The 226,595-nt window shown below is 63.6% G+C and carries 204 protein-coding genes (2 of these 204 running past the window's edge); 95 read left to right on the forward strand and 109 right to left on the reverse strand.

The window, feature by feature from the left end; genetic code table 11:
- The 3 genes from G0P99_RS13100 to rarD form a co-directional block, all read left to right on the forward strand.
- Positions 1-304, forward strand: partial view of a GlxA family transcriptional regulator gene (locus G0P99_RS13100; protein ID WP_164130492.1) — the 3' portion only. The gene continues 680 nt to the left of window position 1, outside the view; only the last 304 of its 984 coding nucleotides appear in the window; the start codon falls outside the window, past its left edge; the stop codon is at positions 302-304.
- Positions 305-391: 87 nt separating this feature from the next.
- Positions 392-2,842, forward strand: a complete 2,451-nt coding sequence (locus G0P99_RS13105; RefSeq protein WP_164130494.1) for an FAD-dependent oxidoreductase — start codon at positions 392-394, stop codon at positions 2,840-2,842.
- Positions 2,843-3,121: 279 nt separating this feature from the next.
- Positions 3,122-4,012, forward strand: coding sequence for an EamA family transporter RarD (gene rarD, locus G0P99_RS13110; RefSeq protein WP_164130496.1), 891 nt, complete (start codon positions 3,122-3,124; stop codon positions 4,010-4,012).
- Here the strand turns inward: rarD and G0P99_RS13115 are convergent.
- Together G0P99_RS13115 and G0P99_RS13120 are read right to left on the reverse strand one after the other, a co-directional pair.
- Positions 3,994-4,641: an SGNH/GDSL hydrolase family protein gene (locus G0P99_RS13115; RefSeq protein ID WP_370462783.1), complete on the reverse strand. Its 648-nt coding sequence runs from the start codon at positions 4,639-4,641 to the stop codon at positions 3,994-3,996. The two genes, rarD and G0P99_RS13115, sit on opposite strands and share 19 nt — an antisense overlap.
- Before the next feature lie 62 nt (positions 4,642-4,703).
- Positions 4,704-5,114 carry a nuclear transport factor 2 family protein gene (locus G0P99_RS13120; RefSeq protein ID WP_164130498.1) on the reverse strand — a complete coding sequence of 137 codons (411 nt, stop codon included), beginning with the start codon at positions 5,112-5,114 and terminating at the stop codon, positions 4,704-4,706.
- A 103-nt stretch (positions 5,115-5,217) separates the two neighbouring features.
- On the opposite strand from G0P99_RS13120, the gene G0P99_RS13125 reads away from it, so the two are divergent.
- Positions 5,218-5,865: an RluA family pseudouridine synthase gene (locus G0P99_RS13125; protein ID WP_164130500.1), complete on the forward strand. Its 648-nt coding sequence runs from the start codon at positions 5,218-5,220 to the stop codon at positions 5,863-5,865.
- Between the two features lie 95 nt (positions 5,866-5,960).
- Here the strand turns inward: G0P99_RS13125 and G0P99_RS13130 are convergent, their stop codons facing one another.
- Complete coding sequence (locus tag G0P99_RS13130; RefSeq protein ID WP_164130503.1) at positions 5,961-6,806, reverse strand: alpha-1,2-fucosyltransferase; 846 nt, start codon at positions 6,804-6,806, stop codon at positions 5,961-5,963.
- A gap of 236 nt (positions 6,807-7,042) precedes the next feature.
- On the opposite strand from G0P99_RS13130, the gene G0P99_RS13135 reads away from it, so the two are divergent.
- The 3 genes from G0P99_RS13135 (at position 7,043) to G0P99_RS13145 (ending at position 10,644) form a co-directional block, all read left to right on the forward strand.
- Positions 7,043-7,477: a glyoxalase superfamily protein gene (locus G0P99_RS13135; RefSeq protein ID WP_164130505.1), complete on the forward strand. Its 435-nt coding sequence runs from the start codon at positions 7,043-7,045 to the stop codon at positions 7,475-7,477.
- Positions 7,478-7,690: 213 nt separating this feature from the next.
- Positions 7,691-9,835, forward strand: coding sequence for a polyribonucleotide nucleotidyltransferase (gene pnp / locus G0P99_RS13140; RefSeq protein ID WP_164130508.1), 2,145 nt, complete (start codon positions 7,691-7,693; stop codon positions 9,833-9,835).
- A gap of 98 nt (positions 9,836-9,933) precedes the next feature.
- Positions 9,934-10,644 (forward strand): glycosyltransferase family 25 protein, encoded by a 711-nt coding sequence (locus G0P99_RS13145; RefSeq protein ID WP_164130510.1) that lies wholly within the window; start codon positions 9,934-9,936, stop codon positions 10,642-10,644.
- A 6-nt stretch (positions 10,645-10,650) separates the two neighbouring features.
- On the opposite strand, the gene G0P99_RS13150 is transcribed toward G0P99_RS13145, so the two are convergent.
- Both G0P99_RS13150 and G0P99_RS13155 read right to left on the reverse strand, forming a co-directional pair.
- Positions 10,651-11,307 carry an FkbM family methyltransferase gene (locus G0P99_RS13150; protein WP_164130511.1) on the reverse strand — a complete coding sequence of 219 codons (657 nt, stop codon included), beginning with the start codon at positions 11,305-11,307 and terminating at the stop codon, positions 10,651-10,653.
- A gap of 54 nt (positions 11,308-11,361) precedes the next feature.
- Positions 11,362-12,015 carry a peroxiredoxin gene (locus G0P99_RS13155; RefSeq protein ID WP_164130513.1) on the reverse strand — a complete coding sequence of 218 codons (654 nt, stop codon included), beginning with the start codon at positions 12,013-12,015 and terminating at the stop codon, positions 11,362-11,364.
- A 230-nt stretch (positions 12,016-12,245) separates the two neighbouring features.
- Between G0P99_RS13155 and G0P99_RS13160 the strand changes: the two genes are divergently transcribed.
- Positions 12,246-13,685, forward strand: a complete 1,440-nt coding sequence (locus G0P99_RS13160) for an aldehyde dehydrogenase family protein (protein ID WP_164130515.1) — start codon at positions 12,246-12,248, stop codon at positions 13,683-13,685.
- 61 nt (positions 13,686-13,746) lie between these two features.
- Here G0P99_RS13160 and G0P99_RS13165 read toward each other — a convergent pair whose 3' ends face one another.
- Genes G0P99_RS13165 through G0P99_RS13175 form a run of 3 tightly spaced genes read right to left on the reverse strand, consistent with a single transcriptional unit; the run spans position 13,747 to position 16,135 of the window.
- Positions 13,747-14,415 carry an ureidoglycolate lyase gene (locus tag G0P99_RS13165; RefSeq protein WP_164130517.1) on the reverse strand — a complete coding sequence of 223 codons (669 nt, stop codon included), beginning with the start codon at positions 14,413-14,415 and terminating at the stop codon, positions 13,747-13,749.
- Complete coding sequence (locus G0P99_RS13170; protein WP_164130519.1) at positions 14,412-15,002, reverse strand: HD domain-containing protein; 591 nt, start codon at positions 15,000-15,002, stop codon at positions 14,412-14,414. Before G0P99_RS13170 ends, G0P99_RS13165 begins: the two co-directional genes overlap by 4 nt.
- Entirely contained in the window at positions 14,999-16,135 is a 1,137-nt protein-coding gene (locus G0P99_RS13175) for a gamma-butyrobetaine dioxygenase (protein ID WP_164130521.1), read from the reverse strand. Before G0P99_RS13175 ends, G0P99_RS13170 begins: the two co-directional genes overlap by 4 nt.
- Before the next feature lie 99 nt (positions 16,136-16,234).
- On the opposite strand from G0P99_RS13175, the gene G0P99_RS13180 reads away from it, so the two are divergent.
- Positions 16,235-17,089, forward strand: a complete 855-nt coding sequence (locus G0P99_RS13180) for a LysR family transcriptional regulator (RefSeq protein WP_164130523.1) — start codon at positions 16,235-16,237, stop codon at positions 17,087-17,089.
- 54 nt (positions 17,090-17,143) lie between these two features.
- Positions 17,144-17,497 carry a dihydrodipicolinate reductase gene (locus G0P99_RS13185; protein ID WP_164130525.1) on the forward strand — a complete coding sequence of 118 codons (354 nt, stop codon included), beginning with the start codon at positions 17,144-17,146 and terminating at the stop codon, positions 17,495-17,497.
- Positions 17,498-17,509: 12 nt separating this feature from the next.
- On the opposite strand, the gene G0P99_RS13190 is transcribed toward G0P99_RS13185, so the two are convergent.
- A complete protein-coding gene (locus G0P99_RS13190) occupies positions 17,510-18,679 on the reverse strand; it encodes a benzoate/H(+) symporter BenE family transporter (RefSeq protein WP_164130528.1) in 1,170 nt (389 codons plus the stop codon).
- Positions 18,680-18,767: 88 nt separating this feature from the next.
- On the reverse strand, positions 18,768-18,956 hold the full coding sequence (locus G0P99_RS13195) for a DUF1674 domain-containing protein (RefSeq protein WP_164130530.1): 189 nt from the start codon (positions 18,954-18,956) through the stop codon (positions 18,768-18,770).
- A 94-nt stretch (positions 18,957-19,050) separates the two neighbouring features.
- Between G0P99_RS13195 and G0P99_RS13200 the strand changes: the two genes are divergently transcribed.
- From G0P99_RS13200 to G0P99_RS13230, 7 genes are all read left to right on the forward strand, one after another.
- Positions 19,051-20,322 (forward strand): RsmB/NOP family class I SAM-dependent RNA methyltransferase, encoded by a 1,272-nt coding sequence (locus tag G0P99_RS13200; RefSeq protein ID WP_164130532.1) that lies wholly within the window; start codon positions 19,051-19,053, stop codon positions 20,320-20,322.
- A 69-nt stretch (positions 20,323-20,391) separates the two neighbouring features.
- A complete protein-coding gene (locus G0P99_RS13205; protein ID WP_164130534.1) occupies positions 20,392-22,131 on the forward strand; it encodes a heparinase II/III family protein in 1,740 nt (579 codons plus the stop codon).
- A gap of 22 nt (positions 22,132-22,153) precedes the next feature.
- Complete coding sequence (purH, locus tag G0P99_RS13210; protein WP_164130536.1) at positions 22,154-23,743, forward strand: bifunctional phosphoribosylaminoimidazolecarboxamide formyltransferase/IMP cyclohydrolase; 1,590 nt, start codon at positions 22,154-22,156, stop codon at positions 23,741-23,743.
- On the forward strand, positions 23,743-24,216 hold the full coding sequence (lspA, locus tag G0P99_RS13215; RefSeq protein WP_164130538.1) for a signal peptidase II: 474 nt from the start codon (positions 23,743-23,745) through the stop codon (positions 24,214-24,216). The genes purH and lspA overlap by 1 nt, the downstream gene beginning before the upstream one ends.
- A 50-nt stretch (positions 24,217-24,266) precedes the next feature.
- Positions 24,267-24,785: a DUF3035 domain-containing protein gene (locus G0P99_RS13220; protein WP_164130540.1), complete on the forward strand. Its 519-nt coding sequence runs from the start codon at positions 24,267-24,269 to the stop codon at positions 24,783-24,785.
- Between the two features lie 78 nt (positions 24,786-24,863).
- Positions 24,864-26,204 (forward strand): pitrilysin family protein, encoded by a 1,341-nt coding sequence (locus tag G0P99_RS13225; protein ID WP_164130542.1) that lies wholly within the window; start codon positions 24,864-24,866, stop codon positions 26,202-26,204.
- Positions 26,201-27,511, forward strand: coding sequence for a pitrilysin family protein (locus G0P99_RS13230; protein WP_164130544.1), 1,311 nt, complete (start codon positions 26,201-26,203; stop codon positions 27,509-27,511). Before G0P99_RS13225 ends, G0P99_RS13230 begins: the two co-directional genes overlap by 4 nt.
- A gap of 32 nt (positions 27,512-27,543) precedes the next feature.
- Here the strand turns inward: G0P99_RS13230 and G0P99_RS13235 are convergent, their stop codons facing one another.
- The 3 genes from G0P99_RS13235 to deoC form a co-directional block, all read right to left on the reverse strand.
- Positions 27,544-28,356, reverse strand: coding sequence for an SDR family oxidoreductase (locus G0P99_RS13235; protein ID WP_164130546.1), 813 nt, complete (start codon positions 28,354-28,356; stop codon positions 27,544-27,546).
- A 27-nt stretch (positions 28,357-28,383) separates the two neighbouring features.
- Positions 28,384-30,717: an aldehyde dehydrogenase family protein gene (locus G0P99_RS13240; protein WP_164130548.1), complete on the reverse strand. Its 2,334-nt coding sequence runs from the start codon at positions 30,715-30,717 to the stop codon at positions 28,384-28,386.
- A 266-nt stretch (positions 30,718-30,983) separates the two neighbouring features.
- Positions 30,984-31,973, reverse strand: a complete 990-nt coding sequence (deoC, locus tag G0P99_RS13245) for a deoxyribose-phosphate aldolase (protein ID WP_164130550.1) — start codon at positions 31,971-31,973, stop codon at positions 30,984-30,986.
- 200 nt (positions 31,974-32,173) lie between these two features.
- On the opposite strand from deoC, the gene G0P99_RS13250 reads away from it, so the two are divergent.
- From G0P99_RS13250 to G0P99_RS13290, 9 genes are all read left to right on the forward strand, one after another.
- The gene (locus G0P99_RS13250) at positions 32,174-33,127 is read left to right on the forward strand and encodes a metal ABC transporter solute-binding protein, Zn/Mn family (RefSeq protein WP_164130552.1); all 954 of its coding nucleotides are present in this window, start codon (positions 32,174-32,176) and stop codon (positions 33,125-33,127) included.
- Between the two features lie 3 nt (positions 33,128-33,130).
- The gene (locus G0P99_RS13255; RefSeq protein WP_164130554.1) at positions 33,131-33,934 is read left to right on the forward strand and encodes a metal ABC transporter ATP-binding protein; all 804 of its coding nucleotides are present in this window, start codon (positions 33,131-33,133) and stop codon (positions 33,932-33,934) included.
- Between the two features lie 4 nt (positions 33,935-33,938).
- On the forward strand, positions 33,939-35,144 hold the full coding sequence (locus tag G0P99_RS13260; RefSeq protein ID WP_164130556.1) for a metal ABC transporter permease: 1,206 nt from the start codon (positions 33,939-33,941) through the stop codon (positions 35,142-35,144).
- Positions 35,141-36,070 (forward strand): metal ABC transporter permease, encoded by a 930-nt coding sequence (locus G0P99_RS13265; protein ID WP_164130558.1) that lies wholly within the window; start codon positions 35,141-35,143, stop codon positions 36,068-36,070. The genes G0P99_RS13260 and G0P99_RS13265 overlap by 4 nt, the downstream gene beginning before the upstream one ends.
- Before the next feature lie 268 nt (positions 36,071-36,338).
- Positions 36,339-38,204 (forward strand): DNA mismatch repair endonuclease MutL, encoded by a 1,866-nt coding sequence (gene mutL, locus G0P99_RS13270; RefSeq protein ID WP_164130560.1) that lies wholly within the window; start codon positions 36,339-36,341, stop codon positions 38,202-38,204.
- A 57-nt stretch (positions 38,205-38,261) separates the two neighbouring features.
- Positions 38,262-39,500, forward strand: a complete 1,239-nt coding sequence (locus tag G0P99_RS13275; RefSeq protein ID WP_164130562.1) for a DNA recombination protein RmuC — start codon at positions 38,262-38,264, stop codon at positions 39,498-39,500.
- A gap of 95 nt (positions 39,501-39,595) precedes the next feature.
- Positions 39,596-40,780 (forward strand): glycine C-acetyltransferase, encoded by a 1,185-nt coding sequence (locus G0P99_RS13280; RefSeq protein WP_164130564.1) that lies wholly within the window; start codon positions 39,596-39,598, stop codon positions 40,778-40,780.
- Positions 40,781-40,794: 14 nt separating this feature from the next.
- Positions 40,795-41,823 carry an L-threonine 3-dehydrogenase gene (tdh, locus tag G0P99_RS13285; RefSeq protein WP_164131157.1) on the forward strand — a complete coding sequence of 343 codons (1,029 nt, stop codon included), beginning with the start codon at positions 40,795-40,797 and terminating at the stop codon, positions 41,821-41,823.
- A 57-nt stretch (positions 41,824-41,880) separates the two neighbouring features.
- Positions 41,881-42,837 carry a PLP-dependent cysteine synthase family protein gene (locus G0P99_RS13290; protein WP_164130566.1) on the forward strand — a complete coding sequence of 319 codons (957 nt, stop codon included), beginning with the start codon at positions 41,881-41,883 and terminating at the stop codon, positions 42,835-42,837.
- On the opposite strand, the gene G0P99_RS13295 is transcribed toward G0P99_RS13290, so the two are convergent.
- From G0P99_RS13295 to G0P99_RS13310, 4 genes are all read right to left on the reverse strand, one after another.
- Positions 42,818-43,546 carry a metallophosphoesterase gene (locus G0P99_RS13295; RefSeq protein ID WP_164130568.1) on the reverse strand — a complete coding sequence of 243 codons (729 nt, stop codon included), beginning with the start codon at positions 43,544-43,546 and terminating at the stop codon, positions 42,818-42,820. The genes G0P99_RS13290 and G0P99_RS13295 overlap by 20 nt on opposite strands.
- Positions 43,547-43,619: 73 nt before the next feature.
- Positions 43,620-44,225, reverse strand: a complete 606-nt coding sequence (locus G0P99_RS13300) for a dimethylsulfonioproprionate lyase family protein (protein WP_164130570.1) — start codon at positions 44,223-44,225, stop codon at positions 43,620-43,622.
- Positions 44,226-44,381: 156 nt separating this feature from the next.
- On the reverse strand, positions 44,382-45,977 hold the full coding sequence (gene serA, locus G0P99_RS13305; protein WP_164130572.1) for a phosphoglycerate dehydrogenase: 1,596 nt from the start codon (positions 45,975-45,977) through the stop codon (positions 44,382-44,384).
- 96 nt (positions 45,978-46,073) lie between these two features.
- Entirely contained in the window at positions 46,074-47,228 is a 1,155-nt protein-coding gene (locus G0P99_RS13310; protein ID WP_164130574.1) for a phosphoserine transaminase, read from the reverse strand.
- Positions 47,229-47,575: 347 nt separating this feature from the next.
- Between G0P99_RS13310 and serB the strand changes: the two genes are divergently transcribed.
- The 4 genes from serB to G0P99_RS13330 are packed head-to-tail and all read left to right on the forward strand — an operon-like array spanning position 47,576 to position 49,600.
- Complete coding sequence (gene serB, locus G0P99_RS13315; RefSeq protein ID WP_164130576.1) at positions 47,576-48,454, forward strand: phosphoserine phosphatase SerB; 879 nt, start codon at positions 47,576-47,578, stop codon at positions 48,452-48,454.
- A 43-nt stretch (positions 48,455-48,497) separates the two neighbouring features.
- Complete coding sequence (locus G0P99_RS13320; protein WP_164130578.1) at positions 48,498-48,827, forward strand: helix-turn-helix transcriptional regulator; 330 nt, start codon at positions 48,498-48,500, stop codon at positions 48,825-48,827.
- On the forward strand, positions 48,815-49,249 hold the full coding sequence (locus tag G0P99_RS13325; RefSeq protein WP_164130580.1) for an SRPBCC domain-containing protein: 435 nt from the start codon (positions 48,815-48,817) through the stop codon (positions 49,247-49,249). The genes G0P99_RS13320 and G0P99_RS13325 overlap by 13 nt, the downstream gene beginning before the upstream one ends.
- 36 nt (positions 49,250-49,285) lie before the next feature.
- Positions 49,286-49,600, forward strand: coding sequence for a YciI family protein (locus G0P99_RS13330; RefSeq protein ID WP_164131158.1), 315 nt, complete (start codon positions 49,286-49,288; stop codon positions 49,598-49,600).
- Between the two features lie 6 nt (positions 49,601-49,606).
- On the opposite strand, the gene G0P99_RS13335 is transcribed toward G0P99_RS13330, so the two are convergent.
- On the reverse strand, positions 49,607-50,605 hold the full coding sequence (locus G0P99_RS13335) for an asparaginase (protein ID WP_164130582.1): 999 nt from the start codon (positions 50,603-50,605) through the stop codon (positions 49,607-49,609).
- 177 nt (positions 50,606-50,782) lie between these two features.
- On the opposite strand from G0P99_RS13335, the gene G0P99_RS13340 reads away from it, so the two are divergent.
- Together G0P99_RS13340 and G0P99_RS13345 are read left to right on the forward strand one after the other, a co-directional pair.
- Positions 50,783-51,319, forward strand: coding sequence for an invasion associated locus B family protein (locus tag G0P99_RS13340; protein WP_164130584.1), 537 nt, complete (start codon positions 50,783-50,785; stop codon positions 51,317-51,319).
- A gap of 100 nt (positions 51,320-51,419) precedes the next feature.
- A complete protein-coding gene (locus G0P99_RS13345; protein ID WP_164130587.1) occupies positions 51,420-52,055 on the forward strand; it encodes a CoA pyrophosphatase in 636 nt (211 codons plus the stop codon).
- 30 nt (positions 52,056-52,085) lie between these two features.
- On the opposite strand, the gene gyrB is transcribed toward G0P99_RS13345, so the two are convergent.
- On the reverse strand, positions 52,086-54,503 hold the full coding sequence (gene gyrB / locus G0P99_RS13350; protein ID WP_164130589.1) for a DNA topoisomerase (ATP-hydrolyzing) subunit B: 2,418 nt from the start codon (positions 54,501-54,503) through the stop codon (positions 52,086-52,088).
- An 85-nt stretch (positions 54,504-54,588) separates the two neighbouring features.
- The gene (locus G0P99_RS13355) at positions 54,589-55,182 is read right to left on the reverse strand and encodes an NAD(P)H-dependent oxidoreductase (RefSeq protein WP_164130592.1); all 594 of its coding nucleotides are present in this window, start codon (positions 55,180-55,182) and stop codon (positions 54,589-54,591) included.
- A gap of 107 nt (positions 55,183-55,289) precedes the next feature.
- Here G0P99_RS13355 and G0P99_RS13360 point away from each other — a divergent pair, with 107 nt between their 5' ends.
- Positions 55,290-55,877 (forward strand): TetR/AcrR family transcriptional regulator, encoded by a 588-nt coding sequence (locus G0P99_RS13360; RefSeq protein WP_164130594.1) that lies wholly within the window; start codon positions 55,290-55,292, stop codon positions 55,875-55,877.
- Here G0P99_RS13360 and G0P99_RS13365 read toward each other — a convergent pair.
- The 3 genes from G0P99_RS13365 to dnaN all read right to left on the reverse strand — a co-directional run bounded on the left by G0P99_RS13365 (position 55,870) and on the right by dnaN (position 58,847).
- Positions 55,870-56,490: a LysE family translocator gene (locus G0P99_RS13365; RefSeq protein ID WP_164130596.1), complete on the reverse strand. Its 621-nt coding sequence runs from the start codon at positions 56,488-56,490 to the stop codon at positions 55,870-55,872. The genes G0P99_RS13360 and G0P99_RS13365 overlap by 8 nt on opposite strands.
- A 69-nt stretch (positions 56,491-56,559) precedes the next feature.
- A complete protein-coding gene (gene recF, locus G0P99_RS13370; RefSeq protein WP_164130598.1) occupies positions 56,560-57,684 on the reverse strand; it encodes a DNA replication/repair protein RecF in 1,125 nt (374 codons plus the stop codon).
- Positions 57,685-57,728: 44 nt separating this feature from the next.
- Complete coding sequence (dnaN, locus tag G0P99_RS13375) at positions 57,729-58,847, reverse strand: DNA polymerase III subunit beta (RefSeq protein ID WP_164130600.1); 1,119 nt, start codon at positions 58,845-58,847, stop codon at positions 57,729-57,731.
- A gap of 130 nt (positions 58,848-58,977) precedes the next feature.
- Here dnaN and G0P99_RS13380 point away from each other — a divergent pair, with 130 nt between their 5' ends.
- A complete protein-coding gene (locus G0P99_RS13380) occupies positions 58,978-59,925 on the forward strand; it encodes a phytanoyl-CoA dioxygenase family protein (RefSeq protein WP_164130603.1) in 948 nt (315 codons plus the stop codon).
- A gap of 52 nt (positions 59,926-59,977) precedes the next feature.
- Here G0P99_RS13380 and dnaA read toward each other — a convergent pair whose 3' ends face one another.
- The 5 genes from dnaA to G0P99_RS13405 form a co-directional block, all read right to left on the reverse strand.
- Positions 59,978-61,357, reverse strand: a complete 1,380-nt coding sequence (gene dnaA, locus G0P99_RS13385) for a chromosomal replication initiator protein DnaA (RefSeq protein WP_164130606.1) — start codon at positions 61,355-61,357, stop codon at positions 59,978-59,980.
- A gap of 547 nt (positions 61,358-61,904) precedes the next feature.
- Positions 61,905-62,168: a 30S ribosomal protein S20 gene (gene rpsT, locus G0P99_RS13390; protein ID WP_164131160.1), complete on the reverse strand. Its 264-nt coding sequence runs from the start codon at positions 62,166-62,168 to the stop codon at positions 61,905-61,907.
- Positions 62,169-62,390: 222 nt separating this feature from the next.
- Complete coding sequence (locus tag G0P99_RS13395; protein WP_164130607.1) at positions 62,391-63,167, reverse strand: enoyl-CoA hydratase; 777 nt, start codon at positions 63,165-63,167, stop codon at positions 62,391-62,393.
- A gap of 66 nt (positions 63,168-63,233) precedes the next feature.
- Positions 63,234-64,085, reverse strand: coding sequence for a bifunctional DNA-formamidopyrimidine glycosylase/DNA-(apurinic or apyrimidinic site) lyase (gene mutM / locus G0P99_RS13400; protein WP_164130609.1), 852 nt, complete (start codon positions 64,083-64,085; stop codon positions 63,234-63,236).
- On the reverse strand, positions 64,063-65,166 hold the full coding sequence (locus tag G0P99_RS13405) for a hypothetical protein (protein ID WP_164130611.1): 1,104 nt from the start codon (positions 65,164-65,166) through the stop codon (positions 64,063-64,065). Before G0P99_RS13405 ends, mutM begins: the two co-directional genes overlap by 23 nt.
- Before the next feature lie 85 nt (positions 65,167-65,251).
- Here G0P99_RS13405 and ubiE point away from each other — a divergent pair, with 85 nt between their 5' ends.
- From ubiE to G0P99_RS13420, 3 genes are read left to right on the forward strand one after another with little or no spacing between them, the layout of a single operon-like run.
- Complete coding sequence (gene ubiE, locus G0P99_RS13410; protein ID WP_164130613.1) at positions 65,252-66,004, forward strand: bifunctional demethylmenaquinone methyltransferase/2-methoxy-6-polyprenyl-1,4-benzoquinol methylase UbiE; 753 nt, start codon at positions 65,252-65,254, stop codon at positions 66,002-66,004.
- Between the two features lie 3 nt (positions 66,005-66,007).
- Positions 66,008-67,537 (forward strand): 2-polyprenylphenol 6-hydroxylase, encoded by a 1,530-nt coding sequence (gene ubiB, locus G0P99_RS13415; protein ID WP_164130615.1) that lies wholly within the window; start codon positions 66,008-66,010, stop codon positions 67,535-67,537.
- A 38-nt stretch (positions 67,538-67,575) separates the two neighbouring features.
- On the forward strand, positions 67,576-68,562 hold the full coding sequence (locus G0P99_RS13420) for a 4Fe-4S dicluster domain-containing protein (RefSeq protein WP_164130616.1): 987 nt from the start codon (positions 67,576-67,578) through the stop codon (positions 68,560-68,562).
- A gap of 69 nt (positions 68,563-68,631) precedes the next feature.
- Here the strand turns inward: G0P99_RS13420 and G0P99_RS13425 are convergent, their stop codons facing one another.
- Entirely contained in the window at positions 68,632-69,807 is a 1,176-nt protein-coding gene (locus tag G0P99_RS13425) for an acetyl-CoA C-acyltransferase family protein (protein ID WP_164130618.1), read from the reverse strand.
- 123 nt (positions 69,808-69,930) lie between these two features.
- On the opposite strand from G0P99_RS13425, the gene G0P99_RS13430 reads away from it, so the two are divergent.
- Positions 69,931-70,497 (forward strand): helix-turn-helix domain-containing protein, encoded by a 567-nt coding sequence (locus tag G0P99_RS13430; protein ID WP_164130620.1) that lies wholly within the window; start codon positions 69,931-69,933, stop codon positions 70,495-70,497.
- Between the two features lie 6 nt (positions 70,498-70,503).
- On the opposite strand, the gene G0P99_RS13435 is transcribed toward G0P99_RS13430, so the two are convergent.
- Positions 70,504-72,198, reverse strand: coding sequence for an alkaline phosphatase family protein (locus G0P99_RS13435; protein ID WP_164130622.1), 1,695 nt, complete (start codon positions 72,196-72,198; stop codon positions 70,504-70,506).
- Positions 72,199-72,274: 76 nt separating this feature from the next.
- Positions 72,275-72,847 (reverse strand): DUF1285 domain-containing protein, encoded by a 573-nt coding sequence (locus G0P99_RS13440; protein WP_164130624.1) that lies wholly within the window; start codon positions 72,845-72,847, stop codon positions 72,275-72,277.
- Positions 72,848-72,912: 65 nt separating this feature from the next.
- On the opposite strand from G0P99_RS13440, the gene G0P99_RS13445 reads away from it, so the two are divergent.
- From G0P99_RS13445 to G0P99_RS13460, 4 genes are read left to right on the forward strand one after another with little or no spacing between them, the layout of a single operon-like run.
- On the forward strand, positions 72,913-73,920 hold the full coding sequence (locus G0P99_RS13445) for a MoxR family ATPase (RefSeq protein ID WP_164130626.1): 1,008 nt from the start codon (positions 72,913-72,915) through the stop codon (positions 73,918-73,920).
- Complete coding sequence (locus G0P99_RS13450; protein WP_164130628.1) at positions 73,917-74,792, forward strand: DUF58 domain-containing protein; 876 nt, start codon at positions 73,917-73,919, stop codon at positions 74,790-74,792. The genes G0P99_RS13445 and G0P99_RS13450 overlap by 4 nt, the downstream gene beginning before the upstream one ends.
- Positions 74,789-77,557: a DUF4159 domain-containing protein gene (locus G0P99_RS13455; RefSeq protein WP_164130630.1), complete on the forward strand. Its 2,769-nt coding sequence runs from the start codon at positions 74,789-74,791 to the stop codon at positions 77,555-77,557. The genes G0P99_RS13450 and G0P99_RS13455 overlap by 4 nt, the downstream gene beginning before the upstream one ends.
- Complete coding sequence (locus G0P99_RS13460) at positions 77,554-79,599, forward strand: hypothetical protein (protein ID WP_164130632.1); 2,046 nt, start codon at positions 77,554-77,556, stop codon at positions 79,597-79,599. The genes G0P99_RS13455 and G0P99_RS13460 overlap by 4 nt, the downstream gene beginning before the upstream one ends.
- Before the next feature lie 21 nt (positions 79,600-79,620).
- Here the strand turns inward: G0P99_RS13460 and pbpC are convergent, their stop codons facing one another.
- From pbpC to G0P99_RS13475, 3 genes are read right to left on the reverse strand one after another with little or no spacing between them, the layout of a single operon-like run.
- Positions 79,621-81,600 carry a penicillin-binding protein 1C gene (gene pbpC / locus G0P99_RS13465; RefSeq protein WP_239059810.1) on the reverse strand — a complete coding sequence of 660 codons (1,980 nt, stop codon included), beginning with the start codon at positions 81,598-81,600 and terminating at the stop codon, positions 79,621-79,623.
- A 49-nt stretch (positions 81,601-81,649) separates the two neighbouring features.
- A complete protein-coding gene (locus G0P99_RS13470; RefSeq protein ID WP_164130634.1) occupies positions 81,650-82,216 on the reverse strand; it encodes a putative glycolipid-binding domain-containing protein in 567 nt (188 codons plus the stop codon).
- Positions 82,213-87,639, reverse strand: a complete 5,427-nt coding sequence (locus tag G0P99_RS13475) for an alpha-2-macroglobulin family protein (protein WP_164130636.1) — start codon at positions 87,637-87,639, stop codon at positions 82,213-82,215. The genes G0P99_RS13470 and G0P99_RS13475 overlap by 4 nt, the downstream gene beginning before the upstream one ends.
- Before the next feature lie 134 nt (positions 87,640-87,773).
- Between G0P99_RS13475 and G0P99_RS13480 the strand changes: the two genes are divergently transcribed.
- The gene (locus G0P99_RS13480) at positions 87,774-89,996 is read left to right on the forward strand and encodes a response regulator (protein ID WP_164130638.1); all 2,223 of its coding nucleotides are present in this window, start codon (positions 87,774-87,776) and stop codon (positions 89,994-89,996) included.
- Between the two features lie 2 nt (positions 89,997-89,998).
- On the opposite strand, the gene G0P99_RS13485 is transcribed toward G0P99_RS13480, so the two are convergent.
- The 9 genes from G0P99_RS13485 to G0P99_RS13525 all read right to left on the reverse strand — a co-directional run bounded on the left by G0P99_RS13485 (position 89,999) and on the right by G0P99_RS13525 (position 97,658).
- On the reverse strand, positions 89,999-90,541 hold the full coding sequence (locus G0P99_RS13485) for an isopentenyl-diphosphate delta-isomerase (RefSeq protein WP_164130640.1): 543 nt from the start codon (positions 90,539-90,541) through the stop codon (positions 89,999-90,001).
- A gap of 223 nt (positions 90,542-90,764) precedes the next feature.
- The gene (locus tag G0P99_RS13490) at positions 90,765-91,178 is read right to left on the reverse strand and encodes a cytochrome c family protein (protein ID WP_164130642.1); all 414 of its coding nucleotides are present in this window, start codon (positions 91,176-91,178) and stop codon (positions 90,765-90,767) included.
- Positions 91,179-91,289: 111 nt separating this feature from the next.
- Complete coding sequence (locus G0P99_RS13495; protein WP_164130644.1) at positions 91,290-92,306, reverse strand: P1 family peptidase; 1,017 nt, start codon at positions 92,304-92,306, stop codon at positions 91,290-91,292.
- 24 nt (positions 92,307-92,330) lie between these two features.
- A complete protein-coding gene (locus G0P99_RS13500) occupies positions 92,331-93,077 on the reverse strand; it encodes an SDR family oxidoreductase (protein WP_164130646.1) in 747 nt (248 codons plus the stop codon).
- A gap of 56 nt (positions 93,078-93,133) precedes the next feature.
- The gene (gene arfB / locus G0P99_RS13505; protein ID WP_164130648.1) at positions 93,134-93,553 is read right to left on the reverse strand and encodes an alternative ribosome rescue aminoacyl-tRNA hydrolase ArfB; all 420 of its coding nucleotides are present in this window, start codon (positions 93,551-93,553) and stop codon (positions 93,134-93,136) included.
- Positions 93,554-93,810: 257 nt separating this feature from the next.
- Positions 93,811-94,461 carry a queuosine precursor transporter gene (locus tag G0P99_RS13510; RefSeq protein ID WP_164130650.1) on the reverse strand — a complete coding sequence of 217 codons (651 nt, stop codon included), beginning with the start codon at positions 94,459-94,461 and terminating at the stop codon, positions 93,811-93,813.
- Positions 94,462-94,552: 91 nt separating this feature from the next.
- Positions 94,553-95,440 (reverse strand): esterase-like activity of phytase family protein, encoded by an 888-nt coding sequence (locus G0P99_RS13515; protein ID WP_164130652.1) that lies wholly within the window; start codon positions 95,438-95,440, stop codon positions 94,553-94,555.
- Positions 95,413-96,264 carry a penicillin-insensitive murein endopeptidase gene (mepA, locus tag G0P99_RS13520; RefSeq protein WP_203583112.1) on the reverse strand — a complete coding sequence of 284 codons (852 nt, stop codon included), beginning with the start codon at positions 96,262-96,264 and terminating at the stop codon, positions 95,413-95,415. The genes G0P99_RS13515 and mepA overlap by 28 nt, the downstream gene beginning before the upstream one ends.
- Before the next feature lie 29 nt (positions 96,265-96,293).
- Entirely contained in the window at positions 96,294-97,658 is a 1,365-nt protein-coding gene (locus G0P99_RS13525) for an MFS transporter (protein WP_164130654.1), read from the reverse strand.
- A gap of 128 nt (positions 97,659-97,786) precedes the next feature.
- Between G0P99_RS13525 and G0P99_RS13530 the strand changes: the two genes are divergently transcribed.
- The 4 genes from G0P99_RS13530 (at position 97,787) to G0P99_RS13545 (ending at position 102,386) form a co-directional block, all read left to right on the forward strand.
- A complete protein-coding gene (locus G0P99_RS13530) occupies positions 97,787-98,074 on the forward strand; it encodes a YggT family protein (protein ID WP_011045893.1) in 288 nt (95 codons plus the stop codon).
- Positions 98,075-98,221: 147 nt separating this feature from the next.
- A complete protein-coding gene (gene recQ / locus G0P99_RS13535) occupies positions 98,222-100,261 on the forward strand; it encodes a DNA helicase RecQ (protein WP_164130656.1) in 2,040 nt (679 codons plus the stop codon).
- A 33-nt stretch (positions 100,262-100,294) separates the two neighbouring features.
- Positions 100,295-101,065: a peroxide stress protein YaaA gene (yaaA, locus tag G0P99_RS13540; RefSeq protein ID WP_164130658.1), complete on the forward strand. Its 771-nt coding sequence runs from the start codon at positions 100,295-100,297 to the stop codon at positions 101,063-101,065.
- Between the two features lie 61 nt (positions 101,066-101,126).
- Positions 101,127-102,386, forward strand: coding sequence for a flavin-dependent oxidoreductase (locus G0P99_RS13545; protein WP_164130660.1), 1,260 nt, complete (start codon positions 101,127-101,129; stop codon positions 102,384-102,386).
- On the opposite strand, the gene glpK is transcribed toward G0P99_RS13545, so the two are convergent.
- The 3 genes from glpK to panB form a co-directional block, all read right to left on the reverse strand.
- The gene (gene glpK / locus G0P99_RS13550) at positions 102,383-103,861 is read right to left on the reverse strand and encodes a glycerol kinase GlpK (protein ID WP_164130662.1); all 1,479 of its coding nucleotides are present in this window, start codon (positions 103,859-103,861) and stop codon (positions 102,383-102,385) included. The two genes, G0P99_RS13545 and glpK, sit on opposite strands and share 4 nt — an antisense overlap.
- 70 nt (positions 103,862-103,931) lie before the next feature.
- Positions 103,932-104,789 (reverse strand): pantoate--beta-alanine ligase, encoded by an 858-nt coding sequence (panC, locus tag G0P99_RS13555; RefSeq protein ID WP_164130664.1) that lies wholly within the window; start codon positions 104,787-104,789, stop codon positions 103,932-103,934.
- Positions 104,786-105,625, reverse strand: coding sequence for a 3-methyl-2-oxobutanoate hydroxymethyltransferase (panB, locus tag G0P99_RS13560; protein ID WP_164130666.1), 840 nt, complete (start codon positions 105,623-105,625; stop codon positions 104,786-104,788). Before panB ends, panC begins: the two co-directional genes overlap by 4 nt.
- A gap of 169 nt (positions 105,626-105,794) precedes the next feature.
- Here panB and G0P99_RS13565 point away from each other — a divergent pair, with 169 nt between their 5' ends.
- From G0P99_RS13565 to G0P99_RS13590, 6 genes are all read left to right on the forward strand, one after another.
- Positions 105,795-107,282: an ABC transporter substrate-binding protein gene (locus G0P99_RS13565; protein WP_164130668.1), complete on the forward strand. Its 1,488-nt coding sequence runs from the start codon at positions 105,795-105,797 to the stop codon at positions 107,280-107,282.
- Between the two features lie 108 nt (positions 107,283-107,390).
- Positions 107,391-108,338, forward strand: a complete 948-nt coding sequence (locus G0P99_RS13570; protein ID WP_164130670.1) for an ABC transporter permease — start codon at positions 107,391-107,393, stop codon at positions 108,336-108,338.
- The gene (locus G0P99_RS13575) at positions 108,335-109,150 is read left to right on the forward strand and encodes an ABC transporter permease (RefSeq protein WP_164130672.1); all 816 of its coding nucleotides are present in this window, start codon (positions 108,335-108,337) and stop codon (positions 109,148-109,150) included. The genes G0P99_RS13570 and G0P99_RS13575 overlap by 4 nt, the downstream gene beginning before the upstream one ends.
- Complete coding sequence (locus G0P99_RS13580; protein ID WP_164130674.1) at positions 109,147-110,748, forward strand: ABC transporter ATP-binding protein; 1,602 nt, start codon at positions 109,147-109,149, stop codon at positions 110,746-110,748. The genes G0P99_RS13575 and G0P99_RS13580 overlap by 4 nt, the downstream gene beginning before the upstream one ends.
- Positions 110,749-111,209: 461 nt before the next feature.
- Positions 111,210-112,661 (forward strand): aldehyde dehydrogenase family protein, encoded by a 1,452-nt coding sequence (locus G0P99_RS13585; protein WP_164131166.1) that lies wholly within the window; start codon positions 111,210-111,212, stop codon positions 112,659-112,661.
- Between the two features lie 2 nt (positions 112,662-112,663).
- Complete coding sequence (locus G0P99_RS13590; protein WP_164130676.1) at positions 112,664-113,563, forward strand: DMT family transporter; 900 nt, start codon at positions 112,664-112,666, stop codon at positions 113,561-113,563.
- A gap of 5 nt (positions 113,564-113,568) precedes the next feature.
- Here the strand turns inward: G0P99_RS13590 and pncB are convergent, their stop codons facing one another.
- The 3 genes from pncB to pncA form a co-directional block, all read right to left on the reverse strand.
- Positions 113,569-114,858 carry a nicotinate phosphoribosyltransferase gene (gene pncB, locus G0P99_RS13595; RefSeq protein ID WP_164131168.1) on the reverse strand — a complete coding sequence of 430 codons (1,290 nt, stop codon included), beginning with the start codon at positions 114,856-114,858 and terminating at the stop codon, positions 113,569-113,571.
- Between the two features lie 90 nt (positions 114,859-114,948).
- Complete coding sequence (locus tag G0P99_RS13600) at positions 114,949-117,183, reverse strand: ATP-binding protein (RefSeq protein ID WP_164130678.1); 2,235 nt, start codon at positions 117,181-117,183, stop codon at positions 114,949-114,951.
- Positions 117,184-117,251: 68 nt separating this feature from the next.
- Entirely contained in the window at positions 117,252-117,845 is a 594-nt protein-coding gene (gene pncA, locus G0P99_RS13605; protein ID WP_164130680.1) for a bifunctional nicotinamidase/pyrazinamidase, read from the reverse strand.
- Between the two features lie 142 nt (positions 117,846-117,987).
- Between pncA and G0P99_RS13610 the strand changes: the two genes are divergently transcribed.
- The 3 genes from G0P99_RS13610 to G0P99_RS13620 all read left to right on the forward strand — a co-directional run bounded on the left by G0P99_RS13610 (position 117,988) and on the right by G0P99_RS13620 (position 120,767).
- Positions 117,988-119,211 (forward strand): Hsp70 family protein, encoded by a 1,224-nt coding sequence (locus G0P99_RS13610; RefSeq protein WP_164130682.1) that lies wholly within the window; start codon positions 117,988-117,990, stop codon positions 119,209-119,211.
- Positions 119,212-119,287: 76 nt separating this feature from the next.
- The gene (locus G0P99_RS13615) at positions 119,288-120,193 is read left to right on the forward strand and encodes a rhodanese-related sulfurtransferase (RefSeq protein ID WP_164130684.1); all 906 of its coding nucleotides are present in this window, start codon (positions 119,288-119,290) and stop codon (positions 120,191-120,193) included.
- A gap of 67 nt (positions 120,194-120,260) precedes the next feature.
- A complete protein-coding gene (locus tag G0P99_RS13620; protein WP_164130686.1) occupies positions 120,261-120,767 on the forward strand; it encodes a potassium channel family protein in 507 nt (168 codons plus the stop codon).
- A gap of 7 nt (positions 120,768-120,774) precedes the next feature.
- Here G0P99_RS13620 and G0P99_RS13625 read toward each other — a convergent pair whose 3' ends face one another.
- The 10 genes from G0P99_RS13625 to G0P99_RS13665 form a co-directional block, all read right to left on the reverse strand.
- On the reverse strand, positions 120,775-121,851 hold the full coding sequence (locus tag G0P99_RS13625) for a DUF1513 domain-containing protein (protein WP_164130688.1): 1,077 nt from the start codon (positions 121,849-121,851) through the stop codon (positions 120,775-120,777).
- A gap of 3 nt (positions 121,852-121,854) precedes the next feature.
- Complete coding sequence (locus tag G0P99_RS13630; RefSeq protein WP_164130690.1) at positions 121,855-122,853, reverse strand: imelysin family protein; 999 nt, start codon at positions 122,851-122,853, stop codon at positions 121,855-121,857.
- Position 122,854: 1 nt separating this feature from the next.
- Complete coding sequence (locus G0P99_RS13635) at positions 122,855-124,294, reverse strand: di-heme oxidoredictase family protein (protein WP_164130692.1); 1,440 nt, start codon at positions 124,292-124,294, stop codon at positions 122,855-122,857.
- A gap of 1 nt (position 124,295) precedes the next feature.
- Positions 124,296-125,297, reverse strand: a complete 1,002-nt coding sequence (locus tag G0P99_RS13640) for a porin (RefSeq protein WP_164130694.1) — start codon at positions 125,295-125,297, stop codon at positions 124,296-124,298.
- A gap of 62 nt (positions 125,298-125,359) precedes the next feature.
- A complete protein-coding gene (locus G0P99_RS13645; RefSeq protein WP_164130696.1) occupies positions 125,360-126,622 on the reverse strand; it encodes an imelysin family protein in 1,263 nt (420 codons plus the stop codon).
- Between the two features lie 110 nt (positions 126,623-126,732).
- Positions 126,733-127,062, reverse strand: a complete 330-nt coding sequence (locus G0P99_RS13650) for a hypothetical protein (RefSeq protein WP_164130698.1) — start codon at positions 127,060-127,062, stop codon at positions 126,733-126,735.
- Between the two features lie 503 nt (positions 127,063-127,565).
- The gene (locus G0P99_RS24495) at positions 127,566-128,264 is read right to left on the reverse strand and encodes an alkaline phosphatase family protein (RefSeq protein ID WP_203583113.1); all 699 of its coding nucleotides are present in this window, start codon (positions 128,262-128,264) and stop codon (positions 127,566-127,568) included.
- A gap of 198 nt (positions 128,265-128,462) precedes the next feature.
- Positions 128,463-129,284, reverse strand: coding sequence for an alkaline phosphatase family protein (locus G0P99_RS24500; RefSeq protein ID WP_203583095.1), 822 nt, complete (start codon positions 129,282-129,284; stop codon positions 128,463-128,465).
- Between the two features lie 55 nt (positions 129,285-129,339).
- On the reverse strand, positions 129,340-130,341 hold the full coding sequence (locus G0P99_RS13660) for a DUF1214 domain-containing protein (RefSeq protein WP_164130700.1): 1,002 nt from the start codon (positions 130,339-130,341) through the stop codon (positions 129,340-129,342).
- A gap of 17 nt (positions 130,342-130,358) precedes the next feature.
- Entirely contained in the window at positions 130,359-131,426 is a 1,068-nt protein-coding gene (locus tag G0P99_RS13665; RefSeq protein ID WP_203583096.1) for a DUF1254 domain-containing protein, read from the reverse strand.
- Positions 131,427-131,501: 75 nt separating this feature from the next.
- Here G0P99_RS13665 and G0P99_RS13670 point away from each other — a divergent pair, with 75 nt between their 5' ends.
- The 3 genes from G0P99_RS13670 (at position 131,502) to G0P99_RS13680 (ending at position 136,659) form a co-directional block, all read left to right on the forward strand.
- On the forward strand, positions 131,502-132,521 hold the full coding sequence (locus tag G0P99_RS13670) for an AraC family transcriptional regulator (RefSeq protein ID WP_164130702.1): 1,020 nt from the start codon (positions 131,502-131,504) through the stop codon (positions 132,519-132,521).
- A gap of 370 nt (positions 132,522-132,891) precedes the next feature.
- Positions 132,892-134,142 carry an aminotransferase class V-fold PLP-dependent enzyme gene (locus tag G0P99_RS13675; protein WP_164130704.1) on the forward strand — a complete coding sequence of 417 codons (1,251 nt, stop codon included), beginning with the start codon at positions 132,892-132,894 and terminating at the stop codon, positions 134,140-134,142.
- 99 nt (positions 134,143-134,241) lie between these two features.
- Positions 134,242-136,659, forward strand: coding sequence for an FAD-dependent oxidoreductase (locus G0P99_RS13680; protein WP_164130706.1), 2,418 nt, complete (start codon positions 134,242-134,244; stop codon positions 136,657-136,659).
- Positions 136,660-136,752: 93 nt separating this feature from the next.
- Here G0P99_RS13680 and G0P99_RS13685 read toward each other — a convergent pair whose 3' ends face one another.
- On the reverse strand, positions 136,753-137,640 hold the full coding sequence (locus G0P99_RS13685) for a LysR substrate-binding domain-containing protein (RefSeq protein ID WP_164130708.1): 888 nt from the start codon (positions 137,638-137,640) through the stop codon (positions 136,753-136,755).
- A gap of 182 nt (positions 137,641-137,822) precedes the next feature.
- Between G0P99_RS13685 and G0P99_RS13690 the strand changes: the two genes are divergently transcribed.
- Positions 137,823-139,196 (forward strand): MmgE/PrpD family protein, encoded by a 1,374-nt coding sequence (locus tag G0P99_RS13690; protein WP_239059812.1) that lies wholly within the window; start codon positions 137,823-137,825, stop codon positions 139,194-139,196.
- A gap of 4 nt (positions 139,197-139,200) precedes the next feature.
- Complete coding sequence (locus tag G0P99_RS13695) at positions 139,201-140,736, forward strand: trimethylamine methyltransferase family protein (RefSeq protein WP_164130710.1); 1,536 nt, start codon at positions 139,201-139,203, stop codon at positions 140,734-140,736.
- A gap of 3 nt (positions 140,737-140,739) precedes the next feature.
- Here the strand turns inward: G0P99_RS13695 and thpR are convergent, their stop codons facing one another.
- The 6 genes from thpR to fliL all read right to left on the reverse strand — a co-directional run bounded on the left by thpR (position 140,740) and on the right by fliL (position 146,053).
- Entirely contained in the window at positions 140,740-141,255 is a 516-nt protein-coding gene (gene thpR, locus G0P99_RS13700; protein WP_164130712.1) for an RNA 2',3'-cyclic phosphodiesterase, read from the reverse strand.
- Between the two features lie 108 nt (positions 141,256-141,363).
- Positions 141,364-143,568, reverse strand: coding sequence for a hypothetical protein (locus tag G0P99_RS13705; protein WP_164130714.1), 2,205 nt, complete (start codon positions 143,566-143,568; stop codon positions 141,364-141,366).
- The gene (gene motA / locus G0P99_RS13710) at positions 143,568-144,437 is read right to left on the reverse strand and encodes a flagellar motor stator protein MotA (RefSeq protein WP_164130716.1); all 870 of its coding nucleotides are present in this window, start codon (positions 144,435-144,437) and stop codon (positions 143,568-143,570) included. The genes G0P99_RS13705 and motA overlap by 1 nt, the downstream gene beginning before the upstream one ends.
- Positions 144,438-144,500: 63 nt before the next feature.
- On the reverse strand, positions 144,501-145,100 hold the full coding sequence (locus G0P99_RS13715) for a MotE family protein (RefSeq protein ID WP_239059813.1): 600 nt from the start codon (positions 145,098-145,100) through the stop codon (positions 144,501-144,503).
- Positions 145,097-145,537, reverse strand: coding sequence for a DUF6468 domain-containing protein (locus G0P99_RS13720; protein WP_164130718.1), 441 nt, complete (start codon positions 145,535-145,537; stop codon positions 145,097-145,099). Before G0P99_RS13720 ends, G0P99_RS13715 begins: the two co-directional genes overlap by 4 nt.
- Before the next feature lie 9 nt (positions 145,538-145,546).
- Complete coding sequence (gene fliL / locus G0P99_RS13725) at positions 145,547-146,053, reverse strand: flagellar basal body-associated protein FliL (protein WP_164130720.1); 507 nt, start codon at positions 146,051-146,053, stop codon at positions 145,547-145,549.
- A 118-nt stretch (positions 146,054-146,171) separates the two neighbouring features.
- On the opposite strand from fliL, the gene fliF reads away from it, so the two are divergent.
- Genes fliF through fliP form a run of 4 tightly spaced genes read left to right on the forward strand, consistent with a single transcriptional unit; the run spans position 146,172 to position 149,398 of the window.
- Positions 146,172-147,776, forward strand: coding sequence for a flagellar basal-body MS-ring/collar protein FliF (gene fliF, locus G0P99_RS13730; RefSeq protein WP_164130722.1), 1,605 nt, complete (start codon positions 146,172-146,174; stop codon positions 147,774-147,776).
- Entirely contained in the window at positions 147,776-148,366 is a 591-nt protein-coding gene (locus G0P99_RS13735; protein WP_164130723.1) for an ABC transporter ATP-binding protein, read from the forward strand. The genes fliF and G0P99_RS13735 overlap by 1 nt, the downstream gene beginning before the upstream one ends.
- 1 nt (position 148,367) lies before the next feature.
- The gene (locus G0P99_RS13740) at positions 148,368-148,652 is read left to right on the forward strand and encodes a FliM/FliN family flagellar motor C-terminal domain-containing protein (protein WP_164130725.1); all 285 of its coding nucleotides are present in this window, start codon (positions 148,368-148,370) and stop codon (positions 148,650-148,652) included.
- A complete protein-coding gene (gene fliP, locus G0P99_RS13745; RefSeq protein WP_164130727.1) occupies positions 148,649-149,398 on the forward strand; it encodes a flagellar type III secretion system pore protein FliP in 750 nt (249 codons plus the stop codon). Before G0P99_RS13740 ends, fliP begins: the two co-directional genes overlap by 4 nt.
- A 254-nt stretch (positions 149,399-149,652) precedes the next feature.
- On the opposite strand, the gene G0P99_RS13750 is transcribed toward fliP, so the two are convergent.
- The 8 genes from G0P99_RS13750 to G0P99_RS13785 all read right to left on the reverse strand — a co-directional run bounded on the left by G0P99_RS13750 (position 149,653) and on the right by G0P99_RS13785 (position 158,606).
- On the reverse strand, positions 149,653-150,753 hold the full coding sequence (locus G0P99_RS13750) for a flagellar basal body P-ring protein FlgI (protein ID WP_164130729.1): 1,101 nt from the start codon (positions 150,751-150,753) through the stop codon (positions 149,653-149,655).
- A complete protein-coding gene (locus G0P99_RS13755) occupies positions 150,750-151,757 on the reverse strand; it encodes a flagellin (RefSeq protein ID WP_164130732.1) in 1,008 nt (335 codons plus the stop codon). Before G0P99_RS13755 ends, G0P99_RS13750 begins: the two co-directional genes overlap by 4 nt.
- A 3-nt stretch (positions 151,758-151,760) precedes the next feature.
- The gene (gene flgK, locus G0P99_RS13760) at positions 151,761-153,212 is read right to left on the reverse strand and encodes a flagellar hook-associated protein FlgK (RefSeq protein WP_164130734.1); all 1,452 of its coding nucleotides are present in this window, start codon (positions 153,210-153,212) and stop codon (positions 151,761-151,763) included.
- A gap of 26 nt (positions 153,213-153,238) precedes the next feature.
- On the reverse strand, positions 153,239-154,534 hold the full coding sequence (locus G0P99_RS13765) for a flagellar hook protein FlgE (protein ID WP_239059814.1): 1,296 nt from the start codon (positions 154,532-154,534) through the stop codon (positions 153,239-153,241).
- Between the two features lie 96 nt (positions 154,535-154,630).
- A complete protein-coding gene (locus G0P99_RS13770) occupies positions 154,631-155,476 on the reverse strand; it encodes a flagellar motor protein MotB (RefSeq protein WP_164130738.1) in 846 nt (281 codons plus the stop codon).
- A 90-nt stretch (positions 155,477-155,566) separates the two neighbouring features.
- Positions 155,567-156,592 carry an ABC transporter substrate-binding protein gene (locus tag G0P99_RS13775; protein ID WP_164130740.1) on the reverse strand — a complete coding sequence of 342 codons (1,026 nt, stop codon included), beginning with the start codon at positions 156,590-156,592 and terminating at the stop codon, positions 155,567-155,569.
- Entirely contained in the window at positions 156,562-157,944 is a 1,383-nt protein-coding gene (locus G0P99_RS13780; RefSeq protein ID WP_164130742.1) for a sensor histidine kinase, read from the reverse strand. The genes G0P99_RS13775 and G0P99_RS13780 overlap by 31 nt, the downstream gene beginning before the upstream one ends.
- Positions 157,941-158,606 (reverse strand): response regulator transcription factor, encoded by a 666-nt coding sequence (locus G0P99_RS13785; RefSeq protein WP_164130744.1) that lies wholly within the window; start codon positions 158,604-158,606, stop codon positions 157,941-157,943. Before G0P99_RS13785 ends, G0P99_RS13780 begins: the two co-directional genes overlap by 4 nt.
- Before the next feature lie 107 nt (positions 158,607-158,713).
- Here G0P99_RS13785 and G0P99_RS13790 point away from each other — a divergent pair, with 107 nt between their 5' ends.
- From G0P99_RS13790 to G0P99_RS13800, 3 genes are all read left to right on the forward strand, one after another.
- The gene (locus tag G0P99_RS13790) at positions 158,714-159,694 is read left to right on the forward strand and encodes a tripartite tricarboxylate transporter substrate binding protein (RefSeq protein ID WP_164130746.1); all 981 of its coding nucleotides are present in this window, start codon (positions 158,714-158,716) and stop codon (positions 159,692-159,694) included.
- Between the two features lie 299 nt (positions 159,695-159,993).
- Entirely contained in the window at positions 159,994-160,488 is a 495-nt protein-coding gene (locus G0P99_RS13795; protein WP_164130748.1) for a tripartite tricarboxylate transporter TctB family protein, read from the forward strand.
- A gap of 1 nt (position 160,489) precedes the next feature.
- On the forward strand, positions 160,490-162,007 hold the full coding sequence (locus G0P99_RS13800; RefSeq protein ID WP_164130750.1) for a tripartite tricarboxylate transporter permease: 1,518 nt from the start codon (positions 160,490-160,492) through the stop codon (positions 162,005-162,007).
- A 33-nt stretch (positions 162,008-162,040) separates the two neighbouring features.
- On the opposite strand, the gene G0P99_RS13805 is transcribed toward G0P99_RS13800, so the two are convergent.
- On the reverse strand, positions 162,041-163,378 hold the full coding sequence (locus tag G0P99_RS13805; protein ID WP_164130752.1) for a FliI/YscN family ATPase: 1,338 nt from the start codon (positions 163,376-163,378) through the stop codon (positions 162,041-162,043).
- Positions 163,379-163,464: 86 nt separating this feature from the next.
- Between G0P99_RS13805 and G0P99_RS13810 the strand changes: the two genes are divergently transcribed.
- From G0P99_RS13810 to G0P99_RS13850, 9 genes are read left to right on the forward strand one after another with little or no spacing between them, the layout of a single operon-like run.
- Positions 163,465-163,854: a FlgB family protein gene (locus tag G0P99_RS13810; RefSeq protein ID WP_164130754.1), complete on the forward strand. Its 390-nt coding sequence runs from the start codon at positions 163,465-163,467 to the stop codon at positions 163,852-163,854.
- A gap of 12 nt (positions 163,855-163,866) precedes the next feature.
- Positions 163,867-164,259, forward strand: coding sequence for a flagellar basal body rod protein FlgC (gene flgC / locus G0P99_RS13815; RefSeq protein WP_164130756.1), 393 nt, complete (start codon positions 163,867-163,869; stop codon positions 164,257-164,259).
- 26 nt (positions 164,260-164,285) lie between these two features.
- The gene (fliE, locus tag G0P99_RS13820; protein ID WP_164130758.1) at positions 164,286-164,576 is read left to right on the forward strand and encodes a flagellar hook-basal body complex protein FliE; all 291 of its coding nucleotides are present in this window, start codon (positions 164,286-164,288) and stop codon (positions 164,574-164,576) included.
- Between the two features lie 3 nt (positions 164,577-164,579).
- Entirely contained in the window at positions 164,580-164,852 is a 273-nt protein-coding gene (locus tag G0P99_RS13825; RefSeq protein WP_164130760.1) for a flagellar biosynthetic protein FliQ, read from the forward strand.
- The gene (locus tag G0P99_RS13830; protein ID WP_164130762.1) at positions 164,852-165,565 is read left to right on the forward strand and encodes a flagellar hook-basal body complex protein; all 714 of its coding nucleotides are present in this window, start codon (positions 164,852-164,854) and stop codon (positions 165,563-165,565) included. The genes G0P99_RS13825 and G0P99_RS13830 overlap by 1 nt, the downstream gene beginning before the upstream one ends.
- Positions 165,566-165,586: 21 nt before the next feature.
- Positions 165,587-166,372 (forward strand): flagellar basal-body rod protein FlgG, encoded by a 786-nt coding sequence (gene flgG, locus G0P99_RS13835; protein ID WP_164130764.1) that lies wholly within the window; start codon positions 165,587-165,589, stop codon positions 166,370-166,372.
- Positions 166,372-166,794: a flagellar basal body P-ring formation chaperone FlgA gene (gene flgA / locus G0P99_RS13840; protein WP_164130766.1), complete on the forward strand. Its 423-nt coding sequence runs from the start codon at positions 166,372-166,374 to the stop codon at positions 166,792-166,794. The genes flgG and flgA overlap by 1 nt, the downstream gene beginning before the upstream one ends.
- Complete coding sequence (flgH, locus tag G0P99_RS13845) at positions 166,794-167,531, forward strand: flagellar basal body L-ring protein FlgH (RefSeq protein ID WP_203583097.1); 738 nt, start codon at positions 166,794-166,796, stop codon at positions 167,529-167,531. Before flgA ends, flgH begins: the two co-directional genes overlap by 1 nt.
- A 9-nt stretch (positions 167,532-167,540) precedes the next feature.
- On the forward strand, positions 167,541-168,062 hold the full coding sequence (locus tag G0P99_RS13850) for a flagellar basal body-associated FliL family protein (RefSeq protein WP_164130770.1): 522 nt from the start codon (positions 167,541-167,543) through the stop codon (positions 168,060-168,062).
- 30 nt (positions 168,063-168,092) lie between these two features.
- Here G0P99_RS13850 and G0P99_RS13855 read toward each other — a convergent pair whose 3' ends face one another.
- The 6 genes from G0P99_RS13855 to G0P99_RS13880 form a co-directional block, all read right to left on the reverse strand.
- Positions 168,093-168,515 (reverse strand): hypothetical protein, encoded by a 423-nt coding sequence (locus G0P99_RS13855; RefSeq protein ID WP_164130772.1) that lies wholly within the window; start codon positions 168,513-168,515, stop codon positions 168,093-168,095.
- Positions 168,512-169,600, reverse strand: a complete 1,089-nt coding sequence (flhB, locus tag G0P99_RS13860; protein ID WP_164130774.1) for a flagellar type III secretion system protein FlhB — start codon at positions 169,598-169,600, stop codon at positions 168,512-168,514. Before flhB ends, G0P99_RS13855 begins: the two co-directional genes overlap by 4 nt.
- Entirely contained in the window at positions 169,597-170,370 is a 774-nt protein-coding gene (locus G0P99_RS13865; RefSeq protein ID WP_164130776.1) for a flagellar biosynthetic protein FliR, read from the reverse strand. The genes flhB and G0P99_RS13865 overlap by 4 nt, the downstream gene beginning before the upstream one ends.
- The gene (gene flhA / locus G0P99_RS13870; RefSeq protein WP_370462786.1) at positions 170,367-172,439 is read right to left on the reverse strand and encodes a flagellar biosynthesis protein FlhA; all 2,073 of its coding nucleotides are present in this window, start codon (positions 172,437-172,439) and stop codon (positions 170,367-170,369) included. Before flhA ends, G0P99_RS13865 begins: the two co-directional genes overlap by 4 nt.
- A gap of 25 nt (positions 172,440-172,464) precedes the next feature.
- Entirely contained in the window at positions 172,465-173,181 is a 717-nt protein-coding gene (locus tag G0P99_RS13875; protein WP_164130780.1) for a transglycosylase SLT domain-containing protein, read from the reverse strand.
- An 84-nt stretch (positions 173,182-173,265) separates the two neighbouring features.
- Complete coding sequence (locus tag G0P99_RS13880) at positions 173,266-173,877, reverse strand: TetR/AcrR family transcriptional regulator (protein WP_164130781.1); 612 nt, start codon at positions 173,875-173,877, stop codon at positions 173,266-173,268.
- A 104-nt stretch (positions 173,878-173,981) separates the two neighbouring features.
- On the opposite strand from G0P99_RS13880, the gene G0P99_RS13885 reads away from it, so the two are divergent.
- From G0P99_RS13885 to G0P99_RS13900, 4 genes are read left to right on the forward strand one after another with little or no spacing between them, the layout of a single operon-like run.
- On the forward strand, positions 173,982-175,550 hold the full coding sequence (locus G0P99_RS13885) for a trimethylamine methyltransferase family protein (protein ID WP_164130783.1): 1,569 nt from the start codon (positions 173,982-173,984) through the stop codon (positions 175,548-175,550).
- 9 nt (positions 175,551-175,559) lie between these two features.
- Entirely contained in the window at positions 175,560-177,605 is a 2,046-nt protein-coding gene (locus G0P99_RS13890) for an NADH:flavin oxidoreductase (protein ID WP_164130785.1), read from the forward strand.
- A 1-nt stretch (position 177,606) separates the two neighbouring features.
- The gene (locus G0P99_RS13895; RefSeq protein WP_164130787.1) at positions 177,607-178,338 is read left to right on the forward strand and encodes an NAD(P)-binding domain-containing protein; all 732 of its coding nucleotides are present in this window, start codon (positions 177,607-177,609) and stop codon (positions 178,336-178,338) included.
- Complete coding sequence (locus G0P99_RS13900) at positions 178,335-180,314, forward strand: FAD-dependent oxidoreductase (protein ID WP_164130789.1); 1,980 nt, start codon at positions 178,335-178,337, stop codon at positions 180,312-180,314. The genes G0P99_RS13895 and G0P99_RS13900 overlap by 4 nt, the downstream gene beginning before the upstream one ends.
- Before the next feature lie 9 nt (positions 180,315-180,323).
- Here the strand turns inward: G0P99_RS13900 and G0P99_RS13905 are convergent, their stop codons facing one another.
- The 7 genes from G0P99_RS13905 to G0P99_RS13935 all read right to left on the reverse strand — a co-directional run bounded on the left by G0P99_RS13905 (position 180,324) and on the right by G0P99_RS13935 (position 188,170).
- Positions 180,324-181,448 (reverse strand): LptF/LptG family permease, encoded by a 1,125-nt coding sequence (locus G0P99_RS13905; RefSeq protein WP_164130791.1) that lies wholly within the window; start codon positions 181,446-181,448, stop codon positions 180,324-180,326.
- Positions 181,449-181,534: 86 nt separating this feature from the next.
- Positions 181,535-182,959: an amidase gene (locus tag G0P99_RS13910; RefSeq protein WP_164130793.1), complete on the reverse strand. Its 1,425-nt coding sequence runs from the start codon at positions 182,957-182,959 to the stop codon at positions 181,535-181,537.
- An 11-nt stretch (positions 182,960-182,970) separates the two neighbouring features.
- The gene (locus G0P99_RS13915; protein WP_164130795.1) at positions 182,971-184,182 is read right to left on the reverse strand and encodes a serine hydrolase; all 1,212 of its coding nucleotides are present in this window, start codon (positions 184,180-184,182) and stop codon (positions 182,971-182,973) included.
- An 84-nt stretch (positions 184,183-184,266) separates the two neighbouring features.
- Entirely contained in the window at positions 184,267-185,289 is a 1,023-nt protein-coding gene (locus G0P99_RS13920; RefSeq protein WP_164130797.1) for an extracellular solute-binding protein, read from the reverse strand.
- Between the two features lie 65 nt (positions 185,290-185,354).
- Positions 185,355-186,179 (reverse strand): ABC transporter permease, encoded by an 825-nt coding sequence (locus G0P99_RS13925; protein WP_164130799.1) that lies wholly within the window; start codon positions 186,177-186,179, stop codon positions 185,355-185,357.
- A complete protein-coding gene (locus G0P99_RS13930; RefSeq protein ID WP_093036005.1) occupies positions 186,172-187,104 on the reverse strand; it encodes an ABC transporter permease in 933 nt (310 codons plus the stop codon). The genes G0P99_RS13925 and G0P99_RS13930 overlap by 8 nt, the downstream gene beginning before the upstream one ends.
- 4 nt (positions 187,105-187,108) lie before the next feature.
- Positions 187,109-188,170, reverse strand: a complete 1,062-nt coding sequence (locus G0P99_RS13935; RefSeq protein ID WP_164130801.1) for an ABC transporter ATP-binding protein — start codon at positions 188,168-188,170, stop codon at positions 187,109-187,111.
- A gap of 118 nt (positions 188,171-188,288) precedes the next feature.
- On the opposite strand from G0P99_RS13935, the gene G0P99_RS13940 reads away from it, so the two are divergent.
- Together G0P99_RS13940 and G0P99_RS13945 are read left to right on the forward strand one after the other, a co-directional pair.
- Positions 188,289-189,002, forward strand: coding sequence for a TetR/AcrR family transcriptional regulator (locus G0P99_RS13940; protein ID WP_164130803.1), 714 nt, complete (start codon positions 188,289-188,291; stop codon positions 189,000-189,002).
- Positions 188,999-190,663, forward strand: coding sequence for an amidohydrolase (locus G0P99_RS13945; RefSeq protein ID WP_164130805.1), 1,665 nt, complete (start codon positions 188,999-189,001; stop codon positions 190,661-190,663). Before G0P99_RS13940 ends, G0P99_RS13945 begins: the two co-directional genes overlap by 4 nt.
- A 2-nt stretch (positions 190,664-190,665) precedes the next feature.
- Here G0P99_RS13945 and G0P99_RS13950 read toward each other — a convergent pair whose 3' ends face one another.
- Entirely contained in the window at positions 190,666-191,382 is a 717-nt protein-coding gene (locus tag G0P99_RS13950; RefSeq protein ID WP_164130807.1) for a type 1 glutamine amidotransferase, read from the reverse strand.
- A gap of 119 nt (positions 191,383-191,501) precedes the next feature.
- On the opposite strand from G0P99_RS13950, the gene smpB reads away from it, so the two are divergent.
- Complete coding sequence (gene smpB / locus G0P99_RS13955; protein ID WP_164130809.1) at positions 191,502-191,978, forward strand: SsrA-binding protein SmpB; 477 nt, start codon at positions 191,502-191,504, stop codon at positions 191,976-191,978.
- Between the two features lie 183 nt (positions 191,979-192,161).
- On the opposite strand, the gene G0P99_RS13960 is transcribed toward smpB, so the two are convergent.
- The 5 genes from G0P99_RS13960 to G0P99_RS13975 all read right to left on the reverse strand — a co-directional run bounded on the left by G0P99_RS13960 (position 192,162) and on the right by G0P99_RS13975 (position 197,368).
- On the reverse strand, positions 192,162-194,030 hold the full coding sequence (locus tag G0P99_RS13960; protein ID WP_164130811.1) for an adenylate/guanylate cyclase domain-containing protein: 1,869 nt from the start codon (positions 194,028-194,030) through the stop codon (positions 192,162-192,164).
- A gap of 71 nt (positions 194,031-194,101) precedes the next feature.
- Positions 194,102-194,452, reverse strand: a complete 351-nt coding sequence (locus G0P99_RS13965; RefSeq protein WP_164130813.1) for a DUF2794 domain-containing protein — start codon at positions 194,450-194,452, stop codon at positions 194,102-194,104.
- 30 nt (positions 194,453-194,482) lie between these two features.
- Positions 194,483-194,971, reverse strand: coding sequence for a hypothetical protein (locus tag G0P99_RS24505; protein WP_203583098.1), 489 nt, complete (start codon positions 194,969-194,971; stop codon positions 194,483-194,485).
- Positions 194,956-195,651 carry a helix-turn-helix transcriptional regulator gene (locus G0P99_RS24510; protein WP_203583099.1) on the reverse strand — a complete coding sequence of 232 codons (696 nt, stop codon included), beginning with the start codon at positions 195,649-195,651 and terminating at the stop codon, positions 194,956-194,958. Before G0P99_RS24510 ends, G0P99_RS24505 begins: the two co-directional genes overlap by 16 nt.
- A gap of 64 nt (positions 195,652-195,715) precedes the next feature.
- The gene (locus G0P99_RS13975) at positions 195,716-197,368 is read right to left on the reverse strand and encodes a DUF6504 family protein (RefSeq protein WP_164130815.1); all 1,653 of its coding nucleotides are present in this window, start codon (positions 197,366-197,368) and stop codon (positions 195,716-195,718) included.
- A 60-nt stretch (positions 197,369-197,428) separates the two neighbouring features.
- On the opposite strand from G0P99_RS13975, the gene G0P99_RS13980 reads away from it, so the two are divergent.
- From G0P99_RS13980 to G0P99_RS13990, 3 genes are all read left to right on the forward strand, one after another.
- Complete coding sequence (locus G0P99_RS13980; RefSeq protein WP_164130817.1) at positions 197,429-197,881, forward strand: cytochrome c; 453 nt, start codon at positions 197,429-197,431, stop codon at positions 197,879-197,881.
- Positions 197,882-197,963: 82 nt separating this feature from the next.
- Positions 197,964-200,858 carry an error-prone DNA polymerase gene (locus G0P99_RS13985; protein WP_164130819.1) on the forward strand — a complete coding sequence of 965 codons (2,895 nt, stop codon included), beginning with the start codon at positions 197,964-197,966 and terminating at the stop codon, positions 200,856-200,858.
- Between the two features lie 120 nt (positions 200,859-200,978).
- A complete protein-coding gene (locus G0P99_RS13990) occupies positions 200,979-201,524 on the forward strand; it encodes a hypothetical protein (protein WP_164130821.1) in 546 nt (181 codons plus the stop codon).
- A 152-nt stretch (positions 201,525-201,676) separates the two neighbouring features.
- Here the strand turns inward: G0P99_RS13990 and G0P99_RS13995 are convergent, their stop codons facing one another.
- Together G0P99_RS13995 and G0P99_RS14000 are read right to left on the reverse strand one after the other, a co-directional pair.
- Positions 201,677-202,540 (reverse strand): EamA family transporter, encoded by an 864-nt coding sequence (locus G0P99_RS13995; protein WP_164130823.1) that lies wholly within the window; start codon positions 202,538-202,540, stop codon positions 201,677-201,679.
- 3 nt (positions 202,541-202,543) lie between these two features.
- Positions 202,544-203,329 (reverse strand): phosphodiesterase, encoded by a 786-nt coding sequence (locus tag G0P99_RS14000; protein ID WP_164130825.1) that lies wholly within the window; start codon positions 203,327-203,329, stop codon positions 202,544-202,546.
- A gap of 314 nt (positions 203,330-203,643) precedes the next feature.
- On the opposite strand from G0P99_RS14000, the gene gpmI reads away from it, so the two are divergent.
- From gpmI to G0P99_RS14015, 3 genes are read left to right on the forward strand one after another with little or no spacing between them, the layout of a single operon-like run.
- Positions 203,644-205,161, forward strand: a complete 1,518-nt coding sequence (gpmI, locus tag G0P99_RS14005) for a 2,3-bisphosphoglycerate-independent phosphoglycerate mutase (protein WP_164130827.1) — start codon at positions 203,644-203,646, stop codon at positions 205,159-205,161.
- Positions 205,158-206,294: a murein hydrolase activator EnvC gene (locus tag G0P99_RS14010; RefSeq protein WP_164130829.1), complete on the forward strand. Its 1,137-nt coding sequence runs from the start codon at positions 205,158-205,160 to the stop codon at positions 206,292-206,294. The genes gpmI and G0P99_RS14010 overlap by 4 nt, the downstream gene beginning before the upstream one ends.
- Before the next feature lie 6 nt (positions 206,295-206,300).
- The gene (locus tag G0P99_RS14015; RefSeq protein WP_164130831.1) at positions 206,301-207,632 is read left to right on the forward strand and encodes a S41 family peptidase; all 1,332 of its coding nucleotides are present in this window, start codon (positions 206,301-206,303) and stop codon (positions 207,630-207,632) included.
- Between the two features lie 75 nt (positions 207,633-207,707).
- On the opposite strand, the gene G0P99_RS14020 is transcribed toward G0P99_RS14015, so the two are convergent.
- Both G0P99_RS14020 and G0P99_RS14025 read right to left on the reverse strand, forming a co-directional pair.
- Positions 207,708-208,085, reverse strand: a complete 378-nt coding sequence (locus G0P99_RS14020; RefSeq protein ID WP_164130834.1) for a hypothetical protein — start codon at positions 208,083-208,085, stop codon at positions 207,708-207,710.
- Between the two features lie 13 nt (positions 208,086-208,098).
- On the reverse strand, positions 208,099-208,860 hold the full coding sequence (locus G0P99_RS14025; RefSeq protein ID WP_164130835.1) for a DUF6478 family protein: 762 nt from the start codon (positions 208,858-208,860) through the stop codon (positions 208,099-208,101).
- Between the two features lie 271 nt (positions 208,861-209,131).
- On the opposite strand from G0P99_RS14025, the gene G0P99_RS14030 reads away from it, so the two are divergent.
- The 4 genes from G0P99_RS14030 to G0P99_RS14045 are packed head-to-tail and all read left to right on the forward strand — an operon-like array spanning position 209,132 to position 215,420.
- A complete protein-coding gene (locus tag G0P99_RS14030) occupies positions 209,132-212,248 on the forward strand; it encodes an ABC transporter transmembrane domain-containing protein (protein WP_164130837.1) in 3,117 nt (1,038 codons plus the stop codon).
- Positions 212,241-213,131, forward strand: a complete 891-nt coding sequence (locus G0P99_RS14035) for a CPBP family intramembrane glutamic endopeptidase (RefSeq protein WP_164130839.1) — start codon at positions 212,241-212,243, stop codon at positions 213,129-213,131. The genes G0P99_RS14030 and G0P99_RS14035 overlap by 8 nt, the downstream gene beginning before the upstream one ends.
- 58 nt (positions 213,132-213,189) lie before the next feature.
- Positions 213,190-214,149 (forward strand): acetyl-CoA carboxylase, carboxyltransferase subunit beta, encoded by a 960-nt coding sequence (accD, locus tag G0P99_RS14040; RefSeq protein WP_164130841.1) that lies wholly within the window; start codon positions 213,190-213,192, stop codon positions 214,147-214,149.
- Complete coding sequence (locus G0P99_RS14045; RefSeq protein WP_164130843.1) at positions 214,146-215,420, forward strand: folylpolyglutamate synthase/dihydrofolate synthase family protein; 1,275 nt, start codon at positions 214,146-214,148, stop codon at positions 215,418-215,420. Before accD ends, G0P99_RS14045 begins: the two co-directional genes overlap by 4 nt.
- Before the next feature lie 104 nt (positions 215,421-215,524).
- Here the strand turns inward: G0P99_RS14045 and G0P99_RS14050 are convergent, their stop codons facing one another.
- The 4 genes from G0P99_RS14050 to G0P99_RS14065 form a co-directional block, all read right to left on the reverse strand.
- Positions 215,525-215,716 (reverse strand): hypothetical protein, encoded by a 192-nt coding sequence (locus G0P99_RS14050; protein ID WP_164130845.1) that lies wholly within the window; start codon positions 215,714-215,716, stop codon positions 215,525-215,527.
- Between the two features lie 45 nt (positions 215,717-215,761).
- Entirely contained in the window at positions 215,762-215,941 is a 180-nt protein-coding gene (locus G0P99_RS14055; RefSeq protein WP_164130847.1) for a hypothetical protein, read from the reverse strand.
- Positions 215,942-216,432: 491 nt separating this feature from the next.
- Entirely contained in the window at positions 216,433-217,455 is a 1,023-nt protein-coding gene (locus tag G0P99_RS14060) for an aspartate-semialdehyde dehydrogenase (RefSeq protein ID WP_164130849.1), read from the reverse strand.
- A gap of 83 nt (positions 217,456-217,538) precedes the next feature.
- Positions 217,539-218,711 (reverse strand): MFS transporter, encoded by a 1,173-nt coding sequence (locus G0P99_RS14065; protein WP_164130851.1) that lies wholly within the window; start codon positions 218,709-218,711, stop codon positions 217,539-217,541.
- A gap of 136 nt (positions 218,712-218,847) precedes the next feature.
- On the opposite strand from G0P99_RS14065, the gene G0P99_RS14070 reads away from it, so the two are divergent.
- Positions 218,848-219,993, forward strand: a complete 1,146-nt coding sequence (locus tag G0P99_RS14070; protein WP_164130853.1) for a DUF3095 domain-containing protein — start codon at positions 218,848-218,850, stop codon at positions 219,991-219,993.
- Here the strand turns inward: G0P99_RS14070 and G0P99_RS14075 are convergent.
- The 7 genes from G0P99_RS14075 to G0P99_RS14105 all read right to left on the reverse strand — a co-directional run.
- Positions 219,990-221,042 carry a branched-chain amino acid ABC transporter permease gene (locus G0P99_RS14075; protein ID WP_164130855.1) on the reverse strand — a complete coding sequence of 351 codons (1,053 nt, stop codon included), beginning with the start codon at positions 221,040-221,042 and terminating at the stop codon, positions 219,990-219,992. The genes G0P99_RS14070 and G0P99_RS14075 overlap by 4 nt on opposite strands.
- Positions 221,039-222,070 (reverse strand): branched-chain amino acid ABC transporter permease, encoded by a 1,032-nt coding sequence (locus G0P99_RS14080; protein WP_164130857.1) that lies wholly within the window; start codon positions 222,068-222,070, stop codon positions 221,039-221,041. The genes G0P99_RS14075 and G0P99_RS14080 overlap by 4 nt, the downstream gene beginning before the upstream one ends.
- 60 nt (positions 222,071-222,130) lie before the next feature.
- Positions 222,131-222,853 (reverse strand): ABC transporter ATP-binding protein, encoded by a 723-nt coding sequence (locus tag G0P99_RS14085; RefSeq protein WP_164130859.1) that lies wholly within the window; start codon positions 222,851-222,853, stop codon positions 222,131-222,133.
- Positions 222,846-223,610 (reverse strand): ABC transporter ATP-binding protein, encoded by a 765-nt coding sequence (locus G0P99_RS14090; protein WP_164130861.1) that lies wholly within the window; start codon positions 223,608-223,610, stop codon positions 222,846-222,848. Before G0P99_RS14090 ends, G0P99_RS14085 begins: the two co-directional genes overlap by 8 nt.
- 72 nt (positions 223,611-223,682) lie before the next feature.
- Complete coding sequence (locus tag G0P99_RS14095; RefSeq protein ID WP_164130863.1) at positions 223,683-224,858, reverse strand: substrate-binding domain-containing protein; 1,176 nt, start codon at positions 224,856-224,858, stop codon at positions 223,683-223,685.
- Positions 224,859-225,006: 148 nt separating this feature from the next.
- Entirely contained in the window at positions 225,007-225,777 is a 771-nt protein-coding gene (locus G0P99_RS14100; protein ID WP_164130865.1) for an HpcH/HpaI aldolase/citrate lyase family protein, read from the reverse strand.
- A gap of 57 nt (positions 225,778-225,834) precedes the next feature.
- Positions 225,835-226,595: the 3' portion of a pyridoxal-dependent decarboxylase gene (locus G0P99_RS14105; protein WP_164130867.1), read on the reverse strand. The gene runs 649 nt beyond the window's last position; 761 of the gene's 1,410 nt are visible here — the last part of the coding sequence; its start codon lies off the right edge, out of view; it ends in the stop codon at positions 225,835-225,837.

Genomic DNA, 226,595 nt, shown 5'->3' on the forward strand with positions numbered 1-226,595 from the left:
CAAGACCATGCAGGCCAATATCGAAGACCCCCTGCCGATCAACGAGATCGTCGCCGCCCTTGGCCTCTCGAACCGCTCGCTGGAGCGCAAGTTCAAGACCTATCTCGGCACCACGCCCAACAACTTCTACCGCGAGATGCGGCTGGCCAAGGCCAATACCCTGCTCTTGAACACCACGCTCAGCGTCCGCGAGATCGGCCTCGCCTGCGGTTTCCCCAACGGCTTCTCGGCGGTCTACAAAAGCTTTTACGGCATCACCCCCTTTGCCCTCAGACGACAGAAACGGACCGCCGCGCAGCGGTGATTTTTGCAAGTCGCGTGACGTTTTTGATGGATTTCCTGTCGCCCGTCCATGCCATTCTCGGGCAAATCCCAAGATCCGGAGACATACATGGCTGATCTTCCCACCCAGGCCCGCGTGGTCATCATCGGCGGCGGCGTCGTCGGCTGCTCGGTCGCCTATCACCTGACCAAGCTCGGCTGGAAAGACGTCGTTCTGCTCGAACGCAAGCAACTGACCTCGGGTACCACCTGGCATGCCGCGGGTCTCATCGGCCAGCTGCGCGCCAGTTCCAACATGACCAAGCTCGCCCGCTATTCGGCCGAGCTCTATATGGGGCTCGAGGCCGAGACCGGCGTTGCCACCGGCATGCGTCAGGTCGGGTCGGTCTCGGTCGCGCTCACGGGCGAACGGCTGGAAGAGCTCTATCGCAACGCCGCCATGGCCCGCGCCTTTGGCGTTCCGGTCGAGGAACTGTCGCCTGCCGAGGTCAAGGAACGCTATCAGCATATCAACCTCGATGGTGTCACCGGCGGTGTCTGGCTGCCGACCGATGGTCAGGCCGATCCGGCCAATATCGCGCTGGCGCTGGCCAAGGGCGCCCGCCAGCGCGGCGCCGTGGTCAAGGAACGGATCAAGGTCACCAACATCGCCAAACAGGGCCGCCGGGTCACCGGCGTCGACTGGATCAGCGACGACGGGTCCGAGCAGGGCCATATCGCCTGCGAGATGATCGTGAACTGCGCCGGTATGTGGGGCCACCAGGTGGGCCGCATGGCGGGCATCAACGTGCCTCTGCAAGCCTGCGAACATTTCTACATCGTCTCGGAACCCATCCAGGGTCTGACCCAGATGCCGGTTCTGCGCGTCCCCGACGAATGCGCCTATTACAAGGAAGACGCCGGCAAGATGATGCTGGGCGCGTTCGAGCCGAAATCGAAACCCTGGGGCATGGACGGCATCCCCGACACATTCGAATTTGACCAGCTGCCCGAGGATTTCGACCATTTCGAACCCATCCTCGAGGCCGCCGTGAACCGCATGCCGATGCTGGGCAGCGCGGGTATTCACACCTTCTTCAACGGACCCGAAAGCTTTACCCCCGACGACGCCTATCACCTTGGCCTCGCGCCCGAGATGGACAATGTCTGGGTCGCCGCCGGGTTCAACTCGATCGGCATCCAGTCGGCGGGCGGCGCGGGCCATGCGCTCAGCCAGTGGATGGACAGCGGCGAGAAGCCCTTTGACCTGGGCGATGTCGATATCGCCCGCATGCAGCCCTTCCAGGGCAACAAGCGCTATCTGGTCGAACGCTCGACCGAGACGCTGGGCCTGCTTTACGCCGATCACTTCCCCTATCGGCAGAAAGCCACTTCGCGCGGGGTGCGCCGCACCCCCTTCCACGAACATCTCAAGGCACAAGGTGCCGTGTTCGGCGAACTGGCGGGCTGGGAACGCGCCAACTGGTACGCGCGCCCGGATCAGGAACGCGAATACCGCTACAGCTGGCGGCGGCAGAACTTCTTCGACAACGTGGCCGAGGAACACAAGGCGATCCGCACCGGGCTGGGCATGTATGACATGTCCTCCTTCGGCAAGATCCGCGTCGAAGGGCCGGACGCCACCGCCTATCTCAACCACATCGCGGGCGGCCAGTTCGACGTGCCCGTGGGCCGCATCGTCTATACCCAGTTCCTGAACGCGCGCGGCGGGATCGAGGCCGACGTCACTGTCACCCGCCTGAGCGAGACCGCCTATCTGGTCGTCACCCCTGCCGCCACCCGCTATGCCGACCAGACCCGGATGATGCGCCTCGTGGGCGATTTCCGCGTGGTGATCACCGACGTGACCGCGGGCGAGGGCGTGCTGGCGGTGATGGGGCCAAAGGCGCGCGAACTGATGGCGCGGGTCAGCCCCAACGACTTCTCCAACGCCACAAACCCCTTTGGCACCGCGCAGGAGATCGAACTGGGCATGGGCCTCGCCCGCGTCCACCGCGTGACTTATGTGGGTGAACTCGGGTGGGAGATCTACGTCTCCTCCGACATGGCGGGCCATGCGTTTGAAACCCTGTTCGAGGCGGGCCAGGATCTGGGCCTGAAACTCTGCGGCATGCATGTGATGGATTGCTGCCGGATCGAAAAGGCGTTCCGCCATTTCGGCCATGACATCACGCCCGAGGATCACGTTCTCGAGGCGGGCCTTGGCTTTGCCGTCAAGACCGACAAACCCGATTTCATCGGCCGAGACGCGGTGCTGCGCAAGAAAGACGAGGGGCTCAAGACCCGCATGGTCCAGTTCCGCCTGACCGACCCCGAACCGCTGCTCTATCATAACGAGCCGCTGCTCAGGGACGGGCAGATCGTCGGCTACCTCAGCTCTGGCGCCTATGGCCACCACCTGGGCGGCGCCATCGGCATGGGCTATGTCCCCTGCACAGGTGAAAGCGCGGCGGATATTCTGGCCTCGACCTACGAGATCGACGTGATGGGCACCCGCGTCCGCGCCGAAGCGTCGCTTGCCCCGATGTACGACCCCAAGTCCGAACGGGTAAAGGTCTGACCCGTCCTCCCAAGGCTCAGGAACGCGCGGCGTCGCCGCGCGATCCTCTGGTTTCGAGGTCCCGGGGCGCTTTGCGCCCCCGTGTACAAAACGGTCAATCCGGGGTCTGAGCGGCGTACAAAACGGTCAATTTCCTGTACAAATCCGGCCCGGGGTTGCCGCCGCAGACCGCCCCGATCCGCGACCCATCACGGGTCTTGATGACCCCCACTCAGTTTTGTCGCTTTCCTTTTCCCGCCTCCGCCTGCAATACACCTGCACAAGTGAAGGAGATCGCGGATGACCCAGACCCAGAACGTGGATACCCCGCGCGGCTTGGCACTGGCCATCACGGCCTATCTCCTCTGGGGGTTTTTACCTTTGTATATGAAGGTGTTATCCCACATCTCCCCGGTCGAGGTGGTGGCCCATCGCATCGTCTGGTCGGTGCCTGTGGCCGGTATCCTGCTGATCGCCCTGGGCCGGACACGCGACTTGCGCGCCGCGCTGCGCAACCCGCGCATGCTGGGCATGGCCTGTGTGACGGCGGCGCTGATCTCGGTCAACTGGGCCATCTACGTCTGGGCCATCACCACCGGTCATGCACTAGATGCAGCGCTAGGCTACTACATCAACCCGTTGTTCAGCATCGCCCTCGCAGCCCTTATCTTGGGGGAGAGGCTGAGCCGTATACAAGTTATTGCGATTGCACTGGCGGCCGCAGGGGTTGCCGTGCTGGTCTTAGAGGCTGGGAAACTACCCTGGGCCGCCCTCAGCCTGACTGTCAGTTGGGGGTTTTACGCGTTGTTCAAACGGTCTCTCCCCATCGGTCCGAACCAGGGTTTCCTGCTCGAAGTGCTGATCCTGACGCCATTCGCGCTGGCCTTTCTCTTGTGGCAATCGGCGCAGGGGTTGGGGTCGTTTGGCGTTACGACACAAGATACGGTGCTGCTGGCCGGGGCAGGGGTGGTGACGGCGGTGCCGCTGCTGTTCTATGCCAATGGCGCGAAACTGGTGCGTCTGTCGACCATGGGTATCCTGCAATACATCGCGCCCACGATGATCTTCATCACCGCCATCACCCTGTTCGGAGAAGAGATCGACCGAGGCCGCCTGATCGCCTTCCCGATGATCTGGGCCGCGCTGGTGATCTATTCCGTGCCGATGCTGCGTCAGATGCGTCGCGCCTGACCCTCGATCACCCGCGCCAGCCCCTCGGCCCAATGCGCATAGGCCAGCGCGCTGGGATGGTATCCATCCCGCGCCGCCATCGCCGGATCCAGAGGGATCTGCGGTCGATGATGAACCGCTTGCGGAAAACGGTCGAGCATTGTGGCAAGAGACCGATCAAGCCTTTGAGATTGCTGACCTAATACCCAGGACAGCGGTTGCGGCAGGGCCGGGAACAGGGCCATGTCCGGCACCGATGTGACCAACACCAGCCGTGCCGCCAGCGGTCCGGTCAACAGCTCCATCAGTGCCGCCTGCCGGGCCGCGAATTGCCGGGCCGAGGTCGCGCGGGTGGTGTCATTCACCCCCAGAGAGGTCACCACCACGTCGAACGGACCGGGCAGGGCGCCCAGCCGCGCCAGCGTATCGCGGGTGGTGTGGCCGGTGGTCGCCTCCAGCCGCCAGTCGACGGTAAAGGCTTGCGCCAGCCGCGACACCAGCTGCCCGCTCAGCGCCAGATCCTGACAGTCCACCCCGACCCCGGCGGCGGCGCTGTCGCCCGCGATCAGCAGGCGCAGCGCCGGACCGGACCCGACGCGCCCCGCGCGCGGCCCCGCCGGTTCGTCCAAGAGCTGCGCCTTGCGCCGCACCGCCAGCCCCTGCGCCGCAAGGACCGGCAGCAGGGGAATACGCAGGATCTGGTCTATGCCAATCAGCTAAGTGCCTCGCGAAACTTGAGGAATCGCGCATCGGTCATCACCCGCGCGTTCATCGCATCGCGAAGCGCACCTACAGTCTTGTAAGGACGCATGACGACCTCGAACTCCTGGATCAGCCCAGCATCGTTGAGGGTGATCAGGTCGACGCCCACCGCGTCCAGATCGCCAACCTTGCATTGGAACTCCAGCGCCCAATCCTTGCCCTCGCCCATCACCCGGCGATAGCGAAAGTCGGAAAACACCTGGCCCACGTGACCCAGAACCGCCGCCACCGCGTTGCGCCCGGTCCAGGTTTTGTAATAGGTCGGTGGCAGGAAACGGACATCCTCGGCGAGCAACGCATGGATCAGGCTTTCGTCGCCCTTGGCCACCACCTCCTGCATTCGTGCGATCGTGGGGTGCATCTGGTCTCTCCTCTCGATGGTCTGGCCGCAGCCTTGCGCTGCCACATCGCCAGCGCAAGCGCGACGTTGCGAGAACCCGCCGTCTGCGCTAGGGCATGCGGCCATGAACGAAGACTATTCGCCCCCCCAAGACCCGCTGGACGTGATCCACGAGGACGCCGAACTGATCGTGGTCAACAAGCCGGCCGGCCTGCTGTCCGTGCCTGGGCGCGGCGAACACCTGGCCGACTGCCTGCTAAGCCGCGTTCAGGCGGCGTTTCCCGGGGCACTGTTGGTACATCGGCTAGACCGGGACACATCGGGTGTCATGGTTTTTGCTCAGACCCCGCATGCGCAGCGCAGTCTTGGCCGCCAGTTCGAAGAACGCAAGACGAAAAAGACCTATGTTGCAAGACTTTGGGGCAAGCTTGAGCCCAAGGCCGGCACCGTCGATCTGCCGCTGATCGTCGATTGGCCCAACCGGCCGCGCCAGATGGTCTGCCACGAAACCGGGCGCCCGGCGGTGACGGACTGGCGCGTCCTGCGCTATGAGGGCGACACCACCCGGGTTCGCCTGACACCGCAAACCGGCCGGTCGCATCAGCTGCGGGTGCATTGCCTGGCGCTGGGGCATCCGATCCTGGGCGATCCATTCTACGCCACGGGTCCTGCGCGCGATTTCCCGCGCCTGATGCTGCATTCCGAGGAACTGCGTTTGAAACACCCCGAAAGCGGCCAGTCGATGAAATTCCGCGCACCAGCGCCGTTCTGATCCCGCCAAGCCCATTCACTTTGCCGAAAATACTCCGGGGGAGTCGCGCAAAGCGCGGCGGGGGCAGCGCCCCCTCAGTTTGGCAAGACAAACGATCAGACGGCAATCCTCATCCAGTTCGGCGGCAGGATATCCGGGTTGCTCAGCTTGGGGTCGCCGAACCAGCGGGTGGGGCCTGCGACGCGTTTTTCCGGGTTGCTGTTGAGCCAGGCCGCCCACCACGAGAAAGAGGAATTGCCGATGATGTTGTGTCGGCACAGGCTCATCAGGCGCATGTCCTCGAAATCGGTCTCTGGTCCGTTGAAATCGACAACCACCTTTTCCACCGGCAAGGGCAGGTTCGCCTTGGCCCAGTCCGGGTCATCGGAAAACACATAGACCACCGGCTCGTCCCTGACATCGCGCATGATTGCGGCCAGCGCTGCTTCGTAATAGTGCTGATCGCACAGTGCATGCGCGGCAAGGGCCACGTAATCACCGCGCCGGACATGCAGCGAGATCGCCTCGGACCCACCGATGCGTTCGGCCATGTCCGCATTGCGGCTGTCACTGAACGGGGGAAAGGTGAAATCCGACCGGATGCGGTGGCTGACATGCTCGAAGTACTGCTCGGACTGCCAGTACCCGTGCAGATAGGCGCCATCGCCCCAGGTTTCGATTTGAGGATTGTAGCCAAGCCCGCGCTCGCGCCGGAATCTCGGGCGCGTGCCAAACGCGCGCCACAGGCCGTAATGCAACGCCCCGTCCCGTTTCAGCGGCGGCAGGTGTTCGGGTTCGGCCAGGTCCAGATCGAACACCCGGGTCAGTACACCTTCGCCGCGTGCCTCTGCCTCGCGGCTGTCGATGCCCACGCGCGTACAGAGCCGCGCCGCCAGCCCGGCGGCGGCGGCGTATTGGAACATCTGATTGCCGAGACGGCCGTGCAGGCGTGCTGTGATCATGTGTTTCCCGGATTTGCCTGCACTGTGTAGGGTCAAATGCCGCGCCGTACCAGCCTTCTTGACAGGAGCGCGAGAGCTGCCTACCTACGGCCCAGGTTCGGGTTCCCTGCCGCTCGCGGCCCTTGGGGCTATGGTGAAACCCGGTTTTCAGACGATCCTTGCCCCTTTCCCGGCGCATGGATGGCAATGCGAGCCCCGTCCGATCTGATGCGCCCGTTTGGGAAAACGAGGCAAAGATGAAAAACGATCAAGAGATTGCTCCGATCGAGGAGCTGAAGGCGCAGGCCAAGCGGCTGCGCGGAAAACTTCGCGATACCGGCACCGAGCTGAGCCATGCGCAGGCGTTGGAACTGGTGGCACATCAGCATGGCGCCCGCGATTGGAATACGCTTGTGGCACGTGCGGGCAACCGCTTGCACTTGCGGGTTGGCGACCGCGTCAGCGGCGATTACCTGGGCCAGCCTTTTACGGGCGAGATTCGGGGTCTGACAGTTATCGGCGATGGTGCGCACAGGCGGATCACGCTGCATTTCGATCAGCCGGTCGATGTGGTGACCTTCGACAGTTTCTCGGCCTTCCGGCAGCGCGTCAGCGGTGAGATTGGCTGGGACGGAAGGTCAACCCGCTGCACATCGGACGGGCGGCCACAGCTTGTGGTTCGCCCGGTCTGACCGGTTCCCGCACCGGCGCGCACTGGTTCCCGCCAGCGGCGCCGGTTTCTCTTTCAATCCGCAGAAAAACACTGTATGCGCGCACAATCTGAGACGTGGTGCCCCGACCCCGGCACCGTGAAGGAAATGATAACGGGGTCGGCGGCAATGGGGCCGCCATTGAAACGGGAGACCCGGGATACGCCTGGGAGTGCTCCCATCTAGGATACGCACATGTTTGATGTAACGACGAAATCGATGCAGTGGGGCGAGGAAACGCTTACACTGGAAACGGGTAAGATTGCCCGTCAGGCCGACGGTTCGGTGGTCGCCACCCTGGGCGAAACCAGCGTCATGGCCAACGTGACCTTTGCCCGCGAGCAGAAGCCGGGCCAGGACTTCTTTCCCCTGACGGTTCACTATCAGGAAAAATACTATGCCGCGGGCAAGGTGCCGGGCGGTTTCTTCAAGCGCGAGGCGCGCCCGACCGAAAAGGAAACGCTGACCGCGCGCCTGATCGACCGGCCGATCCGCCCGCTGTTCGTGCCGGGCTTCAAGAACGAAGTGCTGGTGATGTGCACCGTGCTTTCACACGACCTCGTTAACGATCCCGATATCGTTGCGATGATCGCCGCTTCGGCTGCGCTGACCATCTCGGGTGTGCCCTTCATGGGTCCGATCGCGGGCTGCCGCGTGGGCTTTGTCGATGGCGAGTACGTACTGAACCCGACCGTCGACGACATGCAGGACCTGCGCCTGAACCCTGAACAGCGTCTGGATCTGGTTGTTGCCGGGACGAAGGACGCCGTTATGATGGTGGAATCCGAGGCCTATGAACTGACCGAGGCCGAGATGCTGGGCGCCGTGACCTTTGCGCACGAGCAGATCCAGCCGGTGGTCGACCTGATCATCGCCTTTGCCGAACAGTGCGCCAAGGAACCGTTCGACTTTACTCCGCCGGATTACTCTGACCTCTACGCCGCCGTCAAAGCCGCTGGCGAAGAGCAGATGCGCGCCGCGTTCGCCATCACCGACAAGCAGGAGCGCACCGCAGCCGTTGCCGCCGCGCGCGAGGCCATCAAGGCCGCCCTGACCGAAGAGCAGGTCGCAGACGGCAACCTCGGCTCGGCCCTGAAGAAACTCGAAGCCGGCATCCTGCGCGGCGACGTGGTCAAGGGCGGCAAGCGGATCGACGGTCGCGACACCACCACCGTGCGTCCGATCGTGGCCGAAACCGGCCTGCTGCCGCGGACCCACGGTTCGGCCCTGTTCACCCGGGGCGAGACCCAAGGTCTGGTCGTGACCACGCTGGGCACCGGCGATGACGAGCAGTTCATCGACGCGCTGCACGGCAATTTCAAATCGAACTTCCTGCTGCATTACAACTTCCCTCCCTATTCGGTGGGCGAGGTTGGCCGTGTGGGTTCGCCCGGCCGTCGTGAGATCGGCCATGGCAAACTGGCCTGGCGCGCGCTTCAGGCGGTGCTGCCGGCGCCGACCGACTTCCCCTATACCATCCGCGTTGTGTCCGAGATCACCGAGTCGAACGGTTCGTCCTCGATGGCGTCGGTCTGCGGCGGTTCGCTGTCGATGATGGATGCGGGCGTGCCGCTGAAATCCGCCGTTGCCGGTGTGGCCATGGGCCTGATCCTGGAAGACGACGGATCTTATGCGGTTCTGACCGACATCCTGGGTGACGAAGACCACCTGGGCGACATGGACTTCAAGGTGGCAGGGACTGAAAACGGCATCACCTCATTGCAGATGGACATCAAGGTCGCAGGCATCACGCCCGAGATCATGGAGAAAGCCCTGTCGCAGGCCAAGGATGGCCGGATGCACATCCTGAGCGAGATGAACAAGGCGCTGTCTGGCGCTGCTGACTTCTCGGTTCACGCACCGCGCATCGAGACCATGCAGATCCCCACCGACAAGATCCGCGAAGTGATCGGTTCAGGCGGCAAGGTGATCCGCGAGATCGTCGAAGTGTCGGGCGCCAAGGTCGATATCAACGACGATGGCATCATCAAGATCGCCTCGCCCAACGGCGATTCGATCAAGAAGGCCTATGACATGATCTGGTCCATCGTGGCCGAACCCGAAGAAGGTCAAGTCTATACCGGCAAGGTCGTGAAGATCGTCGATTTCGGCGCCTTCGTGAACTTCTTTGGCAAGCGCGACGGTCTGGTCCATGTGTCCCAGATCGAGAACCGCCGCCTGAACCATCCCTCGGACGTTCTGAAGGAAGGTCAGGAAGTGAAGGTCAAGCTGCTGGGCTTTGACGATCGCGGCAAGGTGCGCCTGTCGATGAAGGTTGTCGATCAGGAAACCGGCGAAGAGATCGTGCCGGAAAAGAAAGAGGCCTCTGAGGCGGAATAAGCCTCTGGCCTTGCAGAGACGGAAAGGCCCGGACATCCTGTCTGGGCCTTTTTCATTCGGGCCGCGCAGACCCACGCGTGGCAGCAGGGAGGTCCGGAATGGATCTGATCGGCTTTGTCATTCATCTGGAACGGGCCAAGGACCGGCGCGCGCAGGCCGATGCGCTGGTGGCGGAGCTACCTTACGCCACGCTGCTGCCTGCGGTCGATGGTGCGGCGTTGGCGCCGGAGGCGCGGGACCGGGCCTATCGGCCCGGGTTCCTGGAACCCGCCTACCCCTTTGACCTGCGCCCAGGCGAGATCGGCTGTTTCCTCAGCCATCGCGCCGCCTGGACCAGGCTGGTGGAGAGCGAAGCCGAGGCCGCGCTGATCATCGAGGATGACATGGCGCTGGAGACGGGTTTCGCCGATGCGCTGGCCTTGGCGCAGCGCCATGTGGGACAGATGGGCTATATCCAATTTCAAACCCGTCCGGTGACCGCGTCCGCGATAGATCAGCAGGGGCAGGCGGTGTTGACGCAACCTGAACTGACACCGCTGCGCACCTCGGGCCAGTTGGTGGCGCGTTGGGCGGCCGAGCGGTTGCTGTCCCTGACCGAGCCCTTTGACCGGCCGGTGGACACCTTCCTGCAAATGCACTGGCATACCGGGTTGCGGTTGGGGGTGATCAGCCCCTCGGGTCTGACCGACCGGACCGGAGCCATTGGCGGCAGCACCATCGGTGCAAAGAAGAGCCTGTGCGAGCGGTTGACCCGTGAATGGCATCGCGCGCGGTATCGCGCGGCGGTGCGGCGGCTATCACGCGGCTGAAGCGCCTCAGCGCAGGCGCCATTCCTCCCAGATGAACGGATAGCACCAGGCGCAGTTATGGGTTTCCCCCAGCCGCGCGCAGATCGCCGCGCGGGTCTCGATCAAGGCCGGTTCGAAAAGGTGAAACTGAACCTGAAGCCGCGCGATGCGGGGCATCAGCCCGCTGTCCAGCAGGGCGGGCAGCAGGTCGTATTCGCCGCCCTCGATATTGACCTTCATCAGATCGACCCGGTCCAGCCCCTGCTCGGCAAAGACCGCGCCGACGGGGCGCACCGGCGCCGAGACCGCGCCGTCCTGACCACCAAAGGCCGAGGAGGCATCGCCATCGTCGCTGAGCGTTAGGGTACCCTCGGCCCCGCCCATGGCGAAATCATGCACCATGACATTGGGTCGATCAGCGAATTTTGTCCGCAGCGCGCTGGCAAAGCGTGGGTGAGGCTCGAACACATGCACCTGCGCCTTGGGCTGAACGGAAATGACCCGGTCGGCCCAGCCACCTTCGAATCCGCCGACGTCCAGCACCACGGCGTCCGGAGGTAGATCGTCATAGGTGTAAAAGCGTGTCTGGAGCGCGTTTTCCGCGCGCCACGCCTTGAGCCCGGCATAATGCTCGGCCTTCCAGGGGTTGCGGCGCAGGTCGAGCCAGCGTTTCAAAGAGGCCATGGCATGCGTCTTTCTTGGTTGACGGGCGCGGGTCACCCCGCGCCCGCAATGGGCTTAGCCAGGGTTTTTCGCAAACCGCAGATAAGGCAGTTTGATGTCCAGCGCACCGTATTTTTCCTCGGCGGCGGCATTGTCCAGTGCCAGCGCAACGATCACGTCCTGGCCGGTTTGCCAGTTGGCGGGGGTGGCCAGCGGTTGCTGATAGGTGCGCTGCAACCCGTCGAGCGCGCGCAACACCTCGGCAAAGTTGCGCCCGACCGACATCGGATAGGTCATCGACAGTTGCAGCTTCTTGTCGGGGCTGATGATGAAGACCGACCGCACCGTGGCGCTGTCGGCAGGGGTGCGGCCGTCGGGCAAGTAGGCGTCGGCAGGCAGCATGTCAAAGGCCTTGGACACAGCCAGCCCCTCGTCGGCGATGATCGGGAACCCGGCGCTGGTGCCGGCAAAGCTCTCGATATCGCCTTTCCATTTCTTGTGATCCTCGACCCCGTCGACCGAGACACCGATCACCTTGGTGTTGCGCTTGGCCCATTCATCGGCCAGTTGCGCGACGGCGCCGAATTCGGTGGTGCAGACCGGGGTAAAGTCCTTGGGGTGCGAGAACAGGATGGCCCAGCTATCGCCGATCCAGTCGTGAAAGCTGATCGTGCCCTTGTCCGTCTCGGCGGTAAAGTTGGGAACGATGTCGTTGATGCGCAAGCCCATGGCTGTCTCCTTTGATACAAAAGCGAGTCGTATGACGCCAATCTAGTCAGTGCCATCCCTGGGTTACATACCCGTGACAAGGTGCCGCCGCCAGTTTTGGGCACCGGCCAGTCAATCTGTAATTTGATCAAATTATTCAGTCCCCCCTCTTGTCGTCGCCTGGGCAGAGTGACAAAGTACCCAAGATTCCCGACCGCCCGGTCGAAACAGCCTGATCAGGAGAGGCAGACATGCTTGAGAAACGCGAGTTCTACATCAACGGCAAATGGGTCGCGCCTGCCGTCGCCAATGATTTCCACGTCATCAACCCATCGACCGAAGAGCCGTGCGCCGTTATCTCGCTGGGCTCCGAGGCTGATACCAACGCTGCTGTCGCAGCTGCCAAGGCTGCCTTTCCTGCCTGGATGGCGACCCCGGTTGCCGAACGTATCGCCCTGGTCGAGAAGCTTGTGGAAGTCTACAGCCGCCGGGGCGAGGACCTGGCACAGGCCATGTCGCTGGAAATGGGGGCGCCCATCGACATGTCGCGCACCCAGCAGGTCGGTGCCGGCATTTGGCACCTCAAGAACTTCCTGACGGCGGCCAAGAACTTTGAATTCGAACGCCCCTTGGGCGATCATGCGCCGAACGACCGGATCATCTATGAGGCGGTGGGCGTTGCGGCGCTGATCACGCCCTGGAACTGGCCGATGAACCAGGTCACGCTCAAGGTGGGCGCGGCCGCGATCGCCGGATGCACGATGATCCTGAAACCGTCCGAGCAAAGCCCGCTCAACGCCATGGTCTTTGCCGAGTTGATGGACGAGGCAGGATTCCCGGCCGGTGTCTTCAACCTCGTGAACGGTGACGGCGTTGGTGTCGGTTCGCAACTCTCCGGCCACCCGGATGTCGACATGGTCAGCTTCACCGGGTCGACCCGCGCCGGTATCGCCATTTCCAAGAACGCCGCCGAGACGCTGAAAAAGGTTCATCTGGAACTGGGTGGCAAAGGCGCGAACGTGATCTTTGCCGATGCCGATGACAAGGCGGTCAAGCGCGGCGTGCTGCACATGATGAACAACACCGGCCAGAGCTGTAACGCGCCCAGCCGGATGCTGGTGCAGCGACCGATCTACGATCAGGCGGTCGAAACGGCGGCCGAAGTTGCCAAGAGCGTGACCGTCGGCAATGCGCTTGACGAAGGCCGCCATATCGGCCCGGTCGTAAACGAGCTTCAGTGGAACAAGATCCAGGGCCTGATCCAGAAGGGCATCGACGAAGGCGCGCGGCTGGTCGCCGGTGGGCTTGGCCGCCCCGAAGGGTTCAACAAGGGCTATTTCGTGCGCCCGACCGTTTTTGCGGATGCCAACAACCAGATGACCATCGCGCGCGAGGAAATCTTTGGCCCGGTCTTGACGATGATTCCGTTCGACACCGAAGAGGAAGCCATCGAGATTGCCAATGACACGCCCTATGGCCTGACCAACTATGTCCAGACCCAGGATGGTGCTCGGGCAAACCGCATGGCCCGTGTCCTGCGCTCGGGTATGGTCGAGATGAACGGCAAGTCGCGTTCGGCCGGATCCCCCTTTGGCGGGATGAAACAGTCCGGCAAGGGTCGCGAGGGCGGTGTTTGGGGGCTGGAAGACTTCCTGGAAGTCAAAGCAGTTGGTGGTTGGGCCGCCGAATAGGCCACGCTGCAACAGTCGGGAACAAGCGGGTCGGGCATCTGTTAGGTGCCCGGCCCGTCTCTTAGAGGTCTCTGACCTTGTCGGTCCGCAGGGGACAGGCCAGATAGACGCCGAATTCCTGACCGATGTCGGCGCTGACGCGGGCGTGCACGCGGCCTTGGCGGTCGAGAAAGCGCTGCTCGTTCTCTACGGGGAAAATCCCCTCGTGCCAGATGCCGGGATGAATATAGAGCCCGCGCGAACCGTCACACCAGAAAGCAACTACCTTATCCGGGGTCAGATTGTCGCCCGGCAGAGCCGCCGGGATGATGAACGGCTTGTTGTCGATGGGCCAGAACATCTGCCCGCCATCCGGGTGATAATTCATATGCCACAGCAATACCTGATCGCGTGGCGCGGTCTGCCGTTCGGTCTGGGCCTGTTGCGGATCGGTGGACCAGCCCAAAACATAATGTCCTTTAACAGCCTCGTTGGTGCCGTAGAGCACGTCGCCTTTCCACTCGCCACGGAACGTGCCTTCGACCCAGCCGCCTTCGTCGCCGGTGCCTTCGTCGATCGGGCGCCAGCCTTGTCGGGGCCAGCGCACGATTTCGATCTCGAACGCGTCGGGATCGTCCACCAGACAGCCATAGCCCTTGACGCTTTCATCCGTGGCCCGGATCAAAGGCACCTCATGCCAGGGCAGCGACGGCTTGCTGCTGGCCTCGAAGATGTATTCCGGCGCGGTCATGACGCCTCCATATGTCTGTCGACCATGCGCTGCACCATTGGCGCGAAATGGGCAAAGTCGGGGGTTTCCATATCGGCGCGCTTGCCTGCCTCGTCCAGATAGCGGACCTGAACGATCTCCTTCAGGTTCGGATTGGCCTCGAACTCTGCCACTTCCTCTGCGCTCATCGGTCCGCCCTGCAATTCCAGCGTATGGACCGAAGCGGGCGAGAGGCGCGCGAAATACTCGGGCTTGGTGGCGCAGAGATACCGTTTTGCGGCCACGTGGTACTTTACGCAATCGGTGATCACCGGCGGAAAGAACGGTGCCAATACCGCCTCGCCCGCATCCTCGTGATGGCGGTCTTCGGTGTCGTCAGGATGATAGGTCCCGAATTCCGAGGTGAAGTGCCCGATATCATGCAAGAGCGCGCCGACAATGATTTCCTCAGGCAGGCCGTTCCGTTCGGCGATTGTGGCGCCTTGCAGCATGTGTTGGGCCATGGTCACCGGCTCTCCCAGATATTCCTCGCCGCCCCGCCGGGCGAAGATGTCACCAAGGAACGCGACGATGTTGTCGCGGTTGAGCTCTGAGAAATCAGGGCTCATTCCGCCGCCTCCAGACCGGTGGCGTCCATCGCCGCAAGGGTCGAGAGGAGCCCGTCCTTGTCGGCGTAACACCCTTGCAGCCAGCGTGAGCCTGCACCGGAATACCCGGTGCGCGCGTGCAGGACGCGGGTATTGTCGACGATAAAGCTTTCGCCCGGTTCCAGTTTGAATGCGACCCCCATCGCCGGGTCGTCGATGAACGCGGCCAATTGACGATAGGCGGCGTAGTAGGCCTCCATCTTGTCAAAGGGAATATCCACGAACGGAGCCGAGGAACGGTTGTTGAACCGGATCGCCACCAGTTGCCCGTCAGGCGACAGTTCGATCATCGGGCGCCGCGCGCGCAGGCAGACCCCGTCCGCGCCCCGGTACTCGAACCGGGCCGGGTAACCGCACAGCAGGGCGAACCCTTCGGGATTGGCATCGCGCAACCGCTCTGCCGCGCGAAAGCCATCGACCACGATACTGTCGCCGCCCTCTGCGCTGTTTTCCAGGCAATAGAGGATTTGCAGCGTCGGCACCGGATCGCGATAGGGGTTGTCGGTATGGGCCTGAAGACCCAGCCCGGTATAGGCGAGGTTGGTTGGGTTTACTTCGGTCCGCACCTCGAAATAGCGGCCATAATTGGTCTCGCGCACATAGCCGAAAAGGTGGGCCACCTTGAGCAAGGCGCCGGGTTCGGTGGGTCCACCAGTCAGCCGGGCAAAGCCGTATTCGGCGACAGCCGCCAGCCAGCCGCGCTTGACCGCCGGATTGGTATGCACGCCGACCCAGTCGGCGCCGGGCGCGGCGATCCCGCTTTCCCAGGTGGTGATGCCCGGATCTGTCCAGCCCATCGGATGGTCGTGATCCCGGTCATAGGTATGCTCGGCTAGCCAGTCGGCCGGATAGGTGACGGTCTTGTTCTCGGGCTGAAAAGTCACCGACATTGCGCCGCCGACCAACGAAGCCGCACCGATGCTGACATCCGCGGGAATGTCACCGATAGTGATCAGTCGCTGGCCGTTTCCAGGCGCGCGGGTGTCCGGGTCCAGCGCATTGTCGCGCAGCCAGACGGCGTGAAACCGGGCGGTAGTGCCGTCGGTAAATTCCAGGGAAACGATCTGGTCGGTATGGGTGACCTGGCGCAGCATGGGGGCTCTCCTTTGTCGCGCATTTGCTGACTTGAGAGATACCGCAGCAAATGGCATCAAGACAGTTATGCCTTCTTGTGGCTTAGGGTTGGAAAATCTATGGCAAAGGCGCGTATTGGATTGCCGCCACTTGACTGGTTGCGGGTGTTCGAGGCCGCTGGCAGGCTGGGCGGCTTCGCGGCGGCGGCGCGCGAGTTTGGCCTGACACAGGCGGCAGTCAGCCAGCGTATCGGCAATCTGGAAACCTGGCTGGGACGGGCACTGTTCGTGCGGGGGCCGCGTGGCGTCACGTTGACCATCGAAGGGGAGAGCTTCCTTCCGCTGGTACAAGAAAGTCTGACAGCGCTGGAGCGCAATACCGAGGACCTGTTTGGCACCGCGCCGCGCGAATTGCGGGTCGCGGGCCTGCCTTCGCATGTACAAATGCTAGTCGTTGCTCGCGCCGGGCCGTTCTTGACGCGCAACCCGGATGTCCGGCTGGTGACGGATTCCGTGGCGCAGAGGGCCAGTTTCGATGACGAACGGACCTGGCTTCAGGTCCGCTATGGCAAGGGCAACTGGCCGGGACGAGAGGCGCGCTTGATCGCGGGCGAAGTCCTGGCGCCAATGGCCGCCCCTGGTGTCGACTGGTCCGCAGGCATGATCGAGTTGCGCGGCGAAAGACCCGGGTGGAGCGAGTGGACCCGACTTGGCGAAGACATCAAGGGTGCGCTGACTAGGTTGAGCGTTGATTCGATGGAACATGCGCTGGGGGCGGCCGAGGCGGGTCTGGGCGTGGTTCTGGGCTCCATTCCGCTGGCAAGGGCTGCTCTGACCAGTGGACGGCTCTACAGGCTGGACCTGCCGGAAATGCCGACCCGTGACGGCTATTGGTTGACCTGGCCAGCGGATCGTCTTGGTGGGCGACGCATGCGAACCCTTGTCGAAAGCTTTCACGCGGCAATCTGCGAGTGATCCGGTCGTGTGGTCGGGGCGTAGAAAGATTGCACACCAAACGAAGGATTCGCGATGCTGCCTCGGATTTTTCTTTGCTCGATCCTGTTCGCCGCACCTGCGGCTGCCGAATATGCCCGGGTCGAGGACGCCCAGAGTTTTCGGGCCCTTGTGGCGGGCAAGACCCTGACCCGGCCGCTTGTCCGGCTCGAGGTCACCACGGATGGAGAGATCAGGGGCACCGGCGCCGCCTGGCCGGTCGAGGGCAATTGGGTTTGGAAAGACGGCTATTTTTGCCGCGATCTGGTCTGGGGCGGCAGCGATCTTGGCTACAACTGCCAGGAGGTTCGCGTGAGCGACGGCAAGATCCGGTTTACGTCAGATCGCGGTGCGGGTGAGTTCGCCGATTTCCGTCTGCGCGTGGACTGAAGGGTCCGGGTTTCAGGCGCGCCGCTGCAGGCCAAGGGTGATCGCCTGCATCAGCCCGCCGATCACCAGCCCCCAGACCGCGGCGCTGAGCCCCAGGATGGTGATGCCCGACGCGGTGATCAGAAAAGTGACGGCAGCGGCTTGGCGGCAGTCGGGCTGTTCCAGCGCGGCCAGCGCCGATCCGGCAAAGACACCCAGCAGCGCCACACCTGCCACCGTTCCCAGAACCAGCGCGGGCGCCAGAGCGGCAAATCCGGCGATGACCCCGGCAAAGAGGCCCAACACGCAATAGAACAGCCCGCCCATCACCGCCGACCAATAGCGCTGGGTCGGGTCCGGGTGGCTCTCTTCGTTGGCGCACATGGCGGCGGTGATCGCGGCCAGACAAGTGGCCGGAGAGCCAAACGGCGCCGACAGCATGCTGGCTGCGCCGACCCCGGCCACCAGCGGCGCCGGGCGCGGCTGATAGCCATAGGCGCGCAGCACCGCCAGGCCGGGTACATTCTGGGTTGCCATGGTGACGATGAAAAGTGGCAGCGCGATATTGGTCAGCGCCTCCAGCGAAAAGACCGGGGTGACCCAGACCGGCGTGGCGACCAGCGTTGCGGGTGCTGGAATGTCAAAACCCGCATTGACGGTGACGACCAGCGCCCCGGCGATTACCGCAGCGGGCACGGCAAAGGGGCGGCTGATCTGGCCGACGATGAACCAGGTCAGCAGGATCGGCAGGGCGAGATAGGGGATTTCAGCCAAAGCCTGAAATGGCCGCAGGCAGAGCGAAAACAAAACCCCGGCCAGCATGGCCTGGGCGATCGGGCCTGGGATTGAGGCGGTCAACCGGCTGAGCGGGCGCCACCAGGCCGCGATCACCGTCAAAGCGCCCGCCATGATGAACCCGGCCACCGCCCCGCCAAACCCGTCCTCTGGCAACGCAGACACCGCCAGCAGCGCGGCGCCCGGCGTGGACCAGGCGACAGAAGCTGGTGCCTTGGTCCAGAGGCTCAGAGTGATTCCGGTAAGGCCCATGGAGAGCGCAGCGAACATCAGTCCCGAGGCTGCTTGCGCCGGATCGGCGCCTACACCCGCCAGACCCTGCAACACGATGGGAAAAGAGCTGAAGAACCCCACGATGGCCACGACAAGGCCGGTCGAGACGGTTTGCAGCGGAGGTCTGAAGGCCATGAAAACTCTCTGTCGCCCCTTGGGCCAATCTTGCTTTGCGGCAGAGAGTGCGGTCTGGGTCGCCGGGTTGCAACCCGGAACGCGACGGTCAGAAGTCGATGGCGATGCCCTTTTTTTCCCAGTCGCCATAACGGGCCGGGTCCGGCCCGTCGCGCCCGCCCAGTTCCTTGGGCAGCGGCTTGGCCTCGGCTTCGGCTTCGGCCTTGCGGCGGCGTTCCTCGGCCTCGGCCAGGGCGCGTTGGGCGGCGGGGGGCAGGTCTGTGCGCGGCTCGCTCATGGCTTTGCTGTTCCTTTCGGTCTGGTATCCTGATACACGCCCGCGTCCGCCCTTGGCAATGCGGGCGGATGGTCACAACCCCACGAGGCACCCCATGGCGGACAGCGCGACCCAGGCGCGGCAGAGCGCGATCTATCTGCTCGACCAGATATTGGGCGAGGGACGGCTGTTGTCCGAATGCCTTGGCGCCGGTGCACTGGACCGGTTGCCGCCCGAGGAACGCGCCCGTGCCCAGCGGCTGACGCTTGACACCCTGCGCGGGCTGGAACGTGCCGACCGGTTGCTGAAACCACATCTGCAAAAGGCGCCGCCGCTGACCGTGCGCAATGCGCTGCGGTTGGGGACGGTCGAACTGGCCCATGGCGAAGCCGCCCATGGTGTTGTGCATTCCATGGTCGAAATCATCGGTCGCTCTCGCCGGCACGGGCGGCTCAAGGGGCTGGTCAACGCGGTGCTGCGCAAAGTGGCCGCTGACGCGCCCTCCGCGTGGGGTCGGCTGCGGGTGCCGCGCCTGCCGCGCTGGCTGCGCGATCCGCTGGTTCAGGCCTGGGGCGCGCCTGCCGTTGCCGCGATGGAGACGGCGCATTTCGCGGGCGCGCCACTTGATCTGACGCTGAAACCCGGAGCGTCCGCGCCGGGTGGAGAGGTGCTGCCGACCGGTTCGGTGCGCCTGCATGATGCGGGACAGGTCTCGGCCCTGCCGGGCTTTGCCGCCGGCGACTGGTGGGTGCAGGATGCCGCCGCCGCGCTGCCAGTGCGGTTGCTCGATCCGCAACCGGGCGAGGCGGTGCTGGACTTGTGCGCCGCGCCGGGGGGAAAGACCATGCAACTGGCCGCTGCCGGGGCGCGGGTCACCGCGCTCGATATCTCCGAAGGTCGGATGGCCCGTGTGGGCGAGAACCTTGTCCGCACCGGGCTGAGTGCCGAAATGGTGGTGGGCGATGCGCTGGAACACGGGGGCCAGTACGACGCGGTGCTGCTGGATGCGCCCTGTTCGGCCACAGGCACCATCCGGCGCCACCCGGACTTGCCGCTGGCCAAGGACGGCTCCGAATTCGGCGCGCTGATCGAATTGCAAGCGCAGATGATCGCCCATGCCTGGACCCTGGTGAAACCCGGTGGGCGCATGGTGTTCTGCACCTGCTCGTTGTTGCCGGACGAGGGCGAGGTGCAGGTCGAGGAGGCGCTGACGCTCTATCCCGATATGGCCGTTGACCGCGCCGCGCTGGACCTGCCCGGTATCAACCCGGCCTGGATCACAGAGGAAGGCGGCCTGCGCCTGCGCCCGGATTACTGGCTCGATCACGGCGGGATGGATGGGTTCTATATGGCGCTCCTGCGCAAGGCGGCCGATCGGCCGGAATAACCGGTGACTCGCGGCGACTGTGCCGCTATCCTCTGCCGCAAACGCCAAAGAGCGTGAGAGGCAGAGCGTATGTCCGGGTCGCATAAAATCGCAAACGGATGGACACGGTTCCAGAACCGTCTTTACGCGCGCCTGAGCCAAAGACAGAAATCGGTGCGCGGCTTTGTTTCACAACCCGAGCCTCGCACAGTTGGGTCCTTTGCCCGTGGTCGGCAGCTTGTGGCGGGCAATCTCCTGTTTGCAGGCTATCTTGTCGAATCGCCGACCATCAGCCTGTGGGAGGTCGCGGCCCCAAACGCTGCTTTTGAGGACGAAAGGCAAGGGTTTGCCTGGCTCGACGATCTGGCGGCTGTCGGTGATGCCCGCGCTCGCGAGAAGGCGCAGAACTGGCTCTGGGGCTGGATAGAAATGCACGGCAAGGGGCGTGGCCCCGGATGGAGTCCGGAACTCGCCGGGCGGCGTGTCATCCGCTGGATCAATCACGCGTTGTTCTTGCTGCGCGGCGCCGAACCGGAACAAAGTCGCGCATTTTTTCGATCCCTGGCGCAGCAGACATGGTTCCTGTCAAAACGCTGGTCTGTCGCGCAGCCGGGACTGTGCCGGTTCGAAGCGCTCACCGGACTGATTTACGCTGGTCTGGCTCTGGAAGGGCTGGAAGAATGGGCCGATCCGGCGGTGCGGGCGCTGGCCCGCGATTGCGAAAACCAGATCGACAAAGAAGGCGGCCTGCCGACCCGCAATCCCGAAGAGCTCCTTGAGGTTTTCACCTTGCTCAACTGGGCGGCTGCTGCGTTGCACGAGGCCGGACGGGGTGCGCCGCACGCCCATACCGCCGCAATCGAGCGGATTGCGCCGACCCTGCGGGCGTTGCGCCATGCCGATGGACAGTTGGCGCGGTTTCATGGGGGTGGCCGCGGTCTGGAAGGGCGGCTTGATCACGCCCTGGCCGCCAGCGGTGTCAAACCCGCCCATGCCGAGGGCCTGTCGATGGGCTATGCCAGGTTGTCGGCGGGACGGACCAGTGTGATCATCGACGCCAGCCCTCCGCCGCGTGGAGAGGTGTCTTACAATGCGCATGCCTCCACCTTGGCATTCGAGCTTACGTCGGGGCGCAGACCGCTGATCGTGAATTGTGGGTCCGGTTCCAGTTTCGGTCTGGAATGGCGTCGTGCGGGGCGTGCGACGCCGTCGCATTCGACACTGTGCCTGGACGGATATTCAAGCGCCAGATTGGGCGATCCCGAGAAAGAGTCGGAACGCGAAGCGCTGATCGACGGGCCGTCCCAGGTGCCGGTGGAAACCTCGGAAACGCTGGAGTCCTCGCGGTTTCAGGGGGGGCATGACGGGTTTGTCCGTATCTACGGCCTGACCCATGCGCGTACCCTGGACCTGAGCCACGACGGGCGCGGTCTTACCGGCGAAGACATGCTCTTGGCGATGGACGACGCCGCCAAGCGGCGTTTTGACAATGCGATGGATGCCTCGGTTCTGTCTGGTGTGGGATTCGATATTCGCCTGCATCTGCATCCCGAGGTCGATGCAGCGGTGGATTTGGGTGGCACGGCGGTTTCGATGGCCTTGAAAAGCGGCGAGATCTGGGTTTTCCGCCATGATGGCAAATATAAATTGTCATTGGAGCCAAGCGTTTATCTTGAAAAGACCCGCCTGAAGCCGCGCGCGACAAAACAGATCGTTCTATCCGGGCGCGCAATGGAGTATGCGACCCGCATCCGGTGGACGCTGAGCAAGGCGCAGGACACCGCGATTGCCATTCGCGACCTGAACCGGGACGAACCCGAATTCGACTGATCCGCATAAGGACCCCGAGCAAATGACCGACCTTTCCCCCGTGCGCCGCGCGCTTCTTTCCGTTTCCGAAAAGACCGGACTGATCGAGCTGGGCCAGGCCCTCGCCGCGCGCGGGGTCGAGCTGTTGTCGACGGGCGGCACCGCCAAGGCGCTGCGCGATGCGGGCCTGACGGTGCGCGACGTGGCCGAGGTGACCGGTTTCCCCGAGATGATGGATGGCCGGGTCAAGACCTTGCACCCGATGGTGCATGGCGGCCTGCTGGCGCTGCGCGACAATGCCGAGCACGTGGCGGCGATGGAGCAGCACGGTATCGCGGGCATCGACCTGCTGGTCGTCAACCTCTATCCGTTCGAGGCGACCGTGGCCAAGGGTGCCGCCTATGACGACTGTATCGAGAATATCGACATCGGCGGCCCGGCGATGATCCGTGCGGCGTCCAAGAACCACGCCTTTGTCAACGTAGTGGTGGATGTCGAGGATTATGACGCTCTGCTGGCCGAGATGGCCGCCAATGACGGCCAGACCTCCTATGCCTTTCGCCAGCGGTTGGCTCAAACGGCCTATGCCCGCACCGCCGCCTATGACGCTGCTGTCAGCAACTGGATGGCGGGTCAATTGGCCCTGGAGGCACCCCGCCGCCGCGCCTTTGCCGGTGAGCTGAAACAGACCTTGCGCTATGGCGAGAATAGCCACCAGCAGGCGGCGTTTTATACTGACGGCTCGAACCGTCCGGGTGTGGCTACCGCGCGCCAGCTTCAGGGCAAGGAGTTGAGCTACAACAACATCAACGACACCGATGCGGCGTTCGAACTGGTGGCCGAGTTTGCGCCCGAGAACGGCCCGGCCTGTGCGATCATCAAGCACGCCAACCCCTGCGGCGTGGCGCTGGGGGCCACCCTGTCCGAGGCCTATCAGAAAGCGTTTGACTGCGACCGCACCAGCGCCTTTGGCGGGATCGTGGCGCTGAATCAGCCGCTGGACGCGGAAACCGCTGGCAAGATCGTCGAGATATTCACCGAAGTGGTAATCGCCCCCGGCGCATCCGACGAGGCTATCGCGGTCTTTGCTGCCAAGAAGAATCTGCGCCTGTTGTTGACCGACGGCCTGCCCGATCCGCGCCAGCCCATTGTGGCGATGAAACAGGTTGCTGGCGGTATGCTGGTGCAGGACAAGGATGTGGGCCATGTAGATCTGGTCGACCTCAAGGTGGTGACCAAGAAAGCCCCGACCGTGGACCAGATGGCCGACCTGCTCTTTGCCTGGAAGGTTGGCAAGCACGTCAAGTCGAACGCGATCGTCTACGTCAAGGATCGTGCCACCGTGGGCGTCGGCGCGGGTCAGATGAGCCGACTCGACAGCGCCAATGTGGCCGCTGCCAAGGCGCAGCGCATGGCAACTGAGCTGGGCCTGACTGACAGCCCGGCAAAGGGCTGCGCGGTGGCCTCGGACGCGTTTTTTCCGTTCCCCGATGGTCTGTTGGAAGCGGCGGCGGCCGGTGGCGCCTGTGTGATCCAGCCCGGCGGTTCGATGCGCGATGACGAGGTGATCAAGGCGGCCGACGAGGCCGGACTGGCCATGGTGTTCACCGGCATGCGGCATTTCCGGCACTGATGCGGATGCGTTCGCTTTTCTGGGCCGGGTTCTGGGCCTTTCTGCTGGATCAGGCCAGCAAGTACCTTGTCATCTACGTCATGGACGTGGCACATCGCGGCAATATCGACGTGCTGCCGCCCCTGCTGCGGTTCCGTTATGGCGAGAACCGGGGCATCAATTTCGGCCTGTTTCAGGGCGAAAGCGATGCATCCCGATGGGTGCTGATTGTCCTATCCCTGGTGATCTGCGCCGTGGTGTTGATTTGGCTGTCGCGCGGAAAGCCGTCGCGTCTGATGATGATCAGTGGCGGTCTGCTGATTGGCGGCGCGCTCGGAAACGTGGTTGACCGGCTGCTTTATGGATATGTGCTCGATTTTCTCAACATGTCCTGTTGCGGGATCGACAATCCGTTCGTCTTTAACGTGGCCGATATCTTTATCTTTGCGGGAGCGGCGGGCCTGATCCTGCTGGATGGTAAAAAGCCCTCGTGACGGGCGCGGGGATATGCGATAAAACCCCACGAAACAGGCAGGAGTTGACCATGCGCGCGCCGCTGGCTTTGATCATGATCGCTACCGCAGTTGCGGTTTCGGGCTGCTCGAGCAAGGGCCTGCGCGATATCCGTCCGCAGGGTTCGGGCCCTGACGAATTTGGTGTCATGCCGGTCAAGCCCTTGACGCAGCCCAAGGATTACGCGGTCTTGCCCGCCCCCACACCGGGCGGTGCCAACCTGACCGATCCGAATCCGCTGGGGGATGCGGTGGCGGCACTGGGCGGCAAGGAATCGGCATTGGTGCCGGGGCAGGGCGTTCCGTCCTCCGATCAGGCGCTGATTGCCGCATCCGGCCGCTATGGCGTTCCGGCCAATACCCGCGTGGCGCTGGCCGAAGAAGATGCGGCCTTCCGCAAGCGGCAGGGGCGTTGGACGCGTCTGCGCCTGTTCCCGGTCGACCGGTATGAACAGGCCTATCGCAAAAACGCGATCAACCCGTTTGACCAGACCGAGGCGTTCCGCCGCGCAGGCGCAGCGACGCCATCGGCGCCGCCCGAGGATGAATAATCCTTAATTTTACGTCAGCGCGTCTTGAACACTGCCGGACCTGCCGTACGTTGACGGACAACGACATGGAGGATGCGCATGGCCCGGGCTCTTGCTCTTGCCGCCGCCCTGTTTGCCGCGCCTCATCTTGGTGCGGCCGAAGGGCAGGAGACAGTCACGACCTTTACTTTGGAAAACGGCATGGATGTCGTGGTGATCGAGGATCACCGCGCCCCCGTGGTGCAGCATATGGTCTGGTATCGGGCAGGATCGGCGGACGAACCGGTGGGATCATCCGGTGTGGCGCATTTCCTCGAACACCTGTTGTTCAAGGCCACGGATACGCTTGAGGCCGGCGAATTGTCGGCCACCGTCGCCGCCAACGGTGGACAAGACAACGCATTCACCTCGTACGACTACACCGCATATTTTCAGCGCGTCGCTGCCGACCGGCTGGAGTTGATGATGCGGATGGAGGCGGACCGGATGCGCAACATCCGCCTGACCGAGCGCGATATCGTGACCGAGCGCGACGTGATCCTGGAAGAGCGCAACCAGCGCACCGAGAACAACCCGCGGTCCTTGTTCGGTGAGCAGATGGATGCGGCGCAATTCCTCAACCATCGCTATGGCGTTCCGGTGATCGGCTGGAGACACGAGATGGAAACGCTCGACATGGACGATGCGCTGTCCTTCTACCGCACCTATTACACACCGAACAACGCCATCCTTGTGGTGACCGGCGATGTGGAGCCGGAGGCGGTGCGCGAACTGGCCGAGACCTATTACGGCGTGATCCCGGCCAACCCTGACTTGCCGGAACGGTTCAGAACTCAGGAGCCGCCGCAGACGGCGGCGCGCAGGCTGACCTTCAAGGATGCCCGCGTGGCCCAGCCTTATGTGCATCGGTCCTATCTTGCGCCCGAGCGTGACAGTGGAAAGCAGGAAACCGCAGCCGCCCTGTTTTTGCTGGCAAAGCTGCTGGGTGGCGGTAACACGTCCTATCTGAACGAAAAGCTCCAGTTCGACAGCCAGACAGCGATCTATACCGGTGCTTTCTATGGCGCCATGTCGCTTGACGATACAACCTTTGACTTGATCGTGGTTCCGGCGCAGGGCGTATCCCTGCAAGAGGCCGAAGACGCGATGGACAAGACGCTTGCCGATTTCATCGCCGAAGGTGTCGATCAGGCCGATCTGGACCGGATCAAGATGCAGTTGCGGGCCGCGCTCATCTATGAGCGCGACAATGTCGACGGGATCGGGAACCGGTATGGGGCGGCGCTTGCCAGCGGTCTGACGGTCGAGGATGTGCAGGCTTGGCCCGAAATTCTGCAAGCCGTGACCGGTGAAGAGATCGTCGCAGCAGCGCGGCAAGTGCTGAAACCCGAGGCATCGGTGACCGGCTGGCTGATGAATGACGCGGAGGTGACGCAATGAAACGCCTGTTTGCCTGTGTTATTGCCCTGATCATCGCTTTGCCCGCCTGGGCCGAGGTCAAGATCAAGGAGGTCACGTCGCCCGGTGGCCAGAATGCGTGGCTGGTCGAGGATCACTCGATCCCCTTTACCGCGCTGGAGATCTGGTTTCAGGGTGGAACCTCTCTGGATGCGCCGGGAAAGCGAGGCGCGACCTATCTGATGACGGGCTTAATCGAAGAGGGCGCCGGAGATCTTGACGCGCGCGCCTATGCCCGTCGGCTGGAGGAATTGGCGGCCTCCTTCGACTTTGACGTGACCGATGACACGCTGTCCATCTCCACCCGCTTCCTGACCGAAAACAGGGATCAGGTAATCGAGTTGCTGCGCACGACCCTGCATGCGCCGCGGTTCGATCAGGACGCAATAGATCGGGTGCGGGCGCAGGTGATCTCGGGCCTCAAATCGGACGAGACGGACCCCAACAGCATTGCCGGCGCCTCGCTGTCGGCCGCTGTTTATGGCGAGCACCCCTATGCAACCGAGGGTAAGGGTACCATCGAAAGCGTTTCGGCACTGACACGCGACGATATCGTCGCGGCCTTTGATGGAACTGTGGCGCGCGACCGTGTTTTTGTCGGGGCTGTGGGTGATATCACGCCTGAGGAATTGGGCGCCGTGCTCGACACGCTTTTGGCCGATCTGCCGGAAACCGGGGCGCCTATCCCGGACAAGGCCAAGATCAGCATTCCGGGCGGCGTTGAAGTTGTCGATTTCGACACGCCGCAATCCGTGGCGCTGTTTGTTCAGCAAGGGATTGACCGGGACGACCCGAACTTCTTTGCGGCCTATATTCTGAACCACATCATCGGCGGCGGCGGGTTTGAAAGCCGCCTGATGCAGGAGGTGCGCGAGAAACGGGGGCTGACCTACGGGGTCTATTCCTATCTTCTCCCCAAGGACCTGGCGTCGATCTATATGGGGTCTGTCGCCTCGGCTAATGACAAGATCGCCGAGGCAGTTTCCGTTGTCCGCGAGGTTTGGGCCGATGTCGCCGCGAATGGCGTGACCGCCAGGGAACTTGAGGATGCCAAGACCTATCTCACCGGAGCCTATCCGTTGCGGTTCGATGGCAATGGCCGTATTGCCAACATCCTGGTCGGGATGCAGGTTCAGGGCTTGCCGATCGAATACATCGCCACCCGCAACGATCAGGTGAATGCGGTCACGCTGGAAGAAATCAACGCCTTTGCCGCCGATTTCCTCGATCCCGAGGGGCTGAGCTTTACCGTGGTCGGCAAACCGGTGGGATTGGACAGCACCAATTGACGGGCGGGCCACCGGCCCGGTGGCCCCGCTTGTCATCCACGTTTCGGTATCGCGCGCAGCATCTGGCCGATCATCTGTCCGGCCCGACCCGAGCCGCGCTGATAAAGCGCCCCATCGACCGAAAGGACCGTGCCGCTGATGTAGGATGCCATGTCCGAGCCGAGGAACAGGCAGGCATTGGCCACGTCCTGTGGCTGACCCCAGCGGCCCAGCGGCACATCGCCCTTGAAAATCTTCTCCGCCTCGGGGCTAGGGGCCAGACGCTTGGCGCCTTCGGTTCCTTCGATGAAGCCTGGCACGACCGAGTTCACCCGGATCCCCTCGGGCCCCCATTCCAGGCTCAGCGTGCGGGTGATCTGGTCGACCCCTGCCTTGGCGGCACAGACATGCGCCTGCCCCTCGTAGGGCAGCCAGGATTGCGGCGCCGAGATGTTGATGATGCTGGCGCCGGGGCGTTTGAAATGCGGATAGGCTCCCTTCATCACATGCACGGTGCCCATCAGGTCGATGTCGATTACCGTTTTGAAAGCGTTGATTGACATGTCCGCAGTCAGCGCCGGGAAGTTGCCCGCAGCGCCCGAGACCAGCACATCGAACTCGCCCAACTGGTCACGGAACCCTTGCAGGCCCGCTGCCACCGCCTCGGCATCGCGTACGTCGAAGGATGCTCCGATGGCCTCCTGCGCCCCTGCGGCGCGCAACTCGGCCACCGTGTCGTCGACCTTGTCCTGACTGCGGCTGGCCACAGCCAGCCGGGCACCGGCCTTGGCAAAAGCCAGTGCGATACCGCGATTGATGCCGCTGGTGCCGCCGATCACCACCACGGTCTTGCCGGTAAAATCCATATAGAGCCTCCCTTGGGCAGGGATGCCCTATTCTCCGTAGGGCACCCAGATGTTCTTGATTTCGGTCGCAGCCTGAAGGAACCGCTTGCTGTGGTCCACGCCCCAATCAAGGGACGTTGCGTTATTGACCCAGGTCCGTTTCAGGTTGCCCGCCGCCGCCCTTTCGATCTCGGCCGACAGGTCGGTCGAGGAGAAGGACCAGACCGCATCGACGTTCAGATGTGACGCCAGCGGTTTGGCCAGTTCCCCATGGCTGCCCGTCAGGATGTTGACCACGCCCGCCGGCACGTCCGAAGTGTCGAGGATCTGATAAAAGTCGGTAGCCGCCAGTGGATAGGGCTCACTTGCCGCCAGCACCACGCGGTTGCCCATGGCGATCGCGGGCGCCATGACCGAGACAAGGCCCAGGAGCGGCGCCTCGTCTGCGCAAAGTGCGCCGATCACGCCCACGGGTTCCTTCATCGCCAGCGCCACGCCCCGGATCGGCACGCCATGCACCTGCCCGTCATACTTGTCGGCCCAGGCGGCGGCGGTGAAGAGACGCTGGATGCTGGCCTCGACCTCTTGTGCGCCGCCGCGCTTGCCGGTCATCGCGTCGATGCGATGGGCGAACTCCTCGGCCCGGGCCGACAGGTTCTCGCCGATGTAATAGAGGATCTGCGCGCGCAGGTGGCCGGTGGTCTTTGCCCATCCGGCGGCACCTGCGGCGGCCTCGACCGCGTTGCGCACATCCTTGCGGTTGGCAAGGCCCACATGACCCAACAGGCCGGATTTGCCCCAGACGGGACGCGAGTAACCACCATCGGGCCGGGCCTGCTTGCCCCCAACATATAGCTTCGCCGTGCGGTCGATCGGGTCAACCGGTGCGCCTTGGCCGGTGGCGGGCTCGATCCGGGCCAGCGCCTTACACTTGCCTTTGGGCCGGGTGTAAGCGGCCAGCCCCTCCCACCCGCCTTCGCGGCCAAAGCCGCTTTCGCGGACACCGCCAAAACCGGCGGCGGCATCAAACAGGTTGGTGGCATTCACCCAGACCACGCCCGCCACAAGCTTCGGCGCGATATCGAACGCCAGATTCACGTTCTCGGTCCAGACCGTGGCGGCCAGCCCATACCGGGTGTTGTTGGCCAGTTCCACCGCCTCGGCCGGGGTGCGGAAGGTGGTCGAGACGAGAACGGGGCCAAAGATCTCTTCCTGCATCAACGGGTCGCTGGTCGACAGCCCGGTGATCAGGGTCGGCGGGTAATAGCAACCGTTTTCGGGCAGGGCACAGGAGGCTTGGTGCACCGTACCGGCTGTGTTGCTGGCGACCATCCGCTCTATGGTCTGCAATTGCACCGGATCGACAACCGCGCCGACGTCGATGCACTTGTCCAGCGGATTGCCCAGCCGCAGCCCGTCCATGCGGGCGCGAAGCTTGGAATGAAAGCGATCCGCGATCCCCTCTTGCACCAAGAGGCGCGACCCGGCGCAGCAGACCTGCCCCTGATTGAACCAGATCGCATCGACCAGCCCTTCGATGGCGGAATCGATATCGGCATCGTCGAACACGATATAGGCGGACTTGCCGCCCAGTTCGAGCGTCAGTTCCAGCCCCCGCCCGGCGGTGGCCTCGCGGATGCGGCGGCCCACGGCGGTGGAGCCGGTAAAGGCGATCTTGTCCACATCCGACGCCACGATCATCTCGCCCACGGCGCCGTCGCCGGTGACGATGTTGACCACCCCCTTGGGCACACCGGCCTGCTGGCAGATATCGGCAAAAAGCAGCGCGGTGAGCGAAGTATATTCGGCGGGTTTCAGCACCACGGTGTTGCCCATGGCGAGCGCAGGCGCGACCTTCCACGCCAGCATCAGCAGGGGGAAGTTCCAGGGGATGATCTGGCCGCAGACACCCAACGGTTCGGCATCGGGCAGTTCGCTCTCCATCAACTGGGCCATGCCCGCGTGGTAGTAGAAGTGCCGCTGCGCCAGAGGGATGTCGATGTCGCGGCTTTCCCGGATCGGTTTGCCGTTGTCGAGGGTTTCCAGCACGGCAAACAGGCGGCTGTGTTTCTGCAATAGGCGAGCAATTGCATAGAGATAGCGCGCCCGGCCCGCGCCGCCCAGCGCGGCCCATTTCGGCTGCGCCTTGCGGGCAGCGGCGACGGCGGCATCCACCTCGGCCTGGGTTGCCTGGGTTAGCGTTGCCAGCACCTCGCCGGTGGCGGGGTTGCGGCTGTCGAACCCGTCGCCCGGCGCGGTAAAGGCGCCGTCGATGAAATGGCCGAAACGGTCACCCTGATCGACCAGCCAGGCCAGCGCCTCGGCGGCGCTTTCGGGGGCGGGGCCGTATTCCATGGTTTCGAAGAGTTCCTTGATGCTCATAGTGATTTCATCCCCATACCCTTTGTTGAAAGGGACCAAGGCTCAGAGGCTGTATTCTTGTTCATGATGCCTTGCTTTCGCAATTGAGTTGCGGCCCATCGCATTTCGTATTGCCAAGTGAGTAGCATCTTTTTGTCGGACGTGATCGTGCTCGAATGGTTGTCCCAGATGTATTCGGCGACCTGTACAAGCTGGGCGGTGCCTCCGAGCGTTTTTAGAGCATCAAATACCCAGGGAAGTGTCACTTCTCTACCACTTGTCATCAATCAACCCACCGCATGCCGGTATCCGGCGGAATAAGCGCCGGTCACGTGATGTTCTAGCTGCCGCTCGATATCGCCCAACAGCGACGAGGCGCCGAACCGGAAGAGATCCGGTTGCAGCCAGCGGTCGCCCAGCTCGTCCTTCATGAGCGACAGATAGACCAGCGCGTCTTTGGCCTTGGAAATCCCGCCCGCGGGCTTGTAGCCAACCCGGTATCCGGTGCGGTCGTAATAGTCGCGGATCGCGCGGATCATAACCAGCGACACGGGTAGGGTGGCGTTGACGCTTTCCTTGCCGGTCGAGGTCTTGATGAAATCCGCCCCTGCCATCATGCAGACCAGCGAGGCGCGCGCCACGTTGCGCAACGACCCCAGCTCTCCAGTCGCCAGGATTGCCTTGACATGGGCATGGCCGCAGGCGGCGCGGAACGCCTTCATCTCGTCATAAAGCGCCTGCCAATCGCCGGTCAGCACATGCCGGCGCGAGATCACGATGTCGATCTCTTCGGCGCCTGCTGCCACGCTTTCGCCGATCTCGGCCACTCGCAGGTGAAAGGGCGACAGACCCGCCGGAAACCCGGTGCTGACGGCGGCCACCGGAATGCCGGTGCCCTCAAGCGCCTCGACCGCGGTCTCGATCATGTCGTGATAGACGCATACCGCGCCGGTGGTAATCGGCCCCATACCCAGCGCGTCCAGCAGCGCGGGCGCCACCGGTTGCCGCGCCTTGGCGCAGAGGCGCCGCACCCGGCCCACGGTGTCGTCGCCTGACAACGTGGTCAGGTCGATCAACGTGATCGCCTTCAACAGCCAGGCGGCCTGATAGTCCCTTTTCACCGAGCGCCTGCCGGGCAGGGTCGCCGCCCGCCGTTCTATCGCCGAGGTATTGGCCTGCACCGCGCGAACCCAGTCTAGATCCAGCTCCATGCCCGGGTTTCGCGGCTCGGTCACTTGCGGCAGATGCGCGGTGCGCTCAAGGCTCTGCGTTTCCATCGTCACATCCTTTGGGAGGTTTACCGCCAAGGTCGCATGACCTGCGACAGATTGGCAAGCGGGGGCGGGCTGTTCGCGGCGTCAAAATTTTACCATTCGGACAAAAAGGTTCTTTCTTGCGAATAATTCTCAATTGCGTTGACTTAGTTGCGAATGGTTCTCATATTCATCCGCATGATATCGAGATTTCGAGGTACGTGATGATTCGCCGTGGATTCCTTGCCGCACTTGCCCTGACTTGCAGCTTGCCGATGATGGCCTGGGCCGAGGCGCCGCTGCGTGTGGTGGCGACCACGGGCATGATCGCCGATGCCGCCCGGCAGGTCGGCGGCGATCTGGTCGAGGTCACCGGCCTGATGGGGCCGGGCATCGACCCGCATGCCTATCGCCAGACCCGCAGCGATATCGTGGCCATGACCCGCGCCGATCTGGTGCTGTGGCACGGTCTCTACCTCGAAGCACAGATGGAAAGCTTTTTCCACGATCTGGGGCGCAAGCGTCAGGTGGTCGCCGTGGCCGAGGGGATCGACCCCTCCCGCCTGCGCGCCCATGACGACTATGCCGACAAGTTCGACCCGCATGTCTGGATGACCCCGGAGCTGTGGCGCGATGTGGTCGCCGAGGTCGCCCGCGCCTTGAGCGAAACCCGCCCCGAGGCCGCTGAAACCTTTGCCGCCAACGCCGCCCGCCATATCGCCGATCTGGACCGGTTGTCGGACTATGCCGAGACGGTTCTGGCCACGGTGCCTGAGGGCAAACGGGTGCTGGTCACCGCGCATGACGCGTTCGGTTATTTCGGGCAGACCTATGGGTTTGAGGTTCTGGGCGTGCAAGGAATCTCGACCCAGTCGGAGGCGGGGCTGAACCGGATCGCGGAACTGGTCGACACACTGGTGTCGCGCAAGATCACGGCGGTCTTTGTCGAAAGCTCGGTTTCGGACCGCTCGGTCCGAGCGCTGATCGAAGGCGCGGCGGCACAAGGGCATCAGGTTCATGTGGGCGGCGAGCTCTATTCCGATGCGATGGGGCCCGACGGCTCTTATGAGGGGACCTATCTGGGCATGCTTGATCACAACATCACCACCATCGCCGCCGCATTGGGCGGGCAAGTGCCGATACGCGGCATGGATGGCAAACTGTCGGCGGGGTTCTGAGCAATGATCGAATTGGCCGTACGCGAAGGCATCCGTCTGTCGGATGAAAGCATCACCGACAGCCCGCTGGCGGTACGCGGATTGACCGTGTCTTATGGGCAGAAACCGGCAGTGTTCTCGGTGGACATGACGGTGCAGCCGGGCGCGATGACCGCGATCATCGGGCCGAACGGGGCGGGGAAATCGACCCTTCTCAAGGCGGCGCTGGGCATCGTCAAGCCGCTGTCGGGGCAGGTCACCGTGTTTGGCCGCCCGCTCGAGGAACAGCGCGCCCGGATCGCCTATGTGCCGCAGCGCGCCAGCGTCGATTGGGATTTCCCGACACGGGTGATCGACGTCGTGCTGATGGGGCTATATCGCGAGCTTGGGCTCTTGGGCCGTCTCAGTGCCCGGCACAAGGCGCGGGCGCTCGACAGCCTTGCCCGTGTCGGCATGCACGACTTCGCCAACCGCCAGATCGGGCAACTTTCGGGGGGTCAGCAGCAGCGGGTGTTCCTGGCTCGCGCGCTGGCGCAAGAGGCTGACCTCTATCTGCTCGACGAACCGTTTGCCGGGGTGGACGCGGCAACGGAAAAGGCGATCATCTCGGTTCTGAAGTCGCTGAAAAAGGCTGGACGGACGGTGGTCGTGGTGCATCACGATCTGGCCACGGTGACCGATTATTTCGACCATGTCTTCCTGATCAACACCCGCCGCGTGGCCGAAGGGCCGGTGGCCGAGGCGTTTACCGCCGACCATCTGCAAGCCGCCTATGGCGGACGGCTGGCAACGGCGCAGGTGGACCAACTGGCGCGCGTGTTGGGCTGATCCGATGCTGCGCGACGCGCTCTTGCTGCAACTCGGCTATAACGCCACGCTGGTCGCGGTCGGCGCGACCTTGTTGGGCATTTCGGCCGGGGTGACCGGCACCTTCCTGTTCCTGCGCAAGCGCGCACTGGTCAGCGACGCGATCAGCCATGCGACGCTGCCCGGCATCTGTCTGGCCTTTCTGCTGATGGTGGCGCTGGGCGGCGACGGGCGCAGCCTGCCCGGCCTCTTGGCCGGATCGGCGCTGTCGGCTTGGATCGGGCTCTTGTGTCTCAACTGGCTGACGCGCAACACGCGCCTGGCCGAGGATGCGGCGATCGGCGCGGTGCTGTCGGTGTTCTTCGGCTTCGGCATCGTGCTGCTGACGGTGATTCAGACCCTTGGCGCCGGGCGTCAGGCTGGGCTCGAAGGGTTCCTTCTGGGCTCGACCGCCGGCATGCTCTGGGCCGATGCGCTCGTCATCGCGCTGGGTGGCGCGGCTACGCTGGCGCTGATCCTGCTGATCCGCCGCCCGATGACGCTGGTGGCGTTTGACCCCGAATATGCCGCCGCGCGCGGGGTGCCGGTGCATCGGGTCGATCTGGCGATGATGGGGCTCGTGATGGCAGTCACCGTTGTCGGGTTGAAGATCGTGGGTCTGATCCTGATCGTGGCGCTCTTGATCATTCCGCCGGTCACCGCCCGGTTCTGGACCGAGCGCTCGGATCGTGTGGTGCTGCTGAGCGGGTTGACCGGCGGTCTGGCGGGCTATCTTGGCGCGGCGATTTCGGCCTCGGCCCCCAACCTGCCTACAGGACCCATTATCGTGCTGGTGGCCTTTGCCTTTTTCGCACTGTCATTGCTGGTGGCACCGGGGCGCGGGGTGCTGGCCGCGCTGTTGCGCCACTTTCGGTTCCAGCGTCGGGTACATCTGCGGCAGGGGCTGTTGGCCCTGGCGCAGGGACAACCGATCTTCGAGCAGCTGACGTTGAGACTGTTGCGCCGCGCCGACCTGGTGCGTGCAGACGGGGTGGCCACCGATGCGGGCCGCGCGCGCGCCGCCAAGGCGTTGCGCGACGAGACACGGTGGCAGATCGTGCGTGCCGACCAGACGCACGAGGCCGCCGCCGCGCTTTACGATGGGTTGCGTGACATCGAGACCGTGCTGACCCGTGACCAGATCGCCGAGATCGACAGCCGCATCGGCGGCCCGCAGGAGGTTCCGGCATGAGCGGCTCCGAATTTGTCCCCCTGTCGCTGACGCCGATGTTGATCGGCATCCTGGCGGCCGTTGCCTGTGCGCTGCCCGGCAATTTCCTGGTGCTGCGTCGGCAGGCGTTGATCGGTGACGCGATCAGCCATGTTGTGCTGCCGGGCATCGTGGTCGCCTTTCTGTTGACCGGAGTCATCGCCGCATGGCCGATGATGCTGGGCGCTGCTGGGGCCGCCGTGGTCGCCGTAATTCTGATTGAGGCGATCCGCCGTTTGGGCCGGATCGAACCGGGTGCGGCGATGGGCGTTGTCTTTACCACCATGTTCGCCGCCGGGGTGCTGCTGTTGGAGCAGACCGACACCTCGACCGTGCATCTGGACGTGGAACACGCGCTCTACGGCAATCTGGAAAGCTTGATCTGGCTGGATGCCACTGGCTGGGCCTCGCTGCTGGACCCGGTGGCCTTGGCCGGGTTGCCGGTGGAACTGTCGCGCATCCTGGTCACGCTGGTTGCGGTGGTCGGGTTCATCTGGCTGTTCTGGCGACCCCTGAAACTGTCAACCTTTGACGAGGGGTTTGCCCGTACTCTGGGCATCCGTACCAACCTCTTGGGTCTTGCGCTTGTCATCGTGGCCGCAGTCGCAGCGGTTGCGGCCTTTGACGCGGTTGGCTCGATCATCGTCATTGCAATGTTCATCTGCCCGCCCGCCGCGGCGCGGATGATGACCAACACGCTCGAAGGGCAGGTGGGCTGGAGCGTCATTTTCGCCATCCTCTCGGCGGTACTGGGCTATGTGCTGGCGGGATATGGCCCGATGTGGCTGGGCGCGCGCGACGCGGTCAGCGCGGCAGGCATGATCGCGACGATCTCAGGTCTGATTCTGGCGCTTGCCGCCCGCTTCGGTCCCTGCCGGACACGAAGCGGTGCACCGGTTCAGGTCTGAAACAGCGCGTACGCGCCAGAACTTTCATCATTTCGGCCAATCCCTGCCGGAGTGCCCTGCGGCCTCTGGAAAGCCTTGATACAACGGCCCAGCTATGGACGGCTGGAAGGGTCAGTTGGGGCTGGCCAGCGCCACCGCTCACGCGCTGCCCGGAATTTGCGGCCGATTGACCATGCTGAAACCGGCATGGTGATCCGTCCGAATTCCGGGCAGCGTTCGCCATCAAACCGGTGGCAGAATCGCGCGCCGACATGCTAGGTGTAGGGGTATGGCAAACTTGAACCCCAATATCAGCGATTCTCGACCGGTCATTCGGCAACTCGATGAAACCGCGATCAATCGGATCGCGGCAGGCGAAGTGGTGGAGCGTCCGGCCTCGGCGGTCAAGGAACTGGTCGAAAATGCCATCGACGCCGGGGCGACGCGCATCGCAATCGACCTTGCGGATGGTGGCAAGACACTGATCCGGGTCACCGATGACGGCTGCGGTATGACGCCCGATCAATTGCCGCTGGCGCTCGCGCGCCATGCGACGTCCAAGATCGACGGGTCGGACCTGCTCAACATCCACACATTCGGCTTTCGGGGCGAGGCGCTGCCTTCGCTGGGGTCGGTCGGTCGTTTGACCATCACCAGCCGTGCCCAGGGTGCCGAGGCCGCCAGTATCCGTGTCGCTGGCGGCAGGGAAGAACCGGTGAAACCCGCCGCCCTGCGCGCGGGCACCGTGGTGGAACTGCGCGATCTCTTCTTTGCCACGCCAGCGCGGCTGAAGTTCATGCGCACCGACCGGGCCGAGGCGCAGGCGGTGGCCGATACGGTCAAGCGGCTGGCCATGGCCGAACCCTCGGTCTCCTTCACCCTGCGCGATGTGTCCGAGGGCGGCGAGGGGCGGCTGGTATTCCGCGCGGATTCGGAAACCGGCGATCTGTTCGATGCGCTGCGCGACCGGCTGGGCCGGGTGATGGGGCGCGAGTTCACCGATAACGCCCTGCGCATCGACACTATGCGCGAGGGGCTGCGGCTCTATGGCTATGCGGCTTTGCCCACCTATTCACGCGGTGCGGCGGTGGCACAGTATCTTTTCGTCAACGGGCGACCGGTGCGGGACAAGATGCTGACAGGGGCGCTGAGGGCGGCCTATTTCGACTTTCTCAGCCGCGACCGGCACCCGGCGGCGGCGCTGTTCATCGACTGCGATCCGACGCTGGTCGATGTAAACGTGCATCCGGCGAAATCCGAGGTTCGGTTCCGCGATCCCGGCGTGGCGCGTGGGCTGATCGTCTCGGCCCTGCGGCATGCGCTGGCAGAGGCGGGGCATCGCGCTTCGACCACTGTGGCCGGTGCGACGCTGGGGGCAATGCGGCCGGAACAGACCGGTGCGCGCATCTACCAGATGGACCGGCCATCACCCGCTGCGCGCGCAGCCGCCTATCAGGCGCAGGCGCCTGGATTTGCCGAACTCTCCGGCAGTTTCAGCGGCCGAATGGTCGAGCCCGCCCCCGGCGAGGACGCCCGCAGGGCCGAGGAGCCGCCCGCCGAAACCCCACCCGAATCCCTGCCACTGGGTGCGGCGCGCGGGCAGGTGCATGAAAACTACATCATCGCCCAGACCGCCGATGGCATGGTCATCGTCGACCAGCACGCCGCCCATGAACGGCTGGTCTATGAGAAACTCAAGCGTCAGATGGCCGAAACCGGCGTTGCGGCGCAGGCGCTGCTGATCCCCGAGATCGTGGAGCTCTCCAACGCCGATTGTGCGCGACTGCTTGATCTCTCCGACGATCTGGCGCGCCTTGGCCTGACGATCGAGCCCTTTGGCGGCGGTGCCGTCGCAGTACGCGAGACCCCGGCGATGTTGGGTCCGGTGGATGCGGGTGCGATGCTCCGCGATATCCTCGACGAGCTGGCCGATCAGGGCGAAAGTGCCACGCTTCAGGCCCGGATCGAGGCGATCCTGAGCCGGGTCGCCTGTCACGGCTCGATCCGCTCTGGCCGCCGCATGCGGGGCGAAGAGATGAACGCGCTCTTGCGCGAGATGGAGGCAACGCCCCATTCCGGCCAGTGCAACCACGGGCGCCCGACCTATGTGGAACTGAAACTCAGCGATATCGAGCGGCTGTTCGGGCGCAGTTGATCCGGCGGACAATCCCGGATAGGAGTTGAAAACAAAACAAGAACAGGCAGGCGGACCATGATTCAGATCGGCGATCACAGCTATTCCTTGCAGGACCCAATGGTGATGGCGGTTCTGGCCGGTGCTGGTGTCTTGCTGCTGATCCTGCTCATGCTCTTTCTGTCCCTGCGCGCCGCCAATCGCTCGGCCCGGACGACCGAACCGATGGCGCAGCAACTCGCCTGGCTGGGTCAGAACGTACAGCAACTGAGCCTGGGGCAGGAACAGCTGCGCGGTGGGCTGGCGCATGTCTCGGACGCGCAGGCCAACGCTCAGGTGCAGATGATCCAGACGGTCGAGGCGCGGTTGTCCGCTGTGCAGCAGCATATGAACGACCGGCTGGCCGATAACGCCATGCGCGCGCAGCGGGCAATGGCCGAGATGCAGGAAAAGATGAGCACCACGCTGCATGGCAGCTCGAAACAGACCGCGACCTCGCTGACGCAATTGCAGGAACGCCTCGCCGCCATCGACAAGGCGCAGGACAATATCACAAAGCTTTCGGGCGATGTGCTGTCGCTTCAGGATATCCTGTCTAACAAGCAGACGCGCGGGGCGTTTGGCGAAATCCAGCTCAACGATATCGTGTCCAAGGCACTGCCGACCGACAGCTATTCTCTGCAACATACCCTGTCGAACGGGCGGCGGGCCGATTGCCTGATCCATCTGCCCAATCCGCCGGGGCCGATCGTGATTGACAGCAAGTTCCCGCTGGAAGCCTACGAGGCACTGCGCCGGGCCGAGACCCCACCGCAACTGGCCGATGCCGCGCGCCAGATGAAAGCCGCCGTGCGGGCGCATATCAAGGCAATCTCGGAACGTTACATCATAGAGGGCGAAACCGCCGATGGCGCCCTGCTGTTCCTGCCGTCCGAGGCGGTCTATGCCGAGTTGCACGCCAATTTTGCTGATATCGTGCGCGAAGGCTTCGCCGCGCGGGTCTGGATCGTGTCGCCCACCACCTGCATGGCGACGCTGAACACCATGCGCGCCATTCTCAAGGACGCGCGCATGCGCGAACAGGCGGGCGCCATCCGCAAGGAGCTGAGCCTGTTGCACAAGGATGTGGAACGGCTGGGAGACAGGGTGCAGAACCTGGACCGCCATTTCGGGCAGGCGGCCAAGGATCTCTCGGACATCAAGATCAGCGCTGACAAGGCCGGGCGCCGGGCGCAACGGCTGGACAACTTCGATTTCGAGGAACTCGCCCCCGACCCGGTGCCTAATGTGGTACCCTTGGGCAAGCACGAGCGCTGATATCCAGTTTCACGGATTTTTGTCCAACATAGTGAAATCCCCTATTTCGGAATCGTATCCGTTATGCTAGATATTGCGCCAAATCGGAGGTCGCAATGTCCCAATCCTTTCTGTCCCATCTCACCGATACGCTTGCCCAGATCGAGGCCGAGGGCCTTTATAAACGCGAGCGGCTGATCACCTCACCTCAGGGCGGTGAAATCACCGTCGGCGACCGGCAGGTGATCAACCTGTGCGCCAACAACTACCTGGGTCTGGCCGATCACCCGGCCCTGATCGCCGCCGCGCGTGACGCGCTGGAGCCCAAGGGGTTCGGCATGGCCTCGGTCCGCTTCATCTGCGGCACGCAGGATATTCACCGCGAATTGGAACAGCGACTGGCGCGGTTCCTGAACAAGGACGACGCGATCCTGTTCGCCGCCTGTTTCGATGCCAATGGCGGGTTGTTCGAGCCGCTCTTGGGGCCTGAGGACGCGATTGTCTCGGACGCGCTCAACCATGCCTCGATCATCGACGGGATCCGGCTCTGCAAGGCTAAACGCTATCGCTACGCCAACAGCGACATGGGTGATCTTGAGGCGCAGCTGAAACAGGCCCGCGCCGATGGAGCGCGCCATGTGATGATTGCCACCGATGGTGTGTTTTCGATGGATGGTTATCTGGCCAACCTGCCCGAAATCACCCGGCTGGCCCACCAATATAACGCGGTGGTGATGGTCGATGATTGTCACGCCACCGGCTTCATGGGGCCGCACGGGGCGGGCACGCCCGATCATTTCGGGCTCGACGTGGATATCCTGACCGGTACGCTGGGCAAGGCGCTGGGCGGGGCCATCGGCGGCTATATCGCCGGGCCGCAGCCGGTGATCGACCTGCTGCGTCAGCGGGCGCGGCCCTATCTTTTCTCGAACTCGCTGCCGCCCGCCATCGTGGCCGCCGGGATCGAGGCAATCCGGCTGGTCGAGGAGGGCGCCGATCTGCGCGCGCGCCTGTTCGAGAATGCCCGTTACTGGCGGGCGGGGCTGACCGATCTCGGCTTTGACCTGTTGCCCGGTGAACACCCGATCATTCCGGTGATGCTGGGTGAGGCCAAGCTGGCCCAGGACATGGCGGCGCGGCTGTTTGACGAGGGCGTCTATGTCTCGGGCTTCTTCTTTCCGGTGGTGCCGCGCGGGCAGGCGCGGATCCGCACCCAGATGAACGCCGCCCTGACACGCGCTGAACTGGACCGCGCGCTGGCCGCATTTGCCACCGCAGGCAAGGCACTGGGAGTGATCTGATGCGACCCAATACAATGAAAGCACTGGAGAAATCCAAACCGGAAGAGGGGCTGTGGATGGTGCAGGCCCCGGTGCCCGAAATCGGCCCCGACGATGTGCTGATCAGGATCAACAAGACCGGTATCTGCGGCACCGATATCCATATCTGGAACTGGGATGAATGGGCCGCGCACACGGTGCCGGTGCCGATGATCACCGGTCACGAATTCGCGGGCGAGATCGTCGAGTTGGGCCGCGATGTCACCGGCCTGAGCATCGGTCAGCGGGTTTCGGGCGAGGGGCATCTGATCGGCACCGACAGCCGTCAGAGCCGGGCGGGCAAGTTCCACCTGGACCCCGGCACGCGCGGGATCGGTGTCAATGTGCAGGGGGCCTTCGCACAATATCTGCGCCTGCCCGCCTTCAACGTGGTGCCGCTGCCCGACGATATCCCCGACGAGATCGGCGCCATCCTCGACCCGCTGGGCAACGCGGTGCACACGGCGCTGAGCTTTGACCTGTTGGGAGAGGATGTTCTGATCACCGGCGCCGGTCCGATCGGCATCATGGCCGCCGCAGTGGCCAAGCACGCGGGCGCCCGCCACGTGGTGATCACCGATATCAACGCCGACCGGCTGAAACTGGCGCAGCACGTGGTGCCCAAGGCACGCACCGTGGATGTCACGCGCGAGGATCTGACCGACGTGGTGCATGAGCTGGGCCTGAAACAAGGATTTGACGTCGGGCTGGAAATGTCCGGTTCGCAAGCGGCGCTCGACCAGATGGTCGAGGCGCTGGTGATGGGCGGTAAGATCGCGCTCTTGGGCATTCCGCCGGGCAAGTCGCCGGTGGACTGGTCGCGCATCGTGTTCAAGGCGATCACCATCAAGGGCGTCTATGGCCGCGAGATGTTCGAGACCTGGTACAAGATGATTGCGATGTTGCAGAACGGGTTGGACGTGTCCCGGGTGATCACCCATCGGTTCAAGGTCGATGAGTTCCGCGAGGGGTTCTCGGCGATGAAATCAGGATTGAGCGGCAAGGTGGTTCTGGACTGGACCTGAACGCCGGGGGCTGGTCCTCTGGACCCAAGGGTAGTTCAATATGATGAAGAGGTTCTGATGGCGCTGAATTCGATTGTCGAGGCGATTGGCGGCACACCCGCCATCTGGCTGGACCGGATGGTGGCGGCGCGTGGGCTGCGGGGGCGCATTCTGGCCAAGCTCGATTACCTGAATCCCGGATTCTCGAAGAAGGACCGTGCGGCGCTCGGGATCATCTCGGCGGCCGAAGCCGACGGTTCGCTGCGGCCCGGCCAGACCGTGGTGGAACTGACATCCGGCAATATGGGGACGGGGCTGGCTATTGTTTGTGCCATTCGTGGATACCCGTTTGTTGCGGTGATGAGCCGGGGTAACTCGGCAGAGCGGGCGCGCATGATGGCGGCGCTCGGGGCCGAAGTGGTTCTGGTCGATCAGGCGTCTGGCTCGTTGCCCGGGCAAGTGTCCGGAGCCGATCTGGCGCTGGTGGAAGATGAAGCGCGACGGATCACGATGGAACGCGGAGCGTTTCGGGCCGACCAGTTCCATCATTCCGGCAATGCCCTGTCGCATGCACAGACCACCGCGCCTGAACTGTGGGCGGATTCGGACGGCGAGCTGACCGCATTTGTCGATTTTGTTGGATCCGGCGGAACTTTCGGCGGAGTCATGGAGGGGCTGCGCCGGTTCCAACCGGATATGCGCGGATATGTTGTCGAACCCGAAGGCGCCGCGGTGCTGGCCGGGTCGGATGCCACATGTCCTTCCCATCCTATCCAGGGGGGTGGCTATGCGATGGCCGATCTCGATTTCCTGATGGGAGTGCCCGTGGATGGTTTTATTCAGGTCAGCGGCGCGGAGGCGCGCGAGACCGCAAGGGCGTTGGCGCGGGAAGAGGGAATATTCGGCGGCTTTTCAGCCGGGGCCAATGTGGCTGCCGCATTGCGCCTGTTGGCCGGGCCGGAAGCCGGGGGGAGAGTCGCAGTCATGATTTGCGATAGCGGATTGAAGTACCTGTCTACCGACCTTTGGGAATAAGCGGAACACGGCCACGCTCGGTCAATAGCCAGCAGTCCTGGCCTTCGAACACTGCCGTGGCCAGCGGCCTCCCATAGCCTGCTCCCGCATCCAGGTTGATGCGGTTACCGAAATGTTCTGCCATACGCCCGGGCGTATGCCCGTGCACCACCAGCCACGGATGCGGTCGCGGATCGTCAAGAAACTCGTGCCTGATCCAGATCAGATCGTGTTCGGACTGGTGTTCCAGCGGCACACCGGGTCGGATGCCCGCGTGGACGAAGAGAAGCCCGTTTTCCAAGTGGTAGGACGGCAGCCCGGCGAGAAACGCCAGGTGATCGCACGGCACCGCTTCGCGCGCCGCACTGTGCACTTGATAGATACGCGCACCATCGGGAACATCGACACCATAAGAGGCGAGTGTTTCGATCCCGCCGATCCGCTCGTGCAGCCAGTGATAGCCGACAAGCAGCCGATCGTCATTGGCGGGGTGGTCGCGCAGGAACATCTCGAACATGCGGTCGTGGTTGCCCTTGAGCGCAATCCAGTCGCGACCTTCGTTCAGCCCGTTGCGCAGCAACTCGACGACCCCGGCAGAGTCTGGCCCCCGGTCGGCATAATCGCCCAGGAAAACCACGCGCCCGCCGCCGTCCCGGTCGATCCACGCGAGCGCGTCCTCCAGCATTGTCTTTTGACCGTGGATGTCACCTACGGCATAGATCGGTTGCATGGGCGAGGCCTGTGTGTGGGATTATGCTTTGACAACCAACACATAGCGCGACGGCGTCCGAGAGAAAAGCCGTTCAGGCCATTAGCACCGCTTCGGGGTCATCGAGCATGGTGTAGGAGTGCAGATTGACATCGCCGCTCCAACGCCAGAACGTCAACAGCCCCTCTGGCCCTGCCCGGAATGCATGCGGCATAAGCGAGGGGTGATGTATCTGCGCGCCGGTCTCACGCAATTGCGTGTTCTCGCCTGCGGTCCAAATCGCTGAACCGGCAAGGATGGTATAGGTTTCGTCGGCGTCATGATTGTGCAGCCCGTAATACGTATTGGGGCGCTGATAATAGAGGCCCATGCGCAGATCGGCGCAGGGCACGGGGCCTTCTGGCCCCATGAGGGTTGCAACGATATACATGGAGCCGCGGTCACCAACCTGCGCAGCAACAGGGTTTACACCCCAGGGGATCAGGTCGAATGCCGCCAGCAATCCCGACGCGGCTGGATGAGACGATTGGGCAAGGAGGCTCCGCATCGCAAGGTGGTCCGCTGACTGTGGTTGCGGAATGCACAGTTGCTGCGGCCCCATTTCTTGCAGCACCAGAGCTGTACGGGCCGCCTCGACCCGCGTCTCGGCCAGAAGCGGCAGGCAAAGCGCGTCAATCAACGTCTGAACGGCCTCGGTCATGGCATTCTCCGGACATGTTGTATTGGCTCCTTACGACCAAACGGCTTGTCCGTGCCGATCCGGAAACGACGAAACGGCGTCGCAAATCTCCGCTGCTGACAAAAAAGGGCGCCACACAAGTCGTGTAGCGCCCGTCTTTCTGCTGGAATAGCAGGCTTAGACCACGTCGAACTCCAGCGGTTTGATCTGATTGAACAGACCGGTTTCCGCCAGTTTGGCGCGCGCTTCGGCCGGCACTGGCTCGTCAACGTACAAGAGTGCAATGGCTTCGCCGCCCGGACCAGCGCGGCCCAAGGTAAAGTTGGCGATGTTCACGCCATGATCGCCCATGGTGCGACCCAGCGTTCCGATGATGCCCGGCACGTCCTCGTTGGTGGTATAGAGCATATGGGCCCCGATCTCTGCATCGACATTGATGCCCTTGATCTGAATGAAGCGCGGTTTGCCGTCGCTGAACACCGTGCCAGCAACCGAGCGCTCGCGCTTGTCGGTGACGACGGTCACTTTCACATAGCCGTCAAAGGCGCCCGACTTGTCCTGATTGGTGGTCGAGATCTGGATGCCCCGTTCTTTGGCAATAACAGGGGCGGACACCATGTTCACATCCGGGTTGGACTTTTTCATGATCCCGGCCACGGTCGCACAGTTCAGCGCGGCCAAGTTCATTTCTGCCGCCACACCGTCATAGAGGATATTGATGGCCTTGATCGGCTCGTCGGTCATCTGACCGACGAAGCTGCCCAGGTGACCGGCAAGCGCAATCCAGGGACCCATGACTTTCGCCTCTTCGGCGGTAACCGACGGCATGTTGAGCGCGTTTTCGACCGCACCGGTCAGCAGATAGTTCGACATCTGCTCGGCCACTTGCAGGGCGACGTTCTCCTGAGCCTCGGTGGTGGCGGCGCCCAGATGCGGGGTGCAGACCACGTTGGGCAGGCCAAACAGCGGGTTCTCCTTGGCCGGTTCGACGCTGAACACGTCAAAGGCCGCGCCTGCCACATGGCCCGATTTCAGCAGGTCGGCCAGCGCTTCTTCGTCTACCAGGCCGCCACGGGCGCAGTTGATGACGCGGACGCCCTTCTTGGTCTTGGCCAGGTTCTCGCGGCTGAGGATGTTGCGGGTTTGATCGGTAAGCGGCACGTGCAGGGTGATGAAATCGGCGCGTTTCAGCAGGTCGTCCAGCTCAACCTTTTCAACGCCCATCTTGTTGGCCTTTTCCTCGCCCAGATAGGGATCGTAGGCGATGACCTTCATTTTGAGGCCACGGGCGCGGTCGCAAACGATGCCACCGATATTGCCCGCGCCGATCACGCCCAGGGTCTTGTTCGTCAGTTCGACGCCCATGAACTTGGACTTTTCCCACTTGCCCGCATGGGTCGAGGCGCTTGCCTCGGGGATCTGGCGGGCAACGGCGAACATCATGGCGATGGCGTGTTCGGCGGTGGTGATCATGTTGCCAAAGGGCGTGTTCATGACGATCACGCCCTTTTTCGAGGCGGCGTCTTTGTCGACATTGTCGACCCCGATCCCGGCGCGGCCGATGACCTTGAGGTTGGTTGCGGACTCGAGGATCTTTTCCGTCACCTTGGTCGCCGAACGGATGGCAAGGCCGTCATACTGGCCGATGACCTCGGCGAGTTTGTCCTTGTCCTTGCCCAGGTCGGGCTGGAAATCAACGTCGATCCCGCGGTCCTTGAAGATCTGGACGGCGGCGTCCGACAGCTTGTCGGAGATGAGTACTTTGGGGGCCATATGGGCGGTCCTTTGAATTGGGAGCTTGGAGGGTGGGCAGACTGCCCACCCTACTCAATCGAGCATCTGTAGGGTGGGCAAATTGCCCACCGTTCCTCAGGCGGCCTGCGCCTGCGCGGCGATCTCGGCCTCAAAGGCCCAGGTGAGCCAGGGCAACAGCGCCGAGATATCAGCGGTCTCGACCGTGCCGCCGCACCAGATGCGCAGCCCGGCCGGCGCGTCGCGATAGGCGCCGATATCCAGCGCCACGCCTTCGGCCTCCAGCCGCTTGGCGACTGCCTTGGCAAACGCTGCACCATCCTGAATGCGCGCATCGGTGAACTTCAGGCAAACGCTGGTGTTCGACCGTGTTGCTGCATTCTCGGCCAGGTTGGCGATCCAGTCATGCGTGTCGCAGAAATCGAAGATTGCCTGTGCATTGGCGTCGGCCCGTGCGATCAGACCCTTCAGGCCACCGACCGAACGCGCCCAGTCGAGCGCCAGCAGATAATCCTCGACCGCCAGCATCGACGGCGTGTTGATCGTTTCGCCCTTGAAGATACCCTCGATCAGCTTGCCGCCCTTGGTCATGCGGAAGATCTTGGGCAGCGGCCAGGCAGGGGTGTAGCTTTCCAGCCGTTCCACCGCGCGGGGGCTCAGCACGATCATGCCATGTGCGGCCTCGCCGCCCAGAACCTTTTGCCAGCTGAACGTGGTCACATCCAGCTTGTCCCAGGGCAGGTCCATGGCAAATGCGGCGCTGGTAGCGTCGCAGATGGTCAGACCCTGCCGGTTGGCGGTGATCCAGTCGCCATTCGGGACACGCACGCCCGAAGTGGTGCCGTTCCAGGTGAATACGACGTCATTGTCACAATCGACCGAATCCAGATCGACGATCTGGCCGTAGTCGGCGGTCTTGACCTCGGCATCCAGTTTCAGCTGTTTCACCACATCGGTGACCCAGCCGGCGCCAAAGCTTTCCCAGGCCAGCATCTCGACCTTGCGGGCGCCCAGAAGCGACCACAGCGCCATTTCGACTGCGCCCGTATCCGAGGCGGGAACGATGCCGATGCGATAATCGGCCGGGATGCCCAGAATCTCGCGGGTGCCTTCGATGGCAGCTTTCAGCTTGTCCTTGCCGATGGCGGCACGATGCGAGCGACCCAGCGCGGCATCGGCGAATTTGGAAACATCAAAAACGGGGGGTTTGGCACAGGGGCCAGAAGAGAACCGCGGATTGGCCGGCCGCGTTGCCGGTTGTGCAATAGCCATGAATGCTATCCTTCCAGATAAGCGCCCCTCGTTGGGGAGGGGTGTCCCGCCGCAACAGCTAGTCCGCCGCAGTGCGGCACGCAAGTGAAATGAAGGTCGAAAATCGCCGCTTTGGCTTTTGATTGCGACTTTTGTGACTACGATCGGAAACTTGCGTCTCGCAGTAAGGAATTCACCGAACGTAGCGCTAGGCTCCGGTGGCTTGAAAATAACTTATTTATTACAGATAGTTAGGTATCTATGTGTAACATCGGGGTTTCAAGTGTAGAAGTGCGGGCGGTTCCGGCCGGGACTGGCACAGCGCCCCGGCCTGCGCTATGGGCATCCCGACCCCAAGGAGATGCCTGATGTATGTCGCCACGCTTTTGACAAACCCCTCCCATGCCCGTCTTGACCCGGCGTTGGTCGATTCGCTGCGCAATGCCTGGGGCGGCGGCGATGCGGTCTGGCTCAGCCCCGATGAAGCGGCGGAATTCACCCTTGCGACCCTGCCCGGCAATCGTTGGCAGGTTTGGGATGACCTACAGGCGTTGGGTGTCGATCTGGTGGTGCAGCCTGCTGAGGGCCGGAAGAAGCGGATGCTGCTGGCGGATATGGACAGCACCATGATCCAGCAGGAGTGTATCGACGAACTGGCAGACGAGGCAGGCGTCGGCGACCGGGTCAAGGATATCACTGCCCGCGCCATGAATGGTGAGCTGGATTTCGAGGGCGCGCTGCTGGAGCGTGTGGGGCTGTTGAGCGGGCTGGACGAGGCGGTGATCGGCCATGTTCTCAATACCCGTATCACCCTGATGCCGGGCGGGCGTGCGCTGGTGGCGACGATGCGCGCGAATGGTGGGTATGCGGCGCTTGTCTCGGGCGGGTTCACCGCCTTTACCGCGCAGGTGGCGGCGCAGCTGGGCTTTGACGAGAACCGCGCCAATACACTGCTGGCGGCTGATGGCAAGCTGACCGGCGATGTGGGTCGCCCGATCCTTGGCCGTCAGGCCAAGGTCGACGCGCTGGAACAGATCACCGCCCGGCTGGGCCTGTCTGAACAGGATGTGATCGCGGTCGGCGACGGCGCCAATGATCTGGGCATGCTGGGTCGCGCCGGAACCGGCGTTGCCCTGCATGCCAAACCTTCGGTCGCGGCACAATGCGAGGTACGCATCAACCACGGTGACCTGACCGCGCTGCTGTTTGTTCAGGGTTATGCAAAGGCGGATTTCGTCACGATTTGATCTGCCGCTTGCATTTTTAACGTAAATGTTAAACAATGCGGTCATGACCCAGCTTCTGGCCGCCTTCTCGGCTTTGTCCGACCCGACCCGTTTCGCCATCGTCGAGCAACTGATGGCCGAGGGCGAATTGCCCGCCGGTGACCTGGTCGAGGGCAAGGGCATGTCGGGGGCCGCCGTGTCGCGGCATCTGAAGTTGCTGCGCCAGGCCGGGCTGGTCCACCAGCGCATCAATGGCACCCAGCGGCTCTATTCCGTGGCGCCCGAGGGGCTGCGCGCGATTGCCGACTGGACAATCTCGAAACGCACCTTCTGGGAGGGCAGCCTGGACCGGCTGGCCGCCGCAATCGAAAGTGACAAGACATGGCCGACCTGAGACTGGAACGCGAATTCGCCGTCACCCCCGAGGCCCTGTTCGCCTGGGTCAGCGATGGTGCGAAACTGCTGCAATGGTGGGGGCCCGAGGGGCTGCATGTACCCGCCGACCAACACGACCTCGATTTCACCCGTTTGGGGCCGTGGTTCTCGGTCATGGTGAATGGCGCAGGCGACCGCTACAAGGTCTCGGGCCAGGTCACCCATGTGAAACCGCCACATTCGGTTGGCTTCACCTGGGGTTGGCATGACGATGACGACCGGCGCGGGGCGGAAAGCCATGTGATGTTCATCGTCGAAGCCTGCGCCAAGGGTGCGCGGCTGATCCTGGATCACCGCGAATTGGGCGATGACGAGATGAGCCTGCGCCATGAAGAGGGCTGGACCTCGTCGCTGTGCAAGCTTGCGGCGGAACTCGCCTGACCCCGATGTTTCATGACCAAAGGAAAGGAACGCGACATGCCTGATTTCATCTTTGCCTATCACGGCGGCAAGACGCCGGAAACGCCCGAGGAAGGGGCCGAGGTCATGGCCGCATGGCAGGCCTGGTTCGGCGCCATGGGCGATGCGGTCGTGATCCCCGGCAACCCGGTTGGCCAGTCCAAGACGGTCAGCGCCGCAGGCGTGGCCGACGATGGCGGTGCAAACCCGCTCTCGGGCTACACCGTGGTGCGCGCCGCCGATATCGGTGCAGCCACCGACATGGCCAAGGGTTGCCCGATGGTGGTGTCGGGCAACGGCACCGTCGAGGTGGCCGAGATCATCGAGATGTGATCGGCGTCAGAACCGCAGCTCGGCTGTGGCGCGGATGCTGCCGCAGTCGATGCCGCGCCGGTTCAGAATGGGTGCGTCCAGACGCTTGCGCGTGGCTGGATTACCCGGATCAAGGACGCCAAGACTGACCAAAATCGCAGCAATCGCGCATTCGCTGGCCCGCGTGCTGCCGTCGGCGATCTTTACGGCAATCCCCAGTTGCGTCTCTGGCAGGATTGCAACGAACACCGCTTCGGCCCCTGTCTTGATCGCCGCCCGCCCGTTCATGGCGCGCATCAGCTCGGTGCAGGCCCGGCCTTCACCCGCGACCAGTTCGGGGTGTTTCATCATCGCAGCGGTAAGGTCGGCGGCCGCCTGGCTCTGCCTGTCCGAGCGGGTCGAGGCGGAAGCAAACCATGCCATGGCGCGCGCCAGTCCTTTGAGCGAGGTTGCAAAGTTTGGCGCGGAACACCCGTCGATGCCGTATCCGGGGCTGTCTTCGCCGGTCACGTCCTCGAACGCGGCCAGGCAGGATTGCTGAACCGGGTGATCGATGTCGATGTATTCCGGCCCGGCCCCCAGATGCTGGTTGAGCGTCAGAAAGCCCGAGTGCTTGCCCGAACAGTTGTTGTGCATCTGACAGGGTTTTTCGTGGGCGCGGATCAACCGTTCATGCTCGGGCCGGTCATCGGGGTCTTGCGGCCCACATCGCAGATCGGCATCACCCAGGCCCAGTTGGCCCAGCCAACGGTCAACCCGTTCGGTGTGGATCGCGGCGCCGTTATGAGAGGCACAGGCTAGGGCGAGCTGTTCACTGCCCAGCCCGTATTTGGCGGCCGCACCCGAGGACAAGAGCGGCAGGGCCTGAATCATCTTGCTGGACGAGCGCGGGTACATCACCAGATCAGGATCGCCCCAACTGCGCACCACCTTTCCGGCGCTGTCGCAAATCACCGCGTGGCCCAGGTGCAGGCTTTCCAGAATGGACCCCCGCCAAACTTCGACCATTGGAACTGGTTGAATCATGATGTTCTCCGCCAAATTGTGCGCGAAATCTCGCCAATCGCCCTTTCGTCCGTGGCGAATTCTGCGTTAATGTGTCTATGTCGGCAATCAAGGGAATGCGCAAGGCAGACGGATCGGCAAAGCTCCGCAAAGCGTTCTTTTGGAATTGAGGTAAAGGTCAGCTGGAGGGCTGAACAGATGGGATCGAAACTTGTCCGCGGAATTGCGGGCCTGTGTCTGGCCGGGACGGCTGCAACCACCGCAATCGCACAGCAAGGCGAAAGCTCTAACAGAGTTGCGTCCAAGACGGACTGGAGCGTCTTTGTCGAAGACAACCCGACCGAATGCTGGAGCGTTTCGGCGCCCAAGGAAACCGTCAATACCCGTGGTGGAAGCGTCGTATCCGTGCGGCGCAGCGACATCCTTCTGATGGTCTTTTATCGACCCAAGGCCGGAGTGAACGGGCAGGTCACGTTTACTGGCGGTTATCCATTTGCACCCGGCTCGACCGTCAACCTGAACGTCAGTGGCACGGAATTCGAACTGATCACCGAAGGCGAATGGGCTTGGCCGGCAACAGCTGCTGACGACGCCAAGATCGTTGCAGTGATGAAGCGTGGGTCCGAGGCGACCTTGACAGCGCGTTCGGCACGCGGAACCCAGACCAAGGACACTTTCTCTTTGTTGGGGTTCACGGCTGCGGTTGAGGATGCGGAAAAACGCTGCGGCGGCTGACGATACTTGGTTGGCTGCATTCCTCTCGTTTGCCTTGAACACTTTTAGATGGGGGGAGTAGGGTTCCGTTGACCCGTGAACCCAAGGAGTGGAACGCCTCTTGCAGCCCTATTTGTTCGGCCCCGACCTGCTGTCTCGGCTTCAGGCCAATCTTGGATGTTTCGCTGACCAGATGATCCAGCGATCTGGATTGCGCGATGCCGCCGTTGCAATCGTGGTAACCGAGCACAAAGACACAGGCGAAGCCTGTGTTCTCATGACATTGCGGCCCCCACGATTGAATCGCCATGGCGGCCAGTATGCCTTGCCCGGTGGCCGTCTGGATGACGGCGAATCCGAAACAGAGGCCGCGTTGAGAGAGTTGCGTGAGGAACTGGGGCTCGACCTGGGGCAGGATGACGTCCTGGGTCGACTGGACCAGTTTCCGACCCGATCCGGGTTTCGGATGTCACCGGTCGTGATGTGGGCCTCTGGCGATGTGGAGTTGCGCCCAGACCCTTCGGAGGTGGCACAGGTGTTCCACCTACCTCTGCGTGAACTCGACAGCCCGGACATCCCAAGGCTTCAGAAAAGCGAAAACAGTGAACACCCTGTACTATCAGCCTTTTTTCCGACTTTGGGCCACTACATGTATGCCCCCACAGCCGCTATTCTCTACCAGTTTCGCGAGATAGCGCTGCGGGGGAAGACAACCCGGGTTTCGCATTTCGACCAACCGGCCTTTGCCTGGAAATAGGTGCAAGCCAGAAGTGCGAAACCCATATTGTCAGAAATCCAGGTTCTCCACGTTGAGCGCATTCGTCTGGATGAATTCGCGCCGCGGTTCGACTGAATCCCCCATCAGCTTCGTGAAGATGTCGTCTGCCTCGACCATGTCGTCGACCCGCACCTGAAGCAATGTCCGCGCGTCAGGATCAAGAGTCGTTTCCCACAACTGATCCGGGTTCATCTCGCCCAGGCCCTTGTAGCGTTGCAGGGAAAGCCCCTTTTCCCCTTCTTCCAGGATCGCTTTGAGCAAAGTCAGCGGGCCATGGATCGCCTGGGTCCGGTCGCGCCGCACCAGTGTTGCGGGCTGGGTATAGATCTCTTGCAGGCTCTTGGTGAAACTGCCGGTCTTGCGCGCCTCGCCCGAGCGCAGCATCGGGCCATCCAGCGTTCGCACCTCTTCGACGCCGCGCAAGATGCGGGCCAGCCGGATGCCGTGATCCTGCGTAATCCGGCCCAGCCAGCCACGCTCATACTCCAGCGCGATCAGATCAAGCCGCGCGGCGACCTTGTCGGCCACCCCTTGCAGGTCGGCATCCACGGCTCCGGCGACAAAGGCACCGGCGACGGCGGCCTGTTCCAGGATGTGGCGGGGATAATGGGTCGGAAAGGCATCGAGCACGCGCTTGAGTTGCCGCGCCTCATCCACCACGCGGGCCAGATCCTGGCCCACGAGTTCTTCGCCATGCTCCAGCTTCAGCACCGCTCCCTCGACACCCTGCTGGATCAGATAGTCATCCAGCGCCGCCTGATCCTTGAGATAGACCTCGGACTTGCCGCGCGCGACCTTATACAGCGGCGGCTGTGCGATGTAGAGGTAACCGCCCTCGATCAGCTCGGGCATCTGCCGGTAGAAGAAGGTGAGCAGCAAGGTGCGGATATGGGCGCCGTCGACGTCGGCGTCGGTCATGATGACGATCTTGTGGTAACGCAACTTGTCTATGTTGAACTCGTCCCGCCCGATGCCGGTACCCAGAGCCATCACCAGGTTGCCGATTTCCTGACTGCTGAGCATCCGGTCGAACCGCGCCCGCTCCACGTTCAGGATCTTGCCCCGCAGGGGCAACACTGCCTGGGTGCGCCGGTCACGTCCGGTCTGGGCCGAGCCACCGGCGCTGTCACCCTCGACCAGGAACACTTCGGTTTTCGACGGATCTTTTTCCGAACAATCCTTGAGCTTGCCGGCCAGGTAATTGACATCCATCGCCGTCTTGCGTCGGGTCAGCTCCCGCGCCTTGCGCGCGGCTTCGCGGGCCAGCGCCGCCTCGATGATCTTCCCGACGATCTGCTTGGCCACGTTTGGGTTCTCTTCGAACCACTCAGCCAGTTTCTCGTTCACCAGGTTCTCGACCGCCGGGCGCACCTCGGAGGAGACCAGCTTGTCCTTGGTCTGGGACGAGAATTTGGGATCGGGCACCTTGACCGACAGGACGCAGGTCAACCCCTCGCGCGCGTCGTCACCGGTGAAGTTGATCTTTTCCCGCTTCGCGATGCCGCTGGACTGGGCATAGTTGTTGATGGTCCGGGTCAGTGCGCCGCGAAAGCCCGCCACATGGGTACCACCATCGCGCTGCGGGATGTTGTTGGTAAAGGGCAGCACCGTCTCGTGATAGCTGTCGTTCCACCACATCGCGATTTCCACGCCAATATCGTCGCGCTCGCCCTTGATGTAGATCGGAGCGGGCATCACGGGTGATTTCGACCGGTCCAGGTATTTGACGAACTCACGCACGCCACCTTCGTAAAACAATTCGGTCTCCAGCCGTTCCGCTGGGCGCTCGTCGATCAGGATGATGCGCACGCCCGAGTTGAGGAAGGCCAGCTCCCGAAGGCGCTTTTCCAGGATCTCGAACACATAATCGAGATTGGAAAATGTGGTGGTCGAGGCCAGAAAGCGGACTTCGGTTCCGGTGCGATCCCCACAATCGCCCACCACCCGCAGGTGTTCGACTGTATCGCCACGCTCGAATCGGGCAAAATGCTCTTTGCCCTTCCGCCAGATCCTCAGTTCCAGCCAGTCGGACAGCGCATTGACGACGGAAACGCCCACGCCGTGCAGGCCGCCCGACACCTTGTACGAGTTGCTGTCGAATTTGCCGCCAGCGTGCAGCTGGGTCATGATGACCTCGGCCGCTGAAACGCCTTCTTCGGCGTGGATATCAACGGGAATGCCCCGCCCGTTATCTGTCACCGAAACGCTGCTGTCGGCATGGATTTTGACGGTAACGTGGTCGGCATGGCCAGCCAGGGCCTCGTCGATGCCGTTGTCGACAACCTCATACACCATGTGATGCAGGCCCGAGCCATCGTCAGTGTCACCGATATACATCCCGGGGCGCTTGCGAACTGCTTCCAACCCCTTGAGAACCTTGATGGAATCAGCGCCATATTCTTGTGTGTTCTGCTCGGTTTCGGACATTCGCGCCTTCCTTCGGATTTTTGTGATTTTATACGAAACGCGGGGGGGAATGTCACGGGTCGCCCCCTGTTTTTCGTCATTTGTTTCAGGCTGACCTAGCCCCCAATCGCGCGGCCTGTTCCAGCCATTTTTCGACCAGAGAGCCATCTGCATGGGTGGCGGGCGCAAAGGTGGTGTATCGCGCGGGCTTTATCCCGACGAAACCCAGGATCTGGCGGCTGAGGATCTTCTTGATTGCGTTGGAGTAGAACAATCGCAGAAGCGTGGCAGGGGTGTCCGATGTCATCAAGATACGCGCGGTCCGTCCCTTGAGCAGCGGCGCGGGGACGCCCATGAAATTGGTGTTGCGGGTGTCAAAGGCTCGCCCCGGTAGCAGCGCGCGGTCGAACAGACCTTTCAGTTTTGCAGGGATTGCACCCCACCAAAGTGGTGTTGCAAGAACCACATGCTCGGCCCATTCCAGATCGGCCAGAAAAGCCTCCAACTCGGGCTCCAGCGGCTTGGTGTTCTTATAGCCACCCTCGCCGTAGTCCATGTCGAACCGCATCTGAGACAGATCGTGATAGCGCACCTGGTGGCCACCCTGGCGTGCCGCGCCCGCATAGGCTTCGCTTAGCGATTTCGACAGCGACGACTGGCCCGGATGGCCGTTGAGTACAATGATTTTTCGTGTGGACATTTACGTGTTTCCTCTGCAAAAATGACCATGGTCAATTTACATATACAGAAATTGACCATGGTCAATATGTATTTTTGACCTTGGTCAATTTATTTGAAAGGACAGCCATGACCCGCCCACCGCAGAAACGCCGCGTGGAAACCCGCGCCCGCCTTTTGGCCGAGGCATCTCGGCTGATCGAGGCCCAGGGATATGCCGGGCTGCGGGTCGAAGATGTGGTCGAGGCGGCAGGCGTCGCCAAGGGCACGCTGTTTGCCCATTTCCGCGACAAGGACGGATTGCTGGCCGTCCTGATCGGCGTCGAGGTGATGCATCTGATCGACGGGATGGAGACCGCCACTCCACCCCAAGATCTGCCGCAACTGATGGAACGTCTGGAGCCCCTGCTGGACTTTGTGGCCAGCGACCGGGTGATCTTTGACCTGCTGTTGCGTTATTCCGGCTCGACCGGGGCCGAGCGGGACGAGGTCGTGGCCGAGGGGTTCTATCGCCAGATCGACCTCTGGGCGGGTTGGATCGCGGGTATGCAGGCGGCAGGCACCGTGCGGGGGGATCATCCGCCTGCCCTGCTGGCCGAGGGCATTCAGGCATTCCTCAACCAGGTCATCGCGATCCGTTTTTGTCAGGGCGAACAGGCCACCGGCACACCCGCCGAGGCCCTATACCCCTTTCTGGCGGCCTGGCTGGTCACGTAAAAGGCAGGATCAGCCCAACGACGATCAACATGCCGCCTGCCGTCAGATTCATCCGTCTGAGCGCCCGGGGCGAGCTTAGCACCCGTCGCACCCGATCGACAAAGGCCGCCAGCATCAGATTGCCTACCAGCGGCACAACCTGAGACACCGCCACGATGGCAACGATATCGGCGGTGGTGACGTTGGCCAGATCAAAGAAACCGGGCAATATTCCCATGTAGAACAGTACCGCCTTCGGGTTGCCGAGGATCACCACCAGCCCCGCCAGAAACCCGGCCCAGATGCCGGGCCGGGTCAAGCGACTGTCGCTGGCGATGGTTCGGTCTGCATTGCGGATGGTGATGACGCCGATAGACACAAACACGATGACCGCGACGAACTTCAAGACCAGCGCAATCTGCGTCGATGCAGCGGTAATCCAGCCGATACCGAGAATGGCCAGTACGGGCCAAAGGCTGTCGCCAACAACCACACCCAGCGTAAGTGGCCAGGCAGCATGAAATCCACCAGACAGCGTGCGCGCGGTTAGGGCTAGCCAGACCGGGCCGGGGGTCAGAAAGAGAATAAAAACCGCCCCCGCGTATAGCATCAGATCAAGTGCGGATAGTGTCATGCAGTGCGATCCTGGTCTATGTTTCGGTTTTTTTTCTGGGTGGCGCAAAGCGCGTTCTTTGACGAGCGGTCAGATGGAGGGCACGACCTCCACATTGGACGCTCCAGCGACCTCTGTGATGTTCAGGTACTGCGCTCGACTGCCAAGTTCCGCAAACAGTTCCGGCCCGGTGCCGGTCATCCAGGCCTGTGCGCCAAGCGCGCAGATTTCCTCGTAAAGAGACGCCCTGCGACCGGCATCGAGATGAGCGGCGACCTCGTCCAGCAACAGGATCAAAGGAGCCCCAGAGGTTTGCGCCAATGCGCGGGCATTGGACAGGATCAGCGAAACCAAGAGCGCCTTCTGCTCACCGGTTGAACAGTCGCTGGCGGGCACGCCCTTTGCCGCGTAGACACCGAACAGATCGCTGCGATGCGGCCCGACCAGAGTGCGGCCGGCCGCCAGATCGCGAAACCTGCTTTCCGCCAGTGCCTCCCGCAAATCTGCCTCATGCTCCGGCATGGCTCCTTCGGTCTGGACCAGTTCCAGCTCTGCCGCGGGAAAGGCGGTCTCGGCATCAGCTTGCGCGGCCTGCAACGACGCCAATGCGGCCTGACGTGCCGAATGGATGCGATGCCCTGCCGACGCCATTTGCGCCTCGAGCGCGCCATACCAATGGGTGTCGCGCATCTGTTCCCTCAAGAGCCGGTTCCGCTCGCGCATGGCCTTTTCGTAAACCAGTACGGTCTCGGCATGGCTTGGGTCAAAGCTCATGGTCATCCGGTCGAGAAATCGCCGCCGACCGTCCGGCCCTTCGGTCCATAGCCTGTCCATTGCGGGGACAAGCCAGACCATGCGTACGAGACGACCCAGGGCAACCTGGCTTGCCGGCTTGCCGTCGATACGAACCAGTCTGGAGGCACCTTCCTCCGACCAGGTTTCAATTTCGTGCGACTGTTCCTGAGATCGCAACTCTGCCGACAGCTTCCACCCCGGCGCACCGGGGCGACGGGTCATGTCCGCAGCACTTGCCCGTCTGATTCCCCGGCCCGGCGAAAACATCGAGACCGCTTCCAGAATGTTGGTCTTGCCTGCGCCATTGGGCCCAAAGATCGCCACGGGGCGGCCATCGAAGTTCAGGCGCGCCAGTTGGTGCGAGCGGAAATGCGAAATCGTCAAGCGAGTCAGGGCCAGCACCAGGACCCCTCCCTTCATCTATTCAAAGATACGCCCAACGGTCGTTCAAAACGCAGGCGGCGTCAGACACGCATCGGCATGACGACATAGACCGCGCTTTGATCATTGCCTTCGCGCATCAGGGTCGGGTCGCCGGACGAGTTGAACAGGAACACCGCATTCTCGCGATCCACCTGGCTGGCGATTTCCAGCAGGTATTTGGCGTTAAAGCCGATTTCCAGCCGTTCATCGTTATAGGCAACGGCCAGCTCTTCTTCGGCGGCACCGCTGTCCGGGGCGTTCACCGACAGCACCAGCTTGTCGTTTTCCAGTTGCAGCTTGACCGCGCGGGACCGTTCCGAACTGACGGTTGCGACCCGGTCGACAGCCTTGGCGAATTCCGCTGCATCCACCTCAAGCCGCCGTGAATTGGCTTGCGGGATCACCCGCGTATAGTCGGGGAAGGTTCCGTCGATCACCTTGGATGTCAGCGTGATATCCGGCGTCGCGAAACGTACCTTGGTCTCGCTCACCGATACGGCGATATCCATCTCGTCGTCGTCGAGCAGCTTGCGCAGTTCACCGACCGTTTTGCGGGGAACGATTACGCCGGGCATGTCTACCGCACCGGCAGGCAGGTCGGCATCGACCCGCGCCAGACGGTGGCCATCGGTTGCAACACAGCGAAGTACCTTGCCGTCCGGGCCATCTGACACATGCATGTAGACGCCGTTGAGATAATAGCGCGTCTCCTCGGTCGAAATCGCGAATTTCGACTTGTCGAACAGCCGGCGCAGCACGGCGGCATTGGCGGCAAAGTTCGACTGATACTCGGACGAGGCCATGACGGGGAAGTCTTCGCGCGGCAGGGTGGCCAGCGAGAAATTCGAGCGCCCGGCGTCAACTGTCAGACGGCCTGCGGCCACGTCCGCCGTCAGGGTCACCAGCGCGCCGTCCGGCAGTTTCCGAACGATTTCGTGCAGGGTCGTGGCTGCAACAGTGGTTGCGCCCGCCCGCTCGACCATAGCTGGGGCCTTGTCGACCACTTCGATATCCAGATCCGTGGCGCGGAACTGAACACTATCGCCTTCGGCCTCGATCAGAACATTGGCCAGGATCGGGATTGTGTTCCGCCTTTCGACGACAGACTGGGCCTGTGCCACGGCTTTCAGCAGAGCGCCGCGTTCGATGCTGATCTTCATATCCCTTCATCCTCCGAGTAGGCCGGGAAGGGCAAACTAACGGTTTCCCCCTTCGACACAAGGCTTTTTATGGATTTCTCGGGTGTATCGGGAAGGGCGTCAAGGGGGCGAGGACATCTGGGGCACCGATATGGCGCGGATGCAATTGTTTGACGCCAGGAACAGTGCCATTGTGCACGTGTTTAGGGAGGGCACGACCGTGATTTCTCAAACCCAGGCCCGGGCAGCCGCAGAACAGTACCGCGAAGAAGGATACGCTTTGGTCCGTCAGTTCATCGACGGCGAGGAAGTGGTCCGTCTGCGTGAAGAGACCCGGCGGATCTATGAAGAGGGCATGAATCATCCCTCCACATGGCGCCACGGGAACTTGTGCTTTGAAATCCTGCCAGAGGCCGATTTCGGGGCCAGATACGTGATCCAGGCCTATTGGATGAGCTGGATATCGGAATATTTCGAGAGGTTTCGCCGGTCGGACGCCTATTTGACGCTTCTCGGGCCCGTTCTTGGCGAGAGCATCAAGCAGGTGGCGCAACAGATTCACTGGAAGCCACCGGGGTCACGGTTGAATGGCTATCGCTTTCACCAGGATCTGCGGTTCCGGGAAGCCCGGGATGCTTACCGCGATATTGCTGGATCGACAGTCAACACCGGTCTGGCAATTGATCCAGCAACTCGAGAGAACGGTTGCCTTCAGGTGATCCCCGGTTCCCAAAAATTGGGATATCTGGGGCTGTCGGACGACAGCGAAGGCGGGCAGATCATGAAAGGTTTGACCGCCGAAGATGAGTTGCGCGCCAAGGGGCTAGATCCCGACACCATCGTCTGGCTTGAGCAGGAACCCGGCGACATCGCGCTGTGGGGCCTGCTGACGGTGCATGGATCCTTGCCGAACATGTCGGACCAGGATCGGGCCTTTGCGATTTCCAGCTATGTGCGTGCCGAGAATTCCGACCGTGGCGAATGGGCGTTTCGCGACGGTGTTTCCGTCCCGCTCGGGACAGAGCCGCAGCTATGCAAATACGAGGCGCTGCATGACCGGCCCGAACCGCATTACGTAGAAACCAAATGGTACACTTGATGAGTTCCCCGGGTCGGGGTTTCGGGACGGCAATTGCCGTCCCGTAAGGGTGTCACGCCTCCAGCGCCCGGCGCAGCATTTCCACGTCTTCGGCGATTTGGCCATCGACCATCTTCAGCTCTTCGATACGCTTCACGCCATGCATCACGGTGGTGTGGTCACGGCCCCCGAAACGGCGACCGATCTCGGGCAGCGACCGGCTGGTCAGCTGTTTGCACAGATACATGGCGACCTGCCGTGGCCGTGCATAAGAGCGCAGACGCTTGGGCCCGATGATGTCGCTGAGGCGGATGTTGTAGTAGTCGGACACCTTCCGCTGGATTTCTTCGACGGTGATCTTGCGCTCCGAGGCGCGAAGAACGTCGGCCAGACAATCCTGGGTCAGTTCCATATCGATTTCGCGACCAACCAGCGACGCAAAGGCAAAGAGCCGCGTTAGCGCGCCTTCGAGTACGCGGACATTGGTCGAAATCCGGTGGGCCAGAAACTCCAGAACCCCATCGGCGATCACCAGCTCGGGGTAGTTGGCGCGATACATCTGAACCTTGGTTTGCAGGATGCCAAGGCGCAGTTCATAGTCGGTCGGGTGCAGGTCAACCACCAGACCGCATTGCAGACGGGATTTCACCCGATCTTCGAGATCCTTGATCTCGCCCGGCGCCCGGTCAGCGGAAATGATAATCTGCTTGTTCTGGTCCACCAACGCATTGAACGTGTGAAAGAATTCTTCCTGCGTGCTGTCCTTGCCGGCGATGAATTGAACGTCATCCACCATGAGAACGTCCACTGACCGGAAGAGGTGCTTGAAGTCCATCATGCGGCGTTCCCGCAGGGCTTGTACAAAGCGGTACATGAACTGTTCGGCGGACAGATAGAGCACGTTGAGATCCGGGCGCCTTGTCTTCAGCTCCCAGGCAATCGCGTGCATAAGGTGCGTCTTGCCCAAACCGACACCACCGTACAGAACCAGGGGATTGAATGTGACCGGGCCACCTTCGGAGACACGGCGTGCCGCGGCATGGGCCAACTCGTTCGGCTTGCCCACGACAAAACTGTCAAACGTAAAGCGCGGATCGAGTGGGGCCGCTTGCAGGGCATCCATCGGGTCGGCGGCTTCCGCCACGCGGGCGCTTGGCATGTCGTTGTTTGCAGGGCGTGCCGTTGCACTTCGCATGGGGCGAACGGGTGAATTGGCCGCGACGCGGAATGCGAGGCGCTGAACCGCTTCGCCAGAGTGGTTCAGTTCGTACAAAATCAGGTCAGAGAAATTCTGGCTGACATAGTTCCCCATGAAATTGGTCGGAACGGAGAAAACGGCAACGCCATCCTCAAGAGCCTGGAACTCGAGCGGTTCGATCCAGGTCGTATAGTTGTTCTGCCCCACTGTCTTAAGCAATTTCTGACAGAGTTGTCCCCATTTTTCTTGTGTCATTAATGCCTCACGCGTCCCGTTCAATGGCCTTTTCAGCCTTATTGCCCATCCATAGTTGGGCCGGAGATTCCCGGCCCGGATTCACTTTTGGCATGGGAACAGCATGCCGCGCCGTGAGACACGGTGCGCGTTGCCCATCCGGGCAACTACAATGAACACGTGTATAGCCCCCATAGACCCAACCAAGGTCCCACAGGCACTAAATACACCGTTCAATACACACTTCAGACAGGGCGGATCGCCGGGCAGCCCGGTTACCGCGAGGATCGAGAGGCCAATCAGAACGCTCTCAACTTTTCTTACGCCTGCTTCGTTAATCGGTCGAAGCCATCGTAAGATGCCTGTCCCCCCAAGCGAGTGAATCGCTGGGACAGTGGTAGCAATTTGGCCTGCGGAGCGGCAACGAAACTATGATGTTGACTCGGGATTCCGCGCCAAAGAATCTCTTTCCCCGCGCCAGAGAGGATTCAATGCAACACGACGAAAAAAGGCGTTGCCCAAGCAACGCCTTCTTCTGAAAACAGATTTTCTGGATTCGAAATTCGGATCAGGCCATCGCTTTGACGCGGGCCGACAGGCGCGACATCTTGCGAGACGCGGTGTTCTTGTGGAACACGCCTTTGGTGACGCCGCGCATCAGTTCCGGCTGAGCGACGCGCAGAGCGGTTGCCGCTGCATCCTTGTCGCCCGAAGCGATCGCTTCTTCGACTTTGCGCAGGTAGGTGCGGATCCGCGAACGGCGGGCTTTGTTGATTGCGAAACGTTTTTCGTTTTGGCGGGCGCGTTTAGCAGCCTGGGGCGAATTAGCCATTTTGTACGTACCTCGGATCGGGTTGTGTTCGTTTTGTACACGCATGGCACGCCCGAACCGGATTTGGTACCGGTCTGATTCTAGCCTAAGCGGGCCCCACGCGCATGTATGACGGCGGCATCTATCGGATGCGGCAGAAAAAGCCAAGCCCAATCTGCCCGGAATCGAAATCAGGCGGGAATGACCCCGCCTGACCCATGCAAGTGATTCCCTTACGCAACGTCATTTGTCGCGGAATTGAGCCGCGCGTTTTTCCAGGAAGGCGGCCATGCCTTCCTTTTGATCCTCGGTTGCGAACATCGAATGGAACACCCGGCGTTCGAACAGCAGCCCCTCGCTCAGCGTGGTCTCGTAGGAACGGTTGACCGCCTCCTTGACCGCAAAGGCGGTGATCATCGACTTCTCGGCGATCTTCTGGGCCGCGCTCAGCGCCTCCTCGATCAGCTTCTTGGCCGGGACGACACGGCTGACCAGTCCGGCGCGCTCGGCCTCTTCGGCATCCATGAACCGTCCGGTCAGGTTCAGGTCCATCGACTTGGACTTGCCGACAAACCGGGTCAGACGCTGAGTGCCGCCGATACCGGCAATCACGCCCAGATTGATCTCGGGCTGGCCGAACTTGGCGGTGTCCGCTGCGATGATGAAATCGCACAGCATCGCCAGTTCACAACCACCGCCCAGAGCATAGCCCGCCACGGCCGCGATGATCGGCTTGCGGATCGCCGAGATCCGGTCGTTGGCATCCGCAAACAGGTTCTCGTCGAACACTTCGACAAAGGTCTTTTGCGACATCTCGCGAATGTCGGCACCGGCGGCAAAGGCCTTTTCGCTACCGGTGATGACAATGCAGCGGACCTTGTCGTTGGAATCGGCTTCTTCCAAAGCGGCGCACAACTCTCCCACCAGTTGGGAATTGAGTGCATTCAGCGCATCCGGACGGTTCAGCCGGATGAGGGCTACGTGGGTGTCCACTTCGACGATGATCGTCTCAAAGGCCATGGGGCTTTCGCTCTCGCTTGTTCCGTTTCGGGACGATTCCTTATCACGGGGGCACGATGGTTCAAGTTATCTTTGGCATTGCACACAATAGAAAGACGATCTTCCCGATTGGGTGATTCTCTTGATCGACCCCGAGCATGAGGGGCGCCGACAGGGTTCGCCCTCGCGTCCGTACACATCGAAGCTGTGCTGAAAATATCCAAGTTCTCCATCAGCTTGCCGGAAATCCCGCAGCGAGGAACCGCCCGCCTCGATGGCCTCGGACAGGACCTGTCGGATGATCGGAACCAGGGCGCCGACACGGGGGGGCGCGATCTGTCCGGCCTTGCGGCGCGGCGACACACCGGCCCGAAACAATGTTTCACAGACATAGATATTGCCCAGCCCCGCGACGATTCCCTGATCGAGCAGGGCGGATTTGACCGGGGTGTTCTTGCCCTTGAATGCGGCGATCAGGTGGTTTTCGTGGAAATCGTTGCCCAGCGGTTCGGGCCCCAGCACCATCAACAGCTTGTGATCTTCGGCGGTCGCGGTCGGCATCAGGTCCATCGCACCGAACCGGCGCGGGTCGTTGAAGGTGATGCGCGCGCCATTGTCCATGTGAAACACCACATGGTCATGTTTCTGCGCCGCCGGGTGGGTGTGCACGAATTGCCCAAGCGGATCGCCCGACACGGTCATCCGGCCCGACATGCCCAGATGGATGAGCAGCGTCTCGCCTCCCGACAGATCGGCCAGGATGTATTTCGACCGCCGCCGCAGGCGTTCCACCCGCTGGCCTGTCAGCCGCTCGGTCATGCGATCGGGGAAAGGCCAGCGCAGGTCGGGCCGGTTGACCTCGGCCCGGGCGATCACCGCGCCCTCCATCGCGGGGGCAAGACCCCGGCGAACGGTTTCAACTTCGGGGAGTTCGGGCATCGTTCAACCTGCTTTCTGCAAAGGCAATCAAATCATCGGCCCCTTTCAGGCGGTGGTGGATCTTGAGTTTCAGGTTTCCCGAGAAGCCCAGAACGCGAGATGCTGTATCCTCGTGGTCCAGCTCCAAGGATTGCAAATCTGCCCACGGCGTCAAAATGCTTCGCTTCCAACGATCAAAATGGACAAGGTACTGCTCATCCCACAAATAATGCGGCCCTTTCATCAGCCAAGCGAAGTACAGCAGGTAAAGCCCGGCGCCTGTAGTGAGCACGAGCCAAACCGCATTTGCCGCCGTCATACGCCCCGAAACTGCGAAACTGTTATTCCAGAACACATAGCCCGTCACCCCGATCATGGACATCACCAGCAACAACAGGAGAATCCGCGTCGGCGTCCGCGTTGTCACTTTGCCCTTGGTTCGGGCAGTGCCGCTCGTTTTCGGCAGTTGAACCCGGGCTATCTTTTCTTGCGCAAATTCAACCAGTTCGCCCGCCGCCTCGTGGTAGGTTCCAAACACCGATAACTTTTTCCTGTCAGCGAAGTGGAATGTTACCCGACCGTCCTGAAATCCATGTTCGATACGTCTGAGGTCACTCCAAGGCGACTTGTTCCAACCAAACACGCCCCGATACTTGATTTCCTCGGCGTTCCATATCTGCCGTGAACGCCACGCCCATGCCGCGCAAAACGAGAACAAAGCGGTTACACTGAATGCGGTTAAACTGAGTAATGTAAACGCCGAACCGCCCGACGTTGACCGGACTTGGTCGAACGCACCGGCAAACAACAACGTTACGAGCAGCATTAGGCCTGCCCAGGCTCCCAAGATTATGGGCAGGCCAATCCGGTAGCCTGCCATGCGATCATTGTTTGGCAGCAAACGGCTTCCCTCGCGTCCCGTCTGCGCGATGCGAAACAAAAGCCAAAGTAAGGACAGTGATACGAACAGCGGGATAATGCTGTCGATCGGTTCGAGCCATTTCCCCAGTGCATCACTTATGCCCGAGCGAAAGACTACGATCACGGCAAACACAACAAGCGAGCATAGGAAGAACACGCCCGGTACAAGTAGCTTCTTCATCCGATCTCCGTGCTTCAAAATGGTCCAATTGTCTTCCCGGCCCGGGTGCCTATAAGAGGGGGCGGTATTCGCAGAGGCAAGACCCATGTCCGACAGATCCGACAAGACCACCCATTTCGGCTTTGAAACCGTGCCCGAGCATGAAAAGGCGGGCCGGGTGCGGGGCGTGTTTGGGTCGGTCGCCTCGAAATACGATGTCATGAATGATGTGATGTCGATGGGCATCCACCGGGTCTGGAAAGACGCGATGATGGACTGGCTGGCGCCGCGCCCGGGCCAGCGGCTCTTGGATGTGGCGGGGGGAACCGGAGACATTTCATTCCGGTTTCTGAAACGCGCGGGCCATGGCCATGCCACCGTTCTGGACCTGACCGAGCCAATGCTGATCGAGGGCCGCAAACGGGCCGAGGCAGACCGCATGGCCGACAGTCTCGACTGGGTGGTGGGCGACGCCATGGCGCTGCCGTTCGAGGATAACACGTTCGACGTCTACACCATCTCTTTCGGCATCCGGAATGTGACCCGCCCGCAAGAGGCGCTGAACGAGGCTTACCGCGTGCTGCGCCCCGGTGGACGCCTGATGGTGCTTGAGTTCAGCCAGTTGCCCAATGACGGGCTGCAAAAACTCTACGATCTTTACAGTTTCAACGTCATTCCGCGCATGGGTCAGCTGATCGCAAACGACCGTGACAGCTATCAGTACCTGGTGGAATCGATCCGCAAGTTCCCCGATCAGGAAACGTTCCTGGACATGGTCAGGGCGGCGGGTTTCGGCAATGCCAAGTACCGCAACCTGAGCATGGGCATCGCCGCGCTGCATTCCGGCTGGAAGATCTGATCCATGCGCGGCCCCCACAATATCATCCGCCTGATCCGCACGGGCGCCACGCTTGAGCGAAACGGCGCCATGGGCGCGGTGCTGGATGCGTTCGACGCGCCGCGCCCGCTGCGCATTCTGGCCCGCGCGCTGGGCAAGCCGTTCCAATGGCTGGGCTTCAAGGGCGACCCCAGCCTGCCGCCCGCTACCCGCGCGCTGATGGCGATGGGTCCGGCCTATATCAAGTTCGGTCAGGTGCTTTCGACCCGGCCCGACGTGGTGGGCCAGGATCTGGCCGACCAGTTGCGCGTGTTGCAGGACCAGCTGCCACCCTTTCCCCGCGCCACCGCCATGCGCGAGGTGGAGCGGGAACTGGGCCGCCCGCTGCCCGAAATGTTCAGCGAGTTCAGCGAGCCGATAGCGGCGGCATCCATCGCCCAGGTGCACCGGGCGCGTCTGGCCGACAGCGGCGAGGATGTGGCGGTCAAGGTGCTGCGCCCCGGCATCGAGCGTGCCTTTCGCAAGGATGTGGACGCGTTCTATTTCGCCGCCCGCATCGTCGACCTGTTTGCCCCCGGTGCCCGCCGCCTGCGCCCGATGGAGGTGATCGAGCATTTCGACGGCGTGGTGCGCGGAGAGTTGGATCTGCGGCTGGAAAGCGCCGCCGCCTCGGAATTTGCCGACAATACCAAGGGGGATGCCGGGTTCCGCCTGCCGCCGGTACGCTGGTCGCTGTCGGCGCGGCGGGTGATGACGCTGGGCTGGGCCGATGGCGTGCCGCTGGGTGACAATGCCGCGCTGGACGCCGCCGGGCATAACCGCCGCGATCTGGGCGAACGGGTGCTGCGCCTGTTCCTGCTGCACGCGCTGCGCGATGGCTATTTCCACGCCGACATGCATCAGGGCAACCTGAAAGTCGCCGCCGATGGCGAAATCATCGCCTATGACTTCGGCATCATGGGCCATATCGACGAATACACCCGCCGGGTCTATGCCGAGATCCTGTTCGGCTTTATCCGCCGCGATTACAAACGCGTGGCCGAGGTGCATTTCGAGGCCGGTTACGTGCCCGCAACCCAGGATGTCGACGAATTCGCCCGCGCCTTGCGCGCCGTCGGTGAGCCGATCTTTGGCATGGATGCGACCCATATCTCAATGGGCCGGCTGCTGAGCTATCTGTTCGAGGTCACCGAACGTTTCGGTATGGAAACCCGGACCGAGCTGATCCTGCTGCAACGTACCATGGTCGTGGTCGAGGGCGTGGCGCGTTCGCTCGACCCGCATATCAACATCTGGGAGGTGGCCCGCCCGGTGGTCGAGGATTACATCAAGCAATCCATCGGCCCGCGCGCGGTGCTGGCCGATCTGGGCAAGACGGCGCTGGTGGTGGCCCGCTTTGGCCCGCGCCTGCCCGATCTGGTCGAACGGGCGCTGGTGGCACAATCGCAACCGGGGCTGGACGAGAAGCCGGGTCGCAGCGCCGCGTTCTGGCCCGCCCTGGGTGGCGCGCTGATCGGTGGCGGAGTGGTGCTGCTGGCCAACCTGTTCATGTGAACGGGTGACAGGCGCGGCCTTCGTGCTAGGCTGCGCCCATGGCTCGCACCAATCCACATCGCCCCTTTACCCCCGATCCCGAACAGGCCGCCCTTGCGCCCGGGATCAGCGGCAACGACATCAATGGGCTGGGCGAAACAGCGTTTCGCCGCCCGCGCATGGTCTATTGGGCACCCGATCCGGGCGACATCCCGCACGGGCCGCTGCAACACTATTTCTACCGGCAATCGGCAAAAGAACCTGACTTTGCCACTAGACGCGCTGCGCGACAGGCGGTGCTGGACGCGCCGCTGCCTTCCCTCGCCGAAACCGCCGTCATTCGCGCGCCCGCGGATTGGACTGCCGCGCTGACGCAGTTCGTGGACAGCGGCGCCTGTGACCTGACCGGTGTCGCCGAGATGACCTCTGACTGGGTCTTCGAAGGGCACGAGATCCCTCAATCCCGTGTCATCATGATCGGCGTGGGTCATGATTTTGACGCCATAGCCACCGCGCCCCGGCCAAGCGCAGGGCTAGAGGTGATGACGCAATACAGTCGCGCCGCTCAGGCCGCCAAGATCATCGCCGGATGGCTGCGGGTGCAGGGGTGGGAGGCCGAGCCCCTGACCGGTCCGATGACCGGCGCTCTGGCGATGATCCCACCGGCGCTGGCCTGCGGCTTTGGCGAGTTGGGCAAGCACGGGTCGATCATTAACCCCGACCTCGGTGCCTCGTTCCGCCTGTCGGCGGTGCTGACGGATGCGCCCTTTGCCCCGACCCCGGCGCAGGATCACGGCATCGACGCTTTTTGCGCAAACTGCCGCATCTGTCAGGACGCCTGCCCGCCCGAGGCGCTGTTTGCCGACAAGCAGACCGTGCGCGGCGCCCGCAAATGGTATGTCGATTTCGACAAATGCCTGCCCTTCTTCAACCAGACCCATGGCTGCGCCATCTGCATCGCCGAATGCCCCTGGTCGCGCCCGGGCGTTGGCCCGAATCTGGCTGCGAAACTGGCCCGCAAACGGAACAGGGACGCGACCGGCTGATCGCGCCCCTGCTTCTTTCTGGTCTGAAATACTCCGGGGGTCTGGGGGCAGCGCCCCCAGCCTTTCCGCTCAGAGCAGCTCGATGGCGATGGCGATGCCCTGGCCACCACCGATGCACATGGTGATCAGACCCTTGGACCCGCCGATGCGCTCCAGTTCATAAAGTGTTTTCAGCGTGATGATGGCGCCGGTCGCGCCGACCGGGTGGCCCAGCGCAATCGCGCCGCCATTGGGGTTCACCTTGGCCGCATCCAGGCCCAGTTCCTTGTTCACCGCCAATGCCTGCGCGGCAAAGGCCTCGTTCGATTCGATCACGTCGAAATCGCCGATGCTCAACCCGGTGCGCGCCAGCAGGTTCTGCACCGCAGGCACCGGGCCGATGCCCATCACCTCGGGGCGGACACCGGCATGGGCATAGCCCAGAATGCGCGCCTTGGGTTTCAGCCCGGCCTTTTCGGCCGCATCCGCCGTGGCCAGCACCATCGCCGCCGCACCGTCGTTGATGCCGCTGGCGTTGCCTGCGGTGACCCGGCCATCCTTCTTGAACACCGGCTTCAATCCGGCCAGCGCCTCGACCGAGGTTGCCTTGGGATGCTCGTCGACCTTGAAATCGACCATGTCACGCTTGACCTTGACCTGGACCGGCGTGATCTGGCCGTCGAAATAGCCCGCCGCGACCGCCGCCGCCGCGCGCTCCTGCGAGGTCATGGCGAACTGGTCCATTTGTTCGCGGCTGATCTGGTGCTCGTCGGCGACATTTTCAGCAGTCACGCCCATATGGCCGGTGCCAAAGGGGCAGCTCAGTGCGCCCACCATCATGTCGAGCGATTTGACATCGCCCATTTTGGCGCCCCAGCGGGCCTGGGTCATGATGAACGGGCTGCGCGACATGCTTTCGGCACCACCGGCGACGGCGAATTCCGCATCGCCCAGCATCAGCGACTGCACCGCCGAGACGATGGCCTGCGCGCCGGACCCGCACAGGCGGTTCACGTTCATGGCAGGCGTTCCGTTCGGGATGCCCGCCTGCATGGCGGCAACCCGGCTCAGGTACATGTCGCGCGGCTCGGTGTTGATCACGTGGCCGAACACCACATGGCCGATCTGGCCGCCTTCGACGCCCGAACGTTCCAGCGCTGCCTCGGTCACCACTGTGGCCAGGTCGATGGGCGCGGTCGAGGCGAGTGCCCCGCCAAAAGTACCGATGGCGGTGCGGGCACCATCGAGAATCACGATGTCAGTCATGTTGTCCTCCTCAGGGTTTGGCGCATTATGCAGGTGCAGCATGATTCGTCTCCTGAGACGTGCCGTCGCGCCCCAAGCGGCCCGGAATTGACAAATCCCGGCTGTGAGCGCAGAGAATCCGTCATGACGGACGAAGCCGACGATATCCTGAACCTTCTGCCCGCGCGCCTGAAAGAGGCGCGGCGCGCGCAGGGCCTGTCGCTGGAAGCGGTTGCGAACCTGAGTGGTGTCTCCCGCTCGATGGTCAGCCAGATCGAGCGGGGCGAGAGCAGCCCGACCATTGCGACCCTGTGGAACCTGACCCGCGCGTTGCAGGTCGATTTCGCGGGTCTGCTGGAAACCTCGGAGAGCGCCGACCAGATCGACACGCTGCGCGCGGCGCAGGTGCCCAGCATCGACAACATGGGGCAGGGCTGCCGGATCCGCATCCTGTCGCCGCCCGAGGATGCCGGTGGGCACGAGGTCTATGATATCGCCTTTCGCCCGGGTGGGGCATTGGTCAGCCAGCCGCATGGCCGCGGCACCCGCGAACAGCTGACCGTGCTCGAAGGTGCGGTCAGGGTGACGTCGGGCACCGCCGTTCAGGATCTTGGGCCCGGCGACACCGCGCGCTATGCCGCCGATATCGTCCATTCGATCACCGCGACGTCAGACGGGGCGCGGGTGTTCCTGATCGTCAAGTCGGCCTGAGCCGACCTATTGCCCCAACACTTCGAGCAGGACCTCGCCCGCCGCCGCCGACGGCGGGGTGGTGCCCGCGATCATCGCCAGGGTCAGAGCCACATCCACCGTGTGGACGCGGCGCGAGACCCGGCGCGGTTCCAGCCCGAATCCGGCAAAGAAGACCGGCACATAGGTGTCATAGCGCCAGGGCGAGCCATGGGTCACTGTAACGGAAAGCCCATCCATATCGTTGATGAACCAGCCGGGATCGAAGACCACGTAGATATCGCCAGACCGATCCGGGTGATAATTGTTCAGAACCGCCCGGGTCATGGCGTTTTCGGGCAGTGCCCCAAGGCGCAGGCGCGCGCTTGGCACCGCATAGGCCACCCCGTCAAAGGCCATGAGTTCCTGCGCGATGACGGTTTCCAGCGTGCTCTGGACGATGGCAGGATTCCGGCGCACCGCTTCGTCGAGGTAGAGATAGGGGTGATCGTAGCCGGTGATCAGCGGGCCGCTGATGCCGAACCGGGCCTTGATCCGCGCTATCGCGGCGTCGGTGTCCCATGTATCGGGCGAGACATATCCGCCGAGACTGCCCAGTTGCTCCAGATAGCCCGGCGCCTCGGGCGCGCCGTGATCGGCCGACAGCACCACCAGCGTGTTTTCCAGCCCGACCCGGTCGTCCACATGGGCCAGCAGATCGGCCAGCGTGCGGTCGAGATGCATCAGGTTGTCTTCGCTCTCCAGGCTCGACGGGCCGTAGAAATGGCCGACGTAATCGGTTGAAGAGAAGCTGACGCCAAGGAAGTCTGTCACCTCGTCCGCGCCCAGGTTTTCGTTGTCGATCAGGGCCTTGGCAAAGGCTGCCGTCAGTTCATCGCCTGCGGGGCTGACTGTCAGCAGAGTGGTGAAGTACTTGTCGTCCGCTGCCGGAAACGGGTGCGGAAAGGTACGACCGAAGCCTGCGAAATCAGGCTCCCACAGTTGATCATCGCGAGTGCCGAACAGGTAGGATTCGGGCGGGTTCAGCAGGGACCAGGAGGTGCCGGCATAGATTTCCGGCAGGCGTTGATCGTTCCATTCGGTCACCCAGTCTGGATATCGGTCGTAGTAATAGTTGCTGGTGACGAACTGGCCCGCGGATTTCGAGAACCAGAACGCTTTGCCCACATGTCCGGCCATGGTGACGGCGCCGCGATCCTTGACGGAAACGCCGAATACCTTGGCCTGCCCGGCCGTATGCCCGGACAGCTCATCCCCGAACGTTGTGGTCAGAATCGCCTTGGGCGAACGCCCATCTGTCTTGGCGGCACGTTGCGTCGGGTCGATTTCGGTTTCTGCGTCGACCCCGGCACCACCTGTCAGGATGGCATAATCGGGATCCTCGATATTATAGACGGTGCGCCCCTGGCCGCGATCGTACCAGAGGTTCCCGACCATTCCATGCCCCGCCGGATGCGCGCCGGTGGCGAGCGTGGCATGACCTACCACGGTTTCGGTGTTCGCATGGGCATGGTGGGCGTTGTCGAAATGAATGCCCTGTTCCATCAGGTACCGAAAGCCGCCTTCGCCGAATTGATCCGAATAGCGCATGGGCAGGTCGCCACGCAGCTGGTCGACGGTGATTTGCAGGATCAGCCGGGGTTTTTCCCGGGCATCAGCGACGCTGGACATCGCGGCGAGGCAAACGGAAACAACGAAAGAAACGCGAAGAGAATAGCCCATGTGAACACCCGAAAGCTGAAACACATTCAGGCTAGCATATGTTCAGCGTGCGAACCAAGCGCGACGCTTCAGTTCGTCAAAGCTGGTCTGCCGGGGCAAGTGGGAAAAACTGGCCGGATGACCAGACGCCGAACCATCCCTGATGCTCGGTTCCCTGGTCCACCAGACGATAAAACGTCTTGCGGTCGATCAATGCCTCCAGCCCGGCGCGTACATGGACATAGGGCGACGGCTCACTCGTTTCCGGATCGCGCTCCAGTCTGATTCTGTTTTCTGGTCCGGCAATGGTCGTATCACCGACGTTGGTGGTAAAGGTCAGCACCTGATCCCGCCCGTCGCCGGTCACATCGCAGTCGACTGCGACAAAGGGCGCATCGTCGACGGTGATGACCACTTTTTCGACCGGTGTCACCAGAAAGAACTGCCCGTCCTCCAGTTTGAGAATGGAGGAGAACAGGCGCACCATGTTGGGCCGGTTTATCGGTGTGCCTTCGTGATACCAGGTACCGTCGCGGGCGATCCGCATGTCCATTTCGCCGGTCAGCGGTGGATTCCACAGGTGAACGGGCGGCAAACCCCTTGGTTTCACTGTCCGCACCGCTGCCGCCAGACTGTCGGCAGATGGTTTCACAGGCTTTTGTCCGCTCATTGTTTTTGCCATTTCCTGTCAGCGCGATACACTCATACCCATATAGTTGTCGCGGAGGGAAAACCATGTCCGAACCAGCCGATCTCCTTGGGGAAATCGACGCGCTTGGAGAGAAGCTGAGGCAGGCGCGCGCCTCGATCACCCGGCGGTTCATCGGGCAGGAACGCGTGGTGGACCTTACCCTGACCGCGCTCTTGTGCGGTGGTCATGCGTTGCTGATCGGCCTGCCGGGGCTGGGCAAGACGCGGCTGGTCGAGACGCTGAGCACCGTGATGGGGCTGCATGGCAATCGCATCCAGTTCACGCCCGACCTGATGCCCGCCGATATTCTGGGGTCCGAGGTGCTGGATACCGCCGAGGACGGCAGCCGCCATTTCCGGTTCATTCCCGGCCCGATCTTTTGCCAGCTTTTGATGGCGGACGAGATCAACCGGGCCAGCCCGCGTACCCAGTCGGCGCTGTTGCAGGCGATGCAGGAAAGGACCGTGACGGTCGCGGGCGAGAACCGCTCGCTGGGCACCCCGTTCCATGTGCTGGCGACACAGAACCCGATCGAGCAGGAAGGGACCTATCCGTTGCCAGAGGCGCAGCTGGACCGGTTCCTGGTGCAGGTCGACGTGCATTACCCGGACCGCGCGACGGAACGCGAGATCCTGCTGGCCACCACTGGTGCCGAAGAGGCCGAGGCGCATCAGGTGATGACACGGGACGAGTTGCTGGCAGCGCAGGTCCTGCTCAGGCGGATGCCGGTAGGCGAGTCGGTGGTCGAGATGATCCTGGATCTGGTGCGCGCGTTCCGGCCTGACGAACCCGGCGCCAGTGAGCGGGTGCGGGACACGGTTGCATGGGGTCCAGGACCACGCGCGGCGCAGGCGCTGATGCTGACGGTGCGGGCACGGGCCTTGTTGCAGGGGCGGTTGGCGCCAAATGCCGAAGACGTGATCGACATGGCCCGCCCGGTGTTGAGCCACCGCATGGCACTCAACTTTGCCGCCCGTGCGCGCGGCGACAGCCTGGCGCAACTGATCGACGCAACCGCTGCCGGATTGGCCCGCACCGAGGCCGCCGCGTGAGCGCCCCGCGCGCCCTGAGGCAACGGGCCGAGGCACAGGCCGAGACCCTGCCGCCTCTTTTGGCGCGCGCGGAACATTTGGCTGGTACCGTCCTGCTGGGGGATCATGGGCGCAGGCGGGCCGGGCTAGGGGATGATTTCTGGCAATATCGCCCGGCTCAACCGGGTGACAGTCGGCGGATGATCGACCACCGCCGTTCGGCGCGCGGGGACGTGCAATATGTGCGCGAACGCGAGTGGGAGATTGCGCAATCGGTCATGCTCTGGGTCGATCAGGGCGCGTCCATGCGGTTTGCGTCGGACAAGACGCTTGAGACCAAGGCCGATCGGGCCCGGTTGCTGGGTCTTGCAGTGGCGATCCTGCTGGTGCGGGCGGGCGAACGGGTCGGGCTGACCGGTACCGCATTGCCGCCACGGCGGGGCAACGGCCAGATCCACAGGCTTGCCGAAGCCTGGTCACGGGATGTGGCGGCAGACTATGCGCCGCCCGAGCATCGGGCGATGATCCCACATGCGCGCGCGCTGTTCGTATCCGATTTTCTGGGGGACCTGGCCGAGGTGGAGCTCGCCCTGACCAAGGCCGCCGACCGGGGGGTCAGGGGCGTTGTCTTTCAGGTTCTCGACCCAAGCGAGGAAAGCTTTCCCTATCAGGGGCGGACCATTTTCGAAAGCGTCGGCGGAACGATCCGTCATGAAACCCTGAAGGCGGGTGAATTGCGGGGCCGTTACCTGGAGCGGCTCGCCGAGCGGCGTGATGCCCTGACCCACCTTTGCCGTGCGACCGGTTGGCAACTGGGCCTGCACCATACGGGTGACAGTGCGCAGACCGCCTTGCTCTGGCTGTGGCGCGCGCTGGATGGAGGCACGCGATGACGGTGCTGGGCGGTATTGGTTTCGCGTCGCCCTGGTTGTTGACCGGGCTTCTGGCGCTGCCGATCTTGTGGCTGATCCTGCGTGCGGTGCCGCCGGCGCCGATCCGGCGTTTGTTCCCGGCGGTGACGCTGCTGCTTGGCCTGCGCGACGACGAAAGCGTGTCGGATCGCACGCCATGGTGGCTGTTGCTGATTCGAATGCTCGCGGTCGCGGCGGTGATCGTCGGGCTGGCCGGTCCGGTCTTGAATCCTCAGCGCGAGGCAGAGGGCACAGGTCCGCTCTTGCTGTTGCTCGACGCCAGTTGGGCCGGGTCGGCAGGGTGGGGTCAGCGGATGGAGCTGCTCGATACTCAGCTGACCGAGGCAGGTCGGGCCGACAGGCCGGTGGCGGTGATGAGACTGTCCGCGCCAGAGGCGCCCGTGTTCCAGTCGGCGGTCAGCTGGAAAACCCGTCTTGCGGGGCTGAAGCCGGAACCATGGCAGCCGGGGGCTGCGCAAATTGCTGCGGCTGTGGAAGACATCCGGTCGGTCTCTGGCGGGTTTGACACGCATTGGCTGAGCGATGGTTTGGATTTCGACGGGCGGGAACAGGTTTTGTCGGCGCTTGCCGACCGCGGCGATGTGACGGTTTTTCAATCGCCCGACCCGGTGATTGCACTGCGCCCGGCGCAATACGCTGACGGTGCAATTCAGCTTTCGCTTGTGCGGTCCGCTGGTGGCAGCGAGCGGGTGCAGGGGGTCGTCGCGCTTGGCCCCGATCCTTCGGGCACCGTGCGGGTACTGGAACGGGCCGAGGTTGGTTTTGACGTCGAGGCGACCGAGGCAACGATTGCCTTGTCGCTCCCCTCGGAACTGCGGGCGCGGATCACCCAGTTTGAACTGGAAGGCCAACGCGCCGCCGGGGCTGTGGCCCTGACCGATGACGGTTTGCGGCGGCGCGAGGTAGCCTTGTTCGCGGGGCGTCAGGACCGCGAAGGTTTGGAGCTTCTCTCGCCGCTGCACTATTTGACCCAGGTTCTGGTCCCGACCGCTGATTTTGTCGACGGCGCGCTGCTTGACGTGCTTCCGGCCAATCCGGACGTGATCGTTCTGGCCGATGTCGCGACGTTGGCGCCGCCCGAAACAAGCGCCCTGATCGAATGGGTCGAAAATGGCGGCCTGTTGCTTCGGTTCTCGGGGCCACGGATGGCGGCCAGCGACATCGGCCGGGATGAGAGCGATCCGCTCTTGCCGGTGCGCTTGCGCAGCGGCGGGCGCACCGTGGGCGGCGCCATGAGTTGGGGCGAAGCCAAGACACTTGCGCCTTTTGCGGAGAATTCTCCATTTTTCGGGCTGAAAGTGCCGCCCGACGTGACCGTTTCGACCCAGGTTGTTGCGCAACCCGATCCCGATCTGGCGGACAAGGTTATCGCGGCGTTGAGCGATGGAACGCCCCTGGTGACGCGCAAGCCCCTGGGGCTGGGTCAGGTGGTTCTGTTTCATGTGACGGCGGACGCCGAGTGGTCTTCGTTGCCGTTGTCGGGGTTGTTTGTCGAAATGCTGGACCGGTTGGCGGTGTCGTCCAGCGCCAAACAGGTCGATGCCGAGGCGCTGGAAGGCACGGTTTGGAGCCCGGTTCGAGTCATGGACGGGTTTGGCCAATTGGAAGAAGCGGGTAACCTGCCCGGGGTCGATGGGGTCGCGCTGGTGTCCGATCCGCTTGGCCCTGAAATCAGACCGGGCATCTACAGCAACGAGAAACGGCGGCTGGCCCGCAATGTGCTGCGACCGGACACGACGCTGTTGGTTGCTGAGTGGCCGCCGTCTGTTCCGGTTGTCGGTCTTTTGGTCAAGGCCGAACAGCCGATTGGCGGCTGGCTCTTGTCCTTGGCGCTGATGCTGTTGGCGGTTGATATCGTGGCGTCCCTGGCCTTGTCGGGTCGCCTGGGAGCCTTGCGTCGGGTCGCCCCCCTGATCGCGGCGGTGTTCGTTTTCGCCCCCGAAGCGCAGGCGCAGACCGCCGAAGCGGCGGAACGCTTTGCCCTGGAGGCGACGCATGAAATGGTGCTGGCCCATGTCGTGACGGGCAACAAGAGCGTGGATGACGTCGCCTGGGCGGGCCTGTTGGGACTGTCGCGCACGCTCTATTACCGCACCTCGGTGGAACCGGCCGACCCGATTGGCGTGGATCTGGAACGGGATGAGCTGGCGTTCTTTCCCATGCTCTATTGGCCGGTGACGCCGGATCAGCCAGCTCCGTCCGAAGCCGCCTATGCCCGGCTGAATACCTATCTGCGTCTGGGAGGGATGATCCTGTTCGACACGCGGGACGCGGATGTCGCGCGGTTTGGGTCTGGCAGCCCCAATGGCCGCAAGCTTCAGCAACTGGCCGCTCCGCTGGACATACCGCCGCTGGAGCCGGTGCCGGGCGATCATGTGCTGACCCGCGCCTTTTACCTGCTTCAGGATTTTCCGGGGCGCCATTCCGGCACCGATGTCTGGGTCGAATCCGCGCCGATGGGCGCGGAACGGATCGAAGGCATGCCGTTCCGAAACCTCAATGACGGCGTCACCCCCGTGGTGATCGGCGGCAATGACTGGGCTGCGGCCTGGGCGGTGGATCGCGATGGCCGCGCCCTGTTACCGGTGGGCCGGGGCTTGGCCGGGGAACGCCAGCGCGAGCTTGCCTATCGTTTTGGTGTCAATCTGGTGATGCATGTGCTGACCGGAAACTACAAATCGGACCAGGTGCATGTGCCTGCTCTGCTGGACAGGTTGGGCCAATGACCGGAAGTCTTCTCTTTGATCCTTTGGTCCCGTATCCGCTGTTGGTCATTCTGGCGGTGTTGACTGTCCTCGGTGTGGTGCTTGCACTTTGGCGCGGCTTGTCTGGCTGGGCGATGAGGGGGCTGTCGGCCCTGGTTTTGCTGGCGGCGCTGGCAGGCCCGGCCTGGCAGATCGAAGATCGCGAGCCGCTGACCGACATCGTTCTGATGCTGGAGGACGAGAGCGCGAGCCAGACCGTATCGGACCGCCCGGAACAGACCCGTTCGGCGGCAGACCGCATGGCCGCCGAGATCGAGAAACGGCCCAACACGGAGTTGCGCCGGATTCGCGTCGGGGATGGCGACGGCGACAGCGGTACGCGTTTGATGTCGGCCTTGTCCGACGCGCTGAACGAAGAACCGCGCGCCCGGATCGCCGGCATCATCGCGCTGTCCGACGGGCAGATCCACGATACCGACCGGGCCCCTGAACTGCCCGCGCCGCTCCACCTTTTGCTGTCCGGTCGCGAGAATGATTGGGACCGCCGTCTGGTGGTCAAAAATGCCCCGGCATTCGCCATCATTGGAGAACCGGTCATGCTGAGCCTCAGGATCGAGGACAATGGCGCGGTCCCTGACGGTGTTGGGCCGATGGCGGAACTTCAGATATCGGTCGATGGCGGCGATCCGGACAGGTTGAGCATTCCGGTGGGGCAGGACTTCGACCTGCCGATCACCTTACCGCATGGCGGGCGCAATGTGATCCAGTTTCTGGTGCCGGTGGCCGATGGTGAGTTGACCGACCGCAACAACTCGGCGCTGGTCCAGATCAACGGGGTTCGTGACAGGCTGCGGGTGCTGCTGGTGTCGGGGCAGCCGCACCCGGGCGGGCGCACCTGGCGCAATCTTCTCAAGTCCGACAGTTCCGTCGATCTGGTCCATTTCACCATCCTGCGCCCGCCGGAAAAACAGGATGGCGTCCCGGTCGACGAACTGAGCCTGATCGCCTTTCCGACCCGGGAGTTGTTCCTGGAGAAGATCGACGATTTCGACCTGATCATCTTTGACCGGTACAAGCGGCGGGGGATACTGCCCGCCATCTATCTGGACAATGTCGCGAACTATGTGAATGGCGGCGGGGCGGTTCTGGTGGCGGCCGGGCCTGATTTTGCCACCGCCGACAGCATCTATCGAACACCATTGGCCCCGATCCTGCCAGCAGAGCCAACGGCACGGGTCATTGAAGAGCATTTCCGCCCCGAGGTGTCCGAGGACGGCGCGCGTCACCCCGTGACCTCTGGTCTGGATGGCGCGGGCGAATGGGGCGGCTGGTTGCGTCAGATCGACGTTCTGCCCCGATCCGGTCATGTATTGATGAACGGTATCGAGGGGCGACCGCTCCTGGTGCTCGACCGGGTGGGCGAGGGGCGGGTGGCGCTTTTGGCCTCGGATCACGCCTGGCTCTGGGGACGCGGATACGAGGGCGGCGGCCCGCAGATGGAGCTGTTGCGTCGGCTGGCGCATTGGATGATGAAAGAGCCAGAGTTGGAGGAAGATGCGCTGTGGGCCGAGGTTCAGAACCAGACCATGCGCATCATCCGCCGGACGTTGGAGGCCGAAGTGGGGGCTGTCACGGTCACCAGGCCGGATGGTACCACCGATGAAATCCCGCTGGCCGAGGTGTCGCCGGGCCGGTTTGAAGCCTTGTATGCGGGGCCCGAAATCGGTCTCTACAAACTCAGCGAAGGTGGCAAGACGGCAGTTGTTGGTCTGGGTCCAGCCGCACCGCGCGAGTTCGAGGCAACAATCGCGACGCAAGAGGTTCTTGCGCCATTGATCGTGCCTCTGCGAGGCGGGGTGTTTCGAATGGAGGATGGGTTGCCAGCCGTGCGCAATGTGCGTGAGGGCCGGCCTGCTTCGGGTCGGGGGTGGTTGGGTCTGACGCCTCGGGAAACCTATGAAACCCGCAACATTCGGCAAACGCCTCTGGCTCCGGCCTGGTTGGTTCTGCTGCTGTCTACCGGATTCCTGATTGCCGGGTGGCTGAGGGAAGGCCGGCGGTGAAACCTCTCCTGACCGGGCCTGTCAGCGCAGCGTGATGGTGGCCCGGTCCGCCTGCCCCTTGGCGTCGAGGACCAGCAAGGTGGTGAAACCGCGACCGGTGATCGGCATGGCGATTTCCCTGAGCGGCGATTTCGTGACAACGGGCTCGCCGTTGACCAGAACCGAGAACGGCGCCGACCCTCCGCGCAGCTTCAGCGTGATTTCACCGTCTTCGGCATAAAGGGCCGCGCCGTCGGGTGGAAACAGCAGTTGCGGCGCGTTTGGGATCTCGTCGAACGCGGCGTTGCGCGGCCGAAACCGTTGCAACGGCTGTGGCAGTTCCGCCGATCCCAGCAGCAAGGTTGCGTGCGGGGGTGGGGGCAGCGGAGAGAAATCCGGTTTCAGCCGTCCAAACGCCTCGAACAAAACCGGGGCGGCGACGTCGCCGCCAAAGGCGCCGGGCACCGGCGTTCCATCGGGGCGGCCCAGCCAGACACCGATGACATGGTTCCCGTCATAGCCGATGGCCCAGGTATCCCTGTGCCCGTAGGACGTGCCGGTCTTGTATGCCAGGATGCCCTTTCGCGCGCCCGGCGGCGGGGTCAGCCCGGCCAGGATGTTGCCCACCTGCCAGGCAGCCACATCCGACATGATGCGTCCGCTCGTTGTGCGCGGCTGCGTCCGGTCATACCACAGCAGCGGCCCCCGACCACCCTGCGCCAGACCGGCGTAGAGCTGTACGAGATCGTTCAGGGATATCCCGACCCCCCCCAAGGCGACAGCAAGGCCGGGGCTGCCGGATGGCAGCTGCGCAGAAGCACCGCCGCGCGTCAGTGCGGCCATCAGGCGGACAGGGCCCAATGCCTCCGTCAGTCGCACCACCGGGATGTTCAGAGACAATTGCAGCGCCTCGCGCACCCGGACCTCGCCGCGAAACTGGCCGTCGAAGTTGCGGGGGGCATAGCGGCCGAACATGACCGGGCTGTCCTGGATCAGGGATTCGGGATGTGCCAGCCCCTGATCAAAGGCCAGCCCATAGACAAAGGGTTTCAGTGTCGAGCCCGGTGAGCGCAGCGCCCGGGTCATGTCGACAAAGCCCTGTCTTGCGGGTTCATAGGCCGCGGAGCCGACCGAGGCCAGGATTTCGCCGGTCTGGTGATCGGCCGCGACCAGCGCCGCCGACACCCGCCCGCCCGCCTTGCGGGCGGCCTCGGCCACCAGAGCTTCCATCTTGCGCTGAATGTCCGCGTCGAGCGTGGTGTCGAACTGCCGCGCTGTGGGATCCTCCGCGCGCATCCGGTCGGCCAGGTGCGGGGCCAGTTGCGGGAACCCGTGCAGCGCCGTTGGTAACGGTTCGGACAGAGCTGCACGGACATCTGCGGTGGAAAGGGTGCCCTGTTCGGCCAACCGGTGCAGCACACGGTCACGGGCCGATTTCGACGCATCCATGTTGCGGTCGGGGCGGCGGGCCTCTGGCGCCTGTGGCAGTGCCACCAGAACTGCTGACTGCGCTGCGGTCAGCCGCCGCGGCTCCTTTCCGAACCAGGCCAGCGAGGCTGCGCGCACCCCTTCGATGTTACCGCCATAAGGGGCATGCCGCAGGTAGAGCGACAATATCCGCTCTTTCGGCAATCGCCGTTCCAGGGTCAGGGCGACGCGGATCTGCCGCAGCTTTCCGGCCCAGCGGCCGGTCGGCCCGTCTTCGATCAGGCGCGCCACCTGCATGGTGAGCGTCGAGCCGCCCGAGACTGTCTTTCCGTGCCGCAGGGCCTGTCCGGCCGCGCGCAGCATTGCCAGGGGATCGACGCCGGAATGGCTGTAGAAGCGCTTGTCCTCGTACCGAACCAGCATGGCGACAAACCCGGGATCGACCGGGCCGGGATCCAGCCGCCAGATGCCGTTGCCGACCTGATAGACCCGGAGCAGCTTGCCGTTCCGGTCGCGCATCTCGACGCCTGTTTCCGCCAGTACCGGTGGCAAAACGGTCGTGTCGACCCAGGCATCAAGGCGGTCGCGCGCCATCGCGCCCCCCCACAGGAGGACAGCGCAGGCCGCGAGCCATATGTGTGGCCTAGGCACCATCGACCCAGCCATGCCAAAGCCCCGGATAGCCGGTGACAAAGCCGCTGCCATGAACCTCCAGCTCGGCGCTGAAGCCGGGGGAGGTGTAGCGCACCCGGCGGTCATCCAACCGGGTATAGACCTGATCGAGCCGGGCAATGCTGCCGAGATCGGGTTTGAGCCAGGCAGCGGGGATCTGCATTTCGCCGTTGCAGTCAGAGCCCAGACGCCGCAGCGGCAGCAGATTGGTGGCGGGTGTAAAGCTCAGGTCCAGATCGGTGCAGTCTGAGGTGCCCGGTTGCATCACATCGTTCAGCAACCATCCATGTGCCGAGCGGAGAAGGCGCAGCTCTATCCGGCGCCCCGCCTTTTCGCCCGCCACGTCCGCCGAAAGGCTATGCCCGTCGGATCCGCAGCGGATATCGTAGCTGAGCACCGTATCCTCGTCCTCGATGCGCCAATGCGCATGGCCCAGCAGCATCCAGCCCTGTGCCGCCTGCCACAGGGTGCAGCGGTCGGAGCCTTCGCAATCGAGCCGCCGCCAATGGGCAACGGCAATTTCGCGTTTGTCGGTCATTGCGTCACTTGTATGCGGTCGGTTTCGGTCCTGGCCCTGAACTGCGGGCGGTACATATCCTCGACCGAGGCGGCGGGGCGGTGGAACGTGCCGGGGCTGACGGCGCGCGCGACATAAGCCAGCGTCACCGGGCGAGCGCCGAAACTGTCGACTGCGGCGAGAAAGCGGTCGCTGCGGAATTCGGCATGCGCGGCCTCGTCCATCGACAACCAGTCGAGCGCGCGCACATCGCCTGAGCGCAACAGCGACGGATTGTCGATCTCGAACCCGGCCGGGAGGGGATCGTTGACCATCAGGCGCCCACCGGTTGCCTCGTGCGGCGACACGGTCAGAACCGTGACAAAGCGTTCGCCTACTTTGAACGTGTCAAGGTTTATCGGCGCGCCATCCATCGTGTAGAGGGCGCGGGTAATGGTATAGCCCATGCCGCCCGCCGGTGGTGCAACCTCGGGTACCCCGATGGTGGTCAGGGTGATGTCGGTTGCCTTTGCGTCAGATGCAGTGATGTTCAGGACATCAGTGCTGCCGCCATCGAGAACCTGAACAAACGGCCCATCAACCGGTGCGCCATTGACCCGCAAACCCGATTGTTCCGGGACCTTGACCAGCGCTTGTGCGGCCAGCAGCGCCCATGCCGCCTCTTGCGTGGACATCTGGCCCGCTGACCTGTCAATCCGGGCCAGCAGCGCGTCACGGTTCACCACCGCGCTGCCCGCCTCGGCGGCGAGGGCAAGCAAGCCCGCGGCATCGCGCAGGTTGGTGCCATAGTCCGCCCGCCAGACCGCATCCTCAACCCGTTGGCCCGCCACCATCGCTGCTGCACGGGCGAACATCGCATCGGCGCGGGTCTGGTCGCCATAGTACGCAAGCGCCGCGCCAAGCTGCGCTGCTGCAAGCGGGGTGGTGAAGGCACCCGCCTTTACATCCGCATAGTAGCGCAGGTCGCCCATGGCCGCCGCCCCTTCACGGGCCAGCACCATCAGCGCATAGGCGATATCCTCGCCGCCCTCGTCGAAATCTGGGGCATAGCTGATGCGGTTGCGCAGGTTGTCCATCGCCATGGCAAAGGCGCGGTCGGGGACCGTGTGGCCCGTTGCCCGGGCACGGCTGAGGAAGTCCGAGGCATAGGCATCAAGCCAGAAATCCCCGCTTTCCGCCCGCCAGAGACCGAAGGCGCCGTTTGACGCTTGTCGTGTCAGGATACGCCGGATCGCGGCATCTATACGGCCTGTGACCTGCGGGCCATGGCCGAGGCCCGCGGCCTCGGCCACCGCGCTCAGATACAAGAGCGGCATCGCCTGCGAGGTCACCTGTTCGGTGCAGCCATAGGGGTAGCGGTCGAGAAGGTTCAACAGGCCCGGCGCATCGAACTTGGCCAGAGGCCCGGCGGAAAGGATTGCCCGGGCAGACCCGGGCCGCAGCCCGGAAAAGACATCGTCCGAAAACAGGAAACTGTCGCCAGCCCCCAACGCAAAGCGGCGGGTTTGCGCCACCACAGGGTCGTTGGATCGCACCGCCAGAGTCAATGTCTGGCTCAGTTCACGCCCATCCGGGGTGACCAGGCTGACGTCGATTGTCGGATCACCGATTGCATTGGCCGATACCGGGATTTCGAAAACCTGCTTGGCGCCGTCCGCCAGGGTGAAACGCCCCGGCTGCACGCCGATGTCCAGCCCGCCCGTTGTGGTCAGAGCCAGTTCCATCTCTCCGGCCGGGCCGTCCGCATGTGTCACGTCGAGGAGAATCCGGCTGCTGTCGCCGGGGGCGAGGAAACGCGGCACGGTTGCCGTGACGACCACCGGGTCGCGCACGATCATGTCACGCTCGGCCTGACCGATGGCGCCTTGGGACCAGGCCACCGCCATCAACCGCACGGTGCCGTTGAAGGCGGGCAGGCGGATATCGACCTGGGCACTGCCGTCGGCGCCGACCTCGACGGGTCCGCTGAAGGCGGCCATCAGCTCTTGCGTGGGCGGCGGCGATTGCATTCTGAGACCGTTGTCTGCGTCGCCCCCCGAACGTACTGTTCCAAGCGCGCCGTTCATGCCGTCGATCAGGCGGCCATAGACGTCGCGCAATTCGACACCCAGACGGCGCTGGCCGAAGTAGTGGCCTTGGGGATCGGGGCTTTGAAATCCGGTCAGGTTCAGGATACCCAGATCGACGGCGGCAAGGGTCAGCCATGTCTCTTCGCCCGGTTGAGCGCCCTCGACCGTGACGCGCACCGGCTGGGTGCGGCGGGGTTCGGCGATTTCGGGGGCGTCGATGGCAACGGCCAGTTTCTTGCCGACCGGTTCGACCCTGGCATGGGCCAGACCCAGGGCGCGGGCCGGATTCTGCCCGGCGGCCACGTCCATCGGGCGGATAACAGTCGCGGTCACATAGGCACCCGCGCCCCAATCGGCGGTCACCGTCAGTGGGATGACGGTTTCGCCAGCCTCTACCGTTATGGCCTGTCGCGAAATGACCCTGTCGGACATGACCGAAACCAATGCCGTTCCAGCGGCGCGCGGAACAAGGCGCAGACGGGCGGTGTCGCCCGGGCGATAGCTGTCACGATCCAGCGACATTTCCAGCCGGTCGGGCGTGGCCGAGGCATCGGCCGCCTGATACCAACCGGCGTAGAAATCGACCGAGGCCGCGACATAGCTGCCGTCAAGCCGTTCCACCACCAGTTCGTACTCGCCCCAGTCCACCGGCTGGGACAGCGACAGGGGGGCATCGCCCAATGTCGCCTCGCCGGTGGCGATGCGGGTACGGCGGGTGATCGGCTCCCAGTTCCAGTTGCCGTAAAGCTGGTACCATTGATAGCGGGTCTCGACCCGGTTCAGGGTCCATTTCACCTGCATCGGTTCCAGTGTCAGGCCGGGGGTCAGCCCGATGACCTGAAACGCGGCTTCGGTGCCTTCGGTGACCACGTCTTCGAACAGGGGTTTGATGCCGATCACCGGAGTTTCGGGGGATACCGGCACCGTCAACCGCCGTTCGACCGGGCGGGCAGAGCCATCGGCCAGTCTTGCGATCACGGTGGCTGTCAGGGGCTTCCCCTCGGCATCCAGTGATGGGATGTCGATCGCAAGCCGGGCCTGGCCGCTGGCATCGGTGCGCTCGCCTCCGAAGTAGCTGCTTTGGGTCGAGACATAGGCGTCATGCCGGCCAAAGCGGTAGCCGGGCCAGGCCTCGATGCCCTCGGAGGCGCTCAGCAGCACCTGCCCGTCTATTGTCAGGTCCGAACCGGGGGCGCCGAAGAGATAGCGCGCCTCGATTGAAAGCGGCGGGCTGTCGCCGGGAAATACCGGCGCATCGGGCAGCGACATGGTGAAGTCGATGCGTTCGGGCAGGAAATCTTCAACCAACAGGCTCTGGCTTGCCAATGCGGGACCCTTGGGGTCGCTTTTGATCTCCAGTCTCCAGGTTCCGCGCGGCGCGCTTGTGCCGACTGTCAGGGCAAAGACATGGCCGCCGGCAACGCCGCCGTCTGACACCTGGCGCGAGTACTCCACGCCATCGGGGCGGCTCAGGATCGCGGTCAGCGGCAGGCCCTCGATTGCGCGTGTGGTGCTGTCGCGGCTGAGCACGGTTGCGTTGATCATCTCACCGGCGCGATAGGCGCCCCGGTCGGTGGTCAGGAACACATCCACCGGGCCCGACGGGTTGCGCCCCTCGACACCGCGGTCGGACAGGTCAAAGGCCGGATCGGTCAACGACAAAAAGCCGATATCGTTATCGCCCAGCGCTGCAAGGATCAGGGCAGGCGCGGCGGACCCCGTTCCACGGGTCAGGCCCTGATCGAAACGGGCATAGCCCTCGTCATCCGTTGTGGCGGTTCCCAGCACCGCATTGGCGCGTGAGATCAGGGTCAGGTCAACACCACCCCGGGCGGCTGCATCCGACAGGCCGCGCACGGTGACGTGCAGGCCGTCGTTGCCCGAGACGGTGGATAGGCCCAGATCGGACAGGACAAACCATTGCGTTGCCCCCGGATCGTCATAGGGATCGGCCCCGGGCACCCGGGCGGTCAGCGCATAGATACCCGCCGGTTGCCCTGCAATGGCCTCGGACAGGGGCAGGCGGGTGGTCATGTCGCGGTTCAGATCGTTTTCGACGACAGCGGTGCCGGTCCAGACCTCTTGCGCGATATCGGCGGCAAAGTTCTGATCCTCCCAATAAGACAGCGGGCGGCCGAAATACCCGTCTTGCACGGCGCGCAGCAGGTTGCGGTCGCTGACGCGCCGCAGGGTGAGGTCGAGCGCGGTGGTGTTAACCGTTTCCACCGGAATGGCCGCATCCGCCGCCTTGGGCAGGATGTAGGACCGGCCCGGAAAGCGCACGGCGGGGCTGCGGTCGCGGACATAATGGGTGAGGGTCACGTCCTTCCACAGGGTCTCGCCCGACGCGGCCGGAAGACCCTTGCGCAGCGTTACCCGGTAGCGTTGCCCGTGCGCGACCCCGTCCAGACACAACTGGTTGCCGTCGACCTGGACAACCAGCGCGGTATCGGGCGATTGCACAAAGGGTTCGTAATCCAACCCGGCCTTGACCAGCGGTTCGGAGAACTGCGCGCAGATGCGCGGCAGGGCGCTGTCGCTCTCGACCGTGCTTTCAACGATCCGAAAGCCGTACTTGGCGATTGCCGTTTCGAGAGCCGCCAGGATGTCCGGGCGCGGCTGAATCTCCGTCGCGAGCCGCAATGCCGCCACCATGTTCCGACCCCGGTCGGAACGTTCGAGGGCCTGCGCCATGATGTCGAGTGCATTGACCTCGGTGCCGGGTTGATCCGCCCGCAAATAGGCGTTGGCCGAAGCGAGCAGCGCCCGACGCCGGTAGTCGCGCTGGGTGTCGCCGTCATTGGTGCGGATCGCCAGCAAGAGGCGCGCGTATTCGGCCCAGAGGTCGGCCCGGTCAGACAGGGAGACGGCCGCCCCGGCCCAGCCCATCGCCTCTGCCGGAGTGGAGGCCGCGCGCATCGCATCCAATACCTGTTCAAGCTCCAGGCCGCCTGCCGGGTGGCGCAGCCCAAGCATGCGCGCAAGGTCAGACGCCGCGGTCAGGTCCGAGGTTCCCAGAAACTCCAACCCCGCCACACGCGCCTGTGCCCTGTCCACCACGGCCTGCGGTAGGGGCCACTTCTGGGCCGAGATCGCGCCCTGGTAGGGGGTTTGCTGGCTGACGCCTTTTTTCGGAAAGCAGGCGTTAGAGCGGGCATTGAACGTGAACGCCCCGCAGGCGCGGTTGACGTCGCATGCCCGCACGCAAGATGGCAGGTCGGTGTCAAACAACGCATCCAGATCCTCGCCGAAAAAGTCCATGTCGCGGGTCACGACATAGCGGAAATCCGGGATCGCCTGTTGTGCGCCAGCTGGCGCCGATTCAGAGAAAAACGCTGAAAAAGAAAGAATTAGCAAAAATCCAAAACGTCGCATTCCGACCTCCTGTTTGGCGCAAGGGTCGCATGCGCGCGCGGGACTTGGCAAGGATTCCCGGCCAACAGGCTTTAAGCCCTTTTTCACGGATCTGTTCGATGTTGGCACCCGGGTTGTGTTGAGGATTGTCACGAATGAGCCTGGTCAACAAGCTTGCCGAGGAGCGTCGCGCGCGCCTGGCGGCCGAAAGATTGTTGGAATTGAAACAGGCCGAATTGTCGGCCGCCAATCGCAAATTGGGTAGGCACGCCTTGGCCCTGACAAGACAGATCGGTGAAAAGCAGGCCGAAGTGGCCACCGTCCGCGACGAAAACGAAAAGGTCAAATCGGATTTGACCGTGGCCAATGCCAAGATCGAGGTGGCCGAGCGGCGATTGTGGCATTCGATTCAAACCATCGAGGATGGCTTTGCCTTTTTCGATGCGGAAAGCCGGCTGATCGGTGCGAACACGGCCTATCTGAGCGTGTTCGACGGGTTGGATGAGGTGGCACCGGGCATCACGTACAAGCGCATTCTGCAACTGATGGCCGAGGAAGGGATCATCGATCCCGGCGCGTTGTCGTGCCGGGATTGGCAAGGCATGATGCATGATCGGTGGAGTTCACCGTCTCCGGAACCGATCGTTTTGCGGCTATGGAACGACCAGTATGTCAAGATGGTGGACCAGCGCGGGCTGGGCGGCGATGTGGTCAGCCTGGCGCTGAACATTACATCGACGGTCCGGTACGAGGCCGAGTTGCGCGCCGCTCGGGAAAAGGCCGAAGCGGCAAACCGGGCCAAATCCGCCTTTCTGGCCAATATGAGCCACGAGATTCGGACCCCGATGAACGGAGTTGTCGGTATGGCCGAGCTCTTGTGCGACACGGTTCTGGACGAAGAGCAGAAACTTTATGCCAACACGATCAAAAGCTCGGGTGAAGCACTGTTGGTGATCATCAATGACGTTCTCGATTACTCCAAGATCGAAGCGGACAAGATGACGCTCCATCCCGAGCCCTTTGATCTGGAGCGCTGCATTCACGAAGTGACGATGCTGATGCAGCCCACCATCAGAAACAAGGCGCTGTCCTTGGTCATCGACTACGATCTTTTCCTGCCCACCCGCTTTGTCGGCGACCCGGGGCGGGTCCGCCAGGTTCTGACAAATCTGATCGGCAACGCGATCAAGTTCACGTCCGAAGGGCATGTGGTTATCCGCGTCACCGGAGTGCCGGATCCGGTCGTGGGAAGATGCGCCATCCATGTTGCGATCGAAGACACCGGGATTGGCATTCCGAAATCGAAACTTGGCCACATATTTGGCGAATTCAATCAGGTCGAGAATGACCGCAACAGGCAGTTCGATGGCACCGGGCTGGGGCTGGCCATATCTCGCAGGTTGATTCAGATAATGGGGGGAACGGTCTGGGTCGAAAGTGAAGAGGGGCGCGGATCGTGTTTTGGATTCCGGGTCACCTTGCCGATGAGTGACGAGCAGCAACCCGTGCTGCCGAGTTTTCCCAAGCAGTTGCGTCACGTTCTTGTCGTCGATCATCTGGCCGTAAACAGAGAGATACTGAGCCGGCAGCTTTCGCAGTTGTCCCTGAGTGTCATTTGCTGCGCATCGGCGGCAGAGGCGTTGCAGAAGATGGACGACCAGGTCGATCTGGTGCTCAGCGATTTTGACATGCCAGCAATGGATGGTCTGCAACTGGCGCAGGAGCTCAGGAACCGTGGATGGACGGAGATACCGGTGCTCTTGCTCTCCTCGAACCCGGCGTCGGTCCAGAACCATCCAGGCTGGGGCCACGTTCAGGGAATATTGCAAAAACCGCTTCCAAGGGCGGAACTGTTCGCGCGCCTGTCGAACCTTGTAGGTGGTCAGTCGACACAGGCGACATCGTCGCTGCTGGAACAGGAAAGCAGGGAAAGCGATTTACCTGACCACGGTCCTGTGCCCGGTGTTCAACGAAAGATGAGGATCCTGGCGGCAGAAGACAACCGGACAAACCAGTTGGTTTTCTCCAAGATGCTGAAATCGCTAGACATTGATCTTCGCTTTGCCAGCAACGGGTTGGAGGCGCTGGAGGTCTGGCGAGAGTTCCGCCCGGATCTGATCTTCATGGATATCTCGATGCCCAAGATGGACGGCAAGCAGGCCACCATCGAAATCCGCCGGGAGGAAACCGGAACCGGCCGGCACGTTCCAATCGTCGCGCTGACCGCGCATGCCATGTCTGGCGATTCAGATGGCATTCTGGCGGCGGGTCTGGATCACTATTTGACGAAACCCTTGCGCAAGGATCTGATTCACGCCCGCATCCTGGAATCGCAGCCAAGCGACACTTTGCCAATCCGTCCTGGAAATGCGACCTGACCCTAGGCCTTGGCCGAGATAATCAGGTCCGGGCCGAAAATTGTATCCGCGTGATGATGCAGGTAGATCTTCAGCCACGGCGTGAACTTTTCGGGGTACCGTTTCACCTCGGCCAGCAGATCGTGATACCCGATCCAGCGGATTTCCATCACTTCGTCCGGGTTCGGGTTGAGATCCAGCGGTCCCCTGACATGTGCCAGAAAGACATCGACGACCTCGTTCTCGACCATGTTGTGGCCGACATCCGCGTGATACTCCAGCCGATGGCGATACTCGGGGTACAACCCCGTTATCCCCAGCTCTTCCCGCAGGCGCCGCACTGCACAGGCGGATGCGCTTTCATCCCAATCGGGGTGCGTGCAACAGGTGTTCGCCCAAAGCCCGGGTGTATGGTACTTGCCCAGGGCGCGGCGCTGAATCAGGATATCCATGCCGCGCACGGCAAAAACGGATACTGCCTTGTGCTTCAAACCCTTTTCATGCGCTTCCAGCTTGTCCACCGGGACAAGCGCGCCATCGACCCAGGCCGGAATCAGGATACCCATACCATCCCCATGTCGACAACTCCTGCATGCATGATACCCGTCTGTTTCAGCGCGGGGGCCGATCCGGCCGAGAAAGGGTGTGTTTCGCGGCAACTGAAGCGATGTGGGCATCCCTTCGATTTACCGCCCTGCCAGAGTGAAAGTGTTCTGGCCCATATTCAATCGTATAAAAGGCCGCAGTCGGATACTGCGGCCTTGATCGTATAAAAGCGTGAGATGCGCTTTACTCGGCTGCCACGCTCTGAAGATAGGCAAACACGTCTTCGTTGTCCTTCTTCAGCTTGAACGTCATCTTCGATTTTGCAGCGGTGTCGTCCAGATAGGTCTTCAGGAAACCGGCGGGATCCATAGTGAAGGCGACGAAGGTTTCTTCGTCCCAGACCAGGCCCTTCTCACCGGCGGCCTTGAGGCTGTCACCATAGTTGAAACCTTCGGAACTACCTGCGGCGCGGCCGATGACGCCATACAGGTTCGGCCCGGTCTTGCCGCCTTTGACGATGGTCTCGCCGTCCGGCTTCTCGATCATGTGGCAGGACTTGCATTTGTTGAACCCTTTTTCGCCTTTCTCTGCGTCGCCGGATGCCAGGGCAGGCACGGCAAGGACACAGGCGACAACGGTGGCAACGATGCGGTTCATGATGTGATCTCCATGGGATTTCGGTTGCGCCAAAAGAGACGTTAGTCTTGCCGCGAGTCAACTGTCCGAATGTCTTATTCAGGCACTGTGTCGCACCTGATCACGGGCCTTTTACCTGGTTCGCCCCGAATGCCAGCACGGTAACAGATCTCCGGCTGCGGGACGTGCCAGATAGACGGCGCGAGCAATCGCCCGCGACAGGCACACCGCCGCCGCGTGCCCTATAAGGGTAAGATCGCGCTCGGGGGCATTCATCTGGCGGTCGCCGGTCGAAAGCGAGAAGACCAGATCGCCGTCACCGGGGGAATGGGCGGGGACGGTGGCCCGTGCGATGCCGTCATGCGCCGCGATAGCCATGCGCTGGCACTGCGCCTTGCTCAGGTCGGCGTCGGTTGCGACGATGGCAATCGTGGTGTTGGCGCGCTCTTCGGTGCGGCTGCGCATGGCCTTAACCTTGCGGCTTTCCAATTGGCGGCCGAGGCCGCCGTTTGTGTCGGGGCCAAGCCCGCCATATTCACCGTCTATCTCGAACGGGGCTGCCCAGAAATGCCGATCGCCGGGCGTCGTGACGCTGCCCATCGGGTTGGCCGCGACCAGCGCCCCCACCGTTGTGCCATCCGGCAAGACCAGAGAGGCGGAGCCGAGGCCCCCCTTCAGCATCGCGGTCAGCGCCCCGGTTCCGGCCCCAGCGGTGCCCAGCGAGAAATCTTCGCCAGCGGCGTGGTATGCGGCCCGCCCAAGGGCACGATAAGGGTTTTCTGCCCAGTCTTTCCGCCCGCCATTCAGCAAGTCAAAGATGATGGCCCCCGGCACGATCGGGATGACCGCATCACTGACGCGGAAACCGCGCCCTTCGGCCCGCAAGGCATCCGAGACGCCCGAACAGGCATCCAGACCATAGGCGGAACCGCCCGACAGAACCAATGCATCCACGCGCGCCACCGATTTGTCCGGAGCGAGCAGATCGGTCTCGCGCGTCCCCGGTGCGCCGCCCATCACATGGACCGAGGCCATGAAAGGCCGGTCCGCCGTCAGGACAGTCGCGCCGGATTTCAGGGCTTCGTCCTCGGCGTTGCCGACCTTGAGGCCGGGCACGTCGGTGATCAGGTTGCGAGCGCCTGGAATCATGGTTTGCAAATCCTTTCCAAAGACTCAGATGCAGCGGCCGCCGTCGACTTCCATGGCGACGCCGGTGATCATGCTGGCCTCGTCCGAGCAAAGGAAACAGGCAGCGTTGCCCATGTCCTGCGGCGTTGAAAACCGCCCGAGCGGGATGGTCGAGAGAAACTTGGCGCGCATTTCCGGAGTGTCCTCGCCCATGAAGGATTTGAGCAGGGGCGTTTCGCCAGCAACCGGATTCAGCGCGTTGACGCGCACGCCTGACGGAGCAAGCTCGACCGCCATCGTTCTCGTCGCGGTGATCATCCAGCCCTTTGAGGCATTGTACCAGTTCAGCCTGGGGCGCGGTGAAACACCGGCGGTGGAGGCAACGTTCAGGATCGCGCCCTTGCCGCGCTCCTTCATATGCGGAACAAGCGCGCGGGCTGTCAGAAATACCGACTTCATGTTGACCCGGAAAACCTGATCGAAATCCGCCTCGCTGACATCTTCCATAGGCGACGGCAGGTGTGTGACGCCTGCGTTGTTGACCAGAATGTCCACATGGCCGAAGCGCCGGAAAGCCGCCGCCGCCATCGCATCGACCGAGTTGCCATCGGACACGTCGACCTGGTGGGCAAAGGCGTCGCCATCCATTTCGGCCGCCGTTTTTTGCGCTTGATCCATGTTGATGTCGGCCACCATCACCTGGGCGCCTTCAGATACGAATTTTGCCACGATTCCGGCACCAAAGCCCTGCGCGCCGCCGGTGACGATAGCGGTCTTTCCGTTCAGTCTCATATGCTTGCTCCCTCTCCGCTGGCGCTACCCTAGCACCGGATCAAGGCGATGCCAGCCTATTCGTCAGCCACCTTGCCGCGAAGAGACTTGACCTCGCCCCGGGCCTTCTTGGCGTCGAGACGCCGTCGGACCGAGCCTTTGGTGGGTTTCGTGGCCACGCGGCGTTTTGGGGCCACCAGGGCGCGCGCGATCAGTTCGACAAGCCGGGCGCGGATGATTTCGCGGTTGCGGGCCTGGCTGCGGGTTTCGTCGCATTGCAGAACAATCGCGCCTTCGGTTGTCCAGCGGCGTCCTGCGATCCGTTTCAGGCGCGCCTTGACCGGATCCGACAGCGCGGGCGACCGGGCGGCCTCGAACCGAAGCTCGACGGCTGATGAAACCTTATTGACATTCTGTCCGCCCGGCCCCGAGGCGCGCATGAAGCTCTCACTCAGTTCCCAGTCATTGATGGCGATTTCGTCGGTAACATACAACATGGCACGACAATACCCGGGCGGCGGCGCATGAAAAAGGCCGCCCGTGGGGCGACCTTTCGAAAGTTCAGGAAGCTGTGCCAGTGGGCCAACAAGCTCGACCGGGGCGGATCACCGCCAAGGACTGCCTTGACCGGCGCCTGCCCTAGGTTCCGACACCTCTCTCCAATCCCTTTCTCGACACTGGACCACCTCCTTTGCTTTGCTGTTGAACTTATCTTCAGCGTGCCACAGGAAGCGATTTGCGCCAAACGTTTTTTTCAGGCAGCGCCACGGGTTGGCAAAAGATGCTGAACGATCAGGCGGAATGGCAACAGTGCGATCATCGCCAGCGACAGCTTGACCAGCCAGTCGGCAAAGGCGAGCGTCACCCATAACGGCGCGGGGGCGCCGCGATTCATGAAGGGGACCGCTTCCCAGGCCCAATTGATCGCGGCATCGGCATCCGGGCCGAAAACCGCGATGCTGGCCGAAAACGCGATTGTAAAGAACAGCGCTGTATCCAGCGCGGAGCCGACCAGGGTCGAGACCAGCGGTGCGCGCCACCAGCCGCCGCCGCGCAGCCGATTGAACACTGCGACATCGGTCAGCTGCGCGATCAGGAACGCGGTGCCCGAGGCCACGGCGATGCGCAGCGGCACGGCGGCATAGGTGTATCCGTCGCCCTGCAACACGATCTGGCTACCGACCAGCGAACAGACAACGCCGGTGACGAACCCCGCGAACACCACGCGTCGTGCCGCCTCGGCCCCATAGACCCGGTTCATCACATCGGTGACCAGAAACGCAAAGGGATAGGTAAACGCGCCCCAGGTCAGCAGGCCATCAAGGATCAGGAACTGGACGAGGATGTTCGAGGCCACAACGATAGTGGCCATGGCAAGAATGCCGGGAAGGTGTTTGCGGGTCATGTGTCAGGATCCGTTTTGGCAAGGGTGCGGCGACTTGGCCCGCTGAGTAGGGCGAGCAAGCGCGGCCTTTAGCCTGCGTGGGCGGTTCGAGTCAATCCGGCAGCCGATATTCGACGATCTCTGTGCGTTGCAGGAACAGGAAGTTGTCGTCCGAGATCATGGTGGCGCGCAGCTTTCCCTGCGCGTCGCGCCAGACCGACAGACCTTCGAGATTGTCATGGCGGCCCGTGCCGCTCTGAAACAGGGTTTCCTCGTTGCTGGCGCCCTGTTCCGTCACCGTCCAGCGCCGCAGGCGCGAGCGAAAGCCAAGCGTTCCGGCTTTCCGCTCCAGAACGTAAAGGAGGCCGTCCGGGCCAAAGTCGGCGGCGACGGGCAGGAAACCTCCGATCTGATCGAGGTGGAATACCGTGTCCCAGACCCGACCGTCCCAACGATAGACCGGGATCGTGCCATCGGCGGCCCGGCTGCTTTCGGGCATGGTGTAAAGGCGCCCTTTGGGGTCCATGGCCAGTGCCTCGAACGCGCCGTTCCTGGCCATGTGATCAAAGGCTTTGGGGCGAGACAGCACCTCGGCCGGCCCGCCAATTCGGCGGTACCGGGCGACGCGTGCGATACCCTCGAAGGATATATAGAGGGAGCCATCGGGCGCGACGACCAGCCCCTCGCTGTCCCCGGCCCGACCGTTGAGCACCTTGTTCCGGCTCGATCTGACTTTGTGAACCTGGCCCGGCGTTACGCCCGAAATCCGCTCTCCATCCCGACTGATCCGGGCTGTCAGGATCTTGGCGCGGTCCGACAAGACCGTCATCGACAGACCATCGTCACCGACTTCGATTGCCGAGAAACCACCAAACCAGGGATCGGTTCTGTTCCAGGTAAAACTGTCCAGATGCTCGGCCTTGCCCCGGTTGATCGCCCGGGCAGGCAGCAGGGACAGCAATAGGGCGGCGCCTATTGCGACCGCAAGACCGAGGCGCATTGCTTGGGCAGATCGGACAGAACGTATTCGCGGCGTTTCTTGGGCGGCGGGGCGTTTGGATCCCTTGGTTTGGGTGGTGGCGGGTTCAGAATGTTGTTCACCCATTCCTGTGCTTCAGCACAGCCGTCACCTTTGGGGGGCGCGTCCTGATCGGCACAGCCGGACGACCCTTTGGGACAATTCAGCCGGACATGGAAATGATAGTGATGCCCCCACCAGGGCCGGATCTTGCGCAGATAGGCGCGGTTTCCTTTTTCGTTGTTGCACATCCAGACCTTGGCGCCCGGAAAGACAAAGATCCGCGCCACCCGCTTGTCGCGGGCGGCTTCGCGGATGATGGCGTGATGCTGCGCGGTCCAGTTCGAATTTACATAGGCGCCCTCGGCCCGGCGCAGCGAGACCGAAGAGATCTTTTCGCGATGCGAGCCGGAAAGGCGTAGATTGTTGGCCGGCAGCATCCAGATGTCGATATCCAGCCCCAGTTGGTGGCTGCGATGCCCGGTCAGCATCGGGCCACCGCGCGGCTGGCTGATATCCCCGATATAGAGCCCGCTCCAGCCTCGCTGACCAGCGGCAAAGCCACTGAGGTCCTTGATGAAGTCAATCGTTTCGGGGTGACCCCAGTTGCGATTGCGGCTGAGCCGCATCGCCTGCCAGGTTGGTCCGGTCTCTGGCAACTGCTCCAAGCCGGCGGCGCAACCCTTGGCATAGCTGCCATAGACGGCGGGTTTTTGCCGAGAGGCGGTCTTTTGCGCCCCGAACAACTCCTTGGCCAAGGGTTCGGCCTGAGCCTGTGAAACACCTAGAATCGGGCTCAACGCCAGAAGAAAAACGGCAATGATTTGAAAAAACACTATTTCTGGTCCCCTTTAGGATTCACCCAAATCAACAGTATCAACCCCAGAATAAACAAGCCCACGACCGGTGAAACCCCCAAGCGGGCAGATCCGGTCGCCGCCGTGGCCGCCCCAATCAATGCGGGCGCCAAGAAGGCGGTGGCCCGACCCGACAGGCCGTAAAGACCGAAGCTTTCGGTCGGGGTTTCGGGATTGGTATGGCGCACCATCAGCGACCGACTGGCCGCCTGCACGATGCCGCCGAACCCGCCGATCAGGACACCGCAGAAGAAGAAGACGTAATCAGGCAGGCTCGACCCTTGGGCGAGAGGGATGCCAAAGATCTGGGTCCGATCCATCCCGACGATGGTGGCGCAAACCAGGATCAGCACCAGGATCGAGCCGACGATGACCGGTTTCGGCCCCAGCCTGCGATCCGCCAGCCCACCCAGCCAGCTGAACACCGCGGCCGAGATGGCCGCGATGATGCCAAAGACACCGATCATAGTGATCTCCCAGCCCAGCACCAACCGGGCATAGACCCCGCCGAAACCGTAGAGACCGTTGAGCGCGTCGCGATAGAACATGGAAGAGGCGAGATAGCTGGCCAGGCTGCCCCGGTGGCGCAGGTTCCTGACCGATTGCACGACCAGTGCGACCGCCTGACCGAAACTGCCGCGCCGGCCGCTGCCGGCGGGTTCGCGCACCCACAGGAAATAGGGGATCATGAAGATGACGAACCAGAGCGCGGTGAACGGACCAACGGCGCGTGTCCCCTCGCGGGTCGCCGGGTCGAGCCCCAGTATAGGATCGAGGCCGATCAGCGTCTTGCCATTGCCCTGCTCGACAAAGAGCAGCAGCATGATGAACAGGGCCACCACGCCGCCGAGATAGCCAAAGGCAAAGCCCGAGCCCGATATCTGGCCCACCTCCTCTTTGGTGCCGAGAGAGGGGAGCTGCGCATTGATGAAAATCAGCGCATATTCGGCGCCGATGAAACCGATGCCGAAACTGGCCATCATCCACCACAGGTTGCCACCGGTTGGATCCATGTACCAAAGGCCCCAGGCACCCACGACATACATTCCGCAGAACATGGTGATCCAGGTCATGCGGCGGCCCGAGATATCGGCCATCGCCCCCAGGAAAGGCGCGCCGAAACCGATGATCAGCCCCGTGATGGTCAGGCATTGCGACCATACCACCTGCGCCTGCGCCTTGGCGGCTTCGGTCTCCATGCCTTGGCCCATGAAGAAATCGGCCGCAACCGCAGCGAAGAACGGGCTGAAAACGAATGTGACCAGCAGCGTATGGTAAGGCTGGCTGGCCCAGTCAAAGAAGTACCAGCCCCAGATCCGCTTGCGCGCCGAAATCGTTGCCATTTCCATCCCCCTGCCTCTTTTCTTGGTTATGGCTGGCGCTCTGGCGGTTAGGCAAGTGTTTCCTTGGGACTTGCGTCTTTGGCTTGCTGCTCTTAGGTCTCATGTCGGTCGGCAAACAAGGGGGCCCCATGCAGTCGCTGTTTCAAATCCTGATGCTGATCCTGGACGTGATCTGGTTCTTTATCCTGGCGCATGTGATCATGAGCTGGTTGATCAATTTCCAGGTGCTGAACATGCGCCAGCAACTGGTCGCGCAAATCTGGTACGGGCTGAACCGGGTTCTGGAGCCGATCTATGGACCGATCCGGCGTATCCTGCCGCCGATGGGTGGGCTGGACCTGACGCCGCTGGTCGTGCTGTTGGCGATCATGGCGCTGCGGATCGTGCTGATCAACAACGCAGCCCTGTTTTACTGACTGGCAATAGGGGGCGCTGCCCCCACCCCCTGCGGCCGTTCCGCCGGAGTATTGTGGCCAGAAAGAAGCAGGGTTGTTTCCGGCTTTTGGCCCCGTGTATGCTGTCGGAAACGAGCTGACAGACAAGATAGAACGGGCCCCTTCCACATGTTCGACGCCGCGCCCCTGCTGCGAGATGTCTTTGGATTCGACGCGTTCCGTCCAGGGCAGGAAGAGATCGCCCGTGCCGTGGCCGAGGGCGAGAACGTGCTGGCGATCATGCCGACGGGGGGCGGCAAATCGCTTTGCTTCCAACTGCCGGCACTGATGCGTGAGGGGGTGACGGTGGTGATCTCGCCGCTGATCGCCCTGATGCGTGATCAGGTGCGCGGCCTGCAAGAGGCGGGTGTCGAGGCGGGCGCTTTGACCTCGGGCAATACGTCTGAGGAGACCGAGGCGGTCTGGCAGGCGCTGGAGGCGGGGCGGCTGAAGCTGCTTTACATGGCCCCCGAACGGCTCGCCTCGGGCGCGGCGATGGGGATGCTGCGGCGGATCGGGGTCAGCCTGATCGCGGTGGACGAGGCCCATTGCGTCAGCCAGTGGGGCCATGATTTCCGTCCCGACTACCTTCGCATCGGCGAGTTGCGCCGGGCGCTGGGCGTGCCGCTGGCCGCCTTTACCGCCACGGCGGATGCCGAGACCCAGGCCGAGATCGTTGCGAAACTGTTCGATGGCGAGGAACCGCGCAGTTTCCTGCGCGGGTTCGACCGGCCCAATATCCACCTGGCCTTTGCCGCCAAGGACAGCCCGCGCCGTCAGATCCTGGATTTCGCGGGCGCCCGGCGCGGCCAGTCGGGCATTGTCTATTGCGGCACCCGCGCCAAGACCGAGTCACTGGCGCAGGCCCTGCGCGCGGACGGCCACAGCGCCTGTCATTATCACGGCGGCATGGAGGCCGAGGATCGCCGCATCGTCGAGACCCGCTTTGCCCGCGAGGACGGGCTGATCGTTGTGGCGACAGTCGCCTTTGGTATGGGCATCGACAAGCCCGATATCCGCTGGGTCGCCCATGCCGATCTGCCGAAATCCATCGAGGCCTATTATCAGGAAATCGGCCGTGCGGGCCGAGATGGCGGGCCAGCCGAAACACTGACCCTGTTCGGCCCCGACGACATCCGCCTGCGCCGCAGCCAGATCGACGAGGGTCTGGCTCCGCCCGAGCGCCGCGCCGCCGATCATGCCCGGCTGAACGCGCTTCTGGGTCTGGCCGAGGCGCTGATCTGCCGCCGCCAGACCCTGCTGGCTTACTTTGGCGAGACCGAGGTCACTTGCGGTAAATGCGATCTGTGTGACAGCCCGGCTGAGCGCTTTGACGGTACCACCGCGGTGCGCATGGCCCTGTCGGCGATGCTGCGAACCGAGGAATGGTTCGGCGCCACCCATCTGATCGACATCCTGCTGGGCAACCAGACCGACAAGATCCGCGAACGCCGCCATGACCAGTTGCCCACCTATGGCGTTGGCACCGAATGGAACCGCGCCCAGTGGCAGGCGATCTTTCGCCAGATGATGGGCCGCGACCTGGTGCGTCCCGATCCCGAACGCCATGGCGCGTTGCGGATGACCGAGGCGGCGCTACCGATCCTGCGCGGCGAGACCGGGATCGAGCTGCGCAAGGATACGGTGCGCAAGGCGGCGCGGCGTCCGGCGGTCAAGGCCATGGTCAATGACGAGGACGCGCCGCTGCTGTCGGCCCTCAAGGCCAAGCGCCGCGCGCTGGCCGAGGCGGCACGGGTCCCGGCCTATGTGATCTTTCCCGACCGCACCCTGATCGAGATGGCCGAGAAGCGCCCCGCATCGCTGGACCAGATGGCTCGTATTGGCGGCATCGGCGCAAAAAAGTTGGAGCGCTATGGCGCCATGTTTCTGGAGGTGGTGAGCGGCGCGGCCGAGGCGCTACATCCTGCCCGCCGTAAACTGGCCGGGCGTGGGACCGGCAACATCTATGACCGGCTTCTGGCGGTACAGGCCGATCTGGCGCGCGGCCCTGACGGGATCGACAAGCCGCTCAGCTGTTCGGCGGCGCAACTGGCCAAGGTGGCACAGATGCGGCCCGACGACCGGCGCGGGCTGGAAACGCTGTTGGGTGATCGACGCTGGGAACGATTTGGTGAGGCCTTTCTGGACGTGCTCGGCCAGGCGTCCTAGATACGGTCGGAACCAAGGACGAGGGGGCAGGACATGCTGGTGGTGATCTCTCCGGCCAAGCGGCTGGATTGGGCGGAACGTGACATTGCGGCGACTGAACCCGCCTTTCAGGACGATGCGGTGCGGCTGGCCAAGACCGCGCGCAACCTGACGCTCGGCGATCTCAAGAAACTGATGGGGCTGAGCGACGATCTGGCCCGGCTCAACCGCGACCGGTTCCGCGAATTCGCCGATACGCCAAGCGCTGATGTGACCCGCCCTGCCGCGCTGGCCTTTGCCGGGGACACCTATCAGGGGCTCGAGGCGGCCTCGCTCGATCCCGAAGAGATGGAATGGGCGCAGCAGCATCTGCGCATCCTGTCGGGGCTTTACGGCCTGTTGCGCCCGCTGGATGCGATCCAGGCCTATCGGCTGGAAATGGGCAGCCGGTTGAAGACGCGGCGGGGCACATCACTCTATGACTATTGGGGTGACCAGCTGTCCAGAACGCTGAACGCGCAGGCCGATGAGATCGGCACCGACGTGTTGGTCAACTGCGCCAGCCAGGAATATTTCGGCGCCGTGGATCCCAAGGCGCTGAAACTGCGGGTGATCACGCCGGTGTTCATGGAGGACAAGGGCGGCGCGCCCAAGATCGTGAGTTTCTACGCCAAGAAGGCGCGTGGGGCGATGGCCCGCTATATCGTGCAACGCCGCCTGACCGATCCACAGGCGCTGAGCGAATTCGACAGCGGCGGATACCAGTATAGCGCGGAGCTGTCCGAACCCGACAAGCCGGTTTTCCTGCGCCCCTATCAGGGCTGATTTTCTCTCGACCTCTTGCGCGGCGCCGGGCAGTCTGTCGCCACGAGAGAGGGAGAAGTCCATGACCGTATTGATCGCCGGCGCCGGTATTGCGGGGCTCAGCCTGGGGCTGACACTACATCAGATCGGGGTGCCCTTCCGCATCTACGAGGCGACGGCGGTGCTGCGCCCGATGGGGGTGGGGATCAACCTGCAACCCAATGCGGTGCGCGAGCTGCTCGACATGGGGCTGGAAGCGGAGCTGGACCGGATCGGGGTGCGGACGCGCCAACTGGGGTTCTATTCGAAACTGGGCAAGACCATCTGGGAAGAACCGCGTGGCACCTGGGCGGGTTATGCCTGGCCGCAATATTCGGTGCATCGCGGCGCTTTGCAGATGATGTTGTATGACGCGCTGGTTGCACGCGCCGGGGCGGATTGCGTAGTGACGGGCGCCCGCGCGGCGGGGTTCGAAACCGGGTCCGAGGGTGCGGCTCTGATCCTGAGTGACGGACGCAGGGCTGAAGGGCGGTTGTTGATCGCCGCCGATGGTATCCATTCGGCGCTGAGGGCGCAGATGTACCCGGACGAGGGCGAGCCGATTTGGAACGGGCGCGTCTTGTGGCGTGCCACCACCCGGGCGCCCGCCTATTTAGGCGGCGGCGCCATGGCGATGATCGGGCATGACGATCTGCGTCTTGTATCCTATCCGATTTCGGACCCGGACAGCGACGGCATGGTCGAAATGAACTGGATCGCCGAGAAACGCTTTCCCCTCGATGCCACGTGGAAGAAAGAAGATTGGAACCGTGCCGCCGATATCGCAGACTTCCTGCCGGATTTCGCCGATTGGCAGTTCGACTGGATCGACGTTCCCGCGCTGATCCAAGGGGCCGAGGTGGTCTATGAATACCCGATGGTCGACCGCGACCCGCTGCCCCTTTGGACGGACGGGTCGGTGACCCTGATGGGTGATGCGGCGCATCCCACCTATCCGGTGGGGTCGAACGGGGCCAGCCAGGCGATTCTGGATGCGCGCATCATCGGTGCCCGTCTGCTGGAGCATGGGATTACGCCCAAGGCTCTGGCGGCATACGAGGCCGAGGTCCGCCCGGTGACCACCGCCGTTGGCCAGGCCAATCGTGCGGGAGGCGGCCCGGACGGGGTGCTGCAACGGGTCGAGGATCTGTGCGGTGGGGATTTCGACGATATCGATACGGTGATCCCCAGCGCCGAACTGGCCGCGCATGCGGCCAGGTACAAATCCATCGCCGGGTTCTCGATAGAAGAGCTGAATGCGCGCCCCCGGACCATCGCCGAAGGCGCACGGGTTTCAACCTAGACCATCATCGCCGCCGCCACCGCCGCTTTCCAGCGGCGATAGGCGGCCTCGCGGTTGCCCTCGGGCATCTTCGGCGTGAACCGCGCATCCAGCGCCCAGGTCTCGGCAAAGCCTGCCTGATCTGGATAGATTCCCGCCCGCATCCCCGCCAGCCAGGCCGCGCCCAGTGCCGTGGTTTCCTGCATCACCGGGCGGTCGACCGGAGCGCCCAGACGGTCGGCAAGGCCCTGCATCGCCCAGTCGGACGCACTCATGCCTCCATCGACTCGCAGAATCACATTCGCATCCGCGCCCCAGTCGCCCTGCATCGCCTCCCACAGGTCGCGGGTCTGATAGGCGACGCTTTCCAGCGCAGCCTTGCAGAACTCGGCCCGGCCGGAATTGCGCGTCAGCCCGAACATGGCACCCCGGCAATCGGGCTTCCAATAGGGCGCGCCAAGACCGGTGAAGGCGGGCACAAGAATGACGTTCTGCGCCGGGTCGGCTTGGGCGGCCAACTCGCCGCTCTGCGCCGCATTCTCGATGATCCCCAGGCCGTCGCGCAGCCATTGCACCGCCGCCCCGGCGATGAAAATCGACCCTTCCAGCGCATAGGTCCGCTGGCCGTCCAGCTGATAGGCGATGGTCGTCAGCAGCCGGTTTTGCGAGGCGACCGGCTGTGTCCCGGTATTGAGCAGCGCGAAACAGCCGGTGCCATAGGTGGATTTCATCATGCCGGGCTGGAAACAGGCCTGTCCGATGGTGGCTGCCTGTTGGTCGCCCGCAACGCCCAGGATCGGCACCTGCCCGCCAAACAGATCCGTCGTGCCGAAATCGGCGGCGCAGTCGCGCACCTCGGGCAGCATCGCCATCGGCACGTCGAGCAATTCGCAGATCTCCTTGCTCCATTCCCCCTGATGGATATCGAACATCAGCGTCCGCGCGGCGTTGGTGGCATCGGTCGCGTGCACCCGCCCACCGGTCAGCCGCCAAATCAGGAAAGAGTCGATGGTGCCGAACAACAGCTCTCCGGCCGCAGCCCGGTCCCGGGCGCCGGGGACAGTGTCGAGGATCCATTTCACCTTGGTGCCCGAGAAATAGGGGTCCAGCAGCAGACCGGTCTGGGCGGTAAAGTCATCCTCGCACCCCGCATGACGCAGCCGCTCGCAGATGGCGGCGGTGCGCCGGTCCTGCCAGACGATGGCGCGATGCACGGGCGCGCCGCTGGCCTTGTCCCAGACCACGGTGGTTTCGCGCTGGTTGGTGATGCCAATTCCGGCGATCTGTTCCGGCCCGATCCCTTTGCCTGTTATCACCTCTCGGCAGACCGCGACCGTGGTCTGCCAAATCTCCTCGGCATCGTGTTCGACCCAGCCCGCCTCGGGGAAATGCTGGGTGAATTCACGCTGCGCGGTCGCCACCCTCCGCATGTCGCCATCGAACAGGATCGCCCGGCTCGAGGTGGTGCCCTGGTCGATCGCCAGAATAAAGGTCATTGTCTGCCCCCTGTCATCTTCTCTTGACCCGGGACTGTAGCCGCATTTCCGGCGTGTCAGGAAGCCCCTACTAATCGCTTAGTTGGGGAACCGCGATATTGTCGATCAGCCGGACCCCGTCGAGCCAGGCCGCCACCAGCAGGCGCGCGGGTTCGGTGGGCCGGTCGAGCGCGCGCAGACTGTCCGCCGCGCGCAGTTCGAAATACTCGATATCGACAAAGCCCGCCTCGCCCAGCGTCTCGCGCGCGCCGGACGACAGATCACCAAAGGACGCACCCGCTGCCAGTCGCTCGGCCACCCGCCGCATCACCGGGAAAAGCCGCCCGGCCCGATCCAGCCCCTCCGCCGACAGCCGCGCGTTGCGCGACGACATCGCCAGTCCCGAAGGCTCGCGCACCGTGGGGCAGCCAATCACGGTGATCGGGATATCCAGATCCTGTGCCATGCGGGTCACCAGCATCATCTGCTGATAGTCCTTTTCGCCGAAAAAAGCCCGGTCGGCCCCGGTTTGCAGGAACAGCTTGGCCACCACGGTCGCCACCCCGTCGAAATGACCGGGGCGGAACGCCCCCTCCATCACATCGGTCAGGTCCGAGACCGAAACGGTGGTCGCAAACCCCTCGGGATAGATCTGGTCGGGATCGGGCACATAGGTCACATCGACCCCATAGGGCGCCAGCTTGGCCGCGTCGGCCTCTTCGGTGCGGGGGTATTTGGTCAGATCCTCGGGGCTGTTGAACTGTTTCGGGTTGACGAAAATGGTCACCACCACCCGGTCGCAAGCCGCCTTGGCCGCAGCGACCAGCGACAGGTGGCCATCGTGCAACGCGCCCATCGTGGGAACCACGCCGATGCTCTCACCCGCACGCTTCCATCCGGCGGTGGTGGCGCGCAGATCGGCCAGCTTGCGCAGAATCGGCGCGCTCATGCCTTGGCTCCTTTGACAGGGGCCTGATCGGCAAACACATGTTCCGCCGCCGGAAAGTCGCGTGCGCGCACCTCGGCGGCGTATTCGGCAATCGCCGCCCCGGCCATTGGCCCCAGATCGGCATATCGCTTGACGAATTTCGGTTTGAACGCGGCGAAGAAACCCAGCATGTCATCGACCACCAGGATTTGCCCGTCACACCCGGCCGAAGCGCCGATACCAATGGTGGGGATCGCCACTTCGGCAGTGATCCGGTCGGCCAGCGTCGCAGGTACCTTCTCCAGCACGACCGAGAACGCGCCCGCATCAGCTACCGCATGCGCATCGGCCAGCACCGCCTGGGCCTGATCGTCGCGGCCCTGCACCTTGTACCCGCCCAGCGTGTTGATCGACTGCGGCGTCAGCCCGACATGGGCCATCACCGGAATGCCGCGTTTCACCAGAAACCGGATGGTTTCAGCCATCTCGACCCCGCCTTCCAGCTTGACCGCACCGGCGCCGGTTTCGGCCATCAGCCGGGCGGCATTGCGGAACGCCTGCGCCGGGCTTTCCTCGTAGCTGCCGAATGGCATGTCGATCACCAGCATCGCGCGGTCCAGCCCACGCGCCACCGCCTGACCGTGCAGGATCATCATCTCCATCGTCACGCCCAGTGTGGAACTGAGCCCGTGCAGCACCATGCCGACGCTGTCGCCCACCAGCACGAAATCGCAATGCCCGTCCATCAGCCGCGCCATCGGCGTCGTATAGGCGGTGAGGCTGACCAGCGGCACGCCCCCTTTTCGCGCCCGGATATCCTGGGCATTAGGGGCGGTCTTGTGGGCAGTTGCACTCATTTTCAGTCCTCCGCAGAAAATGTTGCATCGCAGCATAAGTATTTCGCGATCGCAGCGAAAGACCGGTTGCGCCAACAATTCCTTGATTGCCCCGAGGTTTAGGGAAACAGTGAGCCGTGACGCGGCCGCGATGTGGCCGAACCGTTGAAACCGATAGGGGAGAGTTGGAATGAAACGGATTGTAAACCGCGGACTGGTGTCCGGTCTTGCGCTGAGCGCCGCACTTTTTGCCGGCGCCGCCTGGGCAAAGGATGACATCACCATCGCCATGCAGCTGGAACCGCCGCATCTGGACCCGACCAGCGCCGCGGCGCAAGCCATCGACTCGGTGGTCTATGTCAACATCTTCGAGGGGCTGACCCGCTTCATGGGTGATGGATCCATCGTACCCGCCCTGGCCGAAAGCTGGGAGATCTCGGATGACGGCACCGTCTATACCTTCAAGCTGCATGAGGGCGTGACCTTCCACGACGGCTCGGCGATGGATGCCGAGGACGTCAAGTTCAGCCTGGACCGCGCCCGGGCCGAGGACAGCGCCAATGCACAAAAGGCGCTGTTCGCCGGGATCGACAGCGTCGATGTAGTCGATCCGCTGACCGTCAAGGTGACGCTGAAGGAACCGAACGGCAACTTCCTGTTCAATATGGCTTGGGGCGATGCGGTGATCGTGGCGCCCGAGAGCATCGAGAACATCAAGACCGCGCCCGTCGGCACCGGCCCTTACACGCTGGGCGAATGGGTGCAGGGCGACAAGATCGTGCTGAACCGCAATCCGGGGTATTGGGGCGCCGAGCCTGCGCTGGAGCAGGCGACGTTCAAATTCATCTCGGACCCAACCGCTGCCTTCGCCGCGATGATGGCCGAGGATGTGGATGTGTTCACCGGCTTCCCCGCGCCCGAAAACCTGCCGCAATTCGAAGCCGATCCGCGGTTCCAGGTGCTGGTCGGCTCGACCGAGGGCGAAACCATCCTGTCGACCAACAACAAGCAGCCGCCGTTCGACAACATCAAGGTGCGCCAGGCGATGGCCCATGCCATCGACCGTCAGGCGATCATCGATGGGGCGATGTTTGGATATGGCACGCCGATCGGTACCCATTTCGCGCCGCACAACCCGGCTTATGTCGATCTGACCGGCAACTCTGCCTATGACCCCGACAAGGCCAAGGCATTGTTGGCCGAGGCCGGTTTCCCGGACGGGTTTGAAACCACGCTGCATCTGCCACCGCCATCCTATGCCCGCCGCGGCGGCGAGATCATTGCGGCGCAACTGGCGGCGGTCGGCATCAAGGCCGAAATCACCAACGTCGAGTGGGCGCAATGGCTGGAAACTGTGTTCAAGGGCAAGAATTTTGGCCTGACCATCGTCAGTCATACCGAGCCGATGGATATCGGCATCTATGCCCGGCCTGATTACTACTTCCAGTACGACAATCCAGCGTTTCAGGAGCTGATGACGACGCTGAACTCGACCACCGATCCGGACAAGCGGACCGAGTTGATGCAACAGGCGCAACGCATGATTTCCGACGATTACGTGAACGGCTACCTGTTCCAGCTTGCCGCCCTGAGCGTGGCAAAGGCTGGCGTGCAGGGATTGTGGGCCAACGCGCCCACCGCCGCGACCGATCTGTCGGCGATCAGCTGGTCCGAGTAAGGCGCGGGACCATTTTCTGACCCAGAAAATGGCTCAGAAAATCTGCGATTTTCTGGCTCGCCGCTCCGGCGGCGGGTCTTTTATCCGAATGGGTGGCATTGACCCGGCATGCTCCGCTACAGCCTGAAACGCGCGCTCTCGCTTTTGATCAGCCTGGCCGTCGCCAGCCTGGTCATCTTTGCGGTGATCGAGATCGCTCCGGGGGACCCGGCCTCGTTCATGCTGGGGGTCAACGCGCAGCCAGACACGCTGGCGGCGCTGCGCACAGAGTTGGGTCTCGATCAATCAAAGGCCGAACGTTATGTCAGCTGGATCACTGGTATGCTGCGCGGTGATTTCGGCACCTCCTACACCTATCGCACGCCTGTCTCGCAGATGATCGCAGACAGGATGTGGGTGTCGTTGCCTCTGGCGCTTTACGCGCTGGCGTTGTCGACGGCCATCGCCTTTCCTGCTGGCATCTATGCTGCGTCACGTCGCGGCAAGGTGGGTGATCTGACCGTGATGAGTGCAACCCAACTGGGTGTCGCCATTCCGAATTTCTGGTTCGCCATGATGCTGGTGCTGGTCTTTGCCATCAATCTGCGCTGGTTCAACGCGGGCGGCTTTTCCGGCTGGGACAAGGGGCTGGTAGCGGGCCTGCATTCGCTGACCCTGCCCGCCATCGCGCTGGCCCTGCCGCAAGCCGCGATCCTGGCGCGGGTGATGCGCTCGGCGCTTCTCGATATCCTGGGCGAGGATTTCATGCGTACCGCCCGCGCCAAGGGTCTCAGCCGTCGGCAGGCACTGTGGCGGCACGGATTGCGCAATGCTCTGATCCCGGTGTTGACCATCATCGGCCTGCAATTCTCTTTCCTGCTGGCGGGATCGATCATCATCGAGCAGGTGTTCTATCTGCCCGGCCTTGGTCGGCTCGTGTTCCAGTCTATTTCCTCCCGTGACCTGATCGTTGTGGAATCGGTCGTCATGCTGCTGGTCTTTGCGGTGATCACCGTCAATTTTCTGGTCGATCTGGCCTATGCAGCCGTCGATCCGCGCCTGAGGTCCCGGACATGAGCCGCAACCTGATCCTGGGTGCGGGCTTGTCTTCGCTGGTGGTGCTGGCCGCGCTCCTCTCGTTCGTCTGGACGCCCTATGACTACGCCGCACTGAACATTCCGGCCAAGCTGCAAACCCCGAATGCGCAGCACTGGTTCGGCACCGACCATTTCGGGCGCGACATGTTCTCCATGATCATGGTCGGCGCGCGAACCTCGATCGCGGTGGCCCTGCTTGCAGTGGGCATCGGCATGAGCCTGGGCGTGCCCCTGGGCCTGGCGGCCGCGGCGCGCAAGGGGTCGTGGCTGGACGAGCTGATCATGCGCGGCAACGATCTGGTCTTTGCCTTCCCCTCGCTGGTGATCGCCATCTTGATCACCGCCGTATTCGGCGCCGGTGCCGTCAACGCCATCATCGCTATCGGCATCTTCAACATCCCGGTCTTCGCCCGTATCACCCGTGGCGCGGCGCTGAGCCTGTGGGAGCGCGAGTTCATCATGGCCGCGCGCGTCGCGGGCAAGGGCGCGGCGCGTATCTCGGCCGAGCACATCCTGCCCAACGTGGCCAACCTGCTGATCGTGCAGGGCACCATTCAGTTCTCGCTGGGCATCCTGGCCGAAGCCGGGCTGAGCTATGTCGGCCTTGGCGCGCAGCCGCCGACTCCCAGTTGGGGCCGGATGCTGGCCGATGCTCAGACCATGGTCAGCTTTGCCCCGCATCTGGCTTTGATTCCGGGGTTTGCCATCATCCTGACCGTGCTGGGGCTGAACCTGATGGGCGACGGTCTGCGCGACTGGCTCGATCCGCGCATTCGGGTGGCCCGGTCATGAGCTTGTTGCAGATCAGGGACCTGTCATTGTCGATCCACGGGATCGAGATTCTGCGACGTGTCAACCTGACCATCGCTCCGGGTGAAATCGTGGCCGTCACCGGCGAAAGCGGGTCGGGCAAGTCGATGACGGCCCTGGCGGTGATGCAACTGATGCCCGCTGGCAGCACGGCAACCGGGTCCATCCTGCTGGACGGCGAAGAGGTGCTCGACCTGCCCGAGGATCGGATGTGCCAGTTGCGCGGGGCCTCGGTTGGAATGGTGTTTCAGGAACCGATGACGGCGCTGAACCCGGTCAAGACCATTGGCGATCAGGTCATGGAAACGATCCTGATCCACCGGGCCATGCCCCGCGACAAGGCCGAGGAACGCGCGCGCGAGGTACTGGCGCGCGTGGGTCTGCCCCCCGAACGCTATCCGCTCGGCCGGTATCCGCATGAACTGTCGGGCGGTCAGCGGCAAAGGGTGGTGATCGCCATGGCGATTGCCCTGCGCCCGAAACTCCTGATCGCGGATGAGCCGACGACGGCGCTGGACGTGACCACGCAGGCACAGATCCTCGACCTGATCAAAGGTCTGGTCCGCGAGTACGGCATGGGCATGCTGATGATCACCCATGACCTCGCGGTTGTCGCCGATATGGCCGATCACATCGCCGTCATGCGACATGGTGAAGTGGTCGAAGCCGCTCCAACCCGCCAGTTGCTGACCGGGATGACGCATCCCTATACCAAGATGTTGTTTGCGGCGTCAGAACATCAGGTCACCCTACCTGAACCAGGCGGTCAGGTGCCCCTGCTGGCCGTGGCCAATGTCGTTCGCGATTATCCGTTGCCCCGCACAAGCCTTTTTGCACGACCGGGTCAACATCGTGCCGTGGACCATGTCAGCTTTACCCTGCACCAAGGAGAGCGTCTGGGTTTGGTCGGAGAATCCGGTTGCGGCAAGTCTACCCTGACCCGTGCGATCCTGGGATTGGAGCCGGTGCAAGCCGGCCATATCCTGCTGGATGGTCAACCGGTCTATACCGGTAACAAGGCCAATCTGGCGGTCCGCCGCAAGATGCAGGTGGTGTTTCAGGACCCATACGGGAGCTTCAATCCGCGCCACCGGGTCGACCGGTTGGTGACCGAACCCTTTCACCTTTTGGAACACCCGCCAGTGGGCTCGGAAAGGCGCGACCGTATCGCCGAGATGCTGACAGCGGTCGGCCTCTCGCCCGACGACTCGGGCAAGTATATTCACGAGTTTTCCGGTGGCCAGCGCCAGCGGATCGCCATTGCGCGGGCGCTGATCATCCGCCCCCAACTCATCCTGTTCGACGAAGCGGTTTCAGCGCTTGACGTTTCGGTGCGTGCGCAGATCCTCGACCTGCTGGCCGATCTGTGTACCACTTATGATCTGACCTATCTGTTCATCAGCCATGACCTGAGTGTGGTGAGGACGATCACCGACCGGGTGATGGTCATGCAGGCGGGCCGTATCGTCGAGCAGGGTGATACGGATCAGGTCTTTTCAGACCCGCAGCATCCCTACACCGAGGCACTGATTGCTGCCGCCCCACGATTGCCGCGCCGTCACCCCTTGATCTCGCAATGATCGCTTTGGCCCGCATCCGCCGAGAGGAAAGCATCGAACTCATCGCGGCCATGACACCCTATCTGGCAGAGGTGGCGCCGAGCGTGCCCTTGGCGGTCGAAGAAATGGCGATGCGCTATTTGCGCGACGCAGGCAGGATCGCCTATTGGATTGTCTTCAAAGGGCGCAAAGCAGGGTTCGCTCTGGTTCATATCCACCCCTGCGGCCAGCGGGAGCTGGCGGAATACACCGTATTTCCATCGTTCCGACGACAGGGTTTGGGCAGAGGGGCGGCGCGATCCGTCTTTACTCAGCATCCCGGGCGATGGCGTTTTGGGGTCGCTTCGGGCTCGGCCATGGCGGACGGGTTCTGGCAAACCTGCCTTTCCGGGATGCGGGGGGTTGCCAATTTGCGCCGATGCTCTCCAATTACGCCGCATCAAGGTTACAGTTACGCTTTCGACTTCGAAAAGGAGACCGACATGTCGCTACCTCTCTGGTTCGACGCCTCTCTTTGTCTTGTGGGTGGGGTTTGGCAACCGGCCAAAAGTGGCGCGACCCTGCCCTTGGTCAATCCGTCTGACGGATCGGAAATCTGCCGGATCGCGCGCGGTGGCGCCGATGATGTCGATGCCGCAGTTGCTGCTGCCGAGGCGGCACTGAATGGCGACTGGGGCCGGATGACCGCAACCGAACGCGGTCGCATCCTGACGCGCCTTGGCCAACTGGTGCTGGAACGGGTCGAAGATCTGGCCGTGATCGAAGCGGCCGACGTGGGCAAGCCGCTGACGCAAGCCCGCGCCGATGCCGTGGCGCTGGCACGTTATTGTGAGTTCTACGGCGGTGCCGCTGACAAGGTCATGGGCGAGACGATCCCCTATCTTGACGGTTATACCGTCTATACCCTGCGCGAGCCGCATGGCGTCACCGGCCATATCGTGCCCTGGAACTATCCGATGCAGATCATCGGCCGCTCGGTTGGTGCGGCACTTGCGATGGGCAATGCCTGCGTGTTGAAACCGGCGGAAGAGGCGTGCCTGACCGCGCTGGCCTTTGCCGATCTGGCGATACAGGCAGGGCTGCCAGCAGGTGCGCTGAACGTGGTGCCAGGACTCGGCGCCGAGGCGGGCGCGGCGCTGTCCGGCCACCCGGGCGTGCATCATATCTCGTTCACCGGATCGGTCGCTACTGGCGCGCTGGTGCAACAGGCGGCCGGGCGCAACGTGGTGCCGGTGACGCTGGAACTGGGCGGCAAGTCGCCGCAACTGGTATTCGACGATGCCGATCTGGATGCCGCGCTGCCATTCCTGGTGAATGCCGGGTGCCAGAATGCCGGACAGACCTGCTCTGCCTCTTCCCGCATCCTGGCGCAGCGCGGTGTCTACGAAGAGGTCAAGGCGCGCATGTCTGCGGCCTATGCCGATCTGACCGTTGGCCCCGCGATGGAGGATTTGCGGGTGGGTCCGCTGATCTCGGCCCGGCAAAAGGAGATCGTGACCGGTTTCCTGGCAAAGGGCGCCGATCTGACCATTGCGGCACAGGGGCGGATCGTCGACCATGCACCCGAAACCGGGGCCTATGTCCGACCGACGCTGTTCGCCGATGTGCCGCCCGATCATGCGCTGGCCCGGGACGAGATTTTCGGCCCGGTGCAGGTTCTTATCCCCTTTGACACCGAGGACGAAGCGGTCGAGATCGCAAACAGCACCGATTATGGCCTTGTCGCCAGTATCTGGTGCCGTGACGGCGCGCGCCAGATGCGGTTGGCCAAACGGCTTCGGGCGGGCCAGGTCTTTATCAACAATTACGGTGCTGGTGGCGGGGTTGAACTGCCTTTTGGCGGGGTTGGCAAGTCCGGCCATGGCCGGGAAAAGGGGTTCGAAGCGCTTTACGGTTTCTCTCAACTCAAGACCGTCGCCGCGCGGCACGGCTGACGATGAATGGGCGCAGCGGCGATAACGTGATCCTTGCCATCGCTCTGTCGCTGCTGGCGCTTGTCCTGTTCGATCTGATGGGGCTGATCATCAAGCTTTTGTCGCCGCGATACTCAGCCGCCGAGCTTTCAGCCTATCGCAACTTTTTCGGCATTTTTCCCAGCCTCATTGCGCTGTGGTCCTCGCGTGCTTGGCGCGCGGCCGGCCGGCCCTGGCGGCTGCGTCAGTGGAAACTGGGGTTTCTGCGCGGGGTCTACGTCACTTTTGCGCAGTTCCTGTTCTACTATTCCCTCGGCGTGATGGCTTTTGCCACCGCGTCGACCATCACCTATGCCAATGCCATCTTCATGACTGCGCTGGCCGTCCCGCTGTTGGGCGAGCGGGTGGGCGGGATGCGCTGGCTGGCGGTGTTGCTCGGTTTTGCCGGTGTGCTGATGGTGATGAAACCGGGTAGCGAGACATTCACGCTGGATGCGCTCGCACCTTTGGGGGCGGCGTTTCTCTACGCGCTGGCCGGGGTTTCGGCCCGTCTGATGGACCCAGAGGTGCCCAGTCCGCTGATCAATCTCTATTCGGTGATCTCGGCACTCGTCGGTGCGCTGGCGCTGGCGTTCTACGCGGGCGGTTTTACCCCTATCGCCGATATCCGCGATCTGGCTTGGGTTGCGGCAATGGGAGCTTTTGGCGGCACTGCGGTTTTGTGCCTGGTGGTCTCGTACCGCATGACCGAACAAAGCAACCTTGCCCCGTTCAGCTATTTCGGCATCCCCATCGCCTTTGTCGCCGGCTGGCTGGCCTTTGACGAGGCACCCTGGGGCGACCTGTTCCCGGGGGCACTGTTCATCGTCGCCGGTGGTCTGCTGGTCATCTGGCGCGAACGACGGTTGGCGCGGCGTCCGTGACGGGTTCAGACAACAACCTGGATGCGGTCCTGTTCCCCAACCCCGAACACGCGCTTGTAGCGGGCGACCTCATCCGCCGGTCCCATCGCCTTTTCCGGGTTGTCGCTGAGCTTGACGGTCGGATGTCCATTTGCCGAAACGGCCTTGCAAACCAGCGAAAATGGCGCCAGCCCATTGTCCGGGACAAGGCCGCGAAAATCGTTGGTCAACAGCGTGCCCCAGCCGAACGAGACCTTGGCCCGGCCCGAAAACTGCCGGTGCAACTCGACGATCTTGTCCACGTCCAGACCGTCGGAGAAGATGATGCGTTTCTGTGTGGGGTCCTCGCCGCGTGACTTCCACCAGGCAATTGCGGTTTCAGCCCCTTTCGCCGGGTCGCCACTGTCGATGCGGATCCCTGTCCATCCCGCCAGCCAGTCCGGCGCCCGGTCAAGAAAACCGGCTGTGCCATAGGTATCGGGCAGGATGATGCGCAGATTGCCATCGTGCTCTTCGTGCCAGTCGCTGAGCACATCATAGGGGGCCCGCGCCAGGGCTGCGTCGTCTTTTGCCAGGGCAGAGTAGACCATGGGCAGTTCGTGTGCATTCGTGCCGATAGCCTCGACTTCTCGCCGCATGGCGATAAGGCAGTTCGAGGTGCCGGTAAATTTTGTCCCCAGACCTTCGATCATCGCCTGCACGCACCAGTCCTGCCACAGAAACGAATGCCGCCGCCGCGTACCGAAATCGGCAATGGTCAGCCCGTCGATCTGGCGCAGGCGTTCGATCTTTTCCCAGACGCGGGTCATGGCGCGGGCGTAGAGGATCTGCAACTCGAACCGGCGCATGTCATTGAGTACCGCGCGCGACCGCAATTCCATCAAGACGGCAAGTGCGGGGATTTCCCACAACATCACCTCGTGCCACTTACCTTCAAACGTCAGCTCGTATTGGTCGTTTCTGCGTTCCAGATGATAGGGCGGCAATTGCAGGCCTTCGAACCATTCCATGAAATCCGGCCGGAACATCTGGCGTTTGCCGTAGAACGTGTTGCCGCGCAGCCAGGTGCTTTCGCCCCGGCTCAGTCGCAAGGAACGGATGTGGTCCAGTTGTTCGCGCAACTCGCCCTCGTCGATCAGCCGGGCCAACGGGATTCGCGTGGTCCGGTTGATCAGGGAAAACGTTACATCCGTGTCGGGCTTGTTGCGGAACACCGACTGGCACATCAACAGCTTGTAAAAATCAGTGTCGATCAGCGACCTGACGATCGGATCTATTTTCCATTTGTGGTTATAGACTCGGGTTGCAATATCCACTGGGCCTGCCTCGTCATCTGGGTCAGCCATGGATACGCCAGCAGAACCGGTATGGCAATTCAGGGCAATACGGTTCGCTGTCCCGCCTGATCAGGCGGTTCGGTGCACCGTGGCCGGATCGGTACGATGCACAAGATGCTCGAGCAGACAGGAGATCAGTTCGGATCTGCCCACCGGTTTGCTCAGAAAGTCGTTCATTCCGGCATCCAGGCACGCCTTGCGGTCACTGTCATAGGCATTTGCCGTAAGCGCCACGATCGGGAGCCGCGTACTCCCTGACTCGCGGATGAGCCGGGTGGCCTCGATCCCGCTCAGGTGCGGCATCGACATATCCATGAACACGATGTCAGGATCCAGGGACTTGGCTTTCTCCACGACCTGCCGACCATCACATGCGAATTCGAGCTGCACCGGCAGATCTGCCAGGAATTTCGCGATCAATAGCCTGTTGATCTTGTTGTCATCCGCGACAAGAACAATGCGCCCGTCCAGCTGCGCAAGAACGTCGTCCGCGATCTTCATCTGCCGGCCAGGGCCGTTGCTCTGAGCCGGGGGCCCTAGGGGCAACCGCAGAGAGAAACACGATCCCTCTCCCAGGGTCGATTCCACCGTGAGCTTGCCTCCCATCAACCCGACCAGTTCGCGAGAGATGGCCAGACCCAACCCGGTACCGCCATAAGTCCGGGTGGTGTTGGCCTCGGCCTGCGAGAAACGTTCGAAAATATGCTCGATCTTTTCGGCCGGGATACCGATGCCGGTGTCTTCGACTTCGATAACCGCAGTATGGCCTATGGCTGCCTCCTCTACCGACAGACGTAGACAAACGTTGCCGTGCTCGGTGAACTTCACCGCGTTTCCCAGCAGGTTGATCAGGATCTGTCGCAGACGCCCGTCATCGGCATGCACGATTTCCGGTACTTCGGTCAGCGTCTCAAGCGAAAGCCTTAGCCCTTTGCTGTTGGCCTGAGGTCGGATCAGGCGCACCGTGTCCGACAGGCAGGCCAGCAGATCAAAGTCGACCGGATGGATTTCCATCTTGTGGGCATCCAGCCGGGACAGATCCAGAACGTCGTTGATGATCGCCAGCAGGGCGGCCGCCGAACTCTTTATCGTTTCGACATATTCATTCTGCTCCTCGGTTAGGGCGGTTCCAGAAAGCAGCTCGGCCATTCCGACCACGCCATTCATCGGGGTTCTGATTTCGTGGCTCATCGTTGCCAGGAAGTCGGCTTTCGCCCTGGCCCCATCCTCGGCGGCTTCGCGCGCTGCGGCCAGTTCCTGTTCGTGGGACTTCCCCAAGGTAATGTCGCGCTCCACCGCCACCGTCATTTCGACATTGCCGTCCTCGTCGACGATGGGCACCATGTTTACATCCATCCAGATCGGCTGACCGTGCTTGGTCACGTTCAGGATTTCGCCGCGAAAATTCTTCCCTGCCGTGATCGCGGCCGCGATCGAATCCGAGATCGTCAGATCGGTTTCCGGCCCGTTCAACAACTCGCCTGGCAGCTTGCCTCTGGCTTCTTCGGCCAAAAAACCGGTGATCCGGGTAAAAGCTTCGTTCGTCCAGACAATTCGCCCTGTCGCATCCGATACGATGACGCTGTCGTTGGCGTTACGCGCGACAAGTGACAATTGGTGTGCTTCTTTCTGGTGACGGACCAGATCGCGGCCCTGTTCCATCAGGCGCAGGGTCGTGCGCCGATGCGCGTTAAAACCGGAGTTCACGAACATCAGGAAGAGCGCCACCATGAAGGCGAGCATCGCGGTGCCGCTGGCGTCCATCAGGAAAACGGAGTCCACGCGTTTCGCGGCCAGGACATCAAATGCAAAAATGGACAGCGTGACCAGGGCATAGACAGTCAACCGGACTGCTCCGGCCGCCGGATGAAACGGCAGCACCAGACCGGCATTGATCGCCGCTCCGGCCACAAAGGCAATTGTAAACAGGGGCGAATACCCGCTGAATTCGCCGAACCAGGCCAGCAAGACGCATACCGCTATTGTCAGCGATTGCACCAGGGCCGTGATCGAGCTGAGAAACAGCATCTTGCGGAGATTGTGACCCGTTTCGAGGAACTGCGGCAGGCGCGACAAGAACAGGCAATCCACCAATTCGCCGAACAAGGCGACAAGAACAACAATGGCCCCCGTTTCAGGGCCTTCGGACAAGGTCAGTGCCAGACCGCCGCTGAATGTCATGATCTGGCGGTTGCCGAAATTCCTGACTCGACCCTTTGCATAGCGGATCAAGAGGCCGCGGCGGCTATACCGCCGCTCGAATTCCGCCAGTTGGTCGGCTTCGTGCGACCCGGTATCTTGCATCGGCGAACCCCGGGATAACGTGGACATGTGTCCAAGGTTCTAGCCCGGGAGACCTTAACAAATGGCAACTATGAGATCAGTTTCACACCGGCCGACGTCATCGCGTCGATCCCGGCCTGCAAGGAGCCGTCAAGGTCGATCGCACGGCAGGCGTTCATCTGCACCGTGACGTCGAAACCCAGGCGCGCCGCATCTACGGCCGAATAGTGAACGCAAAAATCGGTCGCAAGACCGACTAGGGTCAGCCGGTCTATGCCGCGGTTGCGCAGATAACCCTCCAGTCCGGTCGGAGTTGTCTTGTCGTTTTCGAAGAACCCCGAGTAGCTGTCGATCCCGGCGCGAAACCCCTTGCGAATGATCAGATCCGCATCGGTGACAAGGTCGGGATGGAATTCTGCCCCGCGTGTATTCTGAACGCAGTGATCCGGCCACAGAACCTGGGGGCCATAGGGCATCTGGATCAGTTCAAACGGCGTGGCGCCTGAATGGGCGGACGCAAAGGATGAATGCAGCGCCGGGTGCCAGTCCTGCGTCAGGATCACGGCGTCGAAATCGCGCATCATCGCGTTGATCAATGGCACAACCGCATCGCCATCGGGCACCGCCAGCGCGCCACCGGGGCAAAAATCGTTCTGAACATCAATCACGATCAGGCCATGCATGGCTATCTCCCTTTTTGGATCGACACTAGCGTGCGGGCGAGGCATGCAAAAGCACCCTTTGAACCTCACGCCGCGCAAAGACCGTTGCGACGGGCTGCTCCCGGATGTATCCGGGCCCTTTCGCGCGGACCCGGAGAGGATCATGACACGTCTTGGCGTGGATTTCGGAACGTCGAACACTGCCGCCGGGCTGGTGCAGGCCGGGCATCCCCGGATTCTGCCTCTGGAGCCTGGTGCGCAGACCCTGCCGACGGCGGTGTTCGTCGATTTTGACAGCCGTCGCTATGTCTATGGCAGCGACGCAGCCCGCGCCATGATGGACGGGCAAGAGGGCCGCTTTCTCCGCGCGCTGAAGAGCGTTCTCGGCACCCCTCTGGCCCGCGAACCCCGCATGTTTCTGAACGAGCGTTTGACCCTGGTCGAAGTGATCGCCCGCTTTCTCGCCGAGATCCGGGAGCGCGCCGAAAAGCTCAGCGGGCAAAGGTTTGACCGCGTCCTGTCGGGCCGACCCGTCCATTTCCATTCCGCAGCACCTGATCGTGACGCCCAAGCCCGTATTGACCTGCGCGACGCTTATCTGCTGGCCGGGTTCCGCGATGTAGACTTTCTGCCCGAGCCCGAGGCGGCGGCCCTGGCGGTGGCGGAACAGGGCCGGATGCTGATCGTCGATATCGGCGGCGGCACCTCGGATTTTACCCTGTGTCACCGGCGAGGCGTGACAACCCAAGTTTTGGCGAGCCGCGGCTTGCGCATCGGCGGTACCGATTTTGACCGGATATTGAGCCTGGAACATGCGATGCCGTTGCTGGGATACGAGACCAGGATCGGCGCCGAACTGGGCGATGCCAGCCACAGCGCGCCCCGGGCGCTGTTCCACGATCTGGCGAGTTGGGAAAAAATCGCCTTTGTCTATGACCCCGCCATCTTGCGCGAGGTGAGACGCTGGGCACGCCTGGCTGAACAGCCGCGCCTGTTCGAACGCCTGGCCGAGGTGCTGGAATCGCATCTGGGCCACGATGTGGCCTATGCGGTCGAAACGGGCAAGATCGCTGCCAACGGGGCCGAGGCGGGTCGCATTACGCTCGATATTATCGAACGCGGTCTAGGGGCTGATCTGTGTAATGCCGCGATGCAAGCGGCGCTGGCCGGTTTCGCCGACGAAATCGCAGGCTGCGCGATGCAGACTGTGCGCGATGCGGGGGTCTCGCCGGACAGTGTCGATCAGGTCGTTTTTGTGGGCGGTTCCAGCCTGATGGGGGTGATCCGGTCGGCGATGGGTCGCGTCTTGCCCGGAGCCCGGCAACAGGATTCCGAGGTGTTCACCGCCGTGGTGCATGGCCTTATCCTGGCCAGTGAGACTCAATAAAACAACATCGAAAACGCATGTTTCGCCATATATCGCGCCTCTTGAAATCGCGGGCAGCGGGGCGTATGGCGCGGGCATGTACACGATCGCCGCTCTCTATCATTTCACCCGTTTCCCCGATCCTGCCGCGCTGAAACCGGCGTTGTTGACCCTGTGCCAGGCGCAGGATGTCAAGGGCACGCTGTTGCTGGCAAAGGAAGGCATCAACGGCACCATCGCCGGCCCCCGCGCCGGGATTGATGCGGTGCTGGCCCATATTCGCGCCCTGCCGGGTTGTGCCGATCTGGAGTGGAAAGAAGCCCAGAGCGACCATCCGCCCTTTGGCAAGATGAAGGTGCGGCTGAAGAAAGAGATCGTGACCATGGGCCAGCCGGATGTCGATCCGCTGGCCAAAGTCGGACATTACGTGGAGCCGCAGGATTGGAACGACCTGATCCGGTCGGAGGATGTCGTGGTGATCGACACCCGCAACGACTATGAGGTGGCAATCGGAACGTTCGAAGGCGCCATCGACCCCAGGACAGACAGTTTCCGCGAATTCCCCGCCTGGTGGGAGGCCAACAAGGAACGGTTTCACAACAAACGGGTGGCGATGTTCTGCACCGGTGGTATTCGGTGCGAGAAATCCACCAACTATCTGCTGGGGCAGGGGGTCGAGCAGGTCTATCACCTCAAGGGTGGCATCCTGCGCTATCTCGAAGAGATGCCCGCCGATAACAGCACCTGGCAGGGCGAGTGTTTTGTGTTCGACAACCGGGTCTCGGTCGGCCACGGATTGGTCGAGGGGCCGCACGAACTGTGCCATGGCTGCCGCCGCCCGATCCTGCCCGAGGACCGCAAACGCCCGGAATACGAGCATGGGGTCAGCTGTCATCTCTGCATCAATGAAACGACTGACGCGGACAAAACGCGCTTTCGCGAACGGCAGAAACAGATCGCGTTGGCCCGCGCGCGCGGAGAAGAACACCTCGGCAGCCACTGAACCGCTGCGCGCTTGCTAGATCTCGACGGACAAGAGATGATCGAAGCCGGAGATCGAGGAGCACGACATGGCCAAACCGCATTCCCTGACGCGCGAGTGGCGCGGAACTATGATAGCCGCAGGCGGCATGGTCATCGTCAGCAGCCTGGCATTCCGTATTTTGTCAAATGTTGACGAAGGCCTTGCTGGCGGCACCCTGGGTACGATTTCTACACTCGTCCTGGCGGCGTGGCTGCTGATGCAGCTCTGGACCTATGTCGTTCGGATCGGTCAGCCCAAGCATCAGGTCGTGCTGATGGGCATCTCTTTTATCCAGTCGGTGCCCTTCCTTTACGCGGCGGTCTATGCCTCGTTCGGGTACACGGACGGTTGTGTTCTGGGGGCGGATCGTGCCTCGGAACTGCTGTATTTCTCTTATGTCACCTTCACCACGGTCGGCTATGGCGATCTGCAACCCGTCGGCATGTGCCGTGGCCTGGCCGTGGCCGAGGCGGTGACCGGCTACATCCTGCTTGGCCTGTTCGTGTCGGCGGCGGTGGCCGTCGCCTCGCATCAGCGCCAGTCCAAGGAGTAGCATTGGCTTACCCCGCGTTGATGGGAATCAGGTGATTGTCCCATGCAATTCTGGCCCGGCTCAGCGACGCGCCATCAATCCATTGCAGTTGTCCCGTCCCTGACGAGGTGAGCAAACGGCCACCCAGCAGACCCAGCCCGCACACGTCCTCGATCTCGACACTCTGCGCAATTCTGCCTGTGGTCACGTTGCTCAGCTGAACACGGCCACCGCGCGGCGATGACACGGCGACCTGTGCGCCCCCGTCGAAGAACGCGACACTGCCGCCATAGCCGTTCATGGCGCGCATCTCGATCTCACTACCGGGAACGGCTCGGGGCGCCGCGCCCCTCTTGTGCAATCCCAGAACAGGGCGCAGTTCGGTCTCCTCGCCTTGCCACTGCATGGCAAAGGCCACCAACCCGTCGCCGCTGACATCAAGATGCCGGATCGAGTTCTGCCGGTGTTCGGGCGGCATCTGTACCACCTCCAGAACCGCACCATCCAGCGACAGATAGGCGAGGTTGGGTTGCATCACGGGCAGGTTCAGCTTGGCCCGGCCGCTGTCCGGGTGGGTCTCGACCCCGCCATTGGCGACGACCAGCGTCCGGTCATCGGGCATCAGCCGCATTTCATGCGGCCCGACTCCGGCCGAGGACACCTCTCCCATCCGGCGGTATCCAGCGGTTGCATCCCAAAGACCGATGCGGCCTTCGCCCGCTTCAAAATCGTTTTCCGTGGTGAACAGTGTCGCTCCATCGGGAGAAAACATACCATGGCCGTAGAAATGCCGCCCCTCGGGGGCGGAAAGCCGCGCGATCTCGGCCCCGGTCACGCAGTTCAGCACCACGGCGAACCGTCCCGGGCGCCGGGCAAAGGCGACCGCTACGGGCCGGTCGGGATGGGCGGCGGCGGCATGGCCCCGGTCGGGGATGGGAATGCGAAAGGTTGGGGCGCCCTGATGGCTGACCCCGTAGAGGAAGTAAGCGCCATCAGGCGCCCGACCAGCGCTCAATAACGCGGGGGCGCCCGCATCCGCCCAACTGAGCCTCGGTGTCAGGCTCGCCGCTAACAGTCCTGCCAGGAAACCGCGTCTGTTGCGCATCTCTCAATCTCCGTCCAATGAGTTGAACCCGGCCGAAACGCCCAGCTTGGGGCCAAGGTCCTTTGCCACCGCTTCGCGGATCTCGTTCACCCGCTGTTGCAAGGCTTCGATACGAATCCGGCGGCTTGGGCTGGTGACCCCAGCCAGCGTGGGGTCGTCAATCCGGCTTGCAGCCTCCAGCGCCAGATCGAATTTCGCGGCCAGTTCGGTTTGCAACTGCTCATCACCTTGAGCCAGCAGCAGCGCCAGTTCCCGCTGCGATGTCAGGGCGGTGCGAACCAGGTCCAGAGACAGGCCAGAGCGCCACATCTCGGCCCGTGTCGAGCGCGGCTTGTCATAGGTGCCCAGCGGCCGTCCCAACCGTAACTCAGCCGTCATTTGCAGACCGGTTCCCAGCGCCTTGAAGAACTCCTGAAGCACCTCCGCCTCGGACTGATATGTACCTCCCGGCGCCGGGCTGCGCATCAGGGCGGCATAGCGGTCGTGCCAGTCGGCGGCCATGTCACGTGCCAGCCGGGCACCGTCGGCGGCGATAGCGCGGATCAAGGAGCAGCGGTATTCGGCGGTGCCAGTGGTCGTAATCCTTTCGTCAAACAGCAGGTATTCCAGCGCGTAGAGACCCCGCGCCGCCACCGAAACCTCTGCAAAGGCGGCGCTGTCGGAAACGGCCTGATCCTCGGTCACGATCAGGCCAGTCAACGCCTTGGGGGTCATACCCCGAGTGTCCGGCCAAAAGGCAAGCGCAAAGTCGCGGTTTTCCGCCTCGGTCGGGCCGAACCGCATATGGCTGACAGCGGTCCAGGCTTTGACTGCGTCGGTAAACGCCCCTCGCAGTGGGGCCGAGGCCATGCTGCAATCTGCGTCCGCCATGGCGGACAAAGTCTGCGTCCTGGCCTCCAGCCGGTCGAACCCGGGCAGGACATGGGTATCCAGAATGTCATTTCCTGTATCGGCCCATGCCATACCTGCCAGGAACAAGGGGAAGAGCAAGATACGGATCATTTCAGAGACTCTCCAAAAAGCGGATCAGGACGGCCCGATCCGCGGGCGTCATTGCGATCACTGCCGCCTGCTGAGGCTCTGCCTCGCCGCCGTGCCACAGGACCGCCTCCAGAAGAGACCGCGCACGCCCGTCATGCAGAAAACGGCTGTGCCCGCTGACTTCGGCGGTCAATCCAATGCCCCACAAGGGCGGCGTACGCCATTCGCGGCCATTCGCGCGGCCTTCGGGCAGATCATCCGCCAGACCGTCGCCCATGTCGTGCAGCAACAGATCGGTATAGGGCCAGATCAACTGAAAGTTCTGTTCCGGCTGATCCGGCAGGCGGGCTGTGACATGCTTGGGCACATGGCATCCGCTGCACCCGGTTTCATAGAAAACCTGCTTGCCGCGCAGGACCTCGGGGTCATCGGGCAAACGCCGCTCGGGCACCGCCAGATTGCGGCTGTAGAAACTCACCAGTTCCAGCCCCGCGCCGTCAATCTCGGTTTCGCGGATGTCGCCATCGCCATGCGGCGCAGCGCGGCAGGTCGCTTGCGCCGCGCTGCAATCGCCCCATCCGTCCGGAAACAACGGCGAGGAGATGCCAATGTCATTGGCAAAGGCGGCGGCCGACTGATCGCGGATCGTGGCCTCTCCGGCCTTCCAGCCAAACCGCCCCAGCATCGGCTTACCGCCATCCCGCGACCAAACCATATTGGCGCGCCCCGAGATGCCGTCGCCGTCCCGATCGTCCTCGTCGGCCAACGCAAGGATATTTTCTTCAGGAACCGCCTCCAGCAATCCAAGCCCAATCATGGGTGGCGCAATCCGCGCGCTGAACACGGTTTCGCTGGCCAGCGGGCCATAGGCCAGCGCCTCGAATTCGTAGTCGGGCTGTTGCAGGAAAACCGTTTCACCACCGGCCAGATGGACCGGGATCTCGCGATAACTGACACTGATTTGCGTCTCGGCGGCATGACCGGGCAGGGCGAGGTCCTGCAATTGGCGTCCATAGGTGGGGTCAGGTTCGCCACCGGGTTGGGCCAGACGGACAACCATCGACACCGATCCAGCCTGATCAGGGGGCTGCCCGCGCCCGTCGCGGATATGGCAGGCCTGGCAGGATCGCGCGTCATAGAGCGGACCCAACCCGTCCGAGGCCAGCGTGGACGAGGGCGCGGACACCCAGATCTTTTCGAACAGGGCCTTGCCCAGCAGGAAATCCAGTTCCCGCTCAAAACTCATGTTTGCCGACGGGTGCGAAAACGCATCGCGATCCGCCGCGTTTCTGAGCGTTGCGGCCCCGCCGGGCAGGGCCTCATAGGGTTCCGACTGTTCAAACGCCTCGGCCGGGCGAATGACCTCGGCAATGCGTGCGGCATCACCTTCGGCCGCAAGCGTCTGAGTGCCAAAGGCAGTCAGGCAGACCGAGGTCAGGATTAGAACCGGCCGTTCATGCATCTCAGCTCCCCAATGCGATTTCGAAGTTCACGCCAAACACATGGTCGGTGACACCGGCATCCTCGATCCGTGCCAGCGCGGCGCCGATCAGATAGCGGTCTCCGAACTCGTACTCGGCGCCAATGGACAGCAGTTCGGTCTTGCCCAGGCTATCGACATCCCGGGTTGCCACAGTGCCCGAAAGCGTCACTTCGCCAATCGCATAAGCAGCATTCAGCGTGACAAAACGGGCATTGTCCGCAGTGCCGCCATACCCGTCAAACACCGCAGCCTCGGCGAAAACATCGAGCGCTCCGCCGAATGTATGCCCGATGGCCAGAAATCCACCGGTCTCGTCCGAGACATCGCCAGCGCCCGCACTGAGATGCCGGGCCCCTGCCCAGATCCGGGTATCGCCGAATGTGCCGTGCCATTGCAGGCTCGCATTGTCGAGCCGCCTCGTATTGCCCGCACCGCCCAGGGCCGTGTTGTTGCGCCCTCGGTTGAACCCGGCCGACTGGCTCAGCGCCGTGTCGTCGGCGTAGAACAGCCCGACGGACAGGACTCCTGCCACCCCCAGGTCCAGATCGGCCAGCGCACCGATCTGCTCGGTCAATTCATAATCCTCGGCCAGCGTGCTGCCGAAATATCCGGCGGCCTCGTCCCAGGTGGTGCCAAAGGCCGGATGCACCTTGCCCAGTTGCACTGTGGCTGGACCGACCCCGAACTCCACGCCCAACTGATCCAGGTACAGACCATAGCCGGCGTTTGCAGCGGCATCTTCGACCTCTTCAAAGGTCAACCCGGCAAAGATCGCAACGCCGTTGCCAAAGCTGTAAGTGCCAAGGAACTCGCCCTTGGCATAGGCCGTGTCGGTCTCGTTGGCCGGGGCGTCTGAGGAATAGACGGATTCAAAGCCCAGTTCCACCGACCCTTCCCAGACAAACCCGGGTCTGTCTTCGGCCTGAGCGGCGGAGGCACAGGCAATGGTGCCGGCCAGAGCCGCAAGTTTTTGGATGTTCATTTTGCTACTTTCTTGGAGGAGCAGCTTGGCGCACCACGAAGGCTGGCTGGCTGTTTGTCAATCTATTGGAAAACCGCGCCTGGATTGTCGAGCGATTCCGAGCCTTCGAAGTTGATTTCATCCAGGCCCAGCGCCGGAACAAGACGCTGGATCGAACGGGTCTGGTCGATCAGTCCCTCGACCCCGGCCATGATCAGGGCTTCGCCTTCGGCATTACCGCGTGCCAGCATCTGGTCATAGGCCATCCCGTTTCGGGCGGCCGTCCGTATTGCCTCCAATGCCACCATGGTGGTGTCGAGCTTGGCACGGAGTTTCGCGTCCAGACCCGGGTCGGCTTCGGCCACCAAATCGGACAGCGACGGACCGGTGATCGTTTCGCCGTCCAACCGCTGGTACCGGCCGAGATAGACGTTCTGAATGCCCAAACCGTCGTAATAGTGGCTGTTGTGCGTATTGTCCGAGAAACAGTCATGTTCCTCTTCGGGATCGTTCAGGAGCAGGCCCAGCCGCATCCGCTCGCCTGCCTGCTCGCCATAGCTGAGGCTGCCCATGCCGGTCACGATGGCGATCAAACCGGCGGCTTCATCCGCCAATACCGACGCGCGTGCCGCGCCCCCCTGAGCCCATTGCGCGGCCATCCACTCCAGGTCATAGACCAGCAGGTCGGTGGCGGCTTGCAGGTATGCTGCGCGGCGGTCGCAATTGCCGTTTGTACAATCTGTACCCTGTGCATAGTCGGTCCAGGGCCGGTTCCCGGCGCCCGGGCCGGTGCCGTTCAGATCCTGCCCCCAAAGCAGGAATTCGATGGCATGATATCCGGCCGCGACATTGGCATCGACCCCATCCGCCCCGTGCAGGGTTTCGGAAAGCAGTGCCGGTGTGATGGTGTTCGCGTCCACCTGAACACCGGAAAGTTCGAACTGCGGCGTCGCGATAACATTCAACGCAGCATAGAGATTTTCATCGGACGGTCCGGCGTATGAGGCGTCGACATAGTCGATCAACCCTTCGTCCAGCGGCCAGGCGTTTACCCGTCCTTCCCAGTCATCGACGATCGGGTTTCCAAAACGAAAGACCTCGGTCTGCTGATAGGGGACGCGGGCGGCGATCCACGCGTCGCGGGCGGCGGCGAGTGAGGCCGGGGAAGGCTTTGATACCAAAGCATTTATCGCCACTTTTAGGGCACGGGCAGCGGTCAGGCTGTCCTGGTATTTTGCTTCGGCGATGTTTGTATAAGTAACGAGTACGGCGGTTCTGTCTGCGGCCAAAACGGGTGTGGCACAGAGTAAGGCCAGCGCGGAGGCTGCGAGCGTTTGCGGTGTCATAAGTGTCCCTCGGATGTGAGTCAGGCTTGGCTTGACCCGCGGGGGATCTGGCAAGGCCAATTCCTGACTAAAAAAGTCAGGAGAGTCAATCCGAAGTTAACAGCCCCCGTTTACCTGTTCCGGTCGATCCAGGCTGACATGGCGGACTTGTCGTGAAAACACTCGGGCGGCACCGTCCGGCGCTTGGCCCGAGCGATACGCTCGGCAAAAGCCACTTGTTTACCAGAGGGATAGCGATCGAACCGCGACTCGGACGCAGGCCGGTGGGCCGAAATCCAGGCGGACAGAACACGGCGGTCGCGCTGCGCCTCGACCGGGATTTCAAGGGCCGAGTGTTGCGCGATCGCGCGGGCGTAACGCAACTGTTTTTCGGTGACGGGCAGCAGATGATAGTCATTGCTGGGGCCGTCGGACGGGTGAATTCGCTGGGCAGTCAACATCGGTGAAAACCTCCGCTCCAATCTGGAACAAATATAGAACATTTTTCGGATCATTTCAATCCCCCTACAGGTTTCCCTGTTATTTCAGGAGGTTGTGAGATCCTTCATCTGTCCCCGACTTGCGTCGTCCGGAGGTGGCGCGTTGTGCCTGCGCCTTGCAGGGAATCAAGGAATCACGGGGGGAAATTTCAAGCCGAAAGCCGGGCAAACACTGTGTTCCAAGGTCAAAAACACGCCGAATTGACCGTTTTGTACCGGTCAAACGACCCCGATTGACCGTTTTGTACAGGGGTCAGAGGGGGGAAATGGGGCTGCGGCGCGCGTGTGTCACGGTGCAAGAATTGGATAGGGTTATGCCAAGACCGGGTTGCGCGTAGTGGAGTTGACGACAAGGGCGGGAAGCGGTCCTTTTCTGCTACCGCGAACCCGTCAGGCTGAGAAGCTGGAAGCCGACATTCAATCCGACCCAATCACTGTCTCCGCTTTGCATCGCCGCGGGGCGCCTAGTGTCCGATGACTTCCCCCAGCACCTCTCCTGCGGCGCCGTCGGGTGGGCGCGTGTCTGCGACCACGGAGAGCGTCAGGGCCACGTCGACCGTGTGCACCCGGCGCGAGACTCGTTGCGGCGCGAGGCCGAAACCGGCAAAGGCGATGGGCACATGGGTGTCATAGCGCCAGGGCGAGCCGTGGGTGACCGTGACCGAAAGACCGTCGAAATCGTTAATGAACCAGCCGGGACTGGTCACCAGATAGATGTCGCCCGACCGGTCGGGATTGTAGTTGTTGGCCACCGCCCGCATCAGCGCATTGTCCGGCAGGGCACCGATGCGAATGCGGGACGACGGCACGGCGAAGGCGATACCTTCGAAGGTTGACAGTTCTTCGGCGATGGCGGTTTCCAGCGCGACAAGGTCGATGTCGTCGCGGCGGTGCACCTCGTCCGAGAGGGTGAGGTAGGGGTGGTCATAGCCCGCAATCAGCGGACCGCTAAGGCCAAAGCGCGCGCGGATACGATCGGCGGCGGGCTGGGTCGCCCAGTGCTCGGGGTTGACGTAGCCGCCCATCTCTCCCAACTCGGCCAGGTATCCCGGTGCCTCGGGTGTGCCGTGATCGGCGGAGAGTGCGATCAGGGTGTTCTCAAGCCCGATTTCGGCGTCGATGAACGCAAAGAGATCGGCCAGGGTACGGTCGAGCCGCAGCAGGTTTTCCTAGGCCTCCAGGCTGGAGGGGCCGAAACCGTGGCCGACATAATCGGTCGCCGAGAAGCTGACCGATAGGTAATCGGTGACATCATCCTGACCCAGGCCCTCGGCGATGATCAGCGTCTTGGCAAAATCGGCGGTGATATCATCCCCGGCGGGGCTGAAGGTGAGGAGCGTGGGGAAATAGGGATCGTTCTTTCAGGACAGCGGATCGACGGTGGAATAGGGGTGCGGGAAGGTGCGCCCGAAACCGGCAAGGTCGGTTTCCCATTCCTGATCGTCGCGGTCTCCGAAGAGGTAGCTGTCGATGGGATGGATCAGCTCCCACGAGGTGCCGAGATAGTTTTGCAGAAAATCCTTGGCGTTCCAATCGGTCACCCAGTCAGGGTAGCTGTCGTAGTAATAGCTGGAGGTGACGAATTCCCCGGCGGATTTGGAAAACCAGAACGCCTTGCCGGTGTGACCCGCCATCGAGACGGCGCCACGATCCTTGACCGAGACGCCAAAGACCTTGGCGCGGCCCTGGGTGGCGATGGTCAGTTCATTGGAAAAGGCGGTGGTCAGGATGGCGCGGGGTGAGCGGCCATCTGAGCTGGCGGCAAGCTGGGTGGGGTCGACCTCGGTCTCGGGGTTCACGTCAGCGCCCCGGGTGAGGAGTGGATAGTCGGCGTCCTCGACATTGTAGATGGTGCGCCCGGTCGCGCGGTCGAACCAGAGGTTGCCGACCATGCCATGGGCCGCCGGATGCGCGCCGGTGGCCAGCGTGGTGTGGCCGACGACGGTTTCGGTATTGGCGTGGGCGTGGTGGGCGTTGCCATAGTAGACGCCCTGATCCATCAGATAGCGGAATCCGCCCGGCCCGAATTGGTCGTAGTGGCGGAACGGCAGGTCGCCGCGCAGTTGGTCGACGGTGATCTGGAGGATGAGGCGCGGCTTGTCCTCGGCTATTGCGGAGTTCGCCAAGGAAAACGCCAGGAAGACGGCGCAACTGGCCGTTTGGACAGGTGGCTTTGTCACCATCGAAGGCTCTTTCCTCTTGCCGGTCGGCCCGCGCGGTGCGCGGGCCGTGGCGTCATCAGTTTACGGGCAGGACATCCGGGAAGGTCCAGCTGCCGTCGAGGATTTCGGCACGCGGCTGGTAGAGCCGGACCGTGTAGTTCCAGCCCGGTGTGAGGGGGATGCAGTTGATCCGGCCGTCATCGCAGCCGCCGAAATGGATGGTGTAGGAGCCGTCCTCATTCGGGGTGGCCGAGGTGTTGTTGTAGCTGTTCCGTCCCAGATCGTTCGGCGCGAGGAAGCCGTCGGCGTCGTAGACGGTGATCGACCAAAACGCGTCCACCGGCACGTCTTGCAGCGTTACGGCGTGGGGGGTCTCGCCGTCATTCTTGTCGACGGCGTCGACGAAAGCACTGGCCGTCGTGGCCGGCTGCCCCGCCCAGCCCGCCATCCCGATCAGATGGCCAAGCGGGTCCACCTCGTCGCGACGGCCGAAGGCGATGCTGGCATCGAGGCCGACGGCAGCGGCGAGGTCGCTGATCGCCTTACGCGCTGCTGCAAGGTTTTCAAGGTCCCAGTCCGGCGCCTCGAAGGGGCCAGTTCCGCCGCCTTCGAGGCGTATTCCGTCCTGTACCGCATGAGCGCGCGCGGCATCGTCGGGATCGCCGGCGTCAACAAAGGTGCGGAACAGGAGCATCGCGAAACGGGTTCCGACCTCGTCCTCGGTCAGTTCATAGGCACCGGGTTCGGCATAGGCGAAGTTGTAATGGTCCTGGCTGATCACCAGCACCGACTGGAATCGCCCGTCACCCTCGGGCAGCGTCACCGTCACCGGCTCGGACAGGTCGATGATGGCGGCCGAATACAAGGTGTCCTGGTTGGGTCGGATGATCGGCTGCGGTTTGTCAGCGGAGGTTACTTCGCGCTCATGGGCGATCTCGCCGACGCCAGTTCCGTTGTTCTTCATGGAGAGCCGGAACATCGTGTCGCTCTCGGCGCGCATGAGGTTCTGGATCGTGATGTCCTCGGCAAAGACGGGCGCGGATGCCAAGAGCGCAACGGCAAGAAGGAGATTTCGCATGTTCTCTGTCCTTTCTGTCAATTTGCGGGTTCGACGCCGGGGAAGACCCAGCTTCCATCCAGCACCTCCGGCGCTGCTCGATAGAGCCGCACGGTGTATTGCCACCCCTCGACGAGCGGCAGGCAATTCACGCGCCCGTCCTCGCAGCCGCCCAGGTGCACGGTCATGGAAGCGTCCGAATTGCGCGTTCCGCTGACGGAATTGACGACATAGGCGCCCATCGCGTTCGGCGCGAAATAGCGGTTCGCATCATAGAGGCTGACCGACCAGAAATCCTTGACCGGAACCTCGGCAGGCACTTCGATCTTGTATTTCCCGACCGGTAGGTTCGGCGAGATCCCGAGATAAAGTGCCTCATCCTCGGGCAATCCGCCCCAGCCCCCGGCCGTCCCGATGAAATGCCGCACCGGATCGACATCCTCCTTCTTGCCGAACATGTGGAAACTGTTCGGCAGGTAGGCGCCGACACCGACGGCGGCCTTAACAAGCCCCATGTAGCTCTCCTGGTCATAGGGCGGGACGATGAAGGGCTCGGACGAAGCGGCCTCGATCGACATCTGGTCCTGGATCGCATGGACGGCGGCCAGGTCCGCGGGGTCGGTCGCATCCAGCAGCACGCGCAGGTAGACGGCGACATAGGGCGTGTGGAACGTGTCCATGTCGAGCGTATAGGTGCCGCCGCCGTGGAAGACCTTGTTAAGGTAGTGATCCTGGTTGATGACCATCGCCGACATGTAGCGGTCGCCGACATCGGGAAGAGTGAAGGTGGCGCCCTCGCTGATATCGATGATCGCTGTGCTGTAGAGCGTATCCCGGTTTGCGCTGATGGTCGTCTGATTGTCGACGGGCATCATATCGCGGAAGTGGTAGAACTTGTTCACCCCTCTGGCGAGGGCAACATATTTGCCGAACTCGATGTCTGTCGCGGCACGGATAAAGTTGTCGACGACAACCGGGATTTCCCTGCTGTCGGCAAGTTGGTCCATTGTGGCGTCGAAGTTCTGGGCGTGAGCGGGACCAGAGATTATCGCGGCCAGGAATGTCAGAAACACAAATGTGCGGTTTGCCAATTGTTTACCTTTCATGAGTCGCCTCTCAAGCCTTCGTTTCCCTGGCGTTTTATCATAGTGCCACCGGTCATTTTGTGACAAAGAGACGCCATGAGACAGAAGTTGGTCAACATCATCGAACTGGCGCACGTCGTGGACATTCTCGACAGCTTCGTCCCGAAACACGTCGTCGAGAGTGCGCTTCGGACGGCCGGTCTCGACCGTAAGATGCTGTCAGAAGGAACCGGGTTTGTTTCCTACGCCGCTGAGGCCGTCATTCTGGAGTCCGTCGCCCGCGCGATAGGCGACCGCCATCTGGGTGCCAGGGTTGGCCAGGCCTTCGACTACTTGGCCTACGGAGCCTATGCGAACTATGTGCTGGGCGCACCCGATCTGGGATCTGCGCTCGATCGCGGCCGCCGCGCGTTGTCGCTTACGCATCCTGGCTCTGAAATCGTCTTCCGACAGACTGACACGCACGTTGTTGTCGGACGAGACTCGAAGGGCATGTCGGTTGTCGGCCACCGGCATCTTGACGAAGGGGCGCTGTTCGTTATCTCCAAAGTGGTCAGGTATTTCCTCGGGGCGGACTGGCGGCCCGATTGGTTCGAGCTTCCCGATGGGAGTAGCGACGACACCTTGATGCTGGCGGATATACTCGGCGCACCTGTGAGGACTGGCGTCCAATCTCCGTCTGTCGCGATTCGGCTCAGCGACCTTGCCACGCGAAACCCGCAAACCATGCAAATGCAAAAGACTATTCCATTGGAGGAACTCGGAGCGCTCATGGGCGTTGAGCCGGTTCAGTCCATGAAAGGCATGGTTCTGCAAATCATGCGCGCTCATTTTCCGACAAATGTGCCGTCCGAGCGCAGCGTTGCGGCCCATATTGGGATCGGATCCAGGTCACTTCAGAGGGCTCTTCGCGCGGAAGGGACGGCATACAGGAAAATCCGAAGCAAGTTTATCGAGGAACAGGCGCGCGAAATGCTTCAGAAATCGGACATTCCGGTCGAACGGATCGCCGAAATGCTGGGATACAAAGAGCCGAAAAGCTTTCGCCGTGCGTTCAGGGAGTGGACCGGTTCGTCGCCAAAGAGCTTCCGAGGAAACCTAAGCGCAAACACTTGAGCCGTTGCCGCTGATCACATTCGCAGAAACACGACGGATTTTCTGGAAACCCAAGGTGTCCCGAAGTCTGCCAAAAAAAAGAAAATTCCGAATTTCTCAGACCTGCGCGTCGTCCGCTCTGCCGGCCTTTGCCGTTCTTGAGATTGTGCGGCTGCGGCGAATGGCAGGTCCGGTGACGCGGCATTGCGGAGACTGCAAACGGGGAAAAGGTCCGCAGAGGGCCGAAAGCATCAACTTGCCAACGACTTAGTGCCGGCATCGCTGGTACCTCTTTTAAACCCGCCCTTCCTCCCCAAAAGTTTTGCGTGTCATTGCCCGCGTCCGCGCGTAGCGTGCGCGCGAATCCGTGGACGAGCCTTTTGGAGCCTGCATGACCCAGATCACCCCCGCGTTGCTGACCGAAATCCGCAGCCGTTTCGCGCAAATCGACCAGTGCCCGGTGCAGGGCCCGCGCGTGTTCTTTGAAAATGCCGGTGGCGCGCTGACGCTGAATTCGGTGGTCGAGACATCGGCCCGCTATGCGGCGATCCCCGACAACCAAGGACGCGACAACCCGGGCAGCCACGAGCTGGTGCGGGTGATCAACAAGGCCAAGGACGACATGCGCGTGTTCATGAACGCGCCGGGGGGGCAGTTCTTTGTCGGCGAAAGCGGCACCGAGCTGACGTTCCGTCTGATCATGAACGCCTGTCTGGGCACCGAGCCGGGGGTGGTGCTGGGCAGCACGCTGGAGCATCCGGCCTCGCGCAGTGCCTGTGACCGCTGGGCGCGGGTGGCGGGGCAGCGGCATGTGCTGGTGGCCCATGACGATGCGACAGGCACGGTGACGGCCGAGGCCTATGCCGCGGCGGTGACGCCCGACACGGTGGTGGCGACCATCGTCCATACCTCGCCCGTGACGGGAATGGGGGTGGACCTGGAGGGGATCGCGGCGGCGATCCGGGCGGTGGCGCCCGAGGCCTATATCATCGTGGACGGCATCCAGCATGCGGCGCATGGGCGGATCGACCTGGCGGCTTACGGTGTCGATGGCTATGTGATCTCGCCCTACAAGATGTTCTCGCGCCACGGCTATGGGCTGGCCTGGATCTCGGACCGGCTGACGAAATTGCCGCATAACGGGCTGCTCAACGGGCCGGCAGACAATTGGGAGATGGGGACGCGGGATACCGGCAGCTATGCGACGCTGACCGATGTTGCGGATTACCTGGACTGGCTGGGCGCGCAGGTGAGCGATGCGACAGACCGGCGGGCGCGGTTCGTGGCGGCGGGCGAGGCGATCCATGCGCAGGAAAAGGCGCTGACCGACGCGATGATCCATGGCACCGGCAACCTGCCCGGGCTGAAGGACATGGAGAAGGTGCATATCATCGGCGGCATCGACAACCCGGCGCGCGAGGGGCTGGTGTCGCTCTGGGTCGAGGGCGTGGCCTCGGCCGAGGTGGTGGCGCAGCTGAATGCGCAGGGCATCCGCACCCATGTGCGCAAGGCCGATCACTACTCGGGCAATATCCTTGATCCGCTGGGTCTGGACAGCTGCGTGCGGGTGTCGATGTGCCATTACAACAGCGTTCACGAGGTGGCGCAGTTCCTGGCGGCGATGAAGACAATCGCAGCCTGACGCAAAACAAAAACCGGCCCCCCACCCCAGAATTTTTGGCGGGTGCGGGGCCGGGTCTGCGGCTAGGGTCGTTCGGGACATAGAACGGAGACCCGCCCCATGAAAACCCATGCCCAGGCCGTCGTGATCGGCGGTGGTCTTGTCGGTTGCTCGATCCTCTATCACCTGGCCAAACTGGGCTGGCGCGATGTCGTGTTGCTGGAGCGGGACGAGCTGACCAGCGGATCGACCTGGCATGCGGCGGCGAACATCCACGGGCTGCACGACAATAACAACGTCACCCGTATCCAGCATTACACGATGAACCTGTACAAGGAGCTGGAGAAGGAGACCGGGCAGGGCTGTGGCGTGTTCCAGGCGGGCTCGCTCTATCTGGCGCAGACCGAAGCGCGCGAACACCAGCTGCGGCTGCAAGAGGCCAAAGCGCGGTATTACGGGCTGAATTTCTACGAGATCGACAAGGATCGCGCGAAGGAACTGCACCCGCTGGCGCAGTTCGACGATATCCGCTGCATCATGTACGAACCCGATGGCGGCAACGTGGACCCGTCGGGCGTGACCTATGCCTATGCCGCCGGAGCCCGCGCCATGGGCGCCACTATCGAGCGGTTCTGTCCGGTGATCGGAACCGAGCCCCAGCCGGATGGCAGCTGGATCGTGCGTACCGAAAAGGGCGATATTCACACGCAATGGGTTGTCAATGCGGCGGGCCTGTGGGGGCGCGAGGTGGCGGCGCTGGCGGGGATCACCCTGCCGCTGCAACCGACCGAGCATCAGTATTTCGTGACCGAGGCCATCCCAGAGGTGGCGGCGTTGGGCCGCCGCCTGCCCTCGATCGCGGACCGGGATGGCGAATATTACTTCCGGCAGGAAGGCAACGGGCTGCTGATCGGCGCCTATGAAAAAGACATGAAGTTCTGGGCCGAAAACGGCACGCCGCTGGATTTTGCCCATGACCTGTTCCCAGACGATCTGGACCGGATCATGGAAAACGTGATCCGCGCGACCGAGCGGGTGCCGGTGGCGGCGACGGCGGGCGTCAAGCGGGTGATCAACGGGCCGATGATCTGGTCGCCGGATTCGAGTGCCCTGTGGGGGCCGGTGCCGGAATTGCGAAACTATTTCGTTTGCGGCGGCATCATTCCCGGCTTTTCGCAATCGGGGGGTCTGGGCCTGTTGGCGGCGCAATGGATGATCGAGGGCGAGCCGCAATACGACATGTTCGCCTGGGACCTGGCGCGGTTCGGCGATTGGGCCGACAAGAAATTCACAAAGGCGCGGGTGCAGGACCAGTATACCCATCGCTTTGCCATCCATTTCCCCAACGAGGAGCGCAGCGCCGGGCGGCCGGCGCGGGTGCGTCCGGCATACGAGATGCAAAGGGAGATGGGCGCGGTGTTTGGCATGAACTGTGGCTGGGAGCATCCGCTGTGGTTCGCGGAGCAGCCCGGAGTGAGTGAGACCGTGGGCTTTACCCGGCAGAACTGGTGGGAACCGGTGGGCCGCGAGGTGCGCACGCTGCGCGAGCAGGTGGGCGTGATCGACATCTCGAACTTTGCCAATTACGAGATCAAGGGGCCGGGTGCGCGGGACTGGCTGGACCGGCTGGTGGCGAACCGGGTGCCCACTGTCGTGGGCAGATCCTGTCTGACGCCGCTGATCGGTGTGCGGGGCGGGATCGCGGGCGATTTCACCATCACCATGACGGGCGAGGATGCCTATATGATGGTGGGGTCCGGCATGGCCGAACGCTATCACCAGCGGTTCTTCAACATGGTGGATTTGCCCGGCGGCACCACGCTGGAGGTCGCGACCAACCGCATCGCGGGCTATAACGTGGCCGGACCCAAGGCGCGCGACATGTTGCAGCGGCAGACCAATGCCGATCTGTCGAACGAGGCTTTCCCCTTCATGCGCTCGGCTATGATCGAGGTGGCGGGCGTGACCTGTCTGGCGATCCGGGTCAGCTTCACCGGCGATCTGGGATGGGAGCTGCATTGCGCCGAGGCGGACCAGGTGAGGCTTTACACTGCGCTGATTGCGGCCGCGCGCGAGATCGGCGGCGGGCCGGTGGGAAGCCGGGCGCTGGGCAGTCTGCGGATCGAGAAGGGCTATGGCTCCTGGGGTCGGGAATACAGCCCGGAATACTGGCCGCAGGAAGTGGGACTGGAGCGGCTGATCAAGGCGGACAAGGCGTTCCTGAACAAGGCGGCCTGGTTGAAGATCAAGGACAACCCGGTGCGCGAGGTGCTGTCGGTGTTCGAGATCGAGGCCGCGCATGGGGCTGACGCCAGTGGCGGCGAGCCGATCTTTACGCCCGACGGGAAGCCGGTGGGGCGGGTGACCTCGGGCGCCTATGGTTACTCGGTGGGCAAATCACTGGCCATCGGCTATGCCAATCCGGCGGTGGCGAAACCGGGCGACGTGCTGGAAGTGTTCCTGCTGGGCAAACCGCACAAGGCGGTGTTGCTGGCCGAGCCGCCGTTCGATCCGGCGGGCGCGCGGTTGCGCGGGTGAGCCTTGTTTCGACCCGGTGCGCAAGTGGTCGGGTCGGATTTGAGTATTTGGGACCAGAAAGAAGCAGGATTGGTTTCTTGGGGTGGGTGGCGGTCAGCCTTCCATCCGGGCGGCGGCGTCGAGCAGCCAGGACTTGAAAAGCCGGACCGAGGGGGTTGGTGTGCGGCTTTTGAACCGGGCGCAATAGACCCACGGATTGCGGATGTCGGTCTGGAACGGTTCGATCAACTCGCCCTGGTCCAGATAGGGGCGGGCAAGCACACGGGGCAGGGCGGCGCAGCCGAGGCCCTGGGCCGCCAGGCGTGCGGCGAGGGTGGAGACATCGGTCTTGTGTCCGCCGGTGGCCTCGAAGGACTTGATGCCGAAATGGCGCGCCATCAGTTCCCAGTAGATCGGGCGGCCGAGCACCTGGATCCGGCGGGCGCGCACCAGTTGCGCCGGGTCGGTGAGCGGGGCGCCGTCGACCCGGAAATCCGGGGCACAGACCAGGACCAGCCGTTCATCCCAAAGCTGAACCGCGCCATCGGGGAGGTCATCGGTGTGATCCATGGTGATCGAGATATCGGATACGTCCTGTTCCACATCGGACCAGACGGTGCCGTGTACCGTGACCAGGATATCGGGATGGGTGAGGTGAAAGTCGCGCAGCACGCCTGCCAGCCAGACCGAGGCCAGGCTGGTGGGGCAGGAGACAACCACCTCGCGCCGTCGCTTCTGGGACAGAAGCGCCTCGGTGGCGACGTCGATCTCTTGCAGGGCGTGGCGCACCGAAGGGAGATAGGCCTCGCCCACCTCGGTCAGGGCCAGCGCGCGGGGCAGGCGGACGAAGAGCGGGCGGCCGATATATTCCTCGAGCGAGCGGACATGGTTGCTGACTGCCGATTGGGTGCAGTTCAGTTCCTCGGAGGCAGCGGTGAAGCTCAGGTGGCGGGCGGCGGCCTCGAACGAGCGCAGGAAGGTGAGATGCGGCAGGTGTTTCATGGCACCAGTCTATTGCCGGTTGCCTGGCTCGCGGCAAGCCCTGTCCGGCCCGGCTTTGGTCAACGCAGAAACATGCGGGGCAAAAATAATCGGGCCATAGGCCCCGGCATTTTTGCGTGTGGTGGGGCGGGCAGGCGTCTAGCCTTGGAGCCGGAGACGCCCGGCTGGGCGAAGGAGGCCAGATGACCGCACCGATGAGCAAACCCGTTCCCACATTTGACCGGATCGCCGATTTTGCGCTGGACCGAGCGCCGGGTGACATACCTGCCAGCACGCTGGAGGCGGCGGCCCTGATGGCACTGGATACGCTGGGGATCGTTGCCGCCGCAGGCCCGATGGAGGCGGGCGTGATCGCGCGCCAGACGGCGAGCCTGCTCTATGGCAGCTCCGATCCGGGCCACAGCGCGCGGATGATGTTCGACGGGCGGAGCGTGAGCCTGGCGGGGGCGGCTTTTGCCGCTGCCACACAGACCGACAACCTGGATGGCCATGACGGGTACAACCCGACCAAGGGGCATATCGGTGTCGTCGTGATTCCGACGCTGGCGGTGCTGGCGCAGCATCTGCCAGAGTTGACCGGGCCCGAGGCGCTGGCCGCGATCACCGTGGGATACGAGGTTGCCGGGCGCGCGGGGCTCACGCTGCATGCCACGGTCAGCGACTATCACACCTCGGGCGCGTGGAACTGCCTGGGCGTGGTGGCAATGGCCGCGCGGCTGCGCGGGCAGGGGCGCGAGACGATGCGGCAGGCGCTGGGCATTGCCGAGTATCATGGCCCCCGCAGCCAGATGATGCGCGAGATCGCAACGCCCACGATGCTGCATGACGGGTCGGGCTGGGGTGCGTTGGTCGGGATGTCGTCGATGATCCTTGCCGAGCACGGGTTCACCGGCGCACCCGCGATCACCATGGAGGCGCCCGAGGCGGCGCCGTTCTGGGAGGATCTGGGCCGGTTCTGGCAGATGGAGCATCAATATGTGAAACCCTATCCGATCTGCCGCTGGGCGCATGCGGCGGTGGACGGGGTGCGCGCGATCATGCTGAAGCATGGTCTGACCCATACGGATATCGCGCGGGTGCATGTGAACAGCTTTCATCAGGCGGCGTGCCTATACCAGGGGCTGCCGCCCACCACCGGTATCGCGCAATATGCGCTGCCGTTTCCAGTTGCGGCCTATATCGCCTATGGCCGGATCGGGGTCGAGCATATCTCGGGTCCCGGCCTGTCGGATCCGCTGGTCGCGGATATCATGACCCGCATCACGGTGGCCGAGACCGAGCGCCATTCCACGCGGTTCCCGGTGGGGCGCTGGGCCGATGTGGAGATTACCACGACCGATGGGCAGGTGCTGGTGTCGGGCGACATCCATGCGCGGGGTGGACCCGAGGCGCCGATGTCCCGTGACGAGGTAGTGGGCAAGTACATGGATTTTGCCGCGCCGGTACTGGGAGAGGAACGCGCGGCGTCGCTGCGCGACGCGATCCTGGGGCTGACAGATCCGGACAGCCGGTTCGCCGATGCGGCGGCGCATCTGTTCGAGCCGGTTCAGGGTTGAGAGCATGAGCGATCGCAGGACCGGCGGCCGGCGTGGCAAGAGCGCGCGCAGCGGCGGAGGCATCGAGCAACTGCCTTGGCAACAGGTGCGCAACCCTTATCCCGGGTTTGAACTGGCCTCGCCCGAAGAGATGGAGCGGCTGCACGCGACCTCGATGCGGGTTTTGTCCGAACTGGGCATCCGGGTGATCGGTGACAACGTGCTGGACCTGTTCGCAGAGGCGGGCGCGCTGGTCGACCGCGATACAGGTATCGTGCGGATCGACGAGGAGTTGGTAAATGCGGCGCTGGCCACCGTGCCGCGCACCTTTACTCTGACCAGCCGCAATCCGGCGAAACGGATCGAGATGGGCGGCAATGCGTTGAACTTCGGTCTGGTGGCGGGGCCGCCCAACGTGCATGACCGTGTGAACGGGCGGCGGTCGGGCAACTATACCGACTATTGCAACTTCATCCGGCTGGCGCATCATTTCAACGCGATCCATATCATCGGAAACCAGGTGATGGCGCCGGTCGAGATGCCCGCGAATACACGGCATCTGGACACGTATCTGGCCAATCTCACCCTGTCGGACCTGTCGTTTCACTGTACCGCCATCGGGCGGTGCCGGGCGCTGGACGGGATCGAGATGATGGCGATTGCGCGCGGTCAGACGCTGGAACAGATGGCCGCCGATCCCGGGGTGATCACCATCATCTCGGTCAATTCGCCGCGCCTCTTCGATGATGCGATGGGGGACGGGCTGATCGCGATGGCCGAGCATGGCCAGCCGGTGACGATCACGCCCTTTACCCTGATGGGGGCAATGACGCCGGTGACACTGGCCGCCGCGCTGGGGCAGCAGAATGCCGAGGCGCTGTTTGGCGTGGTGCTGACCCAGCTGGTGCGGCCCGGGACGCCGGTGATGTACGGCTCGTTCACTTCGAATGTCGACATGCGTTCGGGTGCGCCGGCGTTTGGCACGCCGGAAAACACCAAGGCGAACATCATCGGCGGGCAGTTGGCGCGGCGCTATGGGCTGCCTTATCGCACGTCGAATTCCAATGCCTCGAACGCGGTCGATTTGCAGGCCACTTACGAGACGATGATGGCGACCTGGGGCGCGGTGCTGGGCGGGGCCAATATCATCTATCACGCCGCCGGATGGCTGGAGGGCGGGCTGACCGCGTCGTATGAGAAATTCGTCCTCGATATCGAGATCATGCAGAACATGATGGAGTTCCTGCGGCCGGTGGATTTCTCGGATGACGCGCTGGGCTTCGATGCGATGGCGGGTGTGCCGCCGGGCGGGCATTTCTTTGGCGCGACGCATACGATGGAGCGCTACGAGACCGCGTTTTACCGCCCGATCCTGTCGGATTGGCAGAATTACGAGAGCTGGGAGGCCGCCGGGGCGGTGGATGCCGTCGAACGCGCGACGCGGATCTGGCAGCAGGCGCTGCGCGAGTACGAGGAACCGGCGCTGGAGCCGGACGTACGCGAGGCGCTGGAGTCCTATGTGGCGCGGCGCAAGGAAGAAATCGGCAGCGGCGAACCCTGATGCCTAGGCCGAAAGTGGATAATCGGCCAGGATTTCGTGCCGCGCGCCCTTTGGGTGCAGCGTCGAGCCATAGAGCGCGATGCCCGTGACGGGCAGGTCCGGAAGGTCGGTTTCGGCCAGGCCGGGCGGCAAGGGCGGCGGCGCTGCGCCGGGGCGCAGGCGGGCGAGGGTGACATGCGGCCGGAACCGGCGTTTTTGCAACCCGATCCCGGCGCGACGGCAGGCCCTGGCGATGGTATCGTGCAAAAGGGTCAGGCGCGCGTCATCGGCCACGTGAACGAAGAGCGCGGTGCCGAAGGCGCCGATGCCGCCCATCGCCACGGCAAAGGGTTCGGCGCGCAGGGCCAGTAACTCGTGATGGAGCCCCTCCAGCACCTCTTCGGGCTGGTCGTCGAGAAAGGCGAGCGTCAGGTGCAGGTTGTCGCGTGGCACCGGGCGGCCCGCGCCCAGCCGACGCTGGAGCCTTTCAAGGTGGTCGGCGGTGTCGTCTGGGACCGGGATGGCAATGAAACTGCGCATGTGCTCCTTGTTGCCGACCGGGGCGGTTCGGTAAAGACCCTTTGCCCGTCGCCTGCCGGTTTCCGGCGGCCGTTGCGGGGGGAAACCGGCGCGATTTGCGCCGAACGGTCAGTCCAGCCGCCCCAGCATCTCTGCGATCCGGTCACGCATCGAACTGCTGTTTTCCACGATGCTGCGGGCCTGGGCCAGCGGGGTTTCGGGATTTTCGGTCTCGGGCTCCAGCAGGTCCTTGCCGATGGCATGAATTTCCGCAAATCCCGTCCCCTCGGTGCCGGGCATCGGATCGGACGCGCCGGAGATCCAGATATAGCGGCTGGCCCGTTCCAGGTCCCCCGACTGCGCCAGCAGATCGGCGGCCCCGGAATAGTCGCCGGTCCGGTACAAGGCCTCGGCCCGGATCCGGTTCGCCTCGTCGCTTTCGATGCCTGCCAGTTCAAGCAGGGCGCGATGCGGTCGCCCGGTGCCCAGAGTCGCACGCGCGATCAGCACAGCGCGGTCGTGTCGCCCCTTGCGGTCCTGCGGGCGATCGGCGTAGCGCAGCGCAAGTTCATGAAACCCAAGCGTTATTAGTCGCTGCGCGATCTGTTCCGCGTTTTCGAGCCTTGCCGCAAGGAACTGGTCATTCGGCAACATCGAGACATGACGCAGGAAGGTCACGTCGTCGGACCGAGCGGTCAGGCGCGAGAGGACCCGGTTCAGCGTCTCGACCCAGGCTTGCTGATCCCGATCCGCCCCGGCCACGCCAACCGCCAACATGGCCTGATCGAAGCGGCCAGCCAGGGCCAGCGCGATGATATGCGCGGCCTGGAGCCTTGGGCCGATCTCGGATTTGCGGTATTCCTGCGCAAAGGCGGCCGCCAGCTCCAGGTCGCGTTCGGAGATATCGCCGCCCTCGGCCCAGCGTTTTTCGATCAGATCCGCCAGCGCCAATGGGGCGTGGATGGATGCCTTGTCGTCCGTCACGATCCGCGAGAGTTTCTCCTCCTGCACATCGGGCTTGTTTTCGAGCTCTGCCAGCTTGGCCTCGACCACCTCGATCGATACAGGATCGGCGGTTCTGGTTCTTTCGGTGCCGCGCAGGATCTGGCGCGCGGCGTCGACGAAACCTGCCTCGGTCAGACGATCACCCAGGGTGGGCCCCAGATGGGCGCGCAGATGCTGCGGCAGGGCGGCAAAGCTGCGCAGCATAGCCTTGGTATCGGCATTCTCGGCGACCCGGCCCTCGGTCAGGGCCGACCACAAGGCGGCCGGTCCATCGCAGGCCTGTCGCCCGGCCAGCGGGTTCCCGGGGCGTGGCGATTCGCCATCGACCGCGTCGGCAAGGGCGGAGAGCAGAGAGTGGTCCTGTGCGTTGGCCCCGGCCAGGGACAGGATATCCCGGGCTTCGGCGCCGAACCCGAAAAAAAGGTATAGCCGCACCATTTGCAGCGCCACATCCGAGTCGACAGCGTCGAATTCCCGGTAGAGACCGGCGCGAAGCCCGGCGAGTTGGGTCTGAAACGGGGCATCGCTGCCCCAGGTGTGGACCGCAAGCCGCGATGCGTCGGTACAGGGCAGTTGGCTGTCCGGTGATGCGATCCTATCCCGTGTGCCGCCCAGGTCGCGGTCGACAACGGTGCTCACCCTGAGGTTTGACAGTCCAAGACCCTGTTCCAGTGTTTCGGCAAGCGCGATCTGCGCCGCCAGCGTGTCCGGCGTGGCGCGGCCCGCGTTCTCGGGGTCGAGAGTCAGCACTTCCTGATCGACGCCACGCAGGATGCGCGAGTAAAGCCGGGTTTCGACGGCGCGACCGGCTTGCCGCACCGGAAGCGCGGAATACACCGGCGGACGCGTCCCGCCGATCTGCCCGGCCGAGGGGCTGTCCGGGGGGGACGGTCGGGCAAGCCGGTCCGGGACCAGCGGCAGGGTTATCGGTGGCGCGAGCGGCGGCAGGGTGGGCGGCACGGGCGCGCCTTTCGGGCGCGGGCGAATGTCGACCACAAGCAGCGAGCCGGATTGGACAAACCCACGCGCGTCGCAGGGGCAGGCCAGTTCCATTTCCAGCGGCGCACCCGGCGCGGTCTGGGTCAGCGCAGCCAGGCGAGAGCGCGGGATCCGGTCGAACACGGTATCGAAGCGGTAAACCAGGTCGGGGAGGTCGACGGTCAGGCGCGCAGCATTCGCGCCGCTTTCCAGGTTCCACTCGGTGCCTGGGGAGATTCGGAACACCAGTCGGGTAAACCCATCGTGCTCACCCGAGCGGATGTCGATCTCGGCGGCCTGCACCACAGACGCGATCAGGCCCATGAAGACAATGGCCCAGACCCTGGCCATCAAGCGGCATCCTGTTTGAGGCCCTTTAGAGCCTGTTCCAATTCGGTGAAATCGGGCCGGTTGTGCGCCGGCGTGTTCTGGCGGCCGACCTCGATGCACATGGACGCGTTGTGGTTGTGCAGATTGGCGACCAGTACCTCCTTGATCAGCAGGTAGAAGTGATTGTCTTCCTCGACCACCGCCTTGACCTTGGCCGCGAAGGGGCCGACCAGCCCATAGGCCAGAAAGACGCCAAGAAAGGTGCCGACCAGCGCGCCGCCGATCAGTTTGCCCAGCACCTCGGGCGGCTGGTCGATCGAACCCATGGTCTTGATCACGCCCAGAACTGCCGCGACGATCCCAAGCGCGGGCAGGCCGTCGGCCACCGTCTGCAAGGCGTGGCTGGAATGCATGGCGTGATGCAGATTGGCCTCCATCCGCTTTTCCAGCACCTCTTCGACCTGGTGCGGGTCGTCATAGTTCATCGAAGCCGAGCGCATCGTGTCGCAGATCAGGGCGACCGCCTCGCGATCGGCCTGAATCCGGGGGTATTTCGAAAACAGCGCGGAACTGCCGGGATCCTCGATATGCTGCTCGACCTCGACCGGATTCTGCCGGGCGATACGGATCAGCGAGAACAGGAGGCACAGAAGGTCATGATAATCCGTGGGCTTCCACTTGGGTCCCTTGAACACCTTGCCGATGTCCTTGAGCGTGTGCTTGATCGCGCCCATGTCGTTGGAAATCAGGAAGGCCCCGGTTGCCGCCCCGCCAATCATCATGATTTCAAAAGGCAGCGATTTCAAGATGATGGTCATCTTTCCGCCGGCCGCAAGGTAACCACCGAACACCATCGCAAAGATCACCACGATACCGATTATGCCGATCATTTTCCGTCTCCGCTCTACCCGAACCCTTTATGACCTAAACAGCAGAGTCCTAATTTCCGGTTTTCACTCTTTGGGAACCGACGCATTTCGGCCCGCCAGAACCACGCTGATCGTATAGGCAGCCTTGGGACTGAGGCCAGCCATCACGGCGGCGGCCGATTCGGGCTGCATCCGGGCCAGGAACCCGGCGGCAAAGGTCGGATCCATTTCCTCGAACAGCGCCGCCGCATCCTTGGGCTTCATCTTTTCATAGACATCGGTCAGGCGGCTCAGGTCGCCTTCGGCCGCGACGCTGGCCTTGGCCAGGGTATCGCTCAGCGTCTGCTCGGCCGCGTTCAGTTCCGCCAGTTTCCGGTCGATCGCGGTCTCGGCGATCTCCAGCGCCCGCATGCGTTCCATGACACGGGATTCGCGCGCATCCAGATCCTGTTCCCGCTGGCGCAGCGTGATCAGCAACTGATTCAGATCGGCGTCCGAGGCTTTTTCGCGCCCTTCTTCGGGTTTCGCATCGGCTGCGTGTTCGGGCTCGCTGCCCCGGGCAAAGGCTGGCCCGGCCTCGAGCGCGATCCGGATCACGGCAGAACCGATCATCAGCGCGGAAATCAGCAGCAGGGCACCGCCGCGCACGCGGGCGGCGGTTGCCGGTTTCGCAGGCGTGGTCATGAGTCGGCTCCGCCGGAACTGCGCTCGTGCCGCATGAACATCACGCCGGCTGGCGGGGGCGTCGGTTGTTTGGGCGGTTGGACCATCGCTGTCTTGGGCTCCTCCCGGATCACCTCGTGCATCTCCTGCGGCGGGTTCGCCGGGGCTGCCTGTGGTGCCAAGTCATGCATCGAGGCCATCATCAGCTCCAGCCTCTGCGCGACCGATTCCGCGCGCGTGGTCAGATCCTGCAGGGCCGATCCCGAATTGTCCGAGGTCTGTCGCGCCACGGTCAGGGTCTTGTTCAGCTCGTCCACCTGCGCCGACAGGACGGCAACCGCGCCGCCGACTCCCTTTTCCAGGTCGTTGAATTTCTTCAGGCGCCGGGCCAGCACGAAACAGTAAAGCCCGGCCCCGAGCGCGCCCGCCACCAGAAGAATATCCGCAATCAGTTCCACATTTTTCTCCTAGTTCAGCACGAATTCCATGATCAGCACGTCGCTGATCCGCCCTTCGCCGGCAACGATGTTGATGCGGCGTTGCATATGCCCCCTGAGTCGGGCCAGCGACATCGGGCCATCCAGGTCCGAGACCTCGACCGCCCGCAGATAGCTGTTGAGAACGTCGATGATTCGCGGGCGGATCTTTTCGACATCGGCGATGTAGGCCTTGTTCACCTCGAGCTGCGCGTGAAACCGCAGATGCCGCTGTTCCCCGTCGCCCGCCAGCGACACCATGATGGGCTGGAGATCGACATAGCCGACATCGGGCAGCTCCGCTGGTGTCGCGGGACCGTCATGGGCCGAGGCATCGGCGACTGTGTCCCCGGCAAACCCGCCCAGCGGAATCAGTCCGGATACCGTTGCGAAATAGCCGCCACCGGCCCCGGCGAGCGCCAGGACAAGGCCCACGATCAGCCCTTTCTTGCCGGATTTCTTCTCCGGTTCGAGCGCGTCGGCGGTTGCGTCGGCCATGTCGTTCTCCAGCTTGGTTCGCCTACTGCAATACCCCGTCAGGAACTAACCGATTGTTAAGGCCAATCAGGGAAACAGAAGAGGCGCCGCGCAGAATGTCGGCAGGACGGAGGGCTACGTGCAGCAGATTAGAACGATCTGGGCAAATCTTGACAGAAAGCGCCAGTTTGTGGTCGCGGGGGCCGTGCTGGCGGTTTTCCTCGGCGTGCTCGGCCTGTCGAGATTCGCCGCGACCCCAAACATGCAGCTTTTGTATGCGGGTCTGGAAAACGGCTCGGCGGGCGAGGTCGTGCGGTCGCTGGAACAGCAGGGTATCCCGTATGAGGTGCGGGGCGGGTCGATCTATGTTCCGGCCGCCCGTCGTGACGAATTGCGTCTGACATTGGCGTCCGAGGGGCTGCCCGCGAATGGCGGACGGGGCTATGAGCTGCTCGACTCGCTGAGTGGCTTTGGCACCACCTCGCAGATGTTCGATGCCGCCTATTGGCGCGCCAAGGAGGGCGAGCTGGCCCGCACCATCGTGGCGAGCCCCCATATCGCGCAGGCGCGCGTTCATATCGCCAACGGGTCGGCCAACCCATTTCAGCGCATGATCGAGCCGACGGCCTCGGTCTCGATCGTGCCGTCGGGCGGGCAGATCACTGCGGCGCAGGCCAACGCCGTGCGGTATCTGGTTGCCTCGGCGGTGTCGGGAATGACTGCCGAAAGCGTGACGGTGATCGATTCGAATGGCAGCGTGATCGGCACCCAGGAAGCCGCTGGCGTCAGCACCACCGAGGATCGCGCGCAACAGATGCGCGAGCGGGTTCTGCGCCTGGTCGAGGCGCGGGTCGGCCGGGGCAATGCGATTGTCGAGATTAGCATCGACACGGTGACCGAGACCGAATCGATCCGCGAACGCCGGTTCGACCCGAACGGGCGGGTGGCGATCAGCACCGATGTCGAAGAGCGGTCCGATGCCTCCAAGAACCTGTCGTCAGAGGTCACGGTGGCATCGAACCTGCCGGATGGGGATGGCGCCACCGGCGACGAATCGAATTCCTCGGCCAGTTCGACGCGCGAACGCGTGAACTATGAAGTGTCTGAAATGGAAACGGAAATCCACCGTGTTCCGGGCGCGATCAAACGGCTGACGGTCGCGGTTCTGGTCAACGGGCTGCGCACAACCGGCGCCGATGGCACGGTGGTGTTTGAACCCCGGCCGGAAGAGGAACTGACCGCGCTGCGCGAGTTGGTGCAATCCGCGGTCGGTTTTGAAAGTGGGCGTGGTGACGTGATCACGCTCAAGTCGATGGACCTGCCCAATCTCGAACCGCAGGGCACGCTGGCCAGTAGTTCCCTGTTGCAGGGCCTGTCCCTGAACGTGATGTCGCTGATCCAGATGGCGACCCTGGCCGTGGTCACCCTGGTTCTGGCCCTGTTTGTGGTGCGGCCGATCCTGACGCGCCCGGCTGCTGCGCCGAACCTGCTGTCCGGTCCGGCGCCGCTGGGACGCGCCGCGCCGGTGCCGGCGCTGACCGGAGAGATCCAGGGAAGTGGCGCAGGCGAGGACGCGGCCACCGGTCTTGTCGTCGGACAGGCCGGCGCGGCGCTGCCCGCACTGTCGGGGGGCCAGGGAACGGCCGCCGTGGACCGCCTGCGCGCGATGATTGGCGACAAACAGGAAGAAACGGTTGAGATCCTGCGCAGCTGGCTGGATGAAAACAACGGGGAGAAGGTCTGATGTCCATCGCTCACCTGCTTGAGGATTTCGAGATCAATCAGATGGATCCCGGCCTGGTCCGGCTGATTGACGAGGACGGGCTGGAGGAAATCCGGCTGACTGCCTTCGAAAAGGGCTATTCGGCCGGTTGGGACGACGCCGTGCAGGCCCGGACCGAGGATAATGGCCGCGTCACGGCAGCCCTGGCGCGCAATCTCGAGGACCTGTCCTTTACCTATAACGAGGCGCTGACCCAGATGTCGCTGTCGTTGGAGCCAATGTTCGAAAGCCTGATGACCACGGTTCTGCCGGGCACCATGGACAAGAGCTTCACGCATCACATCGTCGAGCAGCTCAAATCCATGGCGCGGGAACAGGTGGCACAACCAGCGCTGCTGATCGTGCCCTCGGGCGTTGGCGCGGTGCTGAAACCGGTTCTGGATCAAGAGTTTTCCTTTCCGGTCCAACTGGTCGAAGAGGCATCCCTTCCGGATGGGCAGGCCTGTTTGCGGATCGGGACGCAGGAACGCGATGTCGATTGTTCATCGATCCTGACCTCCATTTCCGAGGCGATGGAATCCTTCCTTTATCAGGCAAAAGAGGTGTCCTGACATGCGTGAGCCGGCACAATCTGGTGAACCCAAGAACCCGTTCAACTCTGTCCCGATCGAGATCACCGTGTCCGTCGGGCGTGCCCGCCCACTGATCCGCGACCTGATCGGGCTGGGCGAAAACGCGGTGCTGACCCTGGATAAACGGGTCGAGGACCCGGTGGAACTCTATGTTGGCGACCGCCTTGTCGCCCGCGGCCAGCTGGAAGAGCTGAGCGGCGATCAGGCCGGGCAATTGGCGGTCCGGTTGACAGAAATTTCGGATCTGTCGAACGGTCTGGGATGAGACGCGCCCCCTGCCTGGCGGTCGTGGCCGGGTTAACCTTCGGCCTGGTTCTGGCTGCGACCGGGCCCGCCGTGGCGCAAGAGATCTCTGTCTCCTTCGGAGAAGGCGGCTCGATCTCGGCGCGGACCATCCAGCTGATCGTGCTGATCACGGTGCTGAGCCTGGCCCCGGGGCTGGCGATCATGATCACCTGTTTTCCGCTGCTGGTCACCGTTCTGGGGATCCTTCGGCAAGGCATTGGTCTGCAACAGTCGCCGCCGAACATGCTGATCGTCAGCCTGGCGCTGTTTCTGACGTATTTCGTGATGGAACCCGTTTTTGTCGAGGCCTGGGCCAACGGGATCGCCCCGATGCTGCGCGAGGAGCTTACGGTTGAGCCGGCGATGGAACAGGCCTTGCAGCCCTTTCGTGTTTTCATGGCCGGCCGGCTGGACGCCGATACGTTTCTGGCCATGGCGGCGCTGCGCCCAGGAGGCGAAGGGCTGATACCCGCGCCGGATGCGCCGCTTTCGGTCCTGATCCCTTCGTTCATGTTGTCCGAGGTTGCGCGTGCCTTTCAGATCGGGTTCCTGGTGTTCCTGCCCTTCCTGATCATCGATCTGGTGGTTGCGGCGGTGCTGATGTCGATGGGCATGATGATGGTTCCACCGGCAACCGTGGCCCTGCCGTTTAAACTGGCGTTCTTTGTTCTGGCGGATGGCTGGTCGCTTATCGCCAGCGCCCTTGTGCGCGGTTACATGGGTTGATCGAACTGCCAACCGCGCCCGGTCCGAACTGACTGCGCAATTCTCGTACTGATATCCAATCGGTTTTGTCGTCCTGCGGGCACCCCGGTGCCCGCCACGCTGAAAGGCGTTTTCGGGGCGGGCCCGGCCGATGGCAAGGCGGTTGGGTCCGGGATTGCCGATGCGGAGTGTGTGGCGCGCCGTGATCGAGGTGTCGGTCGATATCCGCGCCGCGTGTATCCGCCAATGCGGTGTGGGTCGGTTGACAGGCCGTCTCAGCGCACCACGAACTCGGCGTGCAGTGCCCCGGCGGCCTTGATCGTCTTGAGGATGTCGATCATGTCATGAGGTGACACCCCCAATGCATTCAACCCGGCAACTACATCCGACAGCGAGGCACTTTCGGAGAGTTCCGCGAGCTTGATGCCGGGATCCTGTTCAATCTCGGCCGTGGTGCGCGGCACCACGACCGTGTCGCCATCGGCAAAGGGGTTGGGCTGCACCGCGATCGGGGTTTCTTCGACCCGCAATGTCAGGCTGCCCTGCGACACCGCCACCCGTGAGATCCGCACATCGGCACCCATCACGATGGTGCCCGAGCGCTGGTCGACGACCACGCGCGCCTTTCGTTCCGGCTCGACCAGGATGTTCTCGATCCGGCCGATCGCATGCGCGGTCGAGCGGGTACGGGTGGCCGCGATATCGAGCTCCACCGTGCCGGAATCGCGCATGATCGCGACCCGCGCGTTGAAGGTGGCGTTGACCGCCGCCTCGATCCGGCCCGCGGTGGTGAAATCTGGCTCTCTCAAGGCAAGGCGCAATTGTGTGAGCGAGGCCAGATCGAACTCGATCTCGCGTTCGACCCGCGCGCCTGAGGGGATCACCCCGGCGGTCGGAACGCCGCGCACGACAGAGGCCGCCTGACCCTCGGCCGAGGCGCCGCCCGCCAGAACCGTCCCTTGCGCCACGGCATAGATCTGGCCGTCGGCGGCGTTCAGCGGTGTCATGATCAGGGTTCCGCCCAGCAGGCTTTTCGAATCGCCGATGGCCGAAACCGTAACGTCGATCTGGCTGCCGGCGCGGGCAAAGGGCGGCAGGCTGGCGGTGACAAACACCGCCGCCACGTTTTTGGGGCGGAACTCCTCTCCTGTGACGTTGACGCCCAGCCGTTCGAGGATGGTCGACATGATCTCTTCGGTAAAGGGCGCGTTGCGCAGACCATCCCCGGTGCCATTGAGCCCGACAACCAGTCCGTAACCGACCAGATCATTGCCGCGCACCCCGTCGAATTCGACCAGGTCTTTCAGGCGGACGGCCCCAGCCTGGGCCAGGGTGGGGAGCAGGAGGAGACAGGCGAGGAGACGAAACAGGGTCATCGCAGGAAATTCACCAGGGTCAGGCGCGAATTGCGCACGGTTGTCGTGTAGAGGCTTTCGAGCTGGAACTGCACCGCTTCGAGCCGGATCGCGGTTTCATAGGGGTCCGCGCCGATCAGTTCGCCGCGTGCCAGCTCCAGGCTGGTTCGGGCCATGGAATTGCCTGTCTGTGCCTTTTCGATCCGGGCCTGGGCATCGCCGACCTCGGCCTGAAGTTCGACCATGCGGTCACGAGTCCCGAGCAGACCGGTTCCCGCCGCCTCGAAGATCGCGCTTCGGGTTGTGGTGTCGAGCGACAGGGCCGGATCGTTCGCCAGGGCGGCCACCGCAGCCAGCATCAACCCTTCGCGGAACACCGGGTCGTCGGCGCGGCGGGCAAGGGCCACCTGGTCGTTCCCGGACACTTGAACCGGGCTCCGGGACTGGTCCGACCCCGTATAGACAACCGATTGGAACCCCGCCGCGTCATCGAACCAGTCGCGCGCGGCCTGGAGGATGTCGGATGGGGAGGACTGGCCCGCCACCGCATCACGAAGCCCGCTCAGCAGTGTATCGGCCGACCGCAACGGCGCCTGGTCTTCGGCAACGCCTGCGAACACTGACCGCCCGGCGAGCGACGTGTTGAGCGCCGAGACCATCGTATCGAGTGCGGAGCGGGCCTCGACCGATGCCTGGGCATGGCTGACGGCCTGGTTCGAAAGCGAAACGGAGAGCAGCGAGTCGGACAGATCCGTGGCCGCCTGGTTGACGGTTTCCAGGCTGGCCTGGGCCGCGTCGGCCAGCAGCCGGGTTTCCGCCGCGGCGGTCGACAGCGCGTTCAGACGTTTCAATGACCGATCCATGTCGGACAGATGCGAAAAGTCGCCCCGCAACCGGCCGGCGACATCGGCGACCTGACCCGAACTCAGCTCTTGCGTGAGCGTGTCGATCTGCATCCGGATCCGGGTGCCCTGGCTGCGCAGCATCAGGGTTTGCGCCAGATCTCCGATCGAATTCAAGGACATGGTTTACAACCTCAGCAAGGTGTCCATCAGTTCGGACACGGTTTCGATGACCCGGGCATTGGCGGCATAGGCCTGTTCGACCTGCATCAGGGTCTGAAGTTCGACATCGGTATCGACCCCTTGTTGCAGTTCGATCCGCTTCATTTCGGTCTGGCTGACGGTGGCAAAGGTCAGCCGTTCGGTCGCCCGGCTGGCGTTTTGCGATACCGAGGACAGCAAGGCGGATCCAAGATCGGCCGCGCTCATATCCGATGTTCCGAATGGCGCGCCAGCGACAGGCCGCGTGGTTGTCAGGGCAAGATGGAAGGCCTGGATCTGGGCCGCATTGCCGGGCGCTCCGGGCTGGGTTGCACCCAACCCGTCGCGCAAGCGCCAGGACTGGCCACCCCGGGCCGGATCGACGGCGGCGTTCACCTCCAGCCGTCCGGCCAGCCCGACCTCGCCCGCGGCCAAGAACCGCGCCCCGTTGTCGGTGAGAAGACCGGGGTCGCCGGGTCCGGCGGTCGGGTCCAGCCCGGGCGCCTCGAACCGTTCGATCAGGTCGCGCGCGACGGAATCCAGACCTTTCTGGGCATCGACGGCCAGTGTGTCGCGCACCTCGAAGGCCGCGGCCAGGGTGCCACCACCGATGGGAGAGCCGGTTCCGGCCGTGCGGATCGGCGACCCGTTGAACTGCAACCCGGACAGCAGACCGTTTTCCACCGTCATGTGCGGCATCGCTTGCGGAGTCTGCGCAAACGAGAATTGCCCGGCCTTGCCATCAAGCAGGATCGCCCCACCGTCGGTGAACAGCGCAATGCTGCCGTGGTCGCGGCTGACGACGTTGACCGGCACCATGGTGTTCACCTCGTCGATCAACTGCTGGCGCTGGTCCAGAAGCGCAGAGGTATCGCCGCCGGACAGTTTGGTGGTCTGAACCCGGCCGTTGATCTCTTCGATATCCTTGAGGACCAGGTTCAGCCGGTCGATCTGTTGGCCGATGCTGCGATCGGCGCCGATCCGCGCGGTGCGCAGCCCGTCCGAAGCCCGGTTCAGCGCCTGAGTCAGATCGACGGCAGCGCCAACAGCCGAGTCCAACCGTACCTGGGCGCCCGGATTGCTGGCCGCCGCGATCAGGCTGCTTTCGAACTCGGCCATCAGGTTCGGGATCGAGTTGGGATCATCCACCCCGCCAACCAGCCTAGCCATTTCCCCGTGGAACCGGGAGACGGTATCGGCATGGCCCTGGGATGCGTCGGCGCCGCGCCGGTTGGCCACCAGAACCGGATCAGTGTTCCGGGTGATACCGGCGACGCGAACGCCGGTACCGCTCAAGACATTGCCCGTCAGTTCCAGCGTGCGGCGGGCGTATCCGGGGGTCAGTGCATTGGCGATGTTGTCGGCAACAAGGCCCGAGGCGCGGCTGGCGGCGGTCAGGCCGCTGAGCGCGGAATTGAGCGCGGTGGAGATGGTCATGGGTGGCCTCCGGTCTCAGGGCGCGATCAGCGCTTGATATTGGTGGTTTCCTGCAACATCTCGTCGACGGTCTGGATCACCTTTGCGCTTGAGGAATAGGCGCGCTGGGTCTGGATCATGGCCGTCAGTTCGGTTGCGACATCGGTGGTCGATTCCTCGCGCGCGAAAGACACCAGATCGCCGGTTGGCCCGTCGCCGGCATCCCACAGGAAGAAGGTGCCGCTGTCGCGCGAGGGGGCGTAGGCCTGGCTGTCGAGCGCAACCAGGCTGTTGGGATTGGGCATGTCGACCAGCGGGATCTGGAACACCCGGCGGCTGACCCCGGTATCGAAAAAGGCGTAGACAAAGCCGTTTTCATCGACCTCTACCCGGCTCATGGTGCCGACGGCATTGCCATCCTTGGTGATCGAAACCGGCGCGAACGTGTCCGAGAGTTGCGTGATACCGTCCGAGGCCCCGATCAGCCCGATATTGATTTCCATCGGGCCGCCGGCGACCTCGATGACCATGCTGCCGGTTTCCGGATCATATGCGCCACCGGTGGTGGCGGTCACCGATTGCAGCGTGCCGCCCGAGGTGCGGCCGTCGTCGAAAACCAGGGTATACTCTCCGACAATGGCACCGCCGGATGCCGTGTCGCGCAGGATCATCGTCCACTCGTTGGTGGTACCGGTCTCGGGCACGGTCGGAATCAGTTCGATCTGCACATTCTCGGACTTGCCCAGGTTGTCGAAATACTCGACCGAGAGCGGCTGGGTGTCACCCGGTGATCCCGCCTCGGTCGCGGTGGCGGGCAGGTTCATCCGCAGCACCATTTCCGTGGTGGGCGAGCCGGACAGCTGGTTGACGCTCAGCTGCACCGGTTCCAGCCCGTCGGACGTGTCGCGCGGCAGGTTGGGAATGGAGCCATCCGCATTGGCGCGCCATCCCATCAGGACCAGGCCGGATTCGGTGACCAGATAGCCTTCGTCATCGGTGCGGAACGAGCCGGTCGTGGTCAGCATCATCTCCTGCGTGCCCAGCGCCAGTTGCGAACTGCGCATGACCGGCAGCATGCCGCGCCCGCGCACGGCAAGGTCGGTGGAGTTGCTGGTCGATACCAGCGAGCCGCGCTGGTCGATCAGGCGCTGGTTGGTCGTTCGCACACCACCCGCCGAATAGGTGCCCCGGCCGCTGGCGTTGACCATCGCGTGGAAATCCGTTTCCACGCGCTTGTACCCGAAAGTGGACGAATTCGCGATATTGTCCGAAATCGTTGCCAGGCGGCTGGCATTGGCGGTGAGCGCCGCGACCCCGGCATTGAGCGAAGATGAAATGGTCATGGACACGCCTTTCTGATGCATCTCGGAAAAAACCTGATGCAACAGCTAGCGCACGACCGCTTAACACCGTTCTAACGTCTAAAATGCCGCCTATCCTTAGGGCGAGGCACTGCGCAGAAAGGTCACCTCGATCCTGTCATTGCGCGCGGCCATCGGGTTTCGGTCGGTCAGCTTTCGGTCGGCATATCCGGTAACCCGCTGAATTCGTTCCGGCTTCAGCCCCTGACCTTCGAACAGGACACGGGTGCGTTCGGCCCGTGCCATCGACAATTCCCAGACCGGACTTCGGGCCAACACCACGGGGTGCGCGCGGATATGCCCGCCCACCGCGATGCCGTTCGTGACCATGTCCGAGGCGCGAACGATAACGTTTGCAAGGTCCTTCATCAGCGCGGTCGGCCGGTCCGTGCCCTGTTCGAACAGGGGCGATTCGTCGGTCGAGAACAGCTCGACGATCAGGCCCTCGTCGGTGACCCGGGTGACGATGTGCTTGCGCAGCTGCTCGCTGACCAGGCTTTCGCCGCCGCGTCCCTGAAGGACCGCTTCGAGTGTCTTGAACTCTTCGAACGGCGCCCGGTCGCCGCCCTGCCTGTCGACCCCGGTCGACCCGCGCGAGCGTTCGGCATCGGCGCGCCTGCGGTTCACCCCGCCGGTGCCATTGGTCACCAGCGTGTTTTCCGAGAACATGCTGTCGCCGCCGAACGATCCGTCTCCGCCGCCGGACACCGGGTTGACCGGTATGGCGTCGGAGAAGTAATCGGCCAAGCCCTTGCGTTGTTTTTCTGTCGTCGCGTTCAGCAGCCACATCAACATGAAGAAGGCCATCATGGCGGTCACGAAGTCGGCATAAGCCACCTTCCATGCGCCGCCGTGGTGGCCACCGCCACCACCCGATTTCTTCCTCTTGATGATGATCGGCGCCGCATTGGAATGCGCACCCATCTCCACCACCTTCCTATTCACCCAACTACCGGGATACCAAGGCAGGCGTTAAGGGATGCATAACAGGTAAAACTCTAGCGAAAACGGCGGTCAGTCCTGCTGGACGGCATCGCCCCACTCGGTCAGGAATCGGTTCCGTTTCAGCGTGTCGAGAAACACCAGCAAGCCCGGCCCCAACTGGATCGGCCGCAGGGTCGAGCCAAGCGCCCGCACGCTTTGCGGCGGGTCCTGGAACGGGTATTCGGGCGCAGGCGGCACCGACCAGGCGGCCGCGATCAGGTGATCGGTGAAGGCGCCCGCCAGCTCCGGTTCGGTCGAGTCCTTCAGGATCACCGCCGTGCGCATCATCATGTTGGTGTATTCCTCGGGCTCAATCACCACGATACGGTCGGCCAGGTCGCGCCGGGCCCGGGCATAGCTGCCCAGCACGTTATAGGCCACGTCGATCTGGCCATTGGCCACCGCCTCGATCATCTCGCCCGAGCAGCAGTAGAGTTTCACCCGCAGGCTTCCCAGAACCTCCATCAGCCGCCAGAAGCTTTCGGCGGTGCGCGCGTCTTGGGTGGCAAAGAGATAGCCCAGGCCGCTGACCGCCACGTCATAGGTTCCGACCCGGTCGCGGAACTTGTCCGGGTCGCGGCGCAGCACGTCGATCAGCTCTTGTCGCGTGCGCGGCGGGGCGATGCCGGAAAATGCGGCGCGCGAGATCACGATGGCGGCGGTTTCCTGGGAAAAGGCAAACACATGGTCGCGCCAGTTGGCCCAGTCGGGCACCATCGGTGTCCAGGCCGACCGGTGCGCGCGGGTGAACCCGTCATTGGCCAGCTTGACCTGAAGGTCCATGGCCGAAGACAACGTCATGTCGAACCGCTCACCCTCGTCCGCGATGGCCTGCATCACCTGGGCGCTGCTGGCCACGGTATAGTCGATGGCGACACCGGGCCGGGCGCGCAGAAAGCTGTCGATCAGCGGCCGCAGAATGTCGATATCGGTGGTCGACAGCACGCGCAGAACCCGGCCGTCGGCCGGGCCAAACCGTTCGCGGCCCTCGATTTCAAAGGCCGAGACGGCACAGGCCCAGAGGATCAGGCAGAGGGAAAGACCAGCGTGACGCATGCTCCGGCTCCGTCTTGAGTGTTTCTTATCTCCAGCCGCCCGCCATGAGCCTCGGCCACTTCGCGGGCGATGGTCAGGCCCAGGCCCGAGCCCACCGTGCCCTCGGCATTGCGGCCGCGCACGAAACGTTCGGTCAACTGGTCAAGCTGATCGGTCGGGAAGCCGCCGGCCTGATCGCAGATGGCAACCGTCTGCATCCCGCCTTCGGTGTTCAGCGCGACCCGGACCAGGCTTTCGTCGGGGGCGTATTTGATCGCGTTGTCCAGCAGATTACGCCCGGCATTCTGCACCAGGATCGGATCGCCCAGGATCGGATGCGGCGCGGTCGCCTCCAGCACCAGCGTGATGTCCTTGAGATCGGCCACCGGGCGCAGGCGATCGACAAGTTCGTGCATCAGTTCGGTCAGGTCGACGGGGCTGCGCTCCAGGCTGTCGACCCGGAAACTGACCATGGCATGGTCCAGCAATTGTCCGGCGGCGCGCGAGCTTTCGTCGATGGCGCGGATCATCTCGCGCAGGGCGGCGCGGTTTTCGGGCCGCTCGATCCGGTGCAGTGTGTTCTCGGCCTGGGTCCGCACGGTGGCCAGCGGGGTGCGCACGCGATGCGCGGCCTCGGCGATGAAGTCCTCGGACCGGGAAAGTGACAGGCGCAGCCGATCGATGAAACTGTTGAGAGACGAGACAAGCGGCGCCATTTCCGCAGGCACCGGGCGGGCCACCGGGCGCAGGTCCTTGGGCCCGCGGCGTGCCACCATCCCGGCCAGGTCGCGCAGCGGCCGGATCGAGGATTGCGCTGCCCAGACCGCCAGCAGAACCGCAACCGCAAAGAATCCCGCCCCCAGCATCAGCGCGGTCCGCGACAGGGCGTCCAGCCGTTCGACCTGACCGGTGCGGGTTTGCGCGACCGAGATCGCCAGATGGGTCGGCACGCCATTCAGCGACAGCCGTCGAACCGCGGTCGCCATGCGCACGCTTTCCCCCTTGTAGTCCAGCGTTTGGAACAGCGGTTCGTCATCGCCCGGCTGCGGATCGGGCATCGGCAGATCCGGATAGCCGGTCAGGGTGTCCCGCCCCAGCACCACCCGATAGAACACCCGATCGTCGCTGACATTGCTCAGCATCGACAGCGCGGCATAGGGCAGGTCCACCGTCACCTCGCCCGACCGGACCGAGACCGCATCCATGATCGAGGTGGCCGAGGCCAACAGGATCCGGTCGTGGGTCTCTTCGGCCAGATCCCGGGTGAAGGTCTGGACGATGACAAAAAGCAGCGCCGCCAGAACCGCCGCGCTGCCGACCAGTTGCAAAGTCAGCCGCCGCCGGATCGAACCGCTGAGGCGGACGCCGCTCATGCCAGCCGCATCCGGTAGCCCAGGCCGCGTTCGGTGACGATCTCGACCCCGGAACCGGCGATCTTTTTCCGCAACCGGCCGACATAGACCTCGATGGCGTTTTCCGAGACATCCTCGTCATAGGAAAACAACCGGTCCACCAGCCGGGCCTTGGACAGGATCTGATCGGGAGCGGCAAGGAACGTTTCGAGCAGGCGCAGTTCCTTGTTGCGGAGCGCGACAGGTTGGCCGGCCACTTCGAGCGTGCCGGCCAAAGGGTCGAAAGTGAGCGCGCCGATTCGTTTCTGATTCGACGAGCGGCCGCCGCGACGGCGCAGAACGGCCCGGCAGCGGGCTTCGAGCTCGGAAAAATCGAAGGGTTTTGTCAGGTAGTCGTCGGCGCCCAGATCCAGCACTCCAACCCGGTCCGATACTTCGGACCGCGCGGTCAGCACGATCACAGGCGTTTCGTTCTGACCGTCGCGATGCGCCTTGAGGAAGCTGCGGCCGTCGCCGTCCGGCAACATAATATCCAGCAAAATCAGATCGTAATCTGTCGTGATCACAAATGATTCGGCGGTGTCGATATCAGCGGCATGATCGGCGACATGCCCATCCAGGCGCAACCGGTCAAGGATGGCCGCCGCCAGGCTCTGATTGTCTTCGACCAGCAGAAATCGCATCCGTCCCCCTCCTTTCCGACCTTGCCCGCGACAGGTTGGTGTCAGCTTGGCATGGCTTTCCTTTCACATGGGCGACCGAAACTCGCTTTGTCAAACGGGAGGACAAGATGACGAAACTGAACCTGACCCGCCGGGTCATGATGGCCGCCGCATCGGCGGCATTTGCCTTTTCCACGCCGGCTTTGGCCGAACCTGTGGTCGACAGCATCCATTTCCTCGTTCCGGGCGGCGCTGGCGGCGGCTGGGACGGCACCGCGCGCGGCACCGGCGAGGCGCTGACCGCAGCGGGTCTGGTCGGTACCGCCAGCTATGAAAACATGTCCGGCGGCGGCGGCGGCAAGGCAATCGGCTACCTGATCGAAAACGCCGCCTCGAACCACGGCACGCTGATGGTCAACTCGACCCCGATCATCATCCGCTCGCTGACCGGTGTCTTTCCGCAGAACTTCCGCGACCTGACCCTGGTCGCCGGAACCATCGGCGACTATGCCGCCATCGTGGTAGGCAAGGACAGCCCGGTGAATTCGATGAGCGACCTGCTCGCCGCCTATGACGCCAACCCGAGCGGCACCGCCATCGGTGGCGGTTCGGTGCCCGGTGGCATGGACCACCTGGTCGCGGCAATGGTGATGGAGGCCGCGGGTAAGGACGCGCTGGCGGTGAAGTACATCCCCTATGACGCGGGCGGCAAGGCGATGGCGGCACTGCTCTCGGGCGAGATCGCGGCGCTCAGCACCGGTTTCTCCGAAGCGATCGACCTGGCCAATGCCGGCGAAGTCAAGATCATCGGCGTCACCTCGGATGACCGGGTCGCCGCCTATCCCGATGCGCCGACGATGAAGGAGCAGGGGATCGAGACGACCTTTGTGAACTGGCGCGGTTTCTTTGGCGCCCCCGGCCTGCCGGAAGACCGGCTTGCCGCCTATCAGGACGTGATTGCCAAGATGTATGACACCCCCGAATGGGAAGCCGTGCGCGCCCGCAATGGTTGGGTCAACATCCACAACAGCGGCGACGATTTCCGCGCCTTCCTGGAAAAGCAGGAACAGCAGATCGGCGACCTGATGCGTAAGCTGGGTTTCCTGTAACCCAAAGGTGCGGCTGCGCCGCGCTTGTTCGTGATGTGCGAGGGTTCCACCCTCGCGCTCCCGGGATATTTGAAGCAAGAGGAAGGGGAGAGCGCCCGGCCCTCCCCTCCACCGAAGAAGCATAACCTTCCCTTTGCACGGTCATCGGCTTCCCAGCCTGTACCGTGAACCAAGCCTGCGGGATCAAGGTTAACATTGTCTTTCCTCTTGCAGAAAATATCCCGGGGGAGTCGCCCGGCACGGGCGGCGGGGGCAGCGCCCCCATACCCGCCTCAACCCAACACACCCCGGAGGATCTTATGGCACTCGACCGCTGGATCGCGCTGGTCATCCTGATGATCTGTCTTGCCTATGGCTATGCCGCCTTCTTCACCATGGACGCGGGCCTTGCCCCGTTCATGAAACGCAACCCGATCTGGCCCAGCACCTTTCCCAAGATCCTGTCGGTCCTGGCGGTTCTGACCGCCTTGTCGATCCTGCTGGGGCTCGAGAAGGGCGCGGCCGATCCCAAGCCGATGGACATCAACTATCGCCGTCTGACCGATTACAAACTTGGGCAGGCCCTGGCGCTGCTGGGCCTGATGGTGGCCTATGCGCTGCTGCTCCGGCCGCTGGGTTTCCTGCTCTCGACGCTGGGATTTCTGAGCGTCGGCGCCGTGATCCTGGGTGAGCGGCGGTTCCATATCCTGCTGCCGGTGGCCGCAGCGGCGGCAGGCATCGTGTGGTACCTGGTTCAGGTCGTGCTGGGGATCTTCCTCAGCCCCTGGCCTGTTTTCCTGACAAACGGAGGCTGACATGCTCGAAGGTATCCTGATCGGTCTGGGCACTGCCTTTTCGATCACAAACATCCTCATGGTCATCGGAGGCTGCCTGATCGGCACGTTCATCGGCATGTTGCCGGGGCTGGGGCCGATGTCGATCATCGCCATCATGATCCCGGTCGCCATCTCCATCGGCGACCCGTCGGCGGCGCTGATCCTGCTGGCGGGCGTCTATTATGGCGCGATCTTCGGCGGATCGACCTCGTCGATCCTGATCAACGCGCCTGGTGTCGCCTCGACCGTGGCGACCAGCTTTGACGGTTATCCGCTGGCGCGGCAGGGCAAGGCAGGCAAGGCGCTGACCGTGGCCGCGATCTCCAGCTTCTGTGGCGGCACCATCGGGGCGATCCTGCTCATGGTGTTTGCGCCGGCGCTGGCCTCGGTCGCGCTGCTCTTTCATTCGGCCGAGTATTTCGCGCTGATGGTGGTGGGGCTCAGTGCCATTGCCGCCTTTGCCGGATCCGGTCAGGTGGGCAAGGCGCTGTTGATGACGCTGTTGGGTCTGATCATGGCCACGGTGGGCGAGGGTGCGCTGTTCAACATGCCGCGCTTCACCATGGGTGTCATGGACCTGCAATCGGGCTTTGGTTTCATCACGCTGGCCATGGCCATGTTCGCCCTGCCCGAGGCGATCTATCTCGTGCTCGACCCGTCCCGCTCGGCCCAGGGCGGCGAGGGCGGCGAGATCAAGGATCTGCGCATCACCCGGGACGAGGCGCGCACCATCGCGCCGGTGATCGGGCGGCAGTCGATCCAGGGGTTCCTGATCGGCGTGTTGCCGGGCGCGGGCGCGACGATCGCCAGTTTCCTCGGCTATGCGGTCGAGCGTAACATCGCCACCAAGGAAGAGCAGGAGGAATTCGGCAAGGGCTCGCTCAAGGGGCTGGCAGCGCCGGAAACCGCCAACAACGCGGCCTGCACGGGGTCTTTCGTGCCGCTGCTGACTCTGGGTATTCCCGGCTCGGGCACTACGGCGATCCTGCTTGGAGCGCTGATTGCGCTGAACGTCACGCCCGGGCCCCGGCTGATGCTGGACGATCCGCAGATCTTTTGGGCGGTGATCATCTCGATGTATCTGGGCAACCTGATCCTGTTGATCCTGAACCTGCCGCTGATCCCCTATATCGCCAAGGTTCTGGCGGTCCCGCGCACCTTCCTGATCCCGTTCATCCTGTTCTTTACCTTGATGGGGGCCTATATCGGCCAGAACAATGCCACCGAGCTTCTGATCCTTGTCGGCCTTGGCGTTTGTGCCACCGTGCTGCGCTTTGCCGACTATCCGCTGGCACCGTTGCTGATCGGGTTCATCCTGGGCTCGATGCTGGAAAACAACTTTGCCCGCGCATTGCAGCTTTATGACGGGTTGGGGTTCATTCTGGAACGGCCGATGACGCTGGGCCTGCTGGCGCTTGCGGTCATCCTTGTGGTGCTGCCCAGCTATCGCGCCCGCCGCGCGCGGCTCAGGGCCGAGGGGGTGGCGGACGCCGACTAAGACACTGGAGAGGCCCCGGCACGCCGGGGCCTGTCACTTTCTGGGGCCGGATTTGGCCCGGCGCAGGATCAGTTGCAGGCGCGAGAAACTGTGTTCGATCCCCTGCGGGTCGGCCCGGGCCAGGAAACTGTCCAACTCCGGCCACAGCCGCACCGCCTGATCCAACAACGGATCCGACCCTTCGGCATAAAGCCCGGCCTTGATCATCACCTCGGACTGTTCATAGGCGCCCAACAGGCGTCGCGCCTCGGCGATCAGCTCGTTCTGTTCGGGCGTCGCGGCGGCAGGCAGGCTGCGCGAGACCGAGCGGCCCACATCGATGGCCGGAAAGCGCCCGCGCTCGGCAATCTCGCGGCTCAGCACGATATGCCCGTCGAGCACGCCGCGCAGGATGTCGGCCACGGGTTCATCCATGTCCGACCCGGCCACCAGCACGCTGAACACGCCGGTAATGTCGCCCTGTTTCGCGATGCCCGGCCCCGCGCGTTCGCACAGGCCCGTGATCAGCGGCGTCACCGAGGGCGGATAGCCGCGCAGCGCCGGCGCCTCGCCCATGGCGGCCGAGATCTCGCGATGCGCCTCGGCGAAACGGGTGATCGAATCGGCCAGGAACAGCACGTTCAGCCCCTCGTCGCGCAGCGCCTCGGCGACGCTCATCGCCGCCCAGGCGCAGCGGCGCCGCACCAGTGCCGACTGATCCGAAGTGGCGGCGACCACCACGGACCGAGCCATGCCGTCGCGGCCCAACGCCTTGTCGACAAACTCGTTCACCTCGCGGCCGCGTTCGCCGATCAGGGCCACCACCACCGCATCCGCCTGCATCGAACGCGCAAGCGTCGCCATCAGGCTGGATTTGCCCACGCCCGAGCCTGCAAACAGGCCCACACGCTGGCCGCGCACGATGGGCAGCAAGGTGTTGAGCGCCGACAGCCCGGTCGCTATCCGCGCGCCCATTGGTTTGCGCTGCACCGCAGGCGGCGGCGCGGCCATCAGATCGCGGGCCTTTCCCCCGCGCAGCAGTGGGCGGCCATCGAGCGGCCGACCGAACGGGTCGATGACCCGGCCCAGCCAGTGTCGGCCGGGCGAGAATGCGGGGATCTGGTGCAGCACCACCCGGTTACCCATCGCCACGCCCTCGGGCGCGCCGTCGGGCAGCATGTTCACGATCCCATCCTCGACCTGCAACACCTCGCCCCACAAGGCGGCGCCAAAATTGCGCTTAAGCTCCAGCCGGTCGCCGATCTGTGCCTTGCTGGAGAGGCCCTGGATGCGGATCACTCCGCGCGCCACGCCTATCACCCGGCCCACATGGCGGACCAGGCTGAGATCGTCAAAGGCCGCTTTGAGCGCGCGCAGATCGGGTGCCGTCATCGGGGGTCTCCTTCTCTTCCCTGACAACGGTTTCTAAACGAATCGGGGTTAAGCCTTGATTGAAATTGATCGAGGGAGAAGCCCCGATGTTCTCGGACTTGAACGTCTTTAAGATGGCGTACGCCATGGCAACACATGCGGGTCAGCGACAGGCTGTCGTGGCGGGGAACATGGCCAATGCCGACACGCCCGGATACCGCGAGCGCGACATTACGGGGTTTGCCGAAACATATGCTGGAACCGGAGCCGAGCGCCCGATGCAGGCGACGCGCGACCGTCACCTGAACGGTGCGGGGCAGGCCAGCCAGAGCTGGGAAACCTTCGAAACCGACGCGCCGGGTGATCCCAACGGCAACAATGTCAGTGTCGAAAACCAGATGCTCAAGGCCGTCGAGGTCAAGCGCCAGCACGACCGCGCGCTGGCGATCTACAAATCCTCGTTGAACATCCTGCGCGTCGGCCTGGGCCGCGCCTAAGGAGGTTTCGAGATGAGCGAATTTTCCAAATCCCTTGCCGTCACCGCCAGTGCGCTGAACGCCCAGGCCACCCGCCTGCGTCATGTGTCCGAGAATATCTCGAACGCCGACACGCCGGGATACCGGCGCAAGACGGTCCCGTTCGAAACCGCCCGCGACCCCGACCAGGGTACCGATCTGGTGCGCACCGGCCGGGTAAAGCTCGACCGGCGCGACCTGCCCGAGATCTTCGACCCGTCGCATCCGATGGCCGATGACACCGGTCATTACAAAGGGTCGAACGTCGATCTGATGATCGAGATCGCCGACGCCCGCGAGGCCCAGCGCAGCTATGAGGCCAATCTGAAGCTTTTCGATCAGGCACGGCAGATGTCGTCAGGCCTGATGGATCTTCTCCGCAAGTAACGACAGAACTCAGAAGGACAGCCAGAATGGATATCCGCTCCCTTTCCGCCGCCCAGGCATATGCCTCTGCGCGCCCCGCAACTCAGGCAGATCCCGCCACGGAGAGTGCTTCGCAAGGGTTGCGCAACACCTTCCGCGACTTTGCCGCCACCCTGCAACACAGCGAGGATACCGCCAAGGCGGCGATGATCGGCCAGGCCGATCCGCATGCGCTGGTGCAGGCGCTGGCACAGTCGGAACTGGCGGTGGAAACCGCCGTCACCGTGCGCAACAAGGTGGTAGAGGCCTATCAGGAAATCCTGAGGATGCCGGTCTGAGCCATGATGACCGAGGGGCTGTTCTTTGACACGGTGCGGCAGGGGTTGTGGATCGCGGTCATCACCTCGTTCCCCATCCTGGCGGTCGCGCTGGTCACCGGGGTCGCGGTGGGCCTGTTCCAGGCCCTGACCTCGATTCAGGAAATGACTCTGACCTTTGTGCCGAAACTGGCGGCCATCGTCATCGTGTTCTGGATCTCGATGGGTTTCATGGCGCAGACGCTGGTCAACTACTTCACCACCACGCTGATACCCCTGATCGCAGGAGGCTACTGATGGGAGCCGCAAGCTATTCGATCCTGTCCCGGCAGGCTGGTCTGATGAACGAGACCCGGGTGATCGCCAACAACATCTCCAACGCCGCCACGACCGGTTTCCGGCAAGAGGGGCTGGTATTCTCGGAATTCATCCGCGACACGCGCGGCGATGGTTCCCTGTCGATGGCGCGCGGCCAGGTCCGCAACACCTCGCAGCAGCAGGGGGTCCTGTCCCAGACCAACGGCGATTTCGATCTGGCGATCGAGGGGGATGGGTTTTTCCTGCTGGAAACACCCGGCGGCGAACGCCTGACGCGGGCCGGTACCTTTGTTCCCAATGCCCAGGGCGATCTGGTCAATCCCGACGGATACCGGTTGATGGATGCCAACGGCGCGCCGATCTTCGTACCGCCGGATATCGACGGGATCACGGTCGGGGCTGATGGCACCGTCAGCGGCGGTGGCCGCCTGCTGGGCCAGATCGGGCTCTATCAACCGGTGGACGTCATCGGGCTGATCCGCGAGGGCGGGGTGATGTTCCGCGCCGAGGGCGGGGTGGAACCGACCGAGGGCGCAACCATCCTGCAAGGGTTTCTCGAAGGCTCGAACGTGGACGCCATCGACCAGATGACCCGGATGATCGAGATCCAGCGCGCCTATGAGCTTGGGCAGAGTTTTCTTGAAACCGAAGACCAACGCATTCGCAACGCGGTCGACACGCTGTTGCGCTGATCCAGAAAAGAGGAGCCTGATATGCGCGCCCTGAAAATCGCCGCCACCGGAATGACCGCCCAGCAGATGCGGGTCGAGACCATCTCGAACAACCTCGCGAACATGAACACCACCGGCTATAACGCGCGGCGGGCCGAGTTTGCCGACCTGCACTACCAGCAGGTCTCGCGCGCGGGCACGGTGAACGCGGCGGACGGCACCGTGCTGCCCACCGGGGTGCAGCTGGGGCTGGGGGTGCGCCCGGCGGCGGTGACCGTACACCTGCAACAGGGTGCGCTGTCGGCCACCGGTAACGACCTGGATCTCGCCATCGAAGGGCGCGGTTATCTTGAAGTGACGCTGCCCTCCGGGCAGTCGGCCTATACCCGTGACGGGGCGTTGAAACGCTCGGCCGAGGGGTTGGTGGTTACCTCCGAAGGTTACGCCGTGGCGCCCGAGATCACCATTCCGACCGATGCGCGCTCTTTGTCGATCAATGCCGGGGGCGAGGTCTATGCCTATTTCGACGATACCGCCGAAGGGCAGCTCTTGGGCCAGATCACTCTGGTGAGCTTTGCCAATGCCAAGGGCCTCGAGGCGGTTGGCGGCAACCTGTTCAAGGAGACCGAGGCCTCGGGCAATCCGATTGTCGGCAACCCGGGCGAAGACGGCCTGGGCACCCTGCGGCAAGGGTACCTGGAGGACAGTTCTGTCGACGCGGTGCGCGAGGTGACCGAGCTGATCGAGGCGCAGCGCGGATACGAGATGAATGCCAAGGTGATTTCGGCGGTGGACCAGATGATGAGCGCCACCACACAGGTGCGCTGATGCGTACCCTGGCCCTGGCCCTGGCCCTGGCGCTCTGCCTGCCACAGGCGGCGACGGCCGAGATCCTGGTGCCGTCGCGCACGATCCGCGCCAAGGCGATCATCGGCCCCGAGGATCTGGTGCTGAAATCCGTGGACATGGCAGGGGTCTATGCCGACCCGTCCGAGGTTGTCGGGCAAGAGGCGCGCGTCGCCCTCTATCCCGGTCGGCCGATCCGCTACGACGATATCGGCCCGCCCGCCATCGTCGACCGCAACGACCTGGTCACGCTCTATTTCGATCGTGGTTCGCTGGTCATCTCGACCGAAGGCCGCGCCCTGGGGCGCGGGGCCGCGGGCGATGTGATCCGGGTCATGAACCTGAGTTCCCGAACCACCGTCTCCGGGCAGATCCGCCCGGACGGCTCCATCGAGGTGAAATGATGCTCCACTCCCGCCCTGTTCCGCGCCTGATCGCCCTTGCCCTGGTCCTGTCCGCCTGCGGACGGGCCGACCATCTGGGCAAGGCGCCAAGTTTCACGCCCAACACCGAGTCGCCTGAACAGGTGGCAATGCTCTGGCCCGGTCTGCCGCTCTATACCCAGCCGCAGCGCACCGTCGACCGCGCCTCGCTGTGGAGCGGCGGGCAAAGCTCGCTCTTGGGTGACCAGCGGGCGATGAAAAAGGGCGATATCCTGACCGTGGTGATCGAGATCGACGAAAAGGCCGAGATCTCGAACGACACCAACCGCTCGCGCTCGGGCTCCGAGAGCCTGTCGGTGCCGGGCCTCTTCGGCCTGCCGCAGCGGATAGACGAACACCTGCCCGAAGGCGCTTCGCTGGACGAGGCGGTCTCGGTCGATTCCACCAGCGCCTCGGGCGGTCGGGGCTCGGTCAAGCGCAAGGAGAAGCTGACCCTGAGGGTTGCGGCCACCGTGGTGGACGTGCTGCCGAACGGGGTCCTGTCGATCTCCGGCTCGCAAGAACTGCGGGTGAATTTCGAACTGCGCGAGCTTTTGGTATCGGGATTTGTCCGGCCCGAGGACATCTCGCGCCAGAACGAGATCACCTATGACAAGATCGCGTCGGCCCGGGTTTCTTATGGCGGGCGCGGCCAGATCACCGATGTGCAGCAACCGCGCTATGGCCAGCAGGTGCTGGACATGGTCCTGCCGTTCTGAGGGGGCGCGATGCTGGGAAAACTTCTTCCGGTCCTGATGCTGGTCCTCGGAGTCGGCGCGGGGATCGGCGCGGGCATCGCGCTGGGCCCCAAGGGGTCCGGCGCTGGCAACCAGGCCGAAACCGCGGCCAAGCCGCCAACCGAGGACAGCCATGGCAAGCCCCCGAGCGATCACGCCAGCGACAAGGGCGAGGGCGCCGAGGCGAGCGGCAACGAATATGTCAAGATGAGCAAGCCCTTTGTGGTGCCGCTGGTCAGCAATGACCGGGTCGCCGGGCTGGCCACCGTAACGCTCAGTCTCGAAGTGAAGACCGGGTTCTCGGACAATTTCTTTGCCAAGGAGCCCAAGCTGCGCGACGGTTTCCTGCGGGTGCTGTTCGACCATGCCAATATCGGCGGCTTTGATGGCGCCTTTACCCGGCCGGGCACGCTCGACCCGTTGCGGGTCGCGTTGCGCGAATCGGCGCAAATGACCTTTGGCGATCAGATCGTCGAGGTGCTGATCGTGGATATCGCGCGTCAGGATTCCTGACGCGCCCGGGCCGGTCGTTGACGGACCGGTTCAAATCCCGTCCGGGGGCGCGGCATGATCAGCGCACAGCCTGTCCTGGGACCGCTTGTTGCGCATCTGGAGGATGTCGTTCCGGTGGCTTTGCGCCAGCTCGGCAATCGCCTGTTTGCGACCAAAGGCCAGCCGCAACCCATCCATCATCGTCAGCCGTTTCGCCCGCGCGCGCGCCAGGCTCTGGTTCAGCGTCCGGCGCGTACGGGTTTCCCAAGCCTGCCACAGGATATCGGCGCCCACGGATCTGTAGTCGTGGTCGGATGCATCCCTGTCGCGCAGGCTGGCCAGTTGCGCGTCCAGCTGGGCCAGTTGCGCCGCGATCCGGGCCTCCTCGGCCATCACGACGCGAATGCGCTCGTATTCCCGCAGATAGAGCGCGTCGGCGGCCTGGCTCATGCGGTCAAACATCTGTCGTTTCATCTGATCTTGCCTCGTGCCCGCCGCCGCATCGCCTCGGCAAAGCGGATGGCCGCGGCAACCGGGCTGTAGTGTTCCGCGCCGATTTCCTGCCCGATCTCGACCACGGCGTGCAGGGCCCGGGCGGTGGGCGGATCGGAATGGATCGGCACCCCGGCCTCGATCGCGGCGCGCCGGATCGCGGCGGCGGTCTCGTCGACGCCCTTGGCCACGCAGACCGGTGCGGACCCCTTTTGCCGCGACCATTTCAGCGCAACCGCGTAATGCGTCGGGTTCACGATCACCACGTCCGAGCCGGGCACATCGGCCAGCATCTGGTTCATCGCGATCTCCTGCCCGCGCTGGCGGCGCTGGCTCTTGACATGCGGGTCGCCCTCGGCGTCCTTCATCTCGTCCATGATCTCCTTGCGGGACATCATGTTCTTGCGGATGTGCTCGGCGTGCTGCCACAGAAAGTCGACCGCGCCGATCACCAGCGCGACCGCGACCACCAGGAACATGAAGCCGGACAAGAGCCGCGCCATGACCAGAACCGACTGGCGGGCGTCCATTCCGGCGGTGGCCACGATCTCGGTCAGGTTCACCCGGATAAAGAGGCCCAGCGTCACCGAGTAGAGCAGCAGCTTGACGAAGCTCTTGCCAAACTCGAACAGACCGCCGCGCCCGAACTTGTTTTTGGCGTTCGAGACGATCGAGATGCGCGACAGCTTCGGCTCCAGCTTGGAGGGCGCCATGACAAATGCGCGCTGTGCCACCACCGACAGGATCACCGCCGCGGCGGGGATGACAAAAACCGGCAGCAGCGCGACCGATACGGCGCCGAGGAGGCCGCCGACCGGGCCGGCCGCAGGACCGTCGAAGATCAGCCGCGACAGCCCGTCGGACTGGTCGATGAGAACGACCAGCGGGTTGGCCAACTGCGTCATCCCCGCCGCGCCCAGCCCGGTCAGCGCCAGGGTCATGCCGGCATAGCCCGCTACCATCGACAGGTCGGCCGACCGGGCGACCTCGCCGCGTTCGCGCGCCTTCTGCAACTTGTGCGGCGTCGGCTCGAATGACTTTTCGCTGTCGTCGTCGGGTCCGCTCATGGCCGCGCCCCGACCGGGTCCTGGAAGAACGCCATCAAGGCGTCAAGCCAGACCGACAGGATCACCGGCGTTGCCACCAGGAGCAGCGCCAAGCCGCCAAAGGTGATAAGCGGCGCCCCGACAAAGGCCACCATCAACTGCGGCATCGCCCGATTGATCGCCCCCAGCGCGAGGTTGTAGATGAGTGAGGCGATGACAAAAGGCGCGGCCAGGCCAAAGGCCAGGGCGAACATCCGGCTCACCTGCGCCACGCCCCATTGGGTCAGGTGCCCGGCGCCCGGCAGTTGGCCTACCGGAAACAGGGTATAGGACCGAATCAGGAACTCGGCAGCGCGCACATGCAGCCCGGCCATGACCGCCAGGGTCAGGCCCGCCATCATCAGCAGATGCCCCATCGCCGGTGTCGGCTCGCTGACCGCGCCACCCAAAAGCTGCGACAGCGAGGTGGCCTGGGCCGCGATCATCCCCGCCACCTGAAGCGCCATGGCAAAAAGCCGGATGCCGAGGCCCATGGCCAGCCCGGCCAGCGCCTCGGTGCCCGCCAGGGCGGCAAACTGCACCGGGTCCGCGACGGCGGGCGCGGGCGGCGTCGCGGGGGCGATGATCATCGAAAACGCCGCCGCGACCCCGAACCTGACCCGCATCGGGATCGACGATTCTCCAAACGCGGGCAGCACCGAAACCAGGGCCGAGACCCGCAGGAACACCGCGAACACCTGCCAGAGCTCGGCCGAGATCAGCGTCAAGAGCTCAGGCGGCAGCGCGATCATGCCGGCACCTGCCCGACCAGCGAAGGCCGCGCCTCAAGCCCGATTTCCTCAAACGAAAGTACCGGGTTCGAGATGCCGCGCGCCCGAAGGATGGTGCGCAGGAACCGCCGCCTGCGGGTCGAGGTGACAAGTGCCGCGAAAATCCCCTGGCTTGCGGTCTGGCCCAGGCGCCCCGCGATCCCGTCGGCCAGCCTGTTGAACAGGTCGGGCGGCAGCGCGATGTCCAGCCCGCCGCCCGCGCCATCCAGTTGATAGGTGGCAAAGGTCTCTTCCCATTCCGGGGCCAGTTGCACCAGCGGGATCGAGCCGTCGGGCCGCTTCATCTCGGCCACCAGCTGGAAGCCCAGCCGCTGGCGGACATGTTCACAGATCGCCTCGGGCTGGGTGGTGGCGAGCCGCGCTTCGGCCACCGATTCCAGGATCAGCGGCATGTTGCGGATCGACACCCGTTCATCCAGCAAGAGCCGCAGCACCGCGTGCAGCGTGTCGATCGGCACCTTGTCGGGGATCAGCTCGTCCAGCAGCTTGCGGTTGGCCTCGGCGCGGGCCGGATCGGACAACAGCGTCATCTCCGACAGCAGCCGGCGCAGCGATTTGAGCGTCAGCAACCGGGCGAAGTTCTGCTTGATCACCTCCAGCAGATGGGTCGCCAGGATCTCGGGCGGGGCCACGATCGTGGCCCCCGACAGGGCCGCGCTTTCCTGATCCTTGGGCAGTATCCAGCGGGCGGGCGCACCATAGACCGGTTCGCTCACGTCCTTGCCATCGGGCAGGGCGTCGGGCTGGTCGGTCATCAAGGCCAGGATCAGATCGGGGTGCAGCACGCCACGGGCCTGCTCGACACCCTGCACCTTGATCACATAGGTCCCGGCGGGCAGCTCGGCCTGATCGGTCAGCCGGATGTCGGGCAGGATCAGCCCGTAGACCGAGGCGACATGGGTGCGCATATTGGCGATCCGGGCGTCAAGACCTGTGCCTGGGTCAAGCGCCATTGCCACCAGGTCGGGGGCGAATTCCAGATGCACATCGTCCAGGTCGAGGATATCGCCGATGCCCTGACGCGCCGCCGGTGCCGCCTCGGCCCCGGCCCTTGCGGCGCTTTCCGCCGCCGCCCGTTGCTTGCGATACATCGACCAGGCGGCATATCCCAGCACCGCACCGCCCGCGATAAAGGGCAGAAAGGGCAGGCCGGGCACGAGCGCGAACAGCACCATCAGCACCGCCACCGTGGCCAGCGCGGCGGGGTGCCGCCCAAGTTGTGCGAACAGCGCGGTATCGGTCGCCCCCTGGGTGCCGCCGCGCGCCAACAAGAGGGCCGAAGCGATCGAGATGATGACGGCGGGGATCTGCGACACCAGCCCGTCGCCCACCGTCAGGATGGCATAGGTCTCGAACGCGGCGCCAACCGGCATGCCATGCACGATCACCCCCATGATCAGCCCCATCACCAGGTTCAAGAGCGTGATCAACAGCCCGGCGATGGCATCGCCCTTGACGAATTTCGACGCCCCGTCGAGCGAGCCGAAAAACGTGGTTTCCTGCTGTTCCAGCTCGCGCCGGGCCTTGGCCTGTTGGTGGTCGATGGCGCCCGCCGACATGTCGCTGTCGATGGCCAGCTGCTTGCCCGGCATCCCGTCCAGCGCAAAGCGCGCGCCGACCTCGGCCATGCGGGCGGCGCCCTTGGTGATCACCATGAAATTGACGATCAAGAGCACGCCAAACACCACGAGGCCCAGAAAGATGCTGCCGCTCATCACGAACTGGGCAAACCCCTCGATCACGTCGCCCGCCGCGTTCGGCCCGGTATGCCCCTGACCGATGATCAGCTTGGTCGAGGAGACGTTCAGCGACAGCCGCAGCATCAGCGAGGCCAGCAGGATGGTCGGAAAGGATGAGAAATCCAGTGGCCGTTCGATGAACAGGGTCAGGGTAAAGATCAGGATCGCCAGCGCGAACGAGGCCGCCAGCCCGATATCCAGCACCCAGGCGGGCATCGGCAGGATCATCATTACGATGATCGCCATCAGCGCCAGCGACAGCAGAACTGTCGGGCTGAACAGCGTTCTCATGTCAATTTTCGGCAAGGCGGCGATCCTAGTTGAACGGGATAAAGGCACGGCCGGCCTGGCCTGTGGCGACAAGCGAGCCCAGGCGCGTTCCGCCCGCAGGCGTCTGGCCGCCAAGGGCGATCAGCGGCCGCGCCCGCGCGGCGGTCAGCGATCCGGTACGGGGCTCCGGGGCGGCATCTTCCAGCCGGACCCGCGTTGTTTCGAACCGGGCGGCATAGGCATCGGCCAGCGACTGGGTGCGCGAATGAAATGCGCCCGCCGCCGCCTTCCACGAACCCAGCTCGCCATAGAGGTCCTTGAGAAAGCGGGCGGCGTAATCGGCGTTGATCTCGGGGTCGAACATATCGTCGATCGAGCGGAAGGCCTGACTGTGCCAGCGGTAATTGATCTGGAAACACCCCACGTCGAAACTGCGCGCGCCCGACTTGAACCGTTCAAAGACAAACTTCTGCGCGGCGGTCTGCGAGGGGAACCAGTGACCGACACCCTCCATGTTGACGGTCCAGGGCCAGGGTTCCAGCGCGCCGCCGCTGCTGCGCCCGGTTTCGACCCGGGTGATCGCGCGCAGTACGTCAAGCGGCACGTCATGCGTGCGCGCCGCGCGCCGGGCCGCCATGTCGCACAGACCCGAGGTGCCGGGATCGACCGTTGCCGCCGCCGGATCGGCCAGTGCAAGCATCCACAAGACCGCCAGCCGCACCGCGGGCGCAAGAATGGTATTCGGGATGCAATGTCTGGGCATTCTGCCTGTCCGGGATTCTTCCGCTCCCCGGGACGTTATCGGCAGGTCCGTTTACAACGGGTTAGCGCGGGCGGATTTCCAGGGTCAGGCCGGGTGGCGGGACATGAACCGGTCGATGTCGGTCTCTGACGGGGCAACGCCGGTGAACACCTCGACATAGTCGGGCATATTGGCCAGCCGGGTCTCGGGGTTTTCCTCGATCCGCATCGAGATATAGCCGACCTGAGTATACATCACCGTCATCGCCCGCACATTGGCCTGCTGCGCGGAATAGCCGAACCGCAGGAACATTCCGGCGACCGCGTCCTGCCGCGCCAGATCGGCCTGGTCGAGCCGCGCCTGAAGCCCGGCGTCGTTGCGCGCCCAGTTGCGAATCGCCAGATCCAGCCGGGCATCGAACAATGCGTCGTCCAGCCAGCAATCGAACAGGTTGAACATCGCCTCGACGATGCTTTCGGCAAAGGCCTCGGTCCGGGCCACCAGATTGCCGGTGTTCTTTTCCTCCCAGCGGCGCACCATCGCCTCCAAGAGAGCCTCGCGATCCTTGAAATGCCAGTAAAAACCCGATCGCGCGACGCCAAGTTTCTGCGCCAGCGGCATGATCTTGACCGCTTCGACCCCGCTCTCGGTCAGCAGGTCATAGGCAGCCGTCAGCCAGGCGGCCTCGGTGCTGGAGGGTTTGGGCGCGATTGTCATGGCGCAAGATCTAGCATCCTCGACACCACTGCACAAGTTACTTGACACAAGTGTCGAGTCACGCACAGATAGATCAGTTTCGCTGTTTATCGCAGGTTTCACCCATGACCGATCAGACGCCCCCCAGGTCGCGGCGCGCGCGCCGCAGTTCCGACAAATCCAGCCGGTCGGCCGAACCGGGACAGAACCTGCACCTGCGGGTGCCCTACATCACCCGCAAGATCCCGACCTACGATCTGCTGGGCGAAGAGGCGCTGGAGAAGATCGAGGCCACCGCCGACCGTATCCTTGCCGAGATCGGGATCGAGTTGCGCGACGACGAAGAGAGCATGACGCTCTACAAGAAGGCGGGCGCGCAGGTGACCGAACTGCGCGCCAACACCTGGAATGTCCGGTTCGAACCGGGCATGCTGCGCGAGATCCTGAAAACCGCGCCTGCGCGCTTTACCCAGCATGCGCGCAACCCGGCCAACAATGTCGATATCGGCGGCGACGCGATGGTGTTCGCGCCCGCCTATGGCTCGCCCTTCGTGATGGATATGGACAATGGCCGCCGCTACGGTACCATCCAGGACTTCCAGAACCTGATCAAGCTGGGTCAGTCCTCGCCCTGGCTGCACCATTCCGGCGGCACTATCTGCGAACCCACCGATATCCCGGTGAACAAGCGGCACCTGGACATGGTCTATGCCCACATGCGCTATTCAGACCGGGCCTTTCTGGGTTCGATCACCGCGCCCGAACGCGCCGCCGACAGTATCGAGATGTGCCGCATCCTGTTCGGGGCAGAGTTTGTTGACCAGAACTGCGTCATCATGGGCAATTTCAACACCACCTCGCCGCTGGTGATCGACGGGGTCACGGCGGCGGGCATCCGTACCTATGCGGCGGCGGGGCAGGGGTCGATCCACCTGCCGTTCCTCTTGGGTGGTGCCGTGTCGCCGCTGACCATGGCAGGGGCCGTGGCGCAGTGCCTGGCCGAATCCATGGCCTCCTGCGCCATCGCCCAGCTGACCCGTCCGGGGGCGCCGGCCATTCTGGCCGGGTTCCTGTCGTCGATGAGCTTGCGCACGGGCAGCCCGACCTTCGGCACGCCGGAACCGGCGCTGGGATCGCTGGTGATGGGCCAGCTGGCGCGCCGTCTGAACATGCCGCTGCGCTGCGCCGGCAACTTCTCGACCTCCAAGGCGCCCGACGGGCAGGCCATGCAGCAGGCGATGATGTCGATGATGTCGGCGGTGCAGGGCGGGGCGAACTATATCCTGCATTCGGCCGGTTTCGTCGACGGTCTGCTCAGCATGTCCTACGAGAAATTCGTGATGGACACCGATATGTGCGGGGCGCTGCATTCCTATCTGGCCGGGATCGAGGTGAACGAGGATACGCTTGGCTTCGACGCGCTGGCGCAGAATGGCCCGGGCGAGCATATGTTCGGCACCGACCACACCCTGCGCCACTATGAAACCGCCTATTGGGATAGCGGGTTGAACGACGACCAGACCCACGAGACCTGGTTCGAACAGGGCAGCGCCGACTATGCCATCCGCGCCAACAAGCGGTGGAAGGACATCCTGAACAGCTACGAGGCACCGGCGATGGACGACGCCACCAATGAGGCGTTGCGCGATTTCATCGACCGCAAGAAAGCCTCCATGCCCGATGCCTGGTACTGAGGAAACCCCATGTCTCGCGACCCGCTAATGCAACCCTATCAGCTGAAACACCTGACCCTGAAAAACCGGATCATGACCACCAGTCATGAACCGGCCTATCCCGAGGACGGCCTGCCCAAGGACCGCTATCGCGCCTATCACGTCGAACGCGCCAAGGCGGGCGTGGCGATGACCATGACCGCCGGGTCCGCCTCGGTCAGCCGAGACAGCCCGCCGGTGTTCAACAACATCCTGGTCTGGCGTGACGAGGTGGTGGGCTGGATGAAGAAGCTGGCCGACGAATGCCACGACCACGGCTGCGCGGTGATGATCCAACTGACCCACCTTGGCCGCCGCACCGGCTGGGACAAGGGCGCATGGCTGCCTTCGGTCAGCTCGACATCCGACCGGGAACCGGCGCACCGCCGGTTCCCGAAACTGGCCGAGGAGTGGGACATTTCCCGCATCATCGGCGATTTCGCCGATGCCGCCGAAAAGATGAAACTGGCGGGGCTGGACGGGGTCGAGATCATGACCCATGGCCACCTGCTGGATCAGTTCATGTCGCCGCTCAGCAACGAGCTCGACGGCCCCTATGGCAAGGCGACGCTGCAAACCCGGATGCAACTGACGCTCGACATCATCGACGCGGTGCGCAAGCGGGTGGGTGAGGATTTTATCGTCGGCACCCGCTTTGCCCCCGACGAGGCGCAGACGGGCGGCATCACCGAAGAGATGGGCATGCAGATCGCCCATATGTTCAAGGCGACCGGGCAGCTCGATTATCTCAATATCAACCGGGGCCGGATCCATACCGACCCGGCGATGACTGACATGATCCCAGTACAGGGGATGAAGGCCGCGCCGCATCTCGATTTCGCCGGGCGGGTCCGGGCCGAGGTGGGGATGCCCACCTTCCACGCTTCAAAAATCCCCGATGTTGCCACCGCGCGCCATGCCATTGTCACCGGGCAGCTCGACATGGTGGGCATGACCCGCGCCCATATGGCCGACCCCTATCTGGTGCAAAAGATCGTCGAGGGGCGCGAACACGACATCCGCCCCTGTGTCGGCGCCACCTATTGCCTCGACCGGATCTATCAGGCGGGCGAGGCGCTCTGCATCCACAACCCGGCCACCGGGCGCGAACTGACCATGCCGCATCAGATCCCGGCGGCGGAGACCCGCAAGCGGGTGGTGATTGTCGGCGCCGGTCCTGCGGGGCTCGAGGCCGCGCGCGTCGCCGCCGAGCGCGGCCACCTTGTGACCGTGTTCGAGGCTCAGCCTGACCCCGGCGGCCAGATCCGCCTGACCGTGCAAAACCCGCGCCGCCGCGAGATGATCGGCATTGTCGACTGGCGCATGGCGCAATGCGCCGCCCGCGATGTCGCGTTTCACTTCAACACCTGGGCCGAGGTCGCGGATGTGACCGCGCTGAACCCCGATGTGGTGATCGTCGCCACCGGCGGCCTGCCCAACACCAAACTCTTCGAATCCGGGCATGAGAACGACCTGCTGGTCAGCGCCTGGGACATGATCTCGGGCGATGTGAAACCGGGGCGCGAGGTGCTGATCTATGACGAAAGCGGCGACCACCCGGGCGTGATGGCGGCCGAGATCGCCGCCAATGCTGGCGCCAAGGTCGAGGTGATGACCCCCGATCGCAGCTTTGCCCCCGATATCATGGGCATGAACCTGGTGCCCTATATGCGCGCGCTTCAGGACAAGGATGTGACCTTTACCGTCACCCGTCGCCTGCTGGACGTGACCCGCGACGGTAACCGGCTGCGCGCCAAAATCGGTACCGATTACAGCAGCTTTGCCAAGGACCAGACCTATGATCAGGTGGTGGTGAACTATGGCACCATGCCGATGGCCGACCTCTATTTCGAATTGCGCCCGCTGTCGCGCAACGGGGGCGAGGTCGACTATCAGGCGCTGATCGACGGGCGGCCGCAGGAGGTCGAAACCAACCCCGACGGCGCGTTCCAGCTCTTCCGCATTGGCGACGCGGTCAGCGCCCGCAACACCCATGCCGCGATTTATGACGCGCTGAGGCTGATGAAGGACATCTGACATGCGCATCGGGGTGATCGGAACCGGAACCATCGCAACCGCCGTCGTGCACGGCATCGCGGGCGCCGGGCATGCGATCACCGTATCCGAACGCAGCGCGGCCAATGCGCAGGCCTTGGCCGCCGCTTACCCCAATGTCTCGGTCGCCTCAAATCAGGCGGTCGCGGACGCCAGCGATATCGTCATCCTCGGGCTGATGGCCGAAAAGGCGTCGGGCATCCTTGGTGCCTTGACCTTTCGCACCGATCAGCAGGTGATCACCCTGATGGCGGGCGCCACGCTGGAGGAGGTGGCACAGATGGTCGCCCCCGCCCGCGCCGCCGCGATCATGATGCCCTTTCCGGGCATCGCACAGGGCGGCTCGCCCATCATGATGCAGGGCGACGCCGATCTGGTCCGCGCATTGTTTGGCGCGCGCAACCAGATCTTTGCGCTGAAGGACGCCGCCGAGATGGCGGCCTATCTCTGCGCCCAGGCGGTGCTGTCGCCAGTCACCCGGATGGTGGATGATGCGGCGGGCTGGCTCTCCTCCCGCGTCTCGGACCCCGTGCAGGGAGAGGCATTCCTGCGCGCGCTCGTCGCCTCCAGCCTCGCGGGCAGCGACTGTGCCAGCCTGATCGCGGCGCTGAATACGCCGGGCGGCTACAACCAGCGCCTGCGCCTGCATATGGAGGACTCGGGCATGGGCGACAGCCTGCGTGCGGGGCTTGATAGGCTGGAGCAAGACGCATGAGCTTCAAGCATGTCTTCACCCCGGTTCAATTGCGCCACAAGGTGTTGAAAAACCGCATCGTGTTCGGCGCCCATACCACCAACATGGCCCATGACGGCCTGCCGGGCGACCAGCACCTGGCCTACTACCAGGAACGCGCCATGGGGGGCGCCGCGATGATCGTGGTCGAGCCGATGCCGGTCCATGCCGCCGCGGTTCTGACGCGCGGCAATTTCCGCCATTCCAGCGATGACGTCATCCCGCATTTCGCCCGCATCACCCAGGCCTGCAAGGCGCATGGCACGGTAATGATCCAGCAGCTCTATCATGTCGGCGCCCATGGTGACTGGGACAATTCCTGGCACGCCAACTGGTCGCCCTCGGGCGGGCCCAGCTATCACGACAACGATGGCAGCCACGCCATGACCGACGACGAGATCGAGGAAACCATTCAGGGTTTTGTCGATGCCGCGATCCGCTGTCAGAAGGCCGGGTTTGACGGGGTCGAGGTCTGGGCCGCCTATCACTGCCTGCTCGACCAGTTTTGGACACCGTTTTCCAACCAGCGCAGCGACCATTGGGGCGGCTCCCTTGAAAACCGCACCCGGCTTTCGCGCGAGATCATGGCGCGCATCCGCGCCGCCTGTGGTCCCGATTTCATCATCGGCCTGTCGGTGAACGACGATTCCGACAAGCCCGTGTGCCTCAGCCATGACGAGATGGTCGAGATTGTGGCGCTGCATGACGCGCAAGGGCTGATGGACTATGTCACCGTCGGTTCGGGCAGCTATTTCGACTTCTACAAGCTCCTGCCCAGCTTTCAGTATGCCGAAAACCTCGGCGCCGATCTGGCCGAGCGGCTGAAACAGGCCAACCTGACCGCGCTGGTCACCGCCGAGGCCAATATCCGCACCCCCGACAACGCCAACACCGTGCTGGGGGCAGGGCGGGCCGATCTGGTGTCGATCGTGCGCGGCCAGATCGCCGACCCGCATCTGGTGGCCAAGGCCGAACGCGGCGCGGCGCAAGACATCCGCGGCTGCCTGTCGTGCAACCAGCAATGCTGGGGACGGCGCGGGCGCGATTACTATATCTCCTGCCTTGTGAACCCCTCGGCCGGGCACGAATACCTCTGGGGTGGCGACCGGTTCACGCCCGCGCAGACCCCCAAAACCGTACTGGTGGTGGGCGGCGGCCCTGCCGGGCTGGAATGCGCCCGGGTGGCTGCCGAACGCGGGCACCGGGTGATCCTGGCCGAGGCGGGGCCGGAACTCGGCGGACAATTCCGGCTTGCCGGGCTGCAACCGCGCCGGGCCCAGATCACCGACCTGATTGGCTGGTACGAACGGCAGCTGCGCCAGCTTCAGGTCGAAATCCGGTTTAACACCTATATGGATGCCCAGGACGTCGCCGCCATCGGGGCCGACCATGTGATACTGGCCACCGGCTCCGCCCCGCCGGAAACGGGGTTCCAAAAGGCGCTGCCGCATGTGGCCCGCCTGCCGGGGATCGAACGCGGGCAGGTCTGGTCCATCCACGACGTGATGACCCGTGCCGCCCAGCTGGGGGACCATGTCGTGCTGCTGGACGAGGCAGGCAACTGGCGCGGCATCGGCACCGCCTGGCATCTGGCGGAAAAGGGCCACAAGGTCACCATCGTCACCCCCGACCCGATGATCGGGCGGGAACTGGCCCGCTCGGCCACCGATTTCCCCGCCCGCGCCACGCTGGCGGGGCTGGGGGTGCGGTTTGTCACCGAAAGCGCCCTGACAGGGTGGAGCGAGGCAGGCGTCTCGATCCTGTCGCTGCTGACCGGCGAGACCGAAACCATCGCCGCCGACAGCCTGGTTCTCGCTACTGCCAACACGCCTGAAACTAGTCTGGCTCAAGAGTTGCTGGAGATGGTGATCGAGGCCACCAGCATCGGCGACGCTGCCGCCCCGCGACTGGCCGCCGCCGCCATACACGAGGGCCGCAAGACCGGACTGTCGCTCTGACCCGGCGCCTCAGACCGCCGCGGCCGCGCGCCGTCTCAGCCGCACAGGTCGTCCCGCGATCCTGAGAAACAGCACAGACACCGCGATACCGCCGAGTGCGGGCATATGTTGCAGCCACCACAGGTTCGGATGCTCGGTCACTGTCGCCGATGCGACCCCGCGCAGCCCCTCGATCGCAACAAGCAGCGCAAAGGCACCCAGCAATTGCGGCCACAGCCCAAAGCGCGAGAACGTGCCCAGCATCAGGGTCGAAAAGCCGACCATCGCTACCGCCACGCTGATGGCCAGCCAAGACAGCCGCTCCTGTAACTCTTCCACGATATCGCCATGGGCATAGGTATCGGCCCCGGGCCCGCCCAGCCGTGCCCGGTTCAGCTCCAGCGTCGGAATACCGCGAATGTCCCGCGACCGGACCTCGTCGCGCCGGGCCAGTGCCGAGATGTCATAGGTGAAATCGCTGAACACCGTGGTCGACAGCAGCTTGGTCTTGGCATCCATCTGCAAGGCCGTGCCCTCGACCATCACCAGCGCCACCTGCTCGCCGCTGCGCGCCAGAAAGGCCTTGGAACTGGTATAGGTCACCACCTGCTCCGGCCGCCGCCGGTCCGACAGGTAGACATCGCTCAGCGTGCCGTCGCGGCCGATATTGCCGATGTAGACGGTGACACCCTTGACCGGATGCATGAACTGCCCGTCATTCAGCAGTTGCGCCGTCATGTCGCCCGCCACTTCGGCCTGCCGCGCCTCCAGCCGTTGCAGCGAGGCGGGGCGCAGGTAAAGCGTGATCGTGCCCAGCATCACCGCGCAGATCAGCCCGAACAGAACCACCGGCCGCGCCAGCCGCATCGGGCTGGTTCCGGTGGCCAGCATCACCGTCAGCTCGCTTTCCCGGTTCAGGCGGTTGGTGACATAGACGGTGGCGGCAAAGGCCGCCATCGGCATCACCGTGCGGATGAGCGAGGGCAGCGACAGCGCCGTGAACTCCAGCGCCACCATGGCCGTCTGGCCACTGCTGATCAGCTTGTCGAACAGGCTGACCGCCTTGCTGATCCAGAACACGCCGACCAGGACAAAGGCAAAAAACCCGCAGAGCACCAGCAACTGGCGCAGGAAATATCCATCGAATTTCGACATGCTGTCCTTTGCCCTGGCAGTCTGGTCGCGACACCATAAGCCATGGACGTGGAATACGAAACTCACATTTCCGGGGCAGTTCCCGCTTAGGTCAGTTTCGGCCTGCCTGCCGCATCCGCGAACCAGCCGCCCTGCGCCGCCTCATAGGCCATCGCCGCCTGGAACACCACCTCGTCGCTATAGGTCGGTCCGACGATCTGGATGCCGGTCGGCACGCCATTTCCGGCAAAGCCCGACGGCACCGAGATCACCGGGCAGCGGCTCATCATGTTGAAGGGCGTCGTCATCACCCAGCCCAGCTCGGGCCGCACCGATACCCCTTCGATCTCCAGCCCCTCGGTCGATGGGTCGAAATCGGCGCGCACGGCGGGCAACGCGTTGGTGGGGCAGATCAGGCAATTGTACCGTTCCAACAGCGGCCCCAGCTTCTTGTAGCTTTCGCCCGCCACTTGCAGCGAGCGCACGAAATCGCGCGCGGTCGAACTCAGCGAGCTTTCCGCGAAGGCCCGGCAATAGGTGGTCATCAGGTCGCCATGAGTCTCCAGCTCCTCGGACAGGGCACCGCCAAAGATATGGGTCAGATAGGCCCAGCAGGCTTCCGGCACTTCCGGGCCCCAGCCGATCTCGACCTCCTCCACCGTCGCGCCCAGATCGCGGAACACCTGCGCCGCCGCTTGCGTGTTGCGCCGCACGTCCTCGGACACGGTGAAACTGCCCAGATCCATCGACAGCGCGATCTTCCAGCCGCGAATGTCGGGATAACTGTCGGGCAGCACCAGCTTGGGCTTCAGGGTCGAGATATCCAGCGGGTTCGGCCCGCTCATCAGGTTCTGGAGCACGATCGCATCCGAAACCGAACGTGCCAGCGGCCCGGTATGGCAATAGAAATCCAGGTTGAACGGGATGTCGTCGGGGTTGCGCCCATAGGGCGGCTTGTACCCTACCAGCCCGCAGCAGGACGCCGGAATACGGATCGACCCGCCGATGTCCGACCCGGTGGCCAGCGTCGTTGTCCCTGCCGCCAGCGCTGCCGCCGACCCGCCCGACGACCCGCCGGGAGTGAACGCGCGGTTCCACGGATTTCGCGTCACCCCCCACAGCCGCGACCAGGTGAACCCGGCGCACGAAAACTCGGGTGTCGCCGTGCGTGCATGCACGATGGCGCCCGAGGCCAGAATGGGCTGGTTCATGGGCGAGGTATGGTCGGCCACGAAATCCTGCATGATAAGCGAGCCGCTCGACGTGGGCTTGCCCGCGATCATGCTCTCGTCCTTGATCGCCACCGCCAGCCCGTCCAGCGGGCCATTCGGCGCGCCCTTGGTCCAGCGCGCCTCGGCGGCCCGTGCCAGGTCCATCGCCTCGTCGAAATGGGTATGGGTAAAGGCGTTGACGGTTTCTGCCGTGGCCTCGGCCCGGGCGATCTGCGCCGACAGCAATTCGACCGGTGACAGGCTCTTGTCGGCGAACCGGGCCAGAGCCTCGGTCGCGGTAAGATAGATCAGGTCCGACATGTCTTTCCCTTTCAGCTGAGTGCGGCGGCAATCGCGTCGATTGCCCGCATGGTGTTGGAATGGCGGCTATCCGACAGCGACTCGGGCCAGCTCGACTGGCAGGCGACCACCAGCTCGTGCTCAGGGTCGACGTAGATGACCTGCCCATAAATCCCCAAGCTGATATGGACGGGCCGGGCGACGTCGCGGATCCAGAACATGTTGCGATAGCGCCCGTTGGGCATGAACTCGCGGCTCTGATCGTCGAACCGCCCGTGATCGCCGCCCCGCACATCCTCGATCCAGGCGCTTGGGATAACCTGCCGCCCACCGGCGCGGCCGCCGTCCAGCATGGTCTGGCCGAACCGGGCGCAATCGCGCAGGCTGGCACAGATGCCGCCATCGGCCAGCGGGGTGCCGTTGCGGTCGACGGTGACATAGGCCCCGGTCTCGGCGCCCATCGGCGCCCACAACACCTCGGACACCGTCCGGGCAAACGACTGACCGCTCACCCGCGCGATCAGCACGCCCAAGAGATCGGTCTCGATCGAGCGATAGCTGAACCGCGCCCCATGCGCGGCCTCGCATTCGGTCAGCGACAAAATGTAATCCCACGTGTTGTCCGGACAGGAGCCCGGCGCCATATGCGGCGGCAGCGGCTTCCACCCCGAGGCAAATTCCAGCCGCGCCACATCGCAATCGGGATCCTCGTAATCCTCGACGAACCGGACGCCCGTGGTCATGTCCAGCACCTGTTGCAGCGTCGCGCCCTTCCAGCCCGTCGCCGCCAGTTCGGGCAGGTATTCCGTCATCGGGGCTGCGGGGTCCAGCAGGCCCCGGTCGATCAGGATGCCGACGGTGGTCGCGGTGATCGACTTCGACACCGACATCAGCAGATGTCGCGACCCGCGCGTCATCCCGTTATGATAGCTTTCGTGCAGAATGCGGCCCCGATGCGCCACCAGGAACCCGTCGGCATAGTCCGCGAGCAGATCCGCCAGCGTCATCGGCTTGCCGTCCCAGCCGGTGAATGCGACACCCGACAGGTCCTGCGGCGCCTCTTGCCACTCCAGCGCGTCGGGTCCGCGCGCGATCTCTTCGGTCGGTACACACATGCGGATGTTCTGGAAGGTCCAGCGGTTCCAGGGTGCCCGATCCCAGTCATAGGGTGGCAGGCGCCAGCCAAGCGGCTCCTTGCCCCGCAGGATCGGCGCCTGCGGGTCGGCATTGCGATAGAAGGTCATTGTTCCTCTCAGAAGGCTGTCGCCCTGTTCGAAAAAAGGGCCAGCGAAAGGGCCCGCAACCGGGCCCTTTCCTGTCTCACAACCTTACTTCTGAAGGTCGGTCCAGATCCGGGTATAGAGCGCCTGTGTCTCCGGCGCGCAGGTGCCGTTGAACTTGCCGGCGGCCTTCAACTCTTCGGGGATCACGATCTCGGGTGCGGTCATCATGTCCTCGGGCATGAAGGCTTCGGATCCCGAGATCCCGTTGGCATACCGCGCGAATTCCGAAATCAGCGCCGCGTTTTCCGGGTCCATGACAAAGTTCTGGAACGCCTTGGCCTCGTCCATGTTATTGGCGTCCTTCAGAACCGCGACCGAATCCATCCACAGTGGATAGCCTTCCTTGGGATAGCCATAAGCGATCGCCTCGTTCTGCAACCGCATCCGGAAGGTCGAGCCGTTCCAGTTCACACCCGCCCACAGGTCTTCCTTGGCGAATTTCTCCAGGTTGCCGTAATCCATGCCCAGCCAATGCTGCTTGGCGTTAAGCAGCGTCTCGTGAACCTTCTTCAATACTTCCTTGTCGTCGGTGCAGGGTTCACCGCCCGCATACATGATCGCCATGACCATCACGTCGCCCATTTCGGGCACCACGTTGATCTTGCCCCGCAGTTCCTCAGGCGGATCAAGGAAGATGGCCGAGGTGTTGATATCGCCGCTGTAGTACTTGGTGTTCACCACAACGCCGGTGGTGCCCCACTGCCATGGCACGGTGTAATGTCGGCCAGGGTCCCAATCCACATCGACCCACTTGGCGTCCATGTTCTTGAAGTTTTCCATCTGGTCGGGGCGGGTTTCGGCCAACAGTCCCTCGGAAATCCAGATCGGCACATAGGTATGGGTCGGCACCACGATGTCGAACCCGTGACCGCCCGCCTTGACCTTGGCCAGCGCGGTGTCGTTGCTGTCGTAATCGGTGATCGTCACCTTGATGCCGGTCTCGGCCTCGAATTTCTCGATCAGCTTGGGGTTGGTGTAGTTGCCCCAGTTATAGATGTTCAGTTCCTTGGCATAGGCGCCCCCGGCCATCAGGGCCAGCGCGGATGCCGCGGCAAGTACGTGTCTCATGGATGTTCTCTCCTTGTTGGTCCGTTCACGATTGGTCCCGGCTCTTGCGGCCGGTTGAAATGCGCCTAGCCCCGTTTCGAGGTCAGGCGGAAAAACAACGATACCAGGATTGCGCCCGCCAGCAGGATCACGGTCGAGATCGCGTTGACCTCGGGCGTGACCACGCGGCGCAATTGCCCCAGCATATAGGTGGGCAGGGTCTCCTGCCCGGCGGATTTGACGAATTCGGTGATCACCACGTCATCCAGCGAGATGACAAAGGCCAGCATCAGCCCGGCCACGATCCCCGGCCACATCAACGGCAGGGTTACCCGGCGAAAGGTCAGCCAGCGCGAGGCATAAAGATCCTGCGCCGCGGTCTCCAGCGACAGGTCCATGGTCTCCAGCCGGGCGCGGATCGGCAGATAGGCAAAGGGCACGCAGAACGCGGTATGGGCCACGATCAGGTAGATCATGCTGGTATGCCCGGTCCAGACCTTGATGGCCGCGAATACGATCAACAACGCCACGGCGGTGACGATCTCGGGCACCATCAGCGGTTGGTTGATCAGCGCATAGATCATCGTCTTGCCGGGGAAATGGCGGGTCCGGGTGGTGGCCAGCGCCGCCATCGTGGCGGCCACCGTCGCCACCGAGGCCGCGACCAGCGCCAGGAACAGTGACCGCACGGCGGCATCCTGCACCGCCTCGTTGGCGACGGCCTGCTGGTACCAGCGCAGGCTGAACCCCTCCCAGATCGCCATCGAGGTGCCGGCGTTGAACGAAAAGGTGACCAGGATCGCGATCGGCGCGTAAAGCGTGATCAGGGTAAAGATGGCCACGATGGCGAAGCCGGGCAGGGTGCGGACCGAATAGCCCTTTGGCGGTTTCTGCGTGCGGGATTCAGCCATCGGATTGCTCCCTCGATGTCACCCGGACATACCACATCAGCGCGATCATCACCGCCGCCATCAGCATCAGCGACAGCGCCGCTCCCAGCGGCCAGTTTCGGCCCTGACCGAACTGCAACTCGATCAGGTTGCCGAACATCAGGTTCTTGCCGCCGCCCAGCACCCGGGGCGTCACATAGGCGCCCAGCGACGGGATGAAAACCAGGATCGAGCCCGCGATGATGCCCGGCTTGATCAGCGGCAGGATCACCCGGCGGAACGCGGTCCAACGCCCGGCATACAGGTCATGCGCCGCCTCGACGAGGCGGAAATCCAGCTTGTCCACCGCCGCATAGACCGGCAGCACCATCAGCGGCAGATAGACATAGGTCATGCCGAAGCCGATGGCGAAATTGGTGAACATCATCTGGATCGGCGCGTCGATGATCCCCAGTTTCAGCAGGACAAGGTTGATCACCCCTTCGGACCGCAGCAATTCCTGAATGGCGATGGTCCGCACCAGCAGGTTGGTCCAGAACGGCACGGTGATCAGGAACAGCCAGAACTCGCGCTTGCCGGGTGGCTGGGTGGCGATGAACCACGCCGTCGGCACGCCAAAGATCAACGTCAGCACCGTGGTGATCAGCGACAGCGAGAACGACCGCCAGAAGATCGACAGATGCGCATCGGCCCAGATCAGCGTGTCGTCGAATATGTCCCGCTGCACCAGAGTGTTCATCCAGCCTTCCAGCGAGAACTTCCAAACGACATTGCCGTAATCGCCCGGCGTCAGAAAGGAATAGACCACCATCACCATGAGCGGCCCCGCCGCCGCCAGCGTGATGATAACCACCGCCGGCAGCGCCAGCATCCAGCGGCTGCGGTTGTCGGCGGCCTGGGCTTCGGCTTCCAGCTCTCCGGGGCGATATGCGGCCTGTTCGCTCATGCGCCTAGTCCACCAGCACCGTGACCGCGCCCGGCGCCACCGACACGCCCACCTGCGCACCCGTCTCCAGCAGGCCGCTGGCCCCGGGCAGGTTCGACGCGCGGGCCTTGATCGCCTCGCCGGTCTTCAGTTTCAGATGCGCCACGGTCGCTTCGCCGGAATAGACCACGTTTTCCACCGTGGCGGTCAGCGCGGCACCTTCGGCGCCGGTTCCTGCCACGGTCACATGTTCGGGCCGGATCAGCACGCTGACCTTGCCGTCGGCCACGCCTTGCGGCGGTTGGACCGTGAATGTCCCGCCCGCCTCCAGCGTCACCGACCCGGCTGACAACTGTCCGTTCAAAAAGTTCGATTCGCCGATGAAGTTCGCCACGAACCGTTCCGAGGGCCGCTCGTAGATCTCGCGCGGGTTCCCGATTTGCAGGATGCGCCCGCCGCTCATCACCGCGATGCGGTCCGACATGGTCAGCGCTTCTTCCTGGTCATGGGTCACAAAGACAAAGGTGATCCCGGTCTCGCTCTGCAACCGCTTCAACTCGATCTGCATCTCCTTGCGCAGCTTCAGATCCAGCGCGCTCAGCGGTTCGTCCAGCAACAGCACCTCGGGGTGCGGCGCCAGCGCCCGGGCCAGCGCCACCCGCTGCTGCTGCCCGCCCGAGATTTCCGAGGTCTTGCGATGCTTCAGCTCTTCCATCCGCACCAGCCGCAGCATCTCGTCGACCGTCTTTGCGATCTCGTCCTTGGGCTTGCCAAGCATCTCCAGCCCAAAGGCGATATTGCCCGCCACGCTCATATGCGGGAACAGGGCATAGTTCTGGAACACCGTGTTCACCGGCCGCTGGTTCGGCGGCAGCCGGGTGATGTCGCGCCCGCTCAGCCGGATGGCGCCGATGGTCGGCGGTTCGAACCCCGCGATCAGGCGCAGCAATGTGGTCTTGCCGCAGCCCGACGGACCCAGCAGGGTAAAGAACTCGTTTTCCCGGATCGTGACGCTCACGTCGCGGAGTGCCGTAAAGGCCACGTCACCCGCGCCAAAAGTCTTGGTCACCTTGTCGATTTCGATCATGAACGCCCTTTGGGTTGCCGTGCGCTGAACACTTGCCTGCAATAAAGTGCTATTGACAAAAATATTTTAGTCAATAAAAAAATTTTCTTAGAAAAACTTTTTTGCATGGGAAATCGGCTTGGCATTCGAGCGCCCAAATAGTGATCAGGTCGACCCGGGCGACAGCTCCGAAACCGGTCTGCGCGGTCGAAAGAAGGCTCGGCGCAGGCAAGAGATTCTGGATGCCGCCGGGCACTTGTTCGCGGTCAACGGCTTCGATGCAACGACACTGGCCGACATCGCGCAGGAGACCGGGGTTTCGCCGCCCACGGTGTCGAACTACTTCGGGTCCAAGGAAAACATCCTCAGCGCGCTGATCTTCGAAGGGGCAGAGCGCGAGCGAACCAACCACATGAACCTGCCACGCGAAACCGGCCAGCCCTTTGCCGAGGTTCTGGGTGCCTTCCTTGTCGACCTGACGGCCAAGACCATGCAGATCGCCGGAAAGCGGGTCTGGCGCTATGCCGAGGCTGCCAATATCCGCCGCCCGCAATCCGAGTTCGAACGCCAGTTCACCAATTCGGATCAAGAGCTCCGCAAGCTGATCGGTACGTTCATGAGCGATTACGACATGGTGCTGCGCAATGGCACAGCGCCTGACCCGGATGTGCTGTCGCGGCTGTTCTATGACACCTGGACTATGTGCTATTTCTCTTACATCAAGAATGACGCGATGACGTTCGACACCCATCGGGCCGAGGTCATGCAGGCCATTACCGCGCTTGTCGCCCTCGTGTTCGACGACGGCTTCGCCGCCACCTCTCCCCTCAAACGCACAAAGGAAGCTCGATGAGCAACGCCGATCTGGTGATCCTGAACGGTCGGGTCCTGACGATGGATCCAGCCACCCCCCGGGCCGAGGCGCTTGCCATCTCGGGCGGGCGCATTCTGGCGGTCGGCTCAAACGCCGATATCGCCGCACTGGCCGCCCCCGGCGCGCGCCGGATCGACGCGCAGGGCGGCACCGTGCTGCCCGGCCTGGTCGAGGCGCATCTGCATCTTTTCGCCGGAGCCTTCGGCCAGCGTTTCCTGCAACTCGACGGTGTGCACGGCCTGGCCGCGCTGCGCGACAAGGTGCAGGCCTATGCCAAGGCCAATCCGCAAGAGGCGCTGCTGATCTGCAAGGCCGCCGATTACAACCTGTTCGGCGAGGGCGTCACCACCACCCGCCAACTGCTCGACCAGGCGCTGGCCGACCGGCCGCTGATCCTGTTTGCGGGCGATCACCACACCGCCTGGGCCAACACCGCCGCGCTGACCGCCGCCGGTCTGATGCATGGCCGCGACACCCCGCCCGGCAACGAGGTGGTGATGGCCCCCGACGGCACCGCCGCGGGCGAGCTGCGCGAACACGCGGCTTTTGACCCGGTATTGGCGTTGCGCTCCTCGGGCGGGCGCGAAAGCCTGGGCCTCTTGGGCGTCGAACCTGAAACGCCGCCTACCCCCGTGCAACGGGCCGAGGACCTGGCGGTGATGCGCGACGGGCTGAAACTCTGCGCCTCCTACGGCTTCACCAGCCTGCACAACATGGACGGCAACCGCTACCAGCTTGAACTCTTGCACGAGATCGAACAGGCGGGCGATCTGATCTGCCGGACCGAGATCCCGTTCCACCTGACCCCGTCGAAACCGGTCTCGTCGCTGGCCGAGGCGTCCGAGCTTGCCGCCGAGTTCGCCACCGACCGGCTCAGCGCGCGGCGGGTCAAGATGTTCATGGACGGGGTGGTCGACAGCTCCACCGCCGTCATGATCGAGGATTACGCCGACCGCCCCGGCTGGCGCGGCGAGCCGCTGCATTCGGCCGAACGCTTCACCGAGGCCGCCATCGAGGCCGACCGGCGCGGCCTGCAAATTTCGGTCCATGCCATCGGCGACGGCGCCGTGCGCCGGGTCCTCGACGGGTACGAGGCCGCGCGCCGCGCCAACGGCCCGCGCGATTCGCGCCACCGGATCGAACATATCGAGGTGCTGCATCCCGACGACCTGCCGCGCTTCCGCGAACTGGGCGTGGTCGCCTCGATGCAGCCACCGCACCCGCCCGGCGCGATGGATTTCCCGCTCGATCCCTGGACAACAAAGGTGGGCGCGGCGCGCTGGCCCTGGGCCTTTCCGGTCTCCTACCTGCGGGCGCAGGGCGTACCCATCGCCTTCGCCTCGGACTGGCCGGTCTCGGACCTGAACCCGTTGCGCGGGGTCAAGGCGGCGGTGATGCGCCAGCCCTGGCGCGACGGCGATCCCGCCCATGCCTGCACCCTGCACGAAGCGCTGCACGGCTACACCTGGGGCGGCGCCTATGCCGGGTTTGCCGAGGATCGCACCGGCAAGCTGGCCACGGGCTACCTCGCCGATATCGTGATCATGGACCGCGACCTCGAGGCGATCCCGCCCGAGGAGCTGGACCAGGCCCGCGCGGCCATAACCCTCAGCGAAGGCGTCCCGGTCTGGGAGGCGTAACCTCAGCCAAGGCTGGCGCGGGCCCGCGCCAGCCAGTTCATGAACAGGGTTTCGGCCAGTTGCGCCAACTCTGTCTCGTGCCGCTCCAGCCTCTCGATCATCACCCGCTCCGGGTCGGGGCCCAACTTCGGTGTCAGATCCTCGATCACGCCGGGGCTGGCGAACCAGTCACGCATCGTCGCGGTGTCGATCTCGGGATGAAACTGCACCGAGCCCACCGCGCCCTTCCCGGTCATGTGCTGGTTGCCGCAATCGCCGGTCTCGGCCAGCGGCGCATAGCCCGGCGGCAGCGCCTTGATCTCGGCCGAATGCCAACTGAACACGGGGAATTCCTCGGGCAGTCCCTCCAGCAACCCCGCCTGCGGCCCGGACCGGCGCACCGGGATCACCCCGAACTCCGCCACCTCGGCCGGCCCCACCTCGCCGCCCAACGCGGCAGCAAGCAACTGGTGACCGAAACAGATCCCGAAATAGGGCTTGCCCGCCTCGACCGCGCGGCGGATCAGGTCCAGCTCGTCCACCAACCAGGGATATTTGTCGGTCTCCCAGACCTGCATCACGCCGCCCAGCACCCAGAGCGCGTCGAATGTATCGAGTGGCGGCAGGCGCTCCACCTCGGGCATCAGCACGGCTCGCGTCTCGATCCCCTCACGCGCAAACAGCGCCCGGAACCGCCCGGCATGTTCAAACTCCGCATGTTGCAGGATCAATACGCGCATCCGCCTTGCCTCGCCCCGGTCCGTTTACCCCGTTTGTGCAGCGGCGCTCGGCGGCTGGCAACTCGAAACCGCGCCACCCCGCTTGCAAGGGCGCCGTAACGCGCCTAAATCTGCCCCCCATGGCCAAGCAAAAGATAGACCCGAACTACAAGGTGATTGCCGAGAACCGGCGCGCGCGCTTCGATTACGCGATCGAGGACGACGTCGAATGCGGCATCGTGCTCGAAGGGTCCGAGGTCAAGGCGCTGCGCGGCAGCGGTACCAATATCGCCGACAGCTACGCCGCCGTGGAAAACGGCGAGCTCTGGCTGGTCAACTCCTACATCCCGCCCTACGGACAGGCCAAGATGTTCCGCCACGAGGAACGCCGCCGCCGCAAGCTGCTGGTCTCGCGCAAGCAGCTGGCCGATTTCTGGAACGCGACCCAGCGCAAGGGCATGACGCTGGTGCCGCTGGTGCTCTATTTCAATCACAAGGGCATCGCCAAGATGAAGCTCGGCATCGCCAAGGGCAAGAAGATCCACGACAAGCGGGAAACCGAGGCCAAGCGCGACTGGAACCGCCAGAAACAGCGCCTGCTCAAGGAAAATTCCTGACCGGGCATGCGGCAGAGCGTGCGCTGGGGGGCCAGCCCCCCAGACCCCCGGAGTATTTCCGACCAGAAAGAAGCAAGAGCGATCAGGGTTTCTTTCTGGTGACAAATACTTCCGCCGGAGGCGTCCGCCCGGGCCACAGGCGGGACGTCATGCGGCCTTGGCCATCCGGATCAGCCCTGCTGCTCAACTCTCGAGTATACCGGCCTGAACCAGCGCATCGAGGTATCTTTCCAGGAACGACTGGTCCCGGTGGGCCGCCCGAATTTGCCTGAAATAGGCAGCGCTGGCTTGCGGAAAGATCTCAAGAAGCTTTTTGGCCTCTTTGCGCGCCGCCGCCATGTCACCTTCGAAGACAGCGGCGACCACCAACACGGATTGCGCCTGGGGCTTGGCCCGGACATCGTTCATGTCGGATGCCAGAACCTCGCGCGCCAGTTTCCTGGCCTCGTCGTAGAGGCCCAGTTCCAGACGGGCATAGGTGACGGAGGCAGGCAGCCACTCGGGATAGTCGGGCTCCAGCCGCATGCCCCGCTCCATCAGCTCCAGCCCCTCGCGTGGCTGTCCGGATGTCGCCTTGACCAACCCGCCCAGCGCGTTTGCGTCGGCGCTGCCCGGCGCCAGCGCAATCGCCTTGTCGGCCAGCACGATGGCCTCGTCATGTTGGCCCACTACTTGCGTCAGGATCGCGGCCAGGGTGAAAAAATCCCCGTATTCCTCCAGTTCTATGGCATGTGAGGAAAAATCCATCGCCTTTTGCCAATCCGTTGCCGGATCGTTGGACAGGCCAAGCGTTAGCTTCTGCCAGAAAAGCCAGCCCATAAGGTAGTTTGTGTTCGCCCGGTCGGGATCCTTGCGATAGAGCGCGCCCCAAAGGCGTTCGGCATTCGCATGACCTTCGGGGCTGAACTTCTGAAACTCGGCCCGACCCTGGACCATGGCGACATAATTCTCGAAACTGCCCGACCTTTCGAGCCATGTCCGGGTGCCTTCGCCCACGGTCAGCGACACAGATAGCTCTTCGAACACCCGCTGGGATATCCCGTCCTGCAAGGCAAGCAGATCGTCCATGGTGCTGTCCTCGCGGATCGACCAGATTTGCTGACCCTTGATCGCGTCGGCCAGTTCGGTGGTCACGCGCAGCGTCTCGCCAGAGCGCAGCACGCTGCCACTGAGAATATAGCGCACGCCCAGGTCGCGGGCGACGTCAGTCGCGTTCACCTGCCGGTTCTTGTACTGGTTCATCGTCGAATGCGCGATCACCAGCATGTCGGGTGAAAACGACAGGGTTGAAATCACGCTTTCGGTGATCGCATCCGCCACCCAGCCCTGCGATCCCGCCTCGCCGCGCGTTTCAAAGGGCAACACCGCGATTGATGGCTTTTTCGGCAATTCCAGCGCCATTTCCTCCGGATCGACCGGGGTGAAATCCGGCCGCGTCCAGACCCAGCCCAGCACACCAAGCGCGACCGCCGCAGCAAGCAAGACCAGCGCCGGGCGCGTGAACCGACCGAGTACGGCCCCTCCATGGGGTGCAACAGGGCCATCCGTGACCTGAAACACCCGCACCGGGGTCGAGATATTCTTCAGCCGTTTCTCGCCCAGCGGCCGGTACCCGACCTCGACCTGCGATTTCAGCATGTCATGGGCGGTGCCCGACACCACGATGCCGCCCGGTTCGGCCAGCGCCTCCAGCCGGGCGGCGATGTTCACCCCGTCGCCATAGATGTCGCCCTCGTCGAACACCACGTCGCCCAGGTTGATGGCGATGCGGTAGCGGATGCGCCGGTCCTCGGGCACCTCCGCCTCGCGCGCAATCATGGCGCGCTGGACCAGCACGGCGGCCTGCATCGCCTCGACGATCGAGTTGAACTCGGCGATCAGCCCGTCGCCGGTCAGCTTGATGATCCGCCCGTGGTGGTCGCGGATGGTGGGGTCGATCAGCTCCAGCCGGTGCCGTTTCTGCCGCGCCAGCGTACCCGCCTCGTCCAGCTCGACCAGGCGGCTGAAGCCGACCATGTCGGCGGCCAGGATTGCAGCGATACGCCGTTCCATCTTGCCCCCTCCAACACCCGGCCGCCATTAACCGTTGGCGGTCCTCTGGCCGGGCAGGATATGCTCTGGCGTCAGTCCGGGTTCACCACCCGGATCAGCTTGCGTTCCAGCACCCGCAGCACCGATTTCAGATCGTGACCGCGCTTCAGGATACGTCCGTCCATGCCCACAACCGCATACATACCCTGTCGCCCCCGCAGGCGCGGTCGCTTTTCGATGCGGTAGAGCGGGTGTTCAGCGGTGCGCCGGAACACCGAGAACACCGCCACGTCGGTCAGGTTGGAAATGCCGTAATCGCGCCACTCGCCGGCGGCCACCATGCGGCCATACACGCCAAGGATGACGGACAATTCGCGCCTATCAAAGGCGACCTGCGTCTGGGCCGGGCCCGCGGGATACGGGCTGGGAGGCTGCATGTTCATGTTTACAGCTTGCCGCAATTTGCGGGCAAATCAAGCCTCCCGCTTATCCTCTGTGCCGGGTTGAGGCGTGCCGGGCACGCCGCGCCGATGCGCCCGGGGCACCCAATCGGCATCGGCTCGGTTCCAGAACCTGTTCGGATTGTCCTGATCCAGCCCCCGGATATGGCAGGTGCGCAGGGCGGCCACCACCTGGATCACCGGCTCCTCGTAGGGATGCGCGCGATAGATCGCGCGGATCACCCGCTCCAGCCGCGCGGCCCCGTCGGGCAGGAAAAAGCTCAGCTCGAGACAGGGCACCTCGACCGCCGCCTCGGTGGGCGCGTTCACCCCGCCGGGCAGCGAGCGAAAGCGCTGCACGCCGCCGGTCTCGTGGCTGACCTGGTCGTAATCGCCCCATTTCAACGGGTCCTCGGCCAGGATCGCCGCCCGCAGGGCGGCCGCCTCGGGCGCGGGCACCTGCACCATCACCCGATATCCCGCCTCGGCGGTGAACCGGTCCGAGCTCAGGCGGGGCAGCATTGTCCGCCCTCCCAGCGCAGCCCGAGGATCTGGCGCAGCGCCGCTGCCCCGGCAGGGGTCACATCCAGGCCCCGCTCGCCCCGGATGCGCCGCAGCCATCCGGCGGTCAGACCGTGGGTCAGGATCTCGCGCCCGATGGGGCCCGCCACATGCGGCAGCCGCTCGGTCCAGTCCAGGCAGGGCCGCGCCAGCGGCGCCCGCCCGCTCAGGCTGACCCCCAGTTTCGCCCAGCGTTCCGAGGGTACCGCACGGTATTGCGCCCCATCCGGCAGCAGGTCGCCCGAGGCCAGCAGCGCCTGCGCGATCCCCACCCCCAGCCGCCCGGCCAGGTGGTCGTAACAGCTGCGCGCCTCCAGCATCTTCAACCGCGCGCCCTTGCGCTGCTGCGCTCGGTACAGGTGATCGCTGGGCGCCAGCGCCGACAGGGTTTCCAGCGCCTCGGCCACTTCCGGCCCGGCGATCCGGTGATAGAGGCACCGGCCGCTGCGCGCCGCGCTGATCAGCCCGGCCTCCTCCAGCCGCCGCAGATGCGCGGTGGCGGTCTGCGGCGTGATACCGGCGGCGCTGGCCAGCTCCTTGTTGGTATAGGCGCGGCCGTCCATCAGTTCGCACAGCATCCGCGCGCGGCTGGTATCGGCAAGGGCGGCGCCCAGGATATCGAGGCGAGGGGTCAGGGTCATGGCCACAACCTAACCCGCCCGCCCCGCGCGCCCCAGCAAAAACACTTCGCCCGCGGCCTGATCGTCAGGCAAAGGACCCCTGGCAGAACCATCCGGGCGACATCGAGCCGCCATGGGCATAGAACAGCCACAGCCGGTCGCCCTGTTCCGTCACCACCACCCAATAGTCTCGCACCCCGCTGCGCCATTCGGGATCGTCCAGCCACCATTCCGGCGCGATCCGCTCCGGCCCGGTGGCCGTGGCCAGCGCCCAGCTGCGCCCGCGCCAGCGGAACCCGGCGGGCACCGCCGGGCTGTCGGGCGCCATCACCGGTTCGGGCCGCCACAACAGCAGCGGGCGCGGGCGCGGCGGCGCGGGCCAGTTGTCCGCCGGCTCCGACCAGGCGGCGGCCAGTACCTTGGCCGTCTTTTCGGGAATATGCGAGGCCGCCGGATGCATCCGGGTGATCGCCTCCAGCCCGACCCGCGCGCCCAGCTTCCCGATCAGGTCGTCCAGCGCGGTATTGCCCGCCAGCCGGTCACGCACCGCGCGCCCGGCCTCGGCATGGCCCGACAGGGTCCGGGCATGCACCGGCTCGGTCTGCACCGCCGCCAGCCGCAGCATGTCGATCCCGTATCCCGCGTCGATCCGCTCCAGCTTCATCTCCAGCAGGTGCCGGATGCGATGGGGGTCGAACGTGGGCCGGGCCAGCCCGATCTCGATCACCTCGGCGGCCTGGTCGACCCGGTGCGCCTCCAGCCGCAGGGTCCGCGCGCCGCGCCCCTTGTCCTCCAGCCGCGCGCAGAGCGCGGGCAGCACCCGGTCGATGGCGGCCAGCACGTCCTCGGTCAGCCCGATCGGGTTGGGCAGGGTCATCCGCACCGCGAACCGGTCGGGCGCGCGCGCGGGCGACACCGGCTCCGGCGCGCTGCCCATCGCTTGATCCAACCGCAGCACCAGCCCCCGCCCGAACCGCCGCGCCAGCGCGGCGCGCGGCTGGCCCAGCAGGTCGCCGATCCGCCGCAGGCCCAGACGGCCCAGCTGCGCCACCGTGTCGGGCTCCAGCCGCAGCGCCGCCACCGGCAGCGGCCCCAGCACGCCATGGCATTGTCCCGGCGCCGCGATCCGCGCGCCGCCACCGGGGGCCGCCACCTGCGGCGCGGCGCCGCCCTTGGTCCAGTGCCGCCGCTTTCCGGCGCGGGCGCGGGTGGCGCGCGCCTCCTGCGCGATGGCGTCGCCGGATCGGTCCGATCCCGGCTGCTGGCCGGCATAGCGCGCCAGCGCCCAGGCCGCGCCCAGCGTGTCGGCGATACCCATCCGCACGCTCAGCCCCATATCGGCGCAATCGCCCTCGACCACGCCCAACAGCGCCGTCTCGCCGCCGAACAGATGCGCGCAGCCGGTCAGGTCCACCACCAGCCCGTCGGGCGGCTCCTCGGCCACCCAGGGGCTGAACTTGCCCGCCCAGCGCCTGAGCGCGGTCAGGAATAGCTGTTCGGCGGGCGGGTTGCGGGGCCGGGTGAGCAGCCCGCCGCACATCGCATGGGCATCGCGCACCGGCTGGCCCACGCGCAGCCCTGCCGCCTCGGCCGCCGCGTTTAACGCGCTGATAACCTGCATGTTGGACTGTTCCTCGACCACGGCCAGAGGGCCCGCATGCAGGCCGCGTTCGGCCCGCATCACCCGTTCCGCGCCCAGGCGGGGAAACCACAGCGAAAGGATACGGCGTTTGGACATGCGGCAGACATCTTCTCGTTCACTCTTTGTTCTTAATCCCGAATCGCCGGGCCTGTCGAGATGAGGCGGCACCTGGCCGTGCTGGCGATCTGCGCCCTGCTGGCCGTCTCGCTTCTGTCCGGCGTCAGCGCCGACGAGCCCGTGGTCCGGGACGAGGCGGTGCTGGCGCGCCAGGCCACGATGAAATCGGCCAAGGCGGCGCTGGCCGTCCTGGGTGAGATGAGCGCGCTGCGCCGCCATTTTGACCGCGCCGCCGCCCGCGCCGCCCGCACGCGGCTGCTGGAGGCGCTCTCCGACCTGCCCGACCGGTTCGAACAGCCCCATTCCGACAGGCACACCCGCGCCCGCCCTGAGATATGGGAGAACTGGCCCGCCTTCCTGCGCAGCGCCGAGGCCGCGCGCCAGGCGGCCCGGGGGCTGCGGACCAACAACCTGCCCGCGCTGCGCCGCAGCCTGCCGGCGGTGATGTCGGCCTGCCTGGCCTGCCACAGCCGCTACCGGACAGGGCAATAAGGATCAAAGGGCCGGAATGCGCCGGGCCAATACGGATGGGTCTCGAAAAGAGAACAAAACGTGAATATAATCGCGACTCGCCATGTATGCCGAATTGTCGATCACATCGAATTTCACCTTTCTCACCGGGGCCTCGCATCCCGAGGAGTATATGGAGCGCGCGGTTCTGCTGGGCCTGCCCGCCATCGCCATTGCCGATGACAACTCGGTGGCAGGTATCGTGCGCGCCCATACCCGCGCCCGCGAGATCGCGCGTCGGGTGCAGGAACGGCTGGACTGGGAGGCGGCACATACGCCCATCGGCCCGCCCTGTCCCGCACATCTGCCGAAACCGCCCTCGTTTCCCGTCCACGCGGTGCCGCGCCTGATCCCGGCGGCGCGGCTGCTGTTCACCGATGCGCCCCCGGTCACCGTGCTGCCGGTGAACCGGCAGGGCTGGGCCAACCTCTGCCGCATCCTGTCCACCGGGCGGCTCAGGGCGGAAAAGGGCGATTGCATCCTGCACCTGTCCGACCTCGAAGCGTTTGCGGGCGGTCTCCACCTGCTGCTCTGGCCACGGGCGCTGCCCTCTCCGGGCGGCGCGGGCGGGGCCTGGCCACAGGTGCCACGGCTGGCGCGCCGCTTTGCCGGGCAGATGCACCTGCTGCTGACACCGCACTATGACGGGGCCGATGCCACCCGCCTCGCCGCGCTCGAGGCCGAGGCGCGCCGACTGGGCCTGCCGACCCTGGCCAGCGCGGCACCGCGCCTGCACCACGGCGCCCGCCGCAAGCTGGCCGATGTGCTGACCGCCATCCGCCTGCGCCGCCGGGTCGACCAGCTCGGCCGCGACGCGCTGGCCAATGGCGAACAGCGCCTGCGCTCAGGGCCCGAGATGCTGCGCCTGTTCCGGGGCCACGAGGGCGCGGTGGCCCGCGCCGGTGCGCTGAGCCAGATGCTGACCTTCTCGCTTGATGAGCTGCGCTATGAATACCCCAGCGAGGTCAGCGGGTCCGAGACCCCCGCCGAGCGCCTGTCGCGGCTGGCGCATGAGGGGCTGACATGGCGCTATCCGGCGGGCGCGCCGGACCGCGTCAAGGGCATGCTGGCACATGAACTGGCGCTCATCGGCAAGCTGAAATACGAGCCCTATTTCCTCACCGTCCGCGACATCGTGCATTTTGCCCGGTCGCGCGGCATCCTCTGCCAGGGGCGCGGCAGCGCGGCCAATTCGGTGGTCTGCTACTGCCTCGGCGTGACCTCGGTCAGCCCCGAGATGGGCACCATGGTGTTCGAGCGCTTCGTCTCCGAGGCGCGCGACGAACCTCCCGACATCGACGTCGATTTCGAACACGAACGGCGCGAGGAGGTGATCCAGCACATCTATGCCCGCTATGGCCGCCACCGCGCCGGGCTCTGCGCCACCGTCATCCATTACCGGGGCAAGCGCGCCATCCGCGAGGTGGGCCGCGCCATGGGCCTGACCGAGGACACGATCAGCGCGCTCAGCTCGCAGCTCTGGGGCTTCTTCTCGACCCAGGGGCTCGAGGCGCAGCGCATGCGCGAGATCGGGCTCGACCCGACCGACCGCCGCCTGCAACAGACCATGGCGCTGGTCTACGAGATCGTGGGCTTTCCCCGCCACCTCAGCCAGCATGTCGGCGGCTTCATCATCACCGAGGGGCGGCTCGACGAGCTGGTGCCGATCGAGAACGCCACGATGGAGGACCGCACCGTCATCTGCTGGGACAAGGACGATATCGACAGCCTCGGCATCCTCAAGGTCGATGTGCTCAGCCTTGGCATGCTCACCTGCATCCGCAAGGCCTTCGATCTGATCGCGCGGCATCACCAGGCCGACTATACGCTAGCCACCCTGCCGCCCGAGGATCCGGCGGTCTATGACATGCTCTGCCGCGCCGACTCGGTCGGCGTGTTCCAGGTCGAAAGCCGGGCACAGATGAACTTCCTGCCCCGCATGCGGCCGCGCAATTTCTACGATCTGGTGATCGAGGTCGCCATCATCCGCCCCGGCCCCATTCAGGGCGACATGGTGCATCCCTATATCCGCCGCCGGAATGGCGAGGAAAAGGTCGAGTTTCCCTCGGACGCGCTGGGCGAGGTGCTGGGCAAGACGCTGGGCGTGCCGCTGTTCCAGGAACAGGCGATGCAGATCGCCATCGTCGGCGCGGGCTTCACCCCCGAACAGGCCGACAGGTTGCGCCGCTCGCTCGCCACCTTCAAGAAACACGGCTCTGTCAGCGAGTTCCGCGCGCTCTTCCTGCGTGGCATGGCCCGCAACGGCTATGACCCGGATTTTGCCGAGCGCTGCTTTTCCCAGATCGAGGGGTTCGGCAGCTATGGCTTTCCCGAAAGCCACGCCGCCTCCTTCGCGCTGCTGGTCTATGCCAGCGCCTGGATCAAGTGCCACCATCCCGGCATCTTCGCCTGCGCGCTTCTCAACAGCCAGCCGATGGGCTTCTACGCCCCGGCCCAGATCGTCCGCGACGCCCGCGAACACGGGGTCACGGTGCGCCCTGTCTGCATCAATTCCAGCTACTGGGACAATGTGATGGAACCCGACGGGCGCGGCGGGCTGGCGCTGCGGCTGGGCTTCCGCCAGATCAGGGGGCTCAGCGAAGAGGACGCCAGCTGGCTCACCGCCGCGCGCGGCAATGGCTATGGCACGGTCGAGGATGTCTGGCGGCGCGCGGGGCTGGGCCCCGCGATCCTGTCCCGGCTGGCCGAGGCCGATGCCTTCGCCGATTGCGGCCTCAGCCGCCGCGCCGCGCTCTGGGCCGCCAAGGCGATCACCACCGCCCGGCCGCTGCCGCTCTTCGCGCAGGATATCGACGGCGAGATGATCGACGAGCCCGCCGCGCATCTGCCGCAGATGGCGCTGGGCGAGCAGGTGGTCGAGGATTACGTCGCCATGCGCCTCAGCCTCAAGGCGCACCCGGTCGCGCTGCTCCGCCACCTGCTGACACCGGCGGCGTGAAAGGGAAGGGGAGAGGCCAGCGCCGGCATCCCAAGACCCAGCTACCAGTTTCTCGTAGGAAAAGCATGCAGGCGAACTTTAACATTCAGGGGACGGCAATCGAGTCGCAGACGAGGCCCCATGACCGGCGTTGCAGATATTATCTCCACCTACATCCTTGCAAAGGACAACAACCGACCTTGGTTGATGCAAAGGGCCTTTTCCGAGAGGGCTCGGTTGGAGATGGATGTAAGGACCGATGCAATCGCCTTCCCATCCGTTGCTGTCGGCTTGGATGAGATTACTCAAACGCTGGTCCGCCGGTTCTCTTCCGAAAACGAGAATGTCTATACATTCTGCCTGACCAAGGCGCCCACCGACGATGCACTACAGTTTACCTGTAACTGGTTGGTGGGAATGACGCGAAAGGAGACCGGCGAAGTCCGGGTCGGATGCGGATCTTACGCGTGGACATTCCTGAACCAACCCGAACCCCTTGTTGGTGCACTCAAGATTACGATTGAGGTGATGGCGTTACTGAACCAGCACCATACACACAGCATCATGCGTTGGTTGTCAGCCCTTCCCTATCCCTGGTGTCCGGCCGAGGCGGCATTGCGGGGCGCACCTCGGTCAAGGGCGCTCGCACCGGTTACAGACTTTCTGGCGCAGGCTGTTCCAGGCTGACCATTGCGCATGGCGCGCACCACTGCCGGGCAAAGGAAACGCCACTTCGACACCGGTCGGGTACAACCGGCTGTCGGCCATAGAATCAAGGCGCACCCGGGGGCGGGGCTGCGCCCCGCGATCCTGCCCTGGCGGGCCGAGGCGCCCGCTCGTCAGGACAGCGAGATCGACAGGACCCCCAGACCGATCAGGCTGGCCCAGCCGATCCGGTGCAGAAACCGGGGCTCCTTCAGCACCACTGCCGCCAGGATCACCGAAACCGGGATCGACGCCTGCCGCACGGCGCTGACCGTGGCGGCCTCGGCCCCCAGTCCAAAGGCGCTCAGGATCAGCAGGTACGACAGATAAGACGCGACCCCGGCAAAGACGATCCGCCCGGGCGCCAGCGCCCAGCCGCGCACCACGCCCAGAAACGGCGCCTCGGCGGCGCGATCCTCCCAGGCGCGGATGCCCGACAGCATCAGCACCACCAGGATATAGGTAAAGAACAGAAAAGGCGCGGGCGAAACCTGCTGCATGGCCGCCGCATCGCTCAGCGAATAGGCGGCCGAGCCCAGCATCGCCAGCACCGCCAGGCCAAAGGCCCGGCGATCCTGCAACAGCCCGCCCGGCGATTTCTGGATCATCAGGCTGCCCAGCAGCACCAGCGCGATCCCCAAGAGGGCCAGCGAGGCATAGTCCCGCTCCAGCACCAGCCAGCTGAACGCGACGATGGCCACCGGCGAGGACCGGACGATCGGGTAATAGACCGACAGATTGCCCCGCCGCAGCGCCGACAATGTGCCATAGTAATACAAGGCCAGCCCCAGCGCCGAGACGATCACAAACGGCCAGGTCTCCCGCGGCAGGCTCAGCGCGGTCCCGCTGATCCATGCATGGCCCGCCGCAAGCAGCACCCAGATCACCGACACCCCGACATAGCACGACACCGGATGCGCCGCGCCCTTCAGCGTCAGGTCGCGCAACGGGTGGGTCGCGGCCGAGACCAGGACGAGGGCGGTCCAGTACGCCTCCATGCCTCAGGTCTGGTGCAGCGGGTTGCGCTGAAGGAAAGTGTTGAAATGCACCGTCATCTGATCGTCCGCGATCTGCACGATACCATAGGCGGGCGGCTCGTCGCAGAACTCGCCCGCCACGCTGGCCGGGATCAGCGGCACCTGGTGGTTCAGGCTGGGCAGGCTGGTGAACGGGATGCCGCGCCAGTTCACATAGGTCATGCGATGCACATGCCCGTAGAACACGTGCCGGATATTGCGCCCATGCCCCAGTACCTCGGCAAAGGCATCCGCGTCGGCCAGGCGGATATCATCGACATAAGAAATGCCGATGCCAAAGGGCGGGTGATGCAGGAACAGGTAAGTGGGTCTGTCCCCGGCCTCCTCCAGCCGCGTGCGAAGCCAGCTCAGCCGCGCCGGGCACAACTGCCCGTCGTGATTGTCGCGCCCGTCGCGGGTGGTGTCGAGGAACAGGAAAACGCCTTCGCCGGTCTCGAACCGGTGCTGGATGAACCCGTGCTCGTCTTTCGGATGGTCTGGAAACACCGACAGGAACACGTCGCGGTCGTCGTGGTTGCCGATCATCAGGAAACAGGGCAGGGCGAAACGGTCGAGCCGAGCCTTGAGCACCCGGTAGGCCTCGGCCTCGGCAAACTCGGCCAGATCCCCCGAGATCACGCAGAACGCGGCGTCGCCATGCCAGCGCGCGATGTCATCCAGACAGGCATCCAGCCGCGCCGACGGCACCCCGCCATTCAACGGCTGACCGTCGCCGACAAGATGGGTGTCTGTAATGTGAATGAACTTCATCCGAACCTTCCCTGAATGCTTTCGGCGACCATGACTGACGACAGCCGCCACTTGCCGCCACTTGACCCGCGATTGCAAGCGGCGGCTTGCCGGAACACGACAGTTGGCGGTCGGAAAACCGCGCCGGGGCCGCGACCTCGCGGTCGCTTTTGCGCCGGAAAAACCCGCTGGAAAACCTGTACAAAACGGTCAATCGGGTCCCGGAATGCTGTACAAAACGGTCAATATCCAAAAATGTGCGGGACAAAAAAGCAGGTTCACCCCCGCGCGGCCACAGGGTAGAAGTCGCCCAGAGCAGTTTCCGGAGACCTGAAATGACCGCCCCCAAACCCGTTGTCCTGTGCATTCTCGATGGCTGGGGCCTCTCCGACGACACCCGCGCCAACGCGCCCCACCTTGCGCATACCCCGACCTTTGACGCGATCATGAGCAAGGGGCCCCATGCAAAACTGATCACCCACGGTCCCGACGTTGGCTTGCCCAGCGGGCAGATGGGCAACTCCGAGGTCGGCCACACCAATATCGGTGCTGGCCGGGTGGTGGCGATGGACCTTGGCCAGATCGACCTCGCGATCGAGGACGGGTCGTTTTTCGACAATGCGGCACTTCAGGATTTCATTGCAAAAACAAAGTCTTCCGGTGGGACGGCACATCTGATGGGGCTGGTCTCGGATGGGGGGGTGCATGGCCATATCAACCATATCGTGGCCGCGGCGCAGGCGATCACCCGTGCCGGAGTGCCGGTGGCGCTGCACGCCGTGACCGACGGGCGCGATGTGGCGCCGAAATCGGCCTATGGCTATATGGCCGAGCTTGAAGACCGCCTGCCCGAGGGCGCCCGCGTCGTTACCGTCACCGGGCGCTATTTCGCGATGGACCGCGACAACCGCTGGGAACGGGTGCAGGAAGCCTATGACGCGATGATCAAGGGGCAGGGCCGTCAGGTCATGACCGCCCATTCGGCCATCGACCATGCCTATAACCAGTCGGAAAGCGACGAGTTTATCTCGGCCACGATTTTGAAGGGATATCAAGGCGTTAAGGATGGCGATAGCTTCTTTTGCCTGAACTTCCGTGCCGACCGCGCCCGCGAGATCCTGCGCGCCATCGGCGAGCCGGGCTTTGCCGATTTCGACACCGGGCAGCGACCCTCGCTGGCCGCGCTCCTTGGGATGGTCGAATACTCCGAGGGCCACAACGCCTATATGACCACGGTCTTTCCCAAGCGCGATATCGTCAACACGCTGGGCGAATGGGTGGCCAAACACGGGCGGCGCCAGTTCCGGCTGGCCGAGACCGAGAAATATCCCCATGTCACTTTCTTTCTGAACGGCGGCAAGGAAGATCCCGAACCGGGCGAAGACCGGTTCATGCCGAAATCGCCCAAGGTGGCGACCTATGATCTGCAACCCGAGATGAGCGCGCCCGAGGTCACCGACAAGTTCGTCGAGGCGATCGGAGCGGGCTATGACCTGATCGTCACCAATTACGCCAACCCCGACATGGTCGGCCATACCGGCGATCTGAAAGCCGCGATCAAGGCCTGCGAGGCCGTAGACCAAGGGCTTACACGCGTCATCGCCGCGCTTGAGCAGGCGGGCGGTGCCATGATCGTCACCGCTGATCACGGCAATTGCGAGATGATGGTCGACCCGGTCACCGGTGGCCCGCACACCGCGCACACGCTGAACCCGGTGCCGGTGGCGCTGGTCGGCGGCCCGGAGGGGACCACTTTGCGTGACGGTCGCCTGAGTGACCTCGCCCCAACCGTTCTGGCGCTGATGGGCTTGCCGAAACCGCCCGAGATGACGGGCAAGAGCCTTTTGTCATGATCCGGTGCGCCGCCCTGATGCTCAGTTTTGGCCTGTGGGCGGGAACGGCCGTTGCCGAGACCGATCCGGCCGAAGCAGCGCGCGCGGCGGCGCAGATGCTAGAGGATGCGTCGATTGCCCTGTCCGAGGCCGAAAGCGCCCGCGACAGGGTTCGCGCCCTGACTGATACCGTTCAGGCGTTCGAGGCCGGGCTAGCCGCCATGCGCGACGGGTTACGGCGCGCCAGCGTGCGCGAAGGCCAGATTTCCGCGCAACTCAAGGCGCGCGAAAACGAGGTTTCTCAACTGCTTGGCGTCTTGCAGACCATCGAGACCTCGCCGCCGCCGGTCCTGCTGCTGCATCCCTCCGGCCCCCTGGGCGCGGCGCGCTCGGCCATGATGGTGGCCGAGGTGACCCCGGCCCTGAAAGCGCAGGTTGACCGGCTGTCGCGCGATCTGGACGAGGTGCGCACCCTGCGCGAGTTGCAGCAGAACGCCGCCGAAACGCTGCAAGAGGGTCTGGCAGGTATCCAGCAGGCGCGTGCGGATCTGAGCCAGGCGATTGCCGACCGAACCGACCTGCCGCGCCGCTTTACCGAAGACCCGGTGCGCACCGCGATCCTGGTCTCGTCGACCGAGACGCTGGATGGGTTCGCCAGCGGTCTGGCCGAGATTGCCGAGGGAGAGATTGCCGAGACCTCTGCCGATATCAGCGCGCTCAAAGGCGAACTGCCGCTGCCGGTGCAGGGTGTCCTGCTGCGCAAGGCCGGGCAGGCCGATGCTGCTGGCGTCACCCGCAGTGGAATATTGATTGCCACTCGGCCCCGCGCGCTGGTCTCTGCGCCCACGGCCGCGACCATACGATATCGCGGTCCGCTCTTGGACCTTGGCAATGTGGTGATCCTGGAACCGCAACCCGACCTGCTGATCGTGCTGTCCGGGCTGCAAGAGGTCTATGGGCAAGCAGGCGAGGTCATTCCGGCGGGCTCGCCGGTTGGATTGATGGGCGGCGCAAACCAGGAAATTGGTGCAATTCTGTCAACAAGCGGTGATGGCACTGGTACAGAGCGTACAGAAACGCTCTATATAGAGATCAGAGAGGGCGAAAGCCCAGTGGACCCCGAAATGTGGTTTCGAACCGACAAGGATGGATAGACGAGCATGAGAAGATTCGTTGTGGCCGGTCTGGCCGGAACCCTGGCGGGTATCATTGCAACGACACAGGTGGCCGGTCCGCTGGTGGCGCAAGAGGCAAAGAGCAATTCCAAGGTCTACGAACAGTTGGACCTGTTTGGTGACATTTTCGAACGCATCCGTGCGCAGTACGTTGAAGAGGTCGACGCGGGCGAACTGATCGAGGCGGCGATTGACGGAATGCTGACCTCGCTCGATCCGCATTCCTCGTACCTGTCGCCCGAGGATGCGGCCCAGATGCGGGTGCAGACACGGGGTGAGTTCGGGGGGCTAGGGATCGAGGTCACCCAGGAAGAGGGCTTCGTCAAGGTGGTGTCGCCGATTGATGGCACCCCGGCCGATGAGGCTGGGATCGAGGCGGGCGATTTCATTACCCATGTGGATGGTGAAAGCGTGCTGGGCCTGACGCTGGACAAGGCGGTGGAACTGATGCGCGGCCCGGTGGGCAGCGAGATCGTGATCACCGTGGTGCGCGAGGGCGAGGACGAGCCGTTCGACGTTTCGATCATCCGCGACACCATCAAGCTGACCGCCGTGCGTGCCCGAACCCAGGGCACCTCGGTTGTTTTGCGGGTCACCACGTTTAACGATCAGACCTATCCTAACCTGGAAGAGGGGCTGAAGAAGCAGGTCGAAGCAGCTGGTGGTATCGACAAGATCAACGGTATCGTTCTGGACCTGCGCAACAATCCCGGCGGACTGCTGACCCAGGCGATCAAGGTTTCGGACGCGTTCCTGAACAGCGGTGAAATCGTGTCGACCCGCGGCCGCAACCCGGAGGACGGCGAACGGTTCAACGCCACCGATGGCGATCTGGCGCAGGGTAAGCCGGTGGTCGTGTTGATCAACGGGGGCTCGGCTTCGGCCTCTGAAATCGTCGCCGGTGCATTGCAGGATCATCGCCGGGCGATTGTCGTCGGGACCAAGAGCTTTGGCAAAGGGTCGGTCCAGACGGTGATGCCGCTGCGGGGCGATGGCGCCATGCGTCTGACCACCGCACGCTATTATACGCCGTCGGGCCGCTCGATCCAGGCGCTGGGCGTCAGCCCGGACATCGTGGTTGAACAGCCGCGCCGTCGCACCGAGGCCGAGGAAGAGGCGACCTCGCCCCGCGCCCGGTCCGAGGCCGATCTGCGTGGCCGTCTGAACAATGACAGCCTGAGCGAGGATGAAATCCGCCAGATTGAGGAAGATCGGGCCAAGGCCGAGGCCACCGCCGAACTGCGGCAGGAAGATTACCAGCTGGCCTATGCGATCGACATCCTCAAGGGCCTGTCGGCTTTCACACCGGCAAAGTAAGCCACGCACCGTGAATACGACAGGAGCCGCGCCCGACGGGCGCGGCTCCTTCGTTTCCAAGCCGGTTTATCGGGGCTAAAGGGTCTCCAGACAATGACGCCGAAAGGCGCGCTTCAACATGTCCAGTTCGGCCCGCAACAGCTCGACTTCAGCGCGCAGATCGTCGGGCACGCTTTCTCCGGCGATGATGGTGAAGCTGCCAAGCTTTGCATCTGCATCGACGTCCCGGATCAGGAATGTCTGCACGCCGTCGGCGATGGCGTACTCCGGAACAGGAACGGTCAGGGTCCAGAACGTACTGTCGGTGCCTTCGACCAGTTCAACCCCGTCTACCGGTTGATCCAGATGCGTGACCTCGATCCGTGGCCGCTTGCCGGTGGTGGGTGCTCCGGCGATGCGCCCTTCCCAAACCGAATTGCGGAACCGGATTTTGGTGAGTGTAAGTTCGCTCATGTCATGTTCCCGTTCACAAGGCGGCGCGGCGGTGCCGGCAGAACGTCAGGTCGCGGATCACCACCTGGTTCATTTCGGGTGCTTCAAAGATCAGGTCCAGCCAGATCTTTTCGATCCGCTTCTCATTGAGCCGCGAATAGGCCAGATCGAATTCGACCATCACATCCTGCTCGTGCAGTGGCAATTCCCGAACGATCTGTTCGGTGTTGGGCCCGTGCCGGATGTTGAGGCGGGCGAAGATCTCCAGCGGTTTCTCCGTTTCGATGATCGTGTCCACCCGCAACAGGTGCGCGCGGGTCAATCCGTCCACCGCATCCTCGGGGAGGTCGATCACCAGCGAGAGGAAGGACCCGTCGAATTTGAAAACGTCCATCCGCAAGCCGTAGGGCGCCAGATCCGCCTCGCGCAAGTTGCGCAACTGCCGGAGTGTCAGTTCTGAGAACTCGCAGTCGTGAAACAGGGTCACCTCATTTCCGAGCATGGAACGTGTCGGGACCGAGGACAGGCCGGGCGTCGGCAGCGGCCCACGCCACAATTCGGGCCGCCAGGACCAATCGGTTCCATGCGGCTTGGGAAAGTAGGATGACCCGATCAATGGCAGGGCAAGGCGACCGTCGGCCACATTGATCAGACGGTCCAGATGAGTCCGAAGGTCACGGGCGCGATTACGCTGGCGGCGCAATTCGGACAGCGGCGCGGCAGGCGAATTGCGCGCCGCCGCGCGCCAGCGCCGCATCTCGCGCAAGTGAAACAATCTGTCCAGTAGCCTGCCCATTTCCGCCCGTCAAAAGTGGTGACTTGGTATTTTCTCTGTTTAACGAAAGGATGTTAACTAATTAAGCCCAAGAACCGAGTTTGGGCGCTTTTTTTCAACCGGGTGGAAACAATCGCGGGGCTGGCGGGATTGTCGGCAAAGGTGACGTCGATCCCGCACCGGTCGAAGCGCTTGAATTTGCAGCCTTCAATGCTTACCGTCCTTATTCCGGGAATAGCCGCGTTTCAGACGCTGGGCCGTGGGTTTGCAGTGCGGTGACGAAAGGTGGGACATGGAGCCCAGTCTGTTTTCCTTCATCTGGAAGTACTCGAGGAAACAGCAACTCACCCTGCTGGCCCTGACGCTGGTTTCCTTTCCCTTTCTCTATGCCTCGCTGGAATTGCCCAAGCGGATCATCAACGATGCCATTGGCGCCGAGTTGAACCGCGTCACCGTCTGGGGCGTGGAACTGACCCAGATCCAGTACCTGTTTGCCCTGTGCCTGGCGTTTTTGGCAATGGTGCTGATCAGCGGGCTGATGAAGATGAAACTCAACACCATGAAAGGGGTGTTGAGCGAACGGATGCTCCGGCGGTTGCGATACATGCTGATCGGTCGGATGATGCGGTTCCCGCGCAGCTATTACCAGACCACCAGCCAGGGCGAGCTGGTTTCGATGATCACGTCCGAGGCCGAGCCCATGGGCGGGTTGATGGGCGATGCCATCGCCCAACCCGTGTTCCAGGCGGGCCAGATGCTGACAATCGTCACGTTCCTGTTCATGCAAAACGTCTGGTTCGGGCTTGCCTCAGTCGCGCTGATCCCGTTGCAGGCCTGGATCATTCCCAAGCTTCAGCGCCAGATCAACCTCTTGAACAAGGCCCGCATTCAGGAAGTCAGGCGGCTGAGTTCCGAGATCGGCGAAACCGCCGCCGGAATCTCGGATCTGCGCGCCAACGGCGGGTGGCGCTACCGGCTGGCGCAGGTGACAGATCGGCTCGGGCGGCTCTACGATATCCGGTTCAGGATCTATCAGAAGAAATTCTTCATGAAGTTCCTGAACAACCTGATTTCTCAGATGACGCCGTTCCTGTTCTATTCGGTGGGCGGTTATCTGGCGATCCAGGGGCAGATCACCGTTGGGGCGCTTGTGGCGGCGCTGGCGGCCTACAAGGATCTCTCCAGCCCTTGGAAGGAACTTCTCGATTACTACAACCAGGTGCAGGACATGTCGTTGCGCTGGCAGGTGGTGACCGAACGGTTTGCGCCGCTCGACATGATACCGGCTGAACTGTTCGAGGGCGAGCCTGAGACCATTCCGCGGCTGGATGGGCCGATCGAGCTGCGCGATGTCACCGTGCGGGATCAGGATGGCAACACGATTCTGGAAGATATCAACCTGACCATTCCGCCCGCCGCGCGGGTTGCGATCCAGTCCGATCGTCCGGCGGAACGCGCAGCACTTGCGCAGTTGCTGACCCGAGAGATCCTGCCCTCGCGGGGGCAGGTGCTGTTGTCTGGACACCCGATCAACGAATTGCATCAGTCCGTGATCGCGGCGAGGATCGGGCATGCGCATTCCCGACCCTACCTGTTCGACGGAACGCTGGGTGACAATCTGATGATGCCGCTGCGCGTCCGCCCGCAGCAGGGTGACGCATCGGAGATGCGGCCGACGAGCCGGCAGATCGAAGCAATTCAGGCCGGGAACAGCAGCGACGGGTTGGATGGGGATTGGATCGATCCCTCTCTGGCCGGGTTGGAGGATGTCGATCAGATCAGGGACTGGTGGTTTCAGCTGGTCGAGGCGATGGGCACCGACGAGTTCATGTTTCGCCGCACCTTGCGGTCGATGATCGACGTTCGCGCCCATGCCGCACTTGCCGACGAGATCGTGGCGCTTCGCGATACGGTCGCGCACCGGTTGGCCGAGCGCGGCCTGGCCGATCTGGTCTACCGATTTGATCCGGAGCGTTTCAATCCTGCGGTGCCGCTGGGCGGCAACCTTTTGTATGCTGCTCCCGCCCGCAAGATTTCCCAGGATCAACTGGTCTCGGATGGCCGTTTCATCCCGATGCTGTACGAGGAGGGGCTGGCTGACGAGGCGATGTCGATGGCGCTGGGTGTTGTCGCGACATTGCGGCAAACCTTTGGCCGGGACGGAACCCAGCACCCGCTGTTCCGCAAACTCGGGCTGGAAGACGAAACCTATCTGCACCTGCTCGACATCGCGGACAGGCACGCGGCCCGTGGGGCAGAGGCGCTGAGTACGGATGACCGGGCGCTGTTGATGACAGTTCCCTTCCTGCTTACCGCCGAGCAGATTGGCCCCGCGTTCCCAGAGGAATACAAGGAAAAGATCCTTGCCATACGCCGCACCCGTGCGGACCGGCTGCGCGGACTGGTTGGCAGCGATTTTGTTGCGGTTGACCCGTCCACCTATATTCCACGCCTGACAGTTCTGGAAAACGCGCTTTTCGGGCGCGTTTCGATCATGGCGGGCGCGCGTGCCGAAGAGATCGAAGACGCCGTGGCCGAGATCATGAACGAAGCGGGGTTGAGGCGGAAACTGGCGGCCATCATCTATGACCTGCCTGCGGGTCTGGGCGGCGCGAACCTTCCGACGGTGTTTCAGGAACGCGCGGCCTTTTCCCGGGCCGCGATCAAGCGGCCCGACATTCTGATTCTGGACAAGGTGTTGGCCAGCCACGATTCGGAAAGCCGTTTGCGCACGCGCCAGAAGCTGCGCGACCTGCTGCCGAACGCGATCATCCTTTTTATGGAAGACCGTTTTGCCCATCCCGAAGCCTATGATCTTTTCGTCGACATCCGGCATGGCCGGATAGATGGCATTTCCGATGCGCATGTGGATCTGGGTGAAACGGCGGGGGTCGATCTGGATCGCAAGCTCAAGATCATCTCCGCAACCCCGCTGTTTGCGCGGCTCGACACCCGTAACCAGCGGCTGCTGGCGTTTTCGGCGCAATGGTACGATGTCCCGGCCGGACAGGTGATCTTTTCGCACGGGCAGACGGCGGATGCGGCCTATCTCTGCCTCGAAGGCCGTGCCGCGCTGCGCTGGCCGGACGATGCCCCGGGCGAACGACCGATTACCCTGGTCGGGCCGGGTCGGTTGATCGGAGATCTGTCGATCATCACGCGTCAACCCAGGCCGATGGACCTGATTGCCGAAACCGACAGCAAGTTCCTTCGGATCGGCGCGGAAGAGTTCAGGGCGGTGATCGAGCATGATGCCACCGTATCGCTACAGCTTCTTCAGACCGTTTCCGGGCACCTGGTCGAAGCGGGTGACATTCTGCGTGCCGCGCGCCTCAATATTACCGATTTTACCGACCCGGATATGAAAACGCGACTCCCCGATGTTCGAGGAGTTTCCCCCGATGTCTAAGCCAGACGCCTATGCCGCGCATGAGGCATTGGTTGCGCCAGGCAGGTCGAAGCCCGAGATATGGCGGCTGTTTCTGGGGCTGGCGCTGATCTCGGTGTTTGTATTGGCCTGCAATACGGCGGTCCTGGCTGCGGTTTCCAGGTTTGCCTCGCCAGAATGGACGGAAAGCTTTCTGGCGGGAACGACGCCCTCAGGACTTCTCCTGCTGTTGAGCAGTTTTCTGTTTGTTACCCTGGGCGTTGCCCTGGCCGCACGGTTTGTCAACAAGCGGAGGTTTTGGGGAATCCTGGGCCAACCGCACCTTGCGGCTTCGCAGTTCTGGCGGGTGTTCCGGACACTGGTTGGCCTTGGTGTGGTTCTGCTTATCTTGCCGCCCTACGACATGGGCGAACCACTGGAGGACAATCTGTCGCTTGGGCTCTGGCTGCCGCTGCTTCCATTGTCGCTTGTCGCCATCGGCCTCCAGACCAGCGCCGAGGAAATCCTGTTCCGGGGCTATGTTCAGCAGGCCATTGCCGCGCGGTTCCGGAGCCGGATTGTCTGGATGGTGCTGCCATCCTTGTTGTTTGCCCTGGGTCATTACCTGCCTGCTGAGGCGGGTGAAAACGCGCTGCTGATTGCGCTTTGGTCGTTTGTATTCGGAATGTTCACTGCCGATATCACGGCCCGGTCGGGTACGCTTGGCCCGGCCATTGCCATGCATCTGTTCAACAACATGGTGGCGCTGCTGATCGTCGCCTTGCCGGGCAGCCTCAGCGGATTGTCGCTCTACCTGTTGCCCTATGACATGGCCGATACCGAAAGCCTGCGTGCCTGGCTGGCGGTCGACTTTGCGGTGATGTTCGTGGCCTGGCTTGCTGCGCGGGTTGCATTGCGTCGCTGATTGCATTTCCGGGCACATCACCTTATCTGACCCGAGTGCAGCTTCACAGGGTTTCCAAATGAACTGGATCACGAACTACGTCCGGCCGCGGATCAATTCGATCTTCTCTCGTCGCGAGGTGCCCGAGAACCTCTGGCAGAAATGCGATGAATGCGGGACGATGCTGTTCCACCGCGAACTGGCGGAGAACCTGAACGTCTGCACGCAATGTGGTCACCACATGAACATTTCGCCGCGCGCCCGTTTCACGGGGCTGTTCGATGGCGGCGTGTTTGTCGAGGTGGACGTGCCGGAGCCAGTGGCCGATCCGCTGCATTTCCGGGATCAGAAGAAGTATCCTGATCGGATGAAGGCGGCCCAAAAGGGGTCCGGCGAGAAAGAGGCCATGCTGGTCGCCACCGGCGAGATCGGCCGCACGCCGATCGTGGCGGCTGCACAGGACTTTTCCTTTATGGGCGGGTCGATGGGCATGTATGTGGGCAATGCCATCATCGCGGCGGCGCAAGAGGCGGTGAAGCTCAAGCGCCCGCTGATCCTGTTCTCGGCTGCTGGCGGCGCCCGCATGCAGGAGGGCATCCTGAGCCTGATGCAGATGCCGCGTTCCACGGTGGCTGTTCAGATGCTGAAAGAGGCGGGCCTGCCCTATATCGTCGTGTTGACCCATCCCACGACCGGTGGCGTGACGGCTTCCTATGCCATGTTGGGTGATGTGCATATCGCCGAACCCAATGCGCTGATCTGCTTTGCCGGGCCGCGCGTGATCGAACAAACCATCCGGGAAACTCTGCCCGAAGGGTTTCAGCGCGCCGAATACCTGCTGGATCACGGCATGCTGGACCGGGTCGTCAAGCGCACGGATTTGCGGGACGAGTTGATCACCATCACCCGGATGCTGATGAAACTGCCGCCCGTCGTGCGCGGGGAATTGCCGGCACCGGCGGTCAAGGCCGATGAACCAGCGGCCGAAAAAACCGCCGCGCCCAAACCCACCGAGTCCAAGGCTGCTGCCAAATCATGACCACACCCGGTTCCGATGTCATCCTTGAACGGATGATGGCGCTCCACCCCAAGATCATCGACCTGACGCTGGACCGGGTGTGGCGCCTGCTGGCCGCGCTGGATAATCCGCAGGACCGCCTGCCGCCGGTGATCCATATCGCGGGCACCAACGGCAAGGGATCGACCCAGGCGATGATCCGCGCCGGGATCGAAGGCGCGGGCAAGTCGGCCCATGCCTATACCTCGCCGCACCTGGCGCGGTTCCATGAACGTATCCGGGTGGCGGGAGAGCTGATCTCGGAACCCGATCTGGTGGCGGTTCTGGACGAATGTTATGCCGCAAATGACGGCGAGACGATCACGTATTTCGAGATCACCACCTGCGCGGCGCTTCTGGCCTTTGCCCGGACGCCTGCGGATTACACCCTGCTCGAAGTGGGCTTGGGCGGCAGGCTGGATGCGACCAATGTGATTGCGCGGCCCGCCTTGTCGATCATCACCCCAATCTCGATGGATCACGAGCAATACCTAGGCGACACGCTGGCCAAGATCGCGGGCGAAAAGGCCGGGATCATCAAGCGCGGCGTTCCGGTGGTGGTTGGTCCCCAGCCCGACGAGGTGATGGAGGTGATCGAAGCCACCGCTGCCCGTCTTGGCGCGCCTCTGATCGCCTATGGCCAACACTGGCATGTGCGGGAAGAACACGGGCGGCTGGTGTTCGAGGATGAAACCGGCTTGTGCGACCTGCCGCTGCCCAACTTGCTTGGGGGGCACCAGATCCAGAACGCAGGCGCGGCGCTGGCGGCATTGCGACACCTGAACATGGGTGAGGCTGCGTATGAGGCGGCCGTGACCAACGCCTATTGGCCCGCCCGGATGCAGAGGCTGAAGACAGGTCCCCTGACACAAATGGCGCCCCAGGTCGAGTTGTGGCTTGACGGGGGCCACAACCCGGCAGCGGGCGAGGCGCTGGCAGATTTGCTGGCACGTCTTCCGGCGCGGCCGACACACCTGATCTGCGGCATGCTCAACACCAAGGATGTCTCAGGCTATCTGCGTCCACTTGCAGGTCAGGCAGATAGCCTTACAGCCGTTTCCATTCCGGGCGAGGCGAACACCCTGTCCGCCGAGCAGACAGCCGCGGCGGCAACAGCCGTCGGTCTAACTGCCTCGACCGCGCCGGATGTCACCGCCGCGCTGGCCGGTATCGTGTCCAAGGATCCGTCCGCGCGCGTGCTGATCTGCGGCTCGCTTTATTTGGCGGGCAATATCCTGCGCGAGAACGGCTGATCTGACGCCTGGATATTGGGCGATACACCCGAAAGGCCGAAGTCATGACGCAAGAAAGGCGCCCCGCAAGGCGCCTTTCCTGAATTCTTGGCCAGGGTGGGGTGTCAGGCCGCGATCCGCTCGTCGTCCATCCGGGCACGCACCGAGAAGAACACCGGTTTCGCCTTTTCCCGCGCCCGATGGGCGAAAAAGTTCAGCACCTCACCTTCGGCCTCGGCGCCTTGCTTGGTGCGGCGCAGATACTCCAGCGCGGCGATGCGGTTCTGGCGGGCTTTCTGTGCGAGAGAGATGTTCATCTGGGTGCTCCTGGTGTTCTGAATGGCTGAATTCTATGGTTGGGCTCAGGCGGCGTCGCCGGATGTGCCCCAAGGGTTGGTGACGAAGAAAACGCCGGTCGCGGTGCGCAGCGGATGGGCCTGTGCGCGCCATTCGGCCATCGACAGGACATTGTCCGACCGGCCGTGGCTTTCGCCGACCAGGTTTTGCGCTTCGGGGCGACGGAAGGTGATGATGGTTGCCATTTTCGTTTTCCTCTTTGGTCAGAGGCGATACCGCCTTGCGTTTCGATTTTTTAGGGGCCCAGGCTTGGGAAACTTCGTCTCGTCGCCTTGAACCGGACTTGTTACTCTTGTCGTGCCTTCGGCTGCGGCGCGTCGGCGGATACAACTTTACCGGTACCTCTTTTGAGGTCTGTTCCGGCTGCCGCTGCCGTTTGGGCCGAAGGGTTAATTTCCTGATGCTCTAATGTTTGGCTGAGATTCGGTCGGGAATCGCGCAATTTTGTGGCGAAAAAGTGGAAAATCACAATTAAAACAAAAGTTTGTCCACGTCTTGGCCCAAGTTTGTCTTGTTCCGGACAGATTTTCGCTCGCTGGGAAACACACGGTTTCTGGAAGGGATTTAGTGATTCTCTCCCGGATTCGCACAATCAATGATTGCACCACCTCTCAGACAAAAGAAAACCGCCCCCATCCATCTGGACGGGGGCGGCGCATATCGTGTCACGGCGGTGTCAGCCCTTCTTCAGAACCTCGCGGCCCAGCAACTCGGCGATCTGAACCGCGTTCAGTGCCGCGCCCTTGCGCAGGTTGTCGGACACGCACCACAGGTTCAGCCCGTTTTCGACGGTGGAATCCTGCCGGATGCGGCTGATGAAGGTGGCGAAATCGCCAACGCATTCCTTGGGCGTGACGTAGCCACCGGGTTCGCGCTTGTCGATCACCATGATACCCGGCGCCTCGCGCAGGATGTCGCGGGCCTCGTCCTCGTCCAGGAACTCCTCGAACTCGATGTTGATCGCCTCGGAATGGCCGACAAAGACCGGCACCCGCACGCAGGTTGCGGTGACCTTGATCGAGGGATCGACGATCTTCTTGGTCTCGGCGACCATCTTCCATTCTTCCTTGGTCGAGCCGTCTTCCATGAAGACGTCGATATGGGGAATGACGTTGAAGGCGATTTCCTTCTGGAACTTCTTCGGGGGCACGTCCGAGGTCGGGTTATAGACAGCCTTGGTCTGCTCCCACAGCTCGTCCATACCTTCCTTGCCCGCGCCCGACACCGACTGATAGGTCGAGACGACGACGCGCTTGATCGTGGCGCGGTCATGCAGCGGCTTCAGTGCCACCACCATCTGCGCGGTCGAGCAGTTGGGGTTGGCGATGATGTTCTTCTTGGCGTAGCCGTGGACCGCCTGCGGGTTCACTTCGGGCACGATCAGCGGGATCTCGGGGTCGTAGCGGTAGAGCGAGCTGTTGTCGATCACCACGCAACCGGCAGCGGCCGCTTTGGGCGCATAGATCTTGGTCGCGTCCGAGCCGATGGCGAACAGTGCCATATCCCAGCTGGTGAAATCGAAAGTGTCCAGATCCTGGGTCTTGATAGTCTTGTCGCCAAAGCTGACTTCGGTGCCCAGGGATTTACGGCTTGCCAGCGCGGCAATCTCATCCACGGGGAACTGGCGCTCGGCCAGGATATTCAGCATTTCGCGGCCCACATTGCCCGTGGCGCCAGCGACGACGACGCGATAACCCATTTTCTTGTTTCTCCAGATATACCCGGTCGCCTTGACCGGCGGCGGTTCCATACAGGGAAAGTGAGGGCGAGGAAAGGCCCCAGTCAGGCCAGACTGTCGCGGCTGAACAGATAGATCACGAGACCGGCCGCCAGAGACACCGCAAAAAAGGTCACGATCGCGGTATAGGGGGCGGCGGCGCCAGCAGCGGCATAGCTTTCATGCAGGCGCCCGGTGACGAATTGCATCAGCCCCACGCCGCCAATGCCAAAGAGGTTGAGCAGAGTGACTCCGCGCCCCACCAGATGGGCCGGGATAAAGGCGCGGCCATGCGCCATGATTACCGGGAACGAGGCGCCGAGAAAGCCGATCGCCGCCAACAGTGCGACCGAAGACCAGACGCCAAGGTCGATCCACAGAACGAGCAGAGCCAGAGCCAGTACTCCGCCCAGATTGCCGCCGAAGATCACCCATTTGCGGGTCTTCAGAATCCGGTCAAGCGGCCCATAGGCAAAGGTTCCCGCAATCATTGCCGCACCCATGATCAGTGTCGCTTGCCCGATCTGCCCGGTGTCGAGGCCGTAAACATCACGCAGATATGGCCCCGCCCACAGCCCGCGCAGCGCCGCGGCCGGTGCGTAGGCGACCAGCATCAGCGGCAGGATGGTCCACAAAAGGGGCTGTTTCAGCAGGTCGAGAAGCGACCCCTTGCTGTCATGCTGCACCATCTCGGGGTCGCGCACCGATAGCCAGATACCCGCTGCCACCGCCGCCGATATCGCCGCAAGTCCAGCGAGTGTCGCGCGCCAGCCCATCAGCTCCACCGCCAGCGCGGTGGGGTACGAGGCCACCAGATTGCCAACCGACCCCACCCCCAGCATCACGGCGGCCAAGGTGGCAAAGCGCGCGGGCGGGTATTCGCGCGCAAAGATGTAGTAAGACGCCATCAGCACCGGCGAACAGCCGATCCCGATCAGTACCATTGCGGCGCTGATATGGAGGGGCGCCGTGGCTGCCGCAAACAGCGCCGCGCCCCCGCCGCCACCCACCAGCAGCAATGCCGCCGCCGTCCGGCGCGGTCCGATCCGGTCCAGCGCCCAGCCCACCGGGATCTGCATCGCGGCAAAGGTCAGGAACCACAGGCCCGAGGCAAAGGCCAGATCGTCGGGTCGCGCGCCGATATCACGGGCCAGATCGGCGGTCAGCACCGCCAGAAAGGCACGAAAGAACTGGCTGAGCACATAGGCCAGACACAGAATGATCAGACCGGCCTGCATGCGCCTTCCTCCCACATATACGCGTGCGTGATGGTTGCCATGTTATCGGCTTGCGCACAAGCGCGCCGACTGCACAGCAAGGCACTGGATTTCGCTGGAAGGCTGCTATCTAGAATGGTGTTGTCATGAGGGCCAAATGGTTGAAGATCCGGATTCGTTTTATGCCTCTCTGCGCCCGGTGATGGAATTCCCCGAGCTGTCGGAACCATCTCGGTTCACGCCCCTCCCTGATGACTGGGTGCTGGGCACCGCCGATATTGTCGACAGTACCGGAGAGATCGCGCGCGGGCGCTACAAGACCGTGAACATGGTTGGCGCGGCGGTGATCTCGGCCATGATAAACGCGATGGGCGACCTGCGCTTTCCCTATGTGTTCGGCGGTGACGGCGCTGGTTTCGCGGTGCCTGGCGACAAGGCCGGACAGGTGCGCGCGGTGTTGGCCGATCTGCGCCGCTGGGCGGAAGAGGAGTTCGGCATCGCCCTGCGCGCCGCGCTGGTGCCGGTGGCCGACATCCGTGCGGCCCGTCGGGATGTCCGGGTGGCCCGCTATGCGGCTTCGCAAGGTGTCGATTATGCCATGTTCTCGGGCCGGGGGCTGGCCTGGGCCGAGGCACGGATGAAGGCCGGGGAGTTCGCCGTTGACCCAAGTCCGCCCGGTGCGCAGCCGGATCTGACCGGGCTGTCCTGCCGCTGGTCCAACATGCGTGCCCGCAATGGGCAAATCCTGTCCATGGTGGTGCATCCAAGCGACAAGGCGACCGAGCGCGACTTTGCCGATCTGGCGCGCCGGGTCGTTGCCGCCGCCAACGGGTTGGAGCGAGGCGGCCATCCCGTCCCGCCCGGCGGCCCCGGCGTGACCTGGCCGCCGCCGGGCCTGTTGCTGGATGCGCATGTGTCGCGCGAAGGCCGCAATCTGAGCCGGCACAAACTGAAGCTTCTGGGCCAGAACCTGCTGATCTGGCTGCTGTTCCGCACTGGTTTGCGGCTGGGTGACTTCCAACCCGACCATTATGCCCGCATGGTCAGCCGCAACGCCGATTTCCGCAAATTCGATGACGGGTTGAAGATGACCCTCGACTGCGACGCCGAAACACGCGCACGGATCGAGGCGATCCTTGAAGAGGCCCGCCAACGCGGCAAGATCCGCTATGGTCTGTTTGCTCAGGACGAGGCGATGATGACCTGTTTCGTACCTTCGGCCATGCGCGACGATCACGTGCATTTCATCGACGGGGCGGCGGGTGGCTATGCCGCCGCCGCCGAGCGTATCCGCCGGGCCTAACCCCGCCGCAGACGCCCCACCACGCCGGTGGGAAAGAAATAGACGCTGAGGATGAACAGAACACCCAGCCACAGAAGCCAGCGGTCGGCATCCAGCAACTGCGGCAGCACCGGCAGAGCCTCGACCAGAGACCCGGCAGCCCCCATCAGGTTTTGCAGATAGTTCTGCGCCAGAACCAGCAGCGTCGCCCCGATCACCGCGCCATACATGGTACCCATGCCGCCGATCACCACCATCAGCAGGATGTCGATCATGATCTCCATGCTCAGCGTGGTGTCCGGCCCCACATAGCGCAGCCAGATCGCATAGAGACTGCCCGCCAGCGCCGCCACCGCCGCCGACAGGCAGGTCGCGGCAACCCGGTAATAGACCACACGATAACCGATCGCCTCGGCCCGGAAATCATTCTCGCGGATGGCCTGCAATACCCTGCCAAAGGGCGAATTCACCACCCGCAGCATCAGCAAGAACAGAACCAGACTGCCCAAGAAGACCACGTAATAGGACAACAGCTTGCCGTTCAGTTTCACCCCGAACAGCTCATCCCCGAACTTGAAGGCCGGACCCAGAGTGCGCGGCGTCTGAAAGGTCAGCCCATCCTCGCCCCCGGTCAGGCCCGACAGTTGGCTGACCAGCACCGCCACCGCCGAGGCCACCGCCAGCGTGATCATGGCGAAGAAGATCGCCCTTACCCGCAGACTGAAGAGGCCAATGACAAAGGCCAGCGCCGCCGCGAGCAGTGCGCCCGCACCCGCGCCCACAAGGATCGCGTCGAATCCGCGGCCCATATGAGTCAGGGCCAACGCCACCCCATATGCGCCGATGCCAAAGAACATGGTATGGGCGAAACTGACGATACCGCCATACCCCAAGAGCAGATCGTAACTGGCCACCAGCACGATGAACACGCAGATCCGTGCCGCCGTGTCGACGGTACGCACGCCGGGAAACAGGAACGGCGCCAGCGCCAGACAGATCAGGATCAGCCCCAGGACCAGAGCCAGCACCGATGAGCGGGGCATGTCGCCCGAAAGAACCGCCTTGATCATTTTGCCTTCACCACCGGAATCATGCCCATCGGGCGCCACATCAGGATCGCGACCATCAGGCCGATATTGGAAATCAGCGCCACCTTGGGTTCCAGGAAGGCAACATAGTTCTGCATCAGGCCGACAAGCAGCGCGCCGATGAAACAGCCCTCGACACTGCCCAGCCCGCCGATGATGACGACGATAAAGATCAGGATCATCGCCTGATTGCCCATATGGGCACTTACCACCTCTTGATAGAGACCCCACATGACGCCACCCAGCCCGGCCAGCGCGGATCCGGCGATGAAGACACCAACAAAGACCAGCCGCAGCCGGTAACCCAGCGCCTGCACCATCTCGCCATTCTCGACGCCGGCGCGCACGATCAGCCCGATCTTGGTGCGCCTGAGTGTCCAGCGCATACCCGCAAAGACCACAAGACCCAGGCCCACCGCCACCAGCCGGTATTTCTCCAGCGCGGCGCCGGCGAATGTGATCGCGCCCTTCAACGCCTCGGGGCGCGAGATATAGATCTCTTCGGGGCCCCAGAGCACGATGATCAGCTGCTCGACCACGATCAGCCCGCCCATGGTGACCAGGATCTGTTTCAGGTGATGGCCATAGACCGGCTCGACGATGACCTTTTCAAAGGCCCAGCCCATGGCGCCGGTGGCCAGCATCGCCCCGATCACTGCCAGTCCCATCGCCGCAAGGTTGAGCGCCAGCGAGGGCGCGCCGGTCAAGCCGCCCAGCATGAGCAGCACCGAAACACCGACAAATGCGCCCACCGAGACAAACGCGCCATGACCGAAGTTGATGACATCCATCAGGCCAAAGACCAGCGTCAGGCCCGAGGCCATGAGAAAGATCATCATCCCCATGGCCAGTCCCGATACCGTCAGCGTCAGCCAGGACGAGGTGTTCGGGATCGCCAGCAGCCCGGCCACGACAAGCAGCGGCACCAGCAGCACCGGCATCCAGGGCGCCAGCCGCTGCGCCAGCGACAGCCGCGCCATCGTGGGCGCGTGTTCCGGGGCCATGCTCATGACATGCCTCCAGCTTCTTTCTGGTCAAAAATACTCATCTCCAACCTCTCCACGCGCATCTCAATGGGCCTCCATGCTCAGACCCATCAACCGCTCCTGTAGGGCGGCATCGGTGGCCAGTTCGCGCATCTCTCCGGACCAGATGATGCGCCCGTCATCCATCACGCAGGCGCTGTCGCCCAGCGCCCGCGCGACCGAGAAGTTCTGCTCCACCAGCAGGATAGAGGCGCCCTGCGCCTTCAGCTCGCGCAGAGCCCGCGCCATGGTCGACACGATGGCCGGCGCAAGGCCCTTGGTGGGTTCGTCGATCAGGTAGAGCCGCCGCTCCTCGACCATTGCGCGCGCGATCGACAGCATCTGTTTCTGTCCGCCCGAGAGGTTCCCGGCCTCGGACTTCCAGAATGTCTTGAGCGGCGGAAAGGCCTGGAACACCCAGTCGAGCCGCGCGCTGTCGATGGGGCCGGACACGGCGGCCAGTACCATGTTTTCCTCGACCGTGAGATTGGCAAAGATGCCCATATCCTCGGGCACAAACCCGACACCGGCCCGCGCGATGGCGGGTGTCGGCATCTGGGTGATGTCCTGCCCGTCCAGCAGGATCCGGCCCTGACGCGCACGCCAATGCCCGATGATCGTGCGCAAGGTGGTGGTCTTGCCTACCCCGTTGCGCCCCAAGAGCATCGTCACCGCGCCGCGCGGCACCTCCAGTTCTACCCCTTGCAGGATGTGATACTGGGCGATGTTGGTATAGACGCCTTCCAGCCGCAGGATCGGATCAGACATCTTCCAGCTCCCGGCCCATATAGGCCTCTTGCACCACGTCCGAGGCCATCACCGTGGCCGGATCGCCATCGGCGGCCAGCGCGCCGTTATGCAGCACGATGATGCGGTCGGCCAGCGTGCGGATCACGTCCATCTTGTGTTCCACCAGCAGGATCGTCCGGTCGCGCTGCTCTTTCAGCTCGGCAATCAGGTCCAGCACCACGGGTGCCTCGTCCACGCTCATGCCCGCCGTGGGTTCGTCGAACATATAGACGGCAGGGTCGAGCGCGATCAGCAATGCGACCTCCAGCTTGCGCTGGTTACCATGGCTCAGCTCGGACACGGTCTGGTCGCGGTTTGCGATCAGCCGCACCCGGGTCAGGATCGCTTCGGCCGCCTCGGTCAGTTCGGTGTGACGGCTGGCCATCGACCACAGGTTCATCCCCTGGCCTGCCTTGGACTGCACCACCAGGCGCACGTTTTCCAGCACGCTGAGATTGGGAAACAGGTTGGTCAGCTGGAACGCGCGCCCAATCCCGGCGCGGGTGCGTTGGGACACCGACTGGCCCGAGATATCACGCCCACGCAGCAGGACACGACCCGCGCTGGCCGGGATCTGGCCCGAGATCAGGTTGAAATAGGTGGTCTTGCCGGCACCGTTCGGACCCACGATCGCGGTGAGTTCCCCGGTGTGAAAGGCGCACGAGACCGCGTCAACGGCCACATGGCCGCCAAACCGCACGGTCAGCCCCTCGGTCGCGAGGATGGGGGATGTCATGGCTTTGTCTTCCGCTTGCAAAAAGGCCGGTCCCGGCGCGTGGCGCGCCATGGGACCGGCCAGGTCGGGGAGTTAGTTGTTGCGGATCGGGATCGGCAGGTCGTCGATCGTCAGTTCACGCACCAGTTCGGGGATGGCCCAATCGACATTCGGGTCGACCTTGATCTTGAAGTGGTACATGGATTGCAGCGCCTGGTGATCCTCGGGGCGGAAGACCATCTTGCCCTTGGGCGTCTCCCATTCCATGCCTTCCATGGCCGAGATCAGCGCCTCGGTGTCGGTGGAGCTTGCCTTCTTGATGGCCTCGACCACGGCGATACCCGCTGCCATGCCACCCGCGGTGAAGAAATCGGGCGGGGTGCCGAAGCGGTCCTGATGGGTCTTGACCAGCCAGTCGTTCACCGGGTTCTGCGGGATCTCGTAGTAATAATAGGTCGCGCCCTGCATGCCCGGGAAATCCTTGTAGGCCGCCATTGCCGCCAGGATGTTGCCGCCGGTCGCGATCTCGATGCCGAAACGGCTGGGATCCATCGCCTGGATCTTGCCCATCGGATTGCCGCCACCGGCCCAGATGATGAACAGGCGTTTTTCGCCGTCCAGATCCTTCATCGCGTTAAAGATACGCTCGGCCGCTGCGGTAAAGTCGGTGGTGTCGGTTGGCACGTATTCCTCGTGCACGATGCCCGAGCCTGCGCCCTCCAGTGCTTCCTTGAAGGCGGCGATGCCGTCGCGGCCAAAGGCGTAGTCCTGCGCCAGCGTCGCGATATGCACATTCTCGCCCGCCAGTGCGATGGCGTTCGACACCGCGTCCTGGCTGCTGTTGCGTCCGGTGCGGAAGATATAGCGGTTCCAGTTGGCCCCGGTGATGGAATCCGCCACCGCCGGTTCGACGATCAGGATCTTTTCGTATTCCTCGGCCACCGGCAGCATCGCCAGCGCCACGCCCGAGCTGACCGGGCCCACGGCCAGATCAACTTCGTCGTCGCCATAGGCCTCTTCCAGCAGCGCCTTGCCGTTTTCCGGCTTGAGCTGGGTGTCTTTCTCGATCACCACGATCTTTTCGCCATTGATCTCCATCGACCCGCCGGTGGCATATTCCAGCCCCAGCATCAGCCCGTCATGGGACTGTTTGGCATAGGCCTCGAACGGGCCGGTCTTGCCATAGACATGGGCGATCTTGATGTCGGCGGCCGCAGCGGATGCCAGTGCCAAGACGGACACTGCCCCTGCGCACAGAATGCGTTTCATGTTTCTCCTCCCCAATGTGCGCCTTGGGTGTCGGCGCGTCGTGCTTAGAATGGCAACAGGCTAGTTGTGAGGAGCGGTTTCGGTCAATTATGCGGAAATACGTACCCGTATCGGATGCGTGTGGGCGGCGCCGGGTATCTTGTTTGAGTCAGGCAGATTTCCACTGCGCCGACAGCCGCCGCGCGGAATTGGCCAGCAGCATCACGTCCAGCCCGACAGCCACGAACTGAGCGCCCATGTCCAGATAGGCCTGAGTTGCCTCGTCGGTTGTTCCCAGGATGCCCGGTGCCTTGCCCGCCGCCCGGATACGTTGAATGGCATCGGCGATCACCGCCCGCACCTCGGGCGCGGCGCTATTGCCTTGGAACCCCATGTCGGTCGACAGGTCGGCGGGGCCGATGAAGACACCGTCCACCCCGTCGACGGTCAGGATCTCGTCCAATGCTGCGATGCCGGCGCGGTTCTCGACCTGCACCAGCAGACAGATCTCCTGGTCAGCGGTCTGGATGTATTCGCTGATACTGCCAAACATGGTGGCCCGGGCCGCAGTGGCGCCGACACCGCGTACGCCCGTCGGTGGATAGCGGCAGGCGCGCACCAGTTGACGCGCCTGATCGGCGCTTTCCACGATAGGTACCAGAACCGTCTGGGCGCCAGCGTCCAGCGCCTGTTTGATGATCCAATCCTCGCCCACCGGCACCCGCACCACCGGGTGCGAGGGGCTGGCCGCCAGCGCGGTCAACTGGTCGCGGATCGAGCGGATGTCATTGGGCGCATGTTCGCCATCCACCACCAGCCAGTCGAACCCGCATGTACCCATAATCTCGGCGACGCTGGGTTCGGCAAAGCTCATCCAGCAGCCGATCTGGCGTCTGCCCTCGGCGAGGGCCTGTTTGAACGGGTTCTTCGGGGCGGGCATGGGGGTCTCCTTGGGTCTTGCGCAAGGCGGCGTTGCGGCGCCGCTGCTGTTCAGCTCTCAGGTCAGGGCGCGGGCGATTTCGGTGATCACGTCAAAGGCTATCATCACGTCACCTTCGGTGGTTTCGAACTGCCCCGCCTGGAACCGGATCACCAGCGCGCCATCGACGCGGGTCTGCGTCAGATAGATGCGCCCGTCATCGTTGATCGCGTTGACCAGCCGCTGGTTCAACTCGTCCGGGTCGGCGCCCTTGCGCAGATAGCGAAAGGTCCAGAGCGACCACATCGGCGGCGTCACGATCTCGAAATCGGGTTCGGCAGCCAGCCGGTCATGCAATGCGCTCGACCAGGCGATATGGTTGCGCAGCCGCTGGCGCAGCCCCTCCATCCCGTAACTGCGCATCAGGAACCACAGTTTCAGCGCACGGAACCGGCGGCCTAGCGGTACCGACCATTCAGAGTAATTGATGATGCCGTCGCGCCCGTGAGTTTTGAGATACTCAGGCTGGATTGCCAGAGTGCGCACCAGGTCGTCAGGGTTTTTCAGGAAATGCGCGGAGCAATCGAACTGAACGCCCAGCCATTTATGCGGGTTGAAGACGATGCTGTCGGCGCGCGCGATGCCGGGCCAGTAATGGCGGAACTCGGGGCAGATCATCGCCGACCCTGCCCAGGCCGCATCCACATGGGTGTAGAGCCCGTATTTCTCGGCGACGTCCAGACAGCGATCCACCGGGTCGGTGGCCCCGGTGCCGGTGCCGCCCACACACAGGATCAGGCCAGCCGGGTGCAGCCCCGCCGCAAGATCGGTCTTGATCG

Origin of the sequence: Ruegeria sp. PrR005, from assembly GCF_010500245.1 — a bacterium.
Taxonomy (GTDB): Bacteria; Pseudomonadota; Alphaproteobacteria; order Rhodobacterales; family Rhodobacteraceae; genus Ruegeria_B; species Ruegeria_B marisflavi.

What these genes read in the sequence shown, in the direction of transcription:
- G0P99_RS13445 (WP_164130626.1), top strand. Translation starts at nt 72,913, where the DNA reads ATGTCCGAACCAGCCGATCTCCTTGGGGAAATCGACGCGCTTGGAGAG.
- pnp (WP_164130508.1), top strand. Translation starts at nt 7,691, where the DNA reads ATGTTTGATGTAACGACGAAATCGATGCAGTGGGGCGAGGAAACGCTT.
- G0P99_RS13855 (WP_164130772.1), bottom strand. Translation starts at nt 168,515, where the DNA reads ATGAAACGACAGATGTTTGACCGCATGAGCCAGGCCGCCGACGCGCTC.
- fliE (WP_164130758.1), top strand. Translation starts at nt 164,286, where the DNA reads ATGGATATCCGCTCCCTTTCCGCCGCCCAGGCATATGCCTCTGCGCGC.
- G0P99_RS13660 (WP_164130700.1), bottom strand. Translation starts at nt 130,341, where the DNA reads ATGCGAAATCTCCTTCTTGCCGTTGCGCTCTTGGCATCCGCGCCCGTC.
- G0P99_RS13435 (WP_164130622.1), bottom strand. Translation starts at nt 72,198, where the DNA reads ATGGGCTATTCTCTTCGCGTTTCTTTCGTTGTTTCCGTTTGCCTCGCC.
- G0P99_RS13325 (WP_164130580.1), top strand. Translation starts at nt 48,815, where the DNA reads ATGGCCGACCTGAGACTGGAACGCGAATTCGCCGTCACCCCCGAGGCC.
- G0P99_RS14010 (WP_164130829.1), top strand. Translation starts at nt 205,158, where the DNA reads ATGATCCGGTGCGCCGCCCTGATGCTCAGTTTTGGCCTGTGGGCGGGA.
- G0P99_RS13395 (WP_164130607.1), bottom strand. Translation starts at nt 63,167, where the DNA reads ATGGCCTTTGAGACGATCATCGTCGAAGTGGACACCCACGTAGCCCTC.
- G0P99_RS13250 (WP_164130552.1), top strand. Translation starts at nt 32,174, where the DNA reads ATGATTCGCCGTGGATTCCTTGCCGCACTTGCCCTGACTTGCAGCTTG.
- flgK (WP_164130734.1), bottom strand. Translation starts at nt 153,212, where the DNA reads ATGACCATCTCCACCGCGCTCAATTCCGCGCTCAGCGGCCTGACCGCC.
- G0P99_RS13220 (WP_164130540.1), top strand. Translation starts at nt 24,267, where the DNA reads ATGCGCGCGCCGCTGGCTTTGATCATGATCGCTACCGCAGTTGCGGTT.
- G0P99_RS13265 (WP_164130558.1), top strand. Translation starts at nt 35,141, where the DNA reads ATGAGCGGCTCCGAATTTGTCCCCCTGTCGCTGACGCCGATGTTGATC.
- mutL (WP_164130560.1), top strand. Translation starts at nt 36,339, where the DNA reads ATGGCAAACTTGAACCCCAATATCAGCGATTCTCGACCGGTCATTCGG.
- G0P99_RS13665 (WP_203583096.1), bottom strand. Translation starts at nt 131,426, where the DNA reads ATGAAAGGTAAACAATTGGCAAACCGCACATTTGTGTTTCTGACATTC.
- G0P99_RS13775 (WP_164130740.1), bottom strand. Translation starts at nt 156,592, where the DNA reads ATGCGTCACGCTGGTCTTTCCCTCTGCCTGATCCTCTGGGCCTGTGCC.
- G0P99_RS13525 (WP_164130654.1), bottom strand. Translation starts at nt 97,658, where the DNA reads ATGGCAACGATTTCGGCGCGCAAGCGGATCTGGGGCTGGTACTTCTTT.
- smpB (WP_164130809.1), top strand. Translation starts at nt 191,502, where the DNA reads ATGGCCAAGCAAAAGATAGACCCGAACTACAAGGTGATTGCCGAGAAC.
- G0P99_RS13610 (WP_164130682.1), top strand. Translation starts at nt 117,988, where the DNA reads ATGACACGTCTTGGCGTGGATTTCGGAACGTCGAACACTGCCGCCGGG.
- flhB (WP_164130774.1), bottom strand. Translation starts at nt 169,600, where the DNA reads ATGAGCGGACCCGACGACGACAGCGAAAAGTCATTCGAGCCGACGCCG.
- G0P99_RS13925 (WP_164130799.1), bottom strand. Translation starts at nt 186,179, where the DNA reads ATGGCTGAATCCCGCACGCAGAAACCGCCAAAGGGCTATTCGGTCCGC.
- G0P99_RS14080 (WP_164130857.1), bottom strand. Translation starts at nt 222,070, where the DNA reads ATGAGCATGGCCCCGGAACACGCGCCCACGATGGCGCGGCTGTCGCTG.
- G0P99_RS13240 (WP_164130548.1), bottom strand. Translation starts at nt 30,717, where the DNA reads ATGAGCATCAAGGAACTCTTCGAAACCATGGAATACGGCCCCGCCCCC.
- G0P99_RS13355 (WP_164130592.1), bottom strand. Translation starts at nt 55,182, where the DNA reads ATGTCCACACGAAAAATCATTGTACTCAACGGCCATCCGGGCCAGTCG.
- G0P99_RS14100 (WP_164130865.1), bottom strand. Translation starts at nt 225,777, where the DNA reads ATGCCCGCCCCGAAGAACCCGTTCAAACAGGCCCTCGCCGAGGGCAGA.
- G0P99_RS13790 (WP_164130746.1), top strand. Translation starts at nt 158,714, where the DNA reads ATGACGAAACTGAACCTGACCCGCCGGGTCATGATGGCCGCCGCATCG.
- G0P99_RS13405 (WP_164130611.1), bottom strand. Translation starts at nt 65,166, where the DNA reads ATGAAGAAGCTACTTGTACCGGGCGTGTTCTTCCTATGCTCGCTTGTT.
- G0P99_RS13990 (WP_164130821.1), top strand. Translation starts at nt 200,979, where the DNA reads ATGACCGGCGTTGCAGATATTATCTCCACCTACATCCTTGCAAAGGAC.
- G0P99_RS13675 (WP_164130704.1), top strand. Translation starts at nt 132,892, where the DNA reads ATGACCCAGATCACCCCCGCGTTGCTGACCGAAATCCGCAGCCGTTTC.
- G0P99_RS13780 (WP_164130742.1), bottom strand. Translation starts at nt 157,944, where the DNA reads ATGAGCGGCGTCCGCCTCAGCGGTTCGATCCGGCGGCGGCTGACTTTG.
- G0P99_RS13580 (WP_164130674.1), top strand. Translation starts at nt 109,147, where the DNA reads ATGAGCTTGTTGCAGATCAGGGACCTGTCATTGTCGATCCACGGGATC.
- G0P99_RS13755 (WP_164130732.1), bottom strand. Translation starts at nt 151,757, where the DNA reads ATGTCCTTGAATTCGATCGGAGATCTGGCGCAAACCCTGATGCTGCGC.
- G0P99_RS13495 (WP_164130644.1), bottom strand. Translation starts at nt 92,306, where the DNA reads ATGATTCCAGGCGCTCGCAACCTGATCACCGACGTGCCCGGCCTCAAG.
- G0P99_RS14085 (WP_164130859.1), bottom strand. Translation starts at nt 222,853, where the DNA reads ATGTCTGATCCGATCCTGCGGCTGGAAGGCGTCTATACCAACATCGCC.
- G0P99_RS13155 (WP_164130513.1), bottom strand. Translation starts at nt 12,015, where the DNA reads ATGGGCTTGCGCATCAACGACATCGTTCCCAACTTTACCGCCGAGACG.
- G0P99_RS13175 (WP_164130521.1), bottom strand. Translation starts at nt 16,135, where the DNA reads ATGCTGCGCCAGGTCACCCATACCGACCAGATCGTTTCCCTGGAATTT.
- G0P99_RS24510 (WP_203583099.1), bottom strand. Translation starts at nt 195,651, where the DNA reads ATGACCCTGACCCCTCGCCTCGATATCCTGGGCGCCGCCCTTGCCGAT.
- G0P99_RS13170 (WP_164130519.1), bottom strand. Translation starts at nt 15,002, where the DNA reads ATGAGCCCTGATTTCTCAGAGCTCAACCGCGACAACATCGTCGCGTTC.
- fliL (WP_164130720.1), bottom strand. Translation starts at nt 146,053, where the DNA reads ATGGCCGACGCAACCGCCGACGCGCTCGAACCGGAGAAGAAATCCGGC.
- G0P99_RS13310 (WP_164130574.1), bottom strand. Translation starts at nt 47,228, where the DNA reads ATGGCTATTGCACAACCGGCAACGCGGCCGGCCAATCCGCGGTTCTCT.
- G0P99_RS13980 (WP_164130817.1), top strand. Translation starts at nt 197,429, where the DNA reads ATGAGGCGGCACCTGGCCGTGCTGGCGATCTGCGCCCTGCTGGCCGTC.
- G0P99_RS13335 (WP_164130582.1), bottom strand. Translation starts at nt 50,605, where the DNA reads ATGATTCAACCAGTTCCAATGGTCGAAGTTTGGCGGGGGTCCATTCTG.
- G0P99_RS13565 (WP_164130668.1), top strand. Translation starts at nt 105,795, where the DNA reads ATGAAACGGATTGTAAACCGCGGACTGGTGTCCGGTCTTGCGCTGAGC.
- rarD (WP_164130496.1), top strand. Translation starts at nt 3,122, where the DNA reads ATGACCCAGACCCAGAACGTGGATACCCCGCGCGGCTTGGCACTGGCC.
- G0P99_RS14000 (WP_164130825.1), bottom strand. Translation starts at nt 203,329, where the DNA reads ATGAAGTTCATTCACATTACAGACACCCATCTTGTCGGCGACGGTCAG.
- G0P99_RS13905 (WP_164130791.1), bottom strand. Translation starts at nt 181,448, where the DNA reads ATGTCGAAATTCGATGGATATTTCCTGCGCCAGTTGCTGGTGCTCTGC.
- G0P99_RS13945 (WP_164130805.1), top strand. Translation starts at nt 188,999, where the DNA reads ATGAGCAACGCCGATCTGGTGATCCTGAACGGTCGGGTCCTGACGATG.
- G0P99_RS13290 (WP_164130566.1), top strand. Translation starts at nt 41,881, where the DNA reads ATGGCGCTGAATTCGATTGTCGAGGCGATTGGCGGCACACCCGCCATC.
- G0P99_RS14055 (WP_164130847.1), bottom strand. Translation starts at nt 215,941, where the DNA reads ATGGCAACCATCATCACCTTCCGTCGCCCCGAAGCGCAAAACCTGGTC.
- G0P99_RS13615 (WP_164130684.1), top strand. Translation starts at nt 119,288, where the DNA reads ATGTACACGATCGCCGCTCTCTATCATTTCACCCGTTTCCCCGATCCT.
- dnaN (WP_164130600.1), bottom strand. Translation starts at nt 58,847, where the DNA reads ATGAAGATCAGCATCGAACGCGGCGCTCTGCTGAAAGCCGTGGCACAG.
- G0P99_RS13195 (WP_164130530.1), bottom strand. Translation starts at nt 18,956, where the DNA reads ATGAGCGAGCCGCGCACAGACCTGCCCCCCGCCGCCCAACGCGCCCTG.
- G0P99_RS13910 (WP_164130793.1), bottom strand. Translation starts at nt 182,959, where the DNA reads ATGTCGGACCTGATCTATCTTACCGCGACCGAGGCTCTGGCCCGGTTC.
- G0P99_RS14030 (WP_164130837.1), top strand. Translation starts at nt 209,132, where the DNA reads ATGGAGCCCAGTCTGTTTTCCTTCATCTGGAAGTACTCGAGGAAACAG.
- G0P99_RS13530 (WP_011045893.1), top strand. Translation starts at nt 97,787, where the DNA reads ATGCAGTCGCTGTTTCAAATCCTGATGCTGATCCTGGACGTGATCTGG.
- G0P99_RS13295 (WP_164130568.1), bottom strand. Translation starts at nt 43,546, where the DNA reads ATGCAACCGATCTATGCCGTAGGTGACATCCACGGTCAAAAGACAATG.
- G0P99_RS13200 (WP_164130532.1), top strand. Translation starts at nt 19,051, where the DNA reads ATGGCGGACAGCGCGACCCAGGCGCGGCAGAGCGCGATCTATCTGCTC.
- G0P99_RS13180 (WP_164130523.1), top strand. Translation starts at nt 16,235, where the DNA reads ATGGCAAAGGCGCGTATTGGATTGCCGCCACTTGACTGGTTGCGGGTG.
- G0P99_RS14095 (WP_164130863.1), bottom strand. Translation starts at nt 224,858, where the DNA reads ATGAAACGCATTCTGTGCGCAGGGGCAGTGTCCGTCTTGGCACTGGCA.
- G0P99_RS13650 (WP_164130698.1), bottom strand. Translation starts at nt 127,062, where the DNA reads ATGTTGACTGCCCAGCGAATTCACCCGTCCGACGGCCCCAGCAATGAC.
- G0P99_RS13810 (WP_164130754.1), top strand. Translation starts at nt 163,465, where the DNA reads ATGTTCTCGGACTTGAACGTCTTTAAGATGGCGTACGCCATGGCAACA.
- G0P99_RS13480 (WP_164130638.1), top strand. Translation starts at nt 87,774, where the DNA reads ATGAGCCTGGTCAACAAGCTTGCCGAGGAGCGTCGCGCGCGCCTGGCG.
- G0P99_RS13950 (WP_164130807.1), bottom strand. Translation starts at nt 191,382, where the DNA reads ATGCGCGTATTGATCCTGCAACATGCGGAGTTTGAACATGCCGGGCGG.
- G0P99_RS13365 (WP_164130596.1), bottom strand. Translation starts at nt 56,490, where the DNA reads ATGACACTATCCGCACTTGATCTGATGCTATACGCGGGGGCGGTTTTT.
- G0P99_RS14015 (WP_164130831.1), top strand. Translation starts at nt 206,301, where the DNA reads ATGAGAAGATTCGTTGTGGCCGGTCTGGCCGGAACCCTGGCGGGTATC.
- recF (WP_164130598.1), bottom strand. Translation starts at nt 57,684, where the DNA reads ATGAAGGGAGGGGTCCTGGTGCTGGCCCTGACTCGCTTGACGATTTCG.
- G0P99_RS13455 (WP_164130630.1), top strand. Translation starts at nt 74,789, where the DNA reads ATGACGGTGCTGGGCGGTATTGGTTTCGCGTCGCCCTGGTTGTTGACC.
- G0P99_RS13235 (WP_164130546.1), bottom strand. Translation starts at nt 28,356, where the DNA reads ATGGATTTTACCGGCAAGACCGTGGTGGTGATCGGCGGCACCAGCGGC.
- G0P99_RS13885 (WP_164130783.1), top strand. Translation starts at nt 173,982, where the DNA reads ATGACCGATCAGACGCCCCCCAGGTCGCGGCGCGCGCGCCGCAGTTCC.
- G0P99_RS13715 (WP_239059813.1), bottom strand. Translation starts at nt 145,100, where the DNA reads ATGACCACGCCTGCGAAACCGGCAACCGCCGCCCGCGTGCGCGGCGGT.
- flgG (WP_164130764.1), top strand. Translation starts at nt 165,587, where the DNA reads ATGCGCGCCCTGAAAATCGCCGCCACCGGAATGACCGCCCAGCAGATG.
- flhA (WP_370462786.1), bottom strand. Translation starts at nt 172,439, where the DNA reads ATGAGAACGCTGTTCAGCCCGACAGTTCTGCTGTCGCTGGCGCTGATG.
- flgC (WP_164130756.1), top strand. Translation starts at nt 163,867, where the DNA reads ATGAGCGAATTTTCCAAATCCCTTGCCGTCACCGCCAGTGCGCTGAAC.
- G0P99_RS13635 (WP_164130692.1), bottom strand. Translation starts at nt 124,294, where the DNA reads ATGCATGAACGGCCGGTTCTAATCCTGACCTCGGTCTGCCTGACTGCC.
- accD (WP_164130841.1), top strand. Translation starts at nt 213,190, where the DNA reads ATGAACTGGATCACGAACTACGTCCGGCCGCGGATCAATTCGATCTTC.
- G0P99_RS13420 (WP_164130616.1), top strand. Translation starts at nt 67,576, where the DNA reads ATGGCTCGCACCAATCCACATCGCCCCTTTACCCCCGATCCCGAACAG.
- G0P99_RS13475 (WP_164130636.1), bottom strand. Translation starts at nt 87,639, where the DNA reads ATGCGACGTTTTGGATTTTTGCTAATTCTTTCTTTTTCAGCGTTTTTC.
- flgA (WP_164130766.1), top strand. Translation starts at nt 166,372, where the DNA reads ATGCGTACCCTGGCCCTGGCCCTGGCCCTGGCGCTCTGCCTGCCACAG.
- G0P99_RS13830 (WP_164130762.1), top strand. Translation starts at nt 164,852, where the DNA reads ATGGGAGCCGCAAGCTATTCGATCCTGTCCCGGCAGGCTGGTCTGATG.
- panC (WP_164130664.1), bottom strand. Translation starts at nt 104,789, where the DNA reads ATGAGCGCGCCGATTCTGCGCAAGCTGGCCGATCTGCGCGCCACCACC.
- G0P99_RS13590 (WP_164130676.1), top strand. Translation starts at nt 112,664, where the DNA reads ATGAATGGGCGCAGCGGCGATAACGTGATCCTTGCCATCGCTCTGTCG.
- dnaA (WP_164130606.1), bottom strand. Translation starts at nt 61,357, where the DNA reads ATGACACAAGAAAAATGGGGACAACTCTGTCAGAAATTGCTTAAGACA.
- G0P99_RS14070 (WP_164130853.1), top strand. Translation starts at nt 218,848, where the DNA reads ATGGTTGAAGATCCGGATTCGTTTTATGCCTCTCTGCGCCCGGTGATG.
- G0P99_RS13570 (WP_164130670.1), top strand. Translation starts at nt 107,391, where the DNA reads ATGCTCCGCTACAGCCTGAAACGCGCGCTCTCGCTTTTGATCAGCCTG.
- deoC (WP_164130550.1), bottom strand. Translation starts at nt 31,973, where the DNA reads ATGGAAACGCAGAGCCTTGAGCGCACCGCGCATCTGCCGCAAGTGACC.
- G0P99_RS14020 (WP_164130834.1), bottom strand. Translation starts at nt 208,085, where the DNA reads ATGAGCGAACTTACACTCACCAAAATCCGGTTCCGCAATTCGGTTTGG.
- G0P99_RS13340 (WP_164130584.1), top strand. Translation starts at nt 50,783, where the DNA reads ATGGGATCGAAACTTGTCCGCGGAATTGCGGGCCTGTGTCTGGCCGGG.
- G0P99_RS13125 (WP_164130500.1), top strand. Translation starts at nt 5,218, where the DNA reads ATGAACGAAGACTATTCGCCCCCCCAAGACCCGCTGGACGTGATCCAC.
- G0P99_RS13500 (WP_164130646.1), bottom strand. Translation starts at nt 93,077, where the DNA reads ATGAGACTGAACGGAAAGACCGCTATCGTCACCGGCGGCGCGCAGGGC.
- G0P99_RS14025 (WP_164130835.1), bottom strand. Translation starts at nt 208,860, where the DNA reads ATGGGCAGGCTACTGGACAGATTGTTTCACTTGCGCGAGATGCGGCGC.
- mutM (WP_164130609.1), bottom strand. Translation starts at nt 64,085, where the DNA reads ATGCCCGAACTCCCCGAAGTTGAAACCGTTCGCCGGGGTCTTGCCCCC.
- G0P99_RS13225 (WP_164130542.1), top strand. Translation starts at nt 24,864, where the DNA reads ATGGCCCGGGCTCTTGCTCTTGCCGCCGCCCTGTTTGCCGCGCCTCAT.
- G0P99_RS13130 (WP_164130503.1), bottom strand. Translation starts at nt 6,806, where the DNA reads ATGATCACAGCACGCCTGCACGGCCGTCTCGGCAATCAGATGTTCCAA.
- G0P99_RS13105 (WP_164130494.1), top strand. Translation starts at nt 392, where the DNA reads ATGGCTGATCTTCCCACCCAGGCCCGCGTGGTCATCATCGGCGGCGGC.
- G0P99_RS13150 (WP_164130511.1), bottom strand. Translation starts at nt 11,307, where the DNA reads ATGGCCTCTTTGAAACGCTGGCTCGACCTGCGCCGCAACCCCTGGAAG.
- G0P99_RS13515 (WP_164130652.1), bottom strand. Translation starts at nt 95,440, where the DNA reads ATGCGCCTCGGTCTTGCGGTCGCAATAGGCGCCGCCCTATTGCTGTCC.
- G0P99_RS13975 (WP_164130815.1), bottom strand. Translation starts at nt 197,368, where the DNA reads ATGTCCAAACGCCGTATCCTTTCGCTGTGGTTTCCCCGCCTGGGCGCG.
- G0P99_RS13485 (WP_164130640.1), bottom strand. Translation starts at nt 90,541, where the DNA reads ATGGGTATCCTGATTCCGGCCTGGGTCGATGGCGCGCTTGTCCCGGTG.
- G0P99_RS13135 (WP_164130505.1), top strand. Translation starts at nt 7,043, where the DNA reads ATGAAAAACGATCAAGAGATTGCTCCGATCGAGGAGCTGAAGGCGCAG.
- serB (WP_164130576.1), top strand. Translation starts at nt 47,576, where the DNA reads ATGTATGTCGCCACGCTTTTGACAAACCCCTCCCATGCCCGTCTTGAC.
- G0P99_RS13165 (WP_164130517.1), bottom strand. Translation starts at nt 14,415, where the DNA reads ATGACCGCGCCGGAATACATCTTCGAGGCCAGCAGCAAGCCGTCGCTG.
- G0P99_RS13575 (WP_164130672.1), top strand. Translation starts at nt 108,335, where the DNA reads ATGAGCCGCAACCTGATCCTGGGTGCGGGCTTGTCTTCGCTGGTGGTG.
- G0P99_RS13330 (WP_164131158.1), top strand. Translation starts at nt 49,286, where the DNA reads ATGCCTGATTTCATCTTTGCCTATCACGGCGGCAAGACGCCGGAAACG.
- glpK (WP_164130662.1), bottom strand. Translation starts at nt 103,861, where the DNA reads ATGACCTTTATTCTGGCGATCGACCAGGGCACCACCTCGAGCCGGGCG.
- G0P99_RS13425 (WP_164130618.1), bottom strand. Translation starts at nt 69,807, where the DNA reads ATGACTGACATCGTGATTCTCGATGGTGCCCGCACCGCCATCGGTACT.
- pbpC (WP_239059810.1), bottom strand. Translation starts at nt 81,600, where the DNA reads ATGGCGCGCGACCGCCTTGATGCCTGGGTCGACACGACCGTTTTGCCA.
- lspA (WP_164130538.1), top strand. Translation starts at nt 23,743, where the DNA reads ATGCGGATGCGTTCGCTTTTCTGGGCCGGGTTCTGGGCCTTTCTGCTG.
- arfB (WP_164130648.1), bottom strand. Translation starts at nt 93,553, where the DNA reads ATGTTGTATGTTACCGACGAAATCGCCATCAATGACTGGGAACTGAGT.
- ubiB (WP_164130615.1), top strand. Translation starts at nt 66,008, where the DNA reads ATGCGCGGCCCCCACAATATCATCCGCCTGATCCGCACGGGCGCCACG.
- G0P99_RS13190 (WP_164130528.1), bottom strand. Translation starts at nt 18,679, where the DNA reads ATGGCCTTCAGACCTCCGCTGCAAACCGTCTCGACCGGCCTTGTCGTG.
- serA (WP_164130572.1), bottom strand. Translation starts at nt 45,977, where the DNA reads ATGGCCCCCAAAGTACTCATCTCCGACAAGCTGTCGGACGCCGCCGTC.
- panB (WP_164130666.1), bottom strand. Translation starts at nt 105,625, where the DNA reads ATGAGTGCAACTGCCCACAAGACCGCCCCTAATGCCCAGGATATCCGG.
- G0P99_RS13630 (WP_164130690.1), bottom strand. Translation starts at nt 122,853, where the DNA reads ATGATCCGTATCTTGCTCTTCCCCTTGTTCCTGGCAGGTATGGCATGG.
- G0P99_RS13275 (WP_164130562.1), top strand. Translation starts at nt 38,262, where the DNA reads ATGATTCAGATCGGCGATCACAGCTATTCCTTGCAGGACCCAATGGTG.
- G0P99_RS13585 (WP_164131166.1), top strand. Translation starts at nt 111,210, where the DNA reads ATGTCGCTACCTCTCTGGTTCGACGCCTCTCTTTGTCTTGTGGGTGGG.
- thpR (WP_164130712.1), bottom strand. Translation starts at nt 141,255, where the DNA reads ATGCGCAGTTTCATTGCCATCCCGGTCCCAGACGACACCGCCGACCAC.
- G0P99_RS13750 (WP_164130729.1), bottom strand. Translation starts at nt 150,753, where the DNA reads ATGACCCTGTTTCGTCTCCTCGCCTGTCTCCTCCTGCTCCCCACCCTG.
- G0P99_RS13670 (WP_164130702.1), top strand. Translation starts at nt 131,502, where the DNA reads ATGAGACAGAAGTTGGTCAACATCATCGAACTGGCGCACGTCGTGGAC.
- G0P99_RS14050 (WP_164130845.1), bottom strand. Translation starts at nt 215,716, where the DNA reads ATGAACATCTCTCTCGCACAGAAAGCCCGCCAGAACCGCATCGCCGCG.
- G0P99_RS14090 (WP_164130861.1), bottom strand. Translation starts at nt 223,610, where the DNA reads ATGACATCCCCCATCCTCGCGACCGAGGGGCTGACCGTGCGGTTTGGC.
- G0P99_RS13740 (WP_164130725.1), top strand. Translation starts at nt 148,368, where the DNA reads ATGCGTGAGCCGGCACAATCTGGTGAACCCAAGAACCCGTTCAACTCT.
- G0P99_RS13320 (WP_164130578.1), top strand. Translation starts at nt 48,498, where the DNA reads ATGACCCAGCTTCTGGCCGCCTTCTCGGCTTTGTCCGACCCGACCCGT.
- G0P99_RS13640 (WP_164130694.1), bottom strand. Translation starts at nt 125,297, where the DNA reads ATGAACATCCAAAAACTTGCGGCTCTGGCCGGCACCATTGCCTGTGCC.
- G0P99_RS13735 (WP_164130723.1), top strand. Translation starts at nt 147,776, where the DNA reads ATGTCCATCGCTCACCTGCTTGAGGATTTCGAGATCAATCAGATGGAT.
- G0P99_RS13440 (WP_164130624.1), bottom strand. Translation starts at nt 72,847, where the DNA reads ATGAGCGGACAAAAGCCTGTGAAACCATCTGCCGACAGTCTGGCGGCA.
- G0P99_RS13545 (WP_164130660.1), top strand. Translation starts at nt 101,127, where the DNA reads ATGACCGTATTGATCGCCGGCGCCGGTATTGCGGGGCTCAGCCTGGGG.
- G0P99_RS13300 (WP_164130570.1), bottom strand. Translation starts at nt 44,225, where the DNA reads ATGACCGAGGCCGTTCAGACGTTGATTGACGCGCTTTGCCTGCCGCTT.
- ubiE (WP_164130613.1), top strand. Translation starts at nt 65,252, where the DNA reads ATGTCCGACAGATCCGACAAGACCACCCATTTCGGCTTTGAAACCGTG.
- G0P99_RS13895 (WP_164130787.1), top strand. Translation starts at nt 177,607, where the DNA reads ATGCGCATCGGGGTGATCGGAACCGGAACCATCGCAACCGCCGTCGTG.
- flgH (WP_203583097.1), top strand. Translation starts at nt 166,794, where the DNA reads ATGCTCCACTCCCGCCCTGTTCCGCGCCTGATCGCCCTTGCCCTGGTC.
- G0P99_RS13960 (WP_164130811.1), bottom strand. Translation starts at nt 194,030, where the DNA reads ATGGAACGGCGTATCGCTGCAATCCTGGCCGCCGACATGGTCGGCTTC.
- G0P99_RS13915 (WP_164130795.1), bottom strand. Translation starts at nt 184,182, where the DNA reads ATGACCTTCTATCGCAATGCCGACCCGCAGGCGCCGATCCTGCGGGGC.
- G0P99_RS13805 (WP_164130752.1), bottom strand. Translation starts at nt 163,378, where the DNA reads ATGACGGCACCCGATCTGCGCGCGCTCAAAGCGGCCTTTGACGATCTC.
- G0P99_RS24500 (WP_203583095.1), bottom strand. Translation starts at nt 129,284, where the DNA reads ATGGTGACAAAGCCACCTGTCCAAACGGCCAGTTGCGCCGTCTTCCTG.
- G0P99_RS13260 (WP_164130556.1), top strand. Translation starts at nt 33,939, where the DNA reads ATGCTGCGCGACGCGCTCTTGCTGCAACTCGGCTATAACGCCACGCTG.
- tdh (WP_164131157.1), top strand. Translation starts at nt 40,795, where the DNA reads ATGAAAGCACTGGAGAAATCCAAACCGGAAGAGGGGCTGTGGATGGTG.
- G0P99_RS13145 (WP_164130510.1), top strand. Translation starts at nt 9,934, where the DNA reads ATGGATCTGATCGGCTTTGTCATTCATCTGGAACGGGCCAAGGACCGG.
- G0P99_RS13490 (WP_164130642.1), bottom strand. Translation starts at nt 91,178, where the DNA reads ATGAACCGCATCGTTGCCACCGTTGTCGCCTGTGTCCTTGCCGTGCCT.
- G0P99_RS13800 (WP_164130750.1), top strand. Translation starts at nt 160,490, where the DNA reads ATGCTCGAAGGTATCCTGATCGGTCTGGGCACTGCCTTTTCGATCACA.
- G0P99_RS13685 (WP_164130708.1), bottom strand. Translation starts at nt 137,640, where the DNA reads ATGAAACACCTGCCGCATCTCACCTTCCTGCGCTCGTTCGAGGCCGCC.
- G0P99_RS13765 (WP_239059814.1), bottom strand. Translation starts at nt 154,534, where the DNA reads ATGACCATTTCATCTTCGCTCAATGCCGGGGTCGCGGCGCTCACCGCC.
- pncA (WP_164130680.1), bottom strand. Translation starts at nt 117,845, where the DNA reads ATGCATGGCCTGATCGTGATTGATGTTCAGAACGATTTTTGCCCCGGT.
- G0P99_RS13900 (WP_164130789.1), top strand. Translation starts at nt 178,335, where the DNA reads ATGAGCTTCAAGCATGTCTTCACCCCGGTTCAATTGCGCCACAAGGTG.
- G0P99_RS13205 (WP_164130534.1), top strand. Translation starts at nt 20,392, where the DNA reads ATGTCCGGGTCGCATAAAATCGCAAACGGATGGACACGGTTCCAGAAC.
- G0P99_RS13890 (WP_164130785.1), top strand. Translation starts at nt 175,560, where the DNA reads ATGTCTCGCGACCCGCTAATGCAACCCTATCAGCTGAAACACCTGACC.
- G0P99_RS13770 (WP_164130738.1), bottom strand. Translation starts at nt 155,476, where the DNA reads ATGGGTGCGCATTCCAATGCGGCGCCGATCATCATCAAGAGGAAGAAA.
- G0P99_RS13695 (WP_164130710.1), top strand. Translation starts at nt 139,201, where the DNA reads ATGAGCGATCGCAGGACCGGCGGCCGGCGTGGCAAGAGCGCGCGCAGC.
- G0P99_RS13865 (WP_164130776.1), bottom strand. Translation starts at nt 170,370, where the DNA reads ATGATCGCGCTGCCGCCTGAGCTCTTGACGCTGATCTCGGCCGAGCTC.
- G0P99_RS14035 (WP_164130839.1), top strand. Translation starts at nt 212,241, where the DNA reads ATGTCTAAGCCAGACGCCTATGCCGCGCATGAGGCATTGGTTGCGCCA.
- fliP (WP_164130727.1), top strand. Translation starts at nt 148,649, where the DNA reads ATGAGACGCGCCCCCTGCCTGGCGGTCGTGGCCGGGTTAACCTTCGGC.
- G0P99_RS14060 (WP_164130849.1), bottom strand. Translation starts at nt 217,455, where the DNA reads ATGGGTTATCGCGTCGTCGTCGCTGGCGCCACGGGCAATGTGGGCCGC.
- purH (WP_164130536.1), top strand. Translation starts at nt 22,154, where the DNA reads ATGACCGACCTTTCCCCCGTGCGCCGCGCGCTTCTTTCCGTTTCCGAA.
- G0P99_RS13360 (WP_164130594.1), top strand. Translation starts at nt 55,290, where the DNA reads ATGACCCGCCCACCGCAGAAACGCCGCGTGGAAACCCGCGCCCGCCTT.
- recQ (WP_164130656.1), top strand. Translation starts at nt 98,222, where the DNA reads ATGTTCGACGCCGCGCCCCTGCTGCGAGATGTCTTTGGATTCGACGCG.
- G0P99_RS13965 (WP_164130813.1), bottom strand. Translation starts at nt 194,452, where the DNA reads ATGAACATGCAGCCTCCCAGCCCGTATCCCGCGGGCCCGGCCCAGACG.
- G0P99_RS13120 (WP_164130498.1), bottom strand. Translation starts at nt 5,114, where the DNA reads ATGCACCCCACGATCGCACGAATGCAGGAGGTGGTGGCCAAGGGCGAC.
- gpmI (WP_164130827.1), top strand. Translation starts at nt 203,644, where the DNA reads ATGACCGCCCCCAAACCCGTTGTCCTGTGCATTCTCGATGGCTGGGGC.
- G0P99_RS13645 (WP_164130696.1), bottom strand. Translation starts at nt 126,622, where the DNA reads ATGACACCGCAAACGCTCGCAGCCTCCGCGCTGGCCTTACTCTGTGCC.
- G0P99_RS13785 (WP_164130744.1), bottom strand. Translation starts at nt 158,606, where the DNA reads ATGCGATTTCTGCTGGTCGAAGACAATCAGAGCCTGGCGGCGGCCATC.
- G0P99_RS13510 (WP_164130650.1), bottom strand. Translation starts at nt 94,461, where the DNA reads ATGACCCGCAAACACCTTCCCGGCATTCTTGCCATGGCCACTATCGTT.
- G0P99_RS24505 (WP_203583098.1), bottom strand. Translation starts at nt 194,971, where the DNA reads ATGCTGCCCCGCCTGAGCTCGGACCGGTTCACCGCCGAGGCGGGATAT.
- G0P99_RS13460 (WP_164130632.1), top strand. Translation starts at nt 77,554, where the DNA reads ATGACCGGAAGTCTTCTCTTTGATCCTTTGGTCCCGTATCCGCTGTTG.
- G0P99_RS13985 (WP_164130819.1), top strand. Translation starts at nt 197,964, where the DNA reads ATGTATGCCGAATTGTCGATCACATCGAATTTCACCTTTCTCACCGGG.
- G0P99_RS13280 (WP_164130564.1), top strand. Translation starts at nt 39,596, where the DNA reads ATGTCCCAATCCTTTCTGTCCCATCTCACCGATACGCTTGCCCAGATC.
- G0P99_RS13850 (WP_164130770.1), top strand. Translation starts at nt 167,541, where the DNA reads ATGCTGGGAAAACTTCTTCCGGTCCTGATGCTGGTCCTCGGAGTCGGC.
- G0P99_RS13920 (WP_164130797.1), bottom strand. Translation starts at nt 185,289, where the DNA reads ATGAGACACGTACTTGCCGCGGCATCCGCGCTGGCCCTGATGGCCGGG.
- G0P99_RS13795 (WP_164130748.1), top strand. Translation starts at nt 159,994, where the DNA reads ATGGCACTCGACCGCTGGATCGCGCTGGTCATCCTGATGATCTGTCTT.
- G0P99_RS13680 (WP_164130706.1), top strand. Translation starts at nt 134,242, where the DNA reads ATGAAAACCCATGCCCAGGCCGTCGTGATCGGCGGTGGTCTTGTCGGT.
- G0P99_RS14045 (WP_164130843.1), top strand. Translation starts at nt 214,146, where the DNA reads ATGACCACACCCGGTTCCGATGTCATCCTTGAACGGATGATGGCGCTC.
- G0P99_RS13705 (WP_164130714.1), bottom strand. Translation starts at nt 143,568, where the DNA reads ATGGCCAGGGTCTGGGCCATTGTCTTCATGGGCCTGATCGCGTCTGTG.
- G0P99_RS13160 (WP_164130515.1), top strand. Translation starts at nt 12,246, where the DNA reads ATGCTTGAGAAACGCGAGTTCTACATCAACGGCAAATGGGTCGCGCCT.
- G0P99_RS13380 (WP_164130603.1), top strand. Translation starts at nt 58,978, where the DNA reads ATGGCGCGGATGCAATTGTTTGACGCCAGGAACAGTGCCATTGTGCAC.
- G0P99_RS13690 (WP_239059812.1), top strand. Translation starts at nt 137,823, where the DNA reads ATGACCGCACCGATGAGCAAACCCGTTCCCACATTTGACCGGATCGCC.
- yaaA (WP_164130658.1), top strand. Translation starts at nt 100,295, where the DNA reads ATGCTGGTGGTGATCTCTCCGGCCAAGCGGCTGGATTGGGCGGAACGT.
- rpsT (WP_164131160.1), bottom strand. Translation starts at nt 62,168, where the DNA reads ATGGCTAATTCGCCCCAGGCTGCTAAACGCGCCCGCCAAAACGAAAAA.
- G0P99_RS13185 (WP_164130525.1), top strand. Translation starts at nt 17,144, where the DNA reads ATGCTGCCTCGGATTTTTCTTTGCTCGATCCTGTTCGCCGCACCTGCG.
- G0P99_RS13930 (WP_093036005.1), bottom strand. Translation starts at nt 187,104, where the DNA reads ATGAGCGAACAGGCCGCATATCGCCCCGGAGAGCTGGAAGCCGAAGCC.
- G0P99_RS13230 (WP_164130544.1), top strand. Translation starts at nt 26,201, where the DNA reads ATGAAACGCCTGTTTGCCTGTGTTATTGCCCTGATCATCGCTTTGCCC.
- G0P99_RS13880 (WP_164130781.1), bottom strand. Translation starts at nt 173,877, where the DNA reads ATGACAATCGCGCCCAAACCCTCCAGCACCGAGGCCGCCTGGCTGACG.
- G0P99_RS13620 (WP_164130686.1), top strand. Translation starts at nt 120,261, where the DNA reads ATGGCCAAACCGCATTCCCTGACGCGCGAGTGGCGCGGAACTATGATA.
- G0P99_RS13470 (WP_164130634.1), bottom strand. Translation starts at nt 82,216, where the DNA reads ATGACCGACAAACGCGAAATTGCCGTTGCCCATTGGCGGCGGCTCGAT.
- G0P99_RS13875 (WP_164130780.1), bottom strand. Translation starts at nt 173,181, where the DNA reads ATGCCCAGACATTGCATCCCGAATACCATTCTTGCGCCCGCGGTGCGG.
- G0P99_RS13625 (WP_164130688.1), bottom strand. Translation starts at nt 121,851, where the DNA reads ATGCGCAACAGACGCGGTTTCCTGGCAGGACTGTTAGCGGCGAGCCTG.
- G0P99_RS13995 (WP_164130823.1), bottom strand. Translation starts at nt 202,540, where the DNA reads ATGGAGGCGTACTGGACCGCCCTCGTCCTGGTCTCGGCCGCGACCCAC.
- motA (WP_164130716.1), bottom strand. Translation starts at nt 144,437, where the DNA reads ATGATCGGCATAATCGGTATCGTGGTGATCTTTGCGATGGTGTTCGGT.
- G0P99_RS13935 (WP_164130801.1), bottom strand. Translation starts at nt 188,170, where the DNA reads ATGATCGAAATCGACAAGGTGACCAAGACTTTTGGCGCGGGTGACGTG.
- G0P99_RS13430 (WP_164130620.1), top strand. Translation starts at nt 69,931, where the DNA reads ATGACGGACGAAGCCGACGATATCCTGAACCTTCTGCCCGCGCGCCTG.
- G0P99_RS14075 (WP_164130855.1), bottom strand. Translation starts at nt 221,042, where the DNA reads ATGATCAAGGCGGTTCTTTCGGGCGACATGCCCCGCTCATCGGTGCTG.
- gyrB (WP_164130589.1), bottom strand. Translation starts at nt 54,503, where the DNA reads ATGTCCGAAACCGAGCAGAACACACAAGAATATGGCGCTGATTCCATC.
- G0P99_RS13600 (WP_164130678.1), bottom strand. Translation starts at nt 117,183, where the DNA reads ATGCAAGATACCGGGTCGCACGAAGCCGACCAACTGGCGGAATTCGAG.
- G0P99_RS13825 (WP_164130760.1), top strand. Translation starts at nt 164,580, where the DNA reads ATGATGACCGAGGGGCTGTTCTTTGACACGGTGCGGCAGGGGTTGTGG.
- G0P99_RS13255 (WP_164130554.1), top strand. Translation starts at nt 33,131, where the DNA reads ATGATCGAATTGGCCGTACGCGAAGGCATCCGTCTGTCGGATGAAAGC.
- G0P99_RS14065 (WP_164130851.1), bottom strand. Translation starts at nt 218,711, where the DNA reads ATGCAGGCCGGTCTGATCATTCTGTGTCTGGCCTATGTGCTCAGCCAG.